The 213,775-nt window shown below is 69.0% G+C and carries 204 protein-coding genes, 1 tRNA gene and 3 pseudogenes (1 of these 208 running past the window's edge); 119 read left to right on the top strand and 89 right to left on the bottom strand.

Going from position 1 to position 213,775, the window contains the following annotated elements:
- A partial coding sequence (locus tag QOL69_RS17260; protein ID WP_283404188.1) for an SCO family protein occupies positions 1–637 on the top strand: 637 nt, incomplete at its 5' end.
- A gap of 45 nt (positions 638–682) precedes the next feature.
- Here the strand turns inward: QOL69_RS17260 and QOL69_RS17255 are convergent.
- Positions 683–898 (bottom strand): annotated as a pseudogene (locus QOL69_RS17255) (zinc ribbon domain-containing protein); the annotation flags it as partial.
- 127 nt (positions 899–1,025) lie between these two features.
- Between QOL69_RS17255 and QOL69_RS17250 the strand changes: the two are divergent.
- Entirely contained in the window at positions 1,026–3,653 is a 2,628-nt protein-coding gene (locus QOL69_RS17250) for a heavy metal translocating P-type ATPase (protein WP_283404187.1), read from the top strand.
- Positions 3,650–6,139: a heavy metal translocating P-type ATPase gene (locus QOL69_RS17245; protein WP_283404186.1), complete on the top strand. Its 2,490-nt coding sequence runs from the start codon at positions 3,650–3,652 to the stop codon at positions 6,137–6,139. Before QOL69_RS17250 ends, QOL69_RS17245 begins: the two co-directional genes overlap by 4 nt.
- A 7-nt stretch (positions 6,140–6,146) precedes the next feature.
- Here the strand turns inward: QOL69_RS17245 and QOL69_RS17240 are convergent, their stop codons facing one another.
- Positions 6,147–6,815, bottom strand: a complete 669-nt coding sequence (locus tag QOL69_RS17240; protein ID WP_283404185.1) for a hypothetical protein — start codon at positions 6,813–6,815, stop codon at positions 6,147–6,149.
- Between the two features lie 314 nt (positions 6,816–7,129).
- Positions 7,130–7,339: a hypothetical protein gene (locus QOL69_RS17235; protein WP_283404184.1), complete on the bottom strand. Its 210-nt coding sequence runs from the start codon at positions 7,337–7,339 to the stop codon at positions 7,130–7,132.
- A gap of 233 nt (positions 7,340–7,572) precedes the next feature.
- Here QOL69_RS17235 and QOL69_RS17230 point away from each other — a divergent pair, with 233 nt between their 5' ends.
- Positions 7,573–8,727, top strand: a complete 1,155-nt coding sequence (locus QOL69_RS17230) for a multicopper oxidase domain-containing protein (RefSeq protein ID WP_283404183.1) — start codon at positions 7,573–7,575, stop codon at positions 8,725–8,727.
- A gap of 597 nt (positions 8,728–9,324) precedes the next feature.
- Here QOL69_RS17230 and QOL69_RS17225 read toward each other — a convergent pair.
- From QOL69_RS17225 to QOL69_RS17215, 3 genes are all read right to left on the bottom strand, one after another.
- On the bottom strand, positions 9,325–9,876 hold the full coding sequence (locus QOL69_RS17225) for a DUF7109 family protein (RefSeq protein ID WP_283404182.1): 552 nt from the start codon (positions 9,874–9,876) through the stop codon (positions 9,325–9,327).
- 2 nt (positions 9,877–9,878) lie between these two features.
- Positions 9,879–11,105, bottom strand: a complete 1,227-nt coding sequence (locus QOL69_RS17220; protein WP_283404181.1) for a glycosyltransferase family protein — start codon at positions 11,103–11,105, stop codon at positions 9,879–9,881.
- Between the two features lie 110 nt (positions 11,106–11,215).
- Complete coding sequence (locus QOL69_RS17215) at positions 11,216–12,400, bottom strand: MFS transporter (protein ID WP_283404180.1); 1,185 nt, start codon at positions 12,398–12,400, stop codon at positions 11,216–11,218.
- A 197-nt stretch (positions 12,401–12,597) separates the two neighbouring features.
- On the opposite strand from QOL69_RS17215, the gene QOL69_RS17210 reads away from it, so the two are divergent.
- Positions 12,598–12,768 carry an HVO_0758 family zinc finger protein gene (locus tag QOL69_RS17210; RefSeq protein ID WP_209543100.1) on the top strand — a complete coding sequence of 57 codons (171 nt, stop codon included), beginning with the start codon at positions 12,598–12,600 and terminating at the stop codon, positions 12,766–12,768.
- A 111-nt stretch (positions 12,769–12,879) separates the two neighbouring features.
- On the opposite strand, the gene QOL69_RS17205 is transcribed toward QOL69_RS17210, so the two are convergent.
- From QOL69_RS17205 to QOL69_RS17195, 3 genes are all read right to left on the bottom strand, one after another.
- On the bottom strand, positions 12,880–14,235 hold the full coding sequence (locus QOL69_RS17205) for a hypothetical protein (protein ID WP_283404179.1): 1,356 nt from the start codon (positions 14,233–14,235) through the stop codon (positions 12,880–12,882).
- Positions 14,232–14,900 carry a hypothetical protein gene (locus tag QOL69_RS17200; protein WP_283404178.1) on the bottom strand — a complete coding sequence of 223 codons (669 nt, stop codon included), beginning with the start codon at positions 14,898–14,900 and terminating at the stop codon, positions 14,232–14,234. Before QOL69_RS17200 ends, QOL69_RS17205 begins: the two co-directional genes overlap by 4 nt.
- A gap of 82 nt (positions 14,901–14,982) precedes the next feature.
- Entirely contained in the window at positions 14,983–16,095 is a 1,113-nt protein-coding gene (locus QOL69_RS17195; protein ID WP_283404177.1) for an aldo/keto reductase, read from the bottom strand.
- A 141-nt stretch (positions 16,096–16,236) separates the two neighbouring features.
- Between QOL69_RS17195 and QOL69_RS17190 the strand changes: the two genes are divergently transcribed.
- The 7 genes from QOL69_RS17190 (at position 16,237) to QOL69_RS17160 (ending at position 23,529) form a co-directional block, all read left to right on the top strand.
- The gene (locus QOL69_RS17190; protein ID WP_283404176.1) at positions 16,237–16,512 is read left to right on the top strand and encodes an AbrB/MazE/SpoVT family DNA-binding domain-containing protein; all 276 of its coding nucleotides are present in this window, start codon (positions 16,237–16,239) and stop codon (positions 16,510–16,512) included.
- Complete coding sequence (locus QOL69_RS17185; RefSeq protein WP_283404175.1) at positions 16,509–16,895, top strand: PIN domain-containing protein; 387 nt, start codon at positions 16,509–16,511, stop codon at positions 16,893–16,895. Before QOL69_RS17190 ends, QOL69_RS17185 begins: the two co-directional genes overlap by 4 nt.
- Positions 16,896–17,019: 124 nt before the next feature.
- On the top strand, positions 17,020–17,829 hold the full coding sequence (gene dacZ / locus QOL69_RS17180; RefSeq protein ID WP_283404174.1) for a diadenylate cyclase DacZ: 810 nt from the start codon (positions 17,020–17,022) through the stop codon (positions 17,827–17,829).
- A gap of 3 nt (positions 17,830–17,832) precedes the next feature.
- A complete protein-coding gene (locus QOL69_RS17175; RefSeq protein ID WP_283404173.1) occupies positions 17,833–18,621 on the top strand; it encodes a mechanosensitive ion channel family protein in 789 nt (262 codons plus the stop codon).
- Between the two features lie 107 nt (positions 18,622–18,728).
- Positions 18,729–19,394 (top strand): GNAT family N-acetyltransferase, encoded by a 666-nt coding sequence (locus tag QOL69_RS17170; protein ID WP_283404172.1) that lies wholly within the window; start codon positions 18,729–18,731, stop codon positions 19,392–19,394.
- 75 nt (positions 19,395–19,469) lie between these two features.
- Positions 19,470–21,932, top strand: a complete 2,463-nt coding sequence (locus tag QOL69_RS17165) for a DEAD/DEAH box helicase (RefSeq protein ID WP_283404171.1) — start codon at positions 19,470–19,472, stop codon at positions 21,930–21,932.
- Between the two features lie 79 nt (positions 21,933–22,011).
- Positions 22,012–23,529 (top strand): cryptochrome/photolyase family protein, encoded by a 1,518-nt coding sequence (locus tag QOL69_RS17160; protein ID WP_283404170.1) that lies wholly within the window; start codon positions 22,012–22,014, stop codon positions 23,527–23,529.
- 36 nt (positions 23,530–23,565) lie between these two features.
- On the opposite strand, the gene QOL69_RS17155 is transcribed toward QOL69_RS17160, so the two are convergent.
- The 4 genes from QOL69_RS17155 to QOL69_RS17140 all read right to left on the bottom strand — a co-directional run bounded on the left by QOL69_RS17155 (position 23,566) and on the right by QOL69_RS17140 (position 25,608).
- A complete protein-coding gene (locus tag QOL69_RS17155) occupies positions 23,566–23,928 on the bottom strand; it encodes a DUF7522 family protein (protein ID WP_283404169.1) in 363 nt (120 codons plus the stop codon).
- 100 nt (positions 23,929–24,028) lie between these two features.
- Positions 24,029–25,027: a phosphomevalonate decarboxylase MvaD gene (gene mvaD / locus QOL69_RS17150; RefSeq protein ID WP_048076554.1), complete on the bottom strand. Its 999-nt coding sequence runs from the start codon at positions 25,025–25,027 to the stop codon at positions 24,029–24,031.
- A gap of 104 nt (positions 25,028–25,131) precedes the next feature.
- A complete protein-coding gene (locus tag QOL69_RS17145; protein ID WP_283404168.1) occupies positions 25,132–25,335 on the bottom strand; it encodes an antitoxin VapB family protein in 204 nt (67 codons plus the stop codon).
- Between the two features lie 93 nt (positions 25,336–25,428).
- The gene (locus QOL69_RS17140) at positions 25,429–25,608 is read right to left on the bottom strand and encodes a hypothetical protein (protein ID WP_283404167.1); all 180 of its coding nucleotides are present in this window, start codon (positions 25,606–25,608) and stop codon (positions 25,429–25,431) included.
- A 229-nt stretch (positions 25,609–25,837) separates the two neighbouring features.
- Here QOL69_RS17140 and QOL69_RS17135 point away from each other — a divergent pair, with 229 nt between their 5' ends.
- Positions 25,838–26,179: a 2Fe-2S iron-sulfur cluster-binding protein gene (locus tag QOL69_RS17135; RefSeq protein ID WP_283404166.1), complete on the top strand. Its 342-nt coding sequence runs from the start codon at positions 25,838–25,840 to the stop codon at positions 26,177–26,179.
- 73 nt (positions 26,180–26,252) lie between these two features.
- On the opposite strand, the gene QOL69_RS17130 is transcribed toward QOL69_RS17135, so the two are convergent.
- The 4 genes from QOL69_RS17130 to QOL69_RS17115 form a co-directional block, all read right to left on the bottom strand.
- A complete protein-coding gene (locus tag QOL69_RS17130; RefSeq protein WP_283404165.1) occupies positions 26,253–26,777 on the bottom strand; it encodes a hypothetical protein in 525 nt (174 codons plus the stop codon).
- A 102-nt stretch (positions 26,778–26,879) separates the two neighbouring features.
- Positions 26,880–27,368 (bottom strand): hypothetical protein, encoded by a 489-nt coding sequence (locus QOL69_RS17125; protein WP_283404164.1) that lies wholly within the window; start codon positions 27,366–27,368, stop codon positions 26,880–26,882.
- Between the two features lie 81 nt (positions 27,369–27,449).
- Positions 27,450–28,919 (bottom strand): short-chain fatty acid transporter, encoded by a 1,470-nt coding sequence (locus QOL69_RS17120; RefSeq protein WP_283404163.1) that lies wholly within the window; start codon positions 28,917–28,919, stop codon positions 27,450–27,452.
- 100 nt (positions 28,920–29,019) lie between these two features.
- Positions 29,020–29,337, bottom strand: coding sequence for an ASCH domain-containing protein (locus QOL69_RS17115; protein ID WP_048076559.1), 318 nt, complete (start codon positions 29,335–29,337; stop codon positions 29,020–29,022).
- 180 nt (positions 29,338–29,517) lie between these two features.
- Here QOL69_RS17115 and pyrB point away from each other — a divergent pair, with 180 nt between their 5' ends.
- The 3 genes from pyrB to QOL69_RS17100 all read left to right on the top strand — a co-directional run bounded on the left by pyrB (position 29,518) and on the right by QOL69_RS17100 (position 32,095).
- Positions 29,518–30,459, top strand: a complete 942-nt coding sequence (pyrB, locus tag QOL69_RS17110) for an aspartate carbamoyltransferase (RefSeq protein ID WP_283404263.1) — start codon at positions 29,518–29,520, stop codon at positions 30,457–30,459.
- Complete coding sequence (pyrI, locus tag QOL69_RS17105; protein WP_048076560.1) at positions 30,456–30,914, top strand: aspartate carbamoyltransferase regulatory subunit; 459 nt, start codon at positions 30,456–30,458, stop codon at positions 30,912–30,914. The genes pyrB and pyrI overlap by 4 nt, the downstream gene beginning before the upstream one ends.
- A 320-nt stretch (positions 30,915–31,234) precedes the next feature.
- The gene (locus QOL69_RS17100) at positions 31,235–32,095 is read left to right on the top strand and encodes a hypothetical protein (protein ID WP_283404162.1); all 861 of its coding nucleotides are present in this window, start codon (positions 31,235–31,237) and stop codon (positions 32,093–32,095) included.
- 218 nt (positions 32,096–32,313) lie between these two features.
- Here the strand turns inward: QOL69_RS17100 and QOL69_RS17095 are convergent, their stop codons facing one another.
- Positions 32,314–33,969 (bottom strand): NADH-quinone oxidoreductase subunit D, encoded by a 1,656-nt coding sequence (locus QOL69_RS17095; protein ID WP_283404161.1) that lies wholly within the window; start codon positions 33,967–33,969, stop codon positions 32,314–32,316.
- 84 nt (positions 33,970–34,053) lie between these two features.
- Here QOL69_RS17095 and QOL69_RS17090 point away from each other — a divergent pair, with 84 nt between their 5' ends.
- Positions 34,054–34,722, top strand: coding sequence for a helix-turn-helix domain-containing protein (locus QOL69_RS17090; protein ID WP_048076561.1), 669 nt, complete (start codon positions 34,054–34,056; stop codon positions 34,720–34,722).
- Between the two features lie 24 nt (positions 34,723–34,746).
- On the opposite strand, the gene QOL69_RS17085 is transcribed toward QOL69_RS17090, so the two are convergent.
- Positions 34,747–35,490, bottom strand: a complete 744-nt coding sequence (locus QOL69_RS17085; RefSeq protein WP_283404160.1) for a ThuA domain-containing protein — start codon at positions 35,488–35,490, stop codon at positions 34,747–34,749.
- 128 nt (positions 35,491–35,618) lie between these two features.
- On the opposite strand from QOL69_RS17085, the gene QOL69_RS17080 reads away from it, so the two are divergent.
- Positions 35,619–35,834, top strand: a complete 216-nt coding sequence (locus QOL69_RS17080; protein ID WP_048076563.1) for a hypothetical protein — start codon at positions 35,619–35,621, stop codon at positions 35,832–35,834.
- Positions 35,835–35,862: 28 nt separating this feature from the next.
- Here QOL69_RS17080 and QOL69_RS17075 read toward each other — a convergent pair whose 3' ends face one another.
- Positions 35,863–36,249 carry a TlpA family protein disulfide reductase gene (locus tag QOL69_RS17075; protein ID WP_048076564.1) on the bottom strand — a complete coding sequence of 129 codons (387 nt, stop codon included), beginning with the start codon at positions 36,247–36,249 and terminating at the stop codon, positions 35,863–35,865.
- 519 nt (positions 36,250–36,768) lie between these two features.
- Between QOL69_RS17075 and QOL69_RS17070 the strand changes: the two genes are divergently transcribed.
- From QOL69_RS17070 to QOL69_RS17040, 7 genes are all read left to right on the top strand, one after another.
- Positions 36,769–37,686: a PLP-dependent cysteine synthase family protein gene (locus QOL69_RS17070; protein WP_283404159.1), complete on the top strand. Its 918-nt coding sequence runs from the start codon at positions 36,769–36,771 to the stop codon at positions 37,684–37,686.
- 97 nt (positions 37,687–37,783) lie between these two features.
- Positions 37,784–38,185, top strand: coding sequence for a hypothetical protein (locus tag QOL69_RS17065; RefSeq protein WP_283404158.1), 402 nt, complete (start codon positions 37,784–37,786; stop codon positions 38,183–38,185).
- A complete protein-coding gene (locus tag QOL69_RS17060; RefSeq protein ID WP_283404157.1) occupies positions 38,185–38,820 on the top strand; it encodes an MOSC domain-containing protein in 636 nt (211 codons plus the stop codon). Before QOL69_RS17065 ends, QOL69_RS17060 begins: the two co-directional genes overlap by 1 nt.
- Positions 38,821–39,028: 208 nt before the next feature.
- Positions 39,029–40,246: an MFS transporter gene (locus tag QOL69_RS17055; protein WP_283404156.1), complete on the top strand. Its 1,218-nt coding sequence runs from the start codon at positions 39,029–39,031 to the stop codon at positions 40,244–40,246.
- Positions 40,247–40,341: 95 nt separating this feature from the next.
- On the top strand, positions 40,342–41,127 hold the full coding sequence (locus tag QOL69_RS17050) for a PHP domain-containing protein (protein WP_283404155.1): 786 nt from the start codon (positions 40,342–40,344) through the stop codon (positions 41,125–41,127).
- A 112-nt stretch (positions 41,128–41,239) separates the two neighbouring features.
- The gene (locus QOL69_RS17045; RefSeq protein ID WP_048076569.1) at positions 41,240–42,391 is read left to right on the top strand and encodes a mandelate racemase/muconate lactonizing enzyme family protein; all 1,152 of its coding nucleotides are present in this window, start codon (positions 41,240–41,242) and stop codon (positions 42,389–42,391) included.
- A gap of 123 nt (positions 42,392–42,514) precedes the next feature.
- The gene (locus tag QOL69_RS17040) at positions 42,515–42,985 is read left to right on the top strand and encodes a TRAM domain-containing protein (protein ID WP_048076570.1); all 471 of its coding nucleotides are present in this window, start codon (positions 42,515–42,517) and stop codon (positions 42,983–42,985) included.
- A gap of 28 nt (positions 42,986–43,013) precedes the next feature.
- Here the strand turns inward: QOL69_RS17040 and QOL69_RS17035 are convergent, their stop codons facing one another.
- On the bottom strand, positions 43,014–44,114 hold the full coding sequence (locus QOL69_RS17035) for a geranylgeranyl reductase family protein (RefSeq protein ID WP_283404154.1): 1,101 nt from the start codon (positions 44,112–44,114) through the stop codon (positions 43,014–43,016).
- A gap of 41 nt (positions 44,115–44,155) precedes the next feature.
- Positions 44,156–46,393: a thioredoxin domain-containing protein gene (locus tag QOL69_RS17030; RefSeq protein ID WP_283404153.1), complete on the bottom strand. Its 2,238-nt coding sequence runs from the start codon at positions 46,391–46,393 to the stop codon at positions 44,156–44,158.
- A gap of 142 nt (positions 46,394–46,535) precedes the next feature.
- On the opposite strand from QOL69_RS17030, the gene purD reads away from it, so the two are divergent.
- Positions 46,536–47,819, top strand: a complete 1,284-nt coding sequence (purD, locus tag QOL69_RS17025) for a phosphoribosylamine--glycine ligase (RefSeq protein WP_283404152.1) — start codon at positions 46,536–46,538, stop codon at positions 47,817–47,819.
- A 62-nt stretch (positions 47,820–47,881) separates the two neighbouring features.
- Complete coding sequence (locus tag QOL69_RS17020) at positions 47,882–48,517, top strand: acyltransferase (RefSeq protein ID WP_283404151.1); 636 nt, start codon at positions 47,882–47,884, stop codon at positions 48,515–48,517.
- A 573-nt stretch (positions 48,518–49,090) separates the two neighbouring features.
- Here the strand turns inward: QOL69_RS17020 and QOL69_RS17015 are convergent.
- Entirely contained in the window at positions 49,091–49,408 is a 318-nt protein-coding gene (locus QOL69_RS17015; RefSeq protein WP_283404150.1) for a DUF5798 family protein, read from the bottom strand.
- Positions 49,409–49,531: 123 nt separating this feature from the next.
- Between QOL69_RS17015 and QOL69_RS17010 the strand changes: the two genes are divergently transcribed.
- Entirely contained in the window at positions 49,532–50,326 is a 795-nt protein-coding gene (locus QOL69_RS17010; RefSeq protein ID WP_283404149.1) for a 5'/3'-nucleotidase SurE, read from the top strand.
- 26 nt (positions 50,327–50,352) lie between these two features.
- On the opposite strand, the gene QOL69_RS17005 is transcribed toward QOL69_RS17010, so the two are convergent.
- Together QOL69_RS17005 and QOL69_RS17000 are read right to left on the bottom strand one after the other, a co-directional pair.
- Positions 50,353–51,030 (bottom strand): nucleotide exchange factor GrpE, encoded by a 678-nt coding sequence (locus QOL69_RS17005; protein ID WP_283404148.1) that lies wholly within the window; start codon positions 51,028–51,030, stop codon positions 50,353–50,355.
- Between the two features lie 162 nt (positions 51,031–51,192).
- Complete coding sequence (locus QOL69_RS17000; RefSeq protein WP_283404147.1) at positions 51,193–52,716, bottom strand: trehalase family glycosidase; 1,524 nt, start codon at positions 52,714–52,716, stop codon at positions 51,193–51,195.
- 156 nt (positions 52,717–52,872) lie between these two features.
- Here QOL69_RS17000 and QOL69_RS16995 point away from each other — a divergent pair, with 156 nt between their 5' ends.
- Genes QOL69_RS16995 through QOL69_RS16985 form a run of 3 tightly spaced genes read left to right on the top strand, consistent with a single transcriptional unit; the run spans position 52,873 to position 55,837 of the window.
- Positions 52,873–53,922, top strand: a complete 1,050-nt coding sequence (locus QOL69_RS16995) for an ABC transporter ATP-binding protein (RefSeq protein WP_345782502.1) — start codon at positions 52,873–52,875, stop codon at positions 53,920–53,922.
- A 4-nt stretch (positions 53,923–53,926) separates the two neighbouring features.
- Positions 53,927–54,865, top strand: coding sequence for a carbohydrate ABC transporter permease (locus QOL69_RS16990; RefSeq protein ID WP_283404145.1), 939 nt, complete (start codon positions 53,927–53,929; stop codon positions 54,863–54,865).
- 6 nt (positions 54,866–54,871) lie between these two features.
- Positions 54,872–55,837: a carbohydrate ABC transporter permease gene (locus QOL69_RS16985; RefSeq protein WP_283404144.1), complete on the top strand. Its 966-nt coding sequence runs from the start codon at positions 54,872–54,874 to the stop codon at positions 55,835–55,837.
- Positions 55,838–55,919: 82 nt separating this feature from the next.
- Here the strand turns inward: QOL69_RS16985 and QOL69_RS16980 are convergent, their stop codons facing one another.
- Positions 55,920–56,345: a DUF7529 family protein gene (locus QOL69_RS16980; protein WP_195155722.1), complete on the bottom strand. Its 426-nt coding sequence runs from the start codon at positions 56,343–56,345 to the stop codon at positions 55,920–55,922.
- Between the two features lie 188 nt (positions 56,346–56,533).
- Here QOL69_RS16980 and QOL69_RS16975 point away from each other — a divergent pair, with 188 nt between their 5' ends.
- From QOL69_RS16975 to QOL69_RS16955, 5 genes are all read left to right on the top strand, one after another.
- The gene (locus tag QOL69_RS16975) at positions 56,534–59,260 is read left to right on the top strand and encodes an ABC transporter ATP-binding protein (RefSeq protein ID WP_283404143.1); all 2,727 of its coding nucleotides are present in this window, start codon (positions 56,534–56,536) and stop codon (positions 59,258–59,260) included.
- A 107-nt stretch (positions 59,261–59,367) separates the two neighbouring features.
- Positions 59,368–61,008: an ABC transporter substrate-binding protein gene (locus QOL69_RS16970; RefSeq protein ID WP_283404142.1), complete on the top strand. Its 1,641-nt coding sequence runs from the start codon at positions 59,368–59,370 to the stop codon at positions 61,006–61,008.
- A gap of 75 nt (positions 61,009–61,083) precedes the next feature.
- Positions 61,084–62,097, top strand: a complete 1,014-nt coding sequence (locus QOL69_RS16965; RefSeq protein ID WP_048076581.1) for an ABC transporter permease — start codon at positions 61,084–61,086, stop codon at positions 62,095–62,097.
- The gene (locus tag QOL69_RS16960; protein ID WP_283404141.1) at positions 62,094–63,014 is read left to right on the top strand and encodes an ABC transporter permease; all 921 of its coding nucleotides are present in this window, start codon (positions 62,094–62,096) and stop codon (positions 63,012–63,014) included. Before QOL69_RS16965 ends, QOL69_RS16960 begins: the two co-directional genes overlap by 4 nt.
- An 85-nt stretch (positions 63,015–63,099) precedes the next feature.
- Positions 63,100–63,381: a DUF7268 family protein gene (locus QOL69_RS16955; protein ID WP_283404140.1), complete on the top strand. Its 282-nt coding sequence runs from the start codon at positions 63,100–63,102 to the stop codon at positions 63,379–63,381.
- 37 nt (positions 63,382–63,418) lie between these two features.
- Here the strand turns inward: QOL69_RS16955 and QOL69_RS16950 are convergent, their stop codons facing one another.
- The gene (locus QOL69_RS16950) at positions 63,419–63,724 is read right to left on the bottom strand and encodes a hypothetical protein (RefSeq protein WP_283404139.1); all 306 of its coding nucleotides are present in this window, start codon (positions 63,722–63,724) and stop codon (positions 63,419–63,421) included.
- A 2-nt stretch (positions 63,725–63,726) separates the two neighbouring features.
- The gene (locus tag QOL69_RS16945; protein ID WP_321169517.1) at positions 63,727–64,953 is read right to left on the bottom strand and encodes an ABC transporter substrate-binding protein; all 1,227 of its coding nucleotides are present in this window, start codon (positions 64,951–64,953) and stop codon (positions 63,727–63,729) included.
- Positions 64,954–65,147: 194 nt separating this feature from the next.
- Here QOL69_RS16945 and QOL69_RS16940 point away from each other — a divergent pair, with 194 nt between their 5' ends.
- The 3 genes from QOL69_RS16940 to QOL69_RS16930 all read left to right on the top strand — a co-directional run bounded on the left by QOL69_RS16940 (position 65,148) and on the right by QOL69_RS16930 (position 68,660).
- A complete protein-coding gene (locus QOL69_RS16940) occupies positions 65,148–66,503 on the top strand; it encodes a sulfatase family protein (RefSeq protein ID WP_283404137.1) in 1,356 nt (451 codons plus the stop codon).
- Positions 66,504–66,578: 75 nt separating this feature from the next.
- Complete coding sequence (locus tag QOL69_RS16935) at positions 66,579–67,676, top strand: TrmB family transcriptional regulator (protein ID WP_283404136.1); 1,098 nt, start codon at positions 66,579–66,581, stop codon at positions 67,674–67,676.
- Positions 67,677–67,757: 81 nt separating this feature from the next.
- A complete protein-coding gene (locus tag QOL69_RS16930; RefSeq protein ID WP_283404135.1) occupies positions 67,758–68,660 on the top strand; it encodes a DUF1028 domain-containing protein in 903 nt (300 codons plus the stop codon).
- On the opposite strand, the gene QOL69_RS16925 is transcribed toward QOL69_RS16930, so the two are convergent.
- The gene (locus QOL69_RS16925; RefSeq protein ID WP_283404134.1) at positions 68,608–69,822 is read right to left on the bottom strand and encodes an RNA-guided endonuclease InsQ/TnpB family protein; all 1,215 of its coding nucleotides are present in this window, start codon (positions 69,820–69,822) and stop codon (positions 68,608–68,610) included. The two genes, QOL69_RS16930 and QOL69_RS16925, sit on opposite strands and share 53 nt — an antisense overlap.
- Before the next feature lie 136 nt (positions 69,823–69,958).
- Here QOL69_RS16925 and QOL69_RS16920 point away from each other — a divergent pair.
- The 5 genes and pseudogenes from QOL69_RS16920 to QOL69_RS16900 all read left to right on the top strand — a co-directional run.
- Positions 69,959–70,123: pseudogene (locus QOL69_RS16920) on the top strand (DUF1028 domain-containing protein); the annotation flags it as partial.
- A 112-nt stretch (positions 70,124–70,235) separates the two neighbouring features.
- Positions 70,236–70,832: a class I SAM-dependent methyltransferase gene (locus QOL69_RS16915; protein WP_283404133.1), complete on the top strand. Its 597-nt coding sequence runs from the start codon at positions 70,236–70,238 to the stop codon at positions 70,830–70,832.
- A gap of 76 nt (positions 70,833–70,908) precedes the next feature.
- Positions 70,909–71,232, top strand: coding sequence for a BolA family protein (locus QOL69_RS16910; protein ID WP_283404132.1), 324 nt, complete (start codon positions 70,909–70,911; stop codon positions 71,230–71,232).
- 71 nt (positions 71,233–71,303) lie between these two features.
- A complete protein-coding gene (locus tag QOL69_RS16905) occupies positions 71,304–71,885 on the top strand; it encodes a hypothetical protein (RefSeq protein WP_283404131.1) in 582 nt (193 codons plus the stop codon).
- A 103-nt stretch (positions 71,886–71,988) separates the two neighbouring features.
- The gene (locus QOL69_RS16900; protein ID WP_283404130.1) at positions 71,989–73,398 is read left to right on the top strand and encodes a class II fumarate hydratase; all 1,410 of its coding nucleotides are present in this window, start codon (positions 71,989–71,991) and stop codon (positions 73,396–73,398) included.
- Between the two features lie 64 nt (positions 73,399–73,462).
- Here the strand turns inward: QOL69_RS16900 and QOL69_RS16895 are convergent, their stop codons facing one another.
- Entirely contained in the window at positions 73,463–73,876 is a 414-nt protein-coding gene (locus QOL69_RS16895; RefSeq protein WP_283404129.1) for a winged helix-turn-helix transcriptional regulator, read from the bottom strand.
- Positions 73,877–73,993: 117 nt separating this feature from the next.
- On the opposite strand from QOL69_RS16895, the gene QOL69_RS16890 reads away from it, so the two are divergent.
- From QOL69_RS16890 to QOL69_RS16875, 4 genes are all read left to right on the top strand, one after another.
- Entirely contained in the window at positions 73,994–74,653 is a 660-nt protein-coding gene (locus QOL69_RS16890) for an NAD(P)-dependent oxidoreductase (protein WP_283404128.1), read from the top strand.
- Positions 74,650–75,060, top strand: a complete 411-nt coding sequence (locus tag QOL69_RS16885; protein ID WP_283404127.1) for a DUF6069 family protein — start codon at positions 74,650–74,652, stop codon at positions 75,058–75,060. Before QOL69_RS16890 ends, QOL69_RS16885 begins: the two co-directional genes overlap by 4 nt.
- Positions 75,057–75,953: an SDR family oxidoreductase gene (locus QOL69_RS16880; protein WP_283404126.1), complete on the top strand. Its 897-nt coding sequence runs from the start codon at positions 75,057–75,059 to the stop codon at positions 75,951–75,953. The genes QOL69_RS16885 and QOL69_RS16880 overlap by 4 nt, the downstream gene beginning before the upstream one ends.
- A gap of 107 nt (positions 75,954–76,060) precedes the next feature.
- Positions 76,061–76,597, top strand: coding sequence for a class I SAM-dependent methyltransferase (locus QOL69_RS16875; RefSeq protein WP_283404262.1), 537 nt, complete (start codon positions 76,061–76,063; stop codon positions 76,595–76,597).
- Between the two features lie 44 nt (positions 76,598–76,641).
- On the opposite strand, the gene QOL69_RS16870 is transcribed toward QOL69_RS16875, so the two are convergent.
- A complete protein-coding gene (locus QOL69_RS16870) occupies positions 76,642–76,797 on the bottom strand; it encodes a hypothetical protein (protein WP_283404125.1) in 156 nt (51 codons plus the stop codon).
- A 186-nt stretch (positions 76,798–76,983) separates the two neighbouring features.
- On the opposite strand from QOL69_RS16870, the gene sucC reads away from it, so the two are divergent.
- From sucC to QOL69_RS16845, 5 genes are all read left to right on the top strand, one after another.
- Positions 76,984–78,129 (top strand): ADP-forming succinate--CoA ligase subunit beta, encoded by a 1,146-nt coding sequence (gene sucC, locus QOL69_RS16865; protein WP_283404124.1) that lies wholly within the window; start codon positions 76,984–76,986, stop codon positions 78,127–78,129.
- On the top strand, positions 78,126–78,995 hold the full coding sequence (sucD, locus tag QOL69_RS16860; protein ID WP_283404123.1) for a succinate--CoA ligase subunit alpha: 870 nt from the start codon (positions 78,126–78,128) through the stop codon (positions 78,993–78,995). Before sucC ends, sucD begins: the two co-directional genes overlap by 4 nt.
- Positions 78,996–79,096: 101 nt before the next feature.
- Entirely contained in the window at positions 79,097–81,670 is a 2,574-nt protein-coding gene (locus tag QOL69_RS16855; RefSeq protein ID WP_283404122.1) for a GAF domain-containing protein, read from the top strand.
- An 80-nt stretch (positions 81,671–81,750) separates the two neighbouring features.
- A complete protein-coding gene (locus QOL69_RS16850; protein WP_283404121.1) occupies positions 81,751–82,059 on the top strand; it encodes a helix-turn-helix domain-containing protein in 309 nt (102 codons plus the stop codon).
- 93 nt (positions 82,060–82,152) lie between these two features.
- Positions 82,153–83,535, top strand: coding sequence for a tRNA (N(6)-L-threonylcarbamoyladenosine(37)-C(2))-methylthiotransferase (locus QOL69_RS16845; RefSeq protein WP_283404120.1), 1,383 nt, complete (start codon positions 82,153–82,155; stop codon positions 83,533–83,535).
- A gap of 47 nt (positions 83,536–83,582) precedes the next feature.
- Here the strand turns inward: QOL69_RS16845 and QOL69_RS16840 are convergent, their stop codons facing one another.
- The 5 genes from QOL69_RS16840 to QOL69_RS16820 all read right to left on the bottom strand — a co-directional run bounded on the left by QOL69_RS16840 (position 83,583) and on the right by QOL69_RS16820 (position 89,941).
- A complete protein-coding gene (locus tag QOL69_RS16840; protein ID WP_283404119.1) occupies positions 83,583–84,746 on the bottom strand; it encodes a sensor histidine kinase in 1,164 nt (387 codons plus the stop codon).
- Between the two features lie 62 nt (positions 84,747–84,808).
- Positions 84,809–86,887 carry an AMP-dependent synthetase/ligase gene (locus tag QOL69_RS16835; RefSeq protein WP_283404118.1) on the bottom strand — a complete coding sequence of 693 codons (2,079 nt, stop codon included), beginning with the start codon at positions 86,885–86,887 and terminating at the stop codon, positions 84,809–84,811.
- 133 nt (positions 86,888–87,020) lie between these two features.
- Positions 87,021–88,001: a DUF7260 family protein gene (locus QOL69_RS16830; protein WP_283404117.1), complete on the bottom strand. Its 981-nt coding sequence runs from the start codon at positions 87,999–88,001 to the stop codon at positions 87,021–87,023.
- 268 nt (positions 88,002–88,269) lie between these two features.
- On the bottom strand, positions 88,270–89,112 hold the full coding sequence (locus QOL69_RS16825) for an eIF2B alpha/beta/delta subunit family protein (RefSeq protein WP_283404116.1): 843 nt from the start codon (positions 89,110–89,112) through the stop codon (positions 88,270–88,272).
- Positions 89,113–89,230: 118 nt separating this feature from the next.
- A complete protein-coding gene (locus QOL69_RS16820; protein ID WP_283404261.1) occupies positions 89,231–89,941 on the bottom strand; it encodes a DUF726 domain-containing protein in 711 nt (236 codons plus the stop codon).
- A gap of 333 nt (positions 89,942–90,274) precedes the next feature.
- Between QOL69_RS16820 and QOL69_RS16815 the strand changes: the two genes are divergently transcribed.
- The 6 genes from QOL69_RS16815 to QOL69_RS16790 all read left to right on the top strand — a co-directional run bounded on the left by QOL69_RS16815 (position 90,275) and on the right by QOL69_RS16790 (position 94,963).
- Positions 90,275–90,748 (top strand): DUF7969 family protein, encoded by a 474-nt coding sequence (locus QOL69_RS16815; RefSeq protein ID WP_283404115.1) that lies wholly within the window; start codon positions 90,275–90,277, stop codon positions 90,746–90,748.
- Positions 90,749–91,123: 375 nt separating this feature from the next.
- The gene (gene mch, locus QOL69_RS16810; protein ID WP_283404114.1) at positions 91,124–92,062 is read left to right on the top strand and encodes a methenyltetrahydromethanopterin cyclohydrolase; all 939 of its coding nucleotides are present in this window, start codon (positions 91,124–91,126) and stop codon (positions 92,060–92,062) included.
- 44 nt (positions 92,063–92,106) lie between these two features.
- Entirely contained in the window at positions 92,107–92,622 is a 516-nt protein-coding gene (locus QOL69_RS16805; protein ID WP_283404113.1) for a double winged helix-containing putative transcriptional regulator, read from the top strand.
- A gap of 95 nt (positions 92,623–92,717) precedes the next feature.
- Positions 92,718–93,353: an IS6 family transposase gene (locus tag QOL69_RS16800; protein WP_283402789.1), complete on the top strand. Its 636-nt coding sequence runs from the start codon at positions 92,718–92,720 to the stop codon at positions 93,351–93,353.
- Between the two features lie 55 nt (positions 93,354–93,408).
- Positions 93,409–94,602, top strand: coding sequence for a potassium channel family protein (locus tag QOL69_RS16795; RefSeq protein ID WP_283404112.1), 1,194 nt, complete (start codon positions 93,409–93,411; stop codon positions 94,600–94,602).
- On the top strand, positions 94,586–94,963 hold the full coding sequence (locus QOL69_RS16790; protein ID WP_283404111.1) for a nuclear transport factor 2 family protein: 378 nt from the start codon (positions 94,586–94,588) through the stop codon (positions 94,961–94,963). Before QOL69_RS16795 ends, QOL69_RS16790 begins: the two co-directional genes overlap by 17 nt.
- A 45-nt stretch (positions 94,964–95,008) precedes the next feature.
- Here QOL69_RS16790 and QOL69_RS16785 read toward each other — a convergent pair whose 3' ends face one another.
- Positions 95,009–96,220, bottom strand: coding sequence for an iron-containing alcohol dehydrogenase family protein (locus QOL69_RS16785; protein WP_283404110.1), 1,212 nt, complete (start codon positions 96,218–96,220; stop codon positions 95,009–95,011).
- Between the two features lie 144 nt (positions 96,221–96,364).
- On the opposite strand from QOL69_RS16785, the gene QOL69_RS16780 reads away from it, so the two are divergent.
- From QOL69_RS16780 to QOL69_RS16760, 5 genes are all read left to right on the top strand, one after another.
- Positions 96,365–97,285 (top strand): hypothetical protein, encoded by a 921-nt coding sequence (locus QOL69_RS16780; RefSeq protein ID WP_283404109.1) that lies wholly within the window; start codon positions 96,365–96,367, stop codon positions 97,283–97,285.
- A 129-nt stretch (positions 97,286–97,414) separates the two neighbouring features.
- Complete coding sequence (gyrB, locus tag QOL69_RS16775) at positions 97,415–99,331, top strand: DNA topoisomerase (ATP-hydrolyzing) subunit B (RefSeq protein WP_048076598.1); 1,917 nt, start codon at positions 97,415–97,417, stop codon at positions 99,329–99,331.
- Positions 99,328–101,823 carry a DNA gyrase subunit A gene (gene gyrA / locus QOL69_RS16770; protein WP_283404108.1) on the top strand — a complete coding sequence of 832 codons (2,496 nt, stop codon included), beginning with the start codon at positions 99,328–99,330 and terminating at the stop codon, positions 101,821–101,823. Before gyrB ends, gyrA begins: the two co-directional genes overlap by 4 nt.
- 89 nt (positions 101,824–101,912) lie before the next feature.
- The gene (locus QOL69_RS16765; protein WP_283404107.1) at positions 101,913–102,290 is read left to right on the top strand and encodes a hypothetical protein; all 378 of its coding nucleotides are present in this window, start codon (positions 101,913–101,915) and stop codon (positions 102,288–102,290) included.
- Positions 102,291–102,375: 85 nt separating this feature from the next.
- Positions 102,376–104,394: an AMP-binding protein gene (locus QOL69_RS16760; protein WP_283404106.1), complete on the top strand. Its 2,019-nt coding sequence runs from the start codon at positions 102,376–102,378 to the stop codon at positions 104,392–104,394.
- Between the two features lie 33 nt (positions 104,395–104,427).
- Here the strand turns inward: QOL69_RS16760 and QOL69_RS16755 are convergent, their stop codons facing one another.
- Positions 104,428–104,898 (bottom strand): redoxin domain-containing protein, encoded by a 471-nt coding sequence (locus tag QOL69_RS16755; protein ID WP_048076600.1) that lies wholly within the window; start codon positions 104,896–104,898, stop codon positions 104,428–104,430.
- Positions 104,899–104,996: 98 nt separating this feature from the next.
- On the opposite strand from QOL69_RS16755, the gene QOL69_RS16750 reads away from it, so the two are divergent.
- Positions 104,997–105,269 carry a Sec-independent protein translocase subunit TatA/TatB gene (locus tag QOL69_RS16750; protein ID WP_048076601.1) on the top strand — a complete coding sequence of 91 codons (273 nt, stop codon included), beginning with the start codon at positions 104,997–104,999 and terminating at the stop codon, positions 105,267–105,269.
- Between the two features lie 53 nt (positions 105,270–105,322).
- Positions 105,323–105,395 (top strand) — tRNA-Arg (locus tag QOL69_RS16745).
- A 165-nt stretch (positions 105,396–105,560) separates the two neighbouring features.
- On the opposite strand, the gene QOL69_RS16740 is transcribed toward QOL69_RS16745, so the two are convergent.
- Positions 105,561–106,268: a DUF1405 domain-containing protein gene (locus QOL69_RS16740; protein ID WP_283404105.1), complete on the bottom strand. Its 708-nt coding sequence runs from the start codon at positions 106,266–106,268 to the stop codon at positions 105,561–105,563.
- A gap of 108 nt (positions 106,269–106,376) precedes the next feature.
- On the opposite strand from QOL69_RS16740, the gene QOL69_RS16735 reads away from it, so the two are divergent.
- The 7 genes from QOL69_RS16735 (at position 106,377) to QOL69_RS16705 (ending at position 115,794) form a co-directional block, all read left to right on the top strand.
- A complete protein-coding gene (locus tag QOL69_RS16735; protein ID WP_283404104.1) occupies positions 106,377–110,282 on the top strand; it encodes a type II/IV secretion system ATPase subunit in 3,906 nt (1,301 codons plus the stop codon).
- 27 nt (positions 110,283–110,309) lie between these two features.
- Entirely contained in the window at positions 110,310–112,346 is a 2,037-nt protein-coding gene (locus tag QOL69_RS16730) for a type II secretion system F family protein (protein ID WP_283404103.1), read from the top strand.
- Positions 112,347–112,440: 94 nt separating this feature from the next.
- Complete coding sequence (locus tag QOL69_RS16725) at positions 112,441–112,917, top strand: DUF7287 family protein (protein WP_283404260.1); 477 nt, start codon at positions 112,441–112,443, stop codon at positions 112,915–112,917.
- Between the two features lies 1 nt (position 112,918).
- The gene (locus QOL69_RS16720; protein ID WP_283404102.1) at positions 112,919–113,554 is read left to right on the top strand and encodes a DUF7288 family protein; all 636 of its coding nucleotides are present in this window, start codon (positions 112,919–112,921) and stop codon (positions 113,552–113,554) included.
- Positions 113,542–114,540 carry a DUF7261 family protein gene (locus QOL69_RS16715; RefSeq protein WP_283404101.1) on the top strand — a complete coding sequence of 333 codons (999 nt, stop codon included), beginning with the start codon at positions 113,542–113,544 and terminating at the stop codon, positions 114,538–114,540. The genes QOL69_RS16720 and QOL69_RS16715 overlap by 13 nt, the downstream gene beginning before the upstream one ends.
- Positions 114,533–115,027, top strand: a complete 495-nt coding sequence (locus QOL69_RS16710) for a DUF7266 family protein (RefSeq protein WP_283404100.1) — start codon at positions 114,533–114,535, stop codon at positions 115,025–115,027. The genes QOL69_RS16715 and QOL69_RS16710 overlap by 8 nt, the downstream gene beginning before the upstream one ends.
- A complete protein-coding gene (locus QOL69_RS16705) occupies positions 115,024–115,794 on the top strand; it encodes a DUF7289 family protein (RefSeq protein ID WP_283404099.1) in 771 nt (256 codons plus the stop codon). Before QOL69_RS16710 ends, QOL69_RS16705 begins: the two co-directional genes overlap by 4 nt.
- Before the next feature lie 39 nt (positions 115,795–115,833).
- On the opposite strand, the gene QOL69_RS16700 is transcribed toward QOL69_RS16705, so the two are convergent.
- A complete protein-coding gene (locus tag QOL69_RS16700; RefSeq protein ID WP_283404098.1) occupies positions 115,834–117,744 on the bottom strand; it encodes a DUF7289 family protein in 1,911 nt (636 codons plus the stop codon).
- Positions 117,745–117,884: 140 nt separating this feature from the next.
- Between QOL69_RS16700 and QOL69_RS16695 the strand changes: the two genes are divergently transcribed.
- The 3 genes from QOL69_RS16695 to QOL69_RS16685 all read left to right on the top strand — a co-directional run bounded on the left by QOL69_RS16695 (position 117,885) and on the right by QOL69_RS16685 (position 119,658).
- A complete protein-coding gene (locus tag QOL69_RS16695; RefSeq protein WP_283404097.1) occupies positions 117,885–118,676 on the top strand; it encodes an alanyl-tRNA editing protein in 792 nt (263 codons plus the stop codon).
- Between the two features lie 68 nt (positions 118,677–118,744).
- Positions 118,745–119,065 carry a transcription factor S gene (locus QOL69_RS16690; RefSeq protein WP_283404096.1) on the top strand — a complete coding sequence of 107 codons (321 nt, stop codon included), beginning with the start codon at positions 118,745–118,747 and terminating at the stop codon, positions 119,063–119,065.
- A gap of 41 nt (positions 119,066–119,106) precedes the next feature.
- Positions 119,107–119,658, top strand: a complete 552-nt coding sequence (locus QOL69_RS16685; RefSeq protein ID WP_283404095.1) for a DUF6517 family protein — start codon at positions 119,107–119,109, stop codon at positions 119,656–119,658.
- A gap of 1 nt (position 119,659) precedes the next feature.
- On the opposite strand, the gene QOL69_RS16680 is transcribed toward QOL69_RS16685, so the two are convergent.
- From QOL69_RS16680 to QOL69_RS16665, 4 genes and pseudogenes are all read right to left on the bottom strand, one after another.
- A complete protein-coding gene (locus QOL69_RS16680) occupies positions 119,660–120,259 on the bottom strand; it encodes a DUF7332 family protein (RefSeq protein WP_283404094.1) in 600 nt (199 codons plus the stop codon).
- Positions 120,260–120,306: 47 nt separating this feature from the next.
- Positions 120,307–120,687: a methylglyoxal synthase gene (locus QOL69_RS16675; RefSeq protein WP_048076610.1), complete on the bottom strand. Its 381-nt coding sequence runs from the start codon at positions 120,685–120,687 to the stop codon at positions 120,307–120,309.
- A 24-nt stretch (positions 120,688–120,711) separates the two neighbouring features.
- Positions 120,712–121,151, bottom strand: a pseudogene (locus QOL69_RS16670) (SRPBCC family protein).
- Positions 121,148–122,506, bottom strand: a complete 1,359-nt coding sequence (locus QOL69_RS16665) for a heme-copper oxidase family protein (RefSeq protein ID WP_283404092.1) — start codon at positions 122,504–122,506, stop codon at positions 121,148–121,150. Before QOL69_RS16665 ends, QOL69_RS16670 begins: the two are co-directional and overlap by 4 nt.
- 275 nt (positions 122,507–122,781) lie before the next feature.
- Between QOL69_RS16665 and QOL69_RS16660 the strand changes: the two genes are divergently transcribed.
- Both QOL69_RS16660 and QOL69_RS16655 read left to right on the top strand, forming a co-directional pair.
- Positions 122,782–124,860: a hydantoinase/oxoprolinase family protein gene (locus QOL69_RS16660; protein ID WP_283404091.1), complete on the top strand. Its 2,079-nt coding sequence runs from the start codon at positions 122,782–122,784 to the stop codon at positions 124,858–124,860.
- On the top strand, positions 124,857–126,524 hold the full coding sequence (locus QOL69_RS16655; RefSeq protein WP_283404090.1) for a hydantoinase B/oxoprolinase family protein: 1,668 nt from the start codon (positions 124,857–124,859) through the stop codon (positions 126,522–126,524). Before QOL69_RS16660 ends, QOL69_RS16655 begins: the two co-directional genes overlap by 4 nt.
- 30 nt (positions 126,525–126,554) lie before the next feature.
- Here QOL69_RS16655 and QOL69_RS16650 read toward each other — a convergent pair whose 3' ends face one another.
- Entirely contained in the window at positions 126,555–128,480 is a 1,926-nt protein-coding gene (locus tag QOL69_RS16650; RefSeq protein WP_048076613.1) for a beta-CASP ribonuclease aCPSF1, read from the bottom strand.
- 221 nt (positions 128,481–128,701) lie between these two features.
- Between QOL69_RS16650 and QOL69_RS16645 the strand changes: the two genes are divergently transcribed.
- Entirely contained in the window at positions 128,702–129,226 is a 525-nt protein-coding gene (locus QOL69_RS16645) for a DUF7984 family protein (RefSeq protein WP_283404089.1), read from the top strand.
- A 37-nt stretch (positions 129,227–129,263) separates the two neighbouring features.
- Here QOL69_RS16645 and QOL69_RS16640 read toward each other — a convergent pair whose 3' ends face one another.
- From QOL69_RS16640 to QOL69_RS16615, 6 genes are all read right to left on the bottom strand, one after another.
- Complete coding sequence (locus QOL69_RS16640; RefSeq protein ID WP_283404088.1) at positions 129,264–130,130, bottom strand: SDR family oxidoreductase; 867 nt, start codon at positions 130,128–130,130, stop codon at positions 129,264–129,266.
- 93 nt (positions 130,131–130,223) lie between these two features.
- Positions 130,224–131,018, bottom strand: a complete 795-nt coding sequence (gene psmA, locus QOL69_RS16635; protein WP_283404087.1) for an archaeal proteasome endopeptidase complex subunit alpha — start codon at positions 131,016–131,018, stop codon at positions 130,224–130,226.
- Positions 131,019–131,022: 4 nt separating this feature from the next.
- Positions 131,023–131,502: an Rpp14/Pop5 family protein gene (locus QOL69_RS16630; RefSeq protein WP_283404086.1), complete on the bottom strand. Its 480-nt coding sequence runs from the start codon at positions 131,500–131,502 to the stop codon at positions 131,023–131,025.
- Positions 131,503–131,512: 10 nt separating this feature from the next.
- Entirely contained in the window at positions 131,513–132,136 is a 624-nt protein-coding gene (locus QOL69_RS16625; protein WP_283404085.1) for a class I SAM-dependent methyltransferase, read from the bottom strand.
- Positions 132,120–132,881 (bottom strand): RNase P subunit p30 family protein, encoded by a 762-nt coding sequence (locus tag QOL69_RS16620; RefSeq protein WP_283404084.1) that lies wholly within the window; start codon positions 132,879–132,881, stop codon positions 132,120–132,122. Before QOL69_RS16620 ends, QOL69_RS16625 begins: the two co-directional genes overlap by 17 nt.
- Positions 132,882–132,947: 66 nt before the next feature.
- The gene (locus tag QOL69_RS16615) at positions 132,948–133,781 is read right to left on the bottom strand and encodes a DUF6498-containing protein (protein WP_283404083.1); all 834 of its coding nucleotides are present in this window, start codon (positions 133,779–133,781) and stop codon (positions 132,948–132,950) included.
- A gap of 91 nt (positions 133,782–133,872) precedes the next feature.
- On the opposite strand from QOL69_RS16615, the gene QOL69_RS16610 reads away from it, so the two are divergent.
- From QOL69_RS16610 to ftsY, 10 genes are all read left to right on the top strand, one after another.
- Positions 133,873–134,157, top strand: coding sequence for a DUF357 domain-containing protein (locus QOL69_RS16610; RefSeq protein ID WP_006629923.1), 285 nt, complete (start codon positions 133,873–133,875; stop codon positions 134,155–134,157).
- Between the two features lie 81 nt (positions 134,158–134,238).
- Complete coding sequence (locus QOL69_RS16605) at positions 134,239–135,357, top strand: M20 family metallopeptidase (protein WP_283404082.1); 1,119 nt, start codon at positions 134,239–134,241, stop codon at positions 135,355–135,357.
- A 92-nt stretch (positions 135,358–135,449) separates the two neighbouring features.
- Positions 135,450–135,602 carry a 50S ribosomal protein L39e gene (locus QOL69_RS16600; protein WP_004050128.1) on the top strand — a complete coding sequence of 51 codons (153 nt, stop codon included), beginning with the start codon at positions 135,450–135,452 and terminating at the stop codon, positions 135,600–135,602.
- Complete coding sequence (locus QOL69_RS16595; RefSeq protein WP_048076617.1) at positions 135,603–135,881, top strand: 50S ribosomal protein L31e; 279 nt, start codon at positions 135,603–135,605, stop codon at positions 135,879–135,881.
- Position 135,882: 1 nt separating this feature from the next.
- Positions 135,883–136,548: a translation initiation factor IF-6 gene (locus QOL69_RS16590; protein ID WP_048076618.1), complete on the top strand. Its 666-nt coding sequence runs from the start codon at positions 135,883–135,885 to the stop codon at positions 136,546–136,548.
- 75 nt (positions 136,549–136,623) lie between these two features.
- Positions 136,624–137,646 carry an ABC transporter ATP-binding protein gene (locus tag QOL69_RS16585; RefSeq protein WP_283404081.1) on the top strand — a complete coding sequence of 341 codons (1,023 nt, stop codon included), beginning with the start codon at positions 136,624–136,626 and terminating at the stop codon, positions 137,644–137,646.
- Positions 137,643–138,458 carry an ABC transporter permease gene (locus QOL69_RS16580; protein WP_283404080.1) on the top strand — a complete coding sequence of 272 codons (816 nt, stop codon included), beginning with the start codon at positions 137,643–137,645 and terminating at the stop codon, positions 138,456–138,458. Before QOL69_RS16585 ends, QOL69_RS16580 begins: the two co-directional genes overlap by 4 nt.
- A gap of 103 nt (positions 138,459–138,561) precedes the next feature.
- Positions 138,562–138,738: a 50S ribosomal protein L18Ae gene (gene rpl18a / locus QOL69_RS16575; protein ID WP_006629917.1), complete on the top strand. Its 177-nt coding sequence runs from the start codon at positions 138,562–138,564 to the stop codon at positions 138,736–138,738.
- Positions 138,738–139,193, top strand: coding sequence for a prefoldin subunit alpha (gene pfdA, locus QOL69_RS16570; RefSeq protein WP_283404259.1), 456 nt, complete (start codon positions 138,738–138,740; stop codon positions 139,191–139,193). The genes rpl18a and pfdA overlap by 1 nt, the downstream gene beginning before the upstream one ends.
- Positions 139,194–139,208: 15 nt before the next feature.
- Entirely contained in the window at positions 139,209–140,309 is a 1,101-nt protein-coding gene (ftsY, locus tag QOL69_RS16565) for a signal recognition particle-docking protein FtsY (RefSeq protein ID WP_048076624.1), read from the top strand.
- 54 nt (positions 140,310–140,363) lie between these two features.
- Here the strand turns inward: ftsY and QOL69_RS16560 are convergent, their stop codons facing one another.
- The 13 genes from QOL69_RS16560 to QOL69_RS16500 all read right to left on the bottom strand — a co-directional run bounded on the left by QOL69_RS16560 (position 140,364) and on the right by QOL69_RS16500 (position 155,950).
- Positions 140,364–141,233 carry an SMP-30/gluconolactonase/LRE family protein gene (locus tag QOL69_RS16560; protein ID WP_283404079.1) on the bottom strand — a complete coding sequence of 290 codons (870 nt, stop codon included), beginning with the start codon at positions 141,231–141,233 and terminating at the stop codon, positions 140,364–140,366.
- Positions 141,234–141,312: 79 nt separating this feature from the next.
- Positions 141,313–142,176, bottom strand: coding sequence for a phosphatase PAP2 family protein (locus QOL69_RS16555; RefSeq protein WP_283404078.1), 864 nt, complete (start codon positions 142,174–142,176; stop codon positions 141,313–141,315).
- Positions 142,177–142,309: 133 nt separating this feature from the next.
- Positions 142,310–144,727 (bottom strand): DUF5059 domain-containing protein, encoded by a 2,418-nt coding sequence (locus QOL69_RS16550; protein WP_283404077.1) that lies wholly within the window; start codon positions 144,725–144,727, stop codon positions 142,310–142,312.
- 249 nt (positions 144,728–144,976) lie between these two features.
- Positions 144,977–146,008, bottom strand: coding sequence for a tyrosine-type recombinase/integrase (locus tag QOL69_RS16545; protein WP_048076626.1), 1,032 nt, complete (start codon positions 146,006–146,008; stop codon positions 144,977–144,979).
- The gene (locus tag QOL69_RS16540; RefSeq protein ID WP_283404076.1) at positions 146,001–146,381 is read right to left on the bottom strand and encodes a DUF5805 domain-containing protein; all 381 of its coding nucleotides are present in this window, start codon (positions 146,379–146,381) and stop codon (positions 146,001–146,003) included. Before QOL69_RS16540 ends, QOL69_RS16545 begins: the two co-directional genes overlap by 8 nt.
- A gap of 433 nt (positions 146,382–146,814) precedes the next feature.
- Complete coding sequence (locus QOL69_RS16535) at positions 146,815–147,720, bottom strand: phosphoribosyltransferase HisG-related protein (protein ID WP_283404075.1); 906 nt, start codon at positions 147,718–147,720, stop codon at positions 146,815–146,817.
- Between the two features lie 116 nt (positions 147,721–147,836).
- Positions 147,837–149,720 carry an alanine-zipper protein gene (locus tag QOL69_RS16530; RefSeq protein ID WP_283404074.1) on the bottom strand — a complete coding sequence of 628 codons (1,884 nt, stop codon included), beginning with the start codon at positions 149,718–149,720 and terminating at the stop codon, positions 147,837–147,839.
- Positions 149,721–149,814: 94 nt separating this feature from the next.
- Positions 149,815–150,648: an MBL fold metallo-hydrolase gene (locus QOL69_RS16525; protein ID WP_048076629.1), complete on the bottom strand. Its 834-nt coding sequence runs from the start codon at positions 150,646–150,648 to the stop codon at positions 149,815–149,817.
- Positions 150,649–150,888: 240 nt separating this feature from the next.
- A complete protein-coding gene (locus QOL69_RS16520; protein WP_283404073.1) occupies positions 150,889–152,247 on the bottom strand; it encodes a glutamate-5-semialdehyde dehydrogenase in 1,359 nt (452 codons plus the stop codon).
- The gene (gene proB, locus QOL69_RS16515) at positions 152,240–153,142 is read right to left on the bottom strand and encodes a glutamate 5-kinase (RefSeq protein WP_283404072.1); all 903 of its coding nucleotides are present in this window, start codon (positions 153,140–153,142) and stop codon (positions 152,240–152,242) included. Before proB ends, QOL69_RS16520 begins: the two co-directional genes overlap by 8 nt.
- The gene (gene proC, locus QOL69_RS16510) at positions 153,132–153,908 is read right to left on the bottom strand and encodes a pyrroline-5-carboxylate reductase (RefSeq protein WP_283404071.1); all 777 of its coding nucleotides are present in this window, start codon (positions 153,906–153,908) and stop codon (positions 153,132–153,134) included. The genes proB and proC overlap by 11 nt, the downstream gene beginning before the upstream one ends.
- An 88-nt stretch (positions 153,909–153,996) precedes the next feature.
- Positions 153,997–155,049, bottom strand: a complete 1,053-nt coding sequence (locus QOL69_RS16505; protein WP_283404070.1) for a glycosyltransferase family 4 protein — start codon at positions 155,047–155,049, stop codon at positions 153,997–153,999.
- 37 nt (positions 155,050–155,086) lie between these two features.
- Positions 155,087–155,950 (bottom strand): hypothetical protein, encoded by an 864-nt coding sequence (locus QOL69_RS16500; RefSeq protein ID WP_283404069.1) that lies wholly within the window; start codon positions 155,948–155,950, stop codon positions 155,087–155,089.
- 138 nt (positions 155,951–156,088) lie between these two features.
- Between QOL69_RS16500 and QOL69_RS16495 the strand changes: the two genes are divergently transcribed.
- Positions 156,089–157,102, top strand: a complete 1,014-nt coding sequence (locus QOL69_RS16495; RefSeq protein ID WP_283404068.1) for a lysylphosphatidylglycerol synthase transmembrane domain-containing protein — start codon at positions 156,089–156,091, stop codon at positions 157,100–157,102.
- A 190-nt stretch (positions 157,103–157,292) separates the two neighbouring features.
- The gene (locus QOL69_RS16490) at positions 157,293–157,460 is read left to right on the top strand and encodes a DUF1059 domain-containing protein (RefSeq protein WP_283404067.1); all 168 of its coding nucleotides are present in this window, start codon (positions 157,293–157,295) and stop codon (positions 157,458–157,460) included.
- A gap of 114 nt (positions 157,461–157,574) precedes the next feature.
- On the opposite strand, the gene QOL69_RS16485 is transcribed toward QOL69_RS16490, so the two are convergent.
- The 3 genes from QOL69_RS16485 to QOL69_RS16475 form a co-directional block, all read right to left on the bottom strand.
- The gene (locus tag QOL69_RS16485) at positions 157,575–158,051 is read right to left on the bottom strand and encodes a hypothetical protein (RefSeq protein ID WP_283404066.1); all 477 of its coding nucleotides are present in this window, start codon (positions 158,049–158,051) and stop codon (positions 157,575–157,577) included.
- 70 nt (positions 158,052–158,121) lie between these two features.
- A complete protein-coding gene (locus tag QOL69_RS16480; protein ID WP_283404065.1) occupies positions 158,122–159,873 on the bottom strand; it encodes a DUF2070 family protein in 1,752 nt (583 codons plus the stop codon).
- On the bottom strand, positions 159,874–160,938 hold the full coding sequence (locus QOL69_RS16475) for a glycosyltransferase (RefSeq protein WP_283404064.1): 1,065 nt from the start codon (positions 160,936–160,938) through the stop codon (positions 159,874–159,876).
- 260 nt (positions 160,939–161,198) lie between these two features.
- Here QOL69_RS16475 and QOL69_RS16470 point away from each other — a divergent pair, with 260 nt between their 5' ends.
- Both QOL69_RS16470 and moaC read left to right on the top strand, forming a co-directional pair.
- Positions 161,199–162,653 (top strand): NAD(P)H-hydrate dehydratase, encoded by a 1,455-nt coding sequence (locus tag QOL69_RS16470; protein WP_283404063.1) that lies wholly within the window; start codon positions 161,199–161,201, stop codon positions 162,651–162,653.
- Positions 162,646–163,185, top strand: a complete 540-nt coding sequence (gene moaC / locus QOL69_RS16465; protein WP_283404062.1) for a cyclic pyranopterin monophosphate synthase MoaC — start codon at positions 162,646–162,648, stop codon at positions 163,183–163,185. The genes QOL69_RS16470 and moaC overlap by 8 nt, the downstream gene beginning before the upstream one ends.
- Before the next feature lie 56 nt (positions 163,186–163,241).
- On the opposite strand, the gene QOL69_RS16460 is transcribed toward moaC, so the two are convergent.
- Positions 163,242–164,441, bottom strand: a complete 1,200-nt coding sequence (locus QOL69_RS16460; RefSeq protein WP_283404061.1) for a glycine cleavage system aminomethyltransferase GcvT — start codon at positions 164,439–164,441, stop codon at positions 163,242–163,244.
- Positions 164,442–164,573: 132 nt separating this feature from the next.
- Between QOL69_RS16460 and QOL69_RS16455 the strand changes: the two genes are divergently transcribed.
- On the top strand, positions 164,574–165,236 hold the full coding sequence (locus tag QOL69_RS16455; RefSeq protein WP_283404258.1) for a S26 family signal peptidase: 663 nt from the start codon (positions 164,574–164,576) through the stop codon (positions 165,234–165,236).
- A gap of 119 nt (positions 165,237–165,355) precedes the next feature.
- Here the strand turns inward: QOL69_RS16455 and QOL69_RS16450 are convergent, their stop codons facing one another.
- Positions 165,356–165,739, bottom strand: a complete 384-nt coding sequence (locus QOL69_RS16450; RefSeq protein ID WP_283404060.1) for a DUF2249 domain-containing protein — start codon at positions 165,737–165,739, stop codon at positions 165,356–165,358.
- 43 nt (positions 165,740–165,782) lie between these two features.
- Between QOL69_RS16450 and QOL69_RS16445 the strand changes: the two genes are divergently transcribed.
- A complete protein-coding gene (locus QOL69_RS16445; RefSeq protein ID WP_048076638.1) occupies positions 165,783–166,523 on the top strand; it encodes a helix-turn-helix domain-containing protein in 741 nt (246 codons plus the stop codon).
- 26 nt (positions 166,524–166,549) lie between these two features.
- Here QOL69_RS16445 and QOL69_RS16440 read toward each other — a convergent pair whose 3' ends face one another.
- The 9 genes from QOL69_RS16440 to QOL69_RS16400 form a co-directional block, all read right to left on the bottom strand.
- Positions 166,550–166,792 (bottom strand): hypothetical protein, encoded by a 243-nt coding sequence (locus QOL69_RS16440; protein ID WP_048076639.1) that lies wholly within the window; start codon positions 166,790–166,792, stop codon positions 166,550–166,552.
- 68 nt (positions 166,793–166,860) lie between these two features.
- Positions 166,861–167,880, bottom strand: coding sequence for an ABC transporter permease (locus QOL69_RS16435; RefSeq protein ID WP_283404059.1), 1,020 nt, complete (start codon positions 167,878–167,880; stop codon positions 166,861–166,863).
- Positions 167,877–168,683, bottom strand: a complete 807-nt coding sequence (locus QOL69_RS16430; RefSeq protein ID WP_283404058.1) for an ABC transporter ATP-binding protein — start codon at positions 168,681–168,683, stop codon at positions 167,877–167,879. The genes QOL69_RS16435 and QOL69_RS16430 overlap by 4 nt, the downstream gene beginning before the upstream one ends.
- Entirely contained in the window at positions 168,680–170,176 is a 1,497-nt protein-coding gene (nosD, locus tag QOL69_RS16425) for a nitrous oxide reductase family maturation protein NosD (RefSeq protein WP_283404057.1), read from the bottom strand. Before nosD ends, QOL69_RS16430 begins: the two co-directional genes overlap by 4 nt.
- Positions 170,166–170,948, bottom strand: coding sequence for a hypothetical protein (locus QOL69_RS16420; protein ID WP_283404056.1), 783 nt, complete (start codon positions 170,946–170,948; stop codon positions 170,166–170,168). Before QOL69_RS16420 ends, nosD begins: the two co-directional genes overlap by 11 nt.
- Positions 170,949–170,952: 4 nt before the next feature.
- Complete coding sequence (gene nosZ / locus QOL69_RS16415) at positions 170,953–172,872, bottom strand: TAT-dependent nitrous-oxide reductase (RefSeq protein ID WP_283404055.1); 1,920 nt, start codon at positions 172,870–172,872, stop codon at positions 170,953–170,955.
- A gap of 208 nt (positions 172,873–173,080) precedes the next feature.
- A complete protein-coding gene (locus tag QOL69_RS16410) occupies positions 173,081–173,479 on the bottom strand; it encodes an OsmC family protein (RefSeq protein WP_048076640.1) in 399 nt (132 codons plus the stop codon).
- 106 nt (positions 173,480–173,585) lie between these two features.
- Positions 173,586–174,983 carry a sugar porter family MFS transporter gene (locus tag QOL69_RS16405; protein WP_345782487.1) on the bottom strand — a complete coding sequence of 466 codons (1,398 nt, stop codon included), beginning with the start codon at positions 174,981–174,983 and terminating at the stop codon, positions 173,586–173,588.
- Between the two features lie 300 nt (positions 174,984–175,283).
- The gene (locus QOL69_RS16400; RefSeq protein WP_283404054.1) at positions 175,284–176,006 is read right to left on the bottom strand and encodes a metal-dependent hydrolase; all 723 of its coding nucleotides are present in this window, start codon (positions 176,004–176,006) and stop codon (positions 175,284–175,286) included.
- Positions 176,007–176,113: 107 nt separating this feature from the next.
- On the opposite strand from QOL69_RS16400, the gene QOL69_RS16395 reads away from it, so the two are divergent.
- The 7 genes from QOL69_RS16395 (at position 176,114) to QOL69_RS16365 (ending at position 183,546) form a co-directional block, all read left to right on the top strand.
- Complete coding sequence (locus QOL69_RS16395; protein ID WP_283404053.1) at positions 176,114–177,361, top strand: zinc ribbon domain-containing protein; 1,248 nt, start codon at positions 176,114–176,116, stop codon at positions 177,359–177,361.
- Between the two features lie 75 nt (positions 177,362–177,436).
- Positions 177,437–178,180, top strand: coding sequence for a fumarylacetoacetate hydrolase family protein (locus tag QOL69_RS16390; protein ID WP_283404052.1), 744 nt, complete (start codon positions 177,437–177,439; stop codon positions 178,178–178,180).
- 197 nt (positions 178,181–178,377) lie between these two features.
- Complete coding sequence (locus QOL69_RS16385; protein WP_283404051.1) at positions 178,378–179,895, top strand: HflX-like GTP-binding protein; 1,518 nt, start codon at positions 178,378–178,380, stop codon at positions 179,893–179,895.
- A 111-nt stretch (positions 179,896–180,006) separates the two neighbouring features.
- A complete protein-coding gene (hisC, locus tag QOL69_RS16380; RefSeq protein WP_283404050.1) occupies positions 180,007–181,101 on the top strand; it encodes a histidinol-phosphate transaminase in 1,095 nt (364 codons plus the stop codon).
- Entirely contained in the window at positions 181,098–181,691 is a 594-nt protein-coding gene (locus tag QOL69_RS16375) for an adenylate kinase family protein (protein WP_283404049.1), read from the top strand. The genes hisC and QOL69_RS16375 overlap by 4 nt, the downstream gene beginning before the upstream one ends.
- 26 nt (positions 181,692–181,717) lie before the next feature.
- Positions 181,718–182,320, top strand: coding sequence for a CDP-alcohol phosphatidyltransferase family protein (locus QOL69_RS16370; protein ID WP_283404048.1), 603 nt, complete (start codon positions 181,718–181,720; stop codon positions 182,318–182,320).
- Positions 182,321–182,442: 122 nt separating this feature from the next.
- Positions 182,443–183,546 carry a DUF2249 domain-containing protein gene (locus QOL69_RS16365; RefSeq protein WP_283404047.1) on the top strand — a complete coding sequence of 368 codons (1,104 nt, stop codon included), beginning with the start codon at positions 182,443–182,445 and terminating at the stop codon, positions 183,544–183,546.
- A gap of 16 nt (positions 183,547–183,562) precedes the next feature.
- Here QOL69_RS16365 and QOL69_RS16360 read toward each other — a convergent pair whose 3' ends face one another.
- Positions 183,563–184,198 carry a DUF7998 family protein gene (locus QOL69_RS16360; protein WP_283404046.1) on the bottom strand — a complete coding sequence of 212 codons (636 nt, stop codon included), beginning with the start codon at positions 184,196–184,198 and terminating at the stop codon, positions 183,563–183,565.
- 131 nt (positions 184,199–184,329) lie between these two features.
- Between QOL69_RS16360 and QOL69_RS16355 the strand changes: the two genes are divergently transcribed.
- A complete protein-coding gene (locus tag QOL69_RS16355) occupies positions 184,330–184,566 on the top strand; it encodes a DUF7120 family protein (protein ID WP_283404045.1) in 237 nt (78 codons plus the stop codon).
- 37 nt (positions 184,567–184,603) lie between these two features.
- Here the strand turns inward: QOL69_RS16355 and QOL69_RS16350 are convergent, their stop codons facing one another.
- Positions 184,604–185,788, bottom strand: a complete 1,185-nt coding sequence (locus tag QOL69_RS16350; RefSeq protein ID WP_283404044.1) for an MFS transporter — start codon at positions 185,786–185,788, stop codon at positions 184,604–184,606.
- 129 nt (positions 185,789–185,917) lie between these two features.
- On the opposite strand from QOL69_RS16350, the gene QOL69_RS16345 reads away from it, so the two are divergent.
- Positions 185,918–186,685 carry a DUF7847 domain-containing protein gene (locus QOL69_RS16345; protein ID WP_283404043.1) on the top strand — a complete coding sequence of 256 codons (768 nt, stop codon included), beginning with the start codon at positions 185,918–185,920 and terminating at the stop codon, positions 186,683–186,685.
- A 9-nt stretch (positions 186,686–186,694) separates the two neighbouring features.
- On the opposite strand, the gene QOL69_RS16340 is transcribed toward QOL69_RS16345, so the two are convergent.
- Complete coding sequence (locus QOL69_RS16340) at positions 186,695–187,870, bottom strand: M24 family metallopeptidase (RefSeq protein ID WP_283404042.1); 1,176 nt, start codon at positions 187,868–187,870, stop codon at positions 186,695–186,697.
- A gap of 334 nt (positions 187,871–188,204) precedes the next feature.
- Between QOL69_RS16340 and QOL69_RS16335 the strand changes: the two genes are divergently transcribed.
- Entirely contained in the window at positions 188,205–189,179 is a 975-nt protein-coding gene (locus QOL69_RS16335) for a transcription initiation factor IIB (RefSeq protein ID WP_048078273.1), read from the top strand.
- Positions 189,180–189,206: 27 nt separating this feature from the next.
- Here the strand turns inward: QOL69_RS16335 and QOL69_RS16330 are convergent, their stop codons facing one another.
- Positions 189,207–189,713: a cupin domain-containing protein gene (locus QOL69_RS16330; RefSeq protein ID WP_283404041.1), complete on the bottom strand. Its 507-nt coding sequence runs from the start codon at positions 189,711–189,713 to the stop codon at positions 189,207–189,209.
- A 107-nt stretch (positions 189,714–189,820) separates the two neighbouring features.
- On the opposite strand from QOL69_RS16330, the gene QOL69_RS16325 reads away from it, so the two are divergent.
- Both QOL69_RS16325 and QOL69_RS16320 read left to right on the top strand, forming a co-directional pair.
- Positions 189,821–190,294 carry an NUDIX hydrolase gene (locus QOL69_RS16325; RefSeq protein ID WP_283404040.1) on the top strand — a complete coding sequence of 158 codons (474 nt, stop codon included), beginning with the start codon at positions 189,821–189,823 and terminating at the stop codon, positions 190,292–190,294.
- Between the two features lie 81 nt (positions 190,295–190,375).
- Positions 190,376–192,625, top strand: a complete 2,250-nt coding sequence (locus QOL69_RS16320; protein ID WP_283404039.1) for a DUF7527 domain-containing protein — start codon at positions 190,376–190,378, stop codon at positions 192,623–192,625.
- 83 nt (positions 192,626–192,708) lie between these two features.
- Here QOL69_RS16320 and QOL69_RS16315 read toward each other — a convergent pair whose 3' ends face one another.
- The gene (locus QOL69_RS16315; RefSeq protein ID WP_004595838.1) at positions 192,709–193,014 is read right to left on the bottom strand and encodes a hypothetical protein; all 306 of its coding nucleotides are present in this window, start codon (positions 193,012–193,014) and stop codon (positions 192,709–192,711) included.
- A 294-nt stretch (positions 193,015–193,308) separates the two neighbouring features.
- Here QOL69_RS16315 and QOL69_RS16310 point away from each other — a divergent pair, with 294 nt between their 5' ends.
- Together QOL69_RS16310 and QOL69_RS16305 are read left to right on the top strand one after the other, a co-directional pair.
- Complete coding sequence (locus QOL69_RS16310) at positions 193,309–194,658, top strand: adenylosuccinate synthase (RefSeq protein WP_283404038.1); 1,350 nt, start codon at positions 193,309–193,311, stop codon at positions 194,656–194,658.
- A gap of 65 nt (positions 194,659–194,723) precedes the next feature.
- Positions 194,724–195,539: a hypothetical protein gene (locus tag QOL69_RS16305; protein WP_283404037.1), complete on the top strand. Its 816-nt coding sequence runs from the start codon at positions 194,724–194,726 to the stop codon at positions 195,537–195,539.
- Positions 195,540–195,567: 28 nt separating this feature from the next.
- On the opposite strand, the gene QOL69_RS16300 is transcribed toward QOL69_RS16305, so the two are convergent.
- Positions 195,568–196,431 (bottom strand): aldo/keto reductase, encoded by an 864-nt coding sequence (locus QOL69_RS16300; protein ID WP_283404036.1) that lies wholly within the window; start codon positions 196,429–196,431, stop codon positions 195,568–195,570.
- Between the two features lie 144 nt (positions 196,432–196,575).
- Here QOL69_RS16300 and QOL69_RS16295 point away from each other — a divergent pair, with 144 nt between their 5' ends.
- The 5 genes from QOL69_RS16295 (at position 196,576) to QOL69_RS16275 (ending at position 201,851) form a co-directional block, all read left to right on the top strand.
- Complete coding sequence (locus tag QOL69_RS16295) at positions 196,576–197,064, top strand: Lrp/AsnC family transcriptional regulator (RefSeq protein WP_048078268.1); 489 nt, start codon at positions 196,576–196,578, stop codon at positions 197,062–197,064.
- On the top strand, positions 197,061–198,203 hold the full coding sequence (locus QOL69_RS16290) for a pyridoxal phosphate-dependent aminotransferase (protein WP_283404035.1): 1,143 nt from the start codon (positions 197,061–197,063) through the stop codon (positions 198,201–198,203). Before QOL69_RS16295 ends, QOL69_RS16290 begins: the two co-directional genes overlap by 4 nt.
- A gap of 104 nt (positions 198,204–198,307) precedes the next feature.
- Positions 198,308–199,714: an ATP-binding response regulator gene (locus tag QOL69_RS16285; protein ID WP_283404034.1), complete on the top strand. Its 1,407-nt coding sequence runs from the start codon at positions 198,308–198,310 to the stop codon at positions 199,712–199,714.
- A gap of 141 nt (positions 199,715–199,855) precedes the next feature.
- Positions 199,856–201,010 (top strand): acyl-CoA dehydrogenase family protein, encoded by a 1,155-nt coding sequence (locus QOL69_RS16280; protein WP_048078267.1) that lies wholly within the window; start codon positions 199,856–199,858, stop codon positions 201,008–201,010.
- A gap of 70 nt (positions 201,011–201,080) precedes the next feature.
- The gene (locus tag QOL69_RS16275) at positions 201,081–201,851 is read left to right on the top strand and encodes a sensor histidine kinase (protein WP_283404033.1); all 771 of its coding nucleotides are present in this window, start codon (positions 201,081–201,083) and stop codon (positions 201,849–201,851) included.
- A gap of 567 nt (positions 201,852–202,418) precedes the next feature.
- On the opposite strand, the gene msrB is transcribed toward QOL69_RS16275, so the two are convergent.
- The gene (gene msrB, locus QOL69_RS16270; RefSeq protein ID WP_283404032.1) at positions 202,419–202,841 is read right to left on the bottom strand and encodes a peptide-methionine (R)-S-oxide reductase MsrB; all 423 of its coding nucleotides are present in this window, start codon (positions 202,839–202,841) and stop codon (positions 202,419–202,421) included.
- Positions 202,842–202,925: 84 nt separating this feature from the next.
- Between msrB and QOL69_RS16265 the strand changes: the two genes are divergently transcribed.
- Entirely contained in the window at positions 202,926–203,162 is a 237-nt protein-coding gene (locus QOL69_RS16265; RefSeq protein WP_048078281.1) for a CDGSH iron-sulfur domain-containing protein, read from the top strand.
- A gap of 145 nt (positions 203,163–203,307) precedes the next feature.
- Entirely contained in the window at positions 203,308–204,783 is a 1,476-nt protein-coding gene (locus tag QOL69_RS16260) for a glutamate-cysteine ligase family protein (RefSeq protein ID WP_283404031.1), read from the top strand.
- A 74-nt stretch (positions 204,784–204,857) separates the two neighbouring features.
- On the opposite strand, the gene QOL69_RS16255 is transcribed toward QOL69_RS16260, so the two are convergent.
- Both QOL69_RS16255 and QOL69_RS16250 read right to left on the bottom strand, forming a co-directional pair.
- Positions 204,858–205,943, bottom strand: coding sequence for a DNA topoisomerase IV subunit A (locus QOL69_RS16255; protein WP_283404030.1), 1,086 nt, complete (start codon positions 205,941–205,943; stop codon positions 204,858–204,860).
- Positions 205,944–208,418 (bottom strand): DNA topoisomerase VI subunit B, encoded by a 2,475-nt coding sequence (locus QOL69_RS16250; RefSeq protein ID WP_283404029.1) that lies wholly within the window; start codon positions 208,416–208,418, stop codon positions 205,944–205,946.
- 170 nt (positions 208,419–208,588) lie between these two features.
- Here QOL69_RS16250 and QOL69_RS16245 point away from each other — a divergent pair, with 170 nt between their 5' ends.
- Positions 208,589–209,539 (top strand): oxidoreductase, encoded by a 951-nt coding sequence (locus QOL69_RS16245; protein WP_283404028.1) that lies wholly within the window; start codon positions 208,589–208,591, stop codon positions 209,537–209,539.
- A gap of 24 nt (positions 209,540–209,563) precedes the next feature.
- Here QOL69_RS16245 and QOL69_RS16240 read toward each other — a convergent pair whose 3' ends face one another.
- Both QOL69_RS16240 and QOL69_RS16235 read right to left on the bottom strand, forming a co-directional pair.
- Entirely contained in the window at positions 209,564–210,178 is a 615-nt protein-coding gene (locus QOL69_RS16240) for a hypothetical protein (protein ID WP_283404027.1), read from the bottom strand.
- Positions 210,179–210,296: 118 nt separating this feature from the next.
- Positions 210,297–210,491, bottom strand: coding sequence for a cold-shock protein (locus QOL69_RS16235; RefSeq protein WP_004045866.1), 195 nt, complete (start codon positions 210,489–210,491; stop codon positions 210,297–210,299).
- A 180-nt stretch (positions 210,492–210,671) separates the two neighbouring features.
- Here QOL69_RS16235 and QOL69_RS16230 point away from each other — a divergent pair, with 180 nt between their 5' ends.
- On the top strand, positions 210,672–213,347 hold the full coding sequence (locus tag QOL69_RS16230) for a heavy metal translocating P-type ATPase (RefSeq protein ID WP_283404026.1): 2,676 nt from the start codon (positions 210,672–210,674) through the stop codon (positions 213,345–213,347).
- Between the two features lie 70 nt (positions 213,348–213,417).
- Positions 213,418–213,775, top strand: partial view of an NAD-dependent epimerase/dehydratase family protein gene (locus tag QOL69_RS16225; protein ID WP_283404025.1) — the 5' portion only. 299 nt of this gene lie beyond the right edge of the window; the window shows 358 of its 657 coding nt (coding positions 1–358); its start codon is at positions 213,418–213,420; the stop codon falls past the right edge of the window.

The following is a 213,775-nucleotide window of genomic DNA, read 5'->3' as shown; positions in this document are numbered from 1 at the left end:
TGGTACCGCCGGTTGTCTCGGCGTACTCGGTGACAAAGGTGCTGAGGGAACTGTCCTCGGTCCCCCAGAACAGGACCTAAGCGAGGCCGTTCACCCGAGCTACGGCGATGAGATGCCACACTTCACCGTCCCGGACCCGATCACGAATGAAGAGATATCAATTAGTGAGTATGAGGGTGAGCGTGCCATCCTCTGGACGTCGTTCTACACGAACTGCCCGGACGGGGTGTGTCCCGCGCTCATCCTCCGGCTCCGTCGCGCACAGGAGGCTGCTACCGAAGGGGGGTACAGCGATGAGGCGGTATTTCTCGCGCAGACGTTCGACCCCGAGCGCGACACCGCCGAAACGCTCCGTGAGTACGCCGGCCAGCAAGGGGTGAACCTCGATGCGAACAATTGGCACTTCCTCCGCCCGGAAAGCTACGAACGAGGTCAGGAGCTGTTAGACGAGCATTTCGGGCTCAAGATTGAGAAGGCGTCAGCCGATCAGTACGAGAATCTTGAGTACCAATTCCCGCACTATGGGCTGATCCTCCTCGCAAATAAGCAGGGGATCGTTGAGCGTGCGTACCCGAGAGGACCGCAAACGGACATCGAACGACTCGTGAACGATGTCGAACAGGTCACCACCGAGTAAGCTACCGCGCCCTGAAGGGGGTGGCATTCAGCTTGGACTCCCGTTCTAACTGCTGAGAGCAGTAGACGAATACTCGCCGTTCACATTCAACATCCCGCTGTTCAAGCGCACGCCTACGGGTGCGCCTCCACGCCCAGACTTTTGCTGGTCGCGGAGGTACTTCAGACCGATATTCTTCGCTGCGTTGTAATCCGCGTGAACATCGTATCCACACTTCAGACAACCGAACTCGTCTTGACCGGTGTTGTGTGGACGATTATTCAACTACCTGTATCAACAATGCCCCTCTTATTTAATAACTCAGTCGCAATATATTGTTAAGAAGTATTAATTTATACCCCAAAATCAACAGCTAATTTGTTAAGTCTTCACCGGCTATCTTCTGATAATGACTGTCTCGGATGAAGAGACTGACCCGCCAAATGATCGGAATCCAGACGCACATAGCCACAGTGCTCACGACGCATCGGCTGAAAACGGTGTGAGTGACGGGAAGACCGATTCACCGCCTGAAGCCGGGGTCACGACGCTAAATGTCCCCGGTATGGACTGTCCCTCTTGCGTTGGGAAGATCGAGTCGAGCGTCGAGACACTCGATGGTATCGAGCAGATCGATACACAGGTAACGACTGGCACGCTGTCGGTTACACACGATCCCGGCCAAGCGGATTCGGACGCGATCAGGAACCGCGTCGAACGGGCCGGGTACGATGTCGAGGGTGCCGACATCACGACCGCGGAGTTCTCCGTTCCGGAGATGGACTGTGCGTCCTGTGCCGGGAAAGTCGAGAACGCACTCGATCGTCGAACGGGTATCACGGAGCGCGAGACCCAACCGATGACAGGAACGGTACGCGTCTCGTACGACCCCACCGCGATCGACGAGGGAGGGATCGTCGACGCAATCGAAAGTGCTGGATACAGCGTGAACGACTGGGAGGAGAGTGCGACTGACGGAGCGGATACTGAGGAAACGGACAGTATCTGGACGAGTCCGAGAGCGATCAAGACGTGGGTCAGCGGCGTCTTCGTGGCAGTCGGCCTCGTGTTCGAGTTCCTCGTTCCCGGACAGAACGCGGCCGTGGCGTCGGTACTCGGTGCCGAACTGACGATCGCGGACGGGGCGTTCCTCGTCGCGGTGGCGATCGCCGGTCAAGAGATATTCCGCGACGGCTACTACTCGACGCGGAACCTGAACCTCGATATCGACTTCCTGATGTCCGTCGCGATTCTCGGTGCGCTCGTCGCGAGCTTCGTATTCGGTGAGGCGCTGTACTTCGAAGCCGCGACGCTCGCGTTCCTGTTCAGCGTCTCCGAACTCCTCGAAGCCTACTCGATGGACCGTGCGCGGAACTCCCTGCGGGAGCTGATGGATCTCTCGCCCGACGAGGCACGCGTCAAACGGGACGGTACGGAGTCGACCGTCCCGGTCGAAGATGTCGCGATCGGCGACGTGGTCGTCGTCCGCCCGGGCGAGAAGATTCCGATGGACGGTGAGGTCGTCGACGGCGAAAGTGCGGTCAACCAAGCGCCGATCACCGGCGAGAGCGTCCCGGTTGACAAGACGCTCGGCGACGACGTGTACGCCGGGTCGATAAACGAGGAGGGGTACCTCGAGATCGAAGTGACGGCGACCGCGGGTGACAACACGCTGTCACGGATCGTCGAGATGGTCGAGGACGCGCAGTCGAACAAGACCGATCGGGAGCAGTTCGTCGAGCGGTTCTCCGCGTATTACACCCCTGTCGTCGTCGCGTTCGCGGTCCTGACGACGGTCGCGAGTCCGTCCGTTCTCGGCGTGACCTGGCCGACCGCGGTCGTGTACGGGCTGACGCTGCTCGTGTTGGCGTGTCCATGTGCGTTCGTCATCTCGACGCCTGTCTCGGTTGTTTCCGGGATCACGAGCGCGGCGAAAAACGGCGTGCTAATCAAGGGCGGGTCACACTTGGAAGCGATGGGAGGTGTGGACGCCATCGCCCTCGACAAGACGGGGACGCTCACAAAAGGAGAACTCACGGTGACGGACGTCGTCCCGCTCAACGACAACACCGAAGACGACGTGCTTCGTTGCGCTCGCGGTCTCGAATCACGCAGCGAACACCCGATCGGCGAGGCGATCGTCGAACGGGCGACAGAGCGCTCGGTCCCGGACCGCGAGGTCGACGAGTTCGAGAGCATCACCGGCAAGGGAGTCCGCGCCGACCTCGACGGCCGGACCCACTACGCGGGCAAGCCGGGCTTCTTCGAGGAGCTCGGCTTCGATCTCACGCACGTCCACGCGGCGACGGATGGCGGCGTCGTCACGCAGAAAACGCGGCAGCTGTGCGAGAAGAACCGCTGTCTCGACCTACTCGACACCGTCGTCCCGGAGCTACAGGCGGAGGGGAAGACGGTGGTGCTGGTCGGCACCGAGAAAGAACTAGAGGGCGTCATCGCCGTCGCCGACGAGGTCAGACCCGAAGCGCGGGCGACGGTCGAGCGGCTCCACGACCTCGGTGTCAAGCACGTCGTGATGCTCACGGGCGACAACGAACGCACGGCAGGAGCTATCGCCCAGCGCGTCGGCGTCGACGACTACCGCGCCGAACTTCTTCCGGACGAGAAGGTGGCTGCGGTCGAGGCGGTCGCCGAGGAGTACGGCGACGTCGCGATGGTCGGCGACGGCGTCAACGATGCGCCGGCGCTCGCGACCGTGACCGTCGGCGTTGCGATGGGTGCCGCGGGGACGGACACGGCCTTAGAGACCGCTGACATCGCGCTGATGGGTGATGACCTCTCGCGGCTCCCCTACCTGTACGAACTGTCGCACGACGCCAACGGCGTCATCCGACAGAACATCTTCGCGAGTCTCGGTGTGAAGGCGGCGCTCGCGGTCGGCGTCCCCTTCGGGCTCGTCCCGATCTGGCTCGCGGTGCTGGCGGGCGACGCTGGGATGACGACCGCCGTCACCGGGAACGCGATGCGGCTCTCACGGATCGCACCGACGGAACTCACGGACGGTATCGGCGGTTCATGAGCGACGGCGGTCGCACCGACGAATGCGACATCTGTCGGCAACCGATTGCTGGCGGCTCCGTCTCGGGGGACTCAGACGGAGCGTTCTGTAGTACTGGGTGTCGGGACATCGACCGAGCGCTCGGTCGCGCTGACACACCAGACCGATCCCCTACGGGAGCGGCTCCGGAACGATCGCACTCGGACGCCGTCACGCGGACGTTCTTCCGAATTGACGGGATGTACTCGTCGACGTGTGAAGCGTATCTCGAACACATTGCTGATACGCAGTCCGGAGTGGTCGCCGCAGAGGCGAGTTACGTCACTGAGACGATTCGCGTGGATCACGACGCGGACACGGTGTCGGTAGACGACCTCCGCGACGCGTTGAGCAGGACCGGCTACACCGCGTTTCTTCGATCCGAGGCGAACGCTGACGGCGACGCGAGCGGCACGCGTCGATCGCGGGAAGCGGACGGCATCCGGAAACGTCGGAGCGACGAGGTCCTCGGGCTCCGGTACGCGGCCGGGATCGTGTTCGGTGCGTTCCTGATGGTCCCGTACGTGGCCATTATGTACCCAACCCACCTCGCGCCGTACGTCGACGCCACGTTCCTCGACGCGTTCGAAGGCGCGTTCCAGCTGAGCGGGAGCAGCGGCTTCCTGTTCTTGCGTATCTACTTCGTGTTAACCGCAATCGTGCTGTTTTTCACCGGCATGCCGGTGTTACGCGGCGCGTACATCAGTCTGAAGATGCGTCGCCCGACGACAGATCTTCTCGTCGCGATCACCGTCGTCAGCGCGTTCTGTTACGGTACAGGCGCGGTGCTTCTCGGGGACAACAACATCTTCTACGACCTGACGCTCGTCGTCGCGGCGGTCGTCTCCGGCGTCTCGTTTTACGAGACCTCGATCAAACAGCAGGCGCTCGAACGGCTTACGGAACTCACCGTCTCGCAGGTGGACAGCGCTCGGCGGCTCGACGGTGACGACGCGACGGAGGTGTCAGTCGATTCGCTGGCTCCCGGCGATCGGATCCTCGTCCGCGAGGGCGAACGCGTTCCGGTCGACGGGACACTAGTCGGCGACGACTGTAGCATCAAGGAGGCGGTCGTCACCGGCGAGGCGCTCCCCGTCGCGAAGCGAACGGGCGACGAGATCGTCGGCGGCGCAGTTGTCACCGACGGCGCGGCGATCGTCGAGGTCGGCGATCCGGTGACGAGCAGCGTCGACCGCATCACCGACTCCCTGTGGTCGATCCAGAGCGCCGATCACGGGATCCAGCGCCGCGCCGACGAACTCGCGTATCGCATCGTCGGCCTCGTCGCTGCCGTCGCGGCCGCGGTCGGCGTCTGGACCGTCGCCAGCGGCGAACCGCTGTCTGCGGGCGCTATCGGCGTGCTGCTCGCGCTGCTCGTCGCTAGCCCCTGGGCGCTCGGACTCGCGACACCGCTTTCGGTCGCCACGAGTATCCGCGACGCGATGAAGCGCGGCATCGTCGTGCTCGACGACACGATTTTCGAGCGGCTCCGCGATATCGACGTGGTCGTGTTCGACAAGACCGGGACGCTCACGACTGGCGAGATGGAGGTCATCGACGTCAACGCATCGGACGAGGCGCTCGCCGATGCGGCCGCGCTCGAACGGCGCGCCGCACATCCGGCTGCGGCCGCGATCGTCTCTGCGGTCAAGTCGAAGGCTGACAACGCGGAGGCGGCTCAAACCGACGGAGGCCGTATCGACGACACCGGAACGACGCCTGCTGGCCGCGACGTGCGCGACTTCCGGACGCACGCGACGGGCGTCTCCGGAACCGTCGATGGCCGCGACGTGCTCGTCGGAAACCTCGATCTGTTCGCCGAACGAGGCTGGACGGTCACGTCCGAGATCCAAGAAAAAGCACGTAAAGCCCGTGGGTTCGGCCGGCTCCCGGTCGTGATCGGCCGCGACGGACGAGCGGACGGGATCGTCGTAGTCGGCGATAATCCCCGACAGGGATGGCTGGACACGGTCACCGCCCTCCACGAGCGCGGGATCGAGGTCGCCGTCCTCACGGGCGACGACGAGGAGGCGACGGACTTCTTCGCGGAACAGGACGCGGTCTCGTACGTGTTCGCGGACGTGCCGCCCGAGGGGAAGACGGAGGCGATCCGGCGGTTCCAGCGCGAGCGGCGCGTCGCGATGGTCGGTGACGGCACCAACGACGCGCCTGCCTTAGCACAGGCCGATCTCGGGATTTCGTTGGGAAGCGGGACGGCGCTTGCCGCGGACGCCGCCGACATCGCGGTCGTCGACGACGACCTCTCGCTCGTCGAGACCACGTTCGAACTCGCGCGGGCGGCGCGGCGGCGCGTCCGGCAGAACGTCGGACTCGCCTTCGCGTACAACGCGATCGCGATCCCCGTCGCACTCGTCGGGCTGTTCAACCCCGTGACCGCGGCGATCGCGGTCGCTATCTGCGGCGGGCTCCTCGCCGTGAACTCGTCGCGAGACCTCTTCAGAGAGTGATGTCGGCTCAGGCCGGGTCGGACTCTCCGGAGACGGTCGGTCGCGTACTGCTACCAGCTCGTACCGCGTTCGTCGCGTAGACGAGGCTTCCGGTGAACAGTATGATTCCGCCGACGAGGAACGCTGACGCGAACGGCGACGACGGGTCGACAAAGAGCCAGTACAGCGGTGCGGCGACCGACGGTCCCGCGGCGAGGATCGCCACTTTCGCCACGAGCGGCCCACAGCATCCGCACGCACACGCACCGATGACCGCGGTCGGTCCCGCGTTCCCTGAACCGTCGCTCCCTCCGCGACGCCCCAGCTTCGCCACTGGAATCCGATCAGCAGCGCGTTCAACCCGACCAGTAGACTCACGGTACCGACGAGGATAGCGACGCCGATCGACATGGCCGCGAACACGGGGACGTCCGGGAGGTACACTTCCAGCGTTTGCCACGTCACGCGGATAGACGACCGAGAGGATGTCGACGACGGTCTCCGGCGGCACATCCTCGTCCGGAAAAAACGAGAGGTAGTTCGACGCGGAGACGAAGAACAGCACCGCGACGATCGCGTGTCGGGCGTCCGTCCAGACGATGTATCCGATGAGGACGGGGAGACCATCGGTGGCTCCATGCGAGCCCGGAGCGCACTGTTGGGGAGTCGCTTGAAGGAAGCGCCGCCACACCGACATGGGCACCCTCTCGAACGACCGGTACAGCGTTGAGGGTGCGGGAAATGTCGTCCGCAAAGCTGTAACAACCCACGAACTCGGTCCATCTCGCTCGCCCAATCCACGATTTCGCGGTACGTCGCGTCCATGTGAACCCGCAAAAAGTGGAGCGTGACATGCTTCCAGCCGGGAAATCCGTGGCCAGTCGGATCACTGATCGCCGTTGGACTGGCGGCACAGCGCTTTTGAGCCAGCGACGCGGCTTGCTTAACGAAGCGGAACAGTAGGTTGGACACATTCGACTCTTCCGCTTCGCTACTGCCTTTACAGCGACGCTATCCCGCTGCCTTCTGCGGATTCAACAGAGCAGACTCACTCACATCGAATGTCGAAAGTAGTTCGCGCAACTGCTTCGCCCGGCCACTGAGAGATTCGACGTTGTCACTGACCTGTGTCATCGACGCCGCCTGCTGCTGAGCGGCGGCGGAGGCCCTGCCGCTCTCGTCCGCCGTCTTCCGACCGATGTCCGACACTTCTTCGATCATCGTGACCACCTCCTCAGTGCTCACCGCCCGACCGTCCGTCGTGTCGCTGATCTCATGGACACCGCTGTCAGTCTCAGCCGCGTCATTGGTCTCAGATGCTCGTTCTTCCGACAGCAAACGAAGGGGTTGCTTGTGAGACCGGACCGGTGTTACCGAACATAATCGGTCAGTTTCTCGAAAGCTGATATTCTTCGGTCCCCGTTTACTGCGACAGGACAACGTCCAAGTAGACCATGACCCGATCTTTCGGTGCCCCTGGAACCGGACTGTCCCGACGAGAATTCCTTACTGCGACCGGCGCGACTGGCCTTTCAGCATTGGCGGGCTGTTCATCGAAAGCAATTAACGCGCCGACAGCGGCCGCAGGCGGTCCGAACGAAGCACAGACTTCATCTGACCTTCCCTACACCAGTCCTCCGACGGTGGTCAACGTCGACGAGCAGGGAGGCTCCGTGACGATGGGGACGCAGCCGGCGCGACACGCCGTTCACCCGCTCGATTCGATGGGTGGTCCAGTTGAGTTCCCGCGCGTCTGGGCGTGGCAGGCCGACGACAACGATCCGAGCGTACCAGGCCCGATCCTCCGTACGACCGAAGGCAACGATATGGAAGTGACGCTCGACAACACGAACGGACGTCGGCCACACACTATCCACTTCCACGGAGTCACGAAGAGTTGGAAGAACGACGGCGTTCCGACATCGACCGGCGTCCAAGTCCCGGCAGGCGAGAAACACACGTACGAGATTCCGGCGAACGTTCCGGGGACGCACTTGTACCACTGTCACTTCCAGACCCACCGCCATATCGATATGGGGATGTACGGAATCTTCCGAGTCGATCCCGAAGGCTACGAGCCGGCGGACCGGGAGTACTTCATGACGATCAAGGACTGGGACTCGCGAATCCCGAAGAAGTGGGCCGGTGAAGCGGACTTCACCTTCGACACGGCCTCGCGCAATCCGGACGTCTTCACCGTCAACGGGAAGAGTGCGCCCCGAACTCTCCACCCGGAGCAGGGCTCGCCGATTATCGTCGATAAGGGCGATTTAGTCCGCATTCACCTCGTCAACGGTGGATATATGTCCCACCCGATGCACATCCACAACCACCGCTTCCAGCGCGTCGAAAAAGACGGAGGTATCGTCCCGGAAGCAGCCCGACACGACATCGACGTCACGAATATTGCCCCCGCAGAACGACACACGATCGAGTTCACAGCCGATGCCGACCCCGGTATCTATCTCATGCATTGTCACAAGGTCAACCACGTCATGAACGGGTCGTTCTATCCCGGCGGGATGCTTACCGGGATCGTGTACCGCTCCGTCATGGACTCCGATATCTTCAGCCAACTCATGGATTACGCCGGGTACGAACCGAACTAGCAAGACAAGAATCGTTCACAGAACAATCTGATCGAGCTCTCTTCGGAGCTTTTTCGTACACAAAATCCACCCTTCCGGTCACAAGCGGCTCTGAGAAGCTGCTCTATCTTCTGACGACACCTGTACCGCGTCGACTTTCGATACGATGTCAAGCGGTACGAGAACACCGCCGTACGCGCCGTTGAGAGCGTACTGGCTCCGGTCGGGTGGCACGAAGGTGAGATCCGACAGTGTCTCTCCAAGATGGCCGATACGACGATAGCATGGTTCACAGCGATACAAGGCCGGAAGCCCCCGACTTCAGTCGTGGGAGGAAGGCCGAAGGGGGACCAAAGCAACAGATTGATGACTTGTCCTCCGGAAAATAGTCGTAATCCCTGACAGCCAAATGTGTTGGCAGGGATGGGCTGTCCGTCAGCCAGCCCCGACATCGGGGGCACGCTTGGCCTACCGATAATTAAATTGGCACTGGCCGTGCGGTGCGAGGCTATCCAAGCCCACGACTTCAGTCGTGGGTAGCTGACAACTGGGTCAGTCTGAACCCGAATCGTCCTCTTTCAGTGTACGATCGCCCACGTGGCCCTCGAACGCCGTTTTTCAGTCCTCTCCGTCGAGTTCCGCGACGATTCGCGTTCGCACCGGCTCCACGTCGACCGGGGCCCACGCCTCCACGTCGTAGGTCACGTCGACGAGCGTCTCCAGGCGGTCGGCGTCGCCGTCGCCTATCGCGTCGACCGCCTCCCCGCGGAGCCGGTCGAGGACCGCGTCCGCGAGCGCCTCGCGGTCGACCGCCCGGTCCGGGATATCGAGGATGTGCGGGAGGTCTTCGGCCCCCTCGGGGAGCGTCGGGAACGCGGCCGGGCCGACCGCGAGCGCGGTTCCGTCCGTGGCGTCGTTCCCGGTGTTCGCCTTGTCGCCCGCCTCATCGCCGCCTGAGAGCGCGCCGTCCGGGGCCGGCACGAGCGCGTACTCCGCGATCGCGAGGTCGATGGCGGCGTCGATGGCTTCTTCGTCGACCTCGGCGCGCTGCTTGAACGCCAGCTCGGAGAGTGCCCGCGAGAGCTCGGCGCGCGTGAGCCACCCGAACAGGTCGACGACGCCGGCGAGGTCGTCGCGGGCGGCCACGCTCGGATCCCCTTCGTCCGCCATCGTCAGTCCTCACCCGGGGCCGAGCCCGTCTGCCCGTCGTCGGTCGCCGCCTCGGTGACCGCGTCGCCCTCCGCGGAACCGTCGCCCCCTGCTTCGTCCTCGACGGCGCTACCGACGCCCGGATCGCCTCCGCGAACCGCGTCGAGGTCGGCCCGCGCCGCCTCTCGGATCTCGCCGGGATCGACCGGCGCGTTCTCCCACGCCGGGAGCCGGGTGTCGGGGCCGGGTTCGGCGAGCGCCTCGGCGTACGTCGCCACCTGCGAGCGCTCGTCGGGGGCGTCGTATTCGAGTCCGTTGAACGCGGCGTCGGCGGCGTACCCGTCGACCAGCGTCTCTGCGGCCGCGCGGTAGCGCTCGGGGAGTCCGTCGTAGCGCACGTCGACGCCGGTGTCCTCGACCGCGCGTAGCGTCGCCTCGCCGACCGCCCGACTCATGTCGGCGAGGCCGGTCGGTCCCTCGACTGAGCGGTGGTCGTGTTCGTAGCGACCCAGGTCCACCTGCGCGCTGTCGGCGAAGCCGGCGTGGCCGAACGCCTCGCCGAGCGTCCCGACCTCCAGTCCCCAGCCGCGCTGGACGCGGAGCCGGGAGACGAGGTCACTCGTCGCCGCGAACTCCCCGGCGAGCGCGTAGCGGAACGCCGAGAGGTATTCGAGTACGTCCGGCTCCTTCCCGGGCGCGGCGTCGCCGAGCGCGCGGACGAGCGGCCGGAAGAACAGCCGGAACAGCCGGCCGTACAGCGATCCGTCCTCGACGCGGGCGTAGTACCCCTTCGAGAAGGAGTAGCCGCGTCCCAGCGGGAACAGCAGCCGGTTGACGAACGCCGGCGAGTACGTCTTCGTGTCGGCGTCGTGGACGACGACGAACTCCTCGTCGAGCGCGCGTCCCAGCGCGAGCCACACGTCGCGGCCCTTGCCCCGCTCGCCGTCGAGGCCCCGCGCGTCGAGCAGCGACGCGAGCCGGGGACCGTCACACCACAGCGTCTCGACGTCGAGGTCGAACCCGTCGAGCCAGTCCGCGAACGGCCCGGCGCGGTCCGCGGACGCCCGCAGCGGAACGATCACCCGGGCGGGGTCGACGGTCTCCAGCGTCGAGAGCACCCGGTCGGCCGCGAGCGTCCCGTACTCGCGTTCGGTCATCGGCACGACGACCGCCGCGCGGTCCGTCGGGGCGTCGGGCCCGTGGTCGGTCAACGCGTGAAGGGTGGTCACGCGCTCCTGAACGTACTCCATTTACCGATCACACGGGCGGGACGCCCAAAACAGGTGCGGTAGCGCCGACCGGTTCCGGGGTCTCTGCCGGGCGTCTCGGGCCGGACGGCTCCGGGCGTCCGCGGGACGCGTCAGGCCGCTCGCGTCGCGCCAGCCGCGCCGCCGGGGACGCGCCCGAGCCGGTACAGCACCGCGTACGCGGCGACGAGGACCGCCAGTCCGCCGGCGAGCGCGAGGAAGACGGCGTCGTAGGTCGCGCCAGCCTCGATCGCCTCGCCGACGACCCACGAGCCGGCCGCCTGCGCGGACATCATTCCGGCGGAGAACATCGCGTACGCCGACGCGCGGGACTCGTCGGGCAGCGACGCGAGCAGGTACGTGTCGCCGGCCGGGAACAGCATGTGGATCGCGAAGCCGACGACGACGCTCGCCGCGATCACCGCCGCCAGCCCCTCGGCGACCACGACGAGGACCACGCCGCCGACGAACGCCGTGACGATGCCGAGCAGGTACGGGACGTGCGGGAGCCGGTCGGCGAGGTCGCCGGAGACGAGGAACGCGGGCACGCCGGCCGCGAATATCACGGTCAGGAGGTTTCGCGCGGTCGACCGCGGCAGGTCCTTGTCGATCATGTACAGCTCGTAGAAGTTGAACAGCCCCTGCCAGACGAAGCTCGTGAGTCCCATCAGCACGACGCCGGCGAAGATTAGCTTCCACTCGCCGCGGGCGGCCCCGAGGAAGTCGGTGTCGCCCGCGCCGGCGTCCGGGAGGTCGGTCCGCTTCGCGAGCGCGACGAACACGACCGTGCTGGCGGCCGCGGCGACCGCCAGCCCGTAGAACGCGTACCGCCAGTCGTACCACAGCGCGACGGTGACCGCGGGCGCGGCGACGACGGCGGCGAGCTGGCTCGCCATGCCGTGAACGCCCATCACCCGCCCGACGCGCTGGGGGAACAGCTCCGCGATGAAGGGGTTCGCGGCCACGAAGTAGACGCCGGACGCCAGCCCGATCGCGAAGGCGGCGACCATCAGCGCGAGCACGCTCGGCGCGAGCGCGACGCCGAGCGCGCCGGCGGTCAGCATCCCGCCGGAGACGAGGATCACGCTGCGGCGCGTGAACCGCGTGAGCGCCCACCCCGCCGGCAGCCGCGGGGCGGCCGAACCGAGCCACGCGAGCGTGACGATGAGACCGGCGGTCCCCTCGCCGATTCCGAACTCGCCGATGAACTGCCCCACGAGGGGCGCGAACACGACGCGCGCGAAGTTGACGAGGAAGACGATGGCGCAGAGCGATCCGAACAGCCGGGTCCGTGACACGGCGGCGATTCCGCGCGCCCGGGCACAAGCGTTGCGAAAGCGACCGGACGCCCGCGTCGCGAGGGCGGCCGAGCGCGACCCCGCGGACCCTTCCGCCGCCGCGGCGACGGCGTCGCCGCGTCTGGCGTCGATTTCGGCTGACGCGTCAGACCGATGTCGTACAGGGTTTTTATCCGCCCCCACGACAAACCCCGAGTATGAAATCTACGCGCAAGGGGCTCCGCGACGGCGACCTTGTCAAGGACACTTACGAGCGGCTCAACTGCGCAGACTGCGATCAGGTACTGAAAAAGGAGAACGACCCCGACGAGGTGTTCTCGGTCCGGATCTGTCCGGAGTGCGGTGCCCGATTTAAGGAGCTTCGCTGACCGACCTTCCCCGCCCGCCGTCGCCCTCTCTCCTCCTCTGTCGCCCCGGTTTCCCTCGCCCGCGAGTCGACCGCCCCCGCTCCCGAGTCGACCGCCTTCGCCCGCGAGCGCTCACGGCTCGAACGCGGCCGCGACCGACTCCGTCACCGTCCGCGCCTCACGCGCGACCGTCTCGATCCACCGGTACTCGGTGAACGCCTCGACCGTCGAGCGCGCGCCTCGCTCCTCCGCTGCGAGCGCGCCGTCCGGCTCCTCGAACAGCGGGAGGAACTCCGCCGCCAGCCACCGCCCCAGTGGGTTCTCGCTCGCGGCGAGCGCCGTCGCCGACTCGATCGCCGCGTTCCGCGCCGTGCCGACCGCCGCGGCGTCCGCCGGGAACATCGTCTCGCCGTCCTCGATCCGCGACGCGACGGCGTCGAGCGCCCGGAACCGAACGCGCGCGAGGACGGTTCTGGTGAGCGCGGTCGCCGGGTGGTCCGGCTCGTAGTCGTCGACCGGCACCGGGTCGAACCGGAGGTCCTCGAACGTCCGGTAGGCCGCGGTCGAGAGCAGCGAGACGCTCGGCGCGTCGACCGGCACGGGCCGCTCGTCGAGGAACGCCTCGTCGCCGGGGTTCGACAGGATCCGGTCCGTCTCCTCGCCGTGGAGTTCGCGGAGCCGGTCGCCGACCTCGGCCCCGATCCGCTCCGCCTCGCGCCGGAGCGGTTCGGCGACCGACACCGGCTCGGCGAGCGAGGCCCGATACCGGTCGCGGAGGTATCGGCCCGCCTCGACGTACGACTGGACCCGCTCGACGTCGCCGACCGACTCGCCCGTCCGGATCGGGTTCGCCCGGTCGCCGGGACCCGCGTTCCCGCCGACCAGCGTCCGCCGCCGCGACTCGTCGTACCAGCGCTCGACCGGCCCGTACACCGCGGCACCGGCGAGCGGATCGGACGCGGACCCGGGCAGCGTCTCCAGCGCGTCGGACACCCGCCGCCGGACCGTCCCGATGTCGAAAGCCACCGATTCGGGGTCGCCATCGACGGTCACGCCGGCCCACGTGCCGACGGCGGTCGCGGCGTGGTCCCGGGCCGTCGCGTACCGCTCGGCCGCCCGCAGCGGGACGAGCGGTTCGTCCGGTTCCGGCAGCGCCTCGCGGGCCGCCGCCCGCTGCGTCTCGATCCGCTCGCGTATCTCGCCGTTCGGGAGCGTCTCCGCGGTCAGCGGCTCGGGGATCGGAGCGAGGAGTCGGTCAACCCGGTCGGCGAACGCGTCCGTGACCGCCGGCTCCACGTCGACCGGGACGAGCCGCGGCCGCTCCGGGATCGGTTCGTCGAACTCGCGCGGGATCGCGTCGACGTCGAGCGACGGCGGAGCGTTCCAGAACCGCGGCCGGCTCCCGATCCCCGAGCAGCCGGCAAGCGCGCCGAGGGCGACGGCACCCCCGGCCGCGAGCGCGCCGCGCCGGGTGAGCCGGTCCGTCACGGGGAGTCACCTCCCGACCGGTCGTCGGTCTCACCGAGCGCCGTCTCGTTTCCGGGGACGGTCGCGTTCGCGTCGATCACCGCGTAGTCGGTCTCCGTCCGCCGACACGGCGTGCGGCCGCTCGCGCCGCTGCGCGTGAGCCGGCCGTCGAGCGCGACCGGTAGCCGGAATATCAGCGCGAGCGCGACTCGCGTGCCGGCCTCGCACGCCTCGTCCGGCGGTCGAAGCTCGCGACAGTACTCGTACTCGACGCGGCCGGGATCCCACGACACCGAGTGAATTTCGAGGCGCTGACACGACTCGACGCCGGCGCGCGCGACGTACACCGTCTCCGCGTCGAAGTCCGTCCCGTCGAGGAACGAGCGGAGCCGCGAGCGATCGGCGTCGGCGACGCCCTCGGCGACCAGCAGGTCGGCCGCCCGGTCCGCGCTCGTGACGAGTTCGCGTCCGATCGAGATCGGCTCGCCCTCTTCGTCCGTCTCGCTCCCGTCGACGAGGACTGCGTCGCCGTCCGGGTTCCGAATCTTCAACACGGTCGGATCCGGGTCTATGCCGGAGACCTGTCGCTGGACGGACTCGGACGTCGGCTCGCCCGCGCCGCCGAGACAGCCGGCGAGCGCGCCGACCGAGAGGCTACCGAGGAGGGCTCGTCGCGTCGGGGGCATGCGACCGGCTTGAATCGGTCCCGATAAACCTCTTGTGGCGTCCGGTCAGCGGCGACGCCGCGGCGTCGCGGCTGCCGTCCGGTCACTCGAAGACGGCGTCGAACGCCGACGCGCCGAGCGGGTCGAAGGTGCCGGCGGCGACGTTCTCGCGGACGTGGTCGGGGTCGGTCGTCCCGACGAGCGACGAGGTGACGCCCGGGGCGCTCCGCGCGAAGTTGAGCGCCCGTTGGGCCGGCGTCTCCCCCGCGAGCGTCGCGTCGACGTCGGCGGGGATCGCACCCTCGACCGCCAACTCGCCCTGTCCGATGCTCGCGCTCGTCACGACGGAGAGCCCGGCCTCGTGAGCGAACTCGAGCGTCGAGACGGGGCTCTCGGCGTCGAAGTCCGGCGGCGCGGGCTGATTCCGGCGGGTGAACGCGTCCGCCATCGCGACGTTGAAGGGCAGCTGGATCGCCTCGAACCCGTGGTCGTCGTCGGGGCCGACCGCCTCGCCGGCGCGCTCGGCCCGCGAGAGGACCTCCGCGAGCGAGAGATACGCGTCGTCGCCCTCGGGCACGCGGAACGCGTCCCACGTCGCGACCCCGTAGGCCCCGATATCGCCCGCGGCGCGCCGGCGTTCGAGGGTATCGAAGGCGGCTTCGAGCCGGTCGTACACGTCCTCGCGCGACCGGACGGCGAGCTGCGTCTCCGGGTTGTGGACGTAGTAGCAGTCGACGGAGTCGAGGCCGAGGCGGTCGAGCGAGCGGTCGAGCGACCACTCTAAGAACTCGGGCGTCATCGCGTGCGCGCCGTTCGCGAGGTCGTCGGAGTCGACGATCCCGGGGTCGACGAACCGCTCGCGGACGTACGCGCTCGGGTCGGTCGGGCGCTCACCGTCGAACGGGAGGAAGCCCCCCTTCGTCGCGACGATCACGGACTCGCGGTCGACGGGCACGTCCCGGAGCGCCTCGCCGACGACGCGCTCGGCGCGGCCGCAGCGGTAGTTGGCCGCGGTGTCGACGTGGTTCTCCCCAGAGCGGAGCGCCAGTCCGATCGCCTCGCGCGAGGCCTCGTCGACGGCGGGCGTCGGTTCGCCGAGGTACGTCCCGATCCCGACGCTGGAGACGACGCCCGGGCCGAACCGCCGGAAGTACGTCCGCCCGAAGGCGTCGCCGAACCGGTTCCGGTACCCCCAGAGGGCCTCGCGAGTCGCCATACGCCGGGATACTCGGTTCGCGGGTAAAAGTCGCGCGGGAGGTCGCTTCGCGCCGTTGGCGGTGGGCCCGACGGCTGGTCGTGGGACATTTATCCGATCTTTGGGACAGACTATTTATATATGCCACACAAACCAATATCTATGTCAGTGGAAACGGATTCACACGGACGGCTGTACCTGTCCTCGGAACTGAGGCGGAAATACGGCGAGCGATTCCACGTGGTCGGGTACGAGGATCGCCTCGAACTCGTCCCCATCGACGAGAACCCGCTCGAAGCGATCCGGGAGGCCGCCGGCGACGCGTTCGAGGGCGAGTCGATAGCGGAACTCCGTGACGGCGTTCGCGAGCAGGCGAAACGGGACGCCGAAGCGGGATTCGACCGAGGAAGGGGTGCGGCGGAGGACGGCGACGCATGACCGCGTACGTCGAGACGGACTACCTCCTCGCGCTCGCCAAGGACTCGGATTGGCTGAAAGACCGGGCGGAGGAGACGTTGGAGGCGCGCGATGTCGTCACCTCCACGTACTCGTACCTGGAGCTGCTGCTCATCGGTGAGCGCCACGAGTTCGACTACGTCACACTGTTCGCGAACATGCTCGAAGTCGTCCCCGTCGAGACCGACGAGGAACGTCAAATCGTGCTCAAGGCCGTGAAGTACTTCGAGGACGGGATGACCGCGTTTGATTCCTTCCACGCTGCCACCGCCGAGAGTCGAGGCCATCCCGTGTTGAGTTCCGACAAAGCCTACGAGAGCGCCGACCCCGAGCGGATTCCGTTGGAACCGACTGACGACGAGTGAGTCCGTTCGAGAGATCGGAGGGTCCCCGACACGAAGCCACCTCGCCGACGCGGACCCCGTCACGCGAGCGTCAGACGCGCGCACGACGCAACGACTATACGGATTCCTCCTGTCACTCGTAGTAATGGCCTCGCTCACCGACCACTTGGCGGACCTCGTCGCGGACGTGGACGCCACTCTGCTGTTCTCCCCGACGAACTCCTTCTACGACCGGTTCGCGGACGACGGGGTCGACGTCGTCGTCGTCGCGCCCGAGAACGACGTCGACGCCGAGACGTTCGTCGAACTCCCCCTCCCGTTCGACAACGTCAAAGACCGGATCCGGTTCGGCATCGAGGGCGCGATGGACGAGGGCCTCCTCTCGGAGGGCGACGAGGTCGCCTGCGTCGTCTCCGTCTTCGACGGCGGCTCGGACGCGGTGATCCGCGTCACCGTCGACGAGACGATCCACACCGGGATCTACGACCTGTTCGCCAACTCCCGGGCGGAGCCGAGCGTCATCCGCGACGTGTTCGAGGTCGCGATCGAACTCGGACAGAAGGGACAGAAGGGGAAGCCGGTGGGCGCGCTGTTCGTCGTCGGCGACGCGGGGAAGGTGATGAACAAGTCGCGGCCGCTGAGCTACAACCCCTTCGAGAAGTCGCACGTCCACGTCGGCGACCCCATCGTGAACGTAATGTTAAAGGAGTTCTCGCGGCTGGACGGCGCGTTCGTCGTCTCCGACTCCGGGAAGATCGTCTCGGCGTACCGCTACCTCGAACCCGCCGCCGAGGGCGTCGACATCCCGAAGGGACTTGGCGCGCGCCACATGTCCGGCGCGGCGATCACCCGCGACACCAACTCGACGTCGATCGTGCTCTCCGAGTCGGACGGTCTCGTCCGGGCGTTCAAGGCGGGCGAACTCGTCCTGGAGATCGATCCGGAGGAGTACTGACCGATGCCCCCGGCCCAGTTCGCCGTGCCCGAGTTCCTCCTCGCCGTCCCGTATCGGATCTGGCTGGCGCTCGCCGTGCTCGCGCTCGGGCTCGTGTTGGCGTACCTCACCGGGGTGATCAACCGCCGGCTGCTCAAACGCGCGGGCGTCCCGGAGGTCATCGAGGGGACGGCCTTCGAGCGGACGGCCCGCGAGTTCGACACCTCGACGGTGCGGATCGTCGCGAAGCTGTCGAGCTACTTCATCCTCGCCGTCTCCGTCATCGTCGCGCTCACGGTCGCGGACGTGAACTACCTCGAACAGTTCTGGTCCGGCGTCGCCGCCTTCCTCCCGCGGGTGTTCGTGGCGATTCTCGTGTTCATCGTCGGCGTCGTCGTCGGCGACAAGGTGGAGCTGCTCGTCGCCGAGCGGCTCCGGGGGATCAAGCTCCCCGAACTCGGCGTTCTCCCCTCGATCGCGAAGTACAGCGTGGTGTACGTCGCCGCGCTCATCGCGCTCGGACAGGTCGGCGTCCAGACGCTCGCGCTCATCGTGTTGCTCGCGGCGTACGCGTTCGCGCTCGTGCTGTTCGCCGCCCTCGCGACGAAGGACCTTGTCGCCTCGGCCGCGGCCGGCGTCTTCCTCCTCCTCCGACAGCCGTACGGCATCGGCGACGAGGTGCGGGTCGCCGGCGAGCGCGGCGTCGTTCAGGAGGTCGACCTGTTCGTCACGCACATCGAGACCGGCGGCGAAGAACACGTCATTCCGAACCACGCCGTGTTTCGCGACGGTATTGTGCTGATCCGGGAGTAGAACCGCCGAAGCCGTCGTCCACACCGATGCCCGTTCCACCGACAGCCGTTCCCACCGCGTGAAAGTCGTTGACACCATATAACACGGTGCGGCGGCAACGTCGAGACATGACCCCCGATACCGCGAGCGTCGCCTGCGACGGTTGGGACGAGAGCGAGTGCGAGGGGACGCCGCACTGTCCCCCGCGCTGTCCGCGCTTCGTCGACAAGCAGGGGGCGCGCTGGACGGTCCGACCGGCGGTCGACGCGGACGAACCCCGCCTCGTCGAGATGTACGAGCGGTTCGACCGGGGCGACCGCGCGCAGGGGCTTCCGCCCGTGAGCCGGCGGCGTCGCGTCGAGTGGGTCCGGTCGATGCTGGCCGAGGGGAACAACGTCGTCGCGGAGCGGGACGGCGCGGTGTTCGGGCACGCGATGTACACCCCTACCGACGCGCCGGTCCCCGAACTGGCCGTCTTCGTCCACCCGGACGCGCAGGACCGCGGCGTCGGGACGGAGCTGTGCCGGCACGTGATCGCCAACGCCGCCGCGGCCGACCGGGAGGGGATCGAACTCCACGTCGAGACCGGTAACCGCGCCGCTCGGTCGGTGTACGGGACGGTCGGGTTCGAGGTCGTCGAGCGGCGGGGGGACCTCCGGATGCGGCTCGACCTCGACGACTCGATTGCGACCGAGGTGCGCTGGCCGCCGCTCGCCCGCGAGGGACCGACGGAACCGCTCGTCGAGACGACGCCCGGCGGCTCCGGGGCCGGGCGGTCCCCGGCGGACGACTGACCGGCGGCGTCCGCTCGCATTTTCCCCGTCGCCACCGCAACCGTTAGGCCCCGCCGACCCCAGGGTACCGTAACCGTGGACGACGCCATCGAGTGGCTGCGCGAGCGCCCCTTCTACGAGGGACAGATCGCCGATCACCGGCGGCTCCCGGCCCGCGAGCCCGAGTTCGCCGACGTCGACCTCGAACCCCGGCTCGCCGACGCGCTCGCGGAGCGCGGGATCGACCGGCTGTACCGCCATCAGGCCGACGCGATCGGGGCGGTCCGCGGCGGCGACGACGCCGTCCTCGCGACCGAGACGGCGAGCGGGAAGTCGCTCGCGTACACCGTTCCCGCCTTCGAGGCCGCGATGGACCACGGCGGGCGGACGCTCTACATCGGCCCGCAGAACGCGCTGATCGCGGACCAGGAGGAGTCGCTCTCGGAGCTCGCGGCCGACCTCGGCTTCGGGAGCCGGGTGTCGGTCGACTCCTACACCGGGCGGCTCTCGCGGTCGGAGAAGCGCGACGTGCGCGACCGCCGCCCGACCGTCCTCCTCTCGAACCCGGACATGCTCCACTACGCGCTGTTGCCGTACGCCGGGCGGCTCTGGGACTGGTTCTTTTCCTCGCTGGAGTACGTCGTGATAGACGAGGTCCACAGCTACCGCGGCGTGTTCGGCTCGCAGGTCGCGCTGACGCTCCGCCGGCTCGCGCGGACCTGCGAGCGGTTCGGCTCCGCGCCGCAGTTCGTCTGCTGTTCGGCGACGATCAACAACCCCGTCGACCACGTCGCGACCGTTACCGGCCGCGACCCGGAGGGGATCGCCCTGATCGACGAGGACGCGTCGGGGCGCGGCCCGCGCGACTGGGTGCTGTGGAACCCGCCGGAGTACGACGACGACTGGGCCGAACGCGGGAGCGGCCGCCGGAAGTCGAGCCACACCGAGAGCAAACGGCTGTTCGTCGACCTCGTCACGGCGGGCCAGCAGACGCTGGCGTTCACCCGCGCGCGCCAGACCGCGGAGCAGTACGCGACCGACAGCGCCAGCGACCTCCGCGAGCGGGGCGAGCGCGACCTCGCCGGGAAGGTCGGCGCGTATCAGGCCGCCCTGACCGACGACCGCCGCCGCGAGATAGAGACCGACCTCCACGCCGGCGACCTCCGTGGCGTCTGGTCGACGAGCGCCCTCGAACTCGGCGTCGACGTGGGCGGGCTCGACGCCGTCGTCCTCGACGGCTACCCCGGCACGCGCATGTCCGCCCACCAGCGCGCCGGGCGCGCGGGCCGCGGCGACGACCCGGCCCTCGTCGTGATGGTCGGCGGCGAGGACCAGCTCGACCAGTACCTGATGCGCAACCCGAGCGACTTCTTCGACGCGCCGCCGGAGGACGCGATCTGCGACCCGGAGAACGGCCAGCTGATGCCCGGCCACGTCGCCTGCGCGGCCGACGAGAACTGGCTCTCGCCCGAGGACGAGCGCTTCTTCGGCGACTCGTTCCCGGGCGTCGTCGCGGACCTCACCGACGAGGGGGTGCTGAACAGGCGCGAGGCCGCGAAGGGGACGCGGTGGGTTCACGCGGGCGGCTCCAGCCCGCAGCAGTCCGTGAACCTCCGTACCGCCGAGGAGCGCGAGATCTCGCTGATCGAGCGGTCGAGCGGCGAGACGGTCGCGACGCTCGGCTTCGCCGACGCGCTTCGCGACGCCCACCCGGGCGCGATCTACCACCAGCAGGGCCGCACCTACGAGGTGGTCGAACTGGACCTCGACCGCGACGTGGCCGAACTCCAGCAGTCGTGGGCGGACTACTACACGCAGGTGCGCTCAGACAAGGACATCGTCGTGAACGACGACCTCGACGAGCGCGCGCTCTCCGCGCGCCCCGACGTTCCGGTCCGCTTCGCCGACGTCACGGTGACCGAGCAGATCACGGGTTTCGTGCGGAAGGACGCCGCCACCGGGGAGTCGCTCGGCGAGTCGACGCTCGACCTCCCCGAGACGACGCTGCGGACGAAGTCGCTGTACTTCCCGGTCCCCGAGGACGTCGAGCGCGAGATGCGGGCGCTGGGGGACCCACTCGACGGGGACGACGAGGCGGCGGGCGCGGCGAGCGCGGAGACCGACGGCGGCGGCCCGGTCGACGACGATTCGGCCGTCTCCAACGACGACGGCGGCGAGCCGATCCCGGGCGGCGAGTACGCCTTCAACGGCGGAATCCACGCCGCCGAACACGGTATTATCTCGCTTTTCCCGTTCCACCTGCTGTGCGACCGCGCCGACGTCGGCGGCATCTCGACGCCGCACCACCCTCACACCGACGGGCCCGCCGTCTTCGTCTACGACGGGTATCCCGGCGGCGTCGGACTCACGCGCCGCGGGCACGGTCGGATCGAGGAGCTGATGACCCGCACCGCCCGGCTCATCGACTCCTGCGACTGCGAGGGGGGCTGTCCGGCCTGCGTCCAGTCGCCGCACTGCGGCAACGGGAACGACCCGCTGGCGAAAGCGCCCGCCGTCAGCCTGCTCGAATCGCTCACCGGGACGCGAACCGACGGGTGAGGTGACTGCCCCGTCGATCCCGGTGAGGTTGCCCCCTCGATCCCGGTGGTTTCACGGTGGACGCGCCCGTGTCGATCCCATGGAGCTGTTCTGGCACCGGCGGGACCTCAGAGTCGCCGACAACGTCGGGCTCGCGGCCGCGACCGGGGCGGAAGCCGAGACCGGCGACGACACCGATCGGGGACCGGCCGCGCCCGTCTTCGTCTTCGATCCAGACGTCCTCGACCACGCGAGCGACGTGCGGGTCCGCCGCCTGCTCGACGGACTCGCCGCGCTGCGCGACGACTACCGCGAGCGCGGGAGCGACCTGCTCGTCGCCCGCGGCGATCCCGAGACGGTCCTCCCGCGGCTCGCGGACGCCCTCGACGCCGAGCGCGTCGTCTGGAACCGCGACTACTCCGGGCTGGCCCGCGAGCGCGACGCGGGCGTGCGGCGCGCGCTCGACGCGGTCGATGTCGAGCGCGAGGCGCACCACGACGCGATCCTCCACGACCCCGACGCGATCCGGACGAACGCCGGCGACCCCTACTCGGTGTACAGCTACTACTGGAAGAAGTGGACCGACCGCGCGAAGGACGACCCGCGGCCCGCGCCGACCGCCGAGGGACTCGTCGAGGCCGACGCGCTCGCGGCCGCGGTGGGGTCCGAGGCCCGCGCGGACGGGGGCGCTGCGGTCGAGCGGGTCGCCCTCGGCGACCTCCCGACCTCCGCCGACCTCGGCTTCGCGGAGCCGGACGCCGAGGTCGGCCCGGCGGGCACGGCGGCCGCTCGCGAGCGGCTCTCGGCGTTCCTCGACGAGGCGGTGTTCGCCTACGAGGCCGACCGCGACTACCCGGCGAAGGACGCGACCTCCCGGCTCTCGGCGTTCCTGAAGTACGGCGAGGTCGGCGTCCGGGAGGCGTACGCGGCGACCGCGGAGGCGATGGCCGAAGCCGAGTCCGACGCCCGCCCCGACGACGCCTCCGAGCAGGTCGAGGAGTTTCAACAACAGCTCGCGTGGCGGGAGTTCTACACGCAGGTGCTGTTCCACAACCCCGAGGTGGTGACGGAGAACTACAAGGCGTACGAAGAGGAGATTGCGTGGCGCGACGACCCCGAGGAGATCGCCGCGTGGAAGCGCGGCGAGACGGGCTACCCGATCGTCGACGCCGGCATGCGACAGCTCCGCGAGGAGGCGTTCATGCACAACCGCGTGCGGATGATCGTGGCCTCGTTCCTCACGAAGGACCTCCTCGCGGACTGGCGACACGGGTATGAACACTTCCGAGACCGGCTGGCCGACCACGACACCGCCAACGACAACGGCGGGTGGCAGTGGGCGGCCTCGACGGGGACCGACGCGCAGCCCTACTTCCGTATCTTCAACCCGATGACGCAGGGAGAGCGCTACGACCCAGACGCGGAGTACATCGCCGAGTACGTCCCGGAGCTGCGCGGCGTCGACCCGGAGATCGTTCACGGCTGGCACGAGCTGTCGCCGACCCAGCGCGCGAACGCCGCGCCCGACTACCCGGCACCGATCGTCGACCACTCTGAGCGTCGCGAAGAGGCGTTAGCGATGTACAAGCGGGCGCGCGGCGAGGACCCGGAGGAGTAGTCCGCGATCGAACGGCAGCGCCGTCCCGGTCCGGGTTCACTCGGTCGCCCGCGCCTCGGCGACCGCGTTCACCAGCCCGCTCACGGGGAACGCGTCGTCGTAGTCGTAGGACGCAAAGACGGCGTCGTATCGGTCAGAGGGAAACAGGAAGACGATCACGTCGTCGAAAAACAGGGTCTGTGCGTTGTACCGGCTCTCGCCGATGAGCTCCTTGAAGTCGTCGCCGGTGATCTGGTTTGACATCACCAGCTGGTACGCCTCGTCGAGGTCGCGGTCCGAGTAGACGCCCTCCACGTCCTCGCGCACGTGTTCGACCTCGAACGAGACGCTCCGCAGGTCCGCGACGACGCGGGGGGTGGGCCCGTCGAACGCCAAGACGGCCTCGGAGATGGGTGACATACCGACGTTGTTTTCACGCCTGTCTTGATAAGTAGACCGTCCCGCCGCGGCGGTAGCGCGCTCTGACGCCCCGCTCCGGCCGGAACCGCGCGTCGCGCCCTCAGAACAGCGCGTCGCTCTCGTCGAGGACGCGCGCGGGACCGCCGACCTCCCAGACGTCGGTGTCGATGCCGACCTCCGCGATCCGGGACTCAACCTCGTCGACGTGGTCCGCGAGCGTGTTGACGTACACCGAGGCTCCGGTGTCCGTCGAGAAGTAGACGGGGACGCCCGACTCCCGGAGTTCGCGGACCGCGTTGAACACGGCGATCGTCTCCGGCTGCCAGTACACCCAGCCCGACGGGCCGGTCATCGTCGTGGCGGTCAAAGACAGCGAGTCGTGTTCGGCCGTCTCGAAGATCCGATCGAACTCTCCCTCGCGGAGCGCGTCGGTCATCTCGACCAGCTGGTCTTGGACGTGGGCGGTCCGCGCCTGCATCATGTGGCTCGCGGCCGCCTCGCGGTGCGCTTCCTCCGTCTCCTTGTACGCGGGGACGTGCGCGGCGACGATCCGGAGGTCCTCCTCGGGGTCGAAGCCGTCCCCGCTCACGCCCACGTCGAGTCGGTGAGACCGGCAGTCCTCGTCGTTGAGTCCGGCGTCGAGCCGCGAGTACGCGCCGGTGACTGCGCGGGCCGCCGAGGAAGAGCCGCGGCGGGCGATAGTCGAGACCTCGGGGAGCGAGCGGTCGAGACCGGCGGCCTCGACGAGAGCGAGCGCGGCGGCCGCGAATCCGGACGACGAGGAGCCGAAGCCGATGTTCGACGGGAAGGAGTTCTCGCTTTCCAGCCGTACGGCGGCGTCGACGCCGGCCAGATCGCGGACGTGGTCGACGACCATGTCGATGCGCTCGGCCGCCCGGCCCCCCACCTCCTCGTCGCCGATGACGTAGACGTCCTCGCTCGCGTCGGGCTGCCACTCGACGGTGGTCGTCGTCGCGGTCGGCGCGGTACAGAGGCTGATGCTGTCGTGGTACGGGAGCCGCAGTTCCTCGTCGCGCATCCCGTGGTACTTGACGAGCCCCTGGATCGGGTGGGCTCGCGCGGTGGCCTTGCCGGTCATGTCTCGGGAAGCGTCCGGCGGGGGATTAGTCGTTGCGATGGGCGGGAGACGGGAGGGACTCCCGCTTCGAACGCTCAGTACGTCTCGACGTCGAGACGTTTTCGTCAGTCCCGAGAGCGCGACCGGCCGTCCTCGACGAGAGATTCCAGTTCGTCCGCCTCCTCTTCGGAGAGAATCCCGGCGACCTCCGTCCACGATCGCTCGCCCGCGATCCGCTTGACGACGTCCGAAAACGACTCTCCCTCTCGCTTGTGGGACTTGAGTCGCTCGTACGCCTCCTCGTCGAGCGAGATTGTTTCCTCCGCCATGTTACTCACGGTCGCCTGTACTCTGTAATATATTTGAGGGTTAGATCGGTTCGATATCCCACACTGAGAGTACTATGGCTGCCCTCTCTTGCCCTACTCTGATTTGCCTAACAGCAGGTAGATCACGACCACCAGCAATATCACGTCCAGTCCCGCGATCACCGCGAGTGGCGTGCCGAACCCCCACTGCCACGCCCACTCGCTGCCTCGGTCCTTCGCGTCTTCATAAATCCACCTGCCGAGCGTCGCCCAGAGGACGAGCAGCGCCGCCAATAGGAGCAGTTCGTCGCGGGCGACGGTGACGCCCGGCGGGAATTAATACGTCGGTATCTGTGCGACGGAGGGCACGGAGAGCATCGACGAGCGCGTCTTCACGCGCCGTTTATAAAAAACCGGAACCGGTGGGTCGCCGTCGTTCGCGTGTGTTTCTCGCCTTCCGTCCCCGCGACGGCGACGCGTTCGAGGGGAACCCTTTTTGCCCGGTCGGCGGGTACTCCGCGCCATGACCGAGTACACCGTCGAGTTCGTCGGCACCGGCGAGACGATCGAGGTGGCCGACACGGAGACGATCCTCAGCGCCTGCTTCGACGAGGGGATCGCCCAGGAGTACTCCTGTCGCGTCGGTATGTGTCTCGCCTGTTCCGCGGAGATCGTCGACGGCGAGGTGACCCAGCCCGCGGCCCGCGGGCTCACCGACGAGGAGGCGGAGAAGTACGCGCTCACCTGTATGGCCCGCCCGCAGTCGGATCTTACGCTCGACCGCGGGAAGTACCCGCCGAGCATCGAGAACGACGCCGCGACCCCCGCCGAGGACGGCGACGGCGCAGCCGCGGACGACGACTGAAGAACTGATCGGTCCGTTCCGTTCCAGCTAGAACCCCCTCCGTCAGTCGACGCCACGCGAGACGCGGCGGGCGTCAGTCGAGTTCGGCCTCCAGCGCCGGGTGGCGGTTCGTCGTGGGGAGCCGAGAGTCGACGAGCTGTTGACACGCGTTCACGAACTCGGCGTCGCCGATCTCGCCACAGAGGACGTGGGTGTCCGCTTCGGTGGTGACGTACACGTCGATCACGTCGCGGTCCGAGCGCGACAGGAGGTCGTAGGCGGTGTTCCACCCGCCGATCACGAACACGGACAGGAAGGCCGCGAGCCCGATTTCGCGCGGGCTCTCGACGCGTCCCTGATAGACGAGAAGAACCGTCCCGACGGTGAGGACGAGCGAGAGGACGAGGAAGAACAGTCCGAGGAACGTGTGGCGGCGAAGGCCGTCGTTCCGGTCGAACTCGACGCCGTTCACGTCGCCGACGGGAACCGACACCGCGGCGGTCTCACCGGCCCGCGTGTACGTGAGCTCCCCGTCGGACGCGGCGAACACCGTCGTGTTCTCGGCGTCGACGACGTACTCGTCGACGTGCGCGTCCGTTTCGAAATCCAGTGTGGGCATCGGGTCTCGTGAGAACACCTCTCAGTCTCCATATACGTACCTTTCGTTACCTGTCCGGCTTCCGGAGGCCTTTCACTCGTGGGATTCCGCCGTCGCGTCCGCTTACATCGCGACTGCGACGACGTTGAACAGGACGAGCGAGCCGACGGGCGCACCGAGAGCGCTCGCGACGGCCCACCGGGGGTGTTCGCGACGGAGCCGCCCGGCGAGACCGTAGGGCACGCCCAGTCCGACCGTGAGCGCGAGGAACATCGCGACATCCCTGACGAATTTAGCGGCAGCACCCGGATAGCCGCCGGGCGTCCCCATCGTCGCTAAGAACCCGACGAAGATTGTGACGGCGACGCCGAACGCTCCCCAGACAGTCAAGAGCGCGATTTCCCACCAGACGACCGATCGACCCAGTCCGACGTACGCGACCAGCGAGATCGCGAGCGGGAGGATGAAGACGGCGAAAAGCTCGACGTTCGCGCTCCGAAACGAGGTCCCCGGAACGTTCTCGAAGGCGAGGAGGACGACTCCGAGAACGAGCAGTCCCAGCAGGATACCCGACACCGTCCGACTACCGAGCGTTCGCGTGGAGGGGCTCATGCGCAGACTTCGCTGTCGAGAGGATATATACTTTCTTGCGAACCGTTCGATGCGGGTCGAAACGGTGGCCCCGCCCCCCGCTCAGTACGGCACCGCGTACAGCGCGACCGCGAGGAACGGGATCAACGCGATCAGCATCGCGATGGCGTAGCCGAACATCTCGCGGGCTTTGACGTTCGTGATCGCGAGCAGCGGCAGCGCCCAGAAGGGGTTCAGCAGGTTCGTGTGCGCGTCGCCGACCGCGTACGCGATGGTGGCCTGCCCGTAGGGGACGCCGAGTCCCTCGGCGGCCTGAAGCACCGACGGGCCGACGACGAGCCACTCGCCGCCGCCGGAGGGGACGAACAGGTTGGCGACGGAGCCGACGATCCACGCGATCACGGGGTACGTCGCCGCCGTCGACACGTCGAGTAACCCCTCGGCGAGCAAAAGCGCCAGCCCGGAGTCGGCCATGATCCCCTGGATGCCGGCGAAGAAGGGGAAGAGTAGGACGATGCCCGCCGCCGCGCCGGCCGCCTCGTTGAACCGGTCGCGGTAGTACGCCGGGCGCTGGTAGATCAGCAGGCCGGCGAAGAGGAAGCCGAAGTTGACGGCGTTCAGCGTGAACGCGCCGAGGCCCTGCCCGGCGAACTGGACCGCGAGGATGGCGACGCCAGAGAGCGCGACCAGCCCGCCGATGATCCGGCTGTTGTTCATCCGCTCGGCGGGGACGTCGTCGACGTCGGCCGGCGGTTCGTCGACCGGGTCCGCGGCCTCCGCGGCGTCGGTTCCGCCGTCGGTGGCCGCGTCGTCCGCCGCGCGCCCCCCATCCGTTGTCGAATCAAACAGCTCCGCCTCGTCGACGTACTCCGTGATCCCCTTCGCGCGGCCTCCCGAGGGGGCGAGGACGTACAGCACGGCGCTCGCGAAGACGATCGAGAGGGCAGTGAGCGTGAGCGCGTACGGGTGGAAGATGGTCTCGGCGGCCGGCACCGTCGACGTGAGGAACTCGAAGCCGGTCCCCTCGCCGATGTTGTTCGCGTCGGTCAACTGGAGCGGCGCGGACCCGGAGATGCCCCAGTGCCAGGTCAGTCCGAGCCCCATGTACCCGGCGACCGCGAGCAGCGGATAGTGGACGTCGATCCCCTTGCGGTGCGCGACCTTCCCCATCTCGCGGGCGAAGATGGCACCCATAATGAGGCTGAAGCCCCAGTGGACCCACGCCAGCGACATCGAGATGAACCCGACGAACGCGGCCGCCTGCGCGCCGGAGTTCGGTATCTCGGCGAGCCGCTGGAGGATCGCGTTCACCCGCGGGTGGTACGCGATGACGAACCCGGTCATCAGGATGAGCACCATCTGCATCGAGAAGCCGAGGAACGCCCAGAACCCGCCGTACCAGAACTCCAACAGTTCCACCGGTCCCGAGTCGGTGGCCAGCAGTCCGGCCCCGTAGACGATATACGTCAATAGAATGGCGAAGACGAACGGACTCGGCATCCACCGTTCGACGATCTCAGATATTCGGAACCCGACACGTTCGATGACTCCGGCCTCGCTACTCGCTGCCATACGCTCCGTATCCAGTATCCTACAGCATAAATAATGGGATACGGTCGTAACGGCTGACAGGTCGCCGGCGGTGCCGACAGCGGAGGCCAGCGGGGCGTCCTCACTCGACCCGCTCGAACCGGTGTCGGACCACGTCCGCGTCGTCGTCCCAGTCGAAGCTCCCGCCGTGCGCCTTGACCATTCGCTCCTTGTACGCCGAAAGCGACGGCGACCCCTCGCGTTTCGCGTCCGCGTCCGTCATGTCGCCGAGCGTGCGCTCGGTCACCTCGGTCAGTTCGAAGGCGACGCCGTCGATCTCGAAGGTGTCGCCCTCGTCGCCGTACCGGTTCCCGCGGTGGAGCTGCGTCACCTCGCCGTCGAGGGCCGCCTGCTTCACGCGGTCGTTCGGCAGCAGGTCGGCCGGATCGTTTTCGGACATGACCGTCCGTTTGTGCCGCGAACGCTTAGGCGCGACGGCGAGCGCGGACTCGGACCGGGGCCGCGACCACCCGAATTACGGATCTCGAAACCGCCGCCTCGGCGGTGTTCACGTCCGTGAATATCGGTTTCGCGTTCCGAGCCGAGGGATTCAAGATACTGCCGATGCCCTTCTCGGATGATGCGACAGGACCACCTCATCACCGCGACCCAGCTCTCGCGGGATGACATCGAGACCGTACTCGACCGGGCCCGAGCGGTCGCCGACGACCCGGCCGCCTACGCGGACCGGCACGCGGGCCGCGTGCTCGCGCTCTGCTTTTTCGAGCCGAGCACGCGCACCCGAATGAGCTTCGACAGCGCGGCCAAACGTCTCGGGATGAACACCATCGACATGGGCGACGTCGACTCCTCGTCGGTCTCGAAGGGCGAGTCGCTGTCTGACACCGTCCGCGTCATCGAGGGGTACGCGGACGCCATCGTCCTCCGGCACCCCAGCGAGGGCGCGGCGACGCTGGCCGGCGAGCGCGTCGACGTCCCCGTGGTCAACGCGGGCGACGGCGCGGGCCAACACCCCTCCCAGACGCTCCTCGATCTCCACACCATCCGCGAGGACCACGGGCTCGACGACCTCACGATCGGGATCATGGGCGACCTGAAGTACGGGCGGACGGTCCACTCGCTGGCCGCCGCGCTGACGAACTTCGACGTCAACCAACACTTCATCAGCCCCGAGTCGCTGCGGCTCCCGCGGTCGGTCCGGTTCGACCTCCACGAGACGGGCGCGCAGGTCCGCGAACACGAGGAGCTCGAACCCGTCCTCGACGAACTCGACGTGCTGTACGTCACCCGGATCCAGAAGGAACGGTTCCCGGACGAAAACGAGTACCACCGCGTCGCGGGCGAGTACCAGATCGATGCCGACACCCTCGCGGACGCGCCCGACGACCTCACCGTGATGCACCCGCTCCCCCGCGTCGACGAGATCGCGCCCGACGTCGACGAGACCGACCACGCGCGCTACTTCCAGCAGGCGCACAACGGGGTCCCGGTGCGGATGGCGCTGCTCGACACGCTCATGGAGAACGCCGAGGCCGCCGAAGGCATGGAGGTAGACCGATGAGCGAGCACGAACTCCGCGTCTCGAAGATCCGCGACGGCACCGTCATCGACCACGTCGAGGGCGGACAGGCGCTGAACGTCCTCGCGATCTTAGGCATCGACGGCTCCGAGGGGTTCGGCGTCTCGGTCGGGATGAACGTCCCCTCCGACCGCCTCGGGCGCAAGGACATCGTGAAAGTCGAGGACCGAGAGCTGTCGCAGTCGGAAGTCGACGTCCTGTCGCTCATCGCGCCCGAGGCGACGATCAACATCGTCCGCGACTTCGAGGTCGTCGAGAAGAACCGCGTCACCCGCCCGGACAGCGTGACGGGCGTGCTCTCCTGTCCGAACCGCAACTGCATCACCAACGCCGACGAACCGATCGAGACCCGGTTCGACGTCGTCGCCGACGGCGTGCGCTGCGACTACTGCGCGACGATCCTGCGCGCGGACATCGCCGACCACATCGACGTCTGAGACGATCCTCTCTCACTACGCGACGCCTCGCGCTCTCCGCGACCGTCTCGCACTCCGGTAGATTTTAGCGCCCGCCGCCCGACGTGGGAGACATGAGCAAGAAAGCCAAGCTCGTCCTCGTGCTGTCGCTCGTCGCGCTCGCGTACTTCCTCTTCGCCGGCGACAAGCAGCCGGTCGAAGTCGAGTAACCGCGCCGCTCCCTCCGAGAGCCGCATCGCGCGCCGACCCGCATCGTCCGCCGAACCACTGACGCCGGCTCGTATCGCGCGCCGACGCCGCGATACCGTCCGTTTTTACCGACCTGTCCCGTAGCCGGCTCCATGTACGGGGTCGTCACGCGCAACGCCGACGAGGTCGACATGGAGCCGTTCGACCTCGGCTTCTACGAGGTCAAAGACGTCACGGGCCGCGCGGCCGAGCCCCTGCCGAACGCCGTGAACATGGTGTCGTGTTTCGGCGACAACGCCGCCGCGAGCGAGAACGAGGACCTCGTTCCGGTCGACGAGCGCGGCGAGCCGGCGACCCGCGACCGCGAGTACTTCGACTGGGCGTACATCTGCCCGACCCACCCGGAGTACCGCGAGGGGCTGCTGGAGATCATCGCGGACTGCGCCGCCGCGAACGGCGACGTGCGCCTCGACGACGTGGGGTTCCCCCGCGAGGGGTTCTGTCACTGCGACCGCTGTGAGCGCCTGTTCGCCGAGAGCGACCGCGACGAGTTCGCCGACTGGCGCGCCGACGTCATCACCGAGTTTGTCGCCGAGGCGGCGGAGTTGGTCCCCGGTCGCCTGCTGCTCACGCTGTACCCCGATCCCTACCCGGACCACCTCTACGAGCGCGCCGGTCTCGACCTCGACCGGTTGGCCGACCACGTCGACGAGTTCGTCGTCCCGCTGTACGACACGGCGTACGCGACGACCTACTGGCTGGAGACGATCGCTCGGGGGTTCCGGTCGCGGCTCGGCGGCGACTACGACCTCCACGGCGCGCCGCCGGAGACGCCGTTCTCGCTGGAGCTGTACGCCGTCGACGTCGACGTCGACGACCTGATCCACGCGACCGAGGTCGCGGAGACGTACGCGAAGGACGTGTTCTTCGGCTACGACGCGAACAACGCGGCGGCCGCGGTCCGTCGGAAGGACGCCGACTCGCGCGACGGCGAGGTCCACCGGCCGGACTGACGGGACGCCTCCGCCGGTCTCTCGCAGTCCCGTGAACGAGGGTTTATATACGGGCGCGGCCGACGCCTATTCGACCGGCCGCCGGCGTGCGACACAACCGGTCGTCTCGCGTTCGCGTGAGGCGGTCGCCTTTCAACGTCCGCGCCGTAGCGGCGGTCGCTCTACACTCGCGAGCCGCTGGCTCGTTCGAAGGGCGACCGGGTTAGCGATAGGCCGGGTTAGCGATCGACCTCGCCCATGATCGTATCGAGGCTCCCCAGCGACGCGATCAGGTCCGGGATCGACTCGCCCTCGGCCATCTCGGGGAGCGCCTGAAGGTTTGAGAACGACGGGCCGCGGATCTTGAACCGCGCCGGCTTGTCCGTTCCGTCGGCGCGGACGTAGATGCCGAGTTCCCCTTTCGCGGCCTCGACGGCGCGGTAGACCTCGGTGTCGTCGTCCGGACGGACGGTGCGGGGGATGTTCGCCTGAACGGTGCGCTCGTCTTCCGGCCAGTCGTCGAGTAGGTCGACGCACTGTTCGATGATCGTCGCGGACTCCTCGACTTCGCGCATCCGGACGAGGAGCCGACTGTAGTTGTCGCAGCCGTCCTCGGTGACGACGTCCCAGTCGAGCTCGTCGTAGTACCCGTACGGGTCGTCGCGGCGCAGGTCGTAGTCGACCCCCGAGCCCCTGAGCACCGGGCCGGTCGTCCCGTACTCCTTCGCGACCGACGGCGGGAGCGTCCCGGTGTCGACCGTGCGGAGCTGTAGTATCTCGTTCCGCGTCAGCAGGTCGTGGTACTCCTCGATGCGACGCGGGAGGCCGTCGAGGTACTCGCGGATCCCGCGCAGGAACTCCTCTCTGGGTTCCGGGAAGTCCCACGCGACGCCCCCGAGCCGGAAGTAGTTGAACATCAGCCGTTGACCGGTCAGATCCTCCAGTAGGTCCTGAACCCGTTCGCGCTCCTGAATGGCGTACATGAACGTCGCGGTGAAGTCCCCGATCACGTCGAGGGCGTACGCGCCCATCGCCAGCATGTGCGAGAGGATCCGGCTCAGCTCGGCGGCCATCGTCCGGATCACCTGCGCGTACTCGGGCACCTCGATGTCCGCGAGGTCCTCGGCGACGCGCGCGTAGGCCCACTCGTTGAGCAGGCCGCCACCGCCCCAGTCCCACCGGTCGGGGTACGGCATGATCTGGTGGCGGTACGTGCCGGACTGGGCCATCTGCTCCTCGCAGCGGTGGATGTATCCGATGTCCGGCTCGACGCCGACCACGGTCTCGCCGTCGAGGGTCACTTGGAGGTGGAGGACCCCGTGCGTGGCCGGGTGGTGCGGCCCGATGTTGAGCAGCATGGTGTCGCTCCCGGCCGACGCCGACGACCCCGGCTCGATCGGTTCGTTCTCGGACAGCGAGACGATCTGCGGCCGCTCTGCGTCGTACTCCGACGAGAGCGGGTGGCCCTGCCACGTCTCGGGAAGCAGTATCCGTCGGAGATCAGGGTGGTCGTCGTACTCGATCCCGACGAGGTCGTACGCCTCGCGCTCGTGCCAGTCCGCCGTGCGGAACACTGGTGTCGCGGACTCCGAGACCGGGTCGTCCGTGTCGGCGGGAACGACGACGCTGACCTCTCTGGTCGGATCGTCGTACGAGCGCAGGTGGTAGATCGACTCGTACCGGCCCTCGTACTCCTGTGCGGTGACGCAGGCGAGGTGGTCGTAGCCGCCCTCGTCTCGCAGCGTGGAGAGCACCTCCCGTACCGCGTCCGGTCGAATCCGGGCGGCCGGGGCGTTCAGATGCTCCTCGCGTCCCGTCACTGACTCGCGGACCGGCGAGAACGGGTCCGTCGTTCCGTCGCCCTCGTCGGGGTCGCGCAGCAGCTCGGTCGACATACGCGGAGGGACGCGGCCGCGACTCCCGAGGCTTCTGCCGGCTCAGTACGGGCATTTATAACCACGCCGGCGTCACTGCGCGACGTGAAATACCTCCGGCTCGAACTCCGCTACCCGCCGGACCTCATGCATCCCATGCACCGGCTCGTCGACGAGTCCGACGCCGTGGAACGGGACGTCCTGCTACAGGGCACCATCCTCGACGAGACCGCCGACACGTTCCTGTTCTACGTCGAGGGGGACATCGACGTCTACACCGACGCGCTGCGGGCGGTCGACCGGATCCGGGAGTACGAGGTCACCCGGATCGACGACGACGGCTACTACGTCTTCCTCACGCAGCGGCGCGACGCGGTCGACGAAGCGATGTTCGATCCGCTCCAGCGGACCGGCATCGTCGTCGTCCCGCCGGTCGATTTCCGACCGAGCGGAATCGTGCGCCTGACGCTGATCGGGGAACGCGGACCGCTCGGAGACGCGCTCGCCGAGCTCCCGGACCGGATCGCGAGCGACGTCCTCCGGATCGGCGAGTACGACTGGCGACAGGACCTCTTCGATCCGGAGCTGACCGACCGCCAGTTCGACGCGCTCGCGGCCGCCGTCGAGACCGGATACTACGACTCCCCCCGATCGGGGACCGTCGAGGAGGTCGCCGACCGGATCGACGCCGCTCCGAGCACCGCGTCCGAACACCTCCGGAAGGCCGAGTCGGCGATGATGTCCGCGTTCATGGAGCTGCGCGACGTGGCTTGAGGCCCGGAGCCCGACGGTCCCGCGCTAGTGGACCGTCCGGTCGTCGCCCGTGTCGATTTCCTCCCGCGGCTCCGCGTTGCCGAACGTCGGCGTCGGTCCGTCGCCCGGAGCCGCCCAGTCGACCGCGTTCCGCAGCACCTGCCGAACGTCTTCGTCGTAGTAGATCGGGTACGTCTCGTGGCCCGGTCGGAAGTAGAACACCTTCCCGCTCCCGCGGCGGTAACAGCAGCCGGAGCGGAACGTCTCGCCGCCCTCGAACCAGGAGGTAAAGACGAGCGTGTCGGGGGCTGGCACGTCGAAGCGCTCGCCGTACATCTCGGTCTCGTCGAGTTCGATCGTCTCGCCGATTCCGTCCGCGATCGGGTGGCTCGGCTCGATCGTCCACAGCCGCTCGCGCTCGGCGGCCTCGCGCCACTTCAGCGAACAGCTGGTACCCATGAGCTTCTTGAATATCTTCGAGTAGTGCGCGGAGTGGAGGACGATAAGGCCCGTCCCGTCGAGAACGTGTTCGTGGACCCGGTCGGCGACCGCGTCGCGCACCTCGTCGTGGGCGGCGTGGCCCCACCAGACGAGCACGTCCGTGTCGTCGAGAACGGATTCGGTGAGCCCGTGGTCCGGCCCCTCGTCGAGGGTCGCGGTGCGGACCTCGTGGCCGCCCTCGCGGAGCGCCTCGGCGACGACGGCGTGGATCCCGTCGGGGTAGACGTCCGCGACGACGTCGCTCTCGCGCTCGTGTCGGTACTCGTTCCAGACCGTGACGCGTGCCATACGCCGCGTGGACGGCGGAGGGACTTGAGCGCTCGCCCCGCGTCGGGGTCGGCCGGAGGATCGCGGGTCGACCGGAGGATCGCGGGTCGACCGGAAGATAGTCGTCGGTCCCGTGAGAGGCCGAGGGTATGACAGGTCCCCGTCAACTGTACCGCCGCGCCGACGACTGGGCGCGCGGACTCTCCAGACTACGCTACGCGCTCCTCACGGGCGTCGTGGTGATCGCGTCGGTTCTCGCGGTCGGGGTCGTCCTCGACACGTCGACGACGGTCTACGCGGTCACGATGGGCGTCGTGATGACCGTTCTCTACTACGTTGGCGACGTGAACGCGGAGGACGACTGACCGCCGGAGACGGCTCCCCGCCGTCCGCTCAGGCGGTCGCTTCGACGTCCGCGAGCTGCCGCGCTAGGAACTTCGCGATGGAGACGTCTTCCTCCTCGACGAACCGCGCCAGCTCCTCGCCGTCCGCGTCCTCGACGACGACGGTCGGGATCAGCTCGATGTCGTACTCGTCGACGAACTCCCCCTCCTTGCCGTTCGGTCCCTTCACGACCGGGAACGCCTCGATGCGGTCGTCCGGGACGCCGGCGGCCGCGAGCGCGGCACCGAACGCGGGCAGCTGTCGCTGGCAGTCGCCGCACCAGTCGCCGCCCCACACCTTGAAGACGTAGTCGTCCGCGGTTAAGGCGTCGAGGACTGCTTCGTCGAACGCGTCCGCGTCGAGGTCGTCGGCGGGCGCGAGTGTTTCGAGCGTCATAGCTGGCTGTACGTCTCCGAGGCACGTAAACGGCGCGTCGGTGGCAAATCGGAGTCACGGTCGTCCGCGACGCGCACGGATACGAATCGCTGATCGACGCGACTGGGATCGCCGAAGCCTCAGTCGATCGGCTGTACATGAGTGTTTTCGCCGCGAATGACTCTGCGAGGGAGACCGCCGAAGCCCCAGCCGCGAGGCGGATAGACGCTCGCTGCGCTCCTCACTCGTTCGCTCCGCTCACTCGTTGCGGTGCTTGCGTCGCCTCTGTCCGCCTCGCGGCTGCCCCTTCGAGTCCCACCCCGCACCGCCCCGCACAGCACCTCACACCTCCCCAGCCTCGTCGGTCGCCTCCGCTTCGCTCCGGCGACCGACTCCCTCGCGCGGCGCTCCGTCGCGGTCGCCGGGGGCGACCGCTCGGAGGCGCGCGCCACCGCAGTGTTCCGTGTCACGGTCCTCCCGGCCGACATCGATTGCCGCAGTCCGCGGGGCCTTTGGGTCGCGGTCGCGTTCGGTCGGGTAATGGACGACGACATCCTGTCGACGCTCGGCTCGCCGCTCGTGCGGGTCGACGCGCCCGCGGGGACGACCGTAGCGGCGAAAGTCGAGTCCCGCAACCCGGGCGGCTCGGCGAAGGACCGCCCCGCCCTGTACATGATCGAGGCGGCCGAGGAGGCGGGCGAGATCGAGCCGGGCGACCGCATCGTCGAGCCGACCTCGGGCAACACCGGCATCGGACTCGCGATGGTCGGCGCGACGCGCGGCTACGACGTCACGCTCGTCATCCCGGAGGGGAAGTCGATCGAGCGCCGCCGCCTGATGAAGGCGTACGGCGCGACCGTCGAACTCGTCGACGGCGACATCTCGGACGCGAAAGACCGGGCCGACGAGATCGAGCGAGAGCCGAACACTATCCAACTCCGCCAGTTCGAGAATCCGGCCAACCCGCGCGCCCACTACGAGACGACGGGCCCGGAGATCCTCGATCAGGTGGGCGACCGCACTGTCGACGCGCTCGTCGCCGGCGTCGGCACCGGCGGCACGCTCTCGGGCATCGGCCGTCGCCTGCGCGAGGCGTTCCCGGACGTCCGGATCGACGCGGTCGAACCGTCTGACAACGCCGTCCTCTCCGGCGGCGAACCCGGAAAAGACGGCTTTCAGGGGATGGGACCGGGGTTCGTCGCGCCGAACCTCGACATCGACCTGATCGACGAGATTCACACCGTCGACCTGGCGGACGCCGAGGTCGAGTGCCGCCGCCTCGCCCGCGAGGAGGGAATCTTAGTCGGCCAGTCGTCGGGTGCCTCGAACCTCGCCGCGAAGGACGTCGCGGCCGAACTGCGCGAGACCGGCGATTTCGCCGGCGAGGAACCCCTCGTCGTCACCGTCTTCTGGGACAGCGGCGAGCGCTACCTGACGGCGGGCACGTTCGACGGGTAACCCGGAAGCTCCCGAGATTCCGAAGATTCCGAGCGGGATCCCCAGCGACGCCCGTCGCCACCCGGGCGTTGATTAGCGTTCGGCGCTCAGTTCGCCCATGAACACGCGCGCGGAATCGGCGGCCGAGCCGCCCGAGGGCGATCCGACCGGCTCGTCGGACGCCCCCGACCGGCGCTTCGACGGCCCGTGGCTCGCCGCGCTCGCCGCGACGGTCGTCGCTTGGACGCTCCTGTACGCGGTCGACTGGGCGTTCCTGACGCCCGAGACGCCGATCGGTGCGACCGTCGGCTTCGCGCACGGCTACCTGCTCGCGCCGCTGGCGACCGCGACGCTGCTGCTCGACGCGCTCTCGCTCGCGGAGCGGCGCGTCGTCGACCTCGGTCTCTTCAAGTGGATCTACGCGCTCGTCGCGCTGCCCGCGCCGCCGGTCGCGCTCCTCTACTACGCGCACCGCGAGTGGCTGGTACCCGGCGACGCGGACCTCCTCGGGGGACCCTGATGGTCGGAGACGACCCGTTCGACGGCCCGTCCGAGACGCACTCAAACGGGTCCGCCTCCGCGACGGGTGCCGCCGGAACGGTCGAGTCGCTCGTCACGGCTCCCGAGAGCGGAGCCCCGCCGGTCCGCCGCGACGCGGTCGAGGTTCGACCTGACGGCGTCGAGGGCGACCGCTACCGGCGCGGCGACGGCCACTTCCAGCTCGACGGCTGCGCGGTCACGCTCGTCGCCGCGGAGGCGCTCGCCGCGGTCCGCGACGAGACCGGCGTCGATCTGACCGACGGCTGCCACCGGCGAAACGTCGTCGTCGACGGCTTCGGTCCCGGGATGGACCCCCTCCTCGACGCGACCGTCGCGGTCGGGGACGCGGTCCTGCGACCGACCCGTCGCCGACCGCCGTGCGCGCACGTCGAGGACCTCGCGGGCGAGGACGGGCTGGCGTCGGCGCTCCGGGACCGCGGCGGACTCTGCTGTGACGTGATCGAACCCGGTCGCGTCGCCGTCGGCGACTCGGTGACGGTCCGCGAGGCCGACCCACGGACCGCCGGCGCGGCCATCGCCGAGCGCCTCGCCGAGCGGGACGGGAACTCCGATCCGGGCGGGGTCGGCGAGCGGTCGCGGTCGGAACACGACTGAGCCGTCGGCGCGTCCCGCGCGCCTCGGTGCCGGATCCCCCGACTGCTCGCCGGGAGAAGACGGTTTATACGAGTCGCGCGCGACGGCGGAGACGAGACGTGATCCGCGACGTCGACGCCGCCGGACCGCGCATGCGAACGACGGCGAGCCGGCGGGTTCGCGCTGCGGTGAGTCGGCCGCGACCGGGAACGCGGGGGCGCGAGTCGACGTGAACTGGCGCTACCGCCACACGGTGTTGACGCTGTGTATGCTCGCCTTCTTCGTGACGTACTTCGCCCGGCTGGCGATCAGCCCGGTCGTCCCCCTCATCATCGACGACTTCGGCGTCTCGAACACGGCGGTCGGCGTCGCGCTCTCCGGGATGTGGTTCGCCTACGGGCTCTCGCAGTTCCCGAGCGGCATCCTCGCGGACCGGTACGGCGAGCGCCGCGTCATCCTCGTCGCGGTCGGCGGGACGACGGCGATGAGCCTCCTGCTCGCCCTCGTGCCGGTCTTCCCCGCGTTCGTGCTGGCGGCGGTGCTTCTCGGGCTCGCGGCGGGGCTCCACTACGCGGTGGCGACCACGCTCCTCTCGCGGACGTTCGAGGACCTCGGCACCGCGGTCGGGCTTCACTCGCTGGGCGGCCCGCTTGCCGGACTGGTCGCGCCCGTCGCCGCGACGTGGGTCGGCGTCCGGTACGGCTGGCGGCCCGGGGTCGCGCTGGCCGCGGTCGTCGGCGTCCCCGTGTTCGTCCTGTTCGCGCGTCGCGTCCGCCCGACCGAGCCGCGGCGTCCGGATCAGCCGATGTCGGAGCGGCTCCGGCTCGGGCCGCTCCTCGAACTGGTCGGGCGGCGCGAGATTCTCGTCCCGCTCGTCGTCGCGACGCTCGGCACGTACGTCGCGCAGGGCGTCATCTCCTTTCTGCCGACGTTCCTCGTCGAACTCCGGGAGTACACGCCCGCGTTCGCCGGCGGCGTCTTCTCCGCGTTCTTCGTGGTCCGCGCCGGCGCACAGGTCGGGCTCGGTCGGCTCTCCGACCGCGTCGGCCGCGACGCGAGCATCGCCGCCGCCCTCCTCGGCGGGGCGCTCGGACTCGCCGGGCTGGTCGCGCTCCCGGCCCTCGTCCGGCTCCCGCTCGCGGTCGGACTGCCGGCGGTCCCCGAGTACGTCGCGCTCGGGGCGGTCGTGTTCCTCGCCGGACTCGGGTCGAGTTTCTTCTCGGCCATCGACCCCCGGTTCATGGACGCACTCGGCGACGCGGAGCGAGGAGCGGGGTTCGGCCTGATACGGACCGTCTACACGGTGATCGGGTCGGCGGGGTCCGTCGGCGTCGGTCTCGTCGCGGACCTGTTCGGGTGGGGGCCCTCGTTCCTCGTCATCGCCGGTCTGGCCGGCGTCGCGTTCCTCGTCACCGCGGCGAACGCGGTCCTGAGCGAAGCGCGGTGACTCGACGCAACGCGCACGCGGCCGGAAGCGGAGCCGGTGCGTGAGATCACCCGATCGACCCGAACCTTCGAGTCGCCCCGAGCCGAAGTGACTCCGTGTACGATTACCACGCCCACACGAACTACTCCGACGGGGCGTTCCTGCGGTGGATGGTCGAGGCCGCGGCCGACGCGGGACTCGACGGCATCGGCTTCGCCGACCACTGTAACGTCTCGCCGGAGCCGAACGCGGAGCGGCACAAGCGCGCGTTCGGGTTCAATCTGGACCTGACCTACGAGCGACGCCGCGAGGCGATCGAAGCGGTCCGCGAGAATGCCGCCGTCAAGGTGTACGACGCGGCGGAGATGGACTACGACCCCGATCACGAGACTCCCATCGCCGAGTTCCTCGATGACGCCGGCTTCGACTACGCCGTCGGCAGCGTCCACGACCTCGACGGCGCGAACGTCCACGTCCGGTCGCACTTCGCCGACAAGCCGGCGTCCGAGCGGCGGGCGCTCGTCGACCGGTACTTCGAGAAGCTCGTCGCGCTCGTCGAGTCGGAGCTGTTCGCGATCGCCGCGCACCCGGACCTGATCGAGCGCAACCCGCACCTCCGCGGGTTCGCGACCGAGGACCACTACGCCGCGGTCGTCGACGCGTTCCGGGACTCGCGGACCGTCCCGGAGGTCAACGCCGGCCGCCTGCTCGACGACTACGGCGAGTTCCATCCGGCACCCGCCTTCCTCGACCGGCTCGTCGACGCCGGCGTCGAGGTGACCGTCGGGACCGACAGCCACGAGCCGGACGAGATCGCGCCCCGGCTGCGAGAGATTGAGACGGAACTCGACCGCCGCGGCGTGGAGCCGGTCCGGCTCGACGGAATCGTCGCGGACGCGTGACGCGACCGGACGCGCCCGATGTAGTCGTCTCCGGCCTCTCGACAGGGCCGTCGCATCGCGCACCTGCTTGTGACTCCGAAAACGGTATTACATTCCGAGTGAACGCTTACGCATGGAGATAACCGAGGTCGAGACGTTCGTCGTCGACGCGGACTGGCGCAACTGGTTCTTCGTTCAGGTGAAGACCGACGAGGGGATCACGGGCGTCGGCGAGGCGCTCAGCGGCGAGGGACTGACGGCGGCGCTGGAGGCGACCGCGGAGTCGCACAAACACTACCTCATCGGCGAGGACCCGCTGAACCGCAAACAGATCAACCGTCGGCTGACGCGGTACCCGTTCGCGTGGCGCGGCGGGAAGCTCATCAACGCGGTTGCCTCCGCGTTCGACATCGCGCTGTGGGACATCGCGGGCAAGTACTACGACGAGCCGGTCTGGAAGCTGCTCGGCGGGAAGGTCCACGACGAGATCCCCGTCTACGCCAACGGCTGGCACATCGGCGAGCGCACTCCCGAGAACTACGCCCACCACGCGAAGAAGGCCGTGAACGAACAGGAGTACCCCGCCCTGAAGTGCGACCCGTTCGCGCACTACGAGTACTCGCTCACCAACGACCAGATCGACGAGGTCGCGGAGCTGCTCGAAGCCGTCCGCGACGCCGTCGGCTGGGACGTCGGTATCGCCTTAGACTGCCACGGCCGCTTCTCGCGGCGCGGGGCCATCGAGGTCGCGAACGCGCTCGAAGAGTACGACATCATGTTCCTCGAAGAGCCGGTCGAGTTAGAGGACCGCGAGGTGATGGCCGACGTGACGGACAAGGTGAACATGCCCGTCGCGACCGGCGAGCGCATCTACAACAACGCGACGATGGAGGACCTGATCCGCAAGCAGGCCTGCGACATCATCCAGCCGGACCTGACGAACTACGGTAGCCTCGCCGAGCTTCAGCACGCCGCCGAGATGGCGAAGTCCCGATACATGACGTTCGCTCCGCACAACCCCAACGCGGGCGTCTCGACGGCCGCCGGTCTCCACCTCTGTGCCGGCATCGAGAACCTCGAAGTGCTCGAACACATGAGCCGCGACGTCCCGTGGGGCGACGAGATCGTGAAACACGACTTCGAGGTCGAAGACGGGACGATCGAGGTACCGGACAAGCCCGGACTCGGCGTCGAGTTCGACGCCGACGCGGCCCGCGAACACCCCGGCGAGCCGAAGGACAGCCACAGCCTGTTCGACGCGGAAGGCGCGCTGAAGCGTCCCTGAAGCGCCGCCGGCCGACGCCTCGGTTCGACCTCGCCGTCGACGCCTCTTCTCGACGCCGTCGACGGACGATCCCGCGGAGCCGCAGATAGCGGGTTTTTCAACGGGGCCCGCCCAACGACGGGTATGGTCGAACTCACCGACTCGCTGCGGGTGCTTTACACCGGATCGATCGAGGAACAGGATGGGGAGTACGTCGTTCGCGTCCCGGAATCGGAGATCGAACACGGGACGGTCGATGTCGGCGAATCGTATCGAATCGCGCTGATATCCCGCGAAGAGTCCGGTGACAACGGCTCATCGACAGGCCACGAGGCGGTAACCGACTCGCCGGCGGTCGACGAGTCGCCGTCCGACGACGGACAGCGGCCAACCTCCCGTGGCGCGGCCGGCGCGGTCCAGCCGGACCCGCCCGTCTCCGAGGGGGAGGTCCGCGACGTGACGATCGAGACGCTGGGCGACAAAGGCGACGGGATCGCCAAGATCGAACGCGGCTACGTCGTCATCGTCCCCGACGCCGAACCCGGCGAGGAGCCGACCGTCGAGATCACCAGCGTCCGCGAGAACGTCTCGTTCGCAAACGTCGTCGAAGAGTAACCGGCAGTCGCTCTCTTTCCGTCTCTTCTCAGTTCGGCGGGTCGCTCCGCGAGAACAGCGCCCGGAGGTTCGACGCCGAGAAGAACGAGGACGGCTCGTCCATGTGGACGCCGATCTCGCCCGAGAGCGCCCGCAGACCGACTCGTTGGACGGGTTCCGGAAGCGAGTAGCACCGCCGGATCGCCTTCCCCAGCCGGATTTCCGTCGATAACTCTTCGCGCCACCCGGACTCGTAGTCGGCGAGCGTCGACGGGTCGCGCGGATCGATCGCCGCCGCGGCGACGTCGGCCGCGCGCATCCCGTACAGGATGCCGCCGCCGGTGAACGGCTTCGTCTGCGCGGCGGCGTCGCCGATCAGGAAGCCGCGGTCGCTCGTCGTCCGCGCCGGCGGCCCGATCGGTATCGCGCCCGAGCAGCGCCGGTCGGTCGTCGCGTCGTACGCGTCGGTGAGCCGATCGAATCGTCCGGCGACGTCCTCGCTCGGGGGGGCCGCCAGCCCGTACTCGACGCCGGCGTCGCCGCGGGGGATCCGCCACGCGAAGAACGTCGGCGCGGTGAGGTGGACGTCGACGAGGTCGCCGCCGTCGGGCGCGGGGTCGAACCCGAGTACGCCGTGGAGCAGTTCGTCCGGCTCCGGCAGGTCGAGCGCCCGCCGGACGCGCGACGTGGGACCGTCGCAGCCGGCGACCATCCGCGCTTCGACCTCCTCCACCTCGTCGGCCGGCGTTCGGACTTCGACGACGACCCGGTCGGAACGCTCCTCGACGCCGACGACCGTGTGGTCCTCCCGGAGGTCCGCGCCGGCCTCGCGGGCGCACTCGGCGAGGGTGCGGTCGAGTCCGACCCGGTCGATCACGTTCGAGACGGGGTCGCGCTTGTAGAAGGGGTACGCCCGCGAGCCCGGACCGCCGACGTGGAAGCGTGCTCCGTACACCCGGTTCTGGAGGAGTTCCTCGCGGGCGTCGTTCGGGACATACTCCCACACGTCGTCGGAGACGTGCCCGGAACAGGCGAGCGGCTCGCCGACCGTCCCCTTCTCGAAGGCGACCACGTCGTGACCGCTCTCGGCCGCGCGCCGAGCGAACCGGGAGCCGGGCGGTCCCGCGCCCACGACGACGAAGTCGTACATGGTGGGAGCGTGGTGACGGGGATATATAATTACGACGTGCCTTACTCCGGCTTCTCCCGCGTCCCCAGCCACTCCAGCGCGGCGTCGAGGTCCGTCCGGGGCGGCGAGCAGGTGAAGTCCTGACAGACGTAGGCCGTCGGCTCGCCGTCGGTCGCGTCGCGGTCCGCCCAGATCGGCGGGGCCTCGGCCATGTCGAGGCGGTCGAGCCACTCGTCGAGTCCCACTTCCGTGGCGGGACGCGGCGCGACGAGCGCCCCCGGCAGGTACCGCTCGCCGAGGGTCTCGCGCCACTCGTCGGGCACCTCGTCGGCCGCGATCGTCACCTCGATCCCGCCGGTCTCGACGAGGTCGGCCGCCCGCACGAGCGAGGCGTGCTCCAGCGGTCCCCCTCGGATCCGGTCGGCGTGGGTCGTCACGACGCGCTCCGCGATATCGCGGAACCGCCCGTCGGTCCGGAACCCGTCGAGGAGCGCGAGCGTCTCGGCCGCGACCCCGAGGCTCGACGGCGTCGAGCGGTCGGTGAACTCCTGCGGCCGCGCGATGAGCGGCCCGGCGTCGTCCGTCTGCCGGCCGTCTCCGTCCGGGTCCCGCGTGAAGTAGATCGTTCCGTCGTCGGCGTCGTAGAACTCCGCGACGAGCGCCTCGGCCAGTTCGAGTGCGAACCCGAGCGGCTCCGGGTCACCGGTCGCGGCGTAGGTGTCGAGCGCGCCCCGCGCGAGGAACGCGTAGTCGTCGAGGTAGCCCGGACCCCGCACGTCGCCGTCGAGCCAGCGCCGGGCGAGCGCCCCGGTCTCGGCGTCGGCGTCGTACAGTCGGTCGCGGCAGAAGTCGAGCGCCTCGCGGGCGATCTCGGCGTACGGCTCCCCGAGCGTCCCGCCCGCGTCCGCGAACGCGGAGATCGCCCGACCGTTCCACGAGGCCAGCACCTTCTCGTCGCGGGCGGGCCGCGGGCGCGACTCCCGGGCGTCGAACAGCGCGGTGCGCGCCTCGGTCAGCGCCTCCCGGACCTCCTCGGGCGACATGTCGCGGTCGGCGGCGAGTTCGTCGACCGACGCGGCGACCGTCGGGACGGTCGTGCCGCGCTCGAAGTTGCCGCCGGACCGGATCCCGTACCGGTCCTTGGCGAGCGACGCCGCCGGCTCGTCGAGGACGGCGTCGACCTCCTCGGGGGTCCAGACGTAGAACGCGCCCTCGACGTCCGCGGCGTCCTCGGCGTCGTCCCCCCCGTCCGAACCGCCTCCGCCCCGTCCCGCCGGCGGGCGACTGCGAGCGTCGAGCGTGCTGAAGAAGCCGCCGCCGTCGTGCCGGAGTTCGCGGTCGAGGAACGCGAGCGACTCGCTCGCGACCCGGGCGTACGCGGGGTCGCCCGCGAGCCGGTAGCCGTCGAGATAGATCATCGGCAGCTCGGCGTTGTCGTACAGCATCTTCTCGAAGTGGGGCACGGTCCACTCTCGGTCGACCGCGTAGCGGTGGAACCCCCCACCGATCTGGTCGTACATCCCGCCGCGGGCCATCCCGTCGAGGGTGCCCGCCGCGGCCGACAGGAGCGCGTCGCGGCCGCTCCGCGCGTACGCCCGCGAGAGGAGGTCGATCCGGCCGGGCATCGGGAACTTCGCGCCGCCGCTCCCGAACCCGCCGTACTCCTCGTCGTAGCTCCGCAGCGCGGACGCGGCGGCCGATTCGAGGAGGTCGTCGCCGGGCGGAGCGGCGTCGCTCTCCCCGTCCGGGCCCGCAGCGTCCGGCGTCGGGACCGACTCCAGTTCGTCGCGCGCGCTCTCGGCCCACTGGTCGGCGCGCCGTTTCATCTCCTCGCGCTGTTCGGGGTCGCTCCACGAGTCGGCGATCCGCTCGCAGAGGTCGCGGAAGCCGGGCTGGTTCCGGCGCGGCTCGGGCGGGAAGTACGTCCCGACGTAGAACGGCTTGCCCTCGGGCGTACACCACGCCGAGAGCGGCCACCCGCCGCCGCCGGTGACGAGCTGGCAGACCGTCATGAACGTGCTGTCGACGTCGGGGCGCTCCTCGCGGTCGACTTTGATCGAGACGAACGACTCGTTCATCGCGGCCGCGACGGACTCGTCCTCGAAGCTCTCCTCGGCCATGACGTGACACCAGTGACACGAGGAGTAGCCGATTGAGACGAACACCGGCACGTCGTGCTCGCGGGCGCGCTCGAACGCCTCGTCGCCCCACGGCTGCCAGTTGACGGGGTTGTCGGCGTGCTGCCGGAGGTAGGGACTCGCCTCCCCGTCGAGGCGGTTCCGCTCGGTGGGCTGTGACATACGCCTGGTTCGGCCCGGCGGGGCAAAAGGCGTCCGCACCGCGACGAACGTCGGTCTCCGCCGCCCGTGATATGCGCGTTCGTGTATATCTGCGGCCACACAGAGAGTAAGGTTTACACTACCGTGCGGGAATCCGTCGGGCATGACGGAGACCGTACTGCTGGTGGGGGGCGGCGGCCGCGAACACGCTATCGCCCGCGCGGTGGCCGACGACTGCGCGCTGTACGCCTGCGCGAGCGTCCGAAATCCGGGGATACGGCGGCTCGCGGACGGGTTCGAGACGATCGACGAGACGGACGCCGACGGGGTCGCCGAGTACGCGGCCGCGGTCGACGCCGACATCGCGGTCATCGGGCCGGAGGCGGCGCTGGAGGCGGGGGTCGCAGACGCGCTCGACGACGCCGGCGTCTACGCGTTCGGCCCGCGGGCCGCGGAGGCGCGACTGGAGACGGACAAGGCGTACCAGCGCCGGTTCATGGAGGAGGCGTCGATCCCGGGCTGTCCCGACTACGAGGTGTTCGACGACATCGAGGCTGCCTGCGAGTACGTCGACGACTACGACGGCGACCTCGCGGTCAAACCCGCGGGACTCACCGGCGGCAAGGGCGTGAAGGTCATCGGCGACCAGGTGACCCGCGAGGAGGCGAAAGCCTACCTCCGCGACTCCGACTACGACCGCGTCGTCTTGGAGGAGCGGCTCGTCGGCGAGGAGTTCACGATTCAGGCGTTCGTCGCGAACGGCGACGTGCGAGCGACGCCCGCGGTCCAGGACCACAAGCGAGCCTACGAGGGCGACGAGGGGCCGAACACCGGCGGCATGGGGTCGTACTCCGACATCGGTCCCTCGCTGCCGTTCATGGCCGAAGGCGACTACGACGCAGCCGTCGCGGTGCTGGAGGCGGTCGTCGACGCGCTCCCCGACTACAAGGGCGTCCTCTACGGCCAGTTCATGCTCACCGACGAGGGGCCGAAGGTCGTCGAGTTCAACGCCCGCTTCGGCGACCCCGAGGCGATGAACACGCTGCCGGTCCTCGACACGCCGTTCGTCGACGTGTTGACCGCCGCGCGCGACGGGGACTCGCTCCCCGAACTCGACTTCTCCGGCGAGGCGACCGTCTGTAAGTACGCGGTGCCCGACGGCTACCCGACCGACCCCGACGCGGGCGCAGAGATCGCCGTCGACGAGGAGAGCGTCGGCGACGCGCTGCTGTACTACGCCAGCGTCGACGAGCGCGACGGCCGGCTGTACACCACCACGTCGCGGGCGTTCGCGGTCGTCGGCCGCGGCGACTCCATCGCGGCCGCGGAGGCGCAGGCCGAGGACGCGCTCGCCGCCGCCGGCGACCGGGTCCGGATCCGCCACGACATCGGCACGGCCGACCTCGTCCAGCGCCGGATCGATCACATGGACGAACTCAGGGACTGAGCGACCGTTCTATCGCCCGACCGGGAGCGACCCTTTTATGCCCGCCGTCCGAACGGAGCGACGTGACAACCGACGACGCGAACGCGGCACGCGAGGGGGCGGGCGCGACACGCGGGGGCGCGACCCGCGATGGCGGGAAGGCGGGCGCGACACGCGGGGGCGCGGACGCCGAGCCGCCCCGGAGCGACCGTCTCGACCGGTTCCCGACGCCGGGGCCCCGCAACTCGCTGTGGTCGTGGCCGGACGCGAAGTCGCCGCTCGTGGTCGTCCGCAACTACGTCGTCATCGTCCTCGCGCGGATCTGTCCGAGCCTCCGGCTGAAGAACTGGCTGCTGCGGCAGATTGGCGTCACGGTCGGTGCGGGCGTCGCGTGGGGACTGGAATCGACGCCGGACGTGTTCTGGCCCGAGCGGATCCGAGTCGACGACGACGCGATAATCGGCTACGACGCCACCCTGCTGTGCCACGAATTCCTCCACGAGGAGTACCGCCTCGGCGACGTGGTCGTCGAGGGGGAGGCGATGATCGGGGCGGGAGCGGTCGTGCTTCCGGGCGTCACCGTCGGCGAGGGCGCGCGCGTCGCCGCGAACTCGCTCGTCGCCGAGGACGTGCCGCCGGGCGCGACCGTCGCGGGCGTCCCGGCGGAGGTCGTCTCGCGGGCGGACGGGGAGAGCGGTGCGGCCGAGGGCGGCGACTGACTGGATCGTCTCGACCGATAGCAGGGGTGAGTTTCGCACGTTGGTGGGGTGGTTGTTTATAAGTCAGATTGTGGTGTTGCTGTCCGCTATTTATAAGAGATCGACGTGTCCATGGTAAAGACCACCAATGCCCCAGCCGCTCACTTATAGGCCGCTGACTCCGGATCGACGGTGAACACCGCCGAAGCCCCAGTCGATTACTTATAAGCCGTTGACTACGGACCGACGGTGAACACCGCCGAAGCCCCAGCCGCTCGGCTGTACGGTGTTATTCTTGTTTATAAATCGCGGATCGACACGAACTCTTCCGAAGCCCCAGCCGCGAGGGCTCGCGCGCCTCGCTGTGCTCCTCGCTCAGTCGCTATCGCTCCTTCGCTGCGGTGCTTACGTCGGCGTGCTTCGCCCTCGCGGCTGCCCCTTCGAGTCCCACCCCGCACAGCGACCGCACCTCACGCCTCCCCAGCCTCGTCGGCCTCCCTCCGCTTCGCTCCGGTCGACCGACTCCCTCGCGCGGTGCTGCTTCGCGGTCGCCGAGGGCGACCGCTCGCAGGCACGCGCCGACCGCATCGTTCCTTATAAGCGATCGTCGCCGCGCTCCGCGTCGTCCGTGTCGTCCGCGTCGCCGTCGTCGGTCGCCGACTCCTCGGCGTCAGCGATGTGCGCCTCGGTGCTCACGCGCTCCAAGTCGACGCCGACCTCCTCGGCGACGGCGTCGAGGACGGCCCGCTGTTCGGCCATCTCGTTTTCGAGCGTCTTGACGCGTTCGGAGGTGTCTATCACCGTCTCCTGCGTCTCGTCGACCTCGTCGCGGAGTTCGCTGATCTTCTTGTAGGTCCGTTCCGCGCGGTCGGCGAGCGTCTGGATCTTCTTAGCGGTGTCCCCGAATCCCATACCGGACGCTCGGCCCGCCGATACGTGTGCCTTTCCGTTCGGTACGATGCGTGCGCCGCGCGCCTCCCGGCACCCGCCCCCGGTCGACGGTGGACTTTTGCCCGACTCGCCCGTGAAACGGGTATGAGCGTCGACCGGATCCTGTTGACCAACGACGACGGCGTCGACGCCGCCGGACTCCGAGCGCTCTACGACGCGCTCGCGGAGGAGTACGCGGTGACCGTGGTCGCCCCGGCTGACGACCAGTCCTCGGTCGGCCGCCTCCTCTCCGACGACGTCGCCGTCGACGAGCACGACCTGGGCTACGTGGTCGGCGGGACTCCCGTCGACTGCGTCGTCGCGGGCCTCGGCGAACTCGTCCCCGACGCGGACGCGGTCGTCGCCGGCTGTAACGAGGGCGCGAACCTCGGAGCGTACACGCTCGGGCGGTCGGGAACCGTCTCCGCGGCGGTCGAGGCGACGTTCTTCGGCGTCCCGGCGGTCGCGACCTCGATGTACGTGCCCGGCGGCGACGACTGGTGGAAACGCGAGTTCGAGACCGACGACTTCGCCCACGCGGCCCGCGCGACCGAGTTCCTCCTCGACGAGGCGGTCGGCGCGGGCGTGTTCGAGCGCGCGGACTACCTCAACGTCAACGCGCCGATAGCGGACGAAGCGCGCGCGCCGCTCCGCGTCACGACGCCCTCGACGTGGTACGGGATGCGCGCCGAGCGGAACGGCGACGGTCGCGTCGGCTTTTCGGACCCGATCTGGGGCCTGATGAACGACGGCGACGTGCCGGACCCGGTCGGGACCGACCGCCGGGCGGTCGTCGACGGCGAGGTCTCGGCGTCGCCGCTGTCGGTCCCGCACGCCGCCGAACCGAACGCGGGCCTCGACGAACTGGTCGAGGCCTACGAGGCCGCCGTTCGGTCGTAAAAAGCAGTCCTCGCGACGCGTCGCGCCTACTCCCCGTCGCCGGTGCTCACGGTCACCTTCGCCTCGCTCAGCACGCGGTCGCCCATCTCGTAGCCCGGCTCGTACACCTCGTGGATCGACCCCTCCGGGCGATCGCTGTCGACGCGGAGCATCACCTGATGGCGCGCGGGGTCGACCGCCTCGCCCGGATCCGGCTCGATCGACTCGACGCCCTCCTCGGCGAGCACCTCGTCGAACTTCTCCAGCGTCGACTCGACGCCGGGCCGGAGGTCACTCCCCTCCTCCTGATCGAGCGCGCGCAGGAGGTCGTTGCGGACGGGGGCGAGCCGCTCGACGAGCGCCTCGGAGGCGCGCTCGCGGATCTCCGCTTGCTTCCGCTTCGCGCGCTCCTTGTAGTTGCTGAAGTCCGCCTTCACGCGGGCGAGCTTGCTCGTCAGCTCCTCGACCTCCTCGTCGCGCTCGCGGAGCGCCCCGCGGGTCTCGGACAGCTCCGCCTCCAGCGCCGCGACCTCGCGGGCGAGCGCGTCGTCGTGTTCGGCGACCGCGGCGGCGAGCGCCGCCTCGTCTCTCCGGGCATCGGCGGGGGCGTCCGCCGAGCCGTCGCTCCGTTTCTCGCCGGTCGCCTCCGCCGTGCCGTTCGTTCGCTCCGCGTCGCCCTCGGCGTCGTCGGGGGTCTCGACATCGACGGCGTCGTCGTCGCTCATACCCGATCGAAGTCGGTCGGCGGGCATAAGCGTTCACAAGCGCGACGCCGCGAGTCGGGGGTGGAGGGGGGTCGCTACCGCCGCGTCGAGGAAACCGACCGCCGCGTCGAGGGAACCGACCGCCGTGTCGAGGGGGTCGCTACCGCCGCGTCGAGGAAACCGCTACCGTCGCGCCGACAGCGCCGTGACGACGCCGTTCGTCCAGCCGAACCCGTACTGGGGGTCGTACTCACCCAGATCGGTCGTCTCCCCGACCGACCGGACGTCGTACTTCTCCGCCATGCGGCCGGTCTCCTCGAAGGAGCTCCGCGCGAGGTCGACCCACCGGTCGGCGATCTCGTCGGCCAGGGCGTCGTGCCCGTATCGCCGGAGGCCGGTGACCGCCATCCAGTGGAGGGGTGCCCAGCCGCTCGGCGCGTCCCACTGCTCGCCGGTGTCTTCGAGCGTCGTGACCAGCCCGCCGGGCCGGAGGAAGTCGTGACGGAGCCGGTCGGCGACCGCCGCCGCCCGCTCGTCCGTCGCGGCTCCGGTGAAAAGCGGCGCGACGGCGGCCAGCGTCAGGCGGTCGGACCGGTCGTCGTCGACCCACGAGTAGTCGACGTAGAACCCGGCGTCCGGGTCCCAGCAGTACCGGTTGATCGCCTCGCGGCGGTCCGCGGCCAGGTCGGCGTACCGCTCGCCGGCCTCGGTCCGTCCGACGCGCGGGAGCCACTCGGCGAGCGCCGACTCCATGCCGAAGAGGACCGCGTTGAGGTCGACCGGTATCAGGTCGGTCGTCCGGATCGTGGTGAGGTCGTCGCCCGCCAGCCACCGCGAGCTGAAGTCCCACCCGGACTCGCAGGCGGCCCGGACGTCACGGAACAGATCCGGGCGGTCGTCGACGGGGACCCGATCCGCGAGGCGGCGGTCCTCGTGGTAGGACTCGGGTCGCGGGCGGGCGCGGTCGTCCCAGTACCGGTTGAGGACCGCACCGTCTGAGAGCCCGACGACGCGCCGGTGGGCCGCGGAGCCGTCGGCGTCGGCGACGCGGTCGGACCCGCTCGTCCAGAAATCGTGTTCCGTCCGGAGCGCCTCCACGTGCGGGGCGACGGCGTCGAACCCCGCCTCCTCTTCCAGCACCCGCAGCATGCGGTAGAACAGCGGGACCTGCGACCGGCTGTCGTAGTACGCCCGGTTCCCGAGGGGGACGAACCCGAAGCGGTCCAAAAGCGACGCGATGTTCCCGACCATCCCGTCGATCAGATCGGTCCGCCCGGCCGCCGCCAACCCCTCCGCGGTGAAGTAGCTGTCCCAGTAGTACATCTCGCGGAAGCGGCCGCCGGGCACGACGTGCGGGTTCGGGAGGGAGACGACCGTCGACCCCGCGGCGTCGGGGGCGTCGAAGGTCCGCGTCAGCGCCCCCCACAGCGAGGACACGTGGTCCTCCATCGACCGCGACGCGGCGAGGTCGGGCGCGGCCCCGACCGGCTCGGGCAGCCTGAAGTGGTCCTCGACGAACGACGCCAGATCGAAGTCCCGCTCGCTCCGTTCCGTCAGGTACCGTTCGAAGAGCAGGTCCGGGTCGACGCGAGGTTCGGCGTCGACGAACCGCTTGTCGTCCTCGAAGAGGTCCCGCCGCTGGACGGTCCGAAAGAGTTCGCCGGAGATCTGCGGAAAATGACTGTAGTCGAAGAGACCGGAACTCATCTCCAGCACGTAGTGAAAGGATTGCTAAGTAATTATTGAATTAGCCGGACAGAGAACGAAGAACACGCACCTAGGCCTGTCCTCTTATTCGTAGTCCATGATTAATTATAAGTGTAATAAATGAATATCGGAGGGTAGTCGATGACTCGCATTAGCATGCGGTCGGTGAGCAAGTACTTCGACGGGGGTGACACGGTCGCCAACTACAAGCTGGACATGGAGGTGGACGACGGGGAGTTCGTGGTGTTCCTCGGCCCGTCCGGCTGCGGCAAGACGACCGCGCTCCGGATGATCGCGGGGCTGGAGGACCCCTCCGACGGGGAGATCTACTTCGACGACGACCGCGTTGACGGGATGCCCCCCGCCGACCGGAACGTCGCGATGGTGTTCCAGAACTACGCGCTGTACCCCCACATGACCGTTCGGGAGAACATCGAGTACCCGCTGAAGGTGAGGGGGATCCCCCCGGAGGAGCGCGACGAGCGCGTCGCGCAGGTGGCCGAGCTGTTACACATCGAAGACCAGATGGGAAGCGATCCGGGCGAGATCTCCGGCGGGCAGCGGCAGCGGACCTCGCTCGCGCGGGCCATCGTCCGCGAGCCGTCGGTGTTCCTGCTCGACGAGCCGCTCAGTAACCTCGACGCGAAGCTCCGCTTAGAGATGCGCTCGGAGCTGAAGCGGATCCAGAACGAGCTGGGGATCACGACGGTGTACGTCACGCACAACCAGGAGGAGGCGATGAGCATGGGCGACAAGATCGTCGTGTTAAACGACGGTACGATCCGGCAGGTCGCCGAGCCGGAGGAGCTGTACCAGCGGCCCCGGACGACGTGGGTCGCGAAGTTCATCGGCTCGCCCCCGATGAACCTCTTCGAGGGCGAGAACCGCGACGGGACCGTCCACCTCGCCGAGGGCAACACCCTCCCGACGCCGGCGGAGTCGTCGTCGTCGACCGTGTCCGTCGGGGTCCGACCCGAGGACATCGACGTGTCGACCGATCCGCCCGACACGGACTGGACCCTGCCGGGGACGGTCAAGACGGTCGAACCGCTCGGCGAGTACGTGCTGGTCAACGTCGAGGTGGGCGGCTCCGTGGTCAACGTCAAGGTCCCGCACACCGACGCGACGGCGGGCGACGCCGTCCACCTAACCTTTGACCCGGCCGACGCGTACCTCTACGACGAGAACGGCGAACTGGTGGCCTGACACCATGTCTGTCGCATCGTACCTCGAGGACCGGCTCGACCGCGACGTGGACCGCGAGAAGCTCACGGCGATCCTCGTGTTCATGCTCCCCGGTCTCACTCTGTTCGCCGTCTTCTCCGTCGGCCCGATGCTGTACTCGGCCGTCGGGAGCTTCTTCACCTGGGACGGGTTCGATATCGCGCAGTTCGCGGGCTTCGAGACGTGGATCGCGACGTTCCAGGACGACGCGATCATCAACTGGAGCAACCTCCTCGCCTTCGAGTACCCGATGGGGGCGCTCCCGCAGAACATCATCTGGATGGTCGTTCACGTCCCGTTGAGCACGTTCCTCGGTCTCGGGCTCGCGCTGCTTTTCGCCGACCTGCGCGGCCGGAGCATCCTGCGCTCGATGGTGTTCCTCGCGTTCACGACGCCCACGGTCGTGATCGGGCTGGTGCTGCTGTTCGTCTACGACCCGCAGGCCGGGATCTTCAACGGGCTGCTCCGGTCGATCGGGTTGGAGTCGCTGGTTCGGAACTGGGTTCAGGAGCCGCAGATCGCGATCTACGCGCTCGTCCTCGGCGGCGTCTGGGTCCAAACGGGCTTTAGCATGCTGTTGTACAGCTCCGCGCTCGCTGGGATCGACCCCGCGTTACTGGAGTCCGCCCGCGTCGACGGCGCGGGGCGGTTCCGACGGTTCAAGGACATCATCTGGCCGCTGGTCAAGCCCGTGACGGCGGTCGTCGTTATCATGAGCATGATCTGGGTGATCCGGATCTTCGCCATCGTCTACGCGGCCGGCGGCCCGTCCGGCGGTCCGGGCGGGGTGTTCTCCGTGCTCGGTCTGGAGGTGTACCAGGCCGCGTTCTCGACGCCGATCGAGTACAGCAAGGCGATGGTTGTCGCCCTCATCGAACTCGTGATCGCGCTCCCGATGGCGTGGTACATCGCGTCAATGGATTGACCCACAATGACAGACACATACAACCCAGACGACTCGACCGACGCCGACAGCCAGCCGAAGACCGACGGCGGGCGCGTGTACCACGAGCCGCCTGAGACCGCCCCGACCGCCGAGGGGAGCGCCATCGAGCGCCTCCGCGCGTCGGTCCCGCGCGGCCCGCGCGCGCTCCGGTACGTGGTCGCTATCGGCGTCGCGCTCCTGTGGCTCGTCCCGCTCGTGGGGCTGTTCATGGCCTCCGTCCGCCCGCTCGACCAGATCATTCAAGGCTGGTGGAACTTCGAGACGTTCACCGTCACCTTCGAGAACTACGCCCGCGCGTGGACGTTCCAGTCCGGCCCGATGCGGCAGGCGATGTGGAACACCGCGATCGTCACGATCCCGTCCGTCCTCGCCGTGACGCTGCTCGGCACGATGGTCGCGTACCCGTTCGCCCGCTTCGACTTCCCGCTGAAGACCGGGCTGTTCTTCCTGCTCATCGTGGTCATGGCCGCGCCGCCCGAGCTGGTGGCGATGGGCAACTACAACACGCTGCGGACGACCGGGCTGTTCGACACGTACATGGGGCTCATCCTCGTCCACATCGGCTGGGGAATGGGGTGGGTCGTCATGTTCCTCCGGAACTTCCTCTTGGGACTCCCGGAGGAGTTAGAGGAGGCCGCCCGGATCGACGGCGCGTCCCGGTATCAGATCTTCAAGTCGATCGTGTTGCCGTACTCCGCCCCGGCGCTCGTCTCCGTGGCCGTCATCCAGTTCACGTGGGTGTGGAACTCCTTCTTCTTTCCCCTCGTGTTCATGCGCTCGCGGGAGAACCAGCTCGCGCCGCAGGTGCTCCCGCTGATGAAGGGTCGGCTCCAGATCGACTGGGGACTCGTCGCCGCCGGCTCCGTGCTGACGATGATCGTCCCCATCCTCCTGTTCGTCACGCTCCAGCGGTACTACAAGCAGGGGATGGTGGCCGCGGTCGCGGACTGACCCGATCGCCGCCGCTCGTCGTTTCCGTTTTCGACGCAGTTCCCCCTTCGAGACGAGAACGCGAGACGGAGATCGGCTCCGATCACTCGTCGGCGAGTCCGGCCGGCAGGAACGGGGCGATGTCGGTGTGAACGAACAGGACGTACTCGTCGCTCAGGCGGCGACAGAAGAGGGCGAATTCGCCGGACTCTCGGACCGCGTCGAGCTTCGGCTCCGAGCCGCCCGGGTCGTAGTACGCGGGCACTAACACCGCCGTTTCGTTCTCCGGATCCCGCTCGACGATCAGCAGGTACACCAGTCCGCCCTCCTCGGCGCGGAACGTCTCGACGTCGGTGAACTCGGACTCCCCGGCGATCGCTTCCAACTCCTCGTACTCTGGACCGGGAACGACGACGTCGAGACCGGTTCGAGCCGCCGAGTCGACGAGGACGGAATCGCCCGGATGTAGTTCGACGGCCGTCCAGCCGCGGTCGCGGTACGCGTCCGCCGTCGCGGCCATGTCCGCCATGACGGCCTGCCAGCCCTCGGTCGCGTGGGCGTCGGGAACTGCGTCTGTAGCGGGATCTTCGGACATACGTTGAGGCCCGGTAGCATGTGAGATAAGCGTTGTCCACCTACTGGCAGGCGCTCGGACACCGCGGGAACCGTGCGAAGGGGGCACAAGCTATTTCTCCGATGCGGAACGTCTCTCGTGTAGTGACTGACCTCCTTTCACTCTCCGGTCTCCGGACGCAGTTCAAGACGAAACGAGGCGCGGTGAAAGCGGTCGACGGCGTCGACCTCACGATCGAAGAGGGCGAGACGGTCGGTCTCGTCGGCGAATCTGGATCAGGCAAAAGCGTCACGGCGCTGTCCGCGATGGACCTCGTGGACAGCCCCGGCGAGGTCGTCGGCGGCCGAGCGTCGCTCCGATCGGCCGACCTCGCCGCCGACCTCGCCGCCGACCACGACGGTGCGGTGGTGTCGTATCCGTTCGCGCTGATCGACGCCGTCTGGGAGATCGCCGCCGACCTCCGCGAGGGGACGGAGGTCTCCTCGACGCCACGGAAACTCCGGGGGATCGCCGACGACCTCACGGACCAGAGCGATCCCGCGGGGCTCGCGGACACGCTCAGAGCCGCCGCTGGACGGCTGTCCGACGGTTCGGGCGAGGACATCGCCGACGGGCTCACGGACGCGCTGGAGGGGGCCGTCGACGGGTTCGTCTACGTCGACGCCGAGGCCCGCGAACAGCTCCGGGGCGGAACGCCCGCAGACGCGATCACCGTCTCCGAGGGCGTGATCGATCTCACCGCAGCGCCCGAGGAGGCGATGCGGAAGATCCGCGGCGGCGAGATGGGGATGATCTTTCAGGATCCGATGACGTCGCTCAACCCGGCGGTGACCGTCGGTGAGCAGGTGGCGGAGTCGCTCCGGCTCCACCGGTACGGGGGGCGCAAGCGGGACACGTGGCTCAACGCGATCCGCGAGATCCTCCCCAAGATCGGCGGTCGAGAGTTCGACGACGCGATAATCGACGACGTCGTCGACATCCTCACCGACGTGGGGATCCCGGAAGCGATGTCGCGGCTCGAAGAGTATCCGCACGAGTTCTCCGGCGGCATGCGCCAGCGCGTCCTCATCGCGATCGCGCTGGCGTGTCAACCCGACCTGCTCATCGCCGACGAGCCCACCACGGCGCTCGACGTCACGATCCAAGCGCAGATCCTCGACCTGATCGACGACCTCCAAGACGAGTTCGGGATGTCCGTGCTGATGATCACCCACGACCTCGGCGTGGTCGCGGAGACCTGCGACCGGGTCGCGGTGATGTACGCGGGAGAGATCGTCGAGGAGGGACCCGTCGAGGAGATATTCCACGACCCCAGCCACCCGTACACGTACACCCTACTGGAGTCGATTCCGACCGAGGAGAAAGAGCGGCTCACGCCGATCGAGGGGAACGTCCCCGACCTCATCGACATGCCCGACGGGTGTCACTTCGCGGACCGCTGCCCGTGGGCTCAGCCGGACTGCCGGACGGGAGAGATCCCGTTCCTCCAGCACGGCGGGGCGGACGTCGACCACCGGTCGAAATGTATTCTCCCGGAGTTCGACGAGAACGAGTACGGCACTGACGGCGTCCAATCGGCGACAAAACACGACATCGGGGAGCCGCTCGTGCGGCTCGACGGGATGCGGAAGTACTACGAACAGGAGACGGGAATCTTGAGCCGAGTGTTCGGGAGCGCGCCGAGCGTTCGCGCCGTCGACGGTATCGATCTCGACGTTCACGCCGGCGAGACCCTCGGACTGGTCGGCGAGTCCGGCTGCGGGAAGTCGACGGCCGGACGGGCCCTCCTCCACCTCGATCCGCCGACCGACGGGACGGTCGTGTTCGCGGGCGAGGACTTGGGCGACCTCTCGAAGACCGAACTCCGGGAGAAGCGCAAGGACATGCAGATGGTGTTCCAAGACCCAATGTCGAGTCTCGACCCGCGGATGACCGTCGGGCAGACCGTCATGGAGCCGCTGAAGATCCACGACCTCGCCGAGGGACGCCGCCGCGAACGCGTCTTCGAACTGCTCGATGAGGTCGGTCTCGACCGGAGTCAGTACGGTCGGTACCCGCACGAGCTCTCCGGCGGGCAGCGGCAGCGGGTCGGCATCGCCCGGGCGCTCGCCGTCGACCCTGACTTCATCGTCGCGGACGAGCCGGTGTCCGCGCTCGACGTCTCCGTCCAAGCGCAGATCATCAACCTGATGCAGGACCTTCAGGCCGAGTACGGGCTGACGTATCTGTTCATCGCTCACGACCTCTCGGTCGTGCGGCACATCTCCGACCGCGTCGCGGTGATGTATCTCGGTGAGATCGTCGAGATAGCCGCGACGGACGAGCTGTTCGCCGAGCCGAAACACCCGTACACGAACGCGCTGCTGTCGGCGATTCCGGAGCCGGACCCGCTCGCCGAGACCGAAGACCGGACCCTCCTCAAAGGCGACGTGCCCTCGCCGATCAATCCCCCCAGCGGCTGTCACTTCCGCACGCGGTGTCCGGCGGTCATTCCGCCCGACGACCTCGCGATCGATCAGGAGCGCTACCGGGAGGTCATGTTCTACCGACAGCGGGTCGAGACGCGCAACATCGACCTCGCGGCGATGCGGGAGCGAGCGAGCGCCGCAGAGTCACCGGGGGGCGTCGCCGCCGACGGCGGGAGCGGCTTCCACGCGGCGATACGAGCGGAGTTCTTCGACGGCCCGCTGTCGGGACCGGCCGGAGACGCCGTCGAGGAGTCGTTCGACGCGCTGGCCGACGACGACTGGGAGCGCGCCGAACGAGTCCTCCGCGAGACCTTCGAGAGCGTCTGCGAGCGGAGCGACCCCGCGCTGAGCGACGACGACCACCCCGCGGCGTGTCATCTGTTCACCGAGGAACTGGACTGACGGGTCGGGAGACGGGTCCCGAGAACCGTTTCGAGAGCCGCTGACACTTCTGACCGACACCCAGCCGTCCGGTACTGTTATCTATGTTGGTGTTAGTAGACACATCTATGTCTGGTAATAACAACCAGGTACCCCGGCGAAGCTTCCTGAAAGCCGCCGGGAGCGCGACGGTCGCGACGGCCGCAACGAGCACGCTCGCCGGCTGTGCGGGCGGGAACGGGAGTGAAGGCGGCACGCTCAGGTACGGGCGGAGCGCTCACTCGGAGACCCTCGACCCGCAGAACACGACGAGCGGCGAGGTCTCGAAGGTCACGAACCAGATATACGACGGGCTCATCGACTTCGAACCGGGCGAGGCGGCCATCACCGAGTCGCTCGCGACCGACTGGTCGATGGACGGGACCGAGGTCACCCTCACGCTGCGCGAAGACGCTCAGTTCGACGACGGCACGGAGTTCACCGCCGCCGACTTCATCGCCACGTACCGGCGGTTCACGGACGAGGACTACGAGTACTACTTCGAGGAGGGGTCCGCTTACGGTCCGTTCACGCTCGGAAACTGGATCGACTCCGTGGAGGCCGACGGCGATTACACGCTCAACATCACGCTCACGCAGCCGTACGCGCCGTTCCTTCGGAACCTCGCGATGTTCGCGGCGGTCGTCCTCTCGCAGGACGACATCGAGAGCGGCTTCGACTTCAACGGCGACGCCAACGGGACCGGGCCGTTCCAGTTGGACGAACTCGACAACGCGAACGGTCGCATCCGGCTGACGCCGAACGAGGACTACTGGGGAGACGGTCCGCAGATCACCGAACTGCTGTTCATCGAACGCGGGCAGAATTCCACGCGTGCGCAGGCGCTGGTCGAGGAGGAACTCGAGATCATCGACAACCTCGACCCGTCGACGATCAGCACCGTCGAGAACGCCGACAGCGCGGAGGTCGTCAGCGGCCAAGGGATCAACATCGGCTACATGGTGTTCAACCAGTCCCGCGTCGAGGCGTTCCGCGACGCTCGCGTCCGGCAGGCGATCAGCTACGCTATCGACACGCAGTCGATAGTCGAGGAGGTCTACGACGGGATCGCGACGCAGGCCGACCAGCCGTGTCCGCCGGCGCTGTTCGGCCACAACGACGACATCGACCCCTATCCGCAGGACCTCGATCAGGCACAGAGCCTCTTGGAGGAGGCCGGCTACGGGGACGGCTTCTCGTTCCAGCTCACGACGTTCCAGAACGCTCGCGGCTACAACCCCGCGCCGCTCCCCACCGCGGAGACGATCCGAACCAACCTCGGCGAGATCGGCATCGAGGTCGAGATCGACGACCGCCAGTTCTCCGACTACCTGACTTACACCGGAGAGGGCAATCACGACGCCTCGCTGTCCGGCTGGTACACGGACAACGCCGACCCGGACAACTTCTACTACGTGCTGCTTCACCCGCAGGTAGAGTCCCCGGACGGACAGGACTGGGTGGACTGGGAGACGGAGGGGTTCAACACCTCGAACCGCGCGGCGTGGGCGAACCAGGAGTACATGGACCTCATCGAGGAGGCCCAGCAGACGGCCGACCAGGACGGCCGCGCGGACCTCTACCACGAGGCGGCACAGATCGCCCGCGACGAGGCCCCGTGGGTGTACATCGACTACGCCGACGAGATCCGCGGCGTGGGGACGGCCGTGAGCAACTACACGGTGTCCGCGATCGGCGGTCCGCACCTCCACCTCGTCGAAGTGGAGTGAGTCCGACCGCGAACGGGACGAACGACCCCCGGTGACGGGAAGTTTTTAGCCGTTTGAAAATACGGGTTCCTGTAAATGGTATCAAAGCGGTTCGTCGCGAAACGACTCCTGTTGCTAGGGCCGGTGTTGTTCGGCGTCGCGACGGTCGTCTTCGCGATCCTCCACCTCTCTCCCGGCGATCCTGCGCTGACCATCGCGGGCGAGCGGGCGAGCCAAGAGTTCGTCGAAGAGGTTCGGTCGAACCTCGGGTTAGACGATCCGCTCTGGGAACAGTACCTGCGGTTCCTCCGCGAGACGGCCACGCTCGAGTTCGGACAGTCCTACCAGATCCAGCGCGGGACGCCGGTTCGCTCGATCCTCGTGAACCGTCTGCCGATCACCATCGAGCTGGCTATCCTCGGTCAGATCGCGGGGCTGTTGTTCGGACTCCCGCTGGGAATATTGAGCGCGGTGAAACAGGACACGCTGACCGACCACTTCACGCGCGTCGGCGCGCTCGCCGGAATCAGCGTCCCGATCTACTGGAGCGGGCCGCTGCTGATCCTGCTCTTCGCACAGATTCTGGGGGTGCTCCCGACGAGCGGCCGGATATCCTCGTCGTACTTCGTCGACACCACGACGGGACTGATCCTCGTCGACACGCTGATCGAAGGGAACGTCGAGGCGTTCCGGTCCGCGGCCACCCACCTGCTGATGCCCGTCGTCGTGCTCGGCATCTACTCGATGGCGTTCATCTCCCGGATGATGCGGTCCTCGATGCTCGAAGTCATCCGCCAAGACTACATGCGGACCGCACGCGCGAAAGGGCAAGGCGAGAAGATCACCGTGCTGAAACACGGGCTTCGGAACGCGTTCATCCCGGTCATCACCATCATCGGGATCCAGTTCGGATCGCTCCTCGGCGGGTCGGTCCTGACCGAGACGGTCTTCGAGATCAACGGGATCGGCACGCTCCTCGTCACCGCCATCGAACAGAGCGACTACCCGGTCGTACAGGCTACCGTCCTCGTCTTCGCGTTCATGTACACGCTCGTGAACCTCTTCGTGGACATCACCTACTCGGTTCTAGACCCCCGGATCGACCAATGAGCACCGAAACACCACAGTCGTCGGACGTCGAACGGAACGTCGTCGAGCGGCTCCGCGCCAGTCCGTTCCTTCAGGAGCTGCTCTCGAACCGCATCGCCGTGTTCGGGCTACTGATTATCGGGACGATGTTCGCGGTGGCGATCTACGCCCGGCTCACGTACGAACTCGACGCGATCGTCGACACGATGTTCAACGCGAACCCGACCCAGGCGGCACCCAGCACGGAGTTCTGGTTCGGGACCGACGGACAGGCGCGCGACATCTTCCCCCGAGTGCTGTACGGTGCCTGGTACGCGCTGAAGTTCGGGACGGCGACCGTGTTGGCGTCGACGGTCCTCGGGATCGCCGCCGGGGTCGTCGCGGCGTACTACGGCGACCTGACCGACAACGTCATCATGCGGACGATGGACGTGCTGCTGTCGTTCCCCTCGCTCCTGTTGGCGCTCGCGCTCGTTACCATCTTCCCGGAGTCGCTGGGGCTGTGGCGCGCCGTCGCCGCGCTCACGCTCGTGTACACGCCGCGGTTCGCCCGCGTCGTCCGCGGGGCGGCGCTGAAGGTCTTAGAGGACGAGTACATCGACGCGACGTACGCGCTCGGGGCGACCGACCCGCGGCTGCTGATCCGGCACGTGCTCCCGAACTGTCTGGCACCGATCACGGTCCAGTCGACGCTGAACTACGGTCTCGCTATCATCGACATCGCCGCCCTGTCGTTCCTCGGGTTCGGGGCGAGCCCCGGCGACCCGTCGTGGGGAATGATGCTCTCGGAGGGCGTCGAACGGGGGCTCTTCTCGGGCGCGTGGTGGTGGTCGTTCTTCCCCGGACTGTTCCTCGCGCTCACCGTCTTGGGGTTCAACCTCCTCGGCGACGGGATGCGCGACGCGCTGGACCCGCGGATGCGAGACACCGTTGACTGACTCCTCGCTCCCGATATCGCGGTCTCGCCGCGTCCGCTACCGAACGCTGGTCTTCGGTGCGGTTCGATGGGCGGTGGTCGGCGCTGTGGTCGGGGCCGTCGTCTCCGCGGGACTACTCGCGTTCTGGCCGCCGAAGCCGGCCACGGACACCTCGTTCGCGCTCGGTGCGTTAGTCCTCGGGTTCGGCGTCACCGCGTGGTCGACGGCGGTCGGTCTCGGCCGGACCATCGAGGGACTCCAAGCACGTCTCGATGTCTCCTCCGACTGGACGGAGGCGAGCGCACGCGAGGCGTTCTTCGTGCTGTCGTGGACGGGGACCGGATGGGCGTTCGCCGCCGCGTTGCTCTCGGTCGCGCTCGGCGTGTGACCGGTGTCGCGGGAAACCGACCGCGAATCCTTCCGACTCAGTACGGCAACACGCCGGTCACGGTACCGAGCAGCGCGACACCGATCGCGAGGACCTGCGCGACGAAGAACGCCTTCGAGGAGGCCCAGCCGAAGTACAGCAGCGTGATCATCGGGATCGCGCCGATGGCCGCCGGCCAGAACCCCATCGTGAACAGGATCGCGAGGAGGCCAGTCGTCGCGAGGATGAGCACGTCCATCCCGAGCGAGACGAGGTTCCGGCGGCGAAGCTCCTCGGGGTCGAACATCTGCGCCAGCGACCCGCGGCGGTCGCTTCGGTCGTCCGTGGTCGACGTCGACGACATGGTCAGTCGTTAAGCGTCTCCTGATGCGCGTCGTCGAGCGCGCTCGTGATCTCCTCCGTCGCGGTGTCGGGCGTGGCCCACAGGCCCTTGAGCACCGACCAGAACTCCTGCTGGAACGGGTTCCCGAGCGCGTCGTCGAGGTCGGGCACGACCGTCACCTCGGCGGCGAGGTCGGGCAGGTTCGCCATGACCTCGATCTCGTAGGCGTCGTCTGGCACCTCGGTGTTGGAGGCGATGAACCCGCCGTCCTCGACCCACACCTGCTGGCCCTCGGCGGAGACGAACGAGCTCAGCGCCTCGCGGGCGGCGTCGACGTTGTCCGAGTACGTCGGGACGGTGAACCAGTTGACCGACGAGGAGATGCCGTCGACGCCGGGGAGCCGGAAGACGCCGAGGTCCGAGGGATCCTGAACCGCGTCCTGCGCCGGCGTGAACGACCCCATGAAGTACAGCGGGAGGCTGTTGTCCCAGAAGTACTCGTACTGGACGCCGAAGTCGCGCGTCTGGCTGAAGTGCCCCTCCTCGTGGAGCGCCTTGATCTCGTCGAAGGCGGTCGCGACGCGGTCGTCGGTGAAAGAGGCGTCGCCGTCGATGAGGCCCTGCTGGAGCGACGCGCCGTCGTCCTGCCGCATGAGGAAGCCCTCGGTGAGGTCGCTGAGCGGCCACCCGGTCCCGTTCCCGGAGGCGATCGGGGCGTCGACCCCGTCGATGGCCGCGATCTCGTCGAGCAGCGTCAGGAACTCGTCGTAGCTCTCCGGCTCCGAGAGGCCGTGCTCGTCGAAGAACGACTTCCGGTACCAGAAGCCGGGCTTGAGGTCCATCTTGAACGGCGCGGCGTACACCTCGCCGTCGACGGTCACCCGCGACGGGTCGACCGCGAAGTTCTCGGGGTCCCACGCGTCGCCCACCGGTGCGAGGTGGCCGTTCTGCGCGTCGGAGATGATCCGCGCCGGCGAGGGCATCACGACGATGTCCGCGGAGGCGACGCCGGACTCGTAGTCCATCAGCGTCCCGGTGAGCAGGCTGTCGGTGTCGCGCGGGAAGTACTCTAAGCTCATTCCCGTCGACTCCTCCACGAAGTCCATCACCTTGCTGAACGACTCCTGCTCGCCGCCGGACCAGACGCCCGTGATTTCGAGGCTGCTGGCTCCGTCGTCACCCCCGTCCCCGCCGTCCCCGCCGTCGGATCCGCCGCCGGAACAACCGGCGAGTGCGACGCTCCCCAGCACCGACGCGGTTCCGGTCGTCTTCAGTACGCCCCGCCGCGTAGTACAGGATCGATCATCGGACATGTCGTTCCCATCCTTCGGTCCCAATTACTTCAAATTTGCTTATTAATTACCGCTATAGTCACTAATCTCAACCGGTGCGACGCGATCGGTGACCACCGCTATTTATTGGCGTCTCGGCGGTTGATGGGGACATGACGGTCGAAGCCGACCCGTCCGCCGACTCGACGCGTCGTCCGAACGTAGTGCTGGTTCACTGTCACGACCTCGGGCAGCAGCTCGGCTGTTACGGGGCCGACGTCGACACGCCGAACATCGATCGGATCGCGGCCGACGGCGTCCGAATGGCGAACAGCTTCTGTTCGGCCCCGCAGTGTTCGCCCAGCCGGTCCAGCATGATGACCGGCTACTACCCCCACGAGAACGGCGTCATGGGGCTGGCACACATGGGCTGGGCGCTCGGAGACGACTGGGACACGCTCCCGAAACACCTCCGGGCGGCGGGGTACGACACCGCCCTGCTCGGCTTCCAACACGAGGTCCCCGACGAGCCGGAGCGGCTGGGGTACGAGTACGTCGACAGCGGGACGAAGTGCGCGCTCGAACTCGTCGACGTCGTCGACGACTTCCTCGCCGAGCGCGCCGACGCCGACGATCCCTTCTTCGTCTCCATCGGCATCGAGGAGCCGCACCGCCCGTTCCGCCGGGAGTACCTCCCCGAGGGGACGTACGACGACGCCGACCCCGACGCGGTCGACCTCGACGACTTCCCGTACCTCCCGGACGCGCCGGGGGTCCGCGAGGACGCCGCCGACCTCGACGCGCTCGTCTCCGAGGTGCTCGACCCGGCGGTCGGCCGCTACCGCGAGTCGCTCGCGGACGCCGGGCTGGCCGAGGAGACAGTGTTCGTGTTCACGACCGACCACGGCTTGGCGCTCCCCCGAGCGAAGGGCACCTGTTACGACCCGGGGATCGAGACCGCGCTCCTGATCCACCGGCCGGGCGCGGTCGAGGGCGGCGAGGTCCACGACGACCTGGTCACCAACGTCGACTTCACGCCGACGATGCTGGACCTGCTCGGGATCGACCCGCCGACGGGGGTCTCCGGCGAGTCGTTCGCGCCGCTGCTCCGCGGTGACTCCCACGACGGCCGCGACCGGATCTTCGCCGAGATGACGTGGCACGACCGGTACAACCCGATCCGCGCGGTCCGGACGGAGCGGTACAAGTACGTCCGCAATTTCTCCGTGCTCCCGAGGGTGTTCGTCCCGATGGACGTCGCCCCCACGGCCTCGGGCCGCGAGGTCCACGAGGAGTTCCACGTCCCGCAGCGCCCGGCCGAGGAGCTGTACGACCTCGAAGCCGACCCGCACGAGTCGGAGAACCTCGCTTCCGACAAGAAGCCGTTCGAGACGGCGGCGGAGGCGAGCGACCCGGACCCCGCCCACGTCGACGCGCTCGACCGGCTCCGCGACGAACTGGAGGCGTGGATGGAATCGACCGACGACCCGCTCCTCGACGGGCCGGTCCCGTACCCCGACGTGGAGTGACGGGCCGGACGGCGTCCGTTCCTCCCTAGATCCGTCTCGATGATTTTTATACACAGAGGTAGTTAATCGATCGTCATGGACACCGAGGAACTCCTGGAGACGCTCCAGGCCGCGGACCTCTCTTACTATCAGGCGAACGCGTACGTCACGCTCCTCGAACTGGGGACGGCGTCGGCGACCGAAGTCGCGCAGGCCAGCGACGTGCCCGACGCGCGGATCTACGACGTCCTCCGCGACCTCGACGACTTCGGGTACGTGGAGCTGTACGAACAGGAGACGTTTCAGGCGCGCGCGACCGACCCCGAGACCATCGTCTCGGGGCTCACGGACCGCGCGAGCGCGCTCGAATCGGCCGCCGCGGAGATCGAGGAGCGCTACGAGCGGCCGACGCTGGACACCCAGACGGTCAGCATCGTCAAGCGGTTCGACACGGTCCTCGAAGCGGCCCGCACGTTCGTCCGCGACGCCGACACGCAGGTCCACGCGGCGCTCACCCGCGAGCAGTTCGACGCGCTGCGCGGCGACCTCGTCGACGCGCGCGACCGCGGCGTCACGGTCAACGTCACGGTCCTCGACCGCGACGGCGACGAGTCCCTCGACGACGCGGACTACGAGGGGGCCGTGAACGTCGCGCACCGCCTCTCCCGTCCCGCGCCGTTCGTGCTCACCTCGGACCTCCGCCGGACGGCGTTCGCGCCGAACCCCGCCGCGGTCGAGGACTACGGGCTGATCCTCCGCAACCGGTCGTTCACGTACGTCTTCTTCTGGCATTTCCTCCTCTTCATGTGGCTCCCCTCGCCCGTCGCGTACGAGGCCGGAGCGGCCGGATCCAAGCGGTACGCGGACATCCGGCAGTTCCTGCTGGAGAACCGCAGCCGGATCCGCGGCGAGGAACCCCTCCGGGTCGAGATCGAGGGCCGCGAGACGGACAGCGACCGCTCCGTGACGCTCTCCGGCGAGGTCGTCGACGCCGAACACCTCTCGGACGGCGACGGGCGCGACGACCGCGCCCCGAGCGTGATGGCGCTGACGGGCACCGCCTCCGTGGTCGTCGACGACGGCGACCGACGGTGGACGGTCGGCGGCTGGGGCGCGACCTACGAGGACGTGGAGGCCGACCGGATCCACGTGACGGACGCGGCGGCCGAGCCCGAGGCCGAGCCGGCCGAGTGACGCCGAAGGGTAGCTATTCGACGCCGGCCCGGTGACGCGGACGGCGGCTTTATGATCGCGGCGACACGCGTTTGCTTCCGTATGCCACCTCGACTCTCGACCTTCTCGATCGCCGCCCGCGACCCCGAGACGGACGCGGTCGGCGTCGCCGTCCAGTCGAAGTTCGTCGGCGTCGGTGCCGTCGTCCCGTTCGTGAGCGCGGACGCCGGCGCGGTCGCCACGCAGAGCTTCGCGAACGTCGCGTACGGTCCCGACGGACTCGACCTGCTCCGCGAGGGCCACGCTCCGGCCGAGGCGATCGACCGCCTCACGGTCGACGACGACGAGGCCCCTTCCCGGCAGGTGGGCGTCGTCGGCGTCGACCCGGACGACGACCCCGCGGCGTTCACCGGGGACGAGTGCCACGACCACGCCGGCGACCGACAGGGGGACCACTACACGGTTCAGGGGAACATCTTAGAGAACGTCGACACCCTCGACGCGATGGCCGAGGCGTTCGAGGAGACCGACGGCGGCCTCCCGGAGCGGCTCATCGCCGCGCTCCACGCCGGCAACGAGGCCGGCGGCGACAGGCGCGGCGAGCAGTCGGCGGCGCTGTACGTCGCCAAGCCCGAGGGGGGCTACGACGGGAGAAACGACCGCTGGGTCGACGTGCGCGTCGACGACCACGAGCGCCCGATAGACGAGTTGGAACGCGTGTTCAAGATATACGACGTGACGCTTCTCGAACGCGAGGCTCCCGAGGAGACGCGGGAACTGACCGGTGAGGCGGCCGTCGCGGTCGAGTCGGCGCTCGCGGACCTCGGCTTCTACACGGGGGAACCCACCGCCGAGTTCGGCGAGGAGACCCACGAGGCGCTGGAGACGTTCCGCGGGGTCACCAACCCACCCCTAAAGGGGTGTGCTTGTCGGTGGACTCCCGTTCTGGCCTCTATTCAGAGGCAGGCGAGTAGCCGCCGTTCACGTTCAGCGTCCCCGACTTGAGGGCGAGGTGACTGATCGCCCCTCCGTGCGGAGACTTTTGCTCCGCACGGAGTAGCCGAAATCCGATGTTCTTCGCCGCGTTGTAATCTGCGTTGACCTCGTAGCCGCACTTCTGGCAACAGAACTTCGCTTGCGACCGGCGGTTCTCGTCTAGCGTCGTCCCGCACTTCGAACACCGCTTGGACGTGTACGCCGGGTCTACCTGTGTGGTGTCGATACCTTCCGCTTCCGCCTTGTACGCCACGTAGTCGTACAGGCGTCGAAACGCCCACGCATGGAACTTCTTTACACCCGGCATCCGGTCGCGGATGTCCGTTAACTCCTCGAACGCTATCCGGTCACACCCGTGCGCGACGGCTTCTTGGACGATAGCTTTCGAGATACGGTGGAGGTAATCCTCTACCCACCGCGTCTCTCGGTCCCCCATTCGTTCGATCGTTCGGTGGGCTGACTCCGTACCTGTCCGCTGTAGATCGCCACTGACGCGCTCGTACTCTTGACGACGGTGGGTGAGGTAGCCGCCGCTCCAGAACTGTCCGGTCGACGTGACGGCGATCTGTTCGATACCGAGGTCGACGCCGAGGACTGTGCTGTTCTCGGCGTCGCCTTCCTCCGGTATTTCGGACTCCACGTCGGCCTTCGTTCCGATGTGGAGGAAAAAGGTGTCCGTCGCGTCGCGGTACTGAAGCGTCGCATCCGTGACCTCGTACTCGTCGTTACAGAGGTACTTCGTTTGTGGGTTGTCTCCCGCCGGCGGGAGGACGTATTCAGCTTCGATACGTCCGCTCACCGTGGAGAGGGAGACGTGGTCGTCGTGGAACGTCGCACTTCGTTTGTCGTACCGGACGGAAGGCGTCGTGAAGTGCGGTTGCGACGCTTTCTTGCCGTCCTGCCAGCGGGCGATAACGCCTTTAATGGCTTCGGCGGCGCGGTTGCGTGCGGATTGAACGAGATTCGCTTGGAGGCGCGTCTGTTCGCGCACGTCAGAGTACGTCCGGTCGTGGAGTTTGTTCTTGGATGTAGGTTTGTAGTCGTCCTGCCATGCGTCTTGGACGACGTAGTTACACGCCCACAGATACTCCTCGATGGTTTCGTGGAGGAGAGTCGCGTCGCTGTCGTCGACGTCGAGTTTGACGACGACCGTGCGACGCACCTCCGCCATACTTCATAAAAGTAGGTATAAATTTATAAGTACTACGGTAGCGTGGGGGAGTCAAACTGTCGTTTCTCGGTGGCTGTTTCCCACCACGTCGGCTTCCTCCCACGGCTAAAGCCGTAGGTTTCCGGCTTGAATTGCTATGAACAACTTCGAGAACCACTCGCTCGCGGTGCTGGAGGACGCGCTGGCCCGCGGCTGGGAAAACACGGGATCCGACGGCGATGGTCCCGGACCCGACAACGATCCCGAAACGCGACTGGTCGACGCGATATGGCGCGGACTCTCCCGGCTCGATCGAGTCTGAGACGCTCCCGGTGTCGACCGTGACGGAAGGAGGGCGACCGTTCCGCGTCCCGTCCCCGGCGCGTTCGGTCGCGCTCGCAACGCCTAACACTCCGCGGCCAAGTACCGACCGCATGGAGCGCTTTCGGAACACCGGCCAGCCGGACTGGGACTGGTGGGGGCGGGTGTGGCCGACGCCCGGAGAGACCCTCCGTGACCTCGGCGTCGAGCCGGGTAACCGCGTCGCGGAGATCGGTTCCGGGAACGGCTACTTCGCCCTCCCGGCGGCGCGGATCGCCGATCCGGGGCCCGTCTACGCCGTCGATGTCGACGGAGACCTGCTCGCCGAACTCGACGCGCTCGCGGACGCGCAGGGGATCGAAAACCTCCGGACGGTCGAGGGCGACGCCCGCGACCTCCCCGGCCTGCTGCCGGAATCGGTCGACGTCGCCCTCCTGTTGAACGCGTTCCACGGGATTCCCGAGCCGCAGGCGGTCGTCGCGGGGATCGCCGAGACGGTCGACGACGGCGGCCGGTTCGTCGTCGTCAACTGGCGCGACCGCCCTCGCGAGGAGACGGTTATCGGCGGCGAGCCGCGCGGGCCGCCGACCGACCGCCGCCTGTCGCCCGTGGCGACGCGCGAGGCGGTCGAGGCGGCCGGGCCGGACCTGACCCTCGTCCGCGAGGTCGATCTGCCGCCGTTCCACTACGCCCTCGTCTTCGAGCGGTGAGGCGCGGTCGGAAGTCCCGAGTTCGCCCTTGGGTCCGGGCCGGTCGACTTTTGCCCGTCCGCGACCGAGCGGGACTATGACCATCGAACCCGACGAGGTCGCGGCCCTCATCGAGGAGAACCTCCCCGACGCGGTCGCCCGCGTCACCACGCCCCGGGTCCACGAGGACGAGGACGAGGACGCCCACTTCGCGGCGTGGGTCGTCTCGCCCGTCTTCGAGGGCGAGTCGCTCGTCGATCAGCACCAGCGCGTGTACGACGCGGTCGGCGACCACATGACGCAGTCGGTCCATGCGCTGGAGATCAAGACATACACCCCCGAGGCGTACGCGGAACACGGCGACGGCAGCCTCGACGAAGCCCTCCGCGAGGCGGGGCTGCTCCCGGTCGACGAGGCCTGACCCCCGACGGGAACCCCCGCCCCGACCGCGCTCCCGATCTCCACCCCGACCGCGCTCCTGCTCCCCACACTATGCGATCCGAACTCCGACGCGCCCTCCGCGGGACCCTCGCTGCCATCTCGTTACTGGCGTACGTCGCGCTCTTTCTCGCCCTCGAAGCGCGCGTCACCAACCCGACCGTCCTCCTCGGACTCGCCGGGGTCGGGACCGCGGCGCTTCTGTTGGCCACCGGACGCTCCGGGGTCCGGCGACTGTTCGGTCGCGCCGAGTCGCCCGCGAGCGACGCCGCGGGCTCCGAAGGCGCGGCCGTCGAGGGCACTGTCGGCGAGGGCGACGCGTGGCTCGACGAGGCGGCCGACGACACGCCCTGGACCGACCGGGCCGACCGGGCCGACCGGGCCGACCGCGCCGCCGACGGTTCCGAACCCGACTGGCCGCTCGCACGGCTCGAACCCGCGCTCGACGACGCGTGGAACCGGTGGTCCGACGCCGCGCTGACGGTCGGACTGGCCGCGCTCGGCGTCGGATCGCTCGCGCTCCTGATCGCGTATCCGGGCGACGACCCGCCGCTCGGGCTGTTGGTCGCGGGCCTGTTCGGGATCAACGGGTCGCTGATGACGCTCGCGTTCGTGTTTCGGGACGGGACGGAGTGAGGCCGGCGCTCCTCAGTTCGTGTTCCACGGTAGCACGAATCACAGCTCTCGGTCGCTCACAGGTTTCATCACCTTTTACAGCGTCTCGCGGGAAGGTCGGCGCATGGGTGACGACTACCGCACGGAGGAGGACAGCCTCGGCGAGATGCAGGTGCCGGCGGACGCCTACTGGGGCGCACAGACCCAGCGCGCCGTCGAGAACTTCCCGATCTCGGGGATCGGCATGAGCCGGCGGTTCGTCCGCGCGCTCGGCGTCGTCAAGAAGGCGGCGGCGCAGGCGAACCGCGACCTCGGGCTGATCGACGACGACACCGCGGAGGCGATCGTCGCCGCCGCCGACGAGGTGATCGCGGGCGAACACGACGACCAGTTCCCGGTCGACGTGTTCCAGACCGGCTCGGGCACCTCCTCGAACATGAACGCGAACGAGGTGATCGCCAACCGGGCGGCCGAGATCGCGGGCGCGGAGATTGGCGACCGCGTCGTCCACCCGAACGACCACGTCAACTACGGGCAGTCGTCGAACGACGTGATCCCCACGGCGATGCACGTCGCCGCGCTCGAAGCCGTCGAGAAGGACCTCGTTCCGGCCCTCGAAACGCTCCACGCCGAACTCGAAGCCAAGGAGACCGAGTTCGACGGCGTCGTCAAGACCGGACGCACGCACCTTCAGGACGCGACGCCGATCCGGCTCGGACAGGAGTTCAGCGGCTACCGCACGCAGGTCGCGAAGGGTATCGAACGCGCCGAGAACGCCCAGTCGAACCTCCGCGAACTCGCCTTGGGCGGCACCGCGGTCGGAACCGGTCTCAACACGCACCCCGAGTTCCCGGAGCTCGCCGCGGAGTACATCTCCGACGAGACCGGGACGGAGTTCCGCGAAGCCGAGAACCACTTCGAGGCACAGGCCGCCCACGACGCGATGAGCGAGGGTCACGGCGCGCTCCGCACGATCGCCGGCAGCCTCAACAAGATGGCCAACGACCTCCGCTTGCTCGCCTCCGGTCCCCGGAACGGGCTCGGCGAGGTCGAACAGCCGGAGAACCAGCCCGGCTCCTCGATCATGCCCGGGAAGATCAACCCGGTCGTCGCCGAGTCGGTCAATCAGGTCCACAAGCAGGTCGTCGGCAACGACGCCGCGGTCTCGGCGGGCGCGGCGCGCGGCGAGATCGACCTGAACCTCTACAAGCCCGTCATCGCGCACAACTTCCTCGAATCGGCGGAGATCCTCTCGAACGTCGCCGCGACGTTCGGCGAGCGCTTCGTCGCGAAGCTGGAGGCCAACGAGGAGTTCTGCGAGACGCGCGTCGAGCAGTCGATGGCGCTCGCGACCGCGCTGAACCCCGCGATCGGCTACGACAAGGCGAGCAAGGTCGCGAAGCAGGCGCTCGCGGAGGACAAGTCCGTCAAGGAGGTCGCCGTCAGCGAGGGGTACCTCACCGCGGAGGAGGCCGACGAGGTGCTCGACCCCGAGGCGATGACCCACCGCGTCATCCTCGGCGACGACGACTGAGGCCGTCGGGGACGGAGTCATCGAACCGGAATCGTCGCTACGGGAGCGGAACGCCGGGAAACGACTACGGCGACAGTTCGTACTCGATCGCCCAGTGGTGGAGGTGCCCGAAGACGGGGAACAGCGATTCCGCCGGCTCGGTCGGCGTGTACTCCACGCGGGGCGGGACCTCGTCGTAGGCCCGTCGGTCGAGGAGTCCCGCATCGGTCAGGTCTCGAAGCCGCGTCGAGAGGGTGTTCGGCGGGACGTCGAGTTCGGATTCGAGGTCGCTGAACCGGAGCGGTCCCTCGGCGAACGCGAACGCGCTCAACACCGCCATCGTGTGGGTCTTGCCGAGGAGGTCAAGCAGTTCCGCGACCGTGCGGTCGATGCGCTCCCGTTCCTCGTCGTCGAACGACTCGCGCAGGGCGACGGCCTCCTCTCGGGACAGTCCGGCGCTCAGTCCGGGTATGTCGGGCGGATCGCTGGATCCTGTCATCCTCGTCCGGAGCTGAACACTTGTGATATTGTATCTTTGGTCTATCAGCCGCTAAGAGGTCTACACTTCGAATATTCGAAGTCACATCTATATCCGATCTGCCGGCGTCTACCCGGTATGCGTATCGTAGTATTCGGTGCGACCGGTCGGACGGGGGGTCCGCTCGTCGAACAGGCGCTCGAACGCGGCCACGAAGTCGTCGCCTTCGCCCGGGACCCGGCGAGGCTCTCCGCGGGGGTCCGAGAAGACGCTCGGGTCACCGTGATTCAGGGGGACGTGACCGACGCCGCGGACGTCGCGCGGGCGGTCGGCGGCGACGGCGACCCGGTCGACGCCGTCGTCAGCGTCCTCGGGCAGACCTCCGACGGCCCCGAAGACCTGCTGACCGTCGCCGCCGGCCACCTGCTCGCGGCGATGGACGAACACGACGTCGAGCGGCTCGTGACGCTGGTCGGCGCGGCCGTCCGCGAGGAAGGCGAGTCGGTGACGCTCGGCGGGAAGGTGATGGGAGCGCTGTTGAAGCTACTGGCCCGAGCGGCGCTCGAAGACGCCCGCGACCACGTCGAACTGGTCAGAGCCGGCGACCGCAGGTGGACCGTCGTCCGCGCGCCGCGGCTCACGGAGGGCGACCACACCGGCGAGTTCGAACACGGGGGCGACCTCGGACTCGGGGTGGGCGACGCCGCCGCCCGCGCGAACGTCGCCGATTTCGTGCTCGACTGCCTCGAAGACGACCTGTACGTCGGCGAGATGCCGAAGGTGACGGACGCGCGATGACCCGCGCGCACGACGCCCCTCGTTCGCCGTCCCTCCCGGTGCGGGGCGCGCTCACCGTCGCGCTCGCCGTCCTCGCAAACGTGGCGCTCGTCCTCGCCGCGGACGCGCTGGCCGTCGCCCCCGACCTCCGCGCGCTGACGGTCCCGCCCGTCGCGTTCCTGTCGGCGGTCGGCGCGGTCGGGGCGACCGTCGTCTACCGGCTCCTCGGTCGGTTCGTCAGTGACCCCGAACCGACGTTTCTCCGGATCGCCGCCGGCGTCCTGCTCGTCTCGTTCGTTCCCGACCTCGCGCTGCTCGCGGTCGACCCGGCCGCGACCCCGCTCGCCGTCGTCGTCCTCATGGCGATGCACGTGGTCGTCGCCGCGGCGTCGGTCGGCGCGCTCGTCTACTGGAGGGCCGACCGGTGACGAGGTCGATACTCGTCACCGGCGCGACCGGGACCGTCGGCGGCCACGTCGCGCGGGGACTCGGGGAGGTCGACGCGGCGACCGACATCGACGCCGCGGTCCGCGCCGGAGTGCGGTCCGTCGATCGGGCCCGCGAGTCGCTGCCGGGGGCAGTCGAGCCGATCGAGTTCGACTTCGAGAGACCCGAGACGTGGGGGGCGGCCTTCGAGGGCGTCGACGCGCTCTTTTTAATCCGACCGCCGGAGATGGCTCGCGTTCACCGGCACATCACGCCGGCCGTCGACGCGGCCGAGCGGGTCGGCGTCGAGCACGTCGTCTTCCTCTCGGTGCTCGGCGCGGAGAAGAACCCGATCTTGCCCCACTGCCGCATCGAACGACACCTCGAAGACGGCGGATTCTCGTACACCTTCCTCAGGGCCTCCTTCTTCATGCAGAACTTCTCCGAGGTCCACCGGTCGGACGTCGCCGAGCGGGACGAGCTGTTCGTTCCGGCCGGCGGCGGCGAGACGAGTTTCGTCGACGCCAGGGACGTCGCCGCGGTCGGCGTCGAGGCGCTCGTCGGCCCCGAACACCGGAACCGCGCGTACGACGTGACCGGTCCGGCGGCGCTCACGTACGAGGAGGCCGCGGCGGTCTTCTCCGACGCGCTGGGCCGGGAGATCTCGTACGCCGACCCGGGGCTCGTCGAGTTCGTCGTCGCGTCGACCCGCCGCGGCGTCTCGCCGTCGTTCGCGCTCGCACAGGCGGTCATCTACACGACCGCGCGCCTCGGCCTCGCCGGCCGGGTCAGCCGCGACGCCGAACGCGTGCTCGGCCGTCCCCCGCGGTCGCTCTCGGCGTTCGTCAGCGATCACGCCGAAGCGTTCGAGCCGAACGGAGCCCCCGAACCGTGACCCCGTCGCCGCCGCGGGGAACGGGGAGATGAGCGGGACCGCCGCCCCGCCGGAGCGACCGAGCTCACGTCTACGACGCCGCGTACGCCGGCGTTCCGAACTGGGACATCGGCCGGCCGCAGCGGGCGTTCGTGGACCTCCTCGACACCGGGCTCGTTCGGGGTCTGGTCCTCGACGTCGGCTGCGGGACGGGCGAGCTGTCGCTGTTTCTCGCCCGACACGGGTACGACGTCCTCGGCGTCGACCTCTCGCCGCTGGCGGTCCGACGGGCGACGGAGAAGGCGCGCTGGCGGCGGATCGCCGCGCAGTTCCTCGTCTGGGACGCGCTGGATCTCCCCCGGCTCCGGGCGGCCGACCTGTCCTTCCGGACCGTCGTCGACTCCGCGATGTTCCACGTCCTCGGCGACCGCGAGCGCGACCGGTTCGTCGACGGCCTCGGCGACGTCGTTCGTCCCGGCGGACTCTACTGCGTCCTCGGGGACGCGCGGCGGACCGACGGCGACATCTACGGACTCACGCCGGACGAGCTTCGGAACCGGTTCGAGAGCGCCGGCGGGTGGGAGGTCGCGTTCACCTTCCGGACCGTCTTCGAGCGGCGCTGGAGCAGCAACCCGGCCTACTTCGTCGGCGTCCGACGACTCTGAGTCGGCGCTGCCCGTGGGAACCGCGAGGGCGGTCCGCCGCCGTGTCAGTCGAGAAGCGGACCGTCGATCGGTTCGAACCGGTGAGCACACGCCGGGCACTCGACCAACCGGCGGCTCCCCTCACGGGCGACGACCGCGAAGCGGCGGCTCCAGCCGGTGGTACCGCACTCGGGACACCGACGGACGATGGGTGGCATCATCGGAATCGAACTCCTGAGGGCCCTACCCGTTCGGGCGACAAAGAGATGTCGGGGCGAGCACCGCGGTCCGGCCGGTACGCCCGGCGAATAGCCCCGAACCGCCGGACCGTGAGCGAGTCCGACGAGCGCCGCCAATCGCGCCGGATCGGCACCATTTAAGCCGCCGTCGGTACCGATCCAACACGGATGAAACTTCACGAATATCAAGCGAAGTCTATCTTCGCGGACGCCGGGATCCCGATTCCGGACTCCCGGGTGGCGACGACCGTCGACGAGGCGCTCGACGCCGTCGACGAGATCGGCTACCCGGCCGCGATCAAAGCGCAGGTCCACGTGGGCGGCCGCGGCAAGGCCGGCGGGATCAAGATCGCGACCGACCGCGAGGAGGCCGAGCAGTACGCCGAGGAGATCCTCGGGATGGACCTCAAGGGGTACACCGTCGACTCCGTCCTCGTCGAGGAGGGCGTCGACTTCGTCGACGAGCTGTACGTCGGCGTCACGATGGACCGCGGCGAGGGGAAGCCGGTCCTGATGGTCTCGACCGAGGGCGGCGTGAACATCGAGGAGGTCGCCGAGGAGAACCCCGACGCGATCGCGCGCGAACACGTCGACCCCGCGTTCGGGCTTCACCCGTATCAGGCCCGGAAGGTCGTCTACGAGGCCGGCGTCGACGCCGATGTCGCGCTCGACGTGGCGTCGATCCTCTCGACGCTGTACGACCTCTACGAGGACAGCGACGCCTCGGAGATCGAGGTCAACCCGGTGATGATCACGAGCGACCGCGACGTGGTCGCCGCGGACGCCGTGATGAACATCGACGAGGACGCGCTGTTCCGCCAGCCCGAACTGGCCGAGATGGCCGAGGAGTCCTACGAGGACGACCTCGAACGGAAGGCCGGCGAGTACGGCTTCGATTACGTCCGTCTGTCGGGCAACGTCGGCATCATCGGCAACGGAGCCGGCCTCGTCATGACGACGCTGGACCTGGTCGACTACTACGGCGGGTCGCCCGCGAACTTCCTCGACATCGGCGGCGGCGCGAAGGCGGAACGCGTCACGCAGGCGCTCGACATGGTGTTCTCCGACGACAACGTCGACGCCGTCGTCTTCAACATCTTCGGCGGGATCACCCGCGGCGACGAGGTCGCCAAGGGGATCAACGAGGCCCTCGAAGGGTTCGACGAGATCCCGAAGAAGGTCGTCGTCCGGCTCGCCGGCACGAACGCCGAGGAGGGAATGGAGATCCTGAACACGGACCTCGTGGAGGTCGAGAAGACGCTGGAGGACGCGGTCCAGCGCGCGGTGAAGAACGCGGAGGAGGTGACCCAATGAGCATTTTCGTCGACGACGACACCAGAGTGGTGGTCCAGGGGATCACCGGCGGGGAAGGGAAGTTCCACGCCGGGCAGATGATCGAGTACGGCACGAACGTCGTCGCTGGCGCGGTGCCCGGCAAGGGCGGACAGGAGGTCGACGGCGTCCCCGTCTACGACACGGTCGACGAGGCCGTCGAAGCTGAGGACGCGGACGCCTCCGTGATCTTCGTGCCGCCGGCGTTCGCCGCCGACGCCATCTTCGAGTCGCTCGACACCGATCTCGATCTGGCGGTGGCGATCACCGAGGGGATCCCGACACAGGACATGGCGAAGGTGAACAAGCGCCTGACCGAGACCGACACCCGCCTCATCGGCCCGAACTGCCCGGGGATCATCACGCCCGGCGAGGCGAAACTCGGCATCCTCCCCGGCAACATCTTCTCCGACGGCAACGTCGGCTTGGTCTCCCGCTCCGGCACCCTGACCTATCAGGTAGTCGACAACCTCACCGAGCGCGGACTCGGCCAGTCGACCGCCATCGGCATCGGCGGCGATCCGATCATCGGCACCTCCTTCATCGACGCCTTAGAGGCGTTCGAGGCCGACCCAGACACCGACGCCGTCGTGATGTGCGGCGAGATCGGCGGGGAAGACGAGGAGGACGCCGCGAAGTTCATCGGCGAGTACATGGACACGCCGGTCGCCGGCTTCATCGCCGGCCGCACGGCACCGCCGGGCAAGCGGATGGGCCACGCGGGTGCCATCGTCTCCGGCTCCGGCACCGGGACGGCGCAGTCGAAGATCGACGCCCTCAACGACGCGGGCGTCCCCGTGGGCGACACCCCCGAGGAGGTCGCCGACCACGTCGAGGACTTCCTGTAGACGGCCACAGACCGCCGATCCGTCGGCGCGTCTCCCGCCCCGTTTTTCAATTTCGGTAGTCGGAGCGAAAGCTAAACCTACTGGTAGCGTAACACACGGACATGAACGCCGGTCCCGACGACTCGTCGGCGGAGACTGACTCGGCCGCGTCCGGCGCGTCGGGAGCGAGCGGCGACGGGCCTCGGCGAGTACTCCTCGTCGACGACGAGCCGGGGGCGGCCGACCTCGCGGCGACGCACGTCGAACGGCTCGTGGACGACATCGAGACCGTCATCCGGCTGTCGCCGGACGAGGGGCTCGACGTGGTCCGAAAAGAGTGCGTCGACTGCGTCGTCAGCGACTTCGACATGCCCGGGTCCAACGGGCTCGAATTCCTCGAATCGGTCCGCTCGATCGATCCCGGGCTCCCATTCGTGCTGTTCACCGGGAAGGGAAGCGAGGAGATAGCGAGCGACGCCATCTCGGCCGGCGTGACCGACTACCTCCAGAAGGGGGCCGGTCGGGACCGCTACGAGATGCTCGCGAACAGCGTCGCGAACGCCCTCGGCCGCCGGAAGGCCGAACGTGACCTCCGCGAAGTGAACGCGAAGGTCACGGCCATCCACCGGTTCGCGACCGACCTCGCTTCGGTCGAGGAGGTGTCCGCGGTGTTCGACCGCGTCATCGTCGCGGCCGAGGAGATACTGGAGTTCGACCGGTGCGTCGCCGCCCGTCGCCGCGGGGATCGGCTCGTCCCGACCGCCAGATCCGAGAGCGTCTCGCCGGACGAGATCCGCGCGTTCGATGTCGACGAGGGAGTTGTCGGCTACACGGCGAGAGAGCAGCGGACAGTTGTCGTCGACAACCTCAGCGTCGACCCGACGGACCCGGACGAGTTGGAGGACCCGGCGGACTCCGGCCGCTCGAACTCGGGGGGCCCGGACCACGACCGGGTCGGCCGGCGCGGCTCCATCGACACCGCGGCGGTCGCGGACCCGGTCTCTGACGACGTTCGCTCCGCAATCAGCGTCCCGATCGGTGAGTATGCGGTGTTTCAGGCCGTCTCGAACGGATACGCCGCCTTCGACGACCGTGATGTCGAGTTCGCGGAGCTGATCGCGTCGCACGCCGCGAACGCGATAGAGCGGATCGAGACAGAGACCGCGCTCAGAACCGAGCGCGACCGGCTCGCGGCGCTTTTCGCGAACCTCCCGCTGCCGATGGCGCGAACCGTCGTCGGCGAGGGGGGCGAGCGGACGCTCGCCCAGACGAACGAGGCGTTCGTCAACGCGTTCGGCTACGACGCCGCGGAGTCGAGCTACGAGACGGTCGTCGACGCGGTCGTCCCGCCCGACGCGACGGGGTTCGACCACGAACACCTGATCGCCGCCGGCGAACCAACGCGACTGGAGGTACAGCGGCGGACGACCGACGGGCTCCGGAGCTTCATCCTCCATGTCATCCCGGTCGTTCAGCCGGAGGAGTCGGTTGTCTACTCCGTGTATGCCGACATCGACGAGCAGAAGCGCGTCGAACGCGTTCTCAGGAAACTCCACGCGTCCACCCGCGAGATGTTCGGCGGCGAGGACAGAGAGGAAATTGCCGGACTGGCCGCCCGCGCGGCGATCGACATCCTCGGGTTCCCGAACAGCGGCATCCGACTGTACGACCCCGAGACCGACGTCCTCCGCCCGACGGCGATAAGCGAGGAAGCGACCGCGGCCTTCGGCGACCGACCCCCGTTCGGCCCGGAGGACGGCCGCGTCTGGGAGGCGTTCGACGCCGGCGAACCGGTCGTCGTCAACGACCTCGCCGCGGTCGACACCGCGGTCGGGTACGGCGACATCCGGAGCCTCCTCGTCGTCCCGCTCGGCGACCACGGGGTCATGCCGCTCGGCTCCCGCGAGCCGGACGCCTTCGACGAGACCGACCTCCAGTTGGCCCGGGTCCTCGCGGCGAACGTCACAGTCGCGCTCGATCACGCCGAGCGGACCGAGCAGCTGCGCGACCGCGACGCGGCGCTCCAGCGGGAGATCGAACGGTTAGAGAAGTTCGCCGCGCTGGTCTCTCACGACCTGCGGAGTCCGCTCAACGTCGCGGCCGGTCGGACGGACGTGGCGCGGTCGCTGACCGACGACGAGGCCGTCCTCGCCGAACTCGATCAGGTCCAGGACGCACACGATCGGATGTCACAGCTGATAGCCGACCTCCTCGCGCTGGCGAGGCAGGGCCGGACGGTCGACGAGATCGAGTCCCTCCCGCTCGGTGCGGCGGCCGAGCGGGCGTGGCGAACCGTCGACACCGCAAGCGCGACCCTCGACGTGTCGGACGCGGCGGCCGCGGTCGACGCGGACCCGGAGCGGCTCCGGACGCTCTTGGAGAATCTGTTCGCGAATAGTGTGGAGCATGGCTCCACTGACAGCCGGCCGGAGGCCGGCGATAGCGTGGAACACGGTTCCACCGGCGACGAACTCACCGTCTCCGTCGGACCGCTCCCGGACGGATTCTACGTCGCGGACGACGGGTCCGGCTTCGACATCGACCCGGACGAGGCGACGAACTACGGGCGGTCGAGCACGGCGGCCGGGACGGGCTTCGGTCTCGCGATCGTCCGCGAGATCGCGGCCGCACACGGCTGGGAACTGTCGGTCGCGGACGACGGCGGCGCTCGCTTCGAGTTCCGGACCAATACCTGATACATAAAAACGGGGGTTGCGTGCGCGGACGGCGCACAGACGGGCCACGGTTATGCGCGATTCGCCCGTGTATGTGACGTATGGACGAAGGAACTCGCGAGCTGCTCGAACCGCTCCCGCCGAGCGCAAAGCTGGTCTACTACGTGCTCGACGCCGAGGGCCGGTTCGACCAGACCGGCCTCGCCGAGGAGACCCGTCTCTCCACGCGAACCGTCCGGTTCGCGGTCGAGAAGCTCACCGAGGTCGGACTCGTCGAGGAGGGGTTATGTCCCCGAGACGCCCGCCGTTCCGTCTATCAGGCCGTCCCGCCCGCGGAGCGCGACCCCGTCGACGAGCCGGAGGCGACCGCGGAGACCGACGCGCCGGCCGCAGCCGTCGCCGAGGACTGAGGCGAACGGGGGTCGAACCGCCCCCGACTCAGAGCTTCGGACGCCCCGATCCGTCGCGCTTTTGCCCCCGGGACCGATACTGTACGCACTCAGATGGCGACGTACCACATCGAGACGTACGGCTGTAGCTCGAACCGGGGAGAGAGCCGGGAGATCGAGCGTGCCCTCCGGGACGGGGGGCACCGCCCGGCCGACGGCCCGGAAGACGCGGACGTCGCCATCCTCAACACGTGTACCGTCGTCGAGAAGACCGAGCGGAACATGCTCCGCCGCGCCGAGGAGCTGTCGGAGACGACCGCCGAACTCGTCGTCACCGGCTGTATGGCGCTCGCGCAGGGCGAGGCGTTCGAGGAGGCGGACGTCGACGCGGAGGTTCTCCACTGGGACGAGGTTCCGTCGTACGTGCTCAACGGCGAGTGTCCGACGGTCACGCCGGACGCCGAGCCGGTCCTCGACGGCGTCGTCGGCATCCTGCCCATCGCGCGCGGCTGTATGAGCAACTGCTCGTACTGTATCACGAAGTTCGCCACCGGCCGCGTCGACTCCCCGCCGATCGAGGAGAACGTCGAGAAGGCGCGGGCCCTGGTCCACGCCGGCGCGAAAGAGATCCGCGTCACCGGGCAGGACACCGGCGTGTACGGGTGGGACAACGGCGACCGGAAGCTCCCCGAACTGCTCGACCGGATCTGCGACATCGACGGCGAGTTCCGGGTCCGGCTCGGGATGGCGAACCCCGGCGGGATCCACGGGATCCACGAGGAGCTGGCCGACGTGTTCGCGGACAACGAGGAGCTGTACGACTTCATCCACGCCCCGGTCCAGTCCGGCTCCGACGACGTGCTCGAAGACATGCGTCGCCAGCACCGCGTCGAGAAGTTCCGCGAGGTGGTGGAGACGTTCGACGACCGGCTCGACCACTGGACGCTCTCGACCGACTTCATCGTCGGCTTCCCGACCGAGGACGACGAGGACCACGAGCTGTCGATGGACTTACTCGCCGAGGTCCGGCCGGAGAAGATCAACGTCACCCGGTTCTCGAAGCGCCCTGGCACCGACGCCGCCGAGATGAAGGGACTCGGCGGGACCGTCAAGAAGGAGCGCTCGAAGGCGATGTCGGAGCTGAAGATGGAGGTCGTCGGCGAGGCGTACGAGTCGATGGTCGGCGAGACGTTCGAGGTGCTCGTCGTCGAGGAGGGGACCGGCGACTCCGTGAAGTGCCGCGACTCCGCCTACCGCCAGATCATCGTTCAGGGTGCGACGGATCACGAGATCGAGGTCGGCGAGTTCCTCACCGTCGAGGTCACCGGCCACAACACCGTGTACGCGTTCGGCGACCCGGTCGCGGCGGACGCGGCGGCCGAACGCGATTCGCCCGAACGCGACTCGGCCGGACCCGATTCGACGGCGCAGGACGCGCTCGACGGCGACTCCGTCGAGCGCGACGACGGCCCGGAGTCGACGATCTCCTCGGCGTAGCGCCCGGAAGGTCCGTCTCGCCTACCGCGAGCGGTCGGCGGTCCGACTCAGTCCGCTTCCTCTGTCTTCGAGCCGTCGGCGTCCGGCTTCCCCGGTCTCGGTGGTGTCGACCGCCACCCTCCCGGCTTGGCACCTCCCGCCTTTCCGCCGACTGACCGGGCCGCTTCGGGTTTGTCGGGGAGCCGGATCCGGACGACGGTTCCGTGCGGGTCGTTCTCGTCGAACTCGACCGTTCCGCCCGCCCGGGTCACGGTCCAGTATATCAGCCACAGCCCGAGGCCCTCCGTGTGTTCGAGCGGGGTCTCCTCGGCGTTGTGGAGGGTCTGTCGCTCGATCTGCGGGATCCCGCGCCCCGTGTCCTCGATGACGAGCGTCGTCGCGTCGCCGTCGCGCCGCACGCGCACCGTGATCGTCACGTCGTCGTCGTTGTGTTCGATCGCGTTCCGAAGCGCCTCCTCGAACGCGAGCGGGAGCGACGGGTGCGTTCGGACGACACAGCTGTCGGGGAGCTCCGTGTGAACCGCGGTTCCGGGCGACTCCGCGGTCAGCTGGGCCACGCGCGCCTCGACGACGGCGACGAGGTCGATCGACTGGAGCGTTTCCGTCCGCCAGATCGCGGCGATGCGGCGCGTTCGCTCGCTCGTCTCGACGAGCTCCTCCAAGTGGGTCCGAGCGATCCGCGCCCGATCCGCGATCGCCGCCCTGTCTGCCGCGTCCTCGATCCCGTCGAGGTGGCCGAGCGCGACCGACAGCTCGTTGCGGATGTTGTGGCGAAGCACGCGGTCGTTGATCGAGAGAAGGGTCGCCAGCTCTTGGGCCTCCGTGAGCTGTTCGTCGGCCTTCACCACGTACAGTCCCGCCCGCGAGCCGACCGCCGCACCGAGGCCGGTCGCGAACGAGACCAGAAAGGAGAGCTTGAACGCGTGGTGATCGAGCACCCAGATGAGCCAAACGATGCCGGCGAGCGCAGCGAAGGAGAGGGCGGTCAGGCCGCCGATCCGGACCGCCCGCCACCGCCCGGCGGTGGAGACGTTCCACTCGGGCAGGTCGTACACGGTGTAGAAGACGATGCCGGAGAGACCGAGGATGAGCGCCGATTCGAGGAGCACGCCAGCGCCTCCCTCGCCGATCGCCACGTGTCGCACGCCGAGACCGGCGCAGACTCCGCCGAGCGCGACGAAGCCGTGGCGGGGCGAGACGGAGCGAGCCATCGGGAATCGTACTCTCCCCTGACGTTTATGGGTTTCTTGACGGACCGACCGCATCGACCGGGCTACTCCTCGTATATCATCTCGACCTCGTCGGCGAACCGGTCCAAGATGTTCCGTCGCTTCTTCTTCATCGTCGGGGTGAGCAGGTCGTTCGCCTCGGTGAACTCCTCTTCGACGAGTCGGAACCGCTTAATCTGCTCGTAGGTCTCGAACTCCCCGTTCACCCGGTCGACCTCCGTCTGGATCCGCTCGCGGACGCGGTCGTCGCGGCAGACCGCGGCGCGCTCGTCCGGGAGGTCGATCCCGTTGTCCTCGCCCCACGCCGCGACCCGCTCGAAGTTCGGGACGATGAGCGCGGAGACGAACTTCCGGCCGTCGCCGAGGACGACGCACTGCTCGACGAACTCGTTGGCGGCGAACCGGTCCTCGATCGGCCCGGGCGCGACGTTCTTCCCCGTCGAGAGCACGAGCAGCTGCTTCGCGCGCTCGCGGAAGGCGATGTACCCGTCCGGGCGGAGCTGGACGATGTCGCCGGTGCGGAACCACGGCTCCGCGGCGGCGTCGGACGCGTCGGGGGCGGTCCCGTCGACGCCGACGCGCGCGTCGGGCGGGGTCCCGGCGGTCACGACGCTCTCGGGAAGTTCGTCGGCGTCGACGAACGCCTCCGCGGTCGCGTCCGGCCGGTTCCAGTAGCCGTCGGTCACCTGCGGGCCGCGGACGAGCAGTTCGCCCACATCGCCGGAGAGGCCCGCGACCTCCTCGCCGACGACCGCGTCGTCGATCGCGATCTCCGTGTCGACGACCGGCGGGCCGATGGTGCCGACCGCCGGGCGCTCGGGCGGGTTGACGCTGATGACGGGCGACGTCTCCGTCAGGCCGTACCCCTCCAAGATCGGCAGGTCCATCGCGTGGTACAGCGCGCAGAGCTCGGCCGACAGCGACCCGCCCCCGGAGATGAAGAAGTCGATGTTGCCGCCGATCGCCTCCCGGACCGACGAGAAGACGAGCCGGTCGGCGACCGCGCGCTTGGCGTCGAGGAGCGGGCCGGGGTCGTCGCGCTCGTGGTGGGCGCGGCCGACGTCGACCGCCCACTCGAAGATGCGCTCCTTGACCGGCGACTCGCTCGCCTGCTCGCGGATCGCGTCGTACAGCTTCTCGTAGACGCGGGGGACGCTGGTCGTCGTCGTGGGGCGCACCAGTCCGAAGTCCTCACGGAGCGTGTCGGGGCTCTCCGCGTACGCGACGGTGGCTCCGGCGGCGAACATCATGTAGTGGCCGGCCATCCGCTCGAAGACGTGCGCGAGCGGGAGGAACGAGAGCGTCGTCGACTCCGCGGAGATGCCGGGCACCTCGGGGTCGCGGTCGGGCCGGTCCGCGAACCGACGGTAACACTGCGAGACGTTGTCGCGGAAGTTCGCGTGCGTGAGCCGGACGCCCTTCGGTTTCCCGGTGGTCCCCGAGGTGTAGATGAGGCTGGCGAGGTCGTCGGTGTCGACCGCGTCAAGCCACTCCTCGTAGGTCGCCTCGTCGAACGCCGCCGCGCCGCGTTCGTGGACCTCGCCCAGCGTGTACACGTCGTCGGTCGTCGGTCCGTTCCCGTCGATTTCAGCCGCCACGGCGTCGGCGTCGACGTCGTCGACGGTCACGATCGCGTCGAGGTCGTGTTCGAGGTCGTCGCGGACGCTGAGTACGTCGCCGAGCATCTCGCGGTTCTCGGCGACGACGACGGTCGCCTCCGGGTCCTCCAGCAGGTATCGCAGCTGGGTCGGCGACGAGGAGGCGTAGACGGTCGTCACCACCGCGCCGGCGGCCAGCGCGGCGAAGTCGGCCTGCGCCCACTCCATGCGGGTCTGCGAGTACATCGCCACCCGGGTGTCGCCGTCGACGCCAATCTCGCGGAGCCCCGCGGCGAGGTTTCGGACGATCTCACGCATCTCGGCGTACGTCAGGTCGGCGTACTCCCCCGCGGGTGCCGCCGGGACGACCCCGGCGGCGACGAGCGATCGGTCGTGAATGCCTCCCTTGTACCGCTGTGCGAGCCGGTCCGCGTGCCGCTCCGCGGTCCCCTCGAACATCTGCGGGAGGGTCTCTCGGGCGATCGCGGCGCCGGTGAACGCTCGTTCCGCCTCCTGCCAACTCATACGACCTCAGTTCCGCCCTACCCTCATAAACGACCCGGTAGTTTTGAGTTTCTCTCACCCGGATCCCTCCACAAAAGAGCCGTTCGCGGCCGTCGAGCGGCTGCTCCGACGCTCGACGGTCCCCTTTTCGAGGTCAGCCGTCGACGGCGATTCGCTTCCCGACGCCGTCCCTGTCCGCGCGGATCCGGTCCGCCAGCTCCGCCACCTGCGCCAACACCGGATAGCGCGGCCCGTCGGTGGGTCCGTAGAGGTAGCCGTAGAACGTCCGCTCGGGGTCGTCGTCGAGACCGGGAGTCAGCGGCGGGTCGTCGAGCGAGCGCTGTCGCTCGGCGGCGAGTTCGTCGCACTCGCGCTCCAACTCCGCCAGCCGGTTCCAGACGTCGATCGCCGCGTCGGTCTCGCGGTCGGCGCGGACGCCCTCCATGTGGGCGAGCAGCCGCTGGCGACGACGGTCGATCCCGGACAGCGTCGTCTCCCGGTCCGACAGTTCCGCTATCTCCTCGTCTATCGCGCCCGCCAGCCTGTCGCGCGCGTCCGCTGCGCGGCGGCTCCGGTCGACGAGCGCCGACTTGGCCCCGCTCGATAACCCCCCGTCGGTCGCGAGCGCGGTCGCCGCGTCGGGACCGAGCTCGGCGGCCAGGCTCTCCGTCGCCGTCTCGTCGTACTCGTCTCGGTAGTGCGACAGCGACAGTACGGTGTCGTCGTACGCGGCCAGCACCCGACGGAGCGTCACGTCGCTGCCCGTCGGTCCGCCGCCCGGCGTGACCCCGTTCCCGCCCGAGCCGACACCGCCGAGCGCGCCGGCGGGGACGCCGGAGGGGGTCGAGTCGGTCGGGACCGTCACGGTGTCCATCTCGGCCACCCGATCGGCGAACGCCTCGAACGCGTCCCGCTCGTCGAGGACGCGCCGTCGCTCTCCTCGGCAGGCGGCCTCGGCGTCGCGGACGTACGCGAACGCGAGCAGCGCGATCACCCCGCCGAACGCCACCGCCGCGACGACCTCCGGTTCGGTTACGACCGCGCTCAGTTCACACCAGGCGTTCGAACACCCAGCCGCCGTCACCTCCTGATCGGGTATCTGAAAGACCGCCGTCGAGCCCGTATGTACACTCATCGCGTTTGTTAACACGTTACACGCACAAATCTCTTTGGTCCGCCGCTTGGCGTCCGGCGCGAGATCGGCTTCCGTCGGGTTCGGACGGAAGTTAGGAAAAGGATCCGGCTTGGGGCTCGGTTCGGTTCGAGTCTCGGTTCGGTTCGAGTCTCGGTTCGGTTCGAGTCTCGGTTCGGTTCGAGTCTCGGTTCGGTTCGAGTCTCGGTTCGGTTCGAGTCTCGGTTCGGTCGGGGCCTCGGTTCGGTCGGGGCCTCGGTTCGGCCCGGAGTCAGTTTCGGACGCCGTCGTCGGTGATCACGGTGTCAATCATGCCGATCGGGGTGGCGTCGTAGCTGGGGTTCTCGATTTCCACGTCCTCGACCGGCTCGCGCATCACCTCGACGGCGTCGCGGAACTCGTTTTCGAACCGGAACTCCTCGATTGTCTTCGCGCCCGAGCCGACCGCGGTGACGGGGACGCCGAGTTCGCGGGCGGTGACGACGAGCGGGAACGTCCCGATCCGGTTGTAGTAGGTCCCGCCGGTGATACAGGTGATCCCGAGGAGGACGCGGTCGCAGTCGCGGAGGGCGTACCCCATCGCGCTGTCGACGACCATCCGCGTCTCGACGCGGGACATCCCGGCGAGGACGCGCGCGGTCTTGCGGCCGAGGGTCCGCGGGCGCGCCTCGGTGACGTAGACGGTCAGGTGCGCGCCGTCGCGCGCGGCGTTCTCGATGGCCTCCAGCACGGTCGTCGAGTAGTCGTGGACTAAGAGCGTGTCACCGTCCTCGATGTGTTCGGCCGCGTTGGCGGCCGCCTCGCCCTTCGCGGTCTCGATGTCGTCGACGACGCGGGCGATCACGTCCTCCAAGAGCTGTTTCGCGCCTTCGACGCTCGTCGCCTCGCCGACGATGGAACGCTCGACGTCGCGCATCGCGTTGTGGAGCGCGGCGTGGGAGGGGTTCGACCGGCGCAACACGCCCGCGTTGTGTTCGAGATCGCGCTCGAACTCGTCGACGGCCACGTACTCGCGGTCGAGCAGGTCCGCGAGCGACCGCGTCGCCTTCACGGCCACCGCCGACGTGCTGTGGGTCCGCATCGCCCGGATCTCGGCGACGGTCTCGTCGATCATGCCCGAACGGTCGACCGCGCCGGTAAAAGGGGTTCCGGGGACGGACGCGTTCTCGGTCGAGGCTCGCCCGACGGTCGAGACCGCTCTCAGTCGGATCTGATCTCAGTCAAGTCCGATCTCAGTCAAGTCCGATCCGGTCGACCGCACGCGGGAGACACCCCTCTCCCGGCTCCAGATACGAGTAGTGGTCCCCGACTAGGTCCGTGACCTCGGCGTTCGCGTAGCCGTCCGGCGCGGTCGCGGCGTCCGGAAGCCCTCCGTGACCGACCGCGCGGGTCCGGTCGGAGGCGCGGTACACCCAGCCGAGGACGCGGTCGTTCCGGCTGTGGAAGTTGTAGAGGGGCGCGTCGAGTGCGCCGATCGCGGGCCCGTATCGCCCGTCGCTCCCGACGCTCTCGTCCGGGATCGCCCCGCCGAACAGCGACGCCGAGGCGAGGACGTCCGTGCGCCCGCGGTCGGCGAGTTCGCGGAGCGTCTCGCCCGTCACGCGAGCGCCGAGCGAGTGGGCGAACAGGTGGACCGGCCGCCCGTCCTCGTCCGCCCACGCCGTCAGCCAGTCGGCCAGCGGGGCGGCGTTGTCCGCCGCGGCGCGCTTCGCCGGTTCCCAGTCGACGTTCGACGCCCACGAGTAGCCGATCACGGGCGGGGCGTCGGCGGCCCCGAGGACCTCGTCGAGACCGAGTTTTGCGGTGTGCGCCTGATCGCGTGCCGACACCGCGTCCGCCCCGAGCCCGTGGACGTACAGGACCACCCGGTCGGCCCCGTCGAACGCCCACGACCCCGACCGCTCCGTCGGCTCCGGCTCGTCGAGACGGCCGCGGGTGGACACCGTCGGCTGCGTCTCCGGCGCGTCGTACCCGCCGAAGTCGCCGTCGAGTTCGTTCGCGGCGTAGAGGCCGCCGCCGCCGAGGAGACCGACGCCGCCCGCGACGCCCGCGAGGAGTCGGCGGCGAGTGACGAGGCCGCCGGAGTCGTCGGCCGCGGGGTCCGTTTCGGAGGGGTCGCCGTCACTGAGGTCCGTTCCGCCTGCGTCGTCTGCGCGGTCCCCGTCGTCGGGACCGCCCGAAGAGGGATCGGATGAGATGTCGGATCGTCGCTCCGGACGATCAAGTATCTGACGCGACGGCGACGGCTGTATATAAATCCGTGCCGTAGGTCGGACATGAGCTATCCGGTCACGTACTACTGCCCCCACTGCGGGACGCTCGTCGCGCTCGAACGCGAGGGATACCTCGCGGACAAGTCGGTGACGCCGTACCCGCTGGAGGGCTGGACGTACGTCGCGCCGACCGAGCCGTTCGACGCGGAGGAAGGTGATGAGGGAGATGCGGACGCGATCGACGCCGACGGCGTCCGGTTCGTCTGCGGCGAGAGCGACGGCGTCGAGTGGGACCCCCATGACGGCGTGCGCGGCGACGACGTGGGCGGCGACGAGCCGTACCGCGAGCCGGACGCCGAGGGCGTCGGCTGCGGCGAGCCCTTTTACCTCTCGTTCGTCCGCTTCGACGAGGGTCGCGAGATCGATCCCGAGGCCGAGACCGAACTCGTCGAGATCGATCCCGATCCGCGCCCGAGCGGTCCCCGGGGCCCGGGCGGACCGAGCGGCGTCGGCGACTCCGACGGCGGCTTCTGGTGACTATGATGGTGAGCGTAGCGGTAGCGACTAGACGCTGATCGACACGGACACTCCTAAAGTCGCAGTCGCTCAGCGGTGCGTGAGTGCTTTCGCCGCGAACGACACCGCGACCGGGACCGCCTCGCGGCTGCCCCTTCGAGTCCCGCCTCGCAACCGCACCTCACGCCTCCCCAGCCTCGCCGCTCGCTCGGGGCTCCCTTCGGTCGCCCGCATCGCTCACGGCGTCCCTCGCGCGTGCTGGCTCGCGGCCGCTTTCGGCGGCACGCTCGCAGGCGCGCGCCACCACCGAGGTTCGTCAAATCGGTGTCTCGAAGGGACCCAATTGGTCGCGCCCAACAGCCAAACCCCTTAAACGGTGAGCGAGTAGGCGTCGACATGGAGAGCATCAACCGGACCGCGATCGAGCTGGTCGACGAGGCGCTCGATTTCGCCGGCGAGCTGGACGTCGTCGGATACGAGCTGGACAACGGTGCGACCGTCGTCGACTTCGGTGTCGATGCGGCCGGCGGGGTCGAAGCGGGGCTGCTGCTCGCGGAGATACAGACCGCCGGGCTGGCGAACCTACAGACCCGAATGGGGAGACTCGCGGGCGCGCCCCGCCAGTACGTCGAGCTGTCGACGGACCACCCCGCGGTCGCGCTGCTCTGCTCGCAGAAGGCCGGCTGGGAGATCACGACCGAGGGCGGCTTCGAGGGGCTCGGCTCCGGGCCGGCCCGCGCGCTGGTCGGCGGCGAGACCGAGTTCGAGCGCGTCGGCTACTACGACTCCTCGGAGTTCGCCACGCTGACGATCGAGTCGACGGCGCTGCCCGACGAGGAGGTCGCGGAGCAGGTCGCGGAGATGGCCGAGGTCGAGACCGACGGGGTGTTCCTCCCGACGTTCGCGACCGGCTCGACCGCCGGCTCCGTCACCACCGCGGCCCGCGCCGCCGAACTCGCCGTCTTCCGACTGCTGGAGGTCGGCTACGAGCCGACGGACGTGCTCCACGCCTCCGGCTCGGCACCGCTCGCGCCCCCGACCCGCGACGAGGCCGAGGCGATGGGGCGGACGAACGACGCCCTGGCGTACGGCGGCGAGGTCCACCTCCAAGTCGCACGCGACGACGACCGCTTCGGGGAAATCGTCTCCACCGCGAGCGAGGAGTACGGCACGCCCTTCGTCGAAGTGTTCGAGGACGCCGACTGGGACTTCTATGACGTCCCCGAGAGCGTGTTCGCCCCCGCGCAGGTCACCGTCGACGTGGTCGACGGGCCCGTCTACACGGTGGGCGAGACCGACGAGGAACTGCTCGCGGAGTCGTTCGGCTACCGCTGACTCCCCGGAGCGTCACCGACTGAATCCCCGCCTTGTCCACTCCCGTGCGACTCAAACCCGTCCCCGAACCCCCGACCGCCCTCGACGACCTTCGCGACCTCCAGCGCGCGGTCCCGCTCGTCCCCGGCGACACCGACGACTGCTGCGCCCGGCTCCGGCGGCGCTGTGACCTCCCCGACCGCCAGACCGCCAACGACTGGCTCGCCTTTCTCCGGACGCTCGGACTCGTCGAGGAGACATCGCGCGGGTTCGTCCGCGCCGACGCGGAGCCGGCCCCGGAGCGCGTCCGCGAGAGGCTCCGAGACGGGGTCCTGTTCGCCCCCGAGGCGCTCGCGGCGCTCGCCGACGCCTCGCGCGAGGACCCCGTGACACCCGACGACCTCTTCGCGGCCACCCGCGACCGTGTCCCGCGACACGACCGCGCCCGCGACCCCGACTGGGAGGCGACGTGGCGCGACCGCGCGGCCCGGCTGCTGGCGTGGCTCGCCCTCGTCGACCTCGCGGTCCCGGTCGAGAGCGCGGGCGAAACCGCGGGGTACGTCGCCGGAGACGCCGCCTGATCCGGTCCCGTGCGCCGTTCGGATCGCCGGCGGTGTGCGCCCGCGGTGTTCAGATAAGGATTGAAAGGTGAGGCGGTGCGTTTTCAAAGTGACTTATGCCCGAAAACGACCGCCTCAGCGGCTGTTTAGACGAGATCAACTTAGAGTTTGTGGAGCGAGAAGCAACACCGCAGCTGTTGATGAAGCTCAGTATTCAGCTTCACTTGGCTGGATTATCGCTTTCGAATACTGTTTCTTTTCTTGAGGTATTCGGTGTTGATCGAGTTCGATCGACCGTTCATAACTGGGTTCACAAAGCCGATCTACAGCCAGAAACTGGTCGGAGGCCGAATCACGTCGCGGTTGATGAGACTGTGATTCAGCTTGACGATGAACAATATTGGCTGTACGCTGCTGTCGATCCCGAATCAAACGATCTGTTACATACAAAGGTTGAATCGACGAGAAACAATGCTCTCGCAGATCGGTTTTTCGCGGAACTCCGCAAAAAACACGATGTAGATGACGCGATCTTTCTCGTTGATGGCGCGGCTCCACTTCAGCGAGCCTGTCGCAAACACGACCTCGATTTTAGATACGAACGACACGGAAAGCGGAACAGTGTCGAACGTGTCTTTCGTGAGGTAAAACGCAGAACTACTAGTTTCTCAAACTGTTTTAGCAACGCCGAAGCAGAAACAGCAAACGAGTGGATCAGATCGTTCGCTTTCGCATGGAATCAGCTTATCTGAACACTACCTGTGCGCCCGCAACAAGCCTTTTACTCGCAGCCGGAGAGGGAGGCACATGAGACGCGCCGACGAGCGCACGGTCCGCTACGAGCCGACGAGCGTCAAGGACCTGCTCGTCGAGATGAAAGACACCGCGGAGCTACTGATCGACCTCTCGTACTCGGCGGTGCTCCACAACAGCCCGACGGTCGCCCACGAGGTCGTCGAACTCGAACACCGGATGGACGTGCTCCAGATGCGCGCCCGGATGAGCCTGATGCTCGCGGCGCGGAACCCGAGCGAGGCCGAGACGCTCGCGCCCGTCCTCGGCGTCATCGCCGCCGCCGACAAGGTCGCGGACGCCGCGGGCGACATCGCCAAGATCGTCACCGAGGAGATCGGGCTGCCCGACGCGATGCGGGGCGCGCTTTCGGCCGGCGTCGAGACGCTCGTCCGGGGAACCGTCGTCGCCGACTCCGCGTACGCCGGTCGGAGCCTCGCTGATATCGACCTCGAATCGGAGACGGGCGTCCGCGTCATCGCGGTCCGGCGCGACGAGGACTGGATCCTCAACCCCGGACCGACCACGCGCCTGAAGGCGAGCGACGTGACGCTGCTGCGCGGTCCCGAGGCCGGCGTCGCAGACGTCTACCCCGAGCTGAGCGGCGAGCCGTTCGAGCCGGAGCCGCCGTCCGAACCCGCGATAGACGACTTGGAGCGCGCGGTCGACTCGATCGTCTTGATGAAGAACCTCTCGGAGCTCGCGGTCGATCTGGCGTACGGCTCCGTCCTCTTCGACAACGAGGAGCTGGCGGAGGAGGTGAACAACTTAGAGATCGAGGTGGACGCGCTCCAGTCGCGGTTCGAGGCGTGGACGCTCCGGGCGGCCGCCGAGGCCGACGACCCGGTGTCGCTCCGCGGGCTCATCCACCTCGGCGTCGCGACCGAGGAGATATCCGACGCCGCGCTGGCGATCACCGAGGGGGTCCGCCGCGACCTCGACGTCCACCCGGTCGTGGAGATGGCGGTCCAGGAGTCGGACGAGATAATCACCCGCACCATCGTCGGCGAAGGGAGCGACCTCGACGGGACCGCGGTCGCCGACGGCGTGCCCGCGACCGACATCTCGACGAGCGTCCTCGCGATCCGCCGCCCGGAGGAGGGGTGGCTGGTCGGCCCCGACATCGACACCACGCTGCGGGGCGGCGACGTGATCATCGCGAAGGGCACCCGGACCTCCGCGGAGGAGTTCGATGCCCTCGCGGCGTGAGGCGGACGGGGAGGCCCCGCCGGACGAACGGAGTCCCGCCGCCCTCGCTCGGGCGTACTACGACGCGCTCGACGCCGGCGACTACGACCGGCTGCGGTCGCTGCTCGACCCCGCGTTCGTCCAGCGACGCCCCGACCGGACCTTCGAGGGCCGCGACCGCTTCGTCGCGTTCATGCGCGACGAGCGGCCGGACACGGACACGACCCACGTCGTCGAGCGCGTCTACCCGACCGGTCCCGGCGTCGCGGTCCGAGGGAGACTGCTCGACGCCGACGGCGAGGAGCTGTTCGCGTTCGTCGACGCCTTCGACGTCGACGAGGGACGGCTGACCGCCTTGGAGACGTACGCGGCCGACTCGTAGGCGACCGCGAGGGGCCGACGACGACGGTCGCCGCGGCCACCTCGTCTACCAGGCCGCGCGCAACACGCCGAGTATCTCCTCGGCGGTCGCGTCGAGGCCGGCCGGCGCGCGTGCCATCGGCGGGTCCTCGGCGACGAACTCCGCGATCGCCGGGAGGTCGCTTTCGTCGGTCGCGGGCAGGTCCCGGAGCCGGCTCGGGACGTCGAGCGCGTCGCGGACCGCGGCGACCGCCTCGACGACGTCCTCGGCGACCGCGTCGTCGTCGCGGCCGTCGGTCGGGACACCCAGTCCGGCCGCGAGCGCCCGGCGGCTCGCGTCCACCTCGTCGAAGAGGTACGCCAGCGCGTGTGGCGCGACGACAGCGTGGACCGCGCCCTGTTGGACGTCGTACCGGCGGGCGAACCCGTGCCCGAACGCGTGGATGACGGATATCTTCCGGTCGAGCTGGACGAGCAGCGCTCCCACCACCGCTCGGTCCGTCGCCGCCTCGCTGTCCGGTCGGTCGCCCGCGACGTGCGGGAGCGCGTCCGAGAGGAGCCGGAGTCCGTGGACTGCGGCCGCGTCGCTCACCGGCGACGCGTCGCGGGCGTACGGCGTCTCGACGCCCTTGTTGAAGCCGTTCATCGCCGACCCGGCGAGCACCGACCCCGGCGTCGTCTCGAACAGCGCCGGGTCGGCGATATCTGCGATCGGCCACGCGCCGCTCCCGCTGACGGTTATCGGCTGCTCGGTCGGCGACTCGGCGGCGGCGAACACCTCCAGCGACCCGCCGGCCGAGAGGTCCGCGCCCGCGAACGTCGTCGGGACGACGACGACCGGGAGGGCCGGCTCCGATCCGGGTGCCAGCTCGCCGAGCGCATCCGCCCCCGACTCCGCGTCGGCGCGGAGGTCGCCGAGGTCCCGCCCGTCCGCCGCGAGCAGCGTCGCCTGCCTCGCGACGTCGAGGCTCGCACCGCCGCCGACCGCGACAAGGACGTCCGCTCCCGCCTCCGCCCGCGCGTCGAGGAGGTCGGAGGCGGTCTCGACCCGCTTGTCCGGGGTGGTCTCGTCGAAGACGCCGGCGAACCGGTCGCCGAGTCCCGCCCGAATCGGGTCCATCAGGGCGTCGTTCGCGCCCGTGTTCGAACCGCAGACGACTAGGGCGTCGTCGAGGTCGCGGTCGCCGAGCCAGCCGCCGAGGTCTGTGATCCGACCTCGCCCGTACAGGATCTCGCAGCCGCGATGCGCGTGTTCGAAGGAGTCCGCGATCGGTAGCATCGGAAGGCGGTACGGCCGGCACCCGCTTGTAACCGGGGGTTCACCCGCCCGCGTCGACCGGTTCGCGGCTATCGGCCTCGTCCGGTGCGAGACCCATCACTCGACGGCGCAAGACCCAACACCCGACGGCGCGCACCGACCGGCATGGCTCCGTCACGCGACCCGGTCGCCCCGTCGTTCCCGCCGCTCCCGCCCCTCAACTCGGCCGCCGCGGACGACGTCCTCGACGGCCACCTGTGGCTGATCGAGCTGATCGACGGCACCGGGATCCGGTTCCGGATGGACGAGTCGGGGCTGCTCCGCTTCGCCGGCCCGGACGGCGCGTTCGCGGACGACGACGCCGTCCCTCCCCGCCTCCGCCCCGCGGTCAGGCACGTCCGGTCGCGGTTCGACCGGGAGGCGCTCCGCGACGCGGTCGACGACCCGACCGACGTCGCGTTCTTCGGCGTCGCGACCCACTGCCGCCGGATCGACTACGACTGGGACCGGATCCCCCCGTTCCTCGGGACCGACGTGTGGGCCGGGACCGGCGACCGGTTCCGCCCGCCCGACGCCGCGGCGGCGATCTTCGAGGGGACGGGACTCGACGCGGTCGACGCGGTCGACCGCGAGATACCCGCTCGCGACTTCGACCCGGACGCGTACGAGGTTCCGGAGTCCGCTTGGTACGACGGGCCGGCGGCCGGGGCCGTCGTCCGGAACAAGCGCGGCGACCGCGGGCGGCTGGTCCGGGAGGACTTCGACGACGGGAGCGCCGGCTCGGGCGGCGACGAAGCGCCTGCCGTCGAGACGCTCGCGGCGGAGTACGCCGCGGACGAGCGCCTCGAACGGTACCGGAAGACGGTTGAGCGGTGCGGCTCGCCGGCGACCGTCGACGCGCTCGCGGACCGGGTCGTCGAGGCCGCGGCCCGCGAGGCCCCGGTCCGAATTCGGGCCGAGACCGGTCGTTCGCGCGCCGACGGCACCGGGGGCGGTTCGCATCCGATCGTCGACGCGGGTCGCCTCCGGACGGCGGCCGTCGAGCGCGTCCGGGCCTTCCTCGACGAGGGACCGGAATCGCGCTGAGGTGCGGTCGCTCGCGGCGTACTCGGCCGCGAGCGGTGTTCGACAACCGCGACGCGTCGGCCGCTCACACACGCCCGCGCGCGTGCGCCGCCTTTATAAGTCGACGGCGATTAGCTGGAGTAAGTTCCTATGTCAGAGCAGAGCGAATACGGAGCCGGCCAAATTCAGGTCCTCGAAGGCCTGCAGGCCGTCCGTAAGCGACCGGCGATGTACATCGGGTCCACGGACGGTCGGGGGCTCCACCATCTCGTCTACGAGGTCGTCGACAACTCCATCGACGAGGCGCTCGCGGGGTACTGCGAGGAGATCGAGGTCCGCATCCACGACGACGGCTCCGTCTCCGTCCGCGACGACGGACGCGGGATCCCCGTCGACACCCACGAAGAGTACGACCGGCCGGCGCTGGAGGTTATCCTGACGGTCCTCCACGCCGGCGGAAAGTTCGACTCCAAGTCGTATCAGGTGTCCGGCGGGCTGCACGGCGTCGGCGTCAGCGTCGTCAACGCCCTCTCCGAGCGGCTGGAGGTCGAGGTAAAACGCGACGGCGGCGTCTACCGCCACGAGTTCGAGCGCGGAGAACCCGTCGAGGACGCCTTCGAGCGCGTCCGCGACACCGACGCCGACGAGTCGACCGGGACCCAGATCCGCTTCTGGCCCGACGACGAGATATTCGAGACGACCGACTTCCAGACCTCGACGCTCGCGAACCGGCTCCGCGAGCTGGCGTTCCTCAACTCGGGCGTCGAGATCCGCCTCGTCGACGACCGCGACGACACCGCGGAGACGTTCAAGTACGACGGCGGCATCCGCGAGTTCGTCGCGTACCTCAACGAGACGCGCTCGCCGATCCACGAGGAGGTCATCTACTTCGAGGACGAGACCGACGGCGTCCACGTCGAGGTCGCGATGCAGGCGACAGAGGAGCTTCAGGGCTCCGTCCACGCGTTCGCGAACAACATCAACACCCGCGAGGGCGGGACCCACCTCACCGGGTTCAAGACCGCGCTGACGCGGACGGTGAACGACTACGCGAACGAACACGGGTTAGTCGACGACCTCGACGCCAACCTCAAAGGGGAGGACGTCCGCGAGGGGCTCACGGCCGTCGTCTCGGTGAAACACCCGGACCCGCAGTTCGAGGGGCAGACGAAGACGAAGCTCGGCAACAGCGAGGTCCGCGGCGTCGTCGAGTCCGCGACCCACGAGAAGCTCGGGACGTTCTTCGAAGAGAACCCCGACACCGCAGAGAAGGTCGTCCACAAGGCCGCCGAGGCCGCCCGCGCCCGGAAGGCGGCGAAGAAGGCCGAGGAGCTGACGCGACGGAAGTCCGCGCTGGAGTCGACCGCGCTGCCCGGCAAGCTGGCCGACTGTCAGACCCGCGACCCGACCGAGGCGGAGCTGTTCGTGGTCGAGGGCGACTCCGCGGGCGGCTCGGCCAAGCAGGGCCGGAACCGCGAGAATCAGGCAATTTTACCCCTCAAGGGGAAGATCCTCAACGTCGAGAAACACCGCCTCGACCGCATCCTCGAAAACGACGAGATCCGCGCGCTGATCACCGCGATCGGCGCGGGGATCGGCGAGGAGTTCGACATCGACGACGTCCGGTACAACAAGATCATCCTCATGACCGACGCCGACGTCGACGGCGCGCACATCAGAACCCTCCTCCTCACGCTCCTCTACCGGCACATGAAGCCCCTGTTGGAGGCCGGCTACGTGTACGCGGCCCAGCCGCCGCTGTACCGCGTCCGCTACCGCGGGGAGACGTACGACGCGATGACCGAGGAGGAGCGCGACCGCATCGTCGAGGAGGAGTGCGACGGCAACCCGACGCAGGTCCAGCGGTTCAAGGGGCTCGGCGAGATGAACCCCGACCAGCTGTGGGACACCACGATGGACCCGGAGAACCGCCGGCTCAAGCGGATCAACGTCGACGACGCGGCTGCCGCCGACCGCATGTTCAACGTGCTGATGGGTGACGCCGTCGAGCCGCGCAAGCAGTTCATCAAGGAACACGCGACCGAAGCGGAGTGGGTGGACATATGAGCTCAGAGACTTCAGACGCCGAACCCGGTGACGTACGAGCCGCACAGGTGACGAACGCCCGCATCGAAGACGAGATGGAGCAGTCGTACATCGACTACGCGATGTCCGTCATCGCGGGCCGCGCGCTCCCCGACGTGCGCGACGGGCTCAAGCCCGTCCACCGCCGCATCCTCTTCGCGATGAACGAGGCGGGCGTGACGAGCAACTCCGCGCACCGCAAGTCCTCCTCCGTCGTCGGCGAGACGATGGGCGACTACCACCCGCACGGCGACAGCGCCATCTACGACACGCTCGCGCGGATGGCGCAGGACTTCTCGATGCGGTACCCCCTCGTCGACGGGCAGGGGAACTTCGGCTCCGTCGACGGCGACCCGCCGGCCGCGATGCGGTACACGGAGGCGCGGATGGCCCCCATCGCCGAGGAGCTGATGGCGGACATCGAGCGCGACACCGTCGACTTCCAGGCGAACTACGACGACCGCCTCGAAGAGCCGGCGGTGCTGCCCGCGGCATTCCCAAACCTCCTCGTCAACGGCTCCTCGGGCATCGCGGTCGGGATGTCGACGAACATCCCGCCGCACAACCTCGGCGAGGTGATCGACGCGACCGTCGAGCTAATCCAGACCCCCGACGCGACGGTCGAGGACCTGATGGAACACGTCAAGGGGCCGGACTTCCCGACCGGCGCGAACATCGTCGGCCGGAACGCGGTCCACAAGGCGTACAAGACGGGTCGCGGTCGGATCCGCGTCCGCGCCGAGTTCGAGGTCGACGAGGAGGAGGGTCGGATCGTCATCTCGGAGCTCCCCTTCCAGCAGAACAAGTCGCGGCTCGTCGAGCGGGTCGCCGAGGACGTCAACGAGGGAGCGATCGAGGGGATCCGCGACCTCCGCGACGAGTCCGACCGCGACGGGATCCGGATCGTCGTCGAGCTCAAGCGGGACGCGATGGCGGACGTGGTGAAAAACCAGCTGTTGGAGAGCCACCTCGAACGCACCTTCGGCGTCATCAACCTCGCCCTGGTCGACGGTTCTCCGCAGGTGTTGGACCTCAAGGAGACGCTCGAACACTACGTCGAACACCGGCGCGAGGTCGTTCGGCGGCGCTCCGAACACGAGCTCGCAGAGCGCGAGGACCGCGCGCACATCCTCGAAGGCCGGCTGAAGGCGCTCGACAACGTCGACAGCGTCGTCGAGACGATCCAAGACTCCGACGACCGCGACGCCGCGAAGGCGGCGCTGGAGTCCGCGTTCGACTTCACCGAGGCGCAGGCGGCCCACATCGTTCGGATGCAGCTCGGCTCGCTCACCTCGATGGAGACGGCCGAGATCGAGTCGGAGTACGAGGAGGTGAACGCCCGGATCGAGCGGCTGGAGACGATCCTTGCCGACCCCGGCGAGCTCGACCAGGTGATCGTCGACGAGCTTCAGGAGATCAAAGCCGAGTACGACGACGAGCGCCGCACGAGCTTCATCGAGGACGTGGGCGACGTGACCCACGAGGACCTCATCCCCGAGGAGGAGTGCGTCGTCGTGATGAGCGAGGACGACTACATCAAGCGGATGCCGCTCGACGAGTTCCGCGCGCAGAACCGCGGCGGCAAGGGGATCATCGGCACGGGGCTGAAGGAGGGCGACCGCGTCTCCTCCGTGTTCGCGGCCAACTCCCACGACTACCTCCTCGTGTTCACGAACCGCGGGCAGATCTACGAGCTGAAGACCTACGAGATCCCGGAGATGTCCCGCACGGCGCGCGGGAAGTCCGCGGTCAACCTCCTCGATCTGGACGACGGCGAGGAGATCGAGTCGGTCGTCAACACCGAGGACTTGGACGACGACGAGTTCCTCACGATGGTCACCCGCGACGGGTACATCAAGCGGACCGCCGTCGACGAGTTCGGTAACATCCGCTCGACCGGCATCCGCGCCATCCGGCTGGAGGACGGCGACGAACTGGTCGACGTCGAGGTGACCGACGGCGACCGCGACATCGTCATCGGAAGCAAACACGGGATGGCGATCCGGTTCGACGAGTCCGACGCCCGCGCGATGGGTCGCACGGCCCGCGGCGTGATCGGCATCGACCTCCGCGAGGGCGACGCCGTCGCCGGCGTCGCCGCCATCGACCAGGACTACCACAACTGGGTGCTCACCGTGACCGAGAACGGCTACGGGAAGCGCTCCGACCTCGACGAGTACCGCCCGCAGTCGCGGAACGGCAAAGGGCTCGTCGATATCAAGACCGGCGACCGCAACGGCGAGGTCGTCGCCATCGAGGCGGTCACCCACGGCGACCACCTCGTCGCGATGAGCGCGGCGGGACAGATCATGCGGACCCGCGTCGAGGAGATCTCGACCGTGAGCCGGAACACGAAGGGTGTCATCGTGATGAACCTCGACCCCGACGACGAGGTCGCGTCCGTCGATATCGTCCCCGAGTCGGTTCACGCCGCCGAGAGCGAGGCGGACGACGCCGAGGTCGACGACGAGTAACCCTCCCGCGCGACGAACCCCGCTCGGTTCCGATCCCTCCTCCGTCCGTTCGTACGTGGCTTGAAGTCCCGTCGCGACGAGCGACCGCCATGGAACGACGCCGACTCCTCGCCGCGAGCGCGACCGTAGTCGCCGGCGGGGTCGCAGGCTGTCTCGGATCGGACGACCCCGGCCGCCTCGACCTGACGGTCCGCAACGACGGCGACGGTCCGGTCGACGTGGACGTCGTCGTCGAGGGCGACGACGGGACGACCTACGAGGAGGAGTCCGACCGGGTCGACGCCGGCGTCGCCCGGGCGTTCGAGGTGGTCGTCGGGGCGACCGGTCGCCACGAGGTCGCGGTGACAGGTCCCGACTGGGAGGGGCGACTGGCGTGGGACGCCGGCACCTGCCAGCTCTACGACGCGACGACGGTCGTCGGCGGCGGGACGGTCGAGGTCGCGGGCGAGTGCGTCAACTCGCGGTAGTCGCTCGGCGCGATCGAGTCGACCGCGCTCCCCGCGAATCGTTCAGGAAAGTTACTTACTGTCGCCGCGAAAATCCCCGGACGAGATGGACGAGTACGAGGGGATAGACGAGGTCGTACACGAGCCGACCGAGGCGTTCGCGGAGTCGACGAACGTCGCGGCGTTCATGCGCGAGTACGGGGTCGACGACTACGAGGAGCTAATCCGCCGCACCACCTCGGAGGTCCCGGGCGAACCGGAGTCCGGGGTCGACTGGTTCTGGGACGAGATCGTCGACTACCTCGACATCGACTTTTACACCGACTACGACACCGTCCGGGACGACACCGACGGCCCGCAGTTCTCCGACTGGTACCCCGGCGGCGAGATCAACGTCGCGCACAACGTCGTCGACCGCCACGCCGCGGCCGACTCGCCGAACCGCAACCGCGTCGCGCTGCTCTGGGAGGGAGAGCCGGGGGACGTCCGCGAGATAACGTATCACGAGCTTCGCCGACAGAGCGACCGCGTCGCGAACTACCTGACCGAGGCGGGGGTCGAGACCGGCGACACCGTCGGGCTGTACATGCCGATGGTGCCCGAGGTCGTCTCGATCCTCTACGGCTGCCTGAAGGTGGGCGCGATCGCGGTGCCGATCTTCTCCGGGTTCGGCCGCGAGGCGACCGCGACCCGGATCGACGACGGGGAACCCTCCGTGCTGTTCACGGGCGACGGCTTCTACCGTCGCGGCGACGAGGTGCGGCTGAAGGCGACCGCCGACGACGCGATCGACGACGCCGGCCACGTCGAGGAGGTCGTGGTGTACGATCGGCTCGGCGCGACGCCCGCGAGCGACGACGGAGATGTGCCTTCCGTCCCGTGGGACGACGACCGCGACCGCACCTGGGAGGACGCGGTCGGCTCGCAGCCCTCGACGTACGAGACGAAGCACCTCCCGAGCGATCAGGAGTCGATGCTCCTGTACTCGTCCGGGACTACGGGCGAGCCGAAGGGCATCGTTCACACCCACGCGGGCGTCCTCACGCAGTGCGCCAAGGAGATCCACTTCGGGTTCGACCAGAAGCCTGCCGACCGGTTCTTCTGGGTCTCCGACATCGGCTGGATGATGGGCCCGTGGACGCTCATCGGCAACCACGCGTTCGGCGGGACGGTGGTGATGTACGAGGGCGCGCCCGACCACCCCGAGCCGGACCGCTTCTGGGAGCTGATCGACCGACACGGAATCACGCAGTTCGGCATCTCGCCGACCGCGATCCGCGCGCTCCGCAAGCACGGGGACGAGTGGATCGAGGACCACGACCTCTCCTCGCTCCGGATCTTGGGGTCGACCGGCGAGCCGTGGGACCCCGAGTCGTGGCGGTGGTTCTACGACGCGGTCGGCGGCGGCGACTGCCCGATCGTCAACATCTCCGGCGGGACGGAGATCTGCGGCTGCTTCCTGATGCCGATGCCGAACCAACCCCTCAAACCCTGTACGCTCGGCGGTCCGGGACTCGGGATGGACATCGACATCGTCGACGAGACGGGCGAGTCGGTCAGGGAGTCCGGCGAGCGGGGCTACCTCGTCGCGCGCGATTCCTGTCCGTCGATGACGAAGTCTCTGTGGTCCGGCGACGAGCGCTACCTCGAGGAGTACTGGTCGACGTGGCCCGACTTGTGGGACCACGGCGACTTCGCGCAGAAGGACGACGACGGCTTCTGGTTCCTCCACGGCCGCGCCGACGACGCGCTCAACGTCGCCGGGCGGAAGGTCGGTCCCGCCGAGATCGAGGGGGTCCTCATCGACCACGACGCCGTCAACCAGGCGGCCGCGGTGGGCGTCCCGGACGACACCACGGGGACCGCGGTCGTCGCGTACGTCGTCCTCGAACCGGACGCGGAGCCGAGCGACGACCTCCGCGAGGAGCTGCGGGCGCTGGTGGGCGACGAACACGGCAAGCCGTTCCGGCCGCGAGAACTGCTGTTCGTCGACGCCTTCCCGAAGACGCAGTCGGGCAAGATCATCCGGCGCGCGATCGAGTCCGTCTACAACGGCGAGGACCCGGGCGACCTCTCCTCGATGGAGAACCCGGAGGCGCTCGACGCGCTCCGCGACGCCGCCTGAGCGCGGGAACGGTCCGGTCGGACCGAGTTCGCCTCAGGCGGTCGCGTCCGCCACCGCCTCGTCGAGCGCGTCGTAGTCCGGCTCCTGTCCGGCGTTATCCGCGAGCCAGCGGTACGTCACCGTCCCGTCCGCGTCGATCACGAAGACGGCTCGCTGCGCCACCGTCTCGACGCCGTAGTGTTCGAAGTCCTCGATCACGTCGTACGCCTCGATCGCGCGGTGGTCGGGGTCGCCGACGAGCGCGAACGGGAGTTCGTACTGGGTGCGGTACGCGGCGAGCGCGTGCGGGAGGTCGGTGCTCACGCCGAACAGGGTACAGTCGTCGCGGTCGAATTCGTCTCGGAGCGCCTCCATCTCGTCGGTACAGGTGTTCGAGAAGGCGGCCGGGAAGAAGGCGAGCACGACCGGCTCGTCGCCGAGGTGATCGGCGAGTTCGAACGGCGCGATGTCGCCGTCCACGAGCGATCCGGTGAAGTCGGGAGCGTCGTCGCCGACGTGTGGCATATCTGGTCGTCGTCGGCCGGGCGTATCACCGTTTCGACGGCGGCGTTCCGGCAGAGGCAAAAAGACTATAGTCGCCACAGGGTTACTGCGAGACAGAGATGGTAAGTGTGATTCCACTGTTCGGCGGTCTTCCGGTGGGGCCCGAGCTCCTCATCATCCTGCTCGTGCTGGTCCTGCTGTTCGGGGCGAACAAGATCCCGAAGCTCGCCCGGTCGACCGGGCAGGCGATGGGTGAGTTCAAGAAGGGCCGCGAGGAGATCGAAGAGGAACTGAAGGAGATGGACGACGACGAGACGGAGTCGACGCTCGACAACGAGGACGACGAGTTTGAGGACCTCGAAACCGAGACCGAAAAGGAAACCAGCGCGTAACTCCGGATCCCACACCGATCGCTTTCCGCCGTTCCGTCTTCTCTCCCCGATTTGGGCGCGTGGCCTAGCGGACAGGGCGAGAGGTTCCTAACCTCTCGATCGCGGGTTCGAATCCCGTCGCGCCCGTTCCTTCGCTCCGCTCAGTCACGGGCGCGACTGGCTCCACGCTCGCTCACTTCGTTCGCTCGCGTGGATCCCGCCGCGCCCTCTTATACTATTTAAATAGTGATTATCGGGACTGTTGAGACTATTTAACGGGCGCTCGTCGGACTCCGCTTTTCCGAGCGCCTCTCAGCTCGTCCCCTCTCCCAGCCGTCGGAACGAGTGCGACGCGAGCGCGGCCGATCCGACGGCGATCGCGAGCGTCGCGGCCGCCAGTCCGGGACCCGGCTCGTACAACAGGGGTGGATGGTAGCCGAGCCAGTAGTCGACGACGACGTTCACGACGCCGAGCGCCAGCGCCGTCGCGAGCGCCCCCGGCGTCGTCCGTCCGAACGCCGGGAACAGGAGCGCCAGCCCGACGAAAAGCAGGTGCGTCCCGATCACGCCCCAGTAGTAGATCCACGCGTCCGGGGCGGCGACGTACTCGCCGAACGCGAGGTTGAGCGAGACCAGCGGCCAGACGCCGAACTGGACCAGCCAGACGAACGCGACCGTCTGGAGGTACGCCGACGCCCGCGAGACCGGGATGTCGACGCCGATATCGCCACCGCGCCGGACCGTCGGCGCGATTCCGGCGAGGACGGCTCCGCCGAGCGCGACCGCGACCGCCGAGTCCGCGTACAGCGGCCAGAAGGGAACCGGGACCTCGTTTGCGGTCGGCACGTAGTACCAGACTCCCACCGCGAGCATGAACCCGGTGAACGCGCAGACGACGGCGAGGCTCCGCGGCGTCCCGAGCAGCTCCTCGGCGATAGCCGCTCGGACTCGCCGCCTGACCGCGGGCTGCCGCAGTCGTCGGAGGCGGCGGAGTCGCGAGAACCGCTCGGAGCGTGGCACGGACGGCGATCGGTTCGCGGGGACGTAAAACCCGCCCGTCCGCGGTCGATTATCAATCTCGGTGTTTTGCGAGACACCTTTTTCAACGGAAACGGCGTTTCCGTAACTATGAGCAACGAGGACGCCGAGCGCTCCGCCTCGCGGACCGGCCCGGAGGGCGATAGATCGGCGTCCGACGCGTCCCCACGCGACGAACGGGGCGAACGCGACGAGCGGGGCGCGGACGCGGATACGGAACCGGTGGACTCGACGGACGACGACACACCGACCGAGGCGACTGCCGACGCAGCGACCGAGACGGCCGCCACCGGAGAGTCGGCGGACGCGACAGGATCTCTCGCCTTCGGCGAGGATGACGGACCAGAGCGGGGGCCGCCGGTCGTCACCGACCGGTACACCTGGCGCTCGCTGCTCGCGGAGCGAGGGCACGGGGACGCCGCGGAGCGCGTGTACGCCGACGTGCCGGACGCGCCGGCGGTTCCGGCCGACGCCGTCGCGCTCCACCTCCCCGACGGCATCAGCGGGGTGATCCGAGCCGCCGGCGTCGACGAGCCCTTCGAGGCCGACGGCGAAACCGCCGTCCCCGGCCACGGGACCCCCGAACGGGGCACGCTGGTCGTCGGTCCGGACGCCGTCCTGCTCGACGGCTCGGCCGTCGTGCCGACCGGGGAACGCCTCGTGGCGACGCCAACGCCCGCGAGCCACGCGGAAGAGACGGAAGGCGACGGCGAGGTAGACGCGACCTCCGAGGACGGAGAGCCGGACTCGGACGCCGAGGACGAGCGCGAGGCGGTTGAAGTCGAGAACTCCGACGTGACCGACGACTCCGATGAGAGCGACGATTTCGAGGAGAGCGACGACTCCGACCCCGACGAGGCCGACCCGGACCGCGACGGCGACGCCGCCGAGGACTCGTCCCCGGCTCCCGCCCCCGATCCGGACACGGTATTCGACGACCCCGTCGCCCGTCGCGGTGGTGTCTCCGGGGTCGTAGTCGCGCCCGGTGACCGCGTCGAGTCGGTGCCGTCGCGCGTGCCGACCCCAGAGGAGTGGGACCGAGTCGATGTCGATCCGGAATCTCTCCTCGGGTTCGACCCGGGCGAGACCGAGTACCGATTCCGCGCGGCCGCGGCGGTCGGCGACGTGCTCTGGGACCTGTGTGCGGCCCGGTACGACCCCTACTCCGTCCCGGTGTTGAAGGGGTACTACACGTGGGACGACTACCGCGAGGAGTACTTCCTCGACGAGGACGGGAACCCGCCGACGGTCGAGAACGAGGAGGGAGAACCTGAGCCGCTTTCGTTCACCCACGAGGACAAGACCGAGGCGCTCGGCTTCGATCCGGACCGCACCGAGGAGCTGCTCGGCGCTGGCGGGAGCGCCGCGGCCGACCTCGCGGACCTCGTCGACGAGCGGACCGTCGACGTCAACCCCGAGATAGACGAGGACGCGTTCTTCTCGACCGCTGAAGGCCACACCACGCTGACGAACCGGTACGACTTAGAGAAGGCGGTGCCGATGCCGAAGAAGACGCACTTCCGTGAGAAAGAGCGCTACTGGGTGAACAAGCCGTACGCGTTCGTCATCGTCTTCCGGTCGACGAAGGAGAACGAGGTGAAGTACTACGCGGTCCAGCCGTACCGGACTGAGATCGAGACGGACCTCACGGAGTTCCTCACCGGCAAGCTCCGGACGTCGATCAAGTACGCCGACGAGTCGATCGCGGGCGGCGACGAGGCGTTCCGCGAGGAGGTGATTGTCGAGGAGACGCGTTCGCTTTTGGACCGCTACGGGCTCTACGAGGACGACGGCGGCGAGCGCGGGATCGCGGACGCGCTGCTCGACCGGTTCGGCATCGAGCCGTCCGAGGGGATCGCCTGGCGCATCGCGGAGTCGCTGGGGTACGAGCCGCCGGTCGAGTCGCCCTCGGACCCGCCGAAGATTAGCGCTCGCCCCGAGCCGGCCGTCCTCGCGGAGGACGCCGAGACGCTCTCCGAGCATCAGGTCGAGAAGCTGCTGTACTACCTCAAGCGGGACTTCATCGGCTACGAGCGGATCGACCCGATCAAGTACGACATCAACGTCGAGGACATCTCCTGTGACGGCTACAACTCCCCCGTCTTCGTCTACCACTCGGAGTACGAGCAGATCATCACGAACGTCCGCCACGGCACCGACGAGCTCGACGACTTCGTGGTGAAGCTCGCGCAGCGCTCGGGGAAGGGGATCTCGAAGCGCAGGCCGCAGGTCGACGCCACCCTCCCGGACGGCTCGCGCGCCCAGCTCACGCTCGGCCGCGAGGTCTCCGACCACGGGACCAACTACACGATCCGCCAGTTCAACGACGTCCCCTTTACCCCGATCGACCTGATCAACTGGAAGACGTTCTCGCTGGACGAGATGGCGTTCCTCTGGCTCTCCATCGAGAACCACAAGAGCCTGATCTTCGCCGGCGGCACCGCGTCCGGGAAGACGACGAGCCTGAACGCCGTCTCCCTATTCATCCCCTCGAACGCGAAGATCGTCTCCATCGAGGACACCCGCGAGGTGGAGCTTCCCCAGCGCAACTGGATCGCCTCCGTCACGCGCCCCTCCTTCTCCGACGACGACAAGGGCGACATCGACGAGTTCGACCTCTTGGAGGCCGCGCTCCGCCAGCGCCCCGACTACATCGTGATGGGCGAGATCCGCGGCGAGGAGGGGCGGACCGCCTTCCAGGTGATGTCGACCGGCCACACCACCTACACGACGTTCCACGCCGACTCCGTCGGCGAGGTGCTCAAGCGCTTCACCACCGACCCGATCAACGTCTCGAAGACGATGTTCACGGCCCTCGATCTGGTCTCCATCCAGACGTCGACCCGCGTTCAGGGCAAGAAGGTGCGTCGGAACAAGTCGATCACCGAGATCAACCACTACGACGCCGAGAACGACGAGATCAACGTTCAGGACGTGTTCCAGTGGCAGGCCGAGACGGACGAGTTCCTCCAGATGGGCGACTCGAACACGCTCGAAGACATCATGTTCGACCGGGGCTGGAGCCGGGAGCGACTCGACGAGGAACTCCGCAAGCGCCGGGTCGTGTTAGCGTACCTCATCGACCGCGGACTCAACAGCTACGCGCAGGTGGCGGCGACGTTCCAGGCGTTCATCAACGACCCCGAGACGGTGCTCGCGCTGATGGCCAACGACGAACTGGAGCGCTCGCTGGAGGACCTCCGCGAGATGGAGTCCGTCCTCATCAACGTCGACCGCGACAAGGAGGAGCTCGTCCCGCGGCCCGATCCGGACGCCGAGGCCGAGGCGGAGGTCGCAGAGATACTCGATTCGGCCGAAGACCTGTTCGAGCGGTTCCGCGGCGAGGTGCCGGACTCGGTCGCTGACGCCCTCCTCGAAATGAACCACGCCCCCGACGTCGAAGCGCAGCCGACGCGGGACCGGGAGGCCCTCGCCGAAACGGCTCGGGAGGCGGACGCGACGGACGCGACAGACGCGACGGACGCGACGGACGCGACGGACGCGGTGGGTCTCGACACGGCTGCGGACGCCGTCGACGCGGACGCGCCGCCGGAAGCGACCGACTCCGATCCCGACGCCCCCTCGCCTGATCCCCCGGACGCCTCACCGTCCGATCCCGCGCACGACGACTTCGGGACTGCCGCCGAGGCGGGCGCGACCGCGGCCGGCGACGGCTCCGGCGATCCGGGCGACATCGACTTCGAGGAACCGTTCGACGAGGGGGTCGACGTGCTCTCGTCGCCCGCGGAACGCTCGGAGTCGGGCACGGGGCCCGACGTGAGCGAGGGGTTCGACGCTACCGATTCCGCCGCGGACGACGCCCTCGACGACCCGGACGGACCCGCCGCCGACGAGTCGGACGATTCGGGGGCACCGAACGAGACGGGCGGACCGTCGGAAGCTGACCCTACTGACGCCGACTCGGCCGCCGCTGACTCAGACGAGGGCATCGACGACTGGGGGTTCGGCGACGTAGAGCCTGCGGAGGACGGGTGACACGATGTCTCTTGTGAGGGCCGAGCCGTGAGCATCGACGTGGACGCGGGCGACGGAAGACTCGGCGCGAACGCGCTCGCGGAGCTGTTCTACCCGGTCTTCGAGCTCCTCTTCGACCCCGACGGCGACTTCGTGGGCGACGTCGAGCGCAAGCTCGTCGAGGCGCGGATGTCGGATCAGGTCGAGATGTACGTCTCGTTGGCGCTCGGCGTCGGCCTGCTGGTCGGCGGGGCGCTCTGGGCGCTCGGCACGCTCGTCGGCTACGGCGTGTTCTCGCTCGGGCTGATCGACCCCGAGACGCTCTCGCTCGGCGCTCCCGCGCCGACGCCGGAGATACGGACGCTGCTCCGCTCGCTCGTCGTGCCGACCGCGGTGCTTCTCAGCGGGCTCATCTTCGGATCGATCGGTTTCGCGCTCGGGTTCGGCGGGCTCCTCGCGGTCCCGTACTCCCGGGCGTCCTCGCGGAAGCGGGAGATCAACCTCCTGCTGGCCGACTCCGTCTCGTTCATGTACGCCCTCTCCGTCGGCGGACTCAACCAACTCGAAATCCTGCGCGCCATGGCGGCCGCCGAGGACACCTACGGCGAGGTGTCCCGCGAGTTCCAGAGCATCGTCAACGAGACGGAGTACTTCGGCACCGACTACCGCAACGCGATCCGCCAGCAGTCGCTGGAGACGCCCTCCGACGAGCTCTCGCAGTTCCTCGCGGACATGCTCTCTATCGTTAACTCCGGCGGCGACATGGAGGGCTTCCTGAAGGACAAAAAGGAGAAACACCTCCGCACGTCGAAACAGGAGCGCGAGATGACCTTGGAGACGCTGGAGCTGTTCGGCGAGATGTACATGACGCTCTCCTTGTTCCCGCTCCTTCTCATCATCATCCTCGTCATCATGGGGATGATGGGCGAGGCCGACGACCGCCTGCTGTACGCGACCGTCTACGTCCTGATCCCGCTCGTCGGCGTCGGCTTCCTCGTGTTGGTCTCGACGGTGAAACAGGACGAGCCGGGCGACGGCTTCCTCCAGCCGGACGGCGGCAGCGAGCGGCTCCGACAGACGAGCCAGGAGGGACTGTTCCATTTCGGGCTGGTGGAGGCGTTCACCGGGACATTCGGCGTCTTCGACCGCATCCGCGACCGCGAGGGGACCCACAAGACGATGGAGATCCTCTCCGCCCCGCACGTCTTCCTGCGCGAGAACCCCCTGTACACCCTCGCGTTGACCGTCCCCGCGGCGCTCGCCTTGGTCGGCGTCGCTGCCGCGGCCGGCTCGGCCCCGACGACGCTCGACGGCTGGATCGACCGCCCGGTGTGGTCGGCGTTCGTCTGGGTGTACGTGCCGCTCTACGTCGTGTTGATACCGCTCGGGGTCTTCTACGAGTGGCACCAGCGCTCGCGGCGGGCGGTGACGGGGAAGCTCTCCGAGACGCTCCGAAAGCTCTCCTCCGCGAACGACACCGGGCAGACGCTGCTCGAATCCGTGCGCACGGTCTCTGAGACGTCGACCGGGACGCTCGCCGAGGAGTTCGAGGTGGTCCACGCGAAGGTGAACTACGGGATGAGCCTGCGGGACGCCTTGGTCGAGTTCAACAACGCCTACGCGGTGCCGCGGCTCGCCCGGACGGTGAAGCTCATCACGGAGGCGCAGGAGGCCTCCTCGCAGATAACGGACGTGTTGACGACGGCCGCGCAGGCCTCGGAGAACCAGGACGACATCGAGCGCGAGCGCAAGTCCCGGACCCGGATGCAGGTGGCGATCATCGTGATGACGTACATCACGCTGCTCGGCGTGATGGCCATCCTCCAGACGCAGTTCATCGACGTGATGGGCGACCTGGTCTCTCAGAGCGACGGCGGGGGCAGCGCGGGCGGCGCGGGGTTCGGCGGCGGCGGCAGCATCGACCCCGAGGTCCTCTCGATGCTGTTCTTCCACGCGGTGACTATCCAGGCAATCCTCTCCGGGTTTATCAGCGGCTACATCCGCGACGCGGAGCTTATCTCCGGCGTCAAGTTCGCCGTAGTCCTGGTGACGCTCGCATTGGGGGTGTGGATCTATGTCGGGTGAGCGCGGGACGCGGCCGCGGTCAGGAACGCAGTCAGGGAGGTGGACGCTCGACTCTACCGACCGCGCGCAGACCGTCCTCGATTTCGTCGTCGGGATGTCGGTGTTCCTCGTCGCGGTCGGGTTCACCTTCGCGTTCGTCCCGTCGCTGTTGGAGCCGTACGCCGTCGGCGAGGGCGCGACCGTCATCGTCGCCGAGCGGGGGGCGGCGCGGCTCGCGGAGTCGTCGCTCGCCGCCGGCGGCTCGACCGCAACGCTGTCGCACGCCTGTACGTTCGCGTTCTTCAACGGGACGGGGGCGGCGACAAACGAGTCGGACTGCGCGTGGACGGCGAACGCTAGCGACCTCCACGACGAACTCGGCGTCGATGACCGCCGCGGACTCAACCTCACCGTTACGCAGGACGGAACGGTCCAGCCGCTCGAATCGAACGGGAACGTCACCGAGATGCACGCCGGGTCCGCGCCGCCGCGGACGGAGAGCGTCTCGGCCGCCAGTCGCATCGTGACGATCGACGATCCCGAGAGCCCGGGGGATCCCGAGACCTACCGGCTCACGCTGCGGGTGTGGTGAGATGTTCGTCGAACACCTCCCGGACGACCGCGGGCAGGCCCACACGTTAGAGGCGTTCACGGCGGCGCTGCTCTTGGTCGCCGGCCTCATCTTCGCGACGCAGGCGACGGCCGTCACGCCGCTGTCCGCGAGCACGTCGAACCAGCACGTCGAGAACCAGGCGGCGATCGCCGCACAGGACGTGCTGATGACGACCGGAGAGAGCGGGAACCTGACGGCCGCGCTGCTGTACTACGAGGACGGCGAGTTCGTCGACAGCGGCGACGAGACGAGTTACTCGGGGGTCCCGCCGGCGTCGCACCCGCTCCACGATCCGCTGACGGAGGCGTTCGGCGACCGCCAGATCGCCTTCGACATCCAGGTTTCCTACCCCGAGGACGGCGGAAACAGGACGGGCGACACCACGATGGTCGACATGGGATCGCCGAGCGACAACGCGGCCACCGCGAGCACGCGCGTGGCGCTGTACGGCGACGACCGGCTATTCAACGCCAGCGTCGACGACCCGGGCGACGCGACGTACTCCGGGCCGCGGCTCGCCGAGGAGAGCCAGCACGACTACCTCGCGCCCTCGGCTGGCGGGAGCGACACGCTGTACACGGTCGTGGAGGTGCGTATCACCGCATGGCAGATGTGAGTTCCCCCCGAAGGCGCGGGCGCGAGAACGTCGACGCCGACCCCGACGAGGACCGGGCGCAGATCATTCTGATCACCGGGCTGACGCTCGCGGTCCTCTTCGTCGCGGTCGTGCTCCTGTTGAACACCGTCATCTACACCGAGAACCTCGCGACCCGCGGGGCCGACGCGGGGGGCGCGGAGGCGATCGAGTTCCGTGACGACACCGTCGACGACCTCGCCGGGATCCTCCACCGCGAACACCGGAACCGGAGCAGCGATGACGTCCTCAACGACTTCGACGAGAGCGTAAAGACGTACAGTCACACGGTCGCCGGTCTACGGGCGCGTGACGGAGTGATCGCGAACGTGAGCGTGAACCGCTCCACCGTCGAACGGGGCTACTTCGTCGCGCAGAACGAGACCGAGAGCGGCTTCCGGAACATGACCGCCCCAGACGGCACGACGGCAAACTGGACCGTCGTGAGCGGCGTCGGCCGCACGCGGAACTACCGGCTGACCGTGAACTCGGCATCCGTGTCGGACGGCGAGGACGGGGCGTTCGCTGTCGTGGCCGACGGCGCGGGAGAGAACTGGTCGGTGACGCTGTCAAACGACTCGGCCGACGCGATCGACGTGCGGGTGAGGAACGCGACGGTCAACACTACGAGGACCTTCTCTCATGAGGGGGACGGGAACGTCACGATCGACCTGACCGCCGGCACGGTCGGCGGCCAGCACTTTCCGGAACTCGTCTGGGCCGGGGGCGTTCAGAACGGAAGTGATCCGTCTGACACCTACGATATCCGCCACGAGAACGGCGGCAATGCGACCGGAACGTACAGCTTCGTGGTCGACGAGCGCGCCGGGACCTCCCCCCTCGACGCCTCCTCCCGGCCGTACGTCACCGACGCCGTCTACGGCGTCGACGTGGAGCTCACCCACCGGACGCCGGAGCTGACCTACAGCGACGTGGTTCGGCTCGCGCCGGGTGAGCGCGATGCGTGAGGGTCCGGGCGGGACGGACCGCGCCGTGTCGGTCACCGTCGGCTACGTCATGACGCTCGCGGTCTCGACGCTGCTGCTCTCGGGGCTGTTCGTCGCGGGCGGGTCGTTCGTCGAGACGGAGCGCGAGCGCGCCGCGCAGGGCGAACTCACCGTGGTCGGCGAGCGGATCGCGGCCGACCTCGGAACCGTCGACAGAGTCGCGTCGACCGCGTCGCCGCCGCGCGAGAACCTGACCGTCGACCGGCCGCTGACGCTCCCCGACAGGGTGTCAGGAACCGGTTATCGGATCCGGATCGAGGCGACGGGCTCGGCGGGCACGATCGCGCTCGAAAGCGAACAGGCGGACGCGACCGTCGAGGTCCCGTTCCGGACCAGCGAGGGGATCACGGTGCGGAACGCCACGGTACGGGGCGGTGACCTCCGGATCTACTGGGATGCGCCCAGCGGGGTGGACGACGAAGGCGAAGTGGTGGTGAGAGAGCGATGAGGGGGCTCGGCGACGCCGGCTTTCGAGACGACGACCGCGGCGTCAGCGAGACCGTGGGATTTGTCCTGGTGTTCGCGCTGATCGCGACGACGATCGCGGTCACGTTCACCGTCGGGCTCGGCGGGCTGGAGGACGCCCAGCTCGCGGAGCGCGACAACAACGTCGAGCGCGCGTTCGATGTCCTCCACGACAACCTCAACGACCTGAGCCGGGACGGCGTGCCGAATCGGGCGACCGAGATCCGGCTCGGCGGTGGCAGGGTGTCGTTCGACCGCGAATCTGAGTTCCGACTCAACCATACCGGAACGGAAACGGCGATCACTGAGGGCGGATCGATCACATTCCACGGCACGGGCGACACCCGGATCGTCTACGAAAACGGCGCGGTGTTCCGTATGCAAGGAGACGACGGCGTCATGATCCGGGAACCCGACCTGCTCGTCGGAGACACAATCGTCTACTCTCTATACGGACTCACGGGTCCGGCTGACTCAGTGGGCGGGGACCGGACGGTCCTCGTCACGAGCGAGCGAACCGACCGGGACGTTCCGGTCGACGCTCGGGCCAGCGCTGCGAATATTACACTCTCGATCAACTCCTCGCAGGCGAGCGTTTGGGAGCGGTATTACGGCGACCTAGCGGGGGAACACGACCAAATATCGATGACGACGGACGGCCCGGCAGACATTACAGTAACGTTTGTAGCCGACCGCTACGACCGATTCGTCGCACACCGGACCATCGCTGACGTTGGCTTTTCCGACTGAAGTGGTCGCCTTGCCCCCGGCGAGCGATGGCCTACCGCGTTAGTCGTCCTCAATCCGGATCTCCTGTGTCGAGACGTGGAGGTAGTTGATCGTCGGCACCTGTTCGACCTCGTCGAACACCTCCGCGGTCGCGAGCGCCTCGTCGTATCGGATCGTGAAGTGCGCGTCGTCGATGTCGCTGAACCTGTCGACGGTGAGCGCCCCTCGGATGGTGATGTCGCCCTCCGCGTCGTTGACGGCCGCGTTCGGGGCGTACACCACGCCGGTGAGATCGATCGGGGCGTCGTCACCGTCGAACCCTAACTCGTCTGCGTTCGAGAACAGCCAGAACGAGCTGGCGGGTTCGTTCGTGCCGGTCGAGACCGACACGCCGGTGTCGTCGTCGCCGTCACCGATCTGAATGTCCCCGTCCGGCTCGTCGTGGAACACTCTGAGTTCGGCACTCTCTTCGACGGTCACCTCCGAGGCCCCCTCCAGCGAGAGGTCGCCGCCGACGTAGATACGCGCGTTTCCATCGCCTTCGACCTTGATTTTGGTCGGGTTCGCTCCGTCTCCGCTCAGCGAGAAGTCGCCGTCGACGCGCAGGTCCAAGTCGCCGTCGGTGACATTGAGGACCAGCTTACCGCCGGACAGGTCAGCGTTGTCGAACCGAAACCCGGCGTGGCCCCCGCTCGCATTGAGGGTGACGGTCCCGCCGTCGACGGAGAGGTCCCCGTCCGCGCCGGTGTCGTCCTCGTCGCCGTCCGAAGCAATGACTTCGGCGTCCTCGACGCGGTACGTCTCGCTGCCGCCGGAGACGTCGAGTCCATCGGCGACGGACGACCGGCTCGTGATCGGCGTATCGTCGCGGAGGTCGGCCCATGACGAGTAGCTCGCCGCAGTCACGTTGCCGTAACGGGTGTCGTACTTATTGAACGCGCTGAAGACGTATCCCCCAACCGGGTTGGGGTCCTCGATGTCGGCCTGCTGGGTGATGTTCCCGGTTACGTTGATCGGGTGGTTCCCGTTCCGTATCCCGTTCGGATTTGGCTTGATGTCGTACTGCGCGCGGAGGTCGCCTTTGATCGTTACGTACGTCGGGTCGTTCCCCTTCCCGTTCGGGGAGTCGATATCGCCGCCCGCGGAGACGACCGCGTTGTCCCGACTCTCGTTGGGGCCTGCCCCACCGGAGTCGTAGCTGTCGGCCGTCAGCGATCCGATCGACCTGAGATTGAACTTGCTGGTTCCAAACGTTCCCATCGAGTACCGGACGCCGTCGCCGCGTAACTCGGACCGCAGCAACACGGTCACGGAGTTCTCACCGCGGTCGACGATCCGGGTGTCCGTCCGGCTCTCGAAGAAGGTGGCCCACCCCTCGTGGTAGTCGCCGGTCACTGTCACCCGGATGTCGTCGACGACCGGGTTCTGAGCGACGTGTCCCTTCGGCGATCCCTCGCTCGTGAGGATGACACCGTCGCCGTCGACCGTCGCGTTCTCCGAGATCGTCACCAGCGGGACGGTGAGCGTCTCACCGCGGTAGTGGAACTCCGGCGCGGAGACCATCCGGCTCCGGTCCCCGTCGCTTCGCCACACGCCGCCGCCCTGATACGCGATCCGCGTTCCGTCGCGTTCGTACACCAGCGCGCCGAGGCTCGCGTTGATTATCTCGTCGCCCGTCTCGTTTTCGGCGATCACCATCCGGCCCGCGTCGTGATCGACGGAGAGGTCGCCGGTGCCGGTGCGAGTACCGAACGAGACGCGCTGGCTCGGCGACCCGCCGTGCGCGACGAGGCTCGCCTTGGAGTCCATCTGCGTCATCGCTCCCTCGACGCGCTGGAGGTCGGCCCGCGTCTGTGAGTCGTCGAGCGCGGCACCGCCGAGCGCGACCGTGGTGCCGACGACCGCGACCGTCAGCCCCAACAGTAACACCGTCCCGAGCACTTCGCTCTGCGCGCGCTCACCCCCGAACATGGCGCGACGTACGGCGAGCGCACGCATAAACGTAGACTCCCGACTATCGCGGCTGAGATCTGGACACAGGGGCGCGTCCGAGGTCCGGACGCTCGACCGCGGCCGATCGATATTTGCTCGCGGCGCTCCTCTCTGAGACCGTGACCGAGCAACTGTACCTCGACGACGACTCCGTGACGGCGTTCGACGCGACCGTCGAGCGCGCCCTCTCGGACCCGCCGCGGGTCGTCCTCGACCGGACGCACTTCTACCCGACCGGCGGCGGACAGCCCCACGACACGGGCGCGCTGCGAGCGACCGACGGCGACCGCGTCTGGCGCGTGGTCGACGTCGAGAAGCGGGACACGGTGTATCACGCGCTCGGCACGGTCGAGGACGCGGGCGGGGACGGAGAGCCGCCGGGTCCGCCCGAACCGGGGACGGAAGTGCGAGGCGAGATCGACGCCGACCGCCGGGCGGCGCACTCGCGGTACCACACCGCACAGCACCTGCTGTCGGCCCTGTTGCTCGCGGAGTTCGACGCGCAGACGACCGGCAACCAGCTGTACCGCGATCGCGCCCGGCTCGACGCCGCCTACGATCGGTTCACGGACGCGGACCTCGACCGGATCGAGGACCGGCTCAACGAACTCGTCGCCGACGCGCGGGCGGTGTCGAGCTACACGATGGACCGCGAGACCGCGGAGGCGACGCTCGACACCGAGCGGACGCGAATCGACCTCCTCCCCGACTCGATCGAGGAGCTCCGGATCGTCGAGATAGCGGGCGCGAGCGAGGGCGACGAGCCGTACGACCGGACCGCCTGCGCCGGGACCCACGTCGCGAACACGGCCGAGATCGGCGAGGTCGTCGTCACCGGCCGGGAGACGAAGGGTCCCGACGAGGAGCGCGTGCGGTTCGCGCTCGCCGAACACGTCGACGGCGGCGAGTAGGACGCTCGGGCGCGCTCCCGCTCGTCTGCGATCCCGCCGCTTATATGGGATCCGCGGTAGGTTCGGGCATGAAGTTCTGCGACGAGTGCGGATCCATGATGAAGTCCGGCGAGGGCGAAGACCACTGGGTGTGTGACTCCTGCGGCTACGAGATCGGCCGCGACGGCGGCGACGACGAGTGGACGACCGAGTCGCAGGTCGAGTCCGAGATCGTCGACGTGAGCGACGCCGAGGACAAGGGGCTGCCGACGACGACCGCGCAGTGTCCCGAGTGCGATAACGACCAGGCGTACTGGTACATGCAACAGATCCGCGCGGCCGACGAGTCCGAGACCCGTTTCTTCGTCTGTACCGAGTGCGAGCACAAGTGGCGCGAAGACGACCACTGACCGGCGGTCCGTTTTAACTGTCTCGCCGGCGAACGACGCCCATGGAGCCGCCCGCCGTCCCCCGCGACCGCCTCGACGGGTGGACGCTCGTCGCGGAGACGACCGAGCGGCCGTTCGCCGCGGGACCGGTCTCGGTCACGGCGGCCACGACGCGGTACGAGCGCGAGAGCCCGCCCCCGCGACCGTTCTTCTTCGCGAGCCGCCTCCGCCTCTCGCCGGACGCCGGTCCGAATCCCGCCCTGACCCGTCTCGTCGAGTCGCGGGCCCGCGAGGGGTTCCGCGACCGCCTCGCCGAGCGCGACATCACGGGACTCGAACACCGCGACGACCGCTCCCTCGCGGTCGACGATCCGGACGCGTCGCGCGCGACGCTCTCGACCTTTCACGGGCGCTGCGCGGTCGACGGCGAGCGGGTTCCGGTGGAGGCGCTGCTCGCGGTGTGGGAGCGCGGCGAGTACCTGCTCGCGGGCGGCGCGTACCCGACCGGAGACGGCTTCGAGGCGACTCGACAGGAGGTGCTGGCGCTGGTCCGCGGCGTCCGTCCGCCCGACTCGGCCAACGGCGGCGTCGGATCCGGGGGATCGAGGCGGTGAGTCAGCAGGCGACCGACCCGGCGGTCGAATCGATCGGCGACCCGTCGTCCTCGTAGTCGGCGTCGCCGACCGCGCCGTCGAACATCGGGAGCTGTAGCTCGTAGGTGTACAACACGTCGAAGGCAGCGAACGGGTCGCCCCCGTTCGCGAGCGCCTCCCGGGCGGTCAGCCTGACGCCGGCCGCGAGCGTCACGATCGACTCGCCGTCGAGCTGTCCGGCGGTTTCGAGGCCGAACTCGTTGCCCGCGTCGGAGTCGGTCAGCACGGAGAGGTGGAGCACCGCCTCCATCGTCGCCCCGCCCTCGCCGCCGATCGATATCGGGTAGCCCTCGCCGGCGAAACAGCGGGTGATCGGGGCGCTCCGGTTTCCGTTCGCGCCGAGGCCCGGCCCGGCGGCCGCGGGGCCGTCCGCGGCGGTCGAGGGGCCGTCGACAGCGGTCGCGGGGCCGTCGACCGCGGTCGACGCGTGGGTCGTCGCCCCCGACGCGTGGGTCGCCGACGCCGAGGCGTTCCCGACGGCCGCCCCGCCGCCGACGCTCGCGGCGACGAGCAGCAGCGCGAGTGCGAGAACGCCGACGCGGGCGCGGTGCGAACGGGTCATCGACCGCCCGTTCGGCCGGCTCGCTTAAATCACCGTGGTCGTCGGTATCAGTCGAGAGAATCGTCGCCGAGCAGCCCCTCGACGAGCATCTCCGCGGACGCGACGTTCGTCGCCAGCGGCACGTCCTTCACGTCGCAGACGCGCAACAGCGCCGAGATGTCCGGCTCGTGCGCCTGCGCCGTCAGCGGGTCGCGGAGGAAGACGACCCCGTCGATCCGGTCGCTCGCGATCATCGCGCCGATCTGGAGGTCGCCGCCGAGCGGCCCGGACGACTGCCTGTTGACCGCCAGCCCGGTCTCCTCCGCGATGCGTTTGCCCGTCGTGCCGGTTGTCACCAGTTCGCAGTCGTCGAGGGCGGCGGCGTGCGCCTCGACGAACGCGACCATCTCGTCTTTCAGCTCGTCGTGAGCGATGAGCGCGATGCGCATACGTGGCGGTCGCCGCCGCGTCGGTTAAGTACTGTCCTCGCCGCGAGCGTCGCTTCCGCACCGGTCTTCGAGCCAGTCGAACTGCGCGGACAGCTCCGTCCGGCGCTGTCGTTCGATCACGGTGGCGTCGAGGAAGTCGCCGACGAGCGCCACGTCGAGCGCGAACGCCGTCGTGCGGTCACCTCGCTCCCGTCTGCCGTCGGCGTCACGACGTACGCCGTCCGCATCGACTCGAATATCCCTTCGCGCTGCTCGTAGGCGAGGTCGGCGTCCGGGTCGTCGACGAGTTCCAACGTCAGTTCGATGGACGCGATACCCACGTCGTTCGCCACGCGCACCGTCTCGCCGTCGACCGCGACCTCGTCGAACCCAGACGACCGGACGAACGGTTCGACGTCGCGCATCGCGTCGCGGACTGTCTCCGGAGGCGCATCGACCGTCCGCGAGAGCGTGACGGTGTTTATTCCGCCGGCGTCACCTCGTCGGCGGCGTCGTCCCCCTCACCGGACAACCGACTCGGGGCGAACCGGCCGAGTGCGACGCGGGCCAGCGACCCCGGCGCGTGCCGCCGGATCACGAGGACGGCGTTGACCGCGAAGACGCCGACGCCGAGCGTCACCAGCGCCATCCCGGCGAGCGCCGTCGCGGACGATCCCTCCGCGAGCGTCGCGCCCGCCGTGTCAGTGGCGAGCGCGGAACCGACGAGCAGCGCCGTCCCGAGGAACAGCAGTATCCCGTCGACGGCCGCGAGGCGGTCGTCGTAGAGGTCGTCGACCATCGGCACCGCCTCCAGCCCGACCCGGTCGCTGTACCGGTGGACCCAGACGACGAACGGAACGACGTGATACAGCGTCCCGAGGATCACGAACCCGATCACGCCGAGGAGCAAGGCCGGCGCGCTGCCGGGACCGCCGAGGACGCCGTCGGGCGCGGTCGGCGACCGGAGCCACGCGGGCGCGGCGGTCGCGGCCCACGCGACGAGCGCGAGCGCGACGACGGCGTACCGCGTGTGCATCGGCGTGCGCTCGACGCGCATCTCGGAGAGCCGGCGGGCGAGGACCGCGGCGACCGCCAGCGCGGCGACCAGTATCAGGACGCCGCCGACGCGCGCGACCGGGGTCGCCCCGACGAGCCGACCGGCCGCGAGCGCGACGACGCCGACGGGGTGACCGACCTCCTCGACGGCCCGGAGCCGATGGTCGATGCCGCGTAGCTCCGTCTGCGTGAACATCGTCGCGAGCTGGTACAACGCGCCGTAGACGGTGGTGAGCACCGCGCCGAAGACGGCGAGAGTGACGTGCGCGCCGCGGACGCCCGCGTGAGAGACGCCAAGGCCCGCGAGGAACCCGGATTCGAGGTCCGCGGCGAGTAGGACGCCCAGCCCGGTCAGGGCGACGAAGAAGGCGAGCGCGACGGAGAAGTGCCGCTCGGTCACGTCGAACTCGTCGAGGGTCGCGAGCGTTCGCCCGACGTTGTAGACGAACGTCCAGAACCCGGCGAGCAGCAGGACGCCGAATCCCGCGAGCCACGAGAGCCGGCCCAGCGCGAGGGCGGCCGCGAACCCGACCAGTCCGGCGACGACCAGCGCGAGCTGGACGTTCGCGAGGCGTCGTGACCGGAGCGTCGTCCCCGACCACACCGGGACGAACTGCGTCATCGCGCCCATGATCGTCACGCACACCCACCCGACCAGAAACAGGTGGACGTGGACGAGACCGCCCAGCCCCGGCACCGCGTCGACGGTCAGCCCGATTCCGACGAGCAGGGCGCTCCCGAGGAGGGCGAGGCCGACGACGAAGTGCCGGAGCGGGACCGTCATCGGCGGTCCTCGTGCCGCGTCGATACCGCCCGGAACTGCTCCCATGGTCGGATAACGGAACGCCTCCGCCCTCCGCCTGTTCCCGAAGATGTTCGCGGTCTCGTCGCGGCGCTGGAACGGCCGCCTTCTCCGCGGTCGGGGGAACGGGAGCGCGCCGCGCCGGTGGACCGCGCGGCCTTAAGTCCGTCCGGTAACGAGTCGATCCCATGCCAAGCGATCGAGAGGCCGCGTTCTCCGGCGTCCGGGCCGTCCGCGACGCCGCGGAGGTGTCGTAGATGGGCGGGCGATCGACGGACGGGCGAACGGCGGCGGACGGATCGACGGACGAGCGAGCGACGGCGGACGGATCGACGGACGCCCGAGCGATCGGCGTCGACGTCGGCGGGACGTTCACCGACGTGGCGCTCTCGCTCGACGGCGATCTCGTCACCGCGAAGGTGCCAAGCACCGAGGACCAGAGTGAGGGCGTCGTCGCGGGGATCGAGAAGGCCTGCGAGGCGGCCGGGATCGACCCCGAGAGCGTGACCGACTTCTCCCACGCGATGACCGTCTCGGTCAACGCATTGTTAGAGAACGACGGCGCGCGGACCGCGCTCGTGACGACCGAGGGGTTCCGCGACGTCCTAGAGATCGGACGACAGACCCGCCCGTCGCTGTACGACCTCGACGCCGAGAAGCCGACGCCGCTCGTCCCCAGACGCCGCCGGTTCGAGGTCGCCGAGCGCGCCACTCCCGACGGGATCGAGCGCCCGGTCGCCGAGGAGGCCGTCGAGGCGCTCGTCGCCGACCTCCGCGAGGCGGACGTCGAGTCCGTCGCCGTCTGCCTCCTCCACGCCTACGCCAGCCCGGAGAACGAGCGGCGCGTCGCGGAGAGGCTGCGCGAGGCGCTCGACGCCCCCGTATCGGCCTCCCACGAGGTCCTGCCGGAGTTTCGCGAGTACGAGCGCACCTCGACGACGGTCGTCGACGCGTACGTCCGGCCGGCGATCGACGGCTACGTCGGTCGCCTCACGGAGCGAGCGCGGGACATGGGCCTCCCGCAGCCGCGGATCATGCAGGCCAACGGCGGCGTCACCGACGCAGACACCGTCAGGCGGAACGCCGTGACGACCGTCCTCTCGGGGCCCGCGGCGGGGGTCGTGGGCGCGAGCGCCGCGGCGGCGACCGACGCCGACCGCGACGGACTGGTCACCTTCGACATGGGTGGCACCTCCAGCGACGTGAGCCTCGTCCGCGACGGCGAGGTCGAGCGGACCACGGAGTCCGTGATCGCCGACCGGCCGATCGGGACGCCGATGGTCGATGTCGAGACGGTGGGTGCCGGCGGCGGCTCGATCGCGTGGGTCGACGCCGGCGGCGCGCTCCGGATCGGGCCGCGCTCGGCCGGTGCCGACCCCGGCCCCGCCTGCTACGGGAAGGGCGGCACGGAGCCGACCGTCACGGACGCGGACCTCGTGTTGGGGTACGTCGGGGCGGACACCGACCTCGGCGGCGACCTGTCGCTCGACGCCGAGGCCGCCCGCGACGCGCTCGCCGACCTCGCCGACGAGGCGGGGATGGACGGGCCCGTCGCGGCCGCGCTGGGCGTCCACCGCGTCGCGAACGCCGACATGAGCCGCGCGATCCGCTCGGTCACCGTCGAGCGAGGCCACGACCCCCGGGCGTTCGGTCTCGTCGCGTTCGGCGGTGCCGGCCCGATGCACGCGGTCTCGATCGCGGACGGGCTGGACATCGACCGGGTCGTCGTCCCCCACGCGTCCGGCGTCCTGTCGGCGTACGGGCTGCTCGCGGCCGACGAGACCCGCGACGCGGTGCGGACGCGACAGGGCCCGCTCGGCGAGGTCGACGCCGAGTCTGTCGACGCCGTCTACGGGGAGTTGGCCGACCGGCTGTCGCGCGAGGTCAGCGACCCGGACGCGGCGCGCGTCGAGTACGCCGCGGACCTCCGGTACGCCGGGCAGAGCTTCGAACTCACCGTCGACGTGGAGCGACCGTTCGACCCGGCGGCGGCCGGCGAGCGGTTCGCGGCCGCCCACGAGTCGGCGTACGGCTACCGCGCCGACGAGCCGGTCGAACTCGTGAACTGCCGCGCGACGGCGACGGTTCCCCGGAGCGCGCCGGCGATCGGATCCGTCGGCGGAGGCGACGCAGGACCCCGAACTACCCGAGAGGCGGTGTTCCCGGACGGAACGTACGAGACACCCGTCTACGACCGGGAGCGGTTCCCGGCGGACGAGGAGATCGAGGGGCCGGGGGTGGTCGAGGGCGCGGAGAGCACGGTCGTCGTCCCGCCGGGATGGGGCGTGCGGCTGCGCGACGACGGCGCGCTGATCGCGGAGGTGAGCGACGCGTGAGCGACGTCGACATCGACCCGGTGTCGCAGGAGATCCTCCGCAACCAGCTCGAGAGCGTCGCGGCCGAGATGGGTCACGTGTTGATCCGGGGGGCGTACTCGCCGAACATCAAGGAGCGACAGGACTGCTCGACGGCGCTGTTCGACGCCGACGGCCGGATGGTCGCGCAGGCGGAACACATCCCGGTCCACCTCGGCGCGATGCCCGACGCGGTCGCTGTCGTCCTCGAAAAGGACCCGAAACCGGGGGACGTCTTCGTCGTCAACGACCCGTTCGCCGGGGGGACGCACCTCCCGGACGTGACGCTGGTCTCGCCGATCGCGCCCGACGGCGAGATCGTCGGCTACGCCGTGTCGCGCGCGCACCACGCCGACGTCGGCGGCAGCGCGCCGGGGAGCATGCCGCCCGGCGCGCGGGAGATCTACGAGGAGGGGCTCCGCCTCCCGGCGGTCCGCCTCGTAGACGGCGGCGAGCCGAACGACGCCGTCCGCGACCTGATCCTCGCAAACGTGCGGACCCCGGACGAGCGCGAGGCGGACCTCCGGGCGCAGCGGGCCGCGAACGCGCGCGCCGAGGAGCGGGTCGGCGAACTCCTCGACGAACACGGCGAGACGCTGATCGACGCGTTCGACGCCGTCATCGACTACTCCCGCGACCGCGTCGAACGCGAGATCCGGGACCTCCCCGACGGCACTTACCGCGCGAGCGACGTCCTTGAAGGCGACGGCGTGACAGACACGGACGTCCCGGTCGCGGTGACGGTCACCGTCGACGGGGCCGCGATCGATGTCGACTTCGCCGGGACCGCAGACCAGGTGGACGGCAACCTCAACGCCCCGTTCTCGGTCGCCAAGAGCGCGGTCTACTTCGTCGTCCGCGCGGTCACCGACCCGGAGATCCCACCGAACCACGGCTGTTACGAGCCGGTATCGGTCTCCGCGCCCGAGGGATCGCTGCTCGATCCGCGCCCGCCCGCCGCAGTCGTCGGGGGGAACGTCGAGACCAGCCAGCGGGTCACGGACGTCACCCTCGCCGCGCTCGCGGAGGCGGTCCCGGACGAGATCCCGGCGGCCGGGCAGGGGACGATGAACAACCTGATCGTCGGCGACCGCGGGGGCGAGTTCACCTACTACGAGACCATCGGCGGCGGGTTCGGCGGCCGACCGAGCAAGGACGGGATGGACGGCGTTCAGGTCGGGATGACGAACACGCTCAACACCCCGGTCGAGGCGCTGGAGACGGCGTACCCGCTCCGCGTCGAGCGGTACGCGCTGCGCCCGTCGAGCGGCGGCGACGGACGCTACCGGGGCGGTCTCGGCCTCGAACGGACCGTCACCGTCGAGACGGACGCGACCGTCTCGCTGCTCACCGAACGGCGGCGGACCGCCCCGCCCGGACTGGCCGGCGGCGAGGACGGCGCGACGGGCAGGAACCTGATCGACGGCGAGCCGGTCCCGGCGAAGGCGTCGGTCGACGTCGCGGCCGGAACGACCGTCTCGATCCTGACCCCCGGCGGCGGCGGGCACGGCGACCCCGCGGAGCGCGACCCGGAGGCGCGGGAGCGGGACCGCCGCGACGGGAAGGTCGATACCGATCGAGAGGACGCGCTCGGCGATGACGAACCGAAAGCGTCCGAAAAACGAGTCGACGAGAACGAAGACTGATTCCCTACTCCGCCGCCGAGGGCCGCGGACTCACTTGAACCGGAACGTCTCTAAGTTCTTCGGCGAGAACGTCCGCATGTTGTAGTCGTGGTACAGCGACGAGGAGAGGTCCTGAACGGAGCTCTCGTCGCCGTGAACGCACAGCACCTTCTCCGGGCGCGGGTTCATCGTCTTCACGAAGTTCTCTAACCCCTGCCGGTCGGCGTGGCCGGAGAAGCCGTCGACGACCTCCGTCCCCATCTGGAGGGTCAGCGTGTCGCCGCGGCTCCCGCCGCCCCAACCGTCGACCGGGATCTCGTCCCAGCCGTTCTGGATCCGGCGGCCGAGCGTCCCCTGCGCTTGGTAGCCGACGAACACGAGGTTCGAGTCCGGGTCGGGGCCGATGTGACGGAGCCACGACATGATCGGGCCGCCCTCGATCATCCCGGAGGTGGAGACGATGATGCACTGGTCGCCGTCGGCGACGTCCTGTCGCTCGTCCTCGCCGGCGTCGATGTGGTTGAACTGGTCGGCGAGGAACGGGTTCTCGTCCTCGTGGAAGATGCGGTCGCGGAGGTCGTCACGGAGGTACTCGGGGTAGGTCGTGTGGATCGCGGTCGCCTCCCAGATCATCCCGTCGAGGTGGACCGGCATCTCCGGGATCTCTCCCTCCCGCATCGCCTCCTCCAAGACGAGCATGATCTCCTGAGATCGCCCCACGGCGAACGCCGGAATGACGACTTTCCCGCCCTGCTCGTAGGTCTCGTTGATGACCTCCTTGAGCGCCTCCTCGGAGTCCTCCTGATCGGTCTGGTAGTCGTTGCGGCCGCCGTAGGTGGACTCCAAGACGAGCGTCTCGACCCGCGGGAAGTCGTTGACGGCCCCGTTGAACAGCCGGGTGTCCTCGTAGTGGATGTCGCCCGAGAACGCGACGTTGTAGAGCCCGTCGCCGATGTGGAAGTGCGTGACTGCGCTGCCGAGGATGTGGCCCGCGTTGTGGAACGTGAGCTTCACGTCCGGGGCCACGTCGGTCACGTCGCCGTACTCCAGCGGGATGGTGTGTTTGATCGCGTCGCGGACCTGCGCGGACTCGTACGGCGGCGTCCTGCCGTCCTTCGCCGCGACGTCGAGGTAGTCGAGGGTGAGCAGGCCCATCAGGTCGCGGGTCGGCTCCGTCGTGTAGATGGGGCCGTCGTAGCCGTACTTGAAGAGGAGCGGGACCAGTGCGGAGTGGTCGAGGTGGGCGTGCGTGAGGACGACGGCGTCGATGTTCTGCGCGCCCGCGCCGAGCGCCTCCGGCACTTGGAGGTACGGCACCTCGCCCTCGGCACCGGGCTTGTCGCCGCAGTCGATGAGGATCCGCGTCTCGGCGGTGTTGAGAATAAAGGCCGCGCGGCCGACCTCGCGGCAGCAGCCGAGCGTCGTGATCCGGACCCACTCGTCGTCGGACATCTCCTCGCGGTGGATCTGCCGACCGACGCGTTCGAGGATGTCGCGGCGCTCCTCGCGCTCGTTTTTCAGGAAGCCGCGCACGTTCGAGACGGTGGAGGACTCTATCGGCGGCGTCCGAACGACCTCGGGGGTCCAGCCGACTTCCTGTGTGATCTCGCGGAGCGTCGAGCCGCGGCGGCCGATCACCATCCCGGGCTTCTCGGCCTCGATGACGACCTCGCCGGTGTCCTCGTGGAAGTCGAGGTCGGTCACGCCCGCGTCGTCCGGGATCACCTCGCGGACCTCGTCTTCGGCCCGCGCCGGCGGGGAGAGGGCGCTCGGGTCCGGGCGGACCGTGATCCGCTTGCGAAGCTTCGACGCGAGCCGCCGGATCAGGTCGCCGTCGCCGGCGAACGCCTTGGGGTCGCGCGTGTACACGACCAGCTCCGGGCCCTCGTATTTGACATCTGTGACCGTGATGTCGTTCGGAATTTCCTGTTCGATCTCCGATTTCAACGTATCGAGTTGCTTATCGACTTGACTCATATCTCACTGCGGGTCGTCGAGGCCGTCGTCGTCGAATCGCGTCGCGCGCCGCGCCGCGACTCGCCGTCGATCGGTCGACCGTGACGGGTAGGCATAGTGGAAGTACTGTCCGTAGTGTTCCGTGCGGGAACAGCCAGCGAAAACCCGCTTGACTCAGGCTACTGCCCCGCCGTTATAAAAGCCTTCGCAAAGGGCAAGCCCCCGGCGGCCGAACCGCGCCCATGCGCGTCACGCCGCAGACGGTCCGCGACGAACACGCCTGGGTCCGCGACCGCGCCGACGCGGTCGTCCCGATCCTCAACGACACCCGCGACCGGCTCGGCCGGCTCTTCGAGACGGACGTCGACGCGGTGTCGCCCGAGGCGTACCGTCGCGAGGTCGACGCCGTCTTCGCCGACGGCGAGGTCGCCGTCAACGTCGCCGCCTGCGTCGCGCTCCTGCGCGACCTCGACGTGACGGGCGATTACCCCGGCTTCGTCGTCGACGAGGTGCTGGGTCGAGAGCTCGCGGCGACGGTCGCGGGCGGGCGACCCCTCTCGCTGCTCGCGCAGGCGACGTTTCATTTCGCGGACCTCCACGTCGACCGAGACGCTACGGCCGAGGGCGACGGCAGAGGCGCGGGGACCGCGGGCGCGGACGACCTCGACGCGGCGCTCGCGGCGGGGTTCCAGACGAGGCTCCCGGGGTGGGACTGGCGAGAGGGGGAGAGTCTGTTCGCGGTCGACGCCGACGAGTTCGGGGAGTGAGGTACCGGAGCGCGGGGTCGTCGCGTCGCCGATCCGACTACGAGGTGAAGTTCCGCACCAGTCCGTACGCCTTGTCCAACAGCGCGTCCGGGAGGAACCGGGCGAGGACGCCGACGCGGGCGACCGTGCCGGGCTGGACGCGGGCCGGCGGCTGCGTCGCGCTCGCGGCGTCGTAGATGGCGTTCGCGACGAGTTCCGGTTCGACAGCGCCCGGGCCGTCGCCGCCAATCACCTTCGCGTCCTCGAACATCGCGTAGAACTCCTCGTAGGCGTCCGTCCGTTCGATCCCCTCGCGCTCCTCGGGGTCGGCCTCCTCCTCCGCGCGCTTCGAGAAGTTCGTCTTCACCGGGCCGGGCTCGACGACGACCACGTCAATACCGAGGTCCGCGACCTCGTTGCGCAGCGCGTCGGACATTGCTTCGAGGGCGAACTTCGACCCGCTGTACACGCCGCCGCCGGGCATCGACACCCGCCCGGCGACCGACGAGACGTTGACGATGGTCCCGTCGCGCTCGCGCCGCATCGCGGGCAGCACCGCCCGGATCAGCCGGTGTGGCCCGTACACGTTCACGTCGAACTGGTCGTGGACCCGATCGGTGGTGACGTCCTCGATCGGACCGAACTGACCGTAGCCGGCGTTGTTGATCAGGGCGTCGATCGCTCCCTCCTCGTCTAAGATCCGATCGACGACGCGGTCGACATCGTTCTGGTCAGTGACGTCGAGCGTGGCGAGCTCACAGCCCGCCTCGCCGAGCGCTTCGACGTCCGCGGGGTTCCGCGCGGTCGCGTACACGGTCCACCCCTCGTCGAGGAAGGCGTGCGCCGCGGCGCGGCCGATACCCGAGGAACAGCCGGTGATGAGTACCGTCTTCTGCACGCGTCGTCGGTCGGTCCCCGGCGGCATAACTCTCCCGACCGACCGCGTCGCTCGGGGTCCGCGCAGTCGCCGAAGGAAAATCGGAAGGGGGTGGCGCACTCCCCGCCGCCGTCCGCGTCGTTACTCTTCGCCCGCCGACTCGCCGTCCTCGCCGTCGCCGCTCTCGTCGGCCTCGTCGTCGTCCGCCGGGAGGAGGTCCCGCTCGTCTAAGATCGCCTCGATCTCGTCGACGGGGCGCTCCGTGTACTCCTCGTCGTCGACGGTGATCGTCGCGACGCCGACGCCGTCGGGCGTCAGCTCGCCGTCGTTCGACTGCGCGAGGGTGTCAAGCGCGAGTCCGACGGCGTCGTCGACCGTGAGGCCCTCCTCGTACTCCGCTTCGAGGTAGTCACGGAGGTCGCTGCGGTCCGAGCCGATCGACAGCGCCTGCCACTCGTAGGGGGTGCCGGACGGGTCCGTCTCGAACAGGCGCGGCTCGCCGTTCTCGATGCCGCCGACGATGAGCGCGACGCCGAACGGGCGCGCGCCGCCGACCTGCGTGTACTGCTGGATGTGGTCGGTGATGTTCTTCGTCAGCGTCTCGATGCCGACCGGCTCGCCGTACCGGAGCTGGTTCATCTGCGCCTGCCGGCGCGCGAAGTCGATGAGCTGGCGGGCGTCGGCGACGTGGCCGGCGCTCGCGACGCCGACGTGGTCGTCGGCCTTGTGGAGCTTCTCGATGCTCTCCGGCTCCATCAGCGGGGAGCGGGCGCGCTTGTCCGCCGCGAGGACGACCCCGTCCTCGGCGCGGATCCCGACGCTCGCCGTCCCTCGTTTCACCGCCTCCCGGGCGTACTCGACCTGATAGAGTCGGCCGTCCGGAGAGAAGATTGTGATGCCGCGGTCGTACGCCTGTTGTTGGGATTGGCCCTGCATGATATCACTCGATGTCGAACGTCGTCGCGCCGACGCGACCCGACTCGGCCCGCAGGTCACACGCGTCACCGCGCACGACCGCGGGCCGTTCGGCGCTCCCGAACGCGACGTCTCGCTGTGTCGAACTGGGGGTCGCGCGACCCATATATCTTTCCTCACAGGCACGTACCGTCCCCGAAATCCCCCTGACGAGGATTCCGACCGGCTCGCCGTCGACCTCGCTCACGCAGGTGATCGCGGCGCGCGCGTCGCCGACGTGGCCGTGTCTGACGCGGACGACGGCCTCGCCCGTCCCGTCCGCGTGCGAGAACGACAGCAGCGTGAGGTCGGCGTCGGCGCTCCCCGCGTCGCCGAGGAGGTTGCCGGCGCTGTACCACAGCGCGCGCTGGAACGCGCGCCGACCGATCTCGGCGTCGGACCACGACTCGACCCCGACCGCGAGGTACCGCCACCGCGGCCGCAGGTGTTTCGGGAGGTGCTTCATGGCAACCGGGTCACGCCGGACGCTCGCGGAGCCGCTCCGCGGCGATCACCGCCACCTGGTCGTGGACGCGCTCGACGGCGGTCACGGCGAACCCCTCGTCGGTGAACGCCTCGACCAGCGTCCCGACCGTCGCGGGGTCGTCGACCTCGGGGCTGTAGAACGGCGCGTCCGGGTCCGGCTCCTCGAAGAACGCCACGTCGCCGAGGACGATCCGCCGCGCGCCCGTCGCCGCCATCACGCCGATCGCCTCGCGCTTCTCGTCGTCCGCGAGGTGGTGGAGCGCGAAGTTCGAGGTGACGACGTCGACCCGCTGGTCCGACTCCAGTCCGGGGTCGCGGAACTCGCCGTACGCGAACTCGACGTTGTCGAGGCCGCGATCTTTGGCCTTCCGCCGTCCCTCCTCCATCATCCCCTCGCTAACGTCTCGCGCGAGGACGCGCTCGGCGTCCTCGGCGACCGCGAGCGCGATGGCTCCGGTCCCGGCCCCCAGATCGAGGACCACGTCGTCCGACTCCGGCGCGGCGCGGTCGATCACGAGCCCGGCGCACGCGTGGTACTCGTCGCTCTTCGAGTCGTCGTACGCGGACGCCTTCTCCGAGAACCGCTCGGCGTGTTCCTCAACCGTCTTCTTCATACCTGCCACGTCGGACCCCCGGCTCTATGAAGCCCTCGGAGCGACGCTCCCGGTTCCGCTCGGCGACCTCGCTCCACGCCCGCAGCCCGTCGCGGACGGCCTCGGCGTCGAACCCGACGGCCTCGCCGACGGCGACCAGCTCGCGGGGGGCCCGGAGCCGGAGGTGCGAGCGGGCGTTCGCGCTCACGACGTACGGCGCGTCGTAGTGGGCGACGATCTCGCGCAGCTTCCGGAGGTCCGAGAGCGCTCGAACACGCTTCCCGCCGGTGGCGCGGAGCGCCGGCCCGAAGTCGAACTCGACGTGGACGCCGTTGTCGCGCGCGGCCTTCGCGAGGACGTGGTTGAAGTCGCCGCCGCCGGCCATCGGCCGGACGAGGACATCGACGCGCGCCTGTTCGACCGCGAACCGGTTCAGGGCGTCGTCCCCGCCGACGACGCAGACCACGGTCCTGTCCGAGCGGTAGTTCCCGACAGCGCCCGAGGCGCTCGTCGGGTCGTCGGCGTCGATCTCCACCGCGTCGACGACGTCGATCCCGTGCTCCTCGCTGAGCGCGACCGGGTCGCGAACGGGGCTCTCGCGGCCGTCACCGTCGTCTTCCGCACCGCCGTCGCGATCGGATCCGGCGGCGTCGAGCGCGTCGCGCGTCCGCACCACGATCCCGTCGTAGCCGTGTCGGGCGGCGGTGGCGGCGTGACGGGAGACGGTCGCCTCCCCGTCGGGGTAGGCGTGAACGGCCTCGTACATGGACCCCCGTTTCGCGGCCGAGCGTATCGGCGTTGCGCTTCTCCGGCCGCGCTCCCCGTCTTCGCATCACCAGTCGTCGGCGGACTCCTCCCGCTTCTTCCACTCCCGCCGCGGGTCCTCGCCGGTGAACCACGTCGCCACGCCCTCGGGGTCGTCCTCGCGGAAGGCCCGCCGTCGCCCCCACTCGACGACGGCCTTGGCGAGCGTGATCGGGAGGAGGTACGGGAGCAGGAGGACCTCGACGCCGAACGCCGCGGCGATCGCGTCAAGCGCCCCGGGAAGGAGAGCCGCCTCGATCGCGAATATTCCGACGGTGACCGGGACGACCGTCAGCATCCCGATGCTGAAATAAAAGAAGACGACCCGTTGGGCGGCCTCGACCACCATGTACGGCGACTGCTCCTCGTAGGCGCGCTCCGCGAAGAACTCCCGGCGTACCTCCGCGATCTGCGCGCCGCAGACGCCGAGCGCCGCCAGCCCGACGGTGGGGGTGAGATACGAGAGCGCGTCCAACCCGACCGGCAAGAGCGGGAACGCGAGGAAGGCGAAGACCCCGAGCGACCGCCGAACGACCCGCGCGTTCCGACGGTAGATCGGCGGCACCCACGAGGTGAGCCGGATCGGTTCGGGATCGTTCTCCCACACCTCGTCTCGCTCGGTGTCTTCGTCGTAGCCGGTGATGTAGAACGAGCGGTTAGACAGATCGATCGGCCGCTCCGCGAACATCGCCGCGCAGGCGTGGGCGATCACGAGGACCGCGACCTCGATCCAGTACACCGCGAGCAGCTCGCCGACGTTCCAGCCGAACGCGACGACGCCGGCGAGCGGAAGGAGGTTGGTCGCGACCACGAGCGCGAGGGCCGACCGGCCCCCCGCCGGAGGGCGAGTGGGGGACGCCATCTATCGGGTCTGTGGTGCCGAGAGAAATAAAAACACGCGGAGCGCCGCGACCGACCCGGTCGCTTTTCACCGCCCGTCGGAACACTCGCGTATGCCCGCCGATCTACAGGAGAAGACGGACCGCTACGAGCGGATGCTCGCGGACGCGCTGGCGGTCGCCGAGCCGCGGCCGCCGGCCGACACGCCGCTCGGCGAGGCCGCCGCGGACGTGACGGAGATGGCCGAGTCGTACCTCGACGACGGCCGTCACTTCCGCGAGGACGGCGACCCGGTGAACGCGCTCGCGTCCTACTCGTACGGCTACGGCTGGCTCGACGCCGGGGTCAGGCTCGGGCTGTTCGCGGTGCCGGACGACACCGAACTGTTCACGACGTGACTCGGTCGCGGCCGGTCCGCCCGGGCCGTCCCGGGTCGCCGCGAGGGACGCGCTTATGCGGCGACGGTCTCCAGAAGCCCCATGGACGAACTCGCGGACCTGACCGAGCGGCTCGTCTCGATCCCCTCCCACGAGGACGAGACGGCCGCCGGCGACGCCATCGAGGAGTGGCTGCGCGCGGAGACGGACGCGACGGTCGAGCGCGACGACGCGGGCAACGTCCTCGCGTTCGCGGGCGCGACCGACGACCCCGACGCGGAGTCGCTCGCCTTGGTCGGCCACCACGACGTGGTCCCTCCCGTGGAAGCACAGACGACGGGCGACGGACTCGACGGCGAGTACGTCGTCGAGCGGCGGGACGGCCGGATCTACGGCCGCGGCACCGCCGACATGAAGGGGTCGGTCGCGGCCGCAATGTGCGCGTTCCGGGACGCCGCGCCGCCGCCGGGCCGGGAGCTGATATTCGCCTCGTTCGTCGGCGAGGAGGTCGGCGGCGAGGGGGCGCGACACGCGATCGACGCGGGGTTCGCGCCGGGCCGGGCGGTCGTCGCGGAGGGGTCGACGAACTACTCGAAGCCGGGCGTCACCGACATGGTCGTCGCCCACCGCGGCCGCCGGGGGTCGCGGCTCGTCGCGCACGGCGAGGCCGCCCACGCCTCGGAGCCGGAGGCGGGCGAGAACGCGATCTACCGCGCCTGCGACGCCATCGACGCGGTCCGCGGACTCGACGTGCCGCGGGCGACGGTCCTCGGGAACGAGGTGTCCGGGTCGCTCGCGGTCACCATCGTCGAGGGCGGCGACACGTGGAACGTGATCCCTGAGCGCTGCGAGGCGACTGTCGACGAGCGCACGGTCCCCGGCGACCGCGCCGACCTGACCGGGGTCGCGGACGCGACGCCGGGCGTCGAACTCGTCGTCGATCAGGACCTCCCGCCGATGGCCTGCGGCGACCCGGCGTTCGCGGACGCGGCCCTCGACGTCGCCCGCGCGGTCCACGAGGAGCGCGGTCTCGACGCCCCCGAACACGTCACGAAGCCGCACGCGACCGACGCCGGCTGGCTCGCGCAGGCCGGGACCGACTGCCTCGTCTGCGGGGCCTCCGAGCCGGGGGAGGCGCACACCGACACGGAGAGCGCGAGCCTAAACGTTCTCGACCGCTGTTACGAGATATACGCAGGGCTCGCGGAGCGGGAGTTGTAGCGGATACGGGGGGTCATGGGCCGATCACTCCGGTCCGCGCGCGACCCCGTATGGAAGGGGTTTTATGCGACCCGCGGAAAGTGTGCGCCACTATGGGAGACAAGTCGAAGGCTCAAAAGAAGCGTCTGGCGAAGGCGGAACGCCAGAACACCCGCGTCCCCGCGTGGGTCATGATGAAGACGGACATGAACGTGACGCGAAACCCCAAGCGGCGCAACTGGCGTCGGAACGACCTGGACGAATAGATGTCCACGAACGACTTCGAGGAGCGCGTCGTCACCGTCCCGCTCCGCGACGCCAAGGACAAGCCCGTCCAGCAGCGCGCCGACTACGCGATGAAGATCACGCGCCAGCACCTCGCGAAGCACTTCTCCGTCGAGGAGGACGACGTGATCATCGACGGGTCCGTCAACGAGGCCGTCTGGTCGAACGGGCGACAGAACCCGCCCAGCACGGTTCGGGTCCGCGCGGCTCGGTTCGTCGAGGACGGCGAGCCGGTCGTCGAGGCCGAGCACGCGGAGTAACGTGTTACGGGCGACCTTCACCGGCTCGTCGTACGTGGGCGTCTTCGCCCGCGCGGTCGACGACCTCCTGTTGATCCGGCCCGATGTCGACGAGGACCTCGCCGACGATCTCGGCGCGGAACTCGGCGCGGAGCCGCTGCTCACGACGGTCGGCCGGTCCAACACGGTCGGCGCGCTCGCGACGGGCAACGAGGAGGGAATCCTCGTCTCCTCGCGCGCGACCGAGCGCGAGAAGGACCGGATCGCGGACGTCGCCGGCGTTCCGGTGTCCGAGCTGCCGGGCGAGATCAACGCCGCCGGGAACGTCGTCCTCGCGAACGACTACGGCGCGTACGTCCACCCGGACCTCTCGCGCGAGTCGATCCAGACGATCAAAGACGCCCTCGACGTCCCCGTCACTCGCGGCGACCTCGGCGGCGTCCGCACCGTCGGCACCGCGGCGGTCGCCAACAACACGGGCGTGCTCTGTCACCCCCAGTCGACCGAATCGGAACTTCAGGCGGTCGAGGAGGCGCTCGACGTGCGCGCCGACCTCGGCACCGTCAACTACGGCGCGCCGCTCGTCGGCTCCGGCCTCGTCGCCACCGACGAGGGATACGTCGTCGGCGAGGATACGACCGGGCCGGAGCTGGGCCGGATCGAGGAGACGCTCGGCTTCATCGACTGAGCCGTTCGTCGACGCTCCCGCCTTCGTTTTCGAACCACTCGCACATTTAAGAGTCGCAACGGTGTTGCGTGCGGTATGCCCGCTATCGAGTGCCGGAGTCTCACGAAGTACTACGGCGACGTGCGGGGGATCGAAGACGTCTCCTTCGCCGTCGAGGACGGCGAGGTGTTCGGCTTCCTCGGACCAAATGGCGCGGGGAAGACGACCGCGATCCGCACGCTGCTCGGCTTCCTGTCGCCGACGAGCGGCGGCGGGACCCTGCTCGGTCACGACGCCACCGACCCGGTCGAATCGCGTCGCGCCCGCGAGCGGATCGGATTCCTCCCCGGCGACCCCGGACTCGACCGCGACCGCACCGCCGGGGCGTTCCTCGATCATCAGGCGGCGCTCCGCGGCGAGTCGAGCCGGAACCGACTCGTCGACCGGTTCGGCCTCGACGAGTCGCGGCGCATCGGCGACCTCTCGCGGGGGAACCGCCAGAAGGTGGCCCTCGTGGCGGCGTTCATGCACGATCCGGATCTGTTGTTGCTCGACGAGCCGACCTCCGGACTCGACCCGCTGCTCCAAGAGGAGTTCGCCGCCCTGGTGCGCGAGCGCGTCGACGACGGGGCGAGCGTCCTCCTCTCCTCGCACGTCCTCGGCGAGGTGGCCGCGCTCTGTGACCGCGTGGGGGTCCTGCGCGAGGGGCATCTCGTCGCCGTCGAGTCCGTCTCGGACCTCCGGTCGCGGGGCGGCAAGCAGGTCCGCGTCCGCGTCGCCGAGGACGTCGCGCGCGCCGACTTCGAGCGCCGCGGCGTCATGAACCTCCGCGTCGGCGAGACCGTCTCGTTCACGTGGACCGGCGAGTACGACGCGCTGATCGACCTCCTCTCGGGGTACACGGTGTTGGACCTCGACGTCGTCGACGCCCCGCTCGAAGAGGCGTTCATGACCTTCTACGACGGCGACGTGCCGGGCCCCGCCGGGGGCGGCCACGGGGGCCGAAGCGCCGGGGGACGCGGTAACGGAAGTCGAAGTACCGGGACGCGCGGCGGCGACGCGCCCTCGAACCCGGCTCCCGGCGACGCGGCTGCGGGTTCTGGGGGTGACGGCCGGTGAGCGACCGTCCGGCTCCGTGGCTGGCGATCGCGCGGTACGACGCCGCCGGCCGCGCCCGCGGATCGCTCGCGGCGACCGGACTCCTCTCCGCGTTCCTCCTCCTGTTTCTGGCCTTCTTCCCGTCGCTGTCGACCGCGGGGATCGACCTCGACGCGTACGTCGAGGCGTTCCCGCCGGCGTTCCGGGAGGCGTTCGGGATCATCGCCATCTCCTCCATCGAGGGGTTCCTCGCGGTGGAGTTCTACCAGTTCGCGTGGCTGCTCCTGGTCGGACTCTACCTCGCGTACCTCGCCGGGGGGACGATCGCCGGCGACGTCGCCTCCGGCCGGATGGACCTCACGCTGTCCGCGCCGGTCGCGCGCCGCGACGTCGTGATCGGGCGGTTTCTGGGGCTGGTCCCGCTCGTCGCCCTCTTGAACCTCGTCCTGCCGGTCGTCGCGTACGTCGGCGTCCTCGCGGTGGGCGAGACGATCGCGGTCGAACGCCTGATCGCGGTCCACGCGCTCGCGGTGCCGTACCACCTCGCGTGCGTCGCGGTCGGGATCGCCGTGTCGACGCTCGTCTCGCGGCCGGGCGTCGCCCAGCGGGTCGCGCTCGGCGCGCTGTTCGGGCTGTTCATGTTCGAGTCCGTGGCCGCGAGCACCGACTTCGCGGCGCTCGGCGACGCGAGTCCGACGGCGCACTACGACCCCTCCGCGGTCCTCGTGTTGGGCGAGTACGACCTGACGGGCGCGGCGACGCTGCTCGCGGCGACGGGCGTCCTCGTCGTGCTCGCCGTCGTCCGGTTCCGGCGCGCGGACCTCTCGGGGTGACGCGCTCGCTCGCCTCTTCCGCCGCTCTCCGTTTCGCTCGGGGCGACACCGCGCGTGTCCCTTTTTAGGAAGATACTTCCCTGTCCCTGCCGGATCGAGGAACATGAGTACCTACACGGTGAGTGGACGGTTCCAGAGCCGAGACGGCTTCCAGCCGTTCACGAAGGACGTCGAGGCGGAAAACGAGGATCTCGCCCGCGAGCGGATCTACACCAACGTCGGGAGCCAGCACAACCGCAAGCGCACCCAGATCGAGATCGAGGAGGTGTCCGCGGCATGATGGGCGGCGGACAACAGCAGCTCCAGCAGCTCTCGCAGGAGCTGCAGGCGCTCGACGAGGAGATCGAAGAGCTCGAAGCCGAGATCGCCGACCTCCGCGAGGAGCAGGCCGACATCGACGACGCGGTCGAAGCCATCGAGACGCTCGACACGGGCGCGACCGTTCAGGTCCCGCTCGGCGGCGGCGCGTACCTCCGCGCCGAGGTTCAGGACATCGACGAGGTCATCGTCTCGCTCGGCGGCAACTACTCCGCGGAGCAGGAGCAGGACGACGCCATCGACGTGCTCCGAAGCAAACAGGAGGCGCTCGACGAGCGCATCGAGGAGACGGAAGCGGAGGTCGACGAGCTGGAGTCCGAGAGCGACGAGCTCGAACAGCAGGCCCAGCAGATGCAACAGCAGATGCAACAACAGCAGATGCAGCAGATGCAGGCGCAGGAAGAAGACGGAGAGTAATCGAGGGCCCAGACCGTGTTCGACGGACTGAAAGACAAGCTCTCCGGCTTCCGAGAGGACGTCGAGGAGTCGACGGAGACCGAGGAAGAAGCCCCTCCCGAGGCGGACGCGTCAGCCGAGAACGACGCGGCCGACGAGAGCGGCGCACCTGCGGCTGACGCCCCTGAAGCCGCTGCTGCCGACCGTGCCGAAGCGGACTCGGACGACGAGGCCGGGTCGGACGACGAGCCGAGCACCTTCCAGCGCGCCAAGGCGTTCGCCACCGGCCGGATCATCATCGAGGAGGAGGACTTAGAGGAGCCGCTGTGGAACCTCGAGATGGCGCTGCTCGAAAGCGACGTGGAGATGAGCGTCGCCGAGCAGATCCTCGATTCCGTCCGCGAGAGCATGCTCGGCGAGTCGCGCAAGCAGGTCGACACGACCGGCGAACTCGTCGAGGCGGCGCTTCACGACGCTCTCGTCGACGTCATCGCGGTCGGGCAGTTCGACTTCGAGGAGCGGATCGCCGAGGCCGACAAGCCGGTCACCATCGTCTTCACCGGCGTCAACGGCGTCGGGAAAACGACGAGCATCGCGAAGCTGTCGGAGTGGCTCGGCGACCGCGGCTACTCATCCGTCCTCGCGAACGGCGACACGTACCGCGCGGGCGCGAACGAGCAGATCCGCGAGCACGCCGACCGGCTCGGCCGCGACCTGATAAGCCACGACCAGGGCGGCGACCCGGCGGCGGTCATCTACGACGGCGTCGAGTACGCCGAGGCGAACGACATCGACGTGGTGTTGGGCGACACCGCGGGTCGGCTCCACACGAGCGACGACCTGATGGCCCAGTTGGAGAAGATCGACCGCGTCGTCGACCCCGACATGACTCTCTTCGTCGACGAGGCAGTCGCGGGGCAGGACGCGGTCAACCGCGCGAAGGAGTTCGACGACGCCGCCGCCATCGACGGCGCAATTCTCACGAAGGCGGACGCCGACTCCTCCGGCGGCGCGGCCATCTCGGTCGCGTACGTCACCGGGAAGCCGATCCTCTTCCTCGGCACCGGGCAGGGGTACGACGACCTCGCGCTGTTCGACCCCGAAGAGCTCGTCGAGAGCCTGCTCGACGAGGAGTGACTCCCTGGGCGGCACGCGCCGCTCGTCTCCCGGTTTCGATGAGAACGCTCGTAGCTACGCCACCGCAATTCGGGACCGAAACTCGGCCCGTCCGCTCGCAGGTAGGCCGGTCGCTCGGAACAGCGCGCCCGCGCCGTCGCCCTCGCGCTCCCTGTCGCCGCCGGCGAGCGCGGTCGTGAGGTACAGCGCGTCACACGACGGACCCGCGAACGTCACGGACGCGACCTTCCGCGCCGGGAGTCCGATCGCCGCCACCGCCCTTCCACTCGGGTCGTAGCGAACGGCTCGCCCGCCGTCCCACCGAGCCGACCAGAGGTGGTCCTCGGCGTCGACGGTCAGACCGTCGGGAACACCGTCTCCGGGCGGTGTCTCGACGAATTCGCGGCGGTTCGCTATCTCGCCGGTGACGTAGTCGTAGTCGAACGCGTCGATCCGTCGCGCCTCCGACTCGGTGAGGTAAAACGTCGTGCCGTCGCCGGAAAAGCCCATCCCGTTCGGGATGTCCAGTCCCTCGACGACGACGCGCGCCGAGCCGTCCGTGTCGATCCGGTAGAGGTCGCCGAGTGTGCCCTCGGTCGGCATCGTCCCGGCGAACACCCGCCCCTCGGGGTCCGCGATCACGTCGTTGAACCGGCCCGCCGCGTCGACCGTGAGGACGGTCTCTGTGTCGGATTCCCCCGGAACGAAGCGTTCGACCGCTCCGTGGGTGAACAGAAGCAGCGCCCCGTCGGACTCGATCGTATACCCCCCGATGGGGGCACCGCCTGTCTCGTACGCGACCGCGTTCTCGCCCGTCTCGGGGTCGTACCGGTACAGCACGCCCGCCGGGATGTCGACCCAGTAGAGTCGGCGTTCCGCGGGGTGCCACAGCGGCCCCTCGCCGGTGTGTGCCCGCGCGTCCGCGACGCGTTCGGTTCGAGCCATACGGGGTAATCCCGAACGTCGCCACTTGAGTGTGTCCGCTGACTCGACGGGTCTCGTTCGCGGGATCAGTTTTGCCCCGTCAGTCGTCGCCAGGCCGTCTCGCGGGTTCACCGCGTTCGCCGCCGGGATGAGCCGCAGTCGATCCGGACTCGGCGCGGTCGACGATCCGGACCGCGGCGGACACCGACCCGACGCCGAGCGCGACGCCGACCACGACGTCGGTCAGCCAGTGGATCCCCAGATACATCGTGGAGAACACCACGGCGGTCGCGACCGCGGCGGCGACGGGCGTCCACCGCGGGTGGGTCCGCCGCGATCGCCACGCGACGGCGAGGACGGCCACCGACAGCGAGGTGTGAAGCGACGGGAACACGTTCGTGTTCGACGCGACCGCCGCGGTGAGGTCCTGCGTCTGCGGGTAGACTTGGTACATCAGCCCGGAGACCGCCTCCAGGTAGTTCCGCGGCCCGTACGAGATGAACAGCGTGTAACAGACGGTGCCGACCGCGTAGTTCAGCATGTACGCGACCAGCAGCTCCTTCAGGTACCGCCGTCCGCCGGTCTCGGAGAGGAAGTACGTCACCGGGGCGGCGACGAGGAGGAACGCGAACCCGACCATGTAGCTCACTGTGAAGAACTCCAGCGTCGCGTCCGGAGTCAGGCGCTGAAGGCTCGCCACGAATCCGCCTTCCAGCGCGTACAGCTCGTCGGTGATGTTCCAGTCGAGCGCGCGCGACAGCCGGAGCCGATACCCCTGCGTGACCTGTTTGGCCGCGAGCAGCGCGAGCGCCGCTCCGAGGTAGGGAGCGATCTCCCGGACGCGGTCGTCGGCGTCGGTCATCGCCCGTGTCATCTGTCGAGGCCCGATACAGAGGAGGGCCGTGACCGCCGTCCCAACGACGACAAAGAGGCCGGTGGCGGCGGTCACTTCGAGGAGCGCCATCGTCGTTTTCACACTGTCGTCGCGACATATGAGTGACACGGTGTTGCGCGAGGGCCCTCGGCCTCGACTCCGCGATATCGAGGTCGAGGTCGACGGGTCCCTCGCCGGTCCCCTCACGGGGCGCGACCCCCGCTCACTCGACGACGACTTCGCCGACCATCCCGGCCGCCTCGTGCGGGATACACACGTACTCGTGGGTCCCCGCGGTCTCGAAGGTGTGAACGTACGACTGGCCCGACTGGACTGCGCCCTCCCCGTTATCCCAGCCGGTCCTCGCCTCCTCCTCCGAATCGAAGCCGCCGGACGCCCAGTACGACGCTTCCTCCGGGATCGATTCCTGATAGGCTGTCACCGAGTGCGGCTCGCCGGCGGCGTGTCGCCACGCCACGGTGTCCCCCTGCGAGACCGTGAGCTCCGTCGGTGCGTACGCGACGGCTTCCATGTCGACGACGTGGTCGGCGTCGTCCGGAACCACGTCGACGACGTTTGGCCCGCCGCTGAGGTCCGAGTTACCTCCCGAATCGCCCGATTCGGACCCGCCACCGCCAGCCCCGGCGAGGTCGAGGTCGAGCGGGAGGTCCTCAACGGCGTCGACCAGCGCGAACTGCGCGTACTGCGCGGCGTCGGCGAACGACGCGGCGGCCTCGCCGATGTCGCCGTCCTCCCGCAGCGCGGTCGCGTAGGCGTCGAGGCGCTCCTCGAACGTGTGGTACGCGTTGCGGTCCGCGTCTTCGAGCAGTTCGTGAACGCGGGCCTCCTCGAAGTGCGCGAACGCGTCACCCACGGTCGCCGCGGCGGCGTCCGCGTGCGACCCGCCGCCGTTCTCGACGACGGCGTACACCGACGAGAGCGCCGCGTCCCCGAACCGCTTTGCGGCTTCCGACACGTCCCCACCGTCGTTCGCGGCCGTCGAGATGTCCCCGAGTCGATCCTCGAAGGACTCGTAGAGCGCCTCGTCGGCCGCTTCGAGGGCTTCGTGGTACCCTCCGGCACCGGCCTCGAAGTGTTCGAAGGCGGTCTGCGCGATCGCCGCTGCCCGGTCCGGGTCGCCGAGGGCGTCGAGGACTGCGGCGTCGAATCCCCGAGCCGCCATGTACGTCCCCTCGGCACCGCTCACGGTCGCCCTCGTCCCGGCCGCCGTCTCGAACTCGAGGAGCGTCGACTGGACGCCGTCGTGGTGAGTCGCGACCGCCGCGTCGTCGGCGTTCTCGAAGGCGTCGATCAGCCCCGCGAGGTGTTCCTCCTCGAACCGCGCATAGAGCTCCTCGTCGGTCGATTCGACGGTCTCGTGGAAGTCGAGTTCGTTCTCCTCGAAGCGACCGAACAGCCCCTCTGCGATCGAGGCGGCCTCGTCGTTCCGTCCGCGCCGATATCGCTCACGCGCGTCGTCGAAACGCGCCCGGAAGAACGCCGCCTCAAGAAGCGGCGCGTTCGCGCCGGCGAGCGCCTCGATTCCGGCCACGAGGTTCGAATCTACCGCCGCCAGCGCCTCGTCGATCCCCGACGAGTTCCCGGCCTCGATCGCGGACCGGAGATCCGAGAGGCCGCTCTCGAACCCCTCGTACGCCTCATGGTCCGCCGCTTCGAGCGCCTCGTGCGCGCGTGCCCCCTCGAAGTGCGCGAAGACGTCGCTCACGACCGCCGCCGCCCGGTCCGTCTCGCCGCGAGCGGCGAGCCAGCGGGCGTCGTACACGCGGTCCCTGTAGACCGTCAGGCCCGCGGCGTGCGCGAACGCGGACGAGGGACCACCGAGCGACGCGAGCGCGGCCGCGTCCCACCCCTGCGCCTGAAGCGCCGCCACGTGTCCCGCACCGGCGGCGTTCTCGTCGGCAGCGATCGCGTAGCTCCCGCCGATCGCCGCCCGAAACGCCTCGGTGGACGCCGTTCGGACGGCGTCGGCGTCCTCCGACTCTGCCGCCGAGACGGCCGATTCGACCCCGGCCTCGAACGCCTCGTACGACTCGGCGTCCGCGGATTCGAGGACATCGTGGACCGTCGCCTCCTCAAACCGGGTCAGCGCGTTCTCGGCCGCCGAGCGCGCCGCTCCGAAGTTCCCGGAGGCAGCGAGGAACGCGGCGTTCCGAACCGTTCCTCCGAGGTTCTGTAGTTCCAAGGCCTGCGCGGTTGTCTCCCCCGCGACCGCTTCCTGTGCCTCCGCCAGCTGTGCGTCGGCGATGTTCGCTTCCTCGCGGGCGCGTTCGATATTGCCCGCCCCGAGCCCGGCCGTTCGGAGTTCGCCGAGCGCCTCCTCGAATTCCGCGTAGTTCGACTCGCTCGTCGCTTCGAGCATCTCATGAGCGCCGTACTCCCCCGATGCCTCCTCGAACCGGGCGAACACGTCCTCCGCGACGGCGGCCCCGTCGCTCGTCTCGTCGGCGACGCCGAGTGCGAGCCCGTCCCACAGCCGAGCGCGCATCGCGTTCCACTCCGCGGCGACCGCCGTGTGTACCGGCTCACCTTCCGACTCGGACGACCCGGGTGCGTCTCTACTACTCTCTCCGTCACGGGAGCTACAGCCGGCCGTTCCGGCTGTGATCGCCGCCGCGCTCATCAGGAGTGTACGTCTCGTAGGCGACATCGTTGTTTAGGCTACCCTAAAGCAAAATAAGTCCGTCGTTTTTTCGGCTACCCTAAAAAAGCACAGTGACAGTGAACCGATGGGGCCGCGTGTCCTCTGCCTCACCGCTTATCGCGCCGCTGCCGGATGAGTCTTCAATATAGCGATATACAATTTACTCGTTCGTTCTCAAATCAAATTGATCGTCGAACGAGCGACAGAAATGGATCCGCTTTGACCGAACTACACCAGCAGTCGGTACACGTTCGCCTCGTATGTCTCGCGCACCTGATCGCCCCAGTTGTGGGTATACGTGTCGATCACGTCGTCCGCGACGTCGCCGCGGAGGTACTTCACCACGCCGCGGTCGCCGGTCCGGTCCCGGAGGTGGGTGGTGAAGAAGTGCCGGAAGTAGTGGGGCGTGACGTTCTCGTCGGCTCCGCCGCCGGTTCGGTACCACCCCTCCTCCCGAGCGTATCGCTCGACCACATGCCTGACCGCCTGCGGCTCCAACCGCTCGCCCCACCCCTCCGTGGTGCCGACGAACAGCGGTTCGGCGGGCGACGGGGAGTCCGGCCGGATCGCGAGCCAGCGCTTCAGCGTCCGACGCAACTCGTCGTCGATCGGGATCACCGTCCCGCGCTTGCGCTTGTTCGCGGCCGAACGGATTTCGCCGTTCAGCTCCTCGCCGACGGCCGCCTCCGAGGTCACGAACAGCGAGTCGGGGCGACCGGACAGCGCTGGACGCCCGCCGAGCGAGTACGCCGCGTTGAGCTCCGAATCCGTGATCGCCACGTCCCGTAAATCGAGGTTACACAGCTCTCCGACCCGCATCCCGGTCTTCAGGAGCGTGACGAACAGCGCGCGGTGGAGCGGATGGCGGACGCCCGCGACGAACGACCGCATCGCCGGAATCGAGACGTCCCGGCGGGCGGGGTCTTTGTCCACGGTCTCGTCCATCTCCTCTATCACCAGCGTCATAGGGTTCCCGTCGAACGCCCCGACCTCCGTCATGTACCCGTAAAACCGGTTGAGGTACGCCGCGTACGTAGCGACGGTGCTGTCGGCGACGTCGCCCCGGAGCGAGTGGACGAACGACATACAATCGCGGTGCGTCGCCGATCCCGGATCTACGTCGTCGAGGAAGGACTCGAACCGCCGCAGGACGCGTTCGTACGCCTCTCGGGTCCGGTCGGTCTTCCCGTGGTACGTGAGGTCTTCGAGGAAGTACCCGATCGGGTCGTCGGGCTCGGGTGCGGAGCGCGTACTACTCATCGGTCAACACGTACCCCCCGTCCCGGCCGCTGTACCGGACGCGGTTCTGCGCTTGGAGGTCGTCGAGCGTCGCCTCCAACTCGTCTTCCACGTCGCCGATGACCGCCTCGACGAGTTCGTCCCACGATCGGGGGCCGGATTCGAGAACCGCGTGGACGCGCGTTTCGAGGTCGCGACCCCCGGGGTCCGACGGGTCGGAAGCGGGTTCCTCGTCTCCGGACGATTCGGTCGGCGCGAACCCCTTTCGACCGGCCTGAACCATCGTTCTGACGAACTCGCTCAGCGACATGTCGAGCTCGTCGGCGTGGTTGCGCCACACGTCTTTTTGCTCCGCCGGCACGTACGTCTTCACCGACTGTCGATCCCCTCCCATCGTTCTCGGCCGGGGATTCTCGCGTCGCTCACTTCAATCTATCCCAGATTTCCAGATAAATTCACTTATCTTCGCGTGTAGTCCCCTATTTGAACCGCAGATGAACAGTTATCTCTAAATCTGGACTGCTTAGAAGGTGGTGAGAGTACTAGAATCACGGATAAACTGTAGCAGGCGTGGGTTGGGCAGAGACGGATTCGATGACGGTTCGGTTCGGAACGATCCGACCGATCAACGCAGTCGACGTCGAGGGGAAAACGATCCGAGCGAACAACGCCACTTGACACTCGGGAGTACTCGATCAGATCTCCGCCTCGCGAAAGCGAAGCGATGTGCTTGCGCGGAGAGAATACGACCTGTGGGAGTGCGGCGACGCGTCGAGCCCGTCTCAGCGCGTACGGGTATAGTTCATGCCGCTATATCTACTCCTGACTCAGACGCGGATCTCCGAGTCGGCCGCCTCGCGTTCGAGCGCCCGGAGGACGCGGGACACCGACTCGTCCGCCTCGGCCGCGTTGCGCATGAGAACCGTTTCGCTCGGGAAGAGGTGTTCGCCGACGGAGAGCCCGTGTTCGCGGGCCGTCGAGCCGGTGACGGTGAGGTAGACGCCGAGCCCGACGCGGGCGATGGCGGCCTCCTCTTCCTCGTCCGCGTCGGGATAGACGAACTCGACGCCGTCGAGCGCGTCGGTTCCCAACACGGCGGTGACGAGCCGCTCGTACCGCGGTGAGATACACAGGGGGCCTTCATAGTCGGTGAGGTACTCGCGGTCGAACGCCGCTCCCGCCGATCGGTCGTCCTCGCGGCCCATCAGCGTGTGATACACCGTGTCTCCGAGTCCGGCCACGACCCGAACGTCGGTGTCGACCGGATCGATCCGGTCGTTGATGTCGGAGATGTTCCCCAGACCGGCCGCTCTGATCCCGACGACCTCCTCCAAGACGAGGTCCGCGGAGTCGAACCCCAACGCGAACTCGTGTGTCCGCAGCGCGCGGAACGGCTCCTCGCGACCGACGAGCTTGACCGTCACGTCGCCCAGATCGACGGTAGCGGCGTCGAAGACGATCCGACGGGGCTTCCCGCCCCGGTCGTCGCGCAGCAGCGTGAACTCCGGCTCCGCCGGGATCTCGGGGTCCGAGTACTCGGCCAGCCGCTCGTACGGCCCTCCGTCGGCGTCGACCGCACCCTTGGTGACGGCCTTCTCGTACCGGAGGGTGTTGCTCACGCTGTCCGCGAGCCGGTCGAGGTGATCGTCGTCCGAGACGGCCGCGATCCGCTCTAAGACCGCTTCAAGCGGGCGTCCCTTTCGGGGGACGGCGACCGGAATCGGATCAGTCATTGACCGATCTGCGGCCGCGTGCGTAAAACGGGTTGCGTTTTCCGACTCGCTGGGTGGAGCGCGGACGAAAGACGGTAAAACGCTCGACTCGTCGCGTCTCGCCGTCGGTTTCCGGGTTACGGGCCGAACGCTTCGTTGAGTCGGGTGCGGAACTCGTCGAGCTCGTCGAGGTGCTCGTTGATCTCGTCTAACTCGGCGGCCACGTCGTCGAGGTCCTCGCCGATCCGGTCCTCGACGTCGGTGAGCCGCGTGTCGACCTCCGCGAGGTCGTTCCACAGGTCGTCGAACTCCTCGTCGAACCGGCCGAGGTCGGACTCGACGTCGTCGACGCGGTCCTCGGTGGTGTCCGCGCGTTCTGCGGCGTCTTCGGCCGCTTCCTCGGCGTTCTCGGCGCGCTCTGCGGCCTTGTCGACCTCCTCGTACAGCGTCTCCACGTCGTCGCCCAGGTCATCGACCGACTCCGCGACGGCCTCGGCCTCGCCCTCGACCCGGTCGACGTCCGCGCCGAGGTCGTCGACGTCGGTCTCGACCGTCGAGACGGCCTCTCGGACCGATTCGACCGCCTCGTCGACGGACCCGACCTGTTCTTCGACCGCCCGGACGTCGTCCTCCACGTCCCGAACGTCCTCCTCGACGCCCTGAACGTCGCCTTCGACCGTCTCGACATCGCTCTCGACGCCGTCCACTCGCTCCTCGACGGCGTCGACGGCATCCGATGCGGAGGTAACCGCGGAGTCGACGCGGGCGACGTCCGACTCGATCGCCTCGCGCTCGTCGTCAGCGTCGTCGAGGCGGACGTCGAGCGCGGAGACTTCGGATTCGACGGCGTCGACTCGTTCGTCGATCCCGTCGAGAATCTCCCGGGCCGTGCCTTCGCCGTCGATGAACTCCGCGAGCGCGTCGGCGTACGCCTCGATGTCGGCGACGCTCGACTGGAGGCGAGCGATCCGCACGTCGACGCTGCGCGGCACGGACGCGTCGAACGCCTCCTCGATGGTCTCGATGTCCTCCTCGTCGGCCGCGCCGGTCCGTATCTCGGCCGCCAGCGCCGCCGCGAAGCCGCCTTCGCCGGGGAGCGTCGCGGCCGCGTCGTCGCCTTCCGCCGACTGCTCTTCGTCGGCCGGTTCGTGGGCCTCCTCGGCGACCGGTTCCTCCGCTTTGTCGTCTATCGCTTCGTCGACTTCCTCAGCGACCTCCTCGTCCGCCTCTTCTGCGACCGCTTCGTCTGCCTCTTCTGCGACCGCTTCGTCCGCCTCGTCGGCGGCGTCCGCGTCGGATTCGGTCTCCGTCTCGTCTTCGTCCGCAGATCCGAGCGGTGCGCCCTCGTGCGGGGTGACGGCGGCCGTCCCGTCCTCGGCGACCGACCGGGGTTCGGGAGTGCCAGCTTCCGCGTCGACGGATTCCTCGGCGTCGACTCCGGGCTCTCCGGCGTCGGCGTCCGCTTCCGCCTCGTCATCGGCGGGCTCAGCGTCGGCATCCGGTTCGTCGGCCGCAGACGGCTCAGCGGCCTCCGCTGCGGGGTCTTCCGGCAGCAGGTCCTCGTCTTCCGCCATGCCGGGGAGCGTCGCGCGGTCGCCCGAGAGCACCTCTCTGACCGCGTCCGTGTCGCCAGCGCCGAGGACGTCTTCGATCTCCTCGCCGACGGGCACGTGTTCGATGACCGGCGTCCCGAGGAAGCCGTCGAGGTCGGGGTCCTCGTCGCGGATCCCGAACACCGTTTCGACGGTCTCGTCGGGGTCTATCACCCGCTCGAACTCTACCCGGTGGTCTTTGTACGCCGTCCAGTTCTCGCTTTCGTACTCCGGGTGGAACCCCACTCGGTCCATCGGAAACGACTCCGGGATCCGGTCGACGATACGCACCCGTACGGGGTCCTCGCGGTGTGAAGAGAGGGTGTACCTAACCGCGGGCACGGGGAACGCGTCGTCCGTGAAGGATTTCTCGACGCGGATACCGTCCTCGTCGACGGTCGTGGCCGCCTCCGCCGTCCGTTCGCTCATACCCGCACGGTCCCGGAGCAGGGGCTTAAATTCCACGGGCCGCGTTTCGTGGTTGATAACCAAAACGCCGCGAAAACGGCCGCTCGACTCCCGTTTACAGATCGATTCGGTCGCCGATCTCGACTATCTCCAGCCGGTTCGGCGACTCGTAGCTCCTGACGTGGTCGTGGAGCGCGGTCGGGTCGGCGGTCAGCCCCTTCCACATGTCCCAGTGTGTCGGCACCAACCGGTCGAGTCCGAGGTCGTTCGCGGCCGTCGCGATCTCGTTCTCGTCGCTGTACCACTTCGTGGGGACCGGTTCGCCGGTCTCTTTGTCCGGAATCGTGCCCTCGGAGCCGAACGCGAGGATGCCGAGGTCGATATCGAACCGCTCCGCGAGCCCGGTAAAGGAGTCGGACGGCTTGCTGTCGCCCGCGTGGAACACCGTTCCGGACTCGTGTTCGATCACATAGCCGACCGGATGCGTGGCGTCCGCGTCGTACGTTTCGACGACGTGAACCGTGAACTCGCCGATCCGCAGCTCGTCGCCCTCCCGAACCTCGGTAAAGGCGGCCTCGCTCACCGCGTACTCGTCTGTCCACCGCTCTTCCTCGCGTGCGACCGCGAGCGAGTCGTCGGGCGCGACGAGGTCGGCGTCCGTGTTCGCGAGGATCGGGGCCTGCGAGGGCCCGTGGACGTGGTCCGTGTGTTCGTGCGTGGCCAACACCGCGTCAGCGATGTCGACATCCGCGGGATCGAAGGGAATCGGGATCATCCGTACCGTCCGCGGCGGGTCACCGGTCCCGACGTACGGGTCGATCCAGAGGACGGTCCCCTCGCTCCCCTTGATCGCGAAGCCGTTACAGCCCAAGTACCACAGCGCCACCGTGTCGGGGTCGGCGTCGGCCACCGCGCGCGGCAGCCAGTCGCCCCAGTCGGAGTCGACCATGGGCGTCGCTGCGGGACCGGCGTGGGTAATTATTCCGGAGTTCGGCGGATCGGGATTATTTTTGTCGGCCGCCGTACGACGCATTTCTGTCGCGACCGCAACGAGTAAACTGTATATCGCTATATTGAATCTGGGCTACGTCGCCCAGCCGAGTCAGCGTACGATTCCGCCGAAAACGAGACTGAGACGGCGTCTGCTCGGACGACAAGATACGACGAAAATTCGGGACGCGAACCGCGACTACCGCGTCGACAGCCGACCGGGCGTCCAGTCGACGCCGTCGAGTTCGCGGTGGGTGAACGGGAGCGCGTCCCCGCCGCTGTAGCTCGCGACGAGGTGGCCGTCGCCTTCGAGGTAGTACTTGTAGGTGGTGAGCCCTTCCAGCCCCACCGGGCCGCGGGCGTGGATCTTCCCGGTGGAGATTCCGACCTCCGCGCCGAGCCCGTACCGGTAGCCGTCCGCGAAGCGCGTCGACGCGTTGTGGAAGACGCTCGCGGCATCGACGCCCGTCATGAACCGCTCGGCCGTCGCCGGGTCCTCGGTGAGGATCGATTCGGTGTGTTTCGAGCCGTGGTCGTTGACGTGTTCGATCGCGGCGAGCGCGTCGTCGATCACCCTGATCGACAGTTCGAGGTCACCGTACTCCGTGTCCCAGTCGTCGGCGGTCGCGGGGCCGACGTCGACGACCTCGCGGGTCCGCTCGTCGCCCCGCAGCTCGACGCCGGCCGCCTCGTAGCGCTCGACGAGGTCGGGGAGGAACTCGGCCGCGACCGACTCGTGGACGAGCAGCGTCTCGACCGCGTTACACACCGCGGGGTACTGGACCTTCGCGTCGAAGGCGACGTCCTCGGCGGTCTCCAGGTCGGCGTCCGCGTCGACGTACACGTGACATATCCCCTCGGTGTGGCCTAACACCGGGATCTGGGTGTTCTCTTGGATGTAGGAGACGAACTCCGAGGAGCCGCGGGGCATGACTAGGTCGACCCGGTCGTCGAGTTCGAGCAGGCGGTCGACCTCCTCGTGGGCCTCGACGTGCGCCGCCCAGCCGTCGGGCAGGTCCGGCGTCGCCTCGACGACCGTCTCGTACAGGATCCGGTTCGACTCGCTCGCCTCGCTGCCGCCCTTGAGCACGACGGCGTTGCCGGACTTTAACGCGAGCGCCGCGATCTGGACCAAGGCGTCGGGCCGCGACTCGAACACCGTCGCGACGACGCCGATCGGCACCGCGACCCGGTACAGCTCCAAGTCTTCGTCGAGCTTGCGGGCCGCGAGCGTCTCGCCGAGCGGGTCGTCCTGTTCGGCGACCGACTCGACCATCGACGCGATCGACTCGACCTTCGTCTCGTCGAGCTTCAAGCGGTCGACGAGGGCCTGCGTGTACTCGCCGTCGGCGAGCATCGCCTCCGCCTCCTCGACGTCCTCGGCGTTGGCGTCGAGGATGTCGGTTTCGCGCTCGCGGATCGCGTCGGCGATAGACCGGAGCGCCTCGTCCCGGGTCGACTCGTCGGCGTTCGCGAGCCGGAGCGCGGCGCGTTCCGCTCGGCGGGCCAGTTCGTCGGTGTCGGCTTCGAGGTCGGTCTCCCCGTCTGTCTCACTCATCGTCGTCACCAGTCTTGGGGACGAATAGCGTGCCCGTCGGCTTACCCGCTGCGATCCGCGCCAGCACGTCGCGCTCGGCGGAGCCGGTGATGATCGCGGGGATCCCGTGGCGGCTCACGTCGTGTGCGCCCTCGACCTTCGTGCGGATTCCGCCGAAGTCGGTCTCGGTGCCGCCACCGACGATCTCTCGGAGCCGGTCGTAGCCGTCGTCGACCGCCTCGATCAGCTCCGCGTTCGGGTCCCGCTTCGGGTTCCCGGTGTAGACCCCGTCGACATCGGTGAGCGTCACGAGCAGGTCGGCGTCGAGTCCCAGCGCGACCGACGCCGACAGCATGTCGTTGTCGCCGATCCGCAGCTCGTCGGTCGCCACCGCGTCGTTCTCGTTGACGACCGGCACGACCCCCCACGACAGCAGCGTCTCGACGGTGTTCGTGAAGTTGTCGAACCGGTCGGGCGCGTCGAGGTCGGTCCCGGTGACCAGTATCTGAGCGACGTCCTGGTCGAACCGCTCGAAGCTCTGCGTGTAGTGGCGCATCAGGAGCCCCTGTCCGACCGTCGAGAGGGCCTGATTCTCGACGATCGAGTCGACGTCGTCACGCGACTCCGGGCCGGCGTCGAGCCGTCCCGTCCCGGCCCCGACCGCGCCCGACGAGACCAACACGACCTCGGTTCCGCGCTCGCGGAGGTCCATCACGTCGGCGACGAGCTTGTCGAGTTTCACGCGGTCGAGCCGCGACTCGTCGTCGGTCAGCGAGTTTGTCCCGGCCTTGACGATCACGCGGTCGGCCGCGGCCGCCAGGTCCCGGGCGGCGGCGACGCGCTCGGCGTCGGCGGCCGCCACGGTCGCTCCGTCCGTCTCGTCCGCCGGATCGACACCCGCGTCCTCAGGCGTCATCGAACGCCTCCGCGAGCTCGCGGGACCGGCGTTCGGCCGCCGCGACGGCGTCCTCGACGGCCGCGTCCGCCTCGCTGTCCCACAGCACCTCCATCCCCTCTATCGTCGTCCCGTTCGGCGAGCAGACCGCGTCGATCAGCTCGTCGACGCTGCGGTCGTCGCGGAGCACGGTCTCGGCGGCCCCCTTGAACGTCTGGGCGGCCAGCGTCTCGGCTTGCTCGGGGTCGAGTCCGCCGTCGATTCCGGCCTGCTTCACCGCGTCGATCAGGAAGAAGGCGAACGCGGGACCGCTGCCGTTGACGGCGGTCGAGACGTCCATCAGCGACTCGTCGACCTCGACGAACTCGCCGACCGCGTCGAGCATGGCGCGCACCTCGTCGGTGAGGCCCTCGTTCGTCGCCGCCGCGGCCATGTTCCCCGTTTCCGCCGCGAGGTTGGGCATGATCCGGACGACGGACGCGTCGGTCCGCTGGGCGACGAACCTGCGGGGGAGGCCGGCGGCCAGCGTGACGAGCTGCTGGTCCTCGCGGAGGTCGAGGTCGTCGAGCACCGCCGGCGCGATATCCGGCTTCACCGCGAGGACGACGATGTCGGCGTCGCGCGCGGCCGCCGAGTCGTCGGTCGTCTCGTCGACGACGTCTTCGATCGCGGCGAGCGCCTCGGGGTCGAGGTCGATCGCCGTGAGATGGTACCCCCCTGCGCGGGCGAGCCCCTTGAGCAGGGCACTCCCCATGTTCCCGCAGCCGATAACGCTCACTCGAGTCATTTGCCTCTACGGAGTCGGTCGGCGGACATACCAACTGCGGTTTTCGCAAGTTTCCGGGTTCCGACGTTTCGGCCCGTCTCGACGCGTGCTACGCCAGATCCGCGTACAGCGACTGATACCGCTCGGCGATCGCCGAAAGCGAGAACGACTCGCTGCGTTCGGCGGCGTTCGCGCCGAGTTCGGCCCGTCGGTCTGCGTCGCGGAGCTCGTCGATGGCCTCGACGAAGCCCTCCACGTCGTCCCCGCGAGCGCGGTCGTCCCGGGCTCCCGTCGCAGCGCCGTCGCGCCCGCTACCGTCGTCGCTCGCGCTCCCGCCCACCTTCAGGCACTCTTTGCCGTCTTCCAGCCACGAGAACGTCTCGATGTCGCGGACGACGACCGGCTTTCCGGCCGCCATCGCCTCCAGCAGCGCGATGCCCTCGTTCTCCTCGTGGGTGGGGAAACAGAACACGTCGCCCGCGGCGTACGCGCCACGGATGTCGTCGACGAAGCCGGTGAACGTACAGTTCGACGGGGCCTCGTCGATGAGCCGCGTGGTGTCTCTGCCCTTCAGCGACCGGTCTATCGGGCCGAACCAGACGAAGTCGATGTCGGGCATCCGGTGGGCGGTCTCGACGAATGTCTCCAACCCCTTCCGTTTGATCACGTGGCCGACGAGGAACACCGTCGGCGGGGACAGGTCGTAGCGCTCGCGGTACTCGGCTTCGAGCGACTCGAATCCCGCCAGCTTCTCGGTGTCGACGCCGTTCGATATCACCGTCGTCGGCACGTCCGCGTACTCGCGGATTAGGTCGCGGTTGTACTCGGAGGGGCAGACGAGCAGGTCGGCGAGCCCGTACGCGCGCCGGAGGTACGGCTTGAGCGGCCGCGCGAGCGCGTTGGTGAACCGGAAGCTGTCCCCGAAGTCCTCGGCGGTGACGTGGGTGTGGGCGACGACCGGGACGCCCGCCTTCCGGGCGCGGCGCGCGTGCCAGACCGAGCGCGGCCCCATCACGTTACAGTGGAGGACGTCGGCGTCGAGCGTCGGCTCCGTGGTGTACTCGATCCCCACCCGGTCGAGCATCTTCCGCTGGTGGTCGACGGAGGCGGCGATGCCGCCGGTGACGTGTTCTTCGAACTCGAAGTAGTGGCTGACCTTCATCGGTGGGGGCGGGTGCGAGCGCGCGAACCGACCGCGCTCACTCGACTTCGAGCCACGGGACCTCCATCAGCGCGGGGATGTACGTCTCGATGTGGTGTTCCCAGACGCCCTCCTCGCCGAACGCCTCGCCGTGGTCGGCGGTGACGACCACGTCGCCGTCGAGCTCGTCGACGAGCTCGGCGACGCTCTCTAAGGCGATCCGGAGGTTCTCCTCGTACATGCTCAAGGCGGTCACGCGGGTGCCGTCCTTCACGAGGTCCTTCGGGTCGAGTTCGAGCCATAGCCCGGCCTTCTGGGCGAACTCGCTGTCGTCCAGTCGGCTCTCGATCTTCGGCCGGACCGAGTCGCTGAGCGAGGAGAGCAGGCCGCCGTCGTCGCCGCCGCCGTTCGCCTCCTCCTCTTCCTGTCGTTTGATCCCCTTCTGGATCTGTTTGAGCTTCTGGCCCTTCCCCCGCGAGAGGTAGGGGGCGTGCGGCTGCATGTAGTGGAGGACGGTGCGCTCGGCGCGCTCGACGGCGTCCTGATTGCGGTGGAACGCGTCGGCGAGCCCCTCCGGCGGGACCGTCCCGAGGTCGTCGTCCCAGTCGGTCTTCCAGACGTCGTGGATGTCGCTGATGTGGTCGGAGGCGGTCCACTCGTAGTCGCAGCTCGCGCCCCATTTGAGCTCGTTCAGCGGGATCCCCAGGTCGTTGATGAAGGGGTTCCCGGAGAAGTACGCGATGTCGTGCTCGCCGGTGAAGTTCCGGTACGCCCACTCCGGCGTCGACGAGCCGATGCTCCGCCGCTTTTCGAGCGTTCCGTCGAGGTACTCGTCGTACACGTCCGCGAACACGTCGTACCGGCACGCGTCGAGTACCAGACAGTAGTCCCACTCCGACTCGAGGAACCGCTGATCGTCCATTGGGTGGTCCGTCGGCCCGCCGGTACGTATGTATTCCCTTTCGGTCTCCGTTCGCGATCGCTGTACGGACCGAACCGACCGCTCGCGGGAGCCGACGCGAAGCAGACGTTTCAAGTTCGCTACCGCGTCACGTCGTCTATGGAAGGCCCACAACGGCGCGCGCTGATCCTCGGGACGGCCGGCGCGGTCGTCCTCCTCGCGCTGCTCTTCGTCGTCGTCGGGGTCGACCGCGTCGTCGACGCGCTCGCGGCGGCGGACCCCGTCCTCGTCGCCGCGACCGCCGCGCTCGGTCTCTGTTGGCTCGCCGCGTGGAGCCTCATGCTGCGCGCCGTGCTGGGCGCGCTCGACGTCGGAATGTCGGTCGGGACCGCGTTCCTCGTGTACAGCGGTGCCGCCTTCGCGAACAACGTCACGCCGTTCGGGCAGGCGGGCGGGGAGCCGGTCGCGGCCGCGCTCATCTCGAAGGTCGGGGAGGCGCGCTACGAGACCGGACTCGTCGGGATCGCGAGCGTCGACGTGCTCAACGTCGTCCCCTCGGTGTCGCTCGTCTTCCTTGGCGTGGGGTCGTACGCGGCCACCACGGCGGTCGGCGACCGGGTCGTCGTCGCCGTCGCGAGCGCCGTCGCGCTGGTCACCGCGATCGTCACGGCGATCGCCGTCGTCTGGCGCTACCGCGTCGCGGTCGTCGACCGCGTCCCCGGCGCGATCGGGCCGCTCCTCGGCCGCTTCGACCGGTTCGACGCCGAGACGATCGAGGCCGGACTCGCCGACCGACTGGGGAACTTCTTCGCCGACATCGAGCGCGTCGCCACCGACCGCCGGCGACTCGTCGGGATCGTCGCGCTCTCGCTCGTCGGCTGGCTGTTTCAGGCGGCCGCGCTCACGGTCGCGTTCGCCGCGGTCGGCCACCCGATCTCGCCGCTGATCCCCGTCTTCGTCGTCCCGCTGTCGTACGTGGCGGGCGCGACGCCGCTCCCCGGCGGCCTCGGCGGCATCGAGGCCGCGCTCGTCGGCCTGCTCGTCCCCACGACCGGCGTGGCCGCCTCGGCGATCACCGCCGCGGTCTTGGTCTTCCGCGGCGCGGTCTACTGGCTGCCGATGGTCATCGGCGGCGCGTCGGCGTCGGCACTGGGCGTCAAAGCGTTCGAGTAGGGCGGCTCTGTTCGGCCTTTCTTTAGCCACCTCCTCGTCTGAAACAGCTAGTCGATGAGACCTGTGAACCTCTCGCCAGTAACCCTGCCAAGCATCGTTGAGATTTGGGAGTTGGCCCGGTAGGGTGTGCGTATATTCCATTAGGGACCGAATAGCAATTATGCGGTAACTTCTGACCTATGATTGGACTATGATGAGACTTGAATGCCCCGTGGACGGGTGTAGCGCGACGATTGAGTCCGAGACTGAACAGGAGGTTATGGCCCAAGCCGAAGAACACGCAAACGATTCACACCCCGAACTCGAACTGGACGACGAAACCGTCGAAAATATCAGATCGAGTATCATAGAGGTCTAAGGTCGGGGATCGTACTGGTCGATATCTCGGTACCAGTATCGAGCGATTCAAGCGGTAAAACCACCAACTGCTGAGAAGTTCAATAAAGCGGGAGAGTTCGAGCGTGGCGAGGTGTTACGCGTCGCGTGATCGCTCCGAGCGCTGCCGTAGCCCAGCGCCGAGCGCGTACGCCGCGCTCCCGAGCGTGAGCGCGACGGCCAGCGCGACGACCGGCCCGATCCGGAGCCCGGTGAGCAGTTCGGCGCGCGGCGACAGCCCGACCGCGGACGGCCGCGGGACCGCGTAGCCGCCGTCGCCGAACACGTCGCCGCGGACGAGCGCCGCAAGCGGCGGGACCACGAAGATCCAGCAGGTCGCGGAGAAAGTGGCGGCCCAGCCGGTGAGGAGGCCACTGCGGTGCCGGCCGGCGCGGGCCGCGAGGGCGAGTCCGACCGCGACGAGCGCGAGCCAGATCGGGTACCTACCGACCGTCCGAATCGGTTCCCACGGGAGGGCGACGAGGAGGGACGCGACCGCGACGGCGACCGCGACCGCCCCGAGCGTGCGGCGACCGGGTCGGCCCGTTCCGAGGAGGAGGGCTCTCGTAGACACGTTCACGCGTCACGGCGGACGGACAAAAGCCTCGGGACGGTCGCCGTGCGACGAACTGACTCTTGACCGCTCAGAAGAACAGCCACAACACGAGCAGCGCGTACAGCGCCACCAGCGCGATTATCGTCAGCCGGATGAGGATGTTGACGCTGAACACGAGCCCGTTGTAGTCGTTTTTGAGGAGCTTCACCGGCTCCGTGCGACGACTCGCCAGCCCGACGGTCGCGGGCGCGACGTCGGCGGCGGCGCGGTCGACCGCGCGCTCGATGGCCTCCGTGTCGGACTCGCGGGCGTTCGCCAGCTCGTGGATCGAGGCGTGCGTGTCCGTCGAGAAGGGGATCACGGCGTCGAAGGACTCGCGGTACTCGTCGGCGGTCGCGCGCACGTCCGGCGTGAGCCCGTTCGTGTCGACGCCGATCCACAGGGTCTCCTCTCCGTCCACTTCCTCGACGAACGCCAGCGCGTGCTGGTCCGAGTCCGCCAGCGCGAAGCCGGCGGCGTAGTCGTCGAGGGGGGCCTCGGCGAGCCGGTCGCGGAAGTCGTCGAACCCGCGCTTCAGCCGGTCCGCCCGGTCCGAGCCGTACTGGATCTCCACGTCGGGGCCGTTCTGGATGTCGTGTCTGTGCTGGTCGATCAACAGCACCTCGCCGTGGTCGACATCCCGCATGAACACCCCGGTGTCGTAGTCGTCGATCCCCTCCCCGTGGAGGACGATCACCTCCTTGTCGCCGATCCGACGCCCGTGAAACCGGATGTCCGCGTACCCCTCCCGCTCGCCGTACGACTCGGTCACGAGCCGCGACGCTCGGTCGGTCCGCTCCGGCTCCGCGACCGCGTCGAGGATCCGCTCCGCGTCCGCCGGGTCCGAGAGGTCCTCTTTGTGCGTACACGGGACATGGAGGAAGAAGCCGGCCGACTCCGCCGACGGGTCCGCACCCACTCGGTCGGCGTCTCCGTCGTGAGGACGCTCGCCGGCGTCCACGCTGTCGCCTCGCCCGTCACGGTTTCCGTTGAGCGCGTCGATCAGGTTCCCGCTCAGTTGGCCGCCGCCGAACCCGCCGAGTGGACCGGGGTGGACCCACGGCGCGGCGAGGGTGAGGCGGTCGCCGTTGTCGACCGCGAGCGTCTCCACGAACGGGCGGGCCTCGACGCCCAGGTCGAGCGACTCCCGGTCGTTCCGAAGGAGCCCGGAGGTGAGCGCGAACGCGGAGACGTTCGTGTTGCTCCGGATGAGGTAGTCGACGACGACGAGGACCAAGACGAGGAAGCCCGCCGCGATGCCCAGCGAGGCGAACGCGAACACGTGTCGGTACGTCGAGAAGCCGAACTCGCTGCCGCCCAGCGCGTAGAAGGCGGCGATGAGCGCGGCCGGCTGTGCGAGCGACACGAGGAGGATCCGGTCGGAGCGGTCGATGCCCGTAGAGACGACGAGCACCAGGATGTTGATCAGATACAGCGTGATGAAGCTCAGCCAGATGATGCTCCACGCGTTCCCGACGTCGTTCGCGCCGGAGAGCACCAGCGCGTACACGAACAGCACGAACTGGTTGGTGAGCGCGAGGAAGTAGCTCCACGACCGCGGGTAGCCGTCGAGGACGCGCGGGAACAGTTCGGCGGCGACGAGGAAGGGGAGCAGGAAGATGAGCGCCGCCCCGGGAACGATCTGAGAGGGGCCCGGCTCGAACGGCGTGAAGAGCCAGACCGACGCGAACGTGACGAGGCTGTATACCCCGCTGAGGACGACGAGCGCCGCCGCCTGAACCCGAAGCCGGGGCACGGAGAACACGAGCCGCTGGAAGGCATCGACGTTGTCCGCGCCCATCTACGCGGTCACCCCGTAGATGGACTCGAGTTCGTCTATCGTCTCGGAAATGGAGAACCGCTCGACCGCGGCCCGGGTGTCTCGGTCGCCGTCGAGGCAGTCGCGGACCGCCCGCTCCATGTCATCGAGGTCCCGCAGCGCGAACCGCACGCCGTTCTCGGGACCGATCGTCTCGTCGAACGGGGCCACGTCCGCGGCGGCGACGGGGGTGCCGCAGGCGTTCGCCTCCAGCGTCGAAAGCCCCAGCGTGTCGCAGGTCGAGGCGGTGACGAACACGTCGAGCGCGCCGTAGAAGTCGGAGAGGTCTTCGCGCGGCAGGAAGTCGTGGAACCGGACGTTCGCGGGCGCGTCCGCCTCCAGTTCGGCGCGGACCGGCCCCTCGCCGACCAGCTCGAACCGCAGCTCGGGCAGTCGCTCCGCGAGCCGGAGGATCTCGTCGACGTTCTTCTTGTGGGTCATCCGGCCGCTGTACCCGACTACCGGCGCGTCGGCCGCGGTCGGCCCGCCGTCGGTGGCGAGCGCCGCGACTCGGCCGTCCTCGTTGGGGCGGAAGCGGTCCATCTCGATACCGACCGGGAGCTTGTACGGCTCCACGTCGCGGCGGATCCGCGAGGTCGAGGCCGTGACGCAGTCGAACGCGTTCAAAAAGCGGTTCTCGTAGGCGACGTACGCCTTCCCCGCGAGGGCGGCGAGCCGCTCGGATCTGAGCCCCTGAACGAAGTAGTCTTCGACGGGGGTGTGGTGGGTGTACACCGAGGTCGCGCCGTACCGCTTCGCGTAGCGGAGCCCCATCAGTCCGGTCGACGCGGGGCCGTGACAGTGGACGACGTCGAGGTCGGGAAGCGTCGACAGGCGGCGGTACAGCGGGAAGCGGTACTGCCTGTAGAAGGGGTTCGGCAGCGACCGGACGGGTATCTCGTGGTCGTCCGGATCGTGGCTGCTCGCGGGGTAGACGACGTACACGTCGTGACCCCGCGCTTCGAGACGGTCGCGCCACGCCTGAATGGTGTAGGTGACGCCGTCGATCCCGGGGAAGTAGCTGTCGGTGAAGAAGCCGATGTTCATGGTGGCGTCTGGCGGTCGAGCGGTCGCGGTCGGCCGCGGCAGTCGCGGCGGACCCGGAGTGGAGGGACGGCGCTGGGCGTATCGGCCGCGGAGGACGTGCGCGAGGCGGCCGCGCCGACGAGTAGTGCCGATACCACGGTTATCTGCGGGCTTCACCACCTGACCGCTTCAACATTTTCATTTCCGATCTCACCGTCGGCGTCGCGGTCCGGGTCCGTCGAACCCGCCCGCTTAATCCCCGGGCGCTCGAACCGCCGACCATGATCACGACCGACCGCATGGCGGCCGTCGACGCCAACGCGGCCGCGCTCGGCGTGCCGCGGAAACAGCTGATGGAGTCGTCCGGCAACGCGGTCGCCCGCGAGGTGCGGGCCGTCGCGGACCCGGGCGCGACGGTCGCGCTGGTCTGCGGCCGCGGGAACAACGGCGGCGACGCCCTCGTCGCGGCGCGGTTCCTCGACGCGTACGACGTGACGGTCCACCTGCTCGGTCGCCCCGAGACGATCCGGACCGATATCGCGCGAGAGAACTGGGACGCGCTCCGAAACGCGGAGGTCCCGACGGAGGCGGCGACGGACTCGATGGCGCTCGACCTCGGTGGCGCAGGCGACGACGCCGACGTGATCGTCGACGCGATGCTCGGGTCGGGCGTCTCGGGCGCGCTCCGCGAGCCGGAACGCACGGCGGCCGAGGCGATCAACGCGAGCGACGCGACGGTGGTCGCGGTCGACGTTCCCTCCGGGATCGACGCCGACACCGGCGACCCGACCGGTGGCCCGGGTTCGGTCGCCGTGAACGCCGACCGCGTGGTGACGTTCCACGACGAGAAGCCCGGCCTCGGCGCGCTCGACGCCGCGGTCACCGTCGCCGATATCGGGATCCCGGCCGCGGCGGAGCGGTACACCGGGCCGGGCGACCTCCTCGGACTCGGCCGCGACCCGGACTCGCACAAGGGCGAGAACGGCGAGGTCCTCGTGGTCGGCGGCGGACCGTACGCGGGCGCGCCCACCCTCTCGGCGCTCGCGGCGCTCCGGGCGGGCGCGGACCTCGTCCGCGTGGCCTGTCCCGAGTCGGTCGCGAGCGAGGTTCAGGGGTTCTCGCCGGACCTCATCGTCCGCGCGCTCCCCGGCGACCGCGTCGGTCCGTCGCACGCGGAGCGGATCGCGTCGCTCGCGGTCGGCAGCGACGTCGTCGTCCTCGGCCCGGGACTCGGAGACGACGACGGGACCGAGGCGTTCGTCCGCGAGTTCCTGACGGGGTACGGGGGCCGCGCGGTCGTCGACGCCGACGCGCTCCGCGTCGTCCCCGAGGTCGACACCGACGCCGACCTGATCTGTACGCCGCACCAAGGCGAACTCGTCGACATGGGCGGCGAGACGGCGACGGACCCCGACGAGCGCGCCGAACTGGTCCGCGAGTTCGCGGCCGACCTCGGCCACGCGCTGCTCGTGAAGGGCGCGGTCGACGTGATCTCCGACGGGGACGACGTCCGGCTGAACCGCACCGGGAACCCGGGGATGACGGTCGGCGGGACCGGCGACGCGCTGGCGGGAACGGTCGGCGCGCTGGCGGCCGTGACCGACCCGTTCCGAGCGGCCGCGGTGGGCGCGTACGTCGTCGGGCGCGCCGGCGACGCGGCCGCGGACGCGAACGGGACCGGACTGGTGGCGACGGACTTACCCGACCGGCTGCCGGAGGCGATGCGTAATGAGTGAGGACCCCGAGACCGACGCCGAACCGAACGGCTCGGCCCGTGCGACCGCCGACGGCGACGAACTGACGCACACGACCGCCGACGGCGACGTCCAGATGGTCGACGTCGGCGACAAGCCCGACAGCAGCCGTCGCGCGGTCGCGCGCGGCGAGATACGACTGACGCCGGAGACGATCGCCGCGGTCGAGGCGGACGCGGTCGAGAAGGGCGACGTGCTCGCCACCGCGCGGATCGGGGCGGTTCAGGCCGTGAAACACACGTGGGAGACGATCCCGATGTGTCACCAGATCCCGATCACGAACGTCGACACCGACTTCTCGGTCGGCGACGACCGGATCGAGCTGACGGTCGCGGTCGAGACCACCGGGAAGACGGGCTGTGAAATGGAGGCGCTGGAGGGAGTGACGACAGGACTCAACACGGTCTGGGACATGGTGAAGGCGGCCGAGAAGGACGCGGACGGCGGGTACCCCGACACCGGAATTGCGGGCGTCGAGGTCGTCGAGAAGCGGAAGGAGACGGTCGGCGAGTAGTCGGCTCGGTCTGGAAGACGGCAGCCGGCGGCGACCGACGACGGCCGACGGCGGTCCTACCGGTCGAGGAACGGTGGGATCACGACCTCGGCGCGCTTCTCGTCGCCGCGCACGACGACGCTCACCTCAGTGCCGGCGTCGGCGTACGACTCGTGGAGGTAGCCGAGACCGATCGGCTCGTCGAGGGTCGGACTCATCGTCCCGGAGGTCAGCTTCCCGACGCGCGTGAGGTCGCCGTCGGTGACGGCGTAGCCGCCGCGGGGCACGCCGCGTTCGAGGAGGCGGACGCCGACGAACTTCTCGTCGACGCCCTCCTCCTTCTGGACCTCCAGCGCGTCGCGGCCGACGAACTCCGTGTCGAGTTTGACGACGAAGCCGATCCGCGCCTCGTAGGGGGTGCGGGGCTCCTCCTCCGGGTCGAAGTCCTGCCCGGAGAGGAGATAGCCCATCTCGGTGCGGAGCGTGTCGCGCGCGCCGAGGCCGCACGGCTGCGCCGGGTCGGGACCGTCGACGAACGCGTCCCACACGGCCTCGACGGAGCCGGCCGGACACATCACCTCGAAGCCGTCCTCGCCGGTGTAGCCGGTGCGCGCGACCCAGCTCTCCACGTCCGCGACCGCCGCCGTCGTCGCCTCGAACTTCGACAGCCCGACGACGCGGTCGCGGGGGGTCGCCTCGTCGAGCGCGTCGGCCGCGTCCGGGCCCTGAACCGCGAGCATCGCCCAGTCGTCGGTGACGTTCGCGACGGTCGCGTCGAGGCCCCACTCGTCGCGGTGGTCGACCCATCGGTCGTGGGTCCCTTCGTCGTGGCCCGCGTTCGGCACGAACAGGTACGCGGGGTCGCCGCTCGGCGCGTCGAGGTGGCCTCCGGTCGCGTCGCCGTCGGGGTCCGCGTCGAGGTCCGCGAGCGACGCGGCCGCCTCCCCGGCAGCGGTTCCGTCTGGAAGCCGGTAGACGACGGTGTCGTCGAGCATGACGCCGTCCTCGTTCGTGATCGCGGCGTACTGGGAGTCGCCGGGGTCGAGCGCGCTCACGTCGTTGGTCGTGAGCCGGTTCATCAGTGCTGTCGCGTCCGGGCCGGCGACCTCGATCTCGCCCATGTGCGAGACGTCGAAGACGCCGACCGACTCGCGGACCGCGGCGTGTTCCGTCTGGATGGAGTCGAACTCGACCGGCATCTGCCAGCCGCCGAAGTCGGTGAACTTCGCGCCGCGCGCGTCGTGGGCCCCGTGGAGCGGAGGGAGGCGATCGGTCATACCCGAACCTCTCTCGGACGTACCTAAGGTTTTGTGACATCGGCGGTCGGCGGACGGGAAGAGCGAGTCCTCGGGCGGGACGACGACCGCTCGGCCGACAGCCTCAAGCGGTCGCCGGTCCCCCTACCGGGCGTGAGCAGCCCCCGCCCCGATCGCACCGGTGCGATCGCGCCTGCGGTCGCGATCCTCCTGATCGCGCTCCTGTTCGGCGCGCTCGTCGGGACGTGGCCCCCGTTCGTCGCGGTCGAGAGCGGCAGCATGGCCCCCGGCGTCGAGCGCGGCGACCTCGTCGTCGTCACCGCGACCGACCGGCCGCCGTGGGGCGACCTCGCGACGGCGGCCGACCCCGACGCGCCGACGCGGCTCGGCGGAGCCGGCGACGTGGTCGTGTACACCGTTCCGGGTGCCGGGGGCAGACCGGTGTTCCACCGGTTGGCGTTCCGCGTCTCCGCCGGCGAGGACTGGACGGACCGGGCCGACCCGGCGCTCCTCTCCGGCGACTGCGTCGAGCTCTCGACCTGTCCGGCCCCCTACGACGGGTACGTCACCTACGGCGACGCGAACGACCTGTACGACCAGAGTGCGGGTATCGCCCCGGTCGTCCCCGAGGAGTGGATCGCCGGGAAGGCGCTGTTCGCGGTGCCGAATCTCGGCTGGATCCGGGTCGGCATCGACGCGGCGGCCGCGCGGTACGGCGGGGTCGCGACCGCGGTCGTCCTCGTCGGCTCCGCGGGGCTCGCCGGCGGAGTCGGCGCGCTGCTCTTGGGCCGTCTCCGGCGGAGTACACGACGGTGACCCGAACCGACGACGATGCGGTTCTCGAATAGCCGGCAACGATGGCGGAGGCATTTGTAATCAGAGAACCGTCGCGTCGGGATGTCCGCCGCGGGAATCGTTCCACAACACCCTTTCTGTTACGGGTTCGGCGCGCTGCCCGGAGACGGATCGGTCGCGCCGGGGCCGTCCGACGCCGCCTCCTCGCCCGCCGAGACGCCGCCCTCGCCGTCCGCCGGCCAGATCGCCGTGACGACCGCGTCGGTCGCGTCGGTCTCGACCGCGGCGTACGCAAACCCGCGGTCGTCAAGCCGCGGGAAGAGGAACTGCGGGGCCCGGTCGTTGTACTGGACCAACACGTCGTCGTCGCCGAGGGTCTCGACGCGTTCGAGCGTCTCGCGGAGCGGTTTCGGCGGCCCCAGCTCGCGGACGTCGAGGGGGACCGTCTCCCCGCCCGCGGGAGCGTCCGTCCGCTCGGCCACCGCCCGTTCGATCGCCGCCGGATCGCCGGTCTCGGATGCCATACCCGAAGAGACGGACGCCGGCCCCGGGTCGTTTGTGACGAACATGTTCCGACGGTCGCGGAGCCGAAGGTACTTTCACGCCGGCACCGAACGCACGCGCATGGCACAGGCACGCCTCCGCGTGGACATCCCGGAGGGCCCGTGGGTCGGCGACGTCTCGCGGGAGTTCCCGGACGTGCGGTTTCAGGTGTTGACGGCGACGCCCGACGACGGCGCGGGGTTCGCGCTGGTCCGGATCACCGACGACGACACGGACCCGATCCTCGACGCGATCGCGGACCACAACACGATCACGCACTCCTCGGTGATGGCCGAAGACGACGGGATGGTCACCGTTCAGGTCGAGGCGCTCGTCCCGCTGCTCCAGACCGTCGCCAAGCGGGCGGGGGTTCCCATCGAGATGCCGGTCGAGATCCGCGACGGCGTCGCCCGCGTCGACGTCACGGGCGACCACGAGCGCGTCGCGGAGTTCGGCGACGCGCTCCGCGACGTGGGGGCCGACTTCGAGGTCGAGTACGTCCAACAGCGCGTGAACCCCGGCGGATCGCTCACGGAACGCCAGCGCGAGGTCCTCTTCGAGGCGGTCGACCGCGGCTACTACGACGTGCCCCGGGAGACCACGCTCACCGAGGTGGCTGACCACGTCGGTATCGCCAAATCGACCTGTAGCGAGGTGCTCCAGCGCGTCGAGCGCACCATCGTCCGGGAGTTCGTCGACGACCTCCCGCGCCGCCCCGTCGACTTCGACTCGCCGGACGACGACGGGATCGAGCGGATTCAGTAGGCGGTCAAACTCCGAACTTCTTCCGGTCAGTCCGCTTCCTCCGGTTCCGGCTCCGGCTCGATCCGGAACAGTCGCCAGTAGAGCAGCGCAAGCACCGCGATCACGGTCAGGATTCCGGTCGCGCGGGCGACGGTCGATATCAGAGTCCCGTAGCCGCGGACCGCGGCGGCGACGTCGCCGAGCGCCGCGACTCCGATTCCGAGCAGGAACACGACGACCCAGAGGAGACGACGGACCGATTCGAGTTGTTCGTCCGTTTCGGAGGGCATCGCCACCAGTTCCGACCGTATGTCGGATAACTCCACCGGAGTCGGGAATCACGGACGGTCGACGGCGCTCACAGCCGCCGTCGCCGAACCAGCACGGCCGCGGCGGCGAGGGGGACGACGCACCACGCGACGAGCGCGAGCGACAGCGAGACCGTCGAGAGCCCGCTGCCGGCGAGGACGGCGGTGAACCCGCCGCCGGCCGTCGTGCCCAGTCCGCTCAAGACGAGCACGCGGAACGCGCTCACCGGGTTCGAGAGGACTAGCGCCGACAGCGCGGCGTCCGGCAGTTCGACGGCCGCGACGACGCCGAGCGCGAGCAGGTCGTGGACCAACACGAACCACACCCAGACCAGAAGCGACGCGCCGAGCGCGTGGGTCTTCTCGCTGGCGACGGTCGACAGCAGGATCGCGACCGAGAGGAACGCGGCCCCGACGGCGACCGCGCCGCCGAGGAACCCGAGGAACGCGGACAACGCGCCGATCCCGAACTCGCGGACGATCAGCGCGCCGGTGAAGGCGAACCCGAGGACCGTCGCGCCCGCCAGCACGGTCCCCCGTCCGAGGTACGTCCCGGCGACGACCTCGCTCCGGCGGACCGGCAGCGAGAACACGACCGCGAGCCACCCCTCGTCCTCGCGGCCGACGATCGCGTCGTAGCCCAAGGCGAGCGCCGCGAGCGGGACGAGGTAGGCGGCGAGGCTCGTCAGCGACGCGACGACGCGCTCCGCGCCCGCCGGCCCGACCGCGGAGCCGCTGAACGTCATGATCACCCCGCCGAAGACGACGAACAGCCCGGTCAACGCGAGCGCCCACCGGCTCCGGACCGCCAGCCGGTACTCGGTGACGGCGACGACGAAGACGTGGCGGAGCGCATCGCGCACGCCGTCGCTCGCCTCGGTCTCGGCGGCGTCCGCGGTCGCCTGCGACATCGAGTCCGTCGCCTCGGCGTCCGTGCCGCCGTCGAGCGCGCTCACCGCGGCCGTCGCGTCGGGGTGGCCGCCGTCGGGGCGGGTTCCCTCCCGTTCATCTCTCTTCGCAGCTTCCTCCACTTCTGGCTCCGCTGTCGGTCGCTCAGTCGGGTCACTCATGGTGTCACCTCCTCGCGCTCGGCGCTGGCGTCGCGTGGCCGGTCCCCGACCGCCTCGCGGAACGCGGCGCGGAGACCGCCGTCGGGGTTCGTCTTGTCCGCCGCGTCGCCGTCGCACTCGCCGGGCCCTCCGGTCTCGGAGGTCGCGAGTTCGCCGACGGGGCCCGCCGCGCACACGCGACCGGCGTGGAGGACGGCCGCGCGGTCGCAGAGACGCTCGACCTCGCCGAGCACGTGCGAACAGAACACCACCGTCGCGTCGGTGTCGGTCGCTATCTCCTCGACGATGGCGTGGAACTCGTCGACGCCGCGCGGGTCGAGTCCCGCGGTCGGCTCGTCGAGGATCAAGATGTCGGGGTCGGGCAACAGCACCGTCGCCAGCCCGAGCCGGCGGCACATCCCGTTCGAGTAGCCCGAGACGCGGCGGTCGGCCTCGTCGGGGGTCAGTCCGACCCGTTCGATCGCCTCGGCGGTCCGACCGTCCGTCGGGAGGCCGCGGATCGCCCGGTGAACCCCCAGCACCTCCCGGCCGGTGAGCCCGTCCGGGAAGCCGATGTGTTCCGGAAGGTAGCCGACGCGCTCGCGGACCTGCCGCCCGTTCTCGGTCACGTCGGTGCCGCCGACGGCGACCGTCCCGGTGTCCGGCCGGTCGTGACCGACGAGCAGCCGGAACAGCGTCGATTTGCCGGCCCCGTTGGTGCCGATGATCCCGAACGTCGAGCCGCTCGGGACCGAAAGCGAGAGCCCGTCGAGGGCGGTCACGTCATCGTACGTCTTCCGCACGTCGGTCGCGTCGATTTTCATGGTGTGTCCTCCGTGTCCGCGGTTCGGTTCGCGGCGCGGGCCGTCCCGTCGCCGGTGCGCCCGCCGGCGTTCGCCGTGCCGTCCGGCTCGTACGCCCGCCAGTCGTGGTTCGGCTCGACGAGGGGGTGGCGGTCGATGACGCCGGGCGTCTCGATGACCGGGAAGGAGCTCTCGGCCATCCGCACCGCCTCGAACGCCGGGCTGTCGACGAACGCCGCGGCCTGCGGGTGGTCGGCCACGAGGTTCTCGACAATCCCGACGGGTCGGTGTCGGATCTCGCTGACGCCGTCGCCGTCGCGGTCGGCGACGCGAGCGCCCGACCAGTAGTTGCCGCGGTCGGTGCCGTTCCACGCGGCGAGCGAGTTCCGCACGGTCTCGACGGCTCGGTCGTTGCGGACGAAGCTGTTGCCCGCGACGACCTCGCTCCCGCTCTCGGCGGCGCTGTGGACCCCGATCCCGTTGCGGTAAATCAGGTTGTCGACGAGCCGGTTCCCCTGCGCGTTGTAGAGGTACAGGCCGTTCCGGTTCGCGACGAGGTGGTTACCCGCGATCGTCGAGTCCTCGATGTCCTTGGCCATGATCCCGTGGCCGCTGCTGTCGTCGTTTCGGAGGGCGGTGTTGTTCCGCACCGTCAGCCCCTCGCTCACCATCAGCGCGTAGCCGACGCCGTTGTCGGCCGCGACGTTGTCGACGAGTCGGTTGTCGTCCGAGTACATGTAGTGGACGCCGTACCGCGTGTTCCGGATCGTGTTGTTCTCGGCGAGCACGTCCGCCGCCCACGAGAAGTAGATCCCGTCACGGGCGTCCGCGATCTCGCTGTCGCGGACGACCGTGCCCGTCGTCTCGTACAGGTGGATCCCGTTCCCGCGGTCGGTCCGCGGGAACACCTCCTCGCGGCCGTCGATTCGAACGTCCTCGATGACGGCCTCGTCGGCCGAATCGATCCAGATCCCGTACGCCGTGTCGGTGATCCGGACCGACTCGACCCGGGCGCGGTCCCCGGAGACGAAGACGCCGGCGTCCTCGGTCCCGAGGTCGCTGCCAGAGCCGCGTATCCAGACGCCGGAGACGGTGACGTTCTCGCCGCTCACGGTGAGCACGCGTCCCTCGCCGCCGCCGTCGATCACCGCGCCGCCGTCGCTCGCGACGAGCCGCAGATCGTCGACGCTCGCGTTCACGCGCTCGTCGAACCGCCCGTCGAGGACGACCGTGTCGCCCGGCTCGGCGGCGTCGACCGCCGCCTGCGCCGACGCGAACGACTCTCCGTCGAGCGTCGCGGTCCCGTCGCGGTCGGGCGCGGTCGCGCCCGTCGCGGCCACGTCGGTCGCGACGGTGAGTCCGGAGTCGGTGGCGGCGTTCAGCGTCGCTCCCGCCTCGCTCGCGTCCGCCGCACCCACGCCGGCGGCAGGGACCCCGAGGGCGAGCGCGATCCCGAGCGCCGCGACGACGCAGGCGGCCGCGAGGAAGCCGGCCTCGACGCGGTCATCGGGCATGGTCACCTCCGCCGATGTCGCGATCGGTGGTGGTCGAGTCGGCGTCGTTTTGGCCTCGGTCGCCGCCCTCACCGCTCGCGACCCGTTCGCGGACCGCGCCGGGGAGCGCGACCGCGAGCGCCGGGAGTTCGCTCACGGTCGCCTCGATGTCCCGCGCGAGGTACGCGGTCGCGAGCAGCGCGAGGGCGACGACGGTCATGTACCCCCCGGGACCGAACCACGCGAAGCCGCTGATGTTGGCCACCTCGTAGGCCCCCAGAAGCGGCGGCGTGAACCCCTCGATACCCCGGAGCGGCGCGTCGGGGTCGAGCGAGTGGCCGGCCTGATAGAGCCGGTACTGGATGAACGCGAACATCCCGACGAAGACGGTGATCGTCCCGACGAACTGCGCGGTGAGTCCGGCCTTCAGCTTGCGGACAGTCGGCGCGAACGCGACGAACGCGCCGGTCAGCGCCAGCCCGACGAACACGACCGGACCGAGCAGCCACTCGGGGACGTCGATGGCCGCCGCCGCCACCTCGTAGTTCGGGTCGATGAACACCGGATCGGGGTAGTAGAACCCTGCGTACTTGTTGAGTCCCTGTACCTCGGCGAAGTCGCCGCCCAGACGCGGGTAGGCGTACAGCTCGATGAGCAGCTCCTGACCGGGGTACTGCGGTGCCGTGAGCGTGATCTGCCACATCGGGACCAACAGCGCGCCGACGAGCAGCGCCGCCGCTGCCAGCGGGAGCGCGCGTCGGATCTCGGTCAGCCGCGCGAGCGACGAGCGCATGGCGTTATTCCTCCGGTTTGACGATGAGCCGCGAGCGCATCTCCAAGTGCAGCGCGCTGCAGAAGTGCGCGCAGTAGATCCAGTAGACGCCCGGCTCGTCCGCGGTGAACGTCGCCTTGCGCGTCTCCTGCGGGGCGATCCGCATGTGGACATCGTGGTCCGGGATCGCCACCGAGTGGAGCATGTCGCTCGTGGTCTCGATGTTCGTCACCTGCATCTCGACCTCGTCGCCCTCCTGGACGACCATCTCCTGGAACCCGTAGTGGTTCCGGGTCGAGTACATCTCGATCTCGACGCGGTCGTCGCCGACCCGCTCCATCGACGACTCGCCCTCGGCCGTGTGGCTGAGTTCGAGGTCCTCGGGGTCGTAGACCGCCTTCGGGTCGAGCTTCGATTTGTGACAGATCGACGCGTCGTGCGGCTCGGCCTGCGCCGGCGAGTCCTTCACCAGCTCCATCCCGTTCTCGTCGTCGCCGATGTAGATCAGCTGGTCGTTCTCCGGGTGCTGCGGACCGACCGGGAGGAACCGGTCCTTCGAGAGCTTGTTCAGCGAGATGAGCCAGTCGCCCGCCGGGTCCTCCGTGTACGACTCCGCGGCGATGAGGTGGCCGGGGTTGTAGTGCACGTCGATCTTCTCTATCACCGGGCTCTCGGAGCGCGGCTCGGCGTTGACCGCCTCCTCGATGTCCCACTTGACGACCTGCGAGTCGATGAACAGCGTCGTGTACGCGTGGCCCCGCCCGTCGTAGGCGGTGTGGAGCGGCCCGAGACCGAGCTTCGGCTGGCCGACGATGGCGTCGGTCGGGTCGTCGACCTCGTCGATCTTGTCGATGTCGATGATCGACGCGGTCGGGTCGAGCTTCCCGCTGACGATCACGTACTCGTTGTCCGGGGTGACGCTGACTCCGTGCGGGCTCTTCGGCGTCGGGATGTAGGTGACGATAGGTTCGTCGCCTTGGTTGAGCGGGCTGTCCTTCCGCCCGTCGACGACCGGCACCTCGTTTATCGTCTCGTAGTTGCCGGCCTCGACGGCCGCCTCGATCCGGGGGATATCGAACGCCTTCACGTCGTCGCGGTCGGCGCGGGTCATCCCCGACTCGGTCGCGGCCTCCTCGGTGTTGTACGCGCTCGTGAAGAAGTACCGACCCTCCTTGCTCCCGTCGCCGTTGTCCATGTTGCCGTCGATGAGGACCTCCCACTCGACGTTCATCGACTCGGGGTTGATCGCGGCGAGCACGGAGCCGTAGGAGTCCGGATCTTCGAGGTTCCCGCTCCCGTCGTTGGGGATCGGCGTCCGGAACTCGCCGACGCCGAAGATGAGGTCGGTGTCGGGCAGCTGGGCGCACGCGCCGTGGGTCCCCTGCTGGTTCGGGATGTCGACGATGGCGTCCGTCTCGAAGTACGTCAGGTCGATCCGGGCCATCCGACCGTTCGCCTTGTCGTTGACGTACGCGAACCGGCCGTCGTAGTCGCCGTCGGTCTGGCTGATCCGCGGGTGGTGGGTGTCGCCCCACGAGTAGCCGCCGGCGTCTTCGAGCATCTGCTTGCTCTCGTCGTCGAACCCGTAGCCGCGCGAGGCGTCCGGGTTGAACACCGGGATCCGGATGAGTTCGCGCATCGACGGGAGCCCGTACACGCGGACGTCGCCGGCCTGCCCGCCGGACAGCAGCGCGTAGTACTCGTCGTGTTCGCCCGGCGGGACGGAGTTGTCGACGCCGCTCGCCGAGGCCGTTCCGTCGACGCCGTCGTCCTCGTTCAGCAGGCTGGAACAGCCCGCCAGCCCGCTGATCCCGCCGACCGCAGCGCCGGCCTTCATGAAGTCGCGGCGACGGACGCCGGGGAGCAGCGAGTCGAACCCGTCGGTCGAGCCGGTCGTCTGGTTGCCCGATTCCGCGTCCGTGGACCGCTGTGTGTCATTTGACATTGGTGAATCCGCGAGCGGCGATTCCCTCGCGACAGGCGGACGTTGCGGGCTCCGGTATAAATCACGTCAAGCGGCTCCCTGTGCGGTAGGAAGCGCGCGAACACGTTCGGCGATCGGTATCGGCGTTTCGAGGACGTGAGAACGCGGATCCGGTACTGCCGCAGGAAAAGGGTCAAAAACGAACCGTTCGCGGAATCGGCGGCCCGGCTCAGAACGCGCCGGGGTAGACGCTGATGTCGGCGTGGAGTCCCTCGCGGAGCGCGCTGTGGACGTGACAGATGCCCTCAGCGCGCTCGGCGACATCGGCGGCGGTCTCGTCGTCGAGGTCGGCCTCGACGTGGACGTCGAAGGCGATCGATTCGAGGTCGTCGTCGTCGTCCAGTTCGGCGCTCGCGTCGATCTGGATCTTGCCGAGCTCTTCCTCGCCGCGCTGGCTCCCGCCGACGCGGAACGCCGGGAGGTAACAGGAGGCGTACGTCGCGACGAGCGTCGCGTTCGGGTTCGGCCCCGTCTCGTCTGTCGCGTCGATCCGGAGGTCGAACTCGCCGACCTGACTGGTGCTGGCGTACCCTTCCTCGGAAACCGTGGATGTCTCGATGTCTGCCATAGTCGAGTGTCGGTTCGGTCGCGCGCGGATAAAGGTTATCGGCATCGGCACGGCGAAACCGCACCGAAAGGCGGCGTGACGCCCGCCGACTCGCGTCGGCGACGCGTCAGTCGTCGCCGCGAGCGCCGCCGACCGCTCCGGTCCCCTTTCGGAGGTCCGCCTCGATCGCCTCCAGCGTCCGCCCGTTCGTCTCGGGGACGGTGCGGTAGGTGAACAGTAGCGCGACGACGCTACAGGCTCCGAACAGCCAGAACGTCATCGGCGTGCCGATCCCGTCGAGCAGCACGGGGAACGACAGCGCCACCACGAGGTTCGCGAGCCAGTTGGCGACCGTCACGAGTCCCATCGCGCTCCCGCGGACGGCGAGCGGGTAGATCTCGGAGATGAGGAGCCAGAACACCGGCCCGAGTCCGATGGCGAAGAACGCGACGAACGACACGAGCGTGAGCGTCGCCAGCCACCCCATCCCGCCGGTCGGGTCGGCGAACTGGAAGACGAGGCCGGCGACGGCCAGCGACCCGATCATCCCGCCGGTCCCGACGAGCAGGAGCGGGCGGCGACCCACGCGGTCGACGAGGAGGATCGCGACCACCGTCATGACGACGTTGACGGTCCCGATGGCGACCGACGCGAGGATCGACTGCGAGCTGCCGAACGCGGTCGACTCTAGGATCGTCGGGGCGTAGTACATCACGGCGTTGATCCCGGTGATCTGCTGGAAGACGGCGAGCCCCAGCCCGACGATCAGCGCCGGACGCATCCACGGGCTAAGCAGGTCCCGCACCCCGTTCCCGGACTGCGCCTCGACCGTCGCTTCGATCTCCGACAGCTCCGACTCGATGTCACCGTCTCGCGTGCGACGCAGCACCGCGCGGGCCTCGTCGGTCCGGCCCTGCTCGTAGAGCCACCGCGGGCTCTCGGGCATCCGGACCATCCCGATCGCGAGCACGACGGCGGGAACCATCCCCGCGCCGAGCATGATCCGCCACGACCCGGAGCCGGAGAAGGCGTAGTTGACGAAGTACGACGAGAGGATCCCCACGGTGACCATCAGCTGGTTCAGGGACGTGAGGCCGCCGCGGACGGAGGGCGGCGCGATCTCGGAGATGTACAGCGGACCGACGATCGACGCGAACCCGATGGCGATCCCGTCGATCATCCGCCCCGCGACGAGCACCTCGACGGTCGGCGCGACCGCCATGAGGAACGAGCCGAGGAAGAACACCCCGGCCGAGAGCAAGATGAACCGCTTGCGACCGACGCGGTCGGAAATCTGTCCGCCGACGGCCGCGCCGGCGGCCGCCCCGACCATCGCGCCGCTGACGACGATCCCCTCCACCAAGGGACTCAGCTCGAAGGTGGTGTCGATGAAGAGGATGGCTCCGGAGATGATCCCCGTGTCGAACCCGAACAGAAGGCCGTTGAGCGCCGCGAGCGCGGAGACGACGTACACGAACCGCCCGCCTTCCCCGCGGATCACAGCCCGCATATCTGCGGTTGACATGGTGTGCCAATTCGGCGCTAACCATCTTTCATTTAGAAGGCTTCTGATTTATTATTAATTTAAATACATACAATATATTTCTACCAATTTAGTCGCACAAAATCTACTCACCCAGAAATAATATTTATTCGGAGTCGAATAGTATTCTGTCTCGTCAGTCAGGAACTCTCGCCTTCGACGCCGGAACGCAATCCGTCCGCGGACCTCCCGCTCGTCGGCCACGCTCTCGCCGAAGAAAGATCGTCACCGGTGTGGAACCGGCGGGGCGTCGTCTCGGGCGGTTCCGCGTCGCGGGTCGCGCTACTCCAGCGTGTACGTCTCGTCGCCGTCGAGGACGACGGGTTCGGCGGCAGCGCCCGCGGCCTTGACCTCGTTGACGAACTCGCGGGTCTCTATCTCGATCGGTCCGAACGAGTCGTAGTGCATCGGGAAGACCACGTCGGCCCCCACCCAGTCGGCGGCGATGCCGGCCCCCGCGGGTCCCATCGTGAAGTGGTCGCCGGCGGGCAGGGCGGCCGCGTCGGGTTCGAGGTACGGCGCGATCACGTCGACCATCTCGGACATCAGGCCCGTGTCGCCGGCGTGGTAGAACGTGGTACAGTCGGCGTCTGACTCCTGAGTCGGCTTCTTGTCGCCGATGACGAACCCGGCCGGCATCCCGGCGGAGGTGCCGTACCCGTTGTCGATGCCGTTCGAGTGGTCCGCGCGGACCATCGTCACCCACGCGTCGCCGCACTCGGCGGTCCCGCCGATGTTCATTCCGGCGGCCGGGAGCGTGTGTTCGTGGCCGAAGTTCTCTTGGACGTAGCTGGTCAGCTCCGGAGTCGCGACCACCGTCGCGCCTTCGAACCGGTCGGCGTCCGCGATGTGGTCGGAGTGTCCGTGGGTCAAGAGCAGGTAGTCGGGGTCGAGCTCCTCGGGGTCGACGTCGGTCTTCGGGTTGTCGAAGAACGGGTCGATGAGCAGCTCCGTGTCCTCGACGACGACGTGCCACGTGGAGTGGCCGTGCCAGGTGAGTTCCATGGTTCGGGTACAACGTCTCGGCGAGCGGTAATAAAACTCGACACCGCGGAGCCGCGTCGGCGGTCGGCGAAAGCAATTAACCGCGCCGAGCGCGAACTACGGGGCGAATGCCCTCCGAGACCAGCGACCCGGACGGTCCCTCCGCCGCGTGCCCCGCCTGCGGGGACCCGGTGCCGGCCGGGGCGAGCTTCTGTCCCGACTGCGGTGCCGACCTCGGCGACCCGGGCGACCCCGCGTACTGCCCGGAGTGCGGCGAGGCGTTCGACGACGACGACCGGTTCTGCTCGAACTGCGGCGCGTCGCGGCCGGGCGGAGGAGCGACGGCGGTCGGATCGGGTCGGTCGCACACCCGATCCGACCGGTCGGGCGAGATCGATTCCGCCCGGTCGAGCGGAACCGACTCCGCCCGTCCGGCCGCCTCGGCGTCGACCCCGGAAGAGAGCTCCCGCGCCTTCCGCCGCCGGGTTCAGGATCACCTCGACGCCGGGTGGGAGATCGAGCGGGACGACGGCGACCGCGTCGTCCTCGTCGACAGGGGGATCGGCTCCGTCGGTCTCCACCTCCTCCTGTTCATCTTCACCAGCGGCATCGGAAACCTGCTGTACGGCTGGTGGCACTACTCCAAGCTGGCCGAGCGCCGTCGGCTCGTTCGCGGCGACGAGACCCCCGCCCGCGCCCCCTCCAGCCACGAGTCCGCGGAACGAGTGGAGAAAGTCACCGCGTACCTCCTGACGGCGTTACTCCTGCTTATCGGCGGCTTCATCGCGTTCTTCGGATCCGTGACCGGCTCGCTGCCCGTGGCCCTGATCGCGCTCGCGTTCGCCGGACTCGGCTTGGGTATCGCCCCGCCAGTTCGCAGTCGGCTGGACCGCCGCCACGGGATCACGAAGTTCGGCCGACGGAAGACGGTGGACCACCGGATCGTCCGCCCGCCCGAGACCGTCGAGGACACCTGCGTCGTCTGTGGCGAGGCGTTCGAGCGCGGCCTCGTGCGGCGGCGGCGCGACGAGACGGTCGTCGCCGGCGTTCCGGTCCGCACCCACTCGATCCGTCACAACCACTACTGCGCCGACTGCGCGCGCTCGGAGGTGTTCGGCGGCGACGACGTCGGGGAACTGTCGCTCGACGAACTCGCGGACGACGCGGCGCTCGAAGCGGAACTGACCGGCGACGAGACGTTCGACGCCGACGCGAGCGACGAGGAGACGCTCACCCCCGACACGAGCGACGAGGGATCGTTCGACAGCGGCGCGACCGACGACGCCGAGACGCTCGACGGCGACGCGAGCGACGAGGAGCCGACGGGAGAGACGACGGGTACGTCGGTCCGCGAGGCGACCGACTCGACCGAGTGAGCCGGCGGGGGACGGTCGCTCCCGTCGCTTGCCTCTCCGGGAACCCTTTTCGGGCGGCCGGCCGATCGCTTCCGTATGTACCGCGCACGGTTCCGCGACCCGGCCGGATCGATCCGCGACGGCGAGTACGACCCGGCGACCGACACGGTCGCCTTCGGCGGCGACGAGTACGCCCTCGACGACCCGGACATCGACGTGCTCGCGCCGAGCGACCCCTCGAAGATCGTCTGTATCGGGCGCAACTACGCCGACCACGCCGAGGAGCTGGGCAACGACGTGCCCGACCGCCCGCTGCTCTTCCTCAAACCGCCGAACGCGGTAGCGAGCCACGGCGACACCGTGACCGTCCCGGCCGGGAAAGAGCGGATCGACTGGGAGGCGGAGTTCGCGGTCGTGATCGGCGAACAGTGTAAGGCGGTCGACGCCGCCGACGCGATGGACGTCGTCGCCGGGTTCACCTGTATGAACGACGTGTCGAACCGCGAGGACCAGAACAAGGAACAGAACTGGGTGCGCGGGAAGGCGTTCGACGGCGCGGCCCCGCTCGGCCCCGTCCTCGCGACGCCCGACGAGGTGCCCGCCGACGCGAGCGTCGAGCTCCGGGTCAACGGCGAGACGAAGCAGTCCAGCGACCGCGAACACATGATCTTCGACGTACCGACGCTGATCGAGGAGATCACGACGTACCTCACGCTCGAACCCGGCGACGTGATCGCGACTGGCACTCCCGAGGGCGTCGGTGCCCTCGCCGACGGCGACACCGTCGAGGTGGAGATCGAGGGCGTCGGCACCCTCGAACACGACGTATGCGTGCCCTGACGCGGTCCGTTTCGACCAACCACCCGCCCGTCTCGGTGTCCGCTACCACACCTCGCTTCCGGTGAACGCTTATATTGTCTCCGTCGGACTCGGCAGTGTGGAGACCAGTTCGTTCGTCGCCCGTCCGCGAGTATCGCCCTCGACCGCACACGGAGCGAGACGCTCCCCTCCTCGGGCCGACGCGAGCGCCCGACCGCATGTCACGAGACGACGCCACGACGAACGAACGCGACGCATCGACTGATCCCGACGCATCGACCGACTCTGACACACCGACCGAATCCGACGCGCCGACCGATTCCGGTACACTGACCGACTCCGACGCACCCTCCGCCGACGCGACGCCCGCTGTCGTCGCGGCGCGGGCCGACGACGAACCACCTGACACGGCCGAGATCTGCGAGCTGGCCGCGGCGGCCGGCTACGCGGTGGTCGGCGAGGTCACCCAGCGGCGGCGCGAGGACCCGACCTACGACCTCGGGCGCGGAAAGGCCGAGGAACTGATGCGGTTGGTCGCTGACACCGACGCGGAGGCGGTGATCTACGACGGCTCGCTGTCGCCGGGACAGACGTTCTCGCTCGGGGACCTGCTGCCGACCGGGACCGCGGTGATCGACCGGCCGCGGCTCGTGTTGGAGCTGTTCGCCGACGCCGCCGACTCGCGCGCAGCCGACCGACAGCTGGAGCTGGCGCGGCTCCGCTACGAGCTCCCGCGGCTCCGCGAGGCCGTCGCCCGCGACAGCGGCGAGGACGTGCGCCTCCGGCCGGAGGGAGACAGCCGCGTCCTCGACGTCGAAAAGCGGATCGAGTCGGCCGAGCGCGCCCTCGACGAGGTCGCCGACGACCGGGCGGCGCGGCGGGCCGAGCGCCGGGACGCCGGGTTCGACCTCGTCGCACTCGCGGGCTACACCAACGCCGGGAAGTCGACGCTCGCGCGGCGGCTCGCGGACGAGGTGGACGATCCGAAGTCGGACGTAGCGGACTCGGAGTCAGAAGCGGCGGGACCGGACGCCGAGCCGACCGACCTCGCGGCCTCCCTCTCCGTGGACGACCGCCCGTTCGAGACGCTCTCGACGACGACGCGTCGGGCGACGATCGGCGACCGACGCGCGCTGGTCACGGACACCGTCGGCTTCCTCGACGGACTGCCGCACGAGGCGGTGCGCTCGTTCCGCGCGACGATCGAGGCGATCCGACGCGCCGACTGCGCGCTGCTTGTCGTCGACGCGAGCGACCCTCCCGACGCCATTCGCCGGAAGCTCCGGGCGTCGCTGTCGGCGATCGAGTCGACCGACGCCCCGGTGATCCCCGTGCTATCGAAGGCGGACGAGGTCGGTACGGAAGGCGAAGTCGAGGCGGAAGACGAGACCGAGGCGGACCCCCTCGCGGCGGCGGTCAAGGCGTACGACGCCGCCGTCGCCGATCTCGACCCGGAGGAGTCCCCGGTCGTCGAGTCGCTCCGCGACCCGGTTCCGGTAAGCGTCCGCGACGAAGCAGGCTTCGCGGATCTCGCGGCGGCGGTGGCGGACGCGCTCCCGACCGCGACGGCGACCGTCGAGGCCCCGAACGGCGGCGACGCGCAGGCCGCGCTCTCGTGGGCGTACGACCGCGGCGTCGTCGAGCGCGTCGACTACGAGGGCGACACCGTCGCCGTTGACCTCGCGGGGCGGCCCGCCGTCGTCGACGAGGCGGAGCGACGGTTGACGGAGGGATGACGGTTCGGCGGAGTGGCAGGCGACTGCTCGGCCGAGTAACGGGCGACGGTTCGGCGGAGCTCGGCGGTCGCCAAGACCACGCTTAAGCCCGACGCTCTCCGAGTTCGGTGTATGGAACCACGTGATCTCTCCGATCACTCGCCGTACGTGCCCGGGCGGGGCGTCGAGGAGGTCGCCCGCGAGCGCGGGATCGACTCCGACGACCTCATCAAGCTCTCCTCGAACGAGAACCCGCACGGCCCGAGTCCGGCGGCCGTCGAGGCGATCCGCGAGCACGCCGACCGGGTGAACCAGTACCCGAAGTCCTCGCATACGGACCTCACCGCGAAGATCGCGGCGGAGTGGGGCGTCGACGACGAGCAGGTGTGGGTGTCGCCGGGGGCCGACGGCTCTATCGACTACCTCTCGCGCGCCGCCCTTGAGCCGGGCGACGAGGTGTTGGTACCGAGTCCCGGCTTCGCCTACTACGCGATGTCGTCGCGGTACCACCACGGCGAGGTGACGGAGTACGACCTCTCTCCGGCAGACGGGTTCGCGCAGGACGCAGAGACGGTGCTGTCCGCCTACGGCGGCGAGCGGATCGTCTACGTCACCTCGCCGCACAACCCCTCCGGCTCCACGATGCCGCTCGACGAGGTCGAGGCAATCGCGGACGCGACCGCCGAGGAGACGCTCGTCGTCGTCGACGAGGCGTACGGCGAGTTCGCTGATATCGACAGCGCGATCCCGCTCGTCGACGAGCGCGACGACGTGGCGGTCCTCCGGACCTTCTCGAAGGCGTACGGGCTCGCCGGGCTCCGGATCGGCTACAGCGTCGTCCCCGAGGCGTGGGGGGAGGCGTACGCCCGGGTTAACACCCCGTTCGCGGCGAACGAGCTGGCCTGCCGGGCCGCGCTCGCCGCGCTCGACGACGACGAACACGTCGAGAAGACGGTCGAGACCTCCCGCTGGGCCCGCGGGTACATCGCCGACGAGCTCGCCGCGCCGACCGTCGACTCCGCCGGGAACTTCGTCCTCGCCGCGGTCGGCGACGGCGAGCGCGTCGCCGAGGCGGCACAGGAGCGCGGCGTGATAATCCGGGACTGTACCTCGTTCGGCCTCCCGGAACACGTTCGGATCTCGACCGGCACCCGCGAGGAGACCCGCGAGGCGGTCGCGCTGCTCAACGAGACGCTGGCGGACCTCGAACTCGGTGTGAGCGCGTGAGCGGCGACGCGAACGAGTCCGCCGACCGCTCCGGTGCGGACGATGCCGACCGCGCGGACGACGCCGACCGCTCCGACCGCCCCGACCGCGTCGCCGTCACGGGGACCCCCGGAACGGGCAAGACCACGGCGACGGCGCTGCTCGGAGACGAGTACGACGTGATCCACCTCAACGAGCGGATCAAGTCGGACGAGGACCTCTGGACCGAGCGCGACGCCGACCGCGACACGCTCGTCGCCGACCTCGACGCGGTCCGGGAGCACCTCGGCGACTGGTCCGGCGTCCTCGACTCCCACCTCGCACATCGGTTCGACGTCGACCGCGTCGTCGTGTTGCGCTGTCACCCCGAGACGATCGAGTCCCGACTCGAAGCGCGGGGCGAGTCGCCCGAGACGGCCGCGGAGAACGCGGAGAGCGAGGCGCTCGACGTGATCCTCTCGGAGGCGGTCGCGGAACACGGCGCGGAGAACGTCTACGAGATCGACGCGACTGACCGCGACCCGGACGCGGTCGCCGACGCGGTCCGCGCGGCGATCGAGGGCGACCGCGAGCCGAGCGCCGGCACCGTGGACTTCATCGAATATATATGAGCCGACTACGAGCGTCGAGACGGTAGATGACCCTCGACCAGTACCGCTCCGTGGCGGACCGCCTGCTCGGCCCGTGGGTGTCGGCGGCCGACAGGCTCGGCCTCTCGCCCGACCAGGTGAGCGTGATCGCTTTCCTCGTCGCGGTCGCGGCCGCGGTCGCGTTCGCCGGCGGGTCGGCCGCGCTCTACGCGGCCGGCGCGCTGCTCGTCCTCCTCAACGGCTGGCTGGACCTCGTCGACGGGGCGCTCGCGCGCCGTCAGGGGATCGCCTCCGACGGCGGCGACTTCCTCGACCACGTCCTCGACCGCTACGCCGACGTGGCGGTCATCGCGGGCCTCACGGCCGGGATCGAGGCGTACGCGCTCGGCTTCGCCGCCGTCACGGGCGTCCTCCTCACCTCGTACCTCGGCACGCAGATCCAGGCGGTCGGCATCGGCCGCGAGTACGGCGGCCTCCTCGGCCGGGCGGACCGGCTCGCGCTCATGGGCATCGTCGGCGTCGTCGCCGCCGCGTACTCCGCGCCGATCGTCGCCGGACTCAACGTCGTCGGCCTCCTGCTCGCACTGTTCGCGGTCGTGGGACACCTCACCGCGGTCCAGCGGTTCCTCGGTGCTTGGCGGGACCTGTAGGCGGTCGGTCCGCGGGATGGTAACCGCCGACTGTCTGTCGGAACTCCCGCGGCAGCGACCGGCGAGCCGAACACATTCGGGCGAGAGACCATCCCCGTACGGGAGCGTCCCCGATCCGAGAGATGACTACCGATATCGACCTCCGAGACCGGCCGGACGACGAGTACCGAGACCGAATCCGCGACGCGCTCGACGGGGTCGAGCCGGGCGAAGAGCTCCTGATCGCCGCCGACCGCGACGTCGACGTCCACCTGATCCGGTACCAGATCGACCGCGGCCGCGACGTGGAGTGGGAACACGACGGCGGCGACGCGGGGCCCCGCGAGGTCCGCGCGGTCGACCGCGGCGAACTCGACGGCCCGGCGTCGGGGACGGCCGACGTGCGCGACCTGCCGCCGCGGCGGCGACACGCGGCCTTGGTGGAGGCGTTCGACCGCCTCGAACCGGACGAGGGGTTCGTCCTCGTGAACGACCACGACCCGAAGCCGCTGTACTACGAACTGCGGTCCACGTACGGCGACGTCGTCGGGTGGGAGTACGCGAGCCGCGGGGCGGGCGAGTGGCGGGTCGCGATCGAGAAGACCGACGAGGCGACGGCCGCCGAGTCCGAGGCGTTCACGCGGTTCGACGTCCGCGAGATCCCGAAGGCGGACCGCCACGAGACGATCCACCACCGGTACCGGATGATCCCCGACGGCGAGACGATGGAGCTGATCGCCCCCCACGAGCCGCGGCCGCTCCACGGGGAGTTCCGCGAGCGCTACGGCGACGCCTTCCGGTGGGAGGTGGTCGAGCAGGAACCCGGCCGGTGTCGCGTCCGGATCACGAAGACCGAGGGCTCGGCGTCGGCGGAGGCGACGTCCGAGGCCGCGGACTCGGAGATCGACGACGCAGAAACCGCGTCGGAGAACGAGGCGACGACAGCGAGCGACGGGTCGCCCGCGGTCACGCGGGAACTCGACGTGCGCGACCTGCCGCCGGCCCAGCGCCACGAGGAGATATTCGACGCGTACGCGGCCCTCGACGACGGGGACGGGTTCGTCCTCGTGAACGACCACGACCCGAAGCCGCTGTACCACCAGTTCGAGGCCGAGGCCGGGCCGGAGTTCCACTGGGAGTACCGCCGTCAGGAGCCGGGCGAGTTCCGTGTGTTGATCGGGAAACGCGCGGCCGACGCCGAGAATCACGACCACGGCGCGACGGAGGGGACGAGCGCCCCGTTCTGACCGGACTGATCCCGACTCAGAACGGCGCGTCGGTCGAGCGCTCCCGCGTCTCCGTCTCGGTCGCTCCGCCCGCCGCCGGCGCTCCGACTCCGGGGCCGTCGTCCGCCTCCACGTCGCCCGTTTCGAGGTAGCTCGTCTCCAACTCCGCGAGCCGGTCGTTCACCGCCTCGCTCTGGTTGTGCATCGGGGCCGCGCGGACCCGGACGAGGTCGTACTCGTGGCGGTCCGCGAGCCCGTTCCACGCGCGGAACGCGCCGATAGTCAGCGTGTGCGTCTGGGGGCAGAACGCCGTCGTCGGCGTGAACTCCGCGCGGAGGACGCGGTCGGCGTCGACGGCGGCGTCCTCGATCGCGACGGAGTCCGTCGCGTCCGGCGCGTCGCTCCGCTCGACGGCGTAGCGGAACCCGGCGTCCTCGTGGCGGGTGTCGAGGTTCAGCCGCGCGAGGTTGTAGTCGAACGTCATGTCGTACACCTTCCGCTCCTCAAAGCAGTCGCGGGTGAGCCGGTGGAACGCGAGGTGGTCCGCGCCCGTGAGGACGTCGTGGCCGTCGAGGAAATCGCCCGGACGGGGGACGCTCGCAGGGGCGAACTCGTCGTAGCCGTCGAACAGGCCGTCGTCGTCGGAGCCGAACGGAGAGGGGAAACCCGGCATGCCGAGGGGTTACCGTTCCCGCCGGGTACTCCTGACCCCGAAGACGTTCGGGGCGTCGACGCGGTCGACCCGCCGATGTCGCCGACCGCGACGAGGGAACGATTTAAAAGCGTCCGGTCGGAACGGAGGGTATGCCCACTTTCGAGCTGAACCTCTCGGACGACGTGTACGCGGAGTTCCAGCAGCTCGCGGAACAGGAGTTCGTCTCGGAGGAGCAGGCCGCCGAAGACCTCATCGCGTCCGGCATCGAGGCGTACAACGTGAGCGTCGTGGACGACGACCGCCGCGACGAGATGCTCGACGGTGCCGAGAACAACATGTTCGACACCGCAGAGGACCCCGGCAGCCTCGAAGACGACCGCCTCTGAGACGCCGAGACCGCTCTCTTCCCGAGTTTTCGTCGGTTCAGTACCCCAGCCCCAGCAGTCGGTTCGCCGTCAGCGTCGCCAGTCCGAGCGCCATCACGCAGGCGAGCAGCCCGAACGCGACGGACCACCCCGCGATGTCCGAGATGCTCCCGACGACGACGCTGCCGGACGCGCCCGTGACCATGTAGGCGGTCCGAACGAGCCCGAACCCGGCCCCGCGCTCCTCGTCGGACAGCAGGTCCATGAACCGCGACTGGACCGGCGCGCCCCACGACATCGCGAGGCCGACGAAGCCGACGCCGGCGACGGCGACGGGCAGCCCCAACTCGAACGTTGCGGCCGCGACGAGGGTCCCGTAGCCGACGACGCCCGCGGCCATCGTCACCATCGCGGTGGCGTCGCGGCCGATCCGGTCGGACACGGATCCGGTCACCGGTTGGGTGCCGCCGTGGACGAGGAAGTACACCGAGAACAGCAACGCCGACAGCGCGCTCGACAGCTCCGTTCCGACCTCCAAGAAGGTCGGGAGGAAGGAGGCGGTCGCCTGCCACGCGAACGCCCCCATCGTCGCCAGCGCGGTCGTGTAGAGTATCCGCGGCCGCGAGAGCAGTTCGACGAGCGGGCCGAGCGCGAACCGCTCGCCCATCGGCTGGTCGGGGCGGAGCGGTTCGGTCGGCCTGACCCGCCACGCGAACAGGACGAACACGGGGACCGCGACGGCGGCCCCGAGGAGGACGCCGACGCGCCAGCCGTACCGCGACCCGACGAGCGCCGCGGCCGGCGGTGCCGCCAGCCCCGCGAGCGGCCCCCCGGCGACGTGGACGCCGACGGCGCGGCCGGTGTCGGCGAACTGCCGCGTGAGGAACGTCGTCGCGACCGAGTAGTGGAGTCCCGCTCCAACCCCGAGTACGGCTGCGAACAGCGCGAACGCGAGCATCGACGGCGACGCCGCGAGGAGCACCGACGCGACCGCGGTGGCACCGACCGCGGTGAGGATCACGCGGCGCTCGCCGTAGCGGTCGCCGAGGACGCCGGAGGGGAACTGCGCCAGCGCGTACGTGAGCCACATCCCGCTGAGCGCGAGCCCGACGGTCCCGTTGGTCACGTCGAACTCCGTCGTTATCTCCGGGACGAGCGGGCTGACGACCAGCCGCGCCACCATCGTCCCCGTGAACGCGAGCGTACAGAGCGCGAGCGCCGTGTGTTCGTACCGCCAGTTCACGTTCGACGTTGCTGGCGGCCCGGAAAGCGAGTTCCGATCTCGGCCGGTGCTTCAGCTCCGGTGGCGCTCTCGGACCGTCGTCCGCCGTTTCAGTAGATTTACCTGACGGGCGGGAGAACGCCGATCCGTATGTCCCTCCAGATCGGTGCGACGATAGCGAACGGTCTCCGCCGCGTCGCGAATCGGAACGGCCTGCTCTTGGTCCTCGCGTCCGTCGTCTTAGGAACGGCGTGGCAGGTCGCGTTCAACAGCGCCGCCGCCGCGGCGCTCCCGCCCGAGATCGCCGGCGAACTCGCTCCCGCGATCGACGGGCCGTTCCCGGTCCTCGTCGCCCTCGCAGTCGCGACGTTCCTGCTCCTGCCGGTGCTCTCGATCGCCGCGGTCCGGACCTTCGTCGCGGGCGAGACCGACCGGATCCCGCGCGAGTTCTTCACCCGACGGATGGTCTGGGTGGTGGCGAACCTCGCCGTCGGCGGTCTCGCCTTCAGCGCGCTGCTCATGGTCGGCACGCTCCTGCTCGTGATCCCGGGGATCGTCGTCTACGTCTCCCTGCTGTTCATGACCGTCTTCGTCGCCGTCGAGGACGAGAACTTCGTCGCCGCGATGCGCGACAGCTGGCGGCTCACCCGCGGCAACTGGCTCCGCCTGTTCGGGCTGCTTCTCGTCGTGATCGTCCCGTTCACCGTCGTGATAAGCGTCCTGTCGGCGGGGCTCGCGATCGCGTTCGGCCCCGCGTCCGCCGTGCCGACGCTCGCTACCGTCACCCTCTCGATGCCGTTCAGCATCGTGATCCTCGGCGTGCTCGCCGAGGCGTTCCTCCGGCTCCGCGACGAGCGCGGCCGGGAGCCCGCGCCCGGGGCACGCGACGCGACCGACGCCGGTACACGAGCGATCTGACCCCCGGAATCAGTCGACGACCAGCTTCCGCGGGTAGTCGGTGAGGTTCTCGTACCCGTCCTCGGTGACGACGACGAGGTCCTCGATCCGGACGCCGCCGACCGCGGGGTCGTAGAGGCCCGGTTCGACCGTGATCACGTGGCCCGGCTCCAGCTCCCCCCCACCGCTCGCGAGCCGCGGCGACTCGTGGACGTCGAGGCCGATGCCGTGACCGGTCGAGTGGATGAACCCGGTCTCCGTCTCGGGGTCGGTTCGGAAGGTGGGTTCGCCCGCCTCCTCGTACACCTCGCAGGCGGCGGCGTGAACGTCCTCGCCGGTCGCGCCGGGTTCGACCGCGTCGAGCGCGGCGTCCAGCGCGCGCTCGGTGAGGTCGTACCACTCGCGGAGCGTCTCGCTCGGCTCGCCGACGCAGAACGTGCGCGTCATGTCGGCGTTGTACTTCGTCGCCTTCGAGCGCGGGAAAATGTCGACGATGATCGCCTCGTTCGCTCGGAGGGGCCCGGAGCCGCGGTCGTGCGGGTCCGCAGCCTGCGCGCCGCCGGCGACGATCGTCTCGTCGAGCGCGCAGCCGTGTCGCAGGAGGGTCACCTCGATCTCCTCGGTCACGCGTTCGCTCGTGAGCGCCTCGCCGTCGCGGAGCAGGACGCCCGCCTCCGCGTCGTCGCTCTCGCCCGCCACGTCGGCTCCGGCTATCAGCTCCTCGGCGGCCCGCATCGCCGCCTCGTTCGCCGTCTGGGCCTCGCGGATCGCGTCGATCTCCTCGTCGGTCTTGACCGCGCGGACCTCCCGAAGCCGGTCGTCCGTGTCGACCGCCACGTCGACGCCGCGCTCGCGGAGGGCGTCGGCGGTGCCGACCGGCCCGCGGGGCGGCATCGAGACGGACTCGACGCCCTTCTCGCGGACGAACGCGGCGTACATGTCGTTCCGCGCCTCGCGGCCGCCGTACTCGTAGTCGTAGTCGGCGTGGCGCTCGACGGTGTCGGCCGTCGCCTCCGCCTTCGCGCGGCCGTACTCCAGCCCGCTGACGAGGACGTGGACCTCGCCGTCGGCGTACAGCGTGAGGAACGGGTCGGGACCGGTGAACCCGGAGAGGTACAGCTGGTTGGCGTCGTCCTGCGAGGCGTCGAGCAGGTAGCCGTCGGTGTCCAGATCGGAGAGCGTCTCGTCGAGCCGCGTTCGGTTCATGCGTCACACTGCTCGGGCGACGCTCAAAGCGGTTGTCCTCGCGGAACCGCGAGCGGAGCGGAGAGCGCGACGGCACCCGAGCCGAGACCGCGACGACGCCGCGAAACGACTATATACTACACCCCTGCTCGGGACGCGTCAGTTCCGCTCTCGATTTTCTTCCGTCCACCTCATCGCTAATCCCGAATCTTACAGGGTTTTACACGCCGTTTTCGGCCGTGTCTCTGTGACGCCAGACACACGAACATTTAAGTATTTGGGTCACTTACCTAAGGGTGAGGAAAACACCGAGAATCGTCTCTCGGTTCCGTTGTTCCCTCCACGTACCAAACCAATGAGCGAGAACCTTCGAACGTACACGACAGAGCACGTCGACGAGAGCGAGACCGAGTCGGAAACCGAGGAGGAGGAGCTTCGGTGCCCGGAGTGCGGCGGACAGTTAGCGACCGACACGGAGCACGGCGAGACCGTCTGCGTCGACTGCGGGCTCGTCGTCGAGGAAGACGAGATCGACCGCGGCCCGGAGTGGCGCGCCTTCGACTCCAAGGAGAAGGACAACAAGTCGCGCGTCGGGGCCCCGACGACGAACATGATGCACGACAAGGGGCTGTCGACGAACATCGGCTGGCAGGACAAAGACGCCTACGGCAAGTCGCTGTCCAGCCGCCAGCGCGAGAAGATGCAGCGGCTGCGGACGTGGAACGAGCGGTTCCGCACCCGCGACTCGAAAGAGCGCAACCTCAAGCAGGCGCTCGGCGAGATCGACCGGATGGCGAGCGCGCTCGGCCTCCCGGACAACGTCCGCGAGACCGCCTCCGTCATCTACCGTCGCGCGCTCGACGAGGACCTGCTTCCCGGCCGCTCCATCGAGGGCGTCTCGACGTCATCGCTGTACGCCGCCGCCCGGCAGGCGGGGACGCCGCGCAGTCTCGACGAGATCGCGGCCGTCTCCCGGGTGGAGAAAGACGAGATCGCCCGGACGTACCGCTACGTCGTCCGCGAGCTGAAACTGGAGATCCAGCCCGCCGACCCCGAGAGCTACGTCCCGCGGTTCGCCTCCGACCTCGGCCTCTCCGACGAGGCCGAGCGCCGTGCCCGCAGCCTGCTCGAAACCGCGAAGGAACAGGGGATCCACTCCGGCAAGTCGCCGGTCGGGCTCGCGGCCGCGGCCGTCTACGCCGCCTCGCTCCTCGTCAACGAGAAGGTGACCCAGAGCGAGGTCAGCGAGGTCGCGAACATCAGCGAGGTCACCATCCGAAACCGGTACCACGAGCTCCTCGAAGCCGAGGACTCGGTCGCACTGAACTGACCGCGCCGAACTGACCGCCGTCGGTCCCTATTCGTTCGTTCTCTCCGTTCCGCCCGCTTCGCCCTCCCAGTAGTCGACGTCGTCGTCGACCCGATAGTACCCCTCCAGCGAGCGCGACCCGCGCCCGCCGGGCGGCGAACCGACGTACACGCCGAACTTCTCCGAGTCCGGGTACACCGTCACCTCCGGCTCGCGCATCGTCGAGACGACGAGATACCGGAGCGTCGCGTCGCCGTCGTTCACGACGCGGTGGCCACCGGACGCATCGGCCGGGAACGCGGCGAACTCGCCCGGGCGGAGCGGGTGTGTCTCCCCGTCGAGCCGCAGCGTCCCCTCTCCGGCGAGGACGTACAGCGCCTCCTCGTTGGCGGTGTGATAGTGGTACGGCCACGAGCGTTCCCCGGGCGGGAGCTCGTAGAGGCTACAGCCGAGCGCGTCGCCCCCGGCGGCCTCGCCGAGTTGCTTCCGCCGCCAGTTGGCGTTCTCGGCGTCGGGCGTCGTCCACGACAGGTCGTCCGCGTTGACGGGAGTCATGGCTGTCCGTCGCCCGGCCGTCTGAAAGGTCTTCGCGTCCGGCAGAATCGGTTCCGCGGGTCGCCGCGAGCCGAAACCGCGAAGGACGCCTGCCCCGATCCGAACGTATGGAGACGACGCGTCACTTCACGGCGACGACGTACATCGTCAACGACGGGGCGACCGCCCTTCACGAACACGAGCGGCTCGGCATTCGGCTGCCGCCCGGCGGCCACGTCGACCGCGACGAACTCCCGCACGAGGCCGCGCGGCGCGAGGTCCGCGAGGAGACGGGGCTGGCGGCCGAACTGGTCGCGACGGAGTCGTCGATAACGGGCCCGAACACGCGCGGACTCCCGGAGCCGGCCCACCTCATGCTCCACGACATCAACGTCCACGAGGACGGGTCCGTGGGCCACCAGCACGTCGATCACCTCTACTACGCCCGGGTCGACTCCCGCGAGATCGCCCCCGACGGCGACGACGAGGTCGACCCGGAGCGCTGGCGCTGGTACACCCCGGCGGAACTCGCGGCGAGCGATCTCCCCGCCGACGTCGTCGACCTCGGCCGGGAGGCGATCGCCGCCGTCGGCGACGACTGAGCGACCCGGAATCCCGGCGTCAGACGGTCGTCTCACGCTCCGGAAGGTATTTGGGTCGGTGCTGGCGACGTAGACGCAAGGATGGACGCACAGCGACGGGAAGCGATCGGCGAGTGGGACGACCGGTCGTTTTCCGACGGGTTCGCGGGACTCGGCCGGATCGTCAGCGACGGGTTTTCCGGCGCGGCGACCGACGGGACCGGCTGGCTGTTCTTCGTCGACGGAAAGGTCGTCGGCGTCGTCGACGGGACGCTCGACGCCTTCGCCGACGCCTCGGGGACCGTCTACCGGGCCCCGGACGAGGCGCTCCCCGTGCTCTTCGCGATGCAGGAGCTTGGCGGTGAGCCGCGGGCGAAGTACTACACCAACGACACGCCGCTGACCGAGGCCGACCGCAAGCTCTCGCAGGGGGGATTCACCGGCTATATCGAGCTGTCGGAGAACGTCCTCTCGGGCGACTACTACGTCGCGTACACCGGCGGCGAGTCGATGGCGGCGGCGTACGTCGGCAACGCGAGGCGGCTGGAGACCGGCGAGAAGGCGTTCGACCTCGCCGCCGACGAGGTCGGCATCTACACCGTGTACGAGGTCGACTTGGACGTCCGCCCGCTCCCGGACGGCGCGGAGCGCTCGGCGGACGACTCGGGTACCGCCGCTCCGGACGAGACCGCCGAAACGACCGACGGGAGCGACGCGATCGAGACGGCCGATCCGACCGCCTCGGTCGACTCTGACGCCGAGAGCGACGCCGACGGAGAGGCGGTCGGCGGGACAGAAGACGTCGAGAACGACCCCGATCCGGCGGTCGACGACGCGACCAGCGCGGCTGCCGAGGATGACGCCGGCGCGTCCGCCGACGCGGCGGACTCCGAACCGAGCGCCGGTCGCGGCGACGGGTCAGCGTCGACGCGGGGGAACGCCGCCGAGACGGACTCCGTCGCGGATGTCGGGGGACAGACACAGGAGGAGCCTCGGATCGCGAACGCTGCCGCCGATTCCGCGGACGAGGACGGTCCCGGTGACACCGACCGCAGGCGACCGTCGCCGACCGAAGCCGACGGGGCCGCCGCCGGCGACGCGCCCGACTCCGAGGACGTCTTCTCGGAGGAGGCGGAGTGGCGCGAGCAGAAGTCGATCCCCGCGCTCGACCCCTCGGAAGCGGGTGCCGAGCCTCGGACGCCAGACGATCGCCGCGCCGCGTCGTCGCAGCCCTCTCGATCCTCCGACGAGCGCGGCCGTGCGAGGCGGAGCGAGTCGGGATCGAACGGCGCGGGCGGATCGCCGTCGCCGCGCTCGACCGCCCAATCGGGCTCGACGCCCTCCGCGGTCTCGAAGCGCGACGGCCGCGACGCGGCGGGTGGCGCGGACCCCGAGCGGGTTCGGAAGCTCGAAGCGGCCTTAGAGGGGACCGAGACGGAGCGGCAGTCGCTGGCCGAGGAACGCGACCGGCTGGCGGCCGAGCGCGACGAGATCGAGACCGAGCGAGACGAACTCGTCGACGAGGTCGAGCGGCTCGAAGCCGAGACGGAGGAGCTCAGAGATGAGCGCGACCGCCTCCGCCGCGAGCTCTCGAACGCGAAGGAGCGCCTCCCGGACGCCGAACGCACGCTCACGCCGGACGAGGCGCGCAACGGGACGAACCTGTTCATCAGGTACGACTCGAAGGAGGGCGCGACGCTGGCCGACGCCCACGACGGGAGCGTCGACCGCGACACGCTCCGCGAGAACCTCCGGGTCGAACACCACACGAGCTTCGAGACCGACGGGCTCGCGGTGGACGGACGACCGTTCGCGGAGTTCTTGGAGGACACCATCGAGTACGGGTTCACCCGCTGGCTCGTCGAGGACCTCCCGTTCGAGATCCACGGGACCGGCAACGAGGGGACGCTTCGCGACCTCTACGACGCGCTCCCCGAGGTCGACCGCGCGGAGATCGGCGGCACGGTGTCGATCGAACTCCGCGAGGGCGGCGAGGAGACCAGAGAACAGCGGACCTTCGATCTCGTGTTGCGCGACCGGATGGGCCACCCGCTGTTCGTCGCCGACCTGAACGACAGCCGGGACCCGACGCCCGAGGGGACGCTGGAGTCGCTCGTCGGGAACGGGCGCGACATCGCGGAGTCGAACGAGACGTTCGCCGGCGCGTTCGCCGTGACGGAGAGCTTCTTCGAGCCGGGAGCCCTAGAGACCGCGAGCGACGCGGTCGGCGGGGGGCTGTTCAGCCGGTCGAAACGGGCGAGCTTCGTGAAGCTCTCGCGCAAGCAGGGGTTCCACCTGTGTCTCGTCGAGGCGCGCGACGGCGGGTTCCACATGACGGTTCCAGACCTATAGCCGTCACCGGGCGTCTCGAATCTGTGGCTACGGGCGGAGAGAAAACGCGACGCGTGCGTCGGCGGGGGAAATCGGAATTCCGGTCAGTTCTCAAGTTCGGCGGCGTCGTCGATCCGCATGGAGCCGAGCTTCTCGACGGTCTCGTCGAGCTTCTCGTCGAGCTCGTCGACGAACTCGTGCGTCCGCTCCGTGGTGATCGCTCCCTGGCTGGACGGCTCGATGAGGTTCTCCTCTTCGAGGACGCGCAGCGAGTACCGGACCTTGTGGTGCGGGTAGCCCGTCTCGTTCGACATCTTGACGATGCCGATCGGCTCGTTTTCAATGACCATCCGCAGGACTTGGAGGTGGCGTTCCAGCATGTCTACCTCTTTCTCTAGTCGATCTATCATGCCACATGTTAACTCGTCATGCCCCTGTTTAAAAGTTGCTGTCGGCGACGGGAGAACGCGTCGTCGGATCTGGCGGTTTGACGTGATAGTAGTTAACGTGTTCGATCGCGGCACGGCGGCCGGGGACCGGACCGCGACGACCGGGGGCGGGGGAGCGGTCGCCGCACGGAGACGCGAGAATACACGAACAAGGGTATTCGGATCCGTGTGACAATTTTACGATCCATGTCCGTGGTGGTCTCGCGGTCACAGACCGTAATCGGTTTTACCCCCGGCCGGGAATCGGCAGGTCGTATGACACTCACCATCGTCGGCTCCCAGCTCGGCGACGAGGGCAAGGGCGCGCTCGTCGACCGATGGGGAGGGGACGCGGACGTCGTAGTCCGTTATCAGGGCGGCGACAACGCCGGCCACACCGTCGTCGAAGGCGGCGCGGAGTACAAGCTCTCCTTGGTTCCGAGCGGCGCGGTCCGCGGGACCGTCGGGATTCTCGGAAACGGCTGCGTCGTCAACCCCAAGACGCTGTTCACGGAGATCGACGACCTGCGCGAGCGGGGACTCGACCCGGACGTTCGCGTCGCCCGTCGCGCGCACGTCATCATGCCGTACCACCGCGTGCTGGACGGCATCGAGGAGGAGGTCAAGGCGGACGACGACGCCGGCGACGCGGTCGGCACGACCGGCCGCGGCATCGGTCCGACCTACGAGGACAAGGCCGGCCGGCGCGGGGTCCGGATCGCCGACCTGCTCGACCCGGCGGTGCTCCGCGAGAAGCTGGAGTACGTCGTCCCGCAGAAGCGCGCGCTCGTCGAGGACGTGTACGGGCTCGACCTCGACGACAAGCAGGAGGCCGCCTTCGACGTCGACGCGCTCCACGAGACGTACGCCGCCATCGGCGAGCGCCTCGCCGACGAGGGGATGACCGTCAACTGCTCCGACTACCTCCACCGCCGCCGCGAGGCGGGCGACGAGATCCTCTTCGAGGGCGCACAGGGGACCCACATCGACGTCGATCACGGGAACTACCCGTTCGTCACCTCCTCGAACCCGACCGCTGGCGGCGCGGCCGTCGGCTCCGGCGTCGGTGTCACGACGGTGGGCGACGGCGAGGTGGTCGGCATCGTGAAGGCGTACCTCTCCCGTGTGGGCGAGGGCCCGCTCCCGACGGAACTCGACGGCGACGCCGACGAGGAGACGCTCGCGGACGAGATCCGCGAGAAGGGCGGCGAGTTCGGTACGGTCACCGGACGGCCGCGCCGCATCGGCTGGCTCGACCTCCCAATGCTCCGACACGCCGCCCGCGTCTCCGGTTTCACGGGCGTCGCGGTCAACCACGTCGACGTGCTCGCCGGACTCGACGAGCTGAAGGTATGTACGGGGTACGAACTCGACGGAGAAGAGCTCGACACCGTCCCCACTACGACCGAGCGGTGGGAGCGCTGCGAGCCGGTGTTCGCTGAGCTCGACACGTGGGAGGAGTTCGACTCGGCCGCGGTCGCCGAGGAAGGGTACGACGCGCTTCCCGCGGCCGCCCGCGAGTACCTGGAGTTCGTCGCCGACGAGATCGACACCCCGATCTACGCCGTCGGCGTCGGCCCCGACCGCGAGGAGACCGTCGAGCTGACGAACCCGTTCGACGAGTAGGGGTCGTTCGTAAACGACTGCCGCGGTCGACCGACGTTTTTGAGGCTCGAACGTGAACCGCCGCCATGGCTCGGCCCTCCCGCGGTCCGCAGGACCGCGATCCCGATCCGGCTGAACCGATCGTCGAACGCACGTTCGCTCACCTCGCGCGGCTGCTCCCGCTGGCGCTCGTCCCGCTGGCGACGGCGCTGTTCCGGACGCGGGACCTGCTCGCGACGACCCGGACGAACGGTTTTTCGCTCCGCGCGTCCTTTCCCGTCTACCGGTACGACCTCTGGAGCTTCGTCGACGCTCCGAGCGGGGGCGGTCTGACGGTGTCGCTCCCGTTCGGAGGCTTGGAGCCGCTGCCGCTTCTGGTCCCCGTGATCGGCGCGTACGTCGTCGTCTCGGGCGCGCTGAGCGCGGGGTACTTCGGGAGCATCGCGGACGGGATCACCGCCGGCGAGTTCGACTTCGTCGCGGCGGTCCGCCGGTTCGGCGTCCGGATGGTCCTCTTAGAAGCGATCGTCATCGTCGCGTTCGCGGCCGTCTTCCTCCCGCTGCTCGCCGTTCCGCCGCTGTTCGTGGTCGCGGTCCTCGCGGCGCTCGTGCTCTCGTACCTGTTTTTCCCCACGGTGTACGTCATCGCGTTGGAGGACCGGCACATCGGGTCCGCGGCGCGGCGGGCGCGCGAACTCGTCGCGCACGACCAGCCACTGGGGTTCTTCCTCGCGATCGCTGTCGTCACGGCGGTCTGTTCGGTCCCCGTGAGCCTCCTCGCGCACGCCGGCCCGGCTGGGGCGGTCGCGGCCGCGCTCGTCGCCGCGCCGCTCGGACTTGCGTTCAACGTCGCGACCGCGCTGAAGGTCGCAGAGATGGCCGACGTCGAGACCATCGGGTGATGGGTCCCGAGCGGGGAGTCGTCAGCGCCTACTGCGCGTCGACGGCGTCCAGCGCGGTGCGGTCCTCGTCGGTCAGCGACAGGTCGGCGGCCGCGACGTTAGATTCGAGGTGGTCGACGCTCGACGTGCCGGGGATCGGCAGCGTCACGTCGGAGTGGTCGAGCAGCCACGCCAGCGCGACCTGCTGGGGCGTCGCGTCGCGCCGGGCGGCGACCTCCGCTAAGGTCTCGGCCGACTCGCCCTCTTCGACCGCGTACATCGGTCCCCACGGGATGAACCCCACGTCGTTCTCCTCACAGGCGCGCAACACGTCCTCGTCGTCGCGGTGGCCGACGTTGTACCGGTTCTGGACCGTGGCGACGTCGACGATCTCCATCGCGGTCTCCAACTGCTCGACGGTGACGTTCGAGAGGCCGACGTGGGCGATCTGGCCGGCGTCTTTCATCTCCGCGAACGCGTGGACCGACTCCTCGAAGTCGGTGTCCGGATCGGGGCGGTGGTACTGGTAGAGGTCGATCTCGTCGGTTCCGAGCCGATCGAGGCTACACAGGACTTGGTTCTTCAGGAAGTCCGGGTCGCCGTGGGGGAGCCAGTCGCCTTCGCGGTTGCGGAGTAGGCCGGCCTTCGAGGCGACGACGGCGTCGTCGGGGTCGCCGAGCGCCTCGCCGATGAGGCGCTCCGAGACGCCGGGCCCGTAGGAGTCGGCGGTGTCGACGAAGTCGACGCCGAGGTCCACGGCCCGTCGGAGGACCTCCTTCGCCTCGTCCTCGTCGCCGGGAGTCCCGATGATGTCCTCGCCCGTGATCCGCATCGCGCCGAAGCCGAGGCGGTCGACGGTCAGCTCGCCGCCGATGTCGAACGTCTCGCTCCTGCCGCTGGTGTCTGAAGCCATGATCGGCGGAACACTCGCCACGCGGAAAGTCGTGGGGATGGCGGAAGGAGACGCGTTCCGAAGACGGTCCCCGTCGACGCGGCCCTCGCTCGCCCGTGTTGCGTCCGTCGCTACGCATAAACCGCCCCCGCGCGATCGTGACGTATGGACGCCGAGCGCGAGGTACTCGACGTGTTGGCGCGGAACGCCCGCGAGGACATCGACGACATCGCGGCCCAGACGGGCCTCGACGCGGCCGCGGTCGAGGCGGCGATCGAGTCGCTGGAGACGGACGGCGTCGTCCACGGCTATCAGGCCGTCGTCGACTGGGACCGCGTCGACGAGGGAAAGATCCGCGCGGTCGTCGAGATCAACGTCGAACTCGACCGCGAGACGGGGTACGAGCAGGTGGCCGACCGGATCGCGAAGTTCCCCGCGGTCGACGCCTTACACCTCGTCTCGGGCGACTACGACTTCGCCGTCGAGGTGCTCGGCGAGAACATGCAGGACGTCTCCGAGTTCATCTCCGAGCAGGTCGCGCCCATGCCGGCGGTCACCCAGACGGTGACCCATTACATCATGGAGACGTACAAGGACGGCGGGATCCGGTTCGAGGACGGCGACGACGACGACCGCCTCTCCGTGTCGCCATGAGGCTCTCCGACCGCGCGCGCACCCTCCCGGAGTCGGGGATTCGAAAGTTCTTCGAACTCGCGGAGGCGCGCGACGACGTGATCTCCTTGGGCGTCGGCGAGCCGGACTTCTCCGCGCCGTGGACCGCCCGCACGGCCGCGATCGACTCGCTGGAGCGCGGCAAGACCTCCTACACCGCGAACCGCGGGATGGCCGCGCTCCGCGAGCGGATCGCCGACCACCACGGCCGCTACGACCAGTCGTACGACCCGGGCGAGGAGATCCTCGTCACGACCGGCGCGAGCGAGGCGGTCGATCTGGCCTTCCGGGCCTTGGTCGACCCCGGCGACACGGTCGCGGTCCACGAGCCGACGTACATCTCGTACGGCCCGGGGATCGAACTCGCGGGCGGCGAGCAGCTGACGGTCCCGACGCGGGCCGAAGACGACTTCGCGCTGACGCGGTCGGCGCTCGAAGCGGCGGGCGCGGCCGAGGCCGATCTCCTCGTGCTCTGTTACCCGAACAATCCCACGGGCGCGACGATGACCGACGAGCAGCTGGCGGAGGTCGCCGCGTTCTGCCGCGACAACGACCTCCGGGTGGTCGCCGACGAGATATACGCCGCGCTCACCTACGGCGGCGACCACGCCTCGATCGCCACTCAGCCGGGGATGCGCGAGCGCACGGTCGTCGTCAACGGCTTCTCGAAGGCGTACGCGATGACGGGGCTGCGGCTGGGGTACGCCTTGGGGCCCGCCGAGGCCATCGACGCGATGAACCGGATCCACCAGTACACGATGCTGTCGGCACCGACGACGCCGCAGTACGCCGCGATCGAAGCGCTCGACCGGTGCGACGACGAGGTGGCGGAGATGGTCGACGAGTACGACCGCCGCCGGCGGCTGGTCGTCTCGCGGTTCAACGAGATGGGGCTCGACACGTTCGAGCCGGGCGGCGCGTTCTACGCGTTCCCCGACTGCGGCGGCGACGACGAGGCGTTCGCCGAGGAGCTACTGGAGGCGCAGGGCGTCGCGGTCGTCCCCGGCTCCGTCTTCGGTGAGGGCGGATCGGGCCACCTCCGCGTGTCGTACGCGACCTCGATGCGCGAGCTGAAGGAGGCGACCGACCGCATCGTGGCGTTCGTCGAGGGGCGGGACTGACGGCACCCGAATGCCGACGGTCCGGCGAGACGGCGCGAGCGCCCGCTATCACCGGTGATTTTCGGGAACGAATCTCTTTCCGACGCGAGAGCGCCCGTGACCTCATGGAGAGCGAATCGCGCGTCGAGGTCCTCTACGTCAACGACGAAGACCAGCTCCGCGAGCTGGTCGCCACGCAGCTGCGCGACGAGAGCGACCGTATCCGCGTCAGCACGGCGGACTCGGCCGCGAGCGGTTCCCGGCGGTTGGCGAACGGAGCGATCGACTGCGTACTCTGTGATCATCACATGCCGGGGGAGACGGGGTTAGACTTCCTGAAACGGGTCCGCGAGGACCGCCCTGACCTCCCGTTCATCCTCTTCACGAGGACCGGAGACGAGGCGGTCGCGAGCGAGAGCATCGAGGCCGGCGTCACCGACTACATCATTCAGGAGGCCATCGAGAACCAAGCGCCGCTGCTGGCGCGGAAGATCATCACCTACGTCGAACACCATCGCACGAAACGGGAGGTCGACCGACGGAACGGGCGACTCCGCGAGATCGCCGCCGTGACGGACCAAGTCTGGTGGGTGTTCTCACCGACGTGGGACGAACTGGGCTTCATCAACGACGGCCACGAGGCGATATTCGGACAGCCGGTGGCGGAGCTCCGCGACGACCCGACCTCGTTTCTCGAACGGATACACGACGACGACGCGGACCGCGTGCGGCAGGCGATGGAAGCTGTGTCGGCGGGCGACCCGCAGGTCGTTCAGTACAGGGTCGCGAAGTCCGACGGGATCCGGCTCTGGGTCGAGTCGCGGTGTACTCCCGTCACCGACGAGAGCGGCACGGTCACCTCGCTCGTCGGGCTGACGCGCGATATCACGGACCGGAAGCTGTACCAGCGGGAGCTGACCGAGACGGTCGACCAGCTGGAGGAGTTCACCGCGACCGTGTCTCACGACCTGCGGAATCCGATCAACGTCGCGGCCGGGAACATCCGACTCGCGGCCGCGGAGGGAGAGAGCGAGCCGCTCGACACGGCGTTCGACGCGATCGAGCGGATGGACGCGCTCATCGAGGAACTCCTGACGCTCGCGAAGGAGGGGAAGACGGTCGGCGAACGGCGTCCGGTACCGTTCGAGGGGGTCGTCGCACGGAGCTTCGAGAACGTCCGCGCGCCGGAGACGACGCTCCGGGTCACCGGGAGCGTGGAACTCTCGTGTGACCCGGCCCGGCTCACGGAGGCGTTCGAGAACCTCGTCCGCAACGCCGTCGAACACGGCCGCAGCGACGTGACTATCACGGCCGGGGTGTTCCCCGACGAGAGCGGCCTGTACATCGAAGACGACGGTCCCGGGATCCCGCCCGAAGCGCGCGACCGCACCTTCGAGAAGGGCCACACGACCCGGAAAGACGGCAGCGGGTTCGGGCTGGCGATCGTCGAACGCATCGTCAACGCCCACGGCTGGGACGTTCGGATCGCCGACGGTGAGACGGGAGGTGCCCGCTTCGAGGTCGTGTTCTGACCCGGGACGGGGAAACGACCCGGCCAGAGGATCCAACGACTCGGTGAACGGGTGAGTCGGCCGGCAGAGTAAACGATAAACAAAATCCGAATTTCCGATCGTTTGCGAACGATTATCACGTTCGATCGTTCTCCTCCGCGCATGGAGTTCCAGCTAACGGACGAGCAGAAGCAGCTACGCGAGGAGGTACGGAAGTTCGCCGAGGAGGAGATCCGACCGGTCGCCACGGAGTACGACGTCGAAGAGGAGTACCCGCACGAGATCATGGACAAGGCCGCCGACATGGGACTGTTAGCGCCGCACGTCCCGGTCGAGTACGGCGGTATCGGCTACTCGTCGCTGGAGAACGCGATCTTGACCGAGGAGCTGTTCGCGGCCGACCCGGGGATCGGCCTGTGTATCTCCAGCGCCGGGTTCGGCGCGGAGGCGCTGATGGAGTTCGGCACGGACGGACAGAAGGAGCGCGTCCTGCCCGAAGTGACCGCCGGCGACGCGGTGATGGGATCGGCCATCTCGGAGCCGCAGGCGGGTTCGGACGTGACCTCGGTCGCGACCCGGGCCGAGAAGGACGGCGACGAGTGGGTGATAAACGGCTCGAAGATGTGGATCACGAACGGTACCGTCGCCGACTACTTCGTCGTCGTCTGCGAGACGGACCCCGAGATCGAGGACCGCTACTCGGGCTACTCGCAGATACTCGTCGAGGGCGACCGCGACGGGCTCACCACCGACAAGATAACCGGCAAGCTCGGGATCCGCGCGAGCGACACCGCGGAGCTGCGCTTCGACGACGTGCGGGTGCCGGAGGAGAACCTGATCGGCCAGCGCGGGATGGGCTTTCTCCAACTCATGCAGTTCTTCGACGAGACCCGGACCGCCGTGGCGGCGCAGGGGGTCGGGATCGCCCGCGGCGCGGCCGAGCGCGCGCTGGAGTACGCGGAGGAGCGCGAGCAGTTCGACCGCCCAATCTCCGACTTTCAGGCGATCAAACACAAGCTCGCGGAGATGCACACGAACACGGAGGCCGCCCGCTGGCTCACCTACCGCTCCGCGTGGGCGGTCGACAACGAGGCCGGCGACCTGACGGCGCTCGCGTCGATGGCCAAGGAGTTCGCCTCCCGGACCGCGGTCGAGGTCGCCGACGAGGCGGTCCAGGTCCACGGGGGCGCGGGCTTCGTCAACGACCACGACGTCGAGCGCCTCTACCGCGACGCGAAGATCACCCAGATCTACGAGGGAACCACCGAGATACAGAAGAACATCGTCGCCCGGGAGCTGCTCGACGAGGGAGTCTGAGGACCGAACCGGACCGACACCCCGAGCGAAATCGGTACGTAGAAGCTACGGGCGGACGTACGATCCCGGCATGAGCGACGACGCGGACGCCGAGGCGGGCAGCGGGACCGTTCGGGTCGGCGGCGAGAACGTTCATGCCGGCGACGAGGCGGGCCCGGAGGAGCGTCTCAAGCGCCAGCGCGACGACCTGCGACTGTTGAATCAGGTGATGCGTCACGATATCCGTAACGACCTCCAGCTCGTCGGCGCGTACGCCGAACTGCTCGACGACCACGTCGACGAGGAAGGGAAGGAGTATCTTGAGGTGATAAAACGGAACACCCAGAGCGCCGTCTCGCTCACCACGACCGTCCGCGACCTCGCGGAGGTGATGCTCCGGGACGACGCCGAGCCGAGCGGCGTCTCGCTCGATCACGTCCTCTCACAGCAGGTCGAGGAGGTCCGGTCGGCGTACTCGGAGGCCGTCTTCACGGTCGAAGGGTCGTTCCCCGCCGCTGAGGTGGTCGGCGACGAGATGCTGAGCTCCGTGTTCCGGAACCTGCTGCGGAACGCGGTCCAGCACAACGACGAGACCCCGCCGACGGTGACGGTGTCGGCGACCGCCGAGAAGGCCGACGGCGTCGCGGAGGTGCGGATCGCGGACAATGGGCCGGGGATCCCCGAAGATCAGCGCGACGAGGTGTTCGGGAAAGGCGAGAAGGGACTCGACAGCCCGGGGGCGGGGATCGGCCTGTACCTGGTCCGGTCGCTGGTCGAGATATACGACGGCGACGTGTGGATCGAGGACAACGAACCGAAGGGAACGGTGTTCGTCGTCAGGCTACCGCTCTGTGACGGGTAGCAATCACCAGACTCGACGGTGATCGATGATGGAATTGGTGAATCAGATCGGCGGTTGTGTGATGTTTAAATAATCGCCGGCAGCGGTGGCGATCGTATATAAAGGACAACGCGGTGGCGCGCGCCTCCGAGGCCGCATCGCGGCCGAGGAGCGTCGCGCGAGGGAGTCGGCGGCGACCAACGGGAGCCGCCGACGAGGTTGGGGAGGCGTGAGGTGCGGTTGCTGTGCGGTCGGGTGGGACTCGAAGGGGCAGCCGCGAGGGCGAAGCACGGCGAAGCAAGGACCGCAAGGAGCGAACGGAGTGAGCGACTGAGGACCACAGCGAGCCGCGCGAGTCCTCGCGGCTGGGGCTTCGGTGGTCTCGGTCGCGTTCTCGGTGGTAGCGACGTACGGCCGAGCAACTGAGGCTTCGGAGGTGCTCACCGCAGAGCTACTGAGAATGATTTAGAAGTGAGCGGCCGGAGATTCAGAGGTCTTCTTTTCGTCGTCGATCGCCTATATATCGTTGATACCAGTGCCCGAGATCCTTTTATAAACAACGTCTCCCGATACGTGCGGCGAACCGAGCTATTCGTCGTCGTACTCCATCGCGACCGAGTTGATACAGAACCGCTTCCCGGTCGGCTCCGGCCCGTCGTCGAACACGTGGCCGAGGTGGGAGTCGCAGTTCGCACACCGGACCTCGGTGCGGGACATTCCGTGGCTGGTGTCGACCGTCGTCGTCACCGACTCCTCCTCGGCGGCGTAGAACGCGGGCCAGCCGCAACCGGACTCGTACTTCGTCTCGGCCTCGAAGAGGACGGTCCCGCAGGCCCGACAGCGGTACTCCCCGTCGTCGGGGTGGTGGTCGACGTACTCGCCCGAGAACTTCGCCTCCGTGCCGCTCTCGCGTAACACGCGGTACTCCTCGTCGGTGAGCCGCTCGCGCCACTCCTCGTCGGTCAGTTCCTTCGGGTCGGCGTCCGCGGCCGAATCGCTCGTCTCGCTCATACCACCGATACGCGCCCCACGGGCAAGGGGGTTGCGGCGGTCGGCGTCGCAAGGGGTATGCGGGTCGCGGCCGACGCTCGATCCATGACTCGGGAAGTGACACACGAGGAGGACGGGCCGGCGATACTCGACGAATCGGATATGGGAGACGACGGAAAGATCTACGTCTGTCGGTGCGGTCTCTCGGACTCGAAGCCGCTCTGTGACGGCTCGCACAACGCGACCGCGGACGAGGAAGCGGGCGTCGTGTACAAGTACGAAGGCGACGACGCCGACGGCGAGCGCCGCGAGGTCGGCGAGAAAGCAGACGACGAGAGGTGAGCTACGGGGCGGACGTTCGGACGGTGCTCCGGTGTTTGTGTTTTGAACGCCCTGCGGGACACAGGGGGCGCACCGACCGCCGACTCGGACGCTGTCCGAGTGTACTGTCAACAAGCATCATATTCGTAGCGCTCGGACGGACGGTATGGACTGGAGCGAAACCGTCTCGCGGAGTCGGCGAGCGGCGACGCGGAGGGCGTTCCGACGCCGTGTCGAGGAACAGGCGCGATCGCTTCGGGCCACGCTCAAGACCGGGGAGTTCGAAGGAGGGTTTCGACTCGGCCTTGAGCTCGAGGGCTACGCCGTGGACGGCGACGGCCGGCTCGCGGCTGCCCCCGAAGCGGCGGTTTCGTCGGTCTGCGAACCCGAGCTCGGTCGACACAACGCCGAGATCAACACTCCGGTAACGGGGTTCGACGCCGCCGGAGTCGTCCGACAGGCGGACGAACTGACCGAACGGATCACGGCCGTCCGAGAGGCGTTCGCGGCCCGCGACAGGCGGTTCGTCACGGACGGGATCTGGGTTATCGGCCCGTCGGAGGGAGCGGTAGCGTACCTGTCTGCCACCGAGACGAAGTGCGGGACGGAGGTCCCGGCGAACCTCTCCCCGGAGGCGCGGTACTACGCGCTAGACGCCGACATCACTGCTGACGGTCCGGTGGAGTTGGATCTCCCCGGCTGTCGGCGGGCGTTCCAGAGCATCCTCGTCGAGTCGCTGGCGGCTTCGATACAGGTCCACCTCCAGCCGCCGACCAGCGAGTACGCGCGGTACTTCAACGCGGCACTACGGACGGTCGGACCGGTGGTCGCCTTGGCGGCGAACGCCCCGTTTCTCCCGCCGGAACTGTACACTGACGCCGACGCGGAGACGGTCATGACCGCCGGAGTCGAACTTCGGATTCCCGTGTTCGAGTCGATGAACGTCCGCAGTCCGGGGAAAGTCCGATTCCCTCGCGATATCGAGGCACCGACCGACGCCGTCGATCGGATCGTCGATGACCGGCTCTGTGCGCCGCACCTTCGCGAGTGGCTCGCGGACGCTCCTCGCGGCGGGTTCGAGGCCGACCACTGGGAGTTCCTCCACAAGCAGGGGACCTGCTGGCGTTGGGTCCGCCCCGTGTTCGGCCCCGAGGGACCACGGATCGAATACCGACCGCTCGCGGCCCAGCCGACCGCGGCCGACGTCGTCGGACTCCAGTTGCTGGTCGCCGGTCTGATACACGGGGCCGTCACTACCGATCACCCGCTGATCGGCCTCCCGTGGCGTGCCGCTCGCGAATCGCTGTATGCCGCGAGCCGAGACGGGTTCGAGGCGGACCTCGCGTGGGTCACCCGTGACGGTGAGCGAACCGACGATCCGGCGGCGGTCTATCCGGACCTGTTCGCCCTCGCCCGCGTCGGACTCCGCGACCGCGGGCTGGCCGCCGCCCGGATCGATTCCCTCCTCGATCCGATCGAGCGCCGCTGGACGACGCGGACGACTCCGGCGACGTGGAAGCGGGATCGGGTCAGGGCGCGGCTCGATTCCGGTGACGACCTTGCGACCGCCGTCACCGGAATGCAGCGCGAGTACATTCGGCGGGCGGAGACGGGAGAGCCGTTCGCAGACTGGATCGAGTGAGCGCGTCGCGCGCTACGGCCCGCTCGAAACCGCGATGACAGGGAAAACGACCGTCAGCGACGGGTCGACGCGGTTCACAGCACGCCCATCTCGCCGAGCCGCTCGGGGAGGTAGGTGTCGGTGACGAAGTCGAGACCGCGGCTCGCCAGCGACTGCTGTTCGGACTTCTTCCCGATGTCGAGCTGGAGCTCGATCTGCTCTTTCCAGTAGTCGGTCTGGAAGCGCGGGTCCTCCAACTCCGATTCGAGCGCGTTGATGTCGGAGTCGGCGAGGGGATCGCTGGGCAGGTCGTACTCCACGATGTCCTCCGGCTGGATCCCGATGAACCGCGCCTCGGGCGTCGCGAGGTACTTCGAGAGGTGCGCGGACTTGATCGAGCCGTACGCGACGGAGCCGTAGATGCGGTACGACCACGGGTCGCCGTCTGTGAACACCACCACGGGGAGGTCGAGCTCGTCGCGGAACCGTTTCGTCAGCCGGCGCGTGGCGCGGGCGGGCTGGCCGCCGAGGTGGACGACCAAGGCGTCGTGTTCCTCGTCGAACCCGTTCTCGACGAGCCGGTCACGCATCCCGCCGGTCTCGACGCAGAGGACGAACTCGGCGTCGTTGTCGAGGAACTCGATGGTGTCCGGGTTGTTCGGGATCTGGTAGCCGCCCTGCCCCACGTCGAGCTGACAGTGGATCTCGCGGTCGCCGCGGTTCGTCTGCTCGCGGAGCTCCAGCGGTCCCATCACCTTCGCGCCGGACTCCTCGGGCCGCATGTGGAAGTCCTCGCGGGTGACGCCCGTGACGATCTCCAGATCCTCCACGAGGTCGTTCGACTCGTCCTGCGATTTGAACTGCGCCTCGTCGTTGTCCCACGACTCGGAGAGGTAGTACAGCTCACGCAGCGTGGACGAGCGGTCGTCGTCGAGCTGGTCCGCGAGGAACTCGATCGTGTACGCCGCCTTCAACAGCTTGCGCGCGCCCCGCACCGAGTTGGCGCTACGCGTCGAGGTGCGATCGCCGTACGTCCAGACGCCGCTCTCCTCGTCGTACTCGATGTTGCTCTTCGTCCGCGTGGGAAGGGTCATCTCGGGGATCTTCCCGGCCGCGAACTGGTCGTAGAAGTCCGCGGCTAGGTCGATCAGCTCGTCTCGTGCGTCGCTTTCGGTCGTCATTTATGCGTTCACCGTCAGTTTCTCCGTCTCCACGCCGCCGACGCTGACCTCGAAGTCGGCGTCGCCGTCGACCGCGTACGTCAGTTCCCGCTCGTCGCCCGAGGGAACCTCGGGCTTCCACTGGACGAACCACTCGCCGTCCATGTCCACGGCCGTCCCGTCCGAGAGGTCGCTCGGCTCCGTCGAGACGATGTCCGTGATCTCAAGCTCCTCGTTCACGTCGGAGTGGTTCTCGACGACCAGCGTCACCGTCTCGCCGTTCACCTCGCGTTCGACGCTGACGTTGTTCATGATCCGCGCCAGCGCACCGTCGATGTCGGGGCGCGAGCGGCCCGTCACCTCCGAGACCTTGTCGGCCATCTCCGGGAGGATCCGGCCGAGCACGTCCTGTTTCTCACGGCGCTGTTGCATCGAGCGCCGCTTGTTGAGGAACGACTTCAGCTCGCGGGCCGCCTCGCGCACCGCCAGTTCGATCTCGTCTTCGATCGCGGGGACGTTCGCGAGCGCGTCCTTCGACTCGCTCGTGAACGGGACGTTGGTGGAGGCGACGTGGATCGAGATGACGGCCGGCCCGTTCGGCATCCCGGAGCCGCCGGGCTGGTCCAGCCCGTAGTTGCGCCAGCCGATCGACTTTATCACGTCCGTCGTCGCGCACGCGCCGCGCTGGTAGACGAGCGGGACGCGGTTCGCGAACCGCAGCAGCTCGACCGACCCCTCCGCCGGAATCTCGCCGCCGTAGGCGATCCCGGCCTCGACGATGAACGGGTCGCCGCCGTGGACCTCGGCGTCGCGGGTCGCGGCCGCGTAGAAGTCCGCGTCGTACTCCTTTCGCAGCCCCGCCTCGACCAGCTCCGCCGTGATCGGCGCGAGGCAGTCGGTCGGCGGCGCGAGGATGTCCGTCGTCCGCATCGCCTCCAGCAGGTCGGCGGCCGCGTCGCGACTTCCCGCGATCGCTTTCACCTTCGGCGGGTCGTCCGGGACCGTCCGCGCCCGCGACCAGAACGCCTCGACGACGTTCTCGCGGGCCGTCTCGCCGAACGTCGCGTCGCGCTGCTCGGCGACGAACGACGCCGCGTCCGCGACGAGCCGTTCGAGGTCGTCGAGCGTGACCCGGAACGCGTCGCCGTCGAGGTTCCCGAACCGGCGGGCCAGCGCCTCGGCCATCGCCTGAACCGCGGCGTCGTCCTTCCGGGTCGACGTCGCGTCGTCGACCAGGGCGTAGACGTCGGGGACGAGCGGGGATTCCGGGGCGTCGCTACCGTCGCCGTCGTCGTTCTTGCCGGACGCATTGGCGTTCTCGCCGTCACCTTCGCCGCCGGCTCCCGTGATCGCCCGCCACGCGGCGTCGACCGCGTTCTCGCGGACGGTCCCGCCGAACGTCTTGCCCGTGTCGCCTTCGACCGTCTCGGCGACCTCGTCGACGATCGCCGCGAGTTCGGAGCGGGCGAGCCGGTCGTTATTCGACACGGTCTCGGCGACGCCCTCCGCGAAGGCGGTCGTCGCGTCCTTGCCCTTGTTGGCGACCGCGTCCGCGACCGCGCTCGCGAGGTCGCGGTCGTCGTGGGCGCGCGGCGGCGACCACGACAGCTCTCGGCCGTAGTACACGTCGCGGAAGTTGTCGATGACGCTGTCTGCGGTCTTCTTGCCGACCCGCGTGAACTCCTCCTGTAAGAATCCGGAGACGGAGTACGACTCGGTCGCCTCCAGCATCTTGATCAGCGACCCCAGTTCGACGCCGTGGGGATGCGGCCGAATCTCGTGAGTCTCCGCGGGCAACTCGTCCGTCGCGCGCTCGAACTTCAGCGGCTCGTCGAGCCCCGGCTCGCGCAGTTCGAGCCGCGCGTGGGGATTGACGACCGCGGTGTGTTTCACGTAGTCGTGGAGCTGCTGGCGGGCGCGCATGTTCGCCTCCATCTCCAGTTCGATCCGCGTGCCGTGCGGGCGGTCCCACGTCGTCTCCCTGTCCGCCTGAATCTCCGGCTCGTTCGTGTCCGTGTCGATGATGAGCTCGAAGTACTGCGCCCGCGACTGCCCCTTCGGCCGCGAGGTGATCTTCGCCGGCTGGCCGGAGGTCAGCTGGGAGTAGAGCACGGCCGCCGAGATCCCGATCCCCTGTTGCCCTCTCGACTGCTCGCGGGCGTGGAACCGGCTGCCGTAGAGGAGCTTCCCGAACACTTTCGGGAGCTGTTCTTTGGTGATGCCCGGCCCGTTGTCCTCGATGACGAGCCGGTAGTAGTCGCCCACCTCCTCGATCTCGATGTAGATGTCGGGGAGGACGCCGGCCTCCTCGGTCGCGTCGAGGGCGTTGTCGACCGCCTCCTTGACGGCGGTGACGAGCCCGCGAGCGCCCGAGTCGAACCCGAGCATGTGTTTGTTCTTCTCGAAGAACTCGGCGATGGAGATCTCGCGCTGGCCCTCGGCCAGCTCCTCCGCGATCCCCTCCTCGTCGCCGATCGTCGACTGGAAGGACGTCATTCGGTGTCCGTCCCTTCCACCGAGGCACCTAAAAACGCACCGGCGGCGAGGTGAAAGTGGATATCGGCGTCAGACGGCGTCTCGTCGCCCTGTCCGGGAACGTGTCGCACGCGGCGGCGACCTCCGATCCGGCCGACAGGTTTCTCACCGTGACGCCCCACCGTACGGACATGACCGACTGGACGGCCGACGACATGCCGCGACTGGACGGGAAGACGGTGGTCGTCACCGGCGCGAACAGCGGGCTCGGCTTCGAAGGAACCCGCGCGTTCGCCGCGCGCGGCGCGACCGTCGTGATGGCGTGTCGCAGCGTCGAGCGCGCGGAGGACGCCGCGAGCGAGATCCGCGCCGACGCGGGCGGCGAGGTCGACGGCGAACTCGACGTACGCGAGTGCGACCTCGCCTCCCTCGACTCCGTGGCGTCGTTCGCCGAGGGGCTCGCCGCCGACTACGACGCGGTCGACGTCCTCTGTAACAACGCGGGCGTGATGGCGATTCCCCGCGGCGAGACCGAGGACGGCTTCGAGACGCAGTTCGGCGTCAACCACCTCGGCCACTTCGCGCTCACCGGCCGCCTGTTCCCGCTCCTCGACGCGGCCGAGGGAGTCGGGGGCGACGCGCGCGTCGTCACCCAGTCGTCCGGCGCTCACGAGCAGGGCGAGATGGACTTCACCGACCTCAACTGGGAGCGGTCGTACGGAAAATGGAAGGCGTACGGGCGCAGCAAGCTGTCGAACCTGCTTTTCGCCTACGAGCTCCAGCGGCGTCTCGACGCGTTCGAGGACGTAAGCGGCGTTCGCAGCGTCGCCTGCCACCCCGGCTACACCGACACGAACCTCCAGATGCGGACCGCCGCGGAGAGCGGGAACCCCCTGATGAAGGTCGGGATGAAGGCCGCGAACGCCGTCCTCGGACAGGAGCCGGAGGTCGGCGTCGAACCCATGCTGTACGCGGCGACGGCCGACGTCGACGGCGGCGCGTACGTCGAGCCGGGCGGCCTGATGAACATGCGCGGGCACCCGACGGTCGGCCGCTCGAACGACGCCTCCTACGACCGCGCGGACGCCCGGCGGCTCTGGGAGTATTCGACCGAAGCGACCGGCGTCGAGTTCCCGGTCTGAGTCGCCGTCGACTCGGTCCGCGGGTCAGTGGAGCGTCCCCTCGCGGACGTGCGCGTCGTGCGCGAACAGCGCGTACCCCACGTCGACGGCGCGGTGGCCGGTCTCGGCGGCGATCTCGCGGATCGGCCCGATCATCGCGACGTAGTCGGCGGCGTCGAACGACTCCTTGCGCCCGTCGAGGTAGCCCAATCGTTCGAGCGAGGCCCAGACGCGGGTGTCGACGACCGCGTGGCGGTCGCCGTCGAGCGCGGCCAGCACGCACGACGCGGTCGGCGCTTTGAACCCGGCGAGTCCCGTTATCAGGTGGATCGACGAGAAGTCGCCGTCGACCGCGCGAGCGTTTCGGGTCACCTCCCGGCACCGCGCCTCGGGATTCTTCTCGACGTGGTAGGCGCTCCGCGTCGACGACTCGTAGGCGATCTCGTACAACTGGTCCCGAGTCAGATGTCCCTGCGACCGGTACGTCTCGCCGAACTCGTCGAGCCGCTCGGGGAGGACGCCCTGCGTCTCGGCGTATCGGTCGAGGTTCTCGTCGACGAACGCGTCGAGGTCGTCCGAGACCGCGCGAGCGTCGTCATCGTCCGGGACCGCATGCGCATCGTCAACATCTGAGACTGCGCGAGTGTCGTCACTCACCATGGGGGACGCTCACCGTTCGGCGACCAAAACGGCGGCGGGGTCGCTCAGGGAATGAATATACGCGGAACGCGTTTCGAGAGCTATCCGAGTCAGCCGGTAGCGGATACCGCCGGACGGGTTACAGCCGAGTGAGGTTCGTCGCGCGCGGACCCTTGTCCGCCTCCTCGATCTCGAACTCTACCTCCTGTCCCTCCTCGAGGTCCGGGCCGCCGACGTCTTCCATGTGGAAGAACACGTCCTCGTCAGCGTCGTCAGTCTCGATGAATCCGTAGCCGCCGGTGTCGTTGAAGAAGTCGACCTTGCCTGTCGCCATCGCACCTCAACGATCTCCCGACGTGGTCATAAGTGTTGCGTGCGCCACGTACGGCGGGAAAACGCGGGTAAAAATCGGCCGATAGCCCCGTTCAGTTTTGATTCCAAATTTCGTCCCGCCGCTGACTTTGCTTCCGAATGGGAAAACGCACTAAGGGAGTACCCCGTAGTACCAACCAAGATGAGCACCAGAACCACCCGCCTCGACATCACGGGGATGAGCTGCGCCAACTGCTCGGCGACGGTCGGCGACGCCGTGGAGTCGCTCGACGGGGTATCGCGGGCGGACGCGAACTACGCCACCGACGAGGCGAGCGTCGAGTACGACTCGGAGCGGACCTCGCTCGCCGCGATCTACGAGGCGATCGAGGACGCGGGCTACGGCGCGGTCTCCGAGACGGTGACCGTGGCGATCACCGACATGAGCTGTGCGAACTGCGCGGACGCCAACCGCGACGCCCTCGAAGCCGTCGACGGGGTCGTCGACGCCGACGTGAACTACGCCACCGACGAGGCGCGGGTGCGGTACAACCCCGCCGAGACCTCGCTCTCGGCGCTGTACGACGCCGTCGAGGACGCGGGGTACTCGCCGGTCCGCGAGGACGGCAGCGGTGGCGACGGCGAGGACGCCAACGGTGAGGGGACCGACGGCACTGGCAGAGACGGATCCGGCGAGAGCGCGCGCGACGCGGCCCGGAACGCCGAGATTCGCAAGCAGCGCCGGCTGACGCTGTTCGGGGCCGCCTTATCAGCGCCGCTGCTCTTCTTCCTCGTCGACGCCCTCCTGCTCGGGGGCGCGGTCGTTCCGGACCGGGTCTTCGGCGTCGGAATCCACTGGGTCGCGTTCGCGCTCGCGACGCCGGTCCAGGTCGTGCTCGGCCGTCCGTTCTACGTGAACTCCTACAAGGCGCTCGTCACGAACGGACGCGCCAACATGGACGTGCTGATCGCTCTGGGCTCGACGACGGCGTACGTCTACTCCGTCGCCGTCCTCCTCGATCTGATCGCCGGGAGCGTCTACTTCGACACGGCCGCGCTCATCCTCGTCTTCATCACGCTCGGCAACTACCTCGAAGCCCGTTCGAAGGGGCAGGCCGGCGAGGCGCTCCGGAAGCTGTTGGAGATGGAGGCAGACACCGCCACCCTCGTCGACGAGGACGGCACCGAGGAGGAGGTCCCGATCGACGAGGTCGCGGTCGGCGACCGCATGAAGGTCCGGCCGGGCGAGCGGATCCCGACCGACGGCGTCGTCGTCGAGGGGCAGTCCGCCGTCGACGAGTCGATGGTCACGGGCGAGTCCGTCCCCGTCGAGAAGACCGAGGGCGACGAGGTCGTCGGGTCGACCATCAACGAGAACGGGCTCCTCGTCGTCGAGGCGACGAAGGTCGGCGCGGACACCGCCCTCCAGCAGATCGTCCGGACGGTGAAGGAGGCCCAGTCGCGCCAGCCCGACATCCAGAACCTCGCGGACCGCATCTCCGCGTACTTCGTGCCGGCGGTCATCGCGAACGCCCTGCTGTGGGGGGTGGTCTGGTTCGCCTTCCCCGAGACGCTCGCGGCGTTCGTCGACCGGCTCCCGCTGTGGGGGCAGGTCGCCGGCGGGCCCGCGCCGGTCGGCGGCACCGTCTCGGTGTTCGAGTTCGCGGTCGTCGTCTTCGCCTCCTCGGTCCTGATCGCGTGTCCCTGCGCGCTCGGCCTCGCGACCCCGGCCGCGACGATGGTCGGGACCACCATCGGGGCGCAGAACGGCGTCCTGTTCAAGGGCGGCGACGTCCTCGAACGCGCGAAGGACGTCGACACCGTCGTCTTCGACAAGACGGGGACGCTCACGAAAGGGGAGATGGAGCTGACGGACGCGGTCGCGCTCGGGACCAAGGGCGAGGCCGCCCCCGACGGCGGCGCGGTCGTCGAGGGCGGCAACGACGCGGCGGTCGACGGGCCGACGGCCGAAGACGAGGTGCTCCGGCTCGCCGCGAGCGCGGAGCGCGGCAGCGAACACCCCCTCGCTCGCGCCATCGTCGAGGGGGCCGAGGCGCGCGGTATCGGCCTCTCCGACCCCGAGTCGTTCGAGAACGTCCCCGGCCACGGGGTCAAGGCGACCGTCGACGGGGACGAGATACTCGTCGGTAACCGGAAGCTGCTGCGGGACGCGGGGATCGACCCCGAGCCAGCCGCGGAGACGATGGAACGGCTCGAACGCGAGGGGAAGACCGCGATGCTCGTCGCGCGAGTCCGCGCCGGAGCCGACGACGGTGAGCTCCTCGGCGTCGTCGCCGACGCCGACACGGTGAAGCCGAGCGCGACGGAGGCGGTGAGCCAGCTCCGCGACCGCGGCGTCGACGTGATGATGATCACCGGCGACAACGAGCGTACGGCCCGCGCGGTCGCCGAGCAGGTCGGCATCGACCCCGACGACGTCCGCGCCGGGGTCCTGCCCGAGGACAAGTCCGACGCGGTGGAGTCGATTCAGGCGGACGGCCGGAAGGCGATGATGGTCGGCGACGGCGTCAACGACGCCCCGGCGCTCGCGGTGGCGTACGTCGGCACCGCCATCGGCTCCGGGACCGACGTGGCCATCGAGGCGGCCGACGTGACGCTGATGCGCGACGACCCGCTCGACGTGGTGAAGGCGATCCGGGTCTCGGACGCGACGCTCCAGAAGATCAGACAGAACCTCGTGTGGGCGCTCGGCTACAACACCGCGATGATCCCGCTCGCGTCGCTCGGGCTGCTCCAGCCCGTCCTCGCGGCCGGCGCGATGGCGTTCTCGTCGGTGTCGGTGCTGACGAACAGTCTGCTGTTCCGGCGGTACGACCCCGACCGCGACTACGCGCTCCTCGGGTTCCTCCGACGCTGACCGCGCGCCGACCCTTCCTTTTCGGTCGCCGTCCCGAAGTCCCAAGACGGCCCGGCGCGTACGGCGGCGTATGTCGACCCTCCTCGTCGTCGGCGGCAGCGGCTTCATCGGACGCGACGTCTGTCGGTTCGCGGTCCGCGACGGACACGAGGTCCGCAGCGTGTCGCGGAGCGGTCGCCCCGACCTCGACGAGGAGTGGGTCGAGGCGGTCTCGTGGACGAGCGCCGACCTCTTCCGACCGAACGCGTGGCGCGACCGCCTCGACGGCGTCGACGCCGCGGTCCACTCGGTCGGAACGCTTACCGAGTCGCCGACGGAGGGCGTCACCTTCGAACGCGTCAACGGCGACGCGGGGATCCTCACGGCCTTGGAGGCCGAGCGCGCCGGCGTCGACACGTTCGTCTTCCTCTCCGCCGCCGCGAACCCGC

It is taken from the genome of Halorubrum sp. DM2 (genome assembly GCF_901686465.1).
Classification (GTDB): Archaea; Halobacteriota; Halobacteria; order Halobacteriales; family Haloferacaceae; genus Halorubrum.
This window is presented reverse-complemented; position numbering and strand designations above follow the sequence as displayed.

Excerpts from the sequence above, each read along its gene's own strand:
- QOL69_RS17250 (WP_283404187.1), top strand. The coding sequence starts at position 1,026 with ATGACTGTCTCGGATGAAGAGACTGACCCGCCAAATGATCGGAATCCA.
- QOL69_RS17245 (WP_283404186.1), top strand. The coding sequence starts at position 3,650 with ATGAGCGACGGCGGTCGCACCGACGAATGCGACATCTGTCGGCAACCG.
- QOL69_RS17240 (WP_283404185.1), bottom strand. The coding sequence starts at position 6,815 with ATGTCGGTGTGGCGGCGCTTCCTTCAAGCGACTCCCCAACAGTGCGCT.
- QOL69_RS17235 (WP_283404184.1), bottom strand. The coding sequence starts at position 7,339 with ATGATCGAAGAAGTGTCGGACATCGGTCGGAAGACGGCGGACGAGAGC.
- QOL69_RS17230 (WP_283404183.1), top strand. The coding sequence starts at position 7,573 with ATGACCCGATCTTTCGGTGCCCCTGGAACCGGACTGTCCCGACGAGAA.
- QOL69_RS17225 (WP_283404182.1), bottom strand. The coding sequence starts at position 9,876 with ATGGCGGACGAAGGGGATCCGAGCGTGGCCGCCCGCGACGACCTCGCC.
- QOL69_RS17220 (WP_283404181.1), bottom strand. The coding sequence starts at position 11,105 with ATGGAGTACGTTCAGGAGCGCGTGACCACCCTTCACGCGTTGACCGAC.
- QOL69_RS17210 (WP_209543100.1), top strand. The coding sequence starts at position 12,598 with ATGAAATCTACGCGCAAGGGGCTCCGCGACGGCGACCTTGTCAAGGAC.
- QOL69_RS17200 (WP_283404178.1), bottom strand. The coding sequence starts at position 14,900 with ATGCCCCCGACGCGACGAGCCCTCCTCGGTAGCCTCTCGGTCGGCGCG.
- QOL69_RS17195 (WP_283404177.1), bottom strand. The coding sequence starts at position 16,095 with ATGGCGACTCGCGAGGCCCTCTGGGGGTACCGGAACCGGTTCGGCGAC.
- QOL69_RS17190 (WP_283404176.1), top strand. The coding sequence starts at position 16,237 with ATGTCAGTGGAAACGGATTCACACGGACGGCTGTACCTGTCCTCGGAA.
- QOL69_RS17185 (WP_283404175.1), top strand. The coding sequence starts at position 16,509 with ATGACCGCGTACGTCGAGACGGACTACCTCCTCGCGCTCGCCAAGGAC.
- dacZ (WP_283404174.1), top strand. The coding sequence starts at position 17,020 with ATGGCCTCGCTCACCGACCACTTGGCGGACCTCGTCGCGGACGTGGAC.
- QOL69_RS17175 (WP_283404173.1), top strand. The coding sequence starts at position 17,833 with ATGCCCCCGGCCCAGTTCGCCGTGCCCGAGTTCCTCCTCGCCGTCCCG.
- QOL69_RS17170 (WP_283404172.1), top strand. The coding sequence starts at position 18,729 with ATGACCCCCGATACCGCGAGCGTCGCCTGCGACGGTTGGGACGAGAGC.
- QOL69_RS17160 (WP_283404170.1), top strand. The coding sequence starts at position 22,012 with ATGGAGCTGTTCTGGCACCGGCGGGACCTCAGAGTCGCCGACAACGTC.
- QOL69_RS17155 (WP_283404169.1), bottom strand. The coding sequence starts at position 23,928 with ATGTCACCCATCTCCGAGGCCGTCTTGGCGTTCGACGGGCCCACCCCC.
- mvaD (WP_048076554.1), bottom strand. The coding sequence starts at position 25,027 with ATGACCGGCAAGGCCACCGCGCGAGCCCACCCGATCCAGGGGCTCGTC.
- QOL69_RS17145 (WP_283404168.1), bottom strand. The coding sequence starts at position 25,335 with ATGGCGGAGGAAACAATCTCGCTCGACGAGGAGGCGTACGAGCGACTC.
- QOL69_RS17135 (WP_283404166.1), top strand. The coding sequence starts at position 25,838 with ATGACCGAGTACACCGTCGAGTTCGTCGGCACCGGCGAGACGATCGAG.
- QOL69_RS17130 (WP_283404165.1), bottom strand. The coding sequence starts at position 26,777 with ATGCCCACACTGGATTTCGAAACGGACGCGCACGTCGACGAGTACGTC.
- QOL69_RS17125 (WP_283404164.1), bottom strand. The coding sequence starts at position 27,368 with ATGAGCCCCTCCACGCGAACGCTCGGTAGTCGGACGGTGTCGGGTATC.
- QOL69_RS17120 (WP_283404163.1), bottom strand. The coding sequence starts at position 28,919 with ATGGCAGCGAGTAGCGAGGCCGGAGTCATCGAACGTGTCGGGTTCCGA.
- QOL69_RS17115 (WP_048076559.1), bottom strand. The coding sequence starts at position 29,337 with ATGTCCGAAAACGATCCGGCCGACCTGCTGCCGAACGACCGCGTGAAG.
- pyrB (WP_283404263.1), top strand. The coding sequence starts at position 29,518 with ATGCGACAGGACCACCTCATCACCGCGACCCAGCTCTCGCGGGATGAC.
- pyrI (WP_048076560.1), top strand. The coding sequence starts at position 30,456 with ATGAGCGAGCACGAACTCCGCGTCTCGAAGATCCGCGACGGCACCGTC.
- QOL69_RS17100 (WP_283404162.1), top strand. The coding sequence starts at position 31,235 with ATGTACGGGGTCGTCACGCGCAACGCCGACGAGGTCGACATGGAGCCG.
- QOL69_RS17095 (WP_283404161.1), bottom strand. The coding sequence starts at position 33,969 with ATGTCGACCGAGCTGCTGCGCGACCCCGACGAGGGCGACGGAACGACG.
- QOL69_RS17085 (WP_283404160.1), bottom strand. The coding sequence starts at position 35,490 with ATGGCACGCGTCACGGTCTGGAACGAGTACCGACACGAGCGCGAGAGC.
- QOL69_RS17080 (WP_048076563.1), top strand. The coding sequence starts at position 35,619 with ATGACAGGTCCCCGTCAACTGTACCGCCGCGCCGACGACTGGGCGCGC.
- QOL69_RS17075 (WP_048076564.1), bottom strand. The coding sequence starts at position 36,249 with ATGACGCTCGAAACACTCGCGCCCGCCGACGACCTCGACGCGGACGCG.
- QOL69_RS17070 (WP_283404159.1), top strand. The coding sequence starts at position 36,769 with ATGGACGACGACATCCTGTCGACGCTCGGCTCGCCGCTCGTGCGGGTC.
- QOL69_RS17065 (WP_283404158.1), top strand. The coding sequence starts at position 37,784 with ATGAACACGCGCGCGGAATCGGCGGCCGAGCCGCCCGAGGGCGATCCG.
- QOL69_RS17060 (WP_283404157.1), top strand. The coding sequence starts at position 38,185 with ATGGTCGGAGACGACCCGTTCGACGGCCCGTCCGAGACGCACTCAAAC.
- QOL69_RS17045 (WP_048076569.1), top strand. The coding sequence starts at position 41,240 with ATGGAGATAACCGAGGTCGAGACGTTCGTCGTCGACGCGGACTGGCGC.
- QOL69_RS17040 (WP_048076570.1), top strand. The coding sequence starts at position 42,515 with ATGGTCGAACTCACCGACTCGCTGCGGGTGCTTTACACCGGATCGATC.
- QOL69_RS17035 (WP_283404154.1), bottom strand. The coding sequence starts at position 44,114 with ATGTACGACTTCGTCGTCGTGGGCGCGGGACCGCCCGGCTCCCGGTTC.
- QOL69_RS17030 (WP_283404153.1), bottom strand. The coding sequence starts at position 46,393 with ATGTCACAGCCCACCGAGCGGAACCGCCTCGACGGGGAGGCGAGTCCC.
- purD (WP_283404152.1), top strand. The coding sequence starts at position 46,536 with ATGACGGAGACCGTACTGCTGGTGGGGGGCGGCGGCCGCGAACACGCT.
- QOL69_RS17015 (WP_283404150.1), bottom strand. The coding sequence starts at position 49,408 with ATGGGATTCGGGGACACCGCTAAGAAGATCCAGACGCTCGCCGACCGC.
- QOL69_RS17010 (WP_283404149.1), top strand. The coding sequence starts at position 49,532 with ATGAGCGTCGACCGGATCCTGTTGACCAACGACGACGGCGTCGACGCC.
- QOL69_RS17005 (WP_283404148.1), bottom strand. The coding sequence starts at position 51,030 with ATGAGCGACGACGACGCCGTCGATGTCGAGACCCCCGACGACGCCGAG.
- QOL69_RS17000 (WP_283404147.1), bottom strand. The coding sequence starts at position 52,716 with ATGAGTTCCGGTCTCTTCGACTACAGTCATTTTCCGCAGATCTCCGGC.
- QOL69_RS16995 (WP_345782502.1), top strand. The coding sequence starts at position 52,873 with ATGCGGTCGGTGAGCAAGTACTTCGACGGGGGTGACACGGTCGCCAAC.
- QOL69_RS16990 (WP_283404145.1), top strand. The coding sequence starts at position 53,927 with ATGTCTGTCGCATCGTACCTCGAGGACCGGCTCGACCGCGACGTGGAC.
- QOL69_RS16985 (WP_283404144.1), top strand. The coding sequence starts at position 54,872 with ATGACAGACACATACAACCCAGACGACTCGACCGACGCCGACAGCCAG.
- QOL69_RS16980 (WP_195155722.1), bottom strand. The coding sequence starts at position 56,345 with ATGGCGGACATGGCCGCGACGGCGGACGCGTACCGCGACCGCGGCTGG.
- QOL69_RS16970 (WP_283404142.1), top strand. The coding sequence starts at position 59,368 with ATGTCTGGTAATAACAACCAGGTACCCCGGCGAAGCTTCCTGAAAGCC.
- QOL69_RS16965 (WP_048076581.1), top strand. The coding sequence starts at position 61,084 with ATGGTATCAAAGCGGTTCGTCGCGAAACGACTCCTGTTGCTAGGGCCG.
- QOL69_RS16960 (WP_283404141.1), top strand. The coding sequence starts at position 62,094 with ATGAGCACCGAAACACCACAGTCGTCGGACGTCGAACGGAACGTCGTC.
- QOL69_RS16950 (WP_283404139.1), bottom strand. The coding sequence starts at position 63,724 with ATGTCGTCGACGTCGACCACGGACGACCGAAGCGACCGCCGCGGGTCG.
- QOL69_RS16940 (WP_283404137.1), top strand. The coding sequence starts at position 65,148 with ATGACGGTCGAAGCCGACCCGTCCGCCGACTCGACGCGTCGTCCGAAC.
- QOL69_RS16935 (WP_283404136.1), top strand. The coding sequence starts at position 66,579 with ATGGACACCGAGGAACTCCTGGAGACGCTCCAGGCCGCGGACCTCTCT.
- QOL69_RS16930 (WP_283404135.1), top strand. The coding sequence starts at position 67,758 with ATGCCACCTCGACTCTCGACCTTCTCGATCGCCGCCCGCGACCCCGAG.
- QOL69_RS16925 (WP_283404134.1), bottom strand. The coding sequence starts at position 69,822 with ATGGCGGAGGTGCGTCGCACGGTCGTCGTCAAACTCGACGTCGACGAC.
- QOL69_RS16915 (WP_283404133.1), top strand. The coding sequence starts at position 70,236 with ATGGAGCGCTTTCGGAACACCGGCCAGCCGGACTGGGACTGGTGGGGG.
- QOL69_RS16910 (WP_283404132.1), top strand. The coding sequence starts at position 70,909 with ATGACCATCGAACCCGACGAGGTCGCGGCCCTCATCGAGGAGAACCTC.
- QOL69_RS16905 (WP_283404131.1), top strand. The coding sequence starts at position 71,304 with ATGCGATCCGAACTCCGACGCGCCCTCCGCGGGACCCTCGCTGCCATC.
- QOL69_RS16900 (WP_283404130.1), top strand. The coding sequence starts at position 71,989 with ATGGGTGACGACTACCGCACGGAGGAGGACAGCCTCGGCGAGATGCAG.
- QOL69_RS16895 (WP_283404129.1), bottom strand. The coding sequence starts at position 73,876 with ATGACAGGATCCAGCGATCCGCCCGACATACCCGGACTGAGCGCCGGA.
- QOL69_RS16890 (WP_283404128.1), top strand. The coding sequence starts at position 73,994 with ATGCGTATCGTAGTATTCGGTGCGACCGGTCGGACGGGGGGTCCGCTC.
- QOL69_RS16885 (WP_283404127.1), top strand. The coding sequence starts at position 74,650 with ATGACCCGCGCGCACGACGCCCCTCGTTCGCCGTCCCTCCCGGTGCGG.
- QOL69_RS16870 (WP_283404125.1), bottom strand. The coding sequence starts at position 76,797 with ATGATGCCACCCATCGTCCGTCGGTGTCCCGAGTGCGGTACCACCGGC.
- sucC (WP_283404124.1), top strand. The coding sequence starts at position 76,984 with ATGAAACTTCACGAATATCAAGCGAAGTCTATCTTCGCGGACGCCGGG.
- sucD (WP_283404123.1), top strand. The coding sequence starts at position 78,126 with ATGAGCATTTTCGTCGACGACGACACCAGAGTGGTGGTCCAGGGGATC.
- QOL69_RS16855 (WP_283404122.1), top strand. The coding sequence starts at position 79,097 with ATGAACGCCGGTCCCGACGACTCGTCGGCGGAGACTGACTCGGCCGCG.
- QOL69_RS16850 (WP_283404121.1), top strand. The coding sequence starts at position 81,751 with ATGGACGAAGGAACTCGCGAGCTGCTCGAACCGCTCCCGCCGAGCGCA.
- QOL69_RS16845 (WP_283404120.1), top strand. The coding sequence starts at position 82,153 with ATGGCGACGTACCACATCGAGACGTACGGCTGTAGCTCGAACCGGGGA.
- QOL69_RS16840 (WP_283404119.1), bottom strand. The coding sequence starts at position 84,746 with ATGGCTCGCTCCGTCTCGCCCCGCCACGGCTTCGTCGCGCTCGGCGGA.
- QOL69_RS16835 (WP_283404118.1), bottom strand. The coding sequence starts at position 86,887 with ATGAGTTGGCAGGAGGCGGAACGAGCGTTCACCGGCGCCGCGATCGCC.
- QOL69_RS16830 (WP_283404117.1), bottom strand. The coding sequence starts at position 88,001 with ATGAGTGTACATACGGGCTCGACGGCGGTCTTTCAGATACCCGATCAG.
- QOL69_RS16825 (WP_283404116.1), bottom strand. The coding sequence starts at position 89,112 with ATGATCGACGAGACCGTCGCCGAGATCCGGGCGATGCGGACCCACAGC.
- QOL69_RS16815 (WP_283404115.1), top strand. The coding sequence starts at position 90,275 with ATGAGCTATCCGGTCACGTACTACTGCCCCCACTGCGGGACGCTCGTC.
- mch (WP_283404114.1), top strand. The coding sequence starts at position 91,124 with ATGGAGAGCATCAACCGGACCGCGATCGAGCTGGTCGACGAGGCGCTC.
- QOL69_RS16800 (WP_283402789.1), top strand. The coding sequence starts at position 92,718 with ATGCCCGAAAACGACCGCCTCAGCGGCTGTTTAGACGAGATCAACTTA.
- QOL69_RS16795 (WP_283404112.1), top strand. The coding sequence starts at position 93,409 with ATGAGACGCGCCGACGAGCGCACGGTCCGCTACGAGCCGACGAGCGTC.
- QOL69_RS16790 (WP_283404111.1), top strand. The coding sequence starts at position 94,586 with ATGCCCTCGCGGCGTGAGGCGGACGGGGAGGCCCCGCCGGACGAACGG.
- QOL69_RS16785 (WP_283404110.1), bottom strand. The coding sequence starts at position 96,220 with ATGCTACCGATCGCGGACTCCTTCGAACACGCGCATCGCGGCTGCGAG.
- QOL69_RS16780 (WP_283404109.1), top strand. The coding sequence starts at position 96,365 with ATGGCTCCGTCACGCGACCCGGTCGCCCCGTCGTTCCCGCCGCTCCCG.
- gyrB (WP_048076598.1), top strand. The coding sequence starts at position 97,415 with ATGTCAGAGCAGAGCGAATACGGAGCCGGCCAAATTCAGGTCCTCGAA.
- gyrA (WP_283404108.1), top strand. The coding sequence starts at position 99,328 with ATGAGCTCAGAGACTTCAGACGCCGAACCCGGTGACGTACGAGCCGCA.
- QOL69_RS16765 (WP_283404107.1), top strand. The coding sequence starts at position 101,913 with ATGGAACGACGCCGACTCCTCGCCGCGAGCGCGACCGTAGTCGCCGGC.
- QOL69_RS16760 (WP_283404106.1), top strand. The coding sequence starts at position 102,376 with ATGGACGAGTACGAGGGGATAGACGAGGTCGTACACGAGCCGACCGAG.
- QOL69_RS16755 (WP_048076600.1), bottom strand. The coding sequence starts at position 104,898 with ATGCCACACGTCGGCGACGACGCTCCCGACTTCACCGGATCGCTCGTG.
- QOL69_RS16750 (WP_048076601.1), top strand. The coding sequence starts at position 104,997 with ATGGTAAGTGTGATTCCACTGTTCGGCGGTCTTCCGGTGGGGCCCGAG.
- QOL69_RS16735 (WP_283404104.1), top strand. The coding sequence starts at position 106,377 with ATGAGCAACGAGGACGCCGAGCGCTCCGCCTCGCGGACCGGCCCGGAG.
- QOL69_RS16725 (WP_283404260.1), top strand. The coding sequence starts at position 112,441 with ATGTCGGTGTTCCTCGTCGCGGTCGGGTTCACCTTCGCGTTCGTCCCG.
- QOL69_RS16720 (WP_283404102.1), top strand. The coding sequence starts at position 112,919 with ATGTTCGTCGAACACCTCCCGGACGACCGCGGGCAGGCCCACACGTTA.
- QOL69_RS16715 (WP_283404101.1), top strand. The coding sequence starts at position 113,542 with ATGGCAGATGTGAGTTCCCCCCGAAGGCGCGGGCGCGAGAACGTCGAC.
- QOL69_RS16710 (WP_283404100.1), top strand. The coding sequence starts at position 114,533 with ATGCGTGAGGGTCCGGGCGGGACGGACCGCGCCGTGTCGGTCACCGTC.
- QOL69_RS16705 (WP_283404099.1), top strand. The coding sequence starts at position 115,024 with ATGAGGGGGCTCGGCGACGCCGGCTTTCGAGACGACGACCGCGGCGTC.
- QOL69_RS16700 (WP_283404098.1), bottom strand. The coding sequence starts at position 117,744 with ATGTTCGGGGGTGAGCGCGCGCAGAGCGAAGTGCTCGGGACGGTGTTA.
- QOL69_RS16690 (WP_283404096.1), top strand. The coding sequence starts at position 118,745 with ATGAAGTTCTGCGACGAGTGCGGATCCATGATGAAGTCCGGCGAGGGC.
- QOL69_RS16685 (WP_283404095.1), top strand. The coding sequence starts at position 119,107 with ATGGAGCCGCCCGCCGTCCCCCGCGACCGCCTCGACGGGTGGACGCTC.
- QOL69_RS16680 (WP_283404094.1), bottom strand. The coding sequence starts at position 120,259 with ATGACCCGTTCGCACCGCGCCCGCGTCGGCGTTCTCGCACTCGCGCTG.
- QOL69_RS16675 (WP_048076610.1), bottom strand. The coding sequence starts at position 120,687 with ATGCGCATCGCGCTCATCGCTCACGACGAGCTGAAAGACGAGATGGTC.
- QOL69_RS16665 (WP_283404092.1), bottom strand. The coding sequence starts at position 122,506 with ATGACGGTCCCGCTCCGGCACTTCGTCGTCGGCCTCGCCCTCCTCGGG.
- QOL69_RS16660 (WP_283404091.1), top strand. The coding sequence starts at position 122,782 with ATGGGCGGGCGATCGACGGACGGGCGAACGGCGGCGGACGGATCGACG.
- QOL69_RS16650 (WP_048076613.1), bottom strand. The coding sequence starts at position 128,480 with ATGAGTCAAGTCGATAAGCAACTCGATACGTTGAAATCGGAGATCGAA.
- QOL69_RS16645 (WP_283404089.1), top strand. The coding sequence starts at position 128,702 with ATGCGCGTCACGCCGCAGACGGTCCGCGACGAACACGCCTGGGTCCGC.
- QOL69_RS16640 (WP_283404088.1), bottom strand. The coding sequence starts at position 130,130 with ATGCCGCCGGGGACCGACCGACGACGCGTGCAGAAGACGGTACTCATC.
- psmA (WP_283404087.1), bottom strand. The coding sequence starts at position 131,018 with ATGCAGGGCCAATCCCAACAACAGGCGTACGACCGCGGCATCACAATC.
- QOL69_RS16630 (WP_283404086.1), bottom strand. The coding sequence starts at position 131,502 with ATGAAGCACCTCCCGAAACACCTGCGGCCGCGGTGGCGGTACCTCGCG.
- QOL69_RS16625 (WP_283404085.1), bottom strand. The coding sequence starts at position 132,136 with ATGAAGAAGACGGTTGAGGAACACGCCGAGCGGTTCTCGGAGAAGGCG.
- QOL69_RS16620 (WP_283404084.1), bottom strand. The coding sequence starts at position 132,881 with ATGTACGAGGCCGTTCACGCCTACCCCGACGGGGAGGCGACCGTCTCC.
- QOL69_RS16615 (WP_283404083.1), bottom strand. The coding sequence starts at position 133,781 with ATGGCGTCCCCCACTCGCCCTCCGGCGGGGGGCCGGTCGGCCCTCGCG.
- QOL69_RS16610 (WP_006629923.1), top strand. The coding sequence starts at position 133,873 with ATGCCCGCCGATCTACAGGAGAAGACGGACCGCTACGAGCGGATGCTC.
- QOL69_RS16605 (WP_283404082.1), top strand. The coding sequence starts at position 134,239 with ATGGACGAACTCGCGGACCTGACCGAGCGGCTCGTCTCGATCCCCTCC.
- QOL69_RS16600 (WP_004050128.1), top strand. The coding sequence starts at position 135,450 with ATGGGAGACAAGTCGAAGGCTCAAAAGAAGCGTCTGGCGAAGGCGGAA.
- QOL69_RS16595 (WP_048076617.1), top strand. The coding sequence starts at position 135,603 with ATGTCCACGAACGACTTCGAGGAGCGCGTCGTCACCGTCCCGCTCCGC.
- QOL69_RS16585 (WP_283404081.1), top strand. The coding sequence starts at position 136,624 with ATGCCCGCTATCGAGTGCCGGAGTCTCACGAAGTACTACGGCGACGTG.
- rpl18a (WP_006629917.1), top strand. The coding sequence starts at position 138,562 with ATGAGTACCTACACGGTGAGTGGACGGTTCCAGAGCCGAGACGGCTTC.
- pfdA (WP_283404259.1), top strand. The coding sequence starts at position 138,738 with ATGGGCGGCGGACAACAGCAGCTCCAGCAGCTCTCGCAGGAGCTGCAG.
- QOL69_RS16560 (WP_283404079.1), bottom strand. The coding sequence starts at position 141,233 with ATGGCTCGAACCGAACGCGTCGCGGACGCGCGGGCACACACCGGCGAG.
- QOL69_RS16555 (WP_283404078.1), bottom strand. The coding sequence starts at position 142,176 with ATGGCGCTCCTCGAAGTGACCGCCGCCACCGGCCTCTTTGTCGTCGTT.
- QOL69_RS16550 (WP_283404077.1), bottom strand. The coding sequence starts at position 144,727 with ATGAGCGCGGCGGCGATCACAGCCGGAACGGCCGGCTGTAGCTCCCGT.
- QOL69_RS16545 (WP_048076626.1), bottom strand. The coding sequence starts at position 146,008 with ATGAGTAGTACGCGCTCCGCACCCGAGCCCGACGACCCGATCGGGTAC.
- QOL69_RS16540 (WP_283404076.1), bottom strand. The coding sequence starts at position 146,381 with ATGGGAGGGGATCGACAGTCGGTGAAGACGTACGTGCCGGCGGAGCAA.
- QOL69_RS16535 (WP_283404075.1), bottom strand. The coding sequence starts at position 147,720 with ATGACTGATCCGATTCCGGTCGCCGTCCCCCGAAAGGGACGCCCGCTT.
- QOL69_RS16530 (WP_283404074.1), bottom strand. The coding sequence starts at position 149,720 with ATGAGCGAACGGACGGCGGAGGCGGCCACGACCGTCGACGAGGACGGT.
- QOL69_RS16525 (WP_048076629.1), bottom strand. The coding sequence starts at position 150,648 with ATGGTCGACTCCGACTGGGGCGACTGGCTGCCGCGCGCGGTGGCCGAC.
- QOL69_RS16520 (WP_283404073.1), bottom strand. The coding sequence starts at position 152,247 with ATGAGTGAGACAGACGGGGAGACCGACCTCGAAGCCGACACCGACGAA.
- proB (WP_283404072.1), bottom strand. The coding sequence starts at position 153,142 with ATGACGCCTGAGGACGCGGGTGTCGATCCGGCGGACGAGACGGACGGA.
- proC (WP_283404071.1), bottom strand. The coding sequence starts at position 153,908 with ATGACTCGAGTGAGCGTTATCGGCTGCGGGAACATGGGGAGTGCCCTG.
- QOL69_RS16505 (WP_283404070.1), bottom strand. The coding sequence starts at position 155,049 with ATGAAGGTCAGCCACTACTTCGAGTTCGAAGAACACGTCACCGGCGGC.
- QOL69_RS16500 (WP_283404069.1), bottom strand. The coding sequence starts at position 155,950 with ATGGACGATCAGCGGTTCCTCGAGTCGGAGTGGGACTACTGTCTGGTA.
- QOL69_RS16495 (WP_283404068.1), top strand. The coding sequence starts at position 156,089 with ATGGAAGGCCCACAACGGCGCGCGCTGATCCTCGGGACGGCCGGCGCG.
- QOL69_RS16490 (WP_283404067.1), top strand. The coding sequence starts at position 157,293 with ATGATGAGACTTGAATGCCCCGTGGACGGGTGTAGCGCGACGATTGAG.
- QOL69_RS16480 (WP_283404065.1), bottom strand. The coding sequence starts at position 159,873 with ATGGGCGCGGACAACGTCGATGCCTTCCAGCGGCTCGTGTTCTCCGTG.
- QOL69_RS16475 (WP_283404064.1), bottom strand. The coding sequence starts at position 160,938 with ATGAACATCGGCTTCTTCACCGACAGCTACTTCCCCGGGATCGACGGC.
- QOL69_RS16470 (WP_283404063.1), top strand. The coding sequence starts at position 161,199 with ATGATCACGACCGACCGCATGGCGGCCGTCGACGCCAACGCGGCCGCG.
- moaC (WP_283404062.1), top strand. The coding sequence starts at position 162,646 with ATGAGTGAGGACCCCGAGACCGACGCCGAACCGAACGGCTCGGCCCGT.
- QOL69_RS16460 (WP_283404061.1), bottom strand. The coding sequence starts at position 164,441 with ATGACCGATCGCCTCCCTCCGCTCCACGGGGCCCACGACGCGCGCGGC.
- QOL69_RS16450 (WP_283404060.1), bottom strand. The coding sequence starts at position 165,739 with ATGGCATCCGAGACCGGCGATCCGGCGGCGATCGAACGGGCGGTGGCC.
- QOL69_RS16445 (WP_048076638.1), top strand. The coding sequence starts at position 165,783 with ATGTTCCGACGGTCGCGGAGCCGAAGGTACTTTCACGCCGGCACCGAA.
- QOL69_RS16440 (WP_048076639.1), bottom strand. The coding sequence starts at position 166,792 with ATGCCCTCCGAAACGGACGAACAACTCGAATCGGTCCGTCGTCTCCTC.
- QOL69_RS16435 (WP_283404059.1), bottom strand. The coding sequence starts at position 167,880 with ATGAGTGACCCGACTGAGCGACCGACAGCGGAGCCAGAAGTGGAGGAA.
- QOL69_RS16430 (WP_283404058.1), bottom strand. The coding sequence starts at position 168,683 with ATGAAAATCGACGCGACCGACGTGCGGAAGACGTACGATGACGTGACC.
- nosD (WP_283404057.1), bottom strand. The coding sequence starts at position 170,176 with ATGCCCGATGACCGCGTCGAGGCCGGCTTCCTCGCGGCCGCCTGCGTC.
- QOL69_RS16420 (WP_283404056.1), bottom strand. The coding sequence starts at position 170,948 with ATGCGCTCGTCGCTCGCGCGGCTGACCGAGATCCGACGCGCGCTCCCG.
- nosZ (WP_283404055.1), bottom strand. The coding sequence starts at position 172,872 with ATGTCAAATGACACACAGCGGTCCACGGACGCGGAATCGGGCAACCAG.
- QOL69_RS16410 (WP_048076640.1), bottom strand. The coding sequence starts at position 173,479 with ATGGCAGACATCGAGACATCCACGGTTTCCGAGGAAGGGTACGCCAGC.
- QOL69_RS16405 (WP_345782487.1), bottom strand. The coding sequence starts at position 174,983 with ATGTCAACCGCAGATATGCGGGCTGTGATCCGCGGGGAAGGCGGGCGG.
- QOL69_RS16400 (WP_283404054.1), bottom strand. The coding sequence starts at position 176,006 with ATGGAACTCACCTGGCACGGCCACTCCACGTGGCACGTCGTCGTCGAG.
- QOL69_RS16395 (WP_283404053.1), top strand. The coding sequence starts at position 176,114 with ATGCCCTCCGAGACCAGCGACCCGGACGGTCCCTCCGCCGCGTGCCCC.
- QOL69_RS16390 (WP_283404052.1), top strand. The coding sequence starts at position 177,437 with ATGTACCGCGCACGGTTCCGCGACCCGGCCGGATCGATCCGCGACGGC.
- QOL69_RS16385 (WP_283404051.1), top strand. The coding sequence starts at position 178,378 with ATGTCACGAGACGACGCCACGACGAACGAACGCGACGCATCGACTGAT.
- hisC (WP_283404050.1), top strand. The coding sequence starts at position 180,007 with ATGGAACCACGTGATCTCTCCGATCACTCGCCGTACGTGCCCGGGCGG.
- QOL69_RS16370 (WP_283404048.1), top strand. The coding sequence starts at position 181,718 with ATGACCCTCGACCAGTACCGCTCCGTGGCGGACCGCCTGCTCGGCCCG.
- QOL69_RS16365 (WP_283404047.1), top strand. The coding sequence starts at position 182,443 with ATGACTACCGATATCGACCTCCGAGACCGGCCGGACGACGAGTACCGA.
- QOL69_RS16360 (WP_283404046.1), bottom strand. The coding sequence starts at position 184,198 with ATGCCGGGTTTCCCCTCTCCGTTCGGCTCCGACGACGACGGCCTGTTC.
- QOL69_RS16355 (WP_283404045.1), top strand. The coding sequence starts at position 184,330 with ATGCCCACTTTCGAGCTGAACCTCTCGGACGACGTGTACGCGGAGTTC.
- QOL69_RS16345 (WP_283404043.1), top strand. The coding sequence starts at position 185,918 with ATGTCCCTCCAGATCGGTGCGACGATAGCGAACGGTCTCCGCCGCGTC.
- QOL69_RS16340 (WP_283404042.1), bottom strand. The coding sequence starts at position 187,870 with ATGAACCGAACGCGGCTCGACGAGACGCTCTCCGATCTGGACACCGAC.
- QOL69_RS16335 (WP_048078273.1), top strand. The coding sequence starts at position 188,205 with ATGAGCGAGAACCTTCGAACGTACACGACAGAGCACGTCGACGAGAGC.
- QOL69_RS16330 (WP_283404041.1), bottom strand. The coding sequence starts at position 189,713 with ATGACTCCCGTCAACGCGGACGACCTGTCGTGGACGACGCCCGACGCC.
- QOL69_RS16325 (WP_283404040.1), top strand. The coding sequence starts at position 189,821 with ATGGAGACGACGCGTCACTTCACGGCGACGACGTACATCGTCAACGAC.
- QOL69_RS16320 (WP_283404039.1), top strand. The coding sequence starts at position 190,376 with ATGGACGCACAGCGACGGGAAGCGATCGGCGAGTGGGACGACCGGTCG.
- QOL69_RS16315 (WP_004595838.1), bottom strand. The coding sequence starts at position 193,014 with ATGATAGATCGACTAGAGAAAGAGGTAGACATGCTGGAACGCCACCTC.
- QOL69_RS16310 (WP_283404038.1), top strand. The coding sequence starts at position 193,309 with ATGACACTCACCATCGTCGGCTCCCAGCTCGGCGACGAGGGCAAGGGC.
- QOL69_RS16305 (WP_283404037.1), top strand. The coding sequence starts at position 194,724 with ATGGCTCGGCCCTCCCGCGGTCCGCAGGACCGCGATCCCGATCCGGCT.
- QOL69_RS16300 (WP_283404036.1), bottom strand. The coding sequence starts at position 196,431 with ATGGCTTCAGACACCAGCGGCAGGAGCGAGACGTTCGACATCGGCGGC.
- QOL69_RS16295 (WP_048078268.1), top strand. The coding sequence starts at position 196,576 with ATGGACGCCGAGCGCGAGGTACTCGACGTGTTGGCGCGGAACGCCCGC.
- QOL69_RS16290 (WP_283404035.1), top strand. The coding sequence starts at position 197,061 with ATGAGGCTCTCCGACCGCGCGCGCACCCTCCCGGAGTCGGGGATTCGA.
- QOL69_RS16285 (WP_283404034.1), top strand. The coding sequence starts at position 198,308 with ATGGAGAGCGAATCGCGCGTCGAGGTCCTCTACGTCAACGACGAAGAC.
- QOL69_RS16280 (WP_048078267.1), top strand. The coding sequence starts at position 199,856 with ATGGAGTTCCAGCTAACGGACGAGCAGAAGCAGCTACGCGAGGAGGTA.
- QOL69_RS16275 (WP_283404033.1), top strand. The coding sequence starts at position 201,081 with ATGAGCGACGACGCGGACGCCGAGGCGGGCAGCGGGACCGTTCGGGTC.
- msrB (WP_283404032.1), bottom strand. The coding sequence starts at position 202,841 with ATGAGCGAGACGAGCGATTCGGCCGCGGACGCCGACCCGAAGGAACTG.
- QOL69_RS16265 (WP_048078281.1), top strand. The coding sequence starts at position 202,926 with ATGACTCGGGAAGTGACACACGAGGAGGACGGGCCGGCGATACTCGAC.
- QOL69_RS16260 (WP_283404031.1), top strand. The coding sequence starts at position 203,308 with ATGGACTGGAGCGAAACCGTCTCGCGGAGTCGGCGAGCGGCGACGCGG.
- QOL69_RS16255 (WP_283404030.1), bottom strand. The coding sequence starts at position 205,943 with ATGACGACCGAAAGCGACGCACGAGACGAGCTGATCGACCTAGCCGCG.
- QOL69_RS16250 (WP_283404029.1), bottom strand. The coding sequence starts at position 208,418 with ATGACGTCCTTCCAGTCGACGATCGGCGACGAGGAGGGGATCGCGGAG.
- QOL69_RS16245 (WP_283404028.1), top strand. The coding sequence starts at position 208,589 with ATGACCGACTGGACGGCCGACGACATGCCGCGACTGGACGGGAAGACG.
- QOL69_RS16240 (WP_283404027.1), bottom strand. The coding sequence starts at position 210,178 with ATGGTGAGTGACGACACTCGCGCAGTCTCAGATGTTGACGATGCGCAT.
- QOL69_RS16235 (WP_004045866.1), bottom strand. The coding sequence starts at position 210,491 with ATGGCGACAGGCAAGGTCGACTTCTTCAACGACACCGGCGGCTACGGA.
- QOL69_RS16230 (WP_283404026.1), top strand. The coding sequence starts at position 210,672 with ATGAGCACCAGAACCACCCGCCTCGACATCACGGGGATGAGCTGCGCC.